Genomic DNA, 230,686 nt, shown 5'->3' with positions numbered 1-230,686 from the left:
TTAAAGGAGTGTCATAACTTAAAGTGTTGGTATAAGTATGGCATTATTCATTTATTTTTATATACTTTATAAATTTTAAATAATACCTGACAAACTTCAGACTATTCTTTTAATGACTTATCCTTATTTAAAGTGCTACTTAACAATCATAAGTTTAAAATACTGTTACAAACACTTTTATCTCTCATAAATATATTAACTATCCATCTCTGATAATACTTCATCAACTAATATAGAAATATTCTCACAATATTCTTGTAATATTTTCAAAAATTCTTTTACCGTTATATCATTATCTAGAATAATATTAATATTCGCTATTTGATTACTCCCATTATACGTTTTAATATTTCTATTTCCTAAGCTATTTATCTTTTCATGTAAATTTCCTTTAAACACTTCTCGTCTATCAATATATTTTTTATATTCATCATCTTTAGAATATTTAATCAATGTATGTTTAGGAATATACGGATTCGTCTCATAGTGTAATGGTAACTTAATAACTTTATTTAAAATATCAAAAGAAAACTCCAAATGAATGTCATATGTTTCATTATTAACATTATAAAATCCATCTATAAAATCAGCCTTTTCACTTCCACACCAAGCATCTTTTGCTATTTGAGCAATAAAACTAACCCTTCCTACACCCCCTGCTTTACCAATGTTTTTAATATTTAATCCTTCAGGTGCTTTAAATAATCTCATTAAATTTTTAAATCTTATATAGACTTTTTCAGCATCAATATCATCACAAAGTATATCTAATAACTTATCGTTTTCATTCACATCAAGATTATCATAAAACTCCTTAATTACTATCATAAAATCTTTAAATACTCTATCTAACAAAACATCTTCTATATCTACAGTAATACTATTTAATAAATCTTTATAAGTTTTGTTAACAAACTTTTCTCCACTTGTTATCTGTTCTGGAATAAGAGTAAGATAAATAAATTTCATCTTTATATCATTATAATCTAAGTTAATTTTTTTGTTAGAACATATCTCTTCTATACATCTTTGTTCTGAATACCTTTTTGTCTGTTCATACCCTTCTTCTGCTTTAATTTTATTTTCTATTATTGTCAATATAGTTTCTTTATTATTATAAATTTTTATTATAATATCTGGTATTCCTTTTGAAGTTGCAATTCTTGTAAATGCTTTAGCAGAATACAACCTTGCATTTGATATACCTATTATATTTTCTAAAAAACTCACTCTAAAGTTTTCTGACTCATTTATTAATCCAACTAGCATATTGCTAATAATATCTTCTTTATATTCAATTCCTAATAATTGTATTATATTCATATATCATTACTCCTTAACCTTGAATTTGAACCTATACTTCAAGTTCAACACTATATACTTCTATTTCTTTATTAGCTACTGATAATTCTTCTGCTATAATATATTCCTTCTCTATCTTATAAAAAACATCCCTATGTTCCTTTAAAAACCTTCTATTTTCCTCTTCAATATTAATTACTATTGCATCATTTATCTTTAAAAGCTGCTTGTCCTTTTCTGATAACCTCTTTGATATAATAATCTTTCCATTATCTTCAAAAGTAATAAAGTGCTTATCAAATAAAGAATCATGATTTGGACATAGCAAAAATCCATTGTAAGGATTAAGTTTTTCTTCTGGTGTACTTTCACTCCAAGGCTTTATATGACTTGCTATAAGTAATTCTTGGTGAGCTAGTCCACAAATTCTACATTTATTATCCCTTTTAAGTAATCTTTGTCTAAATTTATTTTGATTTTTTCTAGCCTTAACAACTCTTTCTATAACTTCTCCCACTTCATTTATTTCTTCTAGGGTTTTATTTTCAACATCTATGTCTAACTTTTCTAATTCACAAAGCACATCATGACTATATTTAGTTCTCATTTCAACATCATATTTTAGGGCTGTTTCTTTTGTAAACTTTAATCTAGGCACTCTTACACTAAGCTCTTCTGAATCTTCAAAGTCCTTTATTTCACTCTTAAAGACTTCCTTCATCTTAGGAATTAGCTTGGACCAATTCATCCTTACCCTTCCCTTAATTTCACCTTCTATTTCAGCTGGAAAGGCTTCCCCTTTATATATTAATGTTATCTTTTTCTTTTCCCCATGTTTTATATCTTCACATTCAAATACTTTTCTAACCTTTATAGGTATATGACTTCCTCTCTTAAATGAGGATTTATCTAAATCCTTTATAGCTACCTTATTAGTTTCATCATCATATTCCCATGACTTAATTCTATCCAATTTAACAACTTCCTCCATAATTTTAAATATAATCAACTCTTATTCTATAATTATACAATATTTGCGAATTTATGTAATAAAACTACAAAAAATAAAGAGATATATGATTTCCACATATATCTCTTTTTCTTCTTATAATTTCAGTGTTAAATTATAATATTTGTGTAAAATATACATAAACTTAAATGAAAAATTCATTAATTCAAATTATCTATAGCATATTGAGCTTCTTCTGGGGTGAATTTTTCTCCATATTCTGATATTAATTGGTCATATATTGCACTTGGAGACATAGCCATAGTTTCTTGATATGTCTTAGCTTTCTTTAATGCATTTTCATTCCAGTCTGCTTCCACATTATCTACTGCATACTGAGCTTCTTCTGGAGTGAATTTCTCACCATACTCTGAAATCAACTGATCATACAATCCTGCCTTAGACATACTCATTGTATCGCTATATGTCTTTGCTTTTTTTAATGCATTTTCTTTCCAATCAGCTTCTATATTATCTATAGCATACTGAGCTGCTTCTTCTGTAAACTGTTCACCATACTCTGAAGTTAACTGATCATATAATCCTACCTTAGACATATGCATCATATCACTATATGTTTTAGCCTTTTTTAATGCAGATTTATGTTCTGATGGAACATTTTCTTCAGGCTCCTTTTCAGTTAAAACATCCTGCGTATTATCTTCTTCAACAATAGTCTCTTTTTCTTCTTCTCCATTATTTTCTGTTTCTTGCTTTTGATTAGCTTCTGTATTTTGGTTTTGGCTAATCTCTTTTCCTAGTTCATTATTTAGTGTATTAGGCTCCTCACTACATCCTACCCCTATTAATCCAATCACTATAAAACTAGCTGCCACTATAAACCAAGGTCTTTTATAAATTACCTTTTTGTTTTTTTCTCCACATTCTGGACAAGATTTAGCATTAGATGCTATTTTTTTAGAACAATTTCTACATTTTTTAATTTTTGCCATTATAGCATTCTCCTTCTTTATAATTTAAATTTTATATTTATTTTCTATTTATTTTAATTTTTGCCTTTATAAGTAAAAATATTCAACTCTGTTGTTAATTTTTAATGTTTATTGTTTTTTTATGTTTAGTTATTTTTTTGCTTTATAATCATTTACGAGTAACTTAATTAAAATAAACTCTTAATAATAGAAACTCTTTGAGAAATTAAGTTAGGGCTGAAGATATATCTAAAAATCAATCACCACTTAAAACAGAGCCTAATAATAAAATACTATTTAATTAAAGCTTATTATCTACATAACATCTTTAATTTTTGAATATTTATTGTATAATTGTAAGATAGGCAATTTCATCATATAAGGGAGATTTTTATTATGAACAATTATTTGACACAGGAAAATATAAATAAGTTAAGAGAGGAATTAGACTATAGAATGTCTGTTGTTAGAGCTAAAATAGCAAAGGAAAAACTTGAAGCTGCAGCACATGGTGATAGATCAGAAAATGCTGAATATAAAGAAGCTTGTAGAAACTATAGAGAGAATGATAATAGAATACAATACCTTCTAACTATGATTTCAACAGCTATAATAGTTGATGAGGAAACTACAGATAAATCTACATTAGGGCTTAATAGTAAAGCTAAAATAAGATTTGTTGAAGATGATGATGAAGATGTGGTTACTTTAGTTACTACTCTAGACCTTGATTTAGAAAATATGTGTATAAGCATAGAATCTGACTTAGGTAAAGCATTGATGGGTAAAAAAGTTGGAGACACAGTAGAAGTTGAAGCACCTGGTGGAAGCTATACTGTAGAAGTTTTAGAAATATTATAATTTAAGTAATAGGACTATATCAAAACAAATTTTGATATAGTCCTATTTTTATCTAAACATACTCAATATATTCAAAATATACTCATGTTTTGAATATATTTTAGTTAATTATTGATAATATTTTGAGTTAGTATATTGATTCCTTTAAAGTTTAATCATAAAATGAAATTGTACAATTGCTAAATTTGTACAGTGGTATAAATAAAAAAAAGGGGTCGATAAACATGGGAAAACTTTTAGAAGTAACACAAACCTTTAATGAAACTGAATTTTGGAATGACTCTTGTTCCTACGAAGAACTAAAACAGGCTATAGAAAATGGAGCTTCTGGTGCTACAACTAATCCTGTTATAGTTTTAAATGTACTAAAAAAAGAATTACCAGAATGGGATTCTACTATTAAGGAAGTGGTAGCTAATAATCCTACTGCTACAGAAGATGAAATAGCATGGATGATTATTAAATTATTAGGAAAAAAAGCTGGCTCGCTTCTATATCCTAAATTCAAAGAAAGTAATGGGCAGCGTGGTAGAATATCATTTCAAACTAACGCAAAATTCTACAGAAATAAAGAGAAGATGGTATCTCAAGGAGTTGAACTCTCAGAAGTTATAGAAAACTCTCAAGTAAAGATTCCAGCTTCAAAAGCTGGAATAGAAGCTTTTGAAGAATTAACTTATCTTGGAGTAAGCATCAATGCAACCGTTTCCTTCACTTGTCCTCAAGCTATAGCCGTAGCTGAGGCTGTTGAAAGAGGATTAAATCGTCGTGTTAAAGAGGGGCTTCCAATTGATCATATGCATCCAGTATGTACTATTATGGTTGGAAGATTAGATGATTACTTAAAAGCTTATGTAGCTGACAATAATCTTTCTATTGATTCAGAAATATTAGATTTAGCTGGTGTTTATACTTGTAAGAATGCTTACAAAATCTATAAAGAAAGAGGTTATCGCACAAAACTATTAGTTGCAGCCTTCCGTAACAACTACCATTTCACAGAATTTATAGGTGGTGATATTGTTTTAACAATAACTACAAAATATCAAAACATCTTCAACGAATTAGATATTAAGGTAGAAAATTATATGGATAAAGAGTTAGATCAAGATATTTTATCCAAACTTCTAGAATTAGAAGAGTTTAGAAAAGCATACTATGAAGATGGATTAAAACCTGAGGAATTTGAACATTATGGTGCATTCCTAAGAACTATGAATCAATTTCTAAATGGATATGACGACCTAGTTAAACTAATTCGCCCATATATAGTTAAATAATAATTAAAAATCATATATAGTAAAGTCAAGGGGATGTATCAAAACTTAATAATAAAACCTACAAACATATTTGAAAATCACTAAATCTTCTCTTCATATTGTTTTAAAGTTTTATTAAGAAAATTTTTTGATACATCCCCTATATCTTTTATTGTTAATTCTAAGTTTTAATTAGAATTACCTCATTACATTTTTAAGGTTTCTCATGATTAGGCCATCTTCTACATCACGAGTTCTTGAGCATACTATAGCAGCTTGTATAACTGTTATTAGTATTGAAGTATTTCTTCTATAGGCTATATATTTATAATCCCATTTATGACTAAACTTCTCTTTAAACCTTCTTAACCCTTTAAATGAGTATATTGCTTGTCCATATTCATAAAATTGAAGTGCAAGTTTCTCATTCCAGAAAGCATATTTAGATTCTCCCACATTAGCAAGTGGAGCAACTCCCATATTAAAGATCTTGTATCCATTCTCTTTTCCATACTCAATTAGCTTTATAAACATAAAGTCCATAACTCCTCTTGGAGTATCCTTTGAAAATCTCATTAAGTCCACAGAGAAGCTTTCATCATTATCGTACATATACATAAAGTTAGCGAAAGCTTTAATCTTCCCTTCTTTATCTCTTAAAATAGCTATTGGAGCTTCACTTAAATAGTCTTCATCAAAGAATCCTACTGAGAACCCCTTCTCTTTTCTTCCATCTAACCATTGGTCTGAAACATCTTTTATATCTCTAAAGAACTCTTCTGAAAATGGTGGTTTAACTATGTCAAAGGTATATCCCTCTTTGGTTACCTTACTTCTAGATGTTTTTAAGCTTTTCATCTTATTTCCTACAACCTTAAATTCATCAACATAAACCTTAGCCTCTTCCCCTATTTTCATAAAGTCATATCCATTTGAGTGAAGATAACTTATCATGTCTTCATCTACTTGATAAAATACTGGAATATATCCATAAGAATCTGCAAAATCACAAAATTCTTCTATTTCTTTAAAAAGATTCTCCTTATTTCCAACTGGATTTCCTAATACAAAGAGCTTGTCTCCATAGACTTCATATTGTATTAATACATCTTTTTTATCATTTATGTAAACATACTTATCATTTAAAAATATTAAATGAGTTAAAGAATCACCTTTGTATTCATTTAATATAGCCAAAGCCTCTTCTTTACATTCACTAAAAGAAGTTGTTGGTATCTTTTTTCTGCTATTTATAAAATATATTGTTACATATAATACTGTTATAATAACAAAAGCTATTATTCCAAAAAGATAAGCATTTTTATAAGGCATTTTCTTTATTATTCCAACAACCTTTATATGCTTACTATAACTTGCAATAACAAAGAAATATGTCACAAAACTTCCTAAAAGTATCATTGAATCTATTATGGTGTTTTTACAACTTACCACAAAATTTTTTCTATAAAACATACTTTTACTTAAATAAAGTAAGTATATTACCAAAAGCAAGAATACTATCTCATATGGATTTATTCCTCTTGAAAATGATAAAATTACTCCAAGAACTAAAAGAACAAAACTTGTGTTATAAATACTTTTAGCTCTGTACTTCATCATTAAAGAAGTTAAAATTATTAAAAATCCTAAAATGATGCTAACTCCCATAGATAATCCTAAAATTTGTTTTCCTAAAAGTTCTTTTAATAATTTTATTTTAAATAGTACTTGAGGAGCTACATTTGAAAGTGTTATTACAATACCTGATAGAAAAACTAAAAATACTAATATATTATAAGCTATCTTTGAAACGATTTGCTTTGGTAATCCATTAAACTTTTTATTAAGCTTATCTCCAAAATCATGCATGTATAAAAGCACCCCAATAGCTGCTGGTACTATAAAGTAACTTATTCTATATAAAATTATAACAAGTAATGTTTGTTCTATTGGAACTCCAACACCTTCTAATCCTGTCATAAAAGATAAGTCAAAAGTTCCTATTCCACCTGGAACCATACTTACTATACCAATAACAGCTGCTTCTATGTATATAGGTAAAAATGTTCCTACGCTTAAATTTGCTCCTGTTATCTTTAAGGTAGCATAAATTAATATTATTGTTGTAAGCCATTCTAGGAAAGAAATAAAGATAGTTCCTAGTGTACTAAAAAGCTCTACCTTATCTTTATCCTTTGTAAAGTTAAATATAGAGTATATTATCATTCCTGGTGCATAAAGAGCTATTGCTAAAATAGCATATTTAATTACTCCCAAATCACTCCATGAAAACACTTGAATTCCTATGTAAACACAACATACTATTGAAAGTCCAGTTAAGTTTAAAAATACTATCTTTCCAATTTCTTTTAGAAGTCTCTTTTTATCATCTACATAATCACCATAGAAATATTGCTTAAAAGCTAATGAAGTGGCTCCTCCAAATCCTAAAAGGCTAGCTATAGAACTTGCTATCCATGAATATTTATAAAGGCTTCTATTATTTAACCTTATTCCAACCTTTCTTTTTAGTATAAAATCATAAAATGATAATGGAATGTATGAAATTATTCCTAAAGCCCCAATTATTAATAGGTTCAAAAATGTTAGCTTATTTCTATACATAAAAAAGTATTCTGTATTAAAATTTCTAAATACATTAGTAAACTCTCTTACTACAAATAAAACTACCAAAGATACAAAAGCTATCTTTAAAGCTAACTTAACCTTATCATTTATTTTCAATTTCAATTTAAGTCCCCCTTTTCAAGTTCATATAAGTAAAAAATCTAATTACTTAAAATTTCATGTTTATTATAAGGTTTTTCTCTTGTCTAAATCCATCGATTAAGATTTCATTTATATTACAAAATTGTAATGTAACATTTCTCATCTAATTTATTTTACATTGAAAAAATGAAATAAATATTTACTAAACCTTATATTTACCTTAAATATAGAAAACAAAGTCATACTTTCTAAAATCAATCAAAACTAAACCTCCTTGCCATAAATCTCCCATATAAACTTTCTTACCACAAAAAAGTGGTTATATAAAAACATTTTAATAAACTTTCCAAATAAGTATGAAGAGAATATCTAGATGAGCTTTAGAATTTAAGTTATTACGTAGAAGATATTACGTTAAGAAGCTGAGACTGTTCGACGCGAAGCTAGTTTCGAAGCTTTAGTAATATCTTCGGAGTAATAACTATAAATTCTTAGCGAAATCTAGTAATTCTCGGAATATATTTGGAAAGTTTATTATTGCATTCTAATATAACCACTTAATTATTTATCTCTGTTTTTTATTATTTCTTTGAAATTCATTCCAAAGTCATGTATATATAGAGCTACACCTATAATAGTAGGTAATATAAAGTAACTTATTCTATATAAAATTATAACCAAGAATGTTTGCTCTATTGGAACCCCTAAAGGTTTAAATCCATTTATGAAAGTTAAATCAAATGTTCCTAACCCTCCAGGTATCATACTAGCAATTCCTATAGCTGTAGCTCTTACATAAACGTAGAAATACTCACTTATATTTATATAAGCTCCAGTTATAGCTAGTATTAAGTAAATTAAAAGCATGTTTCCTATCCACTCTATAAAAGATATTCCAATTACTTTTAATATAAAACTCTCTTCTTTATTTTCTTTCTTCTTATTGTATTTATATATAGAATTTATAATAACTATAGGAGTATATGCTGCAAGAGCAAAAACAACATATTTTATAAGTCCTAGAGTCTTTATGCTATTAAACTCTAGTAGTACATATATTATACAAAGTATTGATAATCCACTTAGGTTTAAAATTATAATTTTTCCTATTTCTTTTAAAAGCTTTTTTCTATCTTTCACATGATTTCCATAAAAATATTGCTTAAAAGCTAAAGATGTCGCCCCTCCAAAGCCAAGAAGACTTGCTATAGAGCTTGCTATCCATGAATACTTATAGAGTTTCTTATTTTCCATATCTATACCAACATTTTTCTTTAAAATAAAATCATAAAGAGTTAATGGCATGTATGCAATTATACCTGCTAGTCCTATTAGGACAAGTTGTAGAAAATGTAATCTATCTCTATACATATTAAAGTATTTCATATCAAATTCTTTAAACATATTTTTAAATCCCATTGCTACTAAAATTAAGACTACCGTTATAAACACTATCTTAAGTGCTAACTTAACATTCTTATTCAATTTAAAATTCAATTTTAAACCCTCTCCTTTTTCGCTTTTGTTAACATGTTATTAATATTATTCTACAGTAAATTAAATAAAATTCAAAATAAAAAAAACGATTCAATTATAATTGAATCGTTCAATAAATTTATACTTAACTTAGCTTGGGATGATTTAATCAAGTGGATATTGATTTTAGGGAACTAAATTAAGTATAAAATTTGTTTACACACTCATTTTTGTATTGATGCCTTCTGGTGTATTAAAAGTATTTTCAAATTTTTCGAAAATACCATTTAACTTCTCTGACTTTATCAATACATATTTATCTTCAGGAATTTTATTTAAAATAGATTCCTTTTTAAATTTAATTATATATTCATTATTATTTGACTCATTCTTATTTATTACTATTACATCTTTATTATTTAAGAACATATACAATCTTCTACTACTATTATTTACTTCACCAATGTCCTTATTAACCTCTAAGTTCTCAGTATTTAAAGCATCAACTATTTCATTTATGCTTTCATTTTCAATGTGTTTAGGCACTTGATGATAATTTTCTTCTCTTTCTTTACTAACAAAAAATTTCATAGACGTAACTTCATCAGCTTTTAGTTTTTTAGAATCTATTTTACTTGGAACATTTACTGCTATAACGCCTATGATTATTAAGACTAATATTATTGGCAATAATATTCTTTTACTCATAAATTCTCCCTCACTTTCACCTTATATCAATGATATTACATCATAGTTTAGTCTTTTTAAAGTTCTATTGCATAACTGGTCATTATTTATGTAAAATTGGTCATTTTTTGTCTAAAAAAGAAAAAGTAACCAAGATATTATCTCGATTACTTTTTAAAAGCTATGATTTTTAGTGTCATAAAAACTCTCTTTTAAATGGCCATTAACACATTTTAATACATCTTCAAATCTACTATAGTCCTCTTCTGAATAGGCTTTTATAACTTGATCTTCAGACTGTTTAAGCATATTGTATGTATTATTTAGAAATACAATTCTCTTATCTAAACTATTGCTATTTCTATTGCAGTTTATATTCTCATTCCAAATCTTAGACTTATATTCTTCTACCTCTTTAAAGGAATTATCTAACTTAGATTTATATAAATCAATATTTATGTTCCTATCATTTATAATATATTCTTCTTGCATACTTTCAAAGTTTGAAAAATCATAAACTAATTCCTCTTCTAAATTAGTTATAACTTTTCTAACTTGATATTCTCTTGTATGCTTTAATTCAAATATAAAAAATAGGAATATTATTATTAGCACCAAGATTATACCTATTGAAAAAACAATTTCTTTATTTGATTTCACAAAGAATCACGTCCTAAACTAAAATATTTTATTAACAATACGTTAATATTATACACTTTTTGTTATTATTTTAGAAGAAAAAAAAGATAGAATATAAATCTATCTTTTTTTCTTACTGTGATTTAAGTAGTCTATTAGGCTTATATCATTAAAATTTATAAAATTAAACTCTTTAATTTTTAAATTTACTCTATCTAAAATCATAATTTGCTCTTGAAAAGTAAGCATATCTCCATATAAACTTTTAAACTTCTTATATACATTTAAATTAGCTTTGGCTTTAAGTTCTTTGCAAAATTCATTTAACTTTTTAGTATATTCATCCTTAATAAAGTCTTGAGCATATATAAATTCAATCTCTAGCTTGCTTTCAATAGATTCAGCTCCAAGCATATTTTGTATATCCTTTATGATTTTATTCTTTATCAATCCTGAATTGTTCTCTATGAATTTAATATATCTTTTATTTAGTACAGAAATGTCTATAAGCTCTTCTTCCTTATTTTCTTCTTCCTCTTCATTGTAAGTAATATCTGTATTTTCTTTGATTTCATTAAATACCTTTAATGTAGAAGCTTTAATGTCCTTATAAATATCAAAACTTTCCTTATTTACTTCATCTATATTAAGTATTGTGTTTTTTATTATTTCAATAGCCTCTATTCCTATGTCTTCTATATTTATTCTTTTATCCTTTAATATCACTTTTGCTTTTTCGTTTATTTTTACTTTTATCTTTTCTAGATTTTTTTTATTATTTAAATCTATTAACTTTAAAAATTTATTTTGAAATTCATTTATATCATTAATAAAATTCAATTTAATTTTATTATAGTAGTCATAGCTTATTTCTAAATCCTCTTTATATCCCTCTATCTTAGGAATTAACTCTAATTTAATATTTAATATTATATTTTCCAGTAATTCTTCAGTTTTATCTTCAAAATCCTCATCTATAATAAAGTTGATTTTTTCATTAACAACCTCGAGATCTTCTTTAATCTCTTTTAGGCTCCCCTCTAAAGAAATTGAAGTAGTTTCAAGTGCTGTTATTTCCTCTAAATAATCTATTTCTTGTATTAGATTATTTATATATTCCTTTATTCTTTCAGAAATCAAAATAATTTTGTTTTCGTTTTCATACCTTATAAGATTATTATAAAAATTAATAAACAAACCTTCTGCACAATTTTCATCTACAATATCTTCTTTAAGCTTTTCTAGTAACATACCATAACACTCCTAAAATAAAATCGCTAAAACTCCAATAATAGCAATCATCAAAACTAAAAAGTTATATTTTTTATCAAATTCACTTTTTATCTCTTCATTAAAGGCAGGTCCTGTACTCTCTTTTTTATCAAGTAATAAGACTTTCTTCTCTAAGGCATTAACCTTATCCCCAACTCTTCTTACAGAATCTATAACATCACTATTATACTTTGGTAAAGAGCTATTTATCAGTTCAATAAAATTATCTAAATTAGTATTTTCTTCTTCTAACAAATCTTTAAATTCATCTATGCCAGCCTCCATATTTTCTTTAACTTCAAGCAAACTAGCATCTATATATCCCTTATATTCTTCTAAAACTTGAAAAGTATCGCTTTTATCAACCTTTATCTTATTCTCTAATTTATTTACACAGTTTAAAATTCTTAAACAGTCTCCCTTTAACATTTTGTCCATTTCTTCTATTTTCTTTACATGTTCAAAGGCTATTTTATTGCTTAATTCTAAATTTTTATTTATTTCTTCAATGGTTGCTTTTATGCTATTTAGGTTATTTATTCCTTCTGGAGTTGAAAGTTCAAAAACATTCTCTTTTATACTTGCTATTCTGTCATTTAAAATATCAATTTCACAAGAAGTATCCTTAGCTTTTTCTTGCATGATATATAATTTGCTTTTAGACTCTTTAGTTAAATTCTCTAAATCCTTCAAAAATTTTGAAGCATCTCTTTCAAAAGCCTTTTCTCCATTTTCAACACCTAAGTTAAAGTCTGAAATCGCATCATCTAATATAACCTTTAGATTGTTTTGCAAGCTTATTAAATTATTTCTATTTATAGTAGCAGTTTTTTCAGAAGTGCTATTTAATGTCTTTATTAGATTTTCTTCTGTCATCTTCAAATCCCTATAAATAGATTTATCAAAAACATTTTTACTTATCTCTGAAACCAATCCATTAAACTCATCAATTAATCTTTCCTCTTTCCTATTTTCCATATTACCCTCCTAAACCACTACCTAAATTCTATATATATCATCAAATAGTTTTATATCTCTCTAAATATCCCCATTAAAAATCATAAAATTTATTTATCTCTATAATAATTATACTTTATTTTCCATATATGTAAATAGATATATATCCATTTAAAAGTAATTTAACTATTTATTTTTAAAATAATAAAAATAATAAAACAAAAAAAGTGCATTAAAATCACTAAAGAGTGATTTTAATGCACTTTTTAAATCATAACCTAATTATTATCTGCTATTTTAGCTAAAAGCTGTAATATTTGAACGTATAACCATATTAAAGTTACCATTAATCCAAAAGCACCGTACCATTCCATGTACTTTGGAGCTCCGTATTGTGCACCTTTTAATATGAAATCATAGTCCATTATTAAGCTTAATGTAGCAACTGCTACAACTACTAAACTAAATCCTATTCCTATTATGCCTGAACCATATATAGGTAAAGTTATTCCAAATAAGCCTAATATAAATCCAACAAAGTAGATTCCAGCTATTGAAATTAAAGCTATGAATACACCTTTGCTTATTCTACCAGCTATTTCTGGTGTTCTTCTGTAGATTAATACAGTAGCAACTAAACATATTATTGTTAAAAGCATTGCTGGGAATACTATCCCAGGATATACATTTTCAAAAAATCTTGAAATTGATCCTAAAAGTACTCCTTCAAAAGCAGCATAGAAAACTGCTGTGTACTGAGCAGCCTTTGGAACAAAAGATGTTACTAACCCTAAGATTAATGCTCCTATTCCAGATACTATCATAGCACTTTGATAGTTTACAGTTGGATTTTGAAAAGCTATCCAGCTATATATAAATGTAGCAGCTAAAATTGCTGTCATTATTAATATCTTAATAATAGTTCCGCCTACAGTCATTGTAGTACCATTGCTTTTAGCTTTTTCAAAGCCAACGGCTAATGCAGGATTTGATTCTGTTCTCATATGATTACCTCCTATTTACATTTGTTTCTTATAGTTTAAATATAAACCATAATTATGTCAAATTTGTTTCAATATTAATCATACTTTTTTAGTTAGCTGTTTAACTCACTGCTATCTATTTATTATTTCCAAATTGCAAATTATTAATCCTCATCTAAATCTGACCATTCTTTGAAATAATAATAAGAGAAACTTTCTTTTATTAGTTCATGATTACTACAAACTGGACACCTTTTCTCCCTAAAAAGTCTTTTAATAATTCCTTTTTGAAACTCATATCCACAATTTAAACAAACAAAACCATAGGTTGCTATATTCCAAAGTTTATAAAGTATAGATATAACAAATAAAAATCCAAATAGTATTAGTAATTTTTTTAAGTTAAAAGGAATTAAAAGAGTTACAACAATTATTATAGAAATTAATATTAAACCCATAAACTTAAGAGTAGCTTTAGTCTTTTTATCTTTCATAACCAGCACTTCCACTCTATCTATAATAAACTTTATTTTAGAATATGGCTCTGTTTTAAAGTCGTGTTGATTTTAGCTAGTCCTTCAGACCTACTTAATTTCGCAGAGAGTTTCTATTGAATATTCTAGAATAATATCTAAAGCTCAGAACTCCCTTTGGTCAAACAACTTCGCTTCTTAACGATATTATTCTACCATATTCAATGAAACTCTAAACTGCTCATTAAGATGGTCTTACAGTTCTATCTAAAATCAACACTCACTTAAAACAGAGTCAAAACTTTATAAAATTAAGCTCTAAGGTATTCATGTATAGATTTAGCTGCCTTCTTACCTGCTCCCATGGCTAGTATTACTGTGGCAGCTCCTGTTACAGTATCTCCACCTGCATATATTCCTTCTATGGAGGTTTTACATGTTTCTTCATCTACAATAATACATCCACGTTTATTTACTTCTAAACCATTTGTTGTAGAGGCTATTAACGGATTTGGAGATGTTCCAAGAGACATTATAACTCTATCAACATCCATAACAAATTCTGAACCCTTTATCTCAACAGGTCGTCTTCTACCTGATGAATCTGGCTCCCCAAGCTCCATCTTTATGCATTTTATCCCATTAACCCAGCCCTTTTCATCTGTTAAGATTTCAATAGGATTAGTAAGAACATCTAATATTACTCCTTCTTCCTTAGCATGATGCACTTCTTCTAATCTAGCTGGAAGTTCTTTTTCACTTCTTCTATATATTATGTGAGTTTCTGCACCTAATCTCAAAGAGGTTCTTGCAGCATCCATAGCCACATTTCCTCCACCAACTACTGCCACCTTTTCTCCTATATTAATAGGAGTGTTACACTCTTTTTCAAAAGCCTTCATAAGATTAACTCTAGTTAAAATTTCATTTGCTGAGAAAACGCCATTTGCAGTCTCACCTGGAATTCCCATGAATTTAGGTAACCCTGCTCCAGATCCTATAAATACGGCTTTAAATCCTTCCTCTTCTATAAGTTCATCTATAGCTACAGTCTTTCCAACTACTACATTTGTTTCTATTTTAACTCCAAGATTTTTAATCTCATCTATTTCATACTTAACAACATCATTTTTAGGAAGTCTAAACTCTGGTATTCCATATACCAATACTCCACCAGCTTCATGTAATGCTTCAAAAATTGTAACATCATAGCCAAGCTTAGCTAATTCACCTGCACAGGTTAAGCCTGCTGGTCCACTTCCAATTATGGCAACCTTCTCTAAGGATTCCTTTGACTTTTCTAAAAGTTTGATAGAGTTTTCTCTTGCATAATCTGCCACAAATCTTTCTAATCTTCCAATTGCTACAGGCTCACTTTTAATTCCTAAAACACACTTACCTTCACATTGACTTTCTTGTGGACAAACTCTTCCACAAATAGCTGGTAATGAATTATACTTTGTAAGTTCTTTTGCTGCCTCTTCAAATTTCCCTTCTTTAATAAAAGATATAAAGCTTGGAATATTAACAGCTACAGGACATCCTTCCATGCACTTAGCCTTCTTACATCCTAAGCACCTTTGACTTTCTTTTAAAGCTTCTTCTTCATTGTAACCTAAACTTACTTCCCTAAAGTTTTTTGCTCTTTCAAGGGGATTTTGTTCTCTCATCTTAACTCTTTTATTATCTTTTAAATTACTCATTATTCCATTCCCCCTTTACAACCACACCCACCATGACTATGAGTAGCTCCTTCTTTAACTTTTAAGAACGCTCGCCCTTCTTCTGTCTTATACATAGCTTGTCTTCTTATGGATTCATCAAAGTCTACTAAATGGCCATCAAACTCTGGACCATCTACACAAGCAAACTTAACTTCTTCTCCAACTGTAACCCTACAAGCACCACACATTCCAGTTCCGTCTACCATTATAGGGTTTAAGCTTACAATAGTAGGTAGGTTTAATCCCTTTGTAAGCTCGCACATAAATTTCATCATTATCATAGGACCTATAACCACAGCTTGGTCATATTTTTCTCCCTTGTTCTCAACTAAATCCCTCAATAATTCAGTAACTCTTCCTTTAAACCCGTAAGAGCCATCATCTGTTCCTATGTAGAGATTTTTTGAAACTTTTCTTAATTCTTCTTCAAATATAACAAGATCCTTAGTTCTAGCACCAACTATAACATCAACATCTATTCCTCTTTCATGAAGCCACTTTACTTGAGGATAAATTGGTGCTGCTCCAACACCACCTGCTATAAAAATCATCTTTTTACTCTTTAATTCCTCTAAATCTTCATGAACAAATTCACTTTCTTTTCCAAGTGGTCCAACAAAGTCTTGTACATAATCACCTTCATTAAACTCTCCAAGTTCCTTTGTAGATGCTCCAAGTCCTTGAACAACTATGGTAACACTTCCCTCTTCTTTATTGTAATCTGCTATTGTTAAAGGAACCCTCTCTCCTTTAGAAGTAGTTCTTAATATAATAAACTGCCCAGGCATAGCCTTCTTAGCCACCCTAGGAGCATGTATCTTCATCAAATAAACACTTTCATTTAAATTTCTCTTCTCTAAAATCCTAAACATAATAACCCCCATATAAAATTTTTGGTTCTGATAAATTTTCTATGATTTTTAATACAAATTAAGGTGTATTGATACTAGTGCATCTTATTTTTATTTAGCTTAATGTTTCAGACTAGTGTTGATTTTAGATAGAACTGTAAGACCATCTTGATAAGCAGGTCTGAAGGACTAGCTAAAATTAACACTTACTGAAACATAGCTTTTTAAAACTCTACCTTGTCACCGTAGTATGTGCATGAATAAAGTTTTTCCATTGTTTCGTCATCTATCTTTCTTGGGTTTGAACCTGTACATGGGTCTAGTACTGCATTATGAGCTATGAACTTAAGATTGTTCTTAAATTCTTCCTCATCAACTCCATATTCCTTCATAGAAGATGGAATATTTAATTCTTTATTTAAGTTTTGTATTAACTCTATAAGTTTATCTGTTAATACAGCATCATTTTCTCCTTCTAATCCAATATGTCTTGCTATGTCACCATATCTGTTTTCACATTCTTTTCTATTATATGAAATTACATATGGTAAGAAGATTGCATTTGCACATCCATGTGGTATATGGAATACTGCTCCAACTTTATGAGCCATTGAGTGAACTATTCCTAATAGTGCATTAGAGAAGGCCATTCCAGCTAAGCATTGAGCTTCATGCATTTCTCCTCTTGCTTCCATATCACCTTTATATGAATTAATTAAATGAATATTAACCATCTCTATAGCTTTAAGAGCAAGTGGATCTGTGAAATTTGATCTTAATCCTGCTGTATAAGCTTCTATAGCATGAGTTAAAGCATCCATGCCAGTATGAGCAACTAACTTTTCTGGCATAGTTTCAGCTAAACTTGGATCTACTATTGCTATATCTGGAGTTATTTCAAAGTCTGCTAAAGGATATTTAATCTTAGCCTTATAATCGGTTATTACTGAGAATGCTGTCACTTCTGTAGCTGTTCCTGATGTTGACGGAATAGCAATAAACTTAGCTTTTTTTCTAAGTTTAGGTAGTCCAAATGGAACTATTGCTTGTTCAAATGTAAAGTCTGGATACTCGTAAAAAATCCACATAGCCTTAGCTGCGTCTATAGGAGATCCACCTCCAATTGATACTATCCAATCTGGCCCAAAGTCTTGCATTTCCTTTGCACCCTTCATAACTGTTTCTACAGATGGATCAGGTTCTACCCCCTCAAAGACCTTAGTTTCAATCCCTGCTTCTTTTAAATAACTCTCAACTTTATCTAAGAAGCCAAATCTTTTCATTGAGCCTCCTCCAATAACTATGAAAGCTCTTTTCCCTTCTAAAGTCTTTAATACCTCTAAAGCATCTTTTCCATGATATAAATCTCTTGGTAAAGTAAATCTTGCCATGCTAATTCCTCCTTAAAATTTATTAATGGCGCTGTTTTAAACTAGGGTTGATTTCTAGATATAGATGAAAGACCATCTTAATGAGCAATTAGAGTTTCATTGTATATGTAAGAATAATAGCGTTAAGAGGATTTTTCTGTTTGAGCGTTAGCGAGTTTAAAATCCTTAGCTATTATTCTGGAATAGACAATAGAAACTCTTTGCGAAATTAAGTAAGGTCTGAAGATATATCTAGAAATCAACCACCACTTAAAATATAGCCTAATTAATTTATTCTCCCATTTAAAAAGAGGTTTTATACTTAGTATAAAACCTACTTTACATTTTACTTATTCTGATTTGAATTTATGCCTAAAACTTATTTATTTTCTGCCTTCCAAGCATCTAATTGTGATTGCATTTCTGTTTTTACTTTTTCTAATCCACAATCATATAATTTCTGATTTAATCTTTCTAATCCATCAACTGGATCTATTGATCCTGAGAATAGCAATCTTTCAAATTCTTGTAATGCATTGTTTATAGCTGTCACCTCAGCTGAAACAGAATCTGAATTAAACTTAAATCCTAAAACTGGCGAACTCTTAGCAGCTGCATTAAAGTCCTCAAAAGCATCCCATTTATCAGCTGGGTCTACATCTAATACATAAGTATCAAATAAGTTTCCATATGCCCAACTTGTTACATTATAATTTTCTTGTCCTTGAGGAGTTCTCTTTATTTGGTTATCGCTAGTCTTTTCATAGTGGGTGTTTTCAACTCCATAGATAAGCATATTTCTTAATGTTTCATCAGTATTTATTAAGTTTATAAGCTCCATAGATTTCTCTGGATTTTTAGAAGTTGAAGATATTGCTGTCATAGCACCTGTTGTTGAATTATTTGAAACAAATGGATCTATTATAGGGGAAGAAACTACTGGGTAACCTAAGTTTGTACTCCAAATATTATCTGCATAAGGTTGTCCATCAGCTTTAGTAACAAACCTCTTTGTTTCTTTATTCATATTATTAACAGCAGCATCTTGATTTATATATCCATTTTCATAGTATTCTCTCAATTTAATAAGCATCTCTTTCATTTCTTCAGTTTCAAATATATTTTGAACTGTTAAAGTATCGTCATCAAAGAAAACACCTAAAGGTCTTAAAATATCATCAAACTCTATTGGCAAAGTATCTCCTTGAGTATAGAATGGAACAATATCTGGTTCATTTTCTTTTATGATCTTAAGCCAAGGCTCTAAATCCTGCACAGTATGAATTTCTTCATAAGGTATGTCATATTTATCAACATATTCCTTAGTGAATACCCAACTAGGAGCTAATGCAATTTCTTTTTGGTTTGGCACTGCATATATCTTTCCATCTACTTCAGAACCTTTCCAAAGCCTTTCATCTATAACCTCCTTAAGTTCAGATCCATACTCATCTATTAAATCATTTAATTCCATGAAAGCTCCTTTTCTAGCACTTTCTAGATAAGGATTAGCCCATGAACATGTAAATACTAAATCAAATTCTTCACCTGAATTAGCCAAAATATTAGTCTTTTGAGTATAATCTCCAAAGTCTATATGTTTAATATCAACTGTAGCATTAATCTTTTCTTTTATATATTTATTTACTTCCTCTTCAACAACCTCATTATCCTTAGGTGTTCCACCAATTACATACCATACTAAATTTACTGGTTCCTCTCCTTCACCGCCAGTTGAAGAATTTCCACCTGAACCGCCACATCCAGTTAATACAGCAGATGTTGTTACCATAGCTCCTAAAATTATAGCCATTAATTTTCTTCTTTTAAGCATTTTTAATCTTCCCCCTAAAATAAAATTAATTCCCTTAACTCTATATATCTATTTTTACGCATATTTCAATATCACCCTACTAACCAAACTTAATATAACGTTTACATATGGTAAAAAAATAAAAACAGGTATAAAATACCTGTTTTTGTAATGTTGATTTTATATAGAACTATAAGACCATCTTGATGAGCAGTTAGAGTTTCATTATCTGCGGAAAAATAATAGCGTTAAAAGATTTTTTTTGTTTGAGCCATAGCGAGTTTAAAAGTCTTAGCTATTATTTTGGAGTAGATAATAGAAACTCTCTGCAAAATCAAGTAGGGCTAAAGGGCTATATAAAATCAACACTTAACAAAACCTATTTATTTTCTTTAACCCATTCGTTTAACTGATTTTGCATTTCTACTTTAATGTCTTCTAATCCAGCATCATATAACTTTTTATTTAATTTAGTTAAAGCCTCCTCTGTATCTATAGATCCAGTATATAAAGGCTTTAAGAATTCACTTAAAACATTATTGACTGCTGAAATTTGAGTAACTACAGGCTCAGTATTAAACTTAAATCCTAAAATTGGAGAAGTTTCTGCAGCTTCATTAAACTCTTTAAATCCTTCCCATTTCTCAACTGGATCAACATCTAATACAAATGTATCAAATAAATTTCCATATGCCCAGATTGTTACATTGTAGTTTGCATTTAAATCTCTGTTTATTTGATTTTCGCTAACCTTTGTATAGTGTTTATCCTCTAAACCAAACATTAGTAGGTTTCTTAAATGGGCATCAGTATTAACTAAATTTATAAGCTTCATAGCTTCTTCAGGGTGCTCTGATGTTGCTGATATAGCTGTCATGGCTCCAGTAGTTGAGTTGTTAGTAACAAGAGCTGGTACTATGGCAGAAGTAACAACCTCTCTTCCTAAAGAGTCCCCCCAACCATTCTCTGCATATGGTTGTCCATCAGCCTTCCATACAAATCTCTTAACCTCGCTTTGCATATTAGTTACAGCAGCATCTTGATTTATATATTCTTTTTCATAGTATTCCCTAAGTTTGCTCAACATATCTTTCATCTCTTTAGTTTCATACATATTGTGAACTGTGTAAGTTTCATCATCATAATAAATTCCTAAAGGAGACATTATATCTTCTATTCCTGCTAAAGGAATTCCATCCCCTTGAGTATAGAAAGGAACAAAATCTGGTTCTTTCTCTTTTATAAGCTCTAAGTAAGGCTCTAAATCTTGAAGTGAATGAATCTCTTCATATGGTATATCATATTTTTCAACTAATTCTTTATCAAATACCCACATTGGAGCTCCTGCTATTTCCTTTTGATTAGGAACAGCATATATGGAACCATCAACCTCAGCACCTTTCCAAAGTCTCTCATCTATAACCTTTTTCATGTCTGATCCATATTCATCTATAAGATCATTTAATTCTAAGAAAGCACCCTTTCTAGAATTATCTAAGTATGGAAAAGCCCATGAACATGTAAATGCCATATCATATGGCTCTCCTGAGTTGGCTAATACATTCATTTTTTGAGTATAATCCCCAAAAGAAACATGTTTTATGTCAACAGTAACATTAATCTTATCTTTTATATAATTATTAACCTCTTCCTCTACAATTTCATTATCTGTTGGAGCATCTCCAATAACATACCAAACTAAATTCACTGGTTCATCTGCACTTGAAGTTCCTCCTCCTGAGCCACCACATCCTGTAAGTAATACCGATGTTGTCATTACTGCCCCTAATATAATGGCCATTAATTTTTTTCTTTTAAGCATATTGCTTTACCCCCATCAAAATTCTAATTTAAATTCCACTATATATGTTTATTATTTAATCTTATGTAGTATGATACTTCTAAAATAATTTTATAAAACGTTTACAACTATATTACTTTAAAGCATATAAAAAGGATGATACATTAAAATGTATCATCCTTAAAATCTTAATTATTCAAAATTATTTGTTATTAGCTTTCCACTCGTCTAATTGCTTTTGCATTTCAACTTTTATGTCTTCTAATCCTGAATCATATAACTTCTTGTTTAATTTCTCTAATCCTTCTACTGGATCTACTGAACCTGTGTATAATGACTTTTCAAACTCTTGTAATGCGTTGTTTACAGCAGATATTTGAGTTGATACTTTTTCAGTATTAAACTTGAATCCTAAGATTTGAGAAGTTTCAGCAGCTTTGTTGAAATCTTCAAAGGCATCCCACTTATCAACTGGATCTGTATCTAAAACATAAGTATCAAATAAGTTTCCATATCCCCAGCTAGTTACGTTGTATGGTCCATTTGGATCTCTCTTAATTTGGTTATCACTAACTTTTTCGTAGTGAGTTCCTTCAATACCAAACATTAGCATATTTCTTAACTCAGAATCAGTGTTTACTAAGTTTATAAGCTCCATAGCTTTTTCAGGATGCTCTGATGTTGTTGATATAGCTGTCATAGCACCAGTTGTTGAGTTGTTAGTAACATATGCAGGAATTATTGATGAAGTAACAACCTCTCTTCCTAAAGATTGTCCCCAACCATTTTCAGCATATGGCTGTCCATCAGCTTTCCATACAAATCTCTTAACTTCATTTTGCATGTTGTTTACAGCAGCATCTTGGTTTATATATCCTTTTTCATAGTATTCTCTTAACTTAGCCATCATAGCCTTCATTTCTTCAGTTTCATACATGTTTTGAACTGTTAAAGTATCATCATTGTAGAATACTCCTAAAGGTCTCATGATTTCATCAAACTCTAGTGGAATTGAATCTCCTTGAGTATAGAATGGAACGAAATCTGGCTCTTTTTCTTTTATGATTTCTAAATATGGCTCTAAATCTTCAACAGAGTGAATATCTTGGTATGGTATATCATACTTTTCAACTAACTCTTTATCGAATACCCACATTGGAGCTCCTGCAATCTCTTTTTGGTTTGGTACTGCATAAATCTTTCCATCAACCTCAGCACCTTTCCATAATCTCTCATCTATAACCTTTTTCATGTCTGATCCTTTTTCATCAATTAGATCATTTAACTCTAAGAAAGCACCTTTTCTAGCATTCTCTAAGTATGGGAAAGCCCATGAACATGTGAAAGCTATATCATATGGTTCTCCTGAGTTAGCTAATACGTTCATTTTTTGAGTGTAGTCTCCAAATGAAACGTGTTTTATATCAACTGTTACATTTATTTTATCCTTTAAATATTTATTAACTTCCTCTTCTACAACCTCATTGTCAGCTGGAGCATCACCAATTGTGTACCATACTAAGTTTACTGGTTCTTCACTTGCTGTGCCTCCTTCAGCTGCACCTTTGTCTGATCCACATCCAGTAAGTACTGCTGATGTAGTCATCATTCCTCCTAAAATTAATGCCATTAATTTTTTGTGTTTAAGCATCTTCTTTTTCCCCCTCATATTATTATTCTATACCTTTAGTTTTTTGACTCTTAAATCATGAATAAATATTTAAAACAAACGTTTACAATTAGTATATAATTCTCATAAAACATTCCCATACCTTTTGATTATTTACTAAGACTTTGTTTAAAAACTTTAATTCACTTCTCAAATATTTTTGAGCGATTCAAGCTTCTATAGTTAATTTATAACATAACAGGAAAAAAGTCAACGCTATGAAAGTTCCATCTCAAAACCCTCTAAACCCCTGCAAATACACAGCTTAGAAGGTTTTTAATGTTACAATTAATTTATATATATTATGTTAACTTTTTAAATATTTTAAAAAGATGTAATTATTTGTAATATATTTCATTTTACTGCATATAATTTATACACTTTTTCTAGAATTTATACATTCAATAAAAAAATGAATATTTATTTATTAATTGATAAAACTTTTAATATATTTTATTGATTAATACTAACTTTATTGTAAAGATATATATTTTTTCTCAAAAAAGTCATTTTATTAGTAAATTACTAATAAAACAACTCTATTATAAAACATATGCTAGGAAAGTTTTTTTTACTTCTCGTTAACACTTTGTTAATATAAATATGTATATAACTTTTACTTTAATAAAAAGCTAAGTTTTAAACTAATGTTGATTTGAGATAGAACTATAAAAGGATCTTAATAGAACCTCTTTGAGAAATTAAGTAGTTCTTAAAGGCTAACTGAAATCTAATAAAACAATTTTAACTTAATATATGGTTATTATCTAAGGAGATGTCTAAAATGCAGAAACTTTCACTAGCTTTAGTTGTAGGATGTGGTGGCTTTATAGGAGCTGCTTTAAGATACCTAATATCCATATTCGCAGCAAAAAATTTAGGTGGTAACTTTCCTTATGGAACTTTAATAGCTAATATTCTAGGAGCTATATTGATAGGTTTTATAATGGAATTTAGTATGGATAGTGCTCTTATATCATCTAATATGAGATTATTCTTAACCACAGGAATTATGGGTGGACTTACTACATTTTCAACTTTTTCATACGAGACTGTTAGCATGTTAAATAATGGTCATATGATTTTAGGAATTGAAAATGCAATTTTAAATTTAGGATGCAGTTTGTTATTCGTCGTAATTGGGCAAAAAGTAGCTAGATTATTATTCTAATTTTAGGAGGAGAAACATATGAAGGAAGAGTTTAAAGGTAGTTTTTTAAAAGTTTTTATTGATGAATCAGATAAATATAATGGTGAACCACTATATTCTGAAATATTAAAGAAATTAAAGGAAGAAAATGTTCTAGGTGCAACAGTATTTAGAGGGATTGAAGGTCTTGATAGACACCATAAAATCCATTCTGATTTTATAGAGGTTCTAGCAAGAAATCTTCCTATAGCAATTGAAATTACTGATACTAAAGAGAAGATTTCTAAAATAGTTGATATTTTAGAACCTATGATTGAAACAGGAACCATAACCATAGTTGATAATGTTGATGTTATAAGATTTAAAAAATAAAAAACAGACTAATCATTAGTCTGTTTTTCTTCTTTCCAAATATTTAATTGTCTCTCTATTTCATTATGCACCTTATCTATACCTGCACTTTTAAGCTTATTATTAAGCTTATCTAAGTATTTTTCTGTATCAACCATTCCACTATAGAGCCCTCTTTTAAATTCCTCTGTAACGGTAGCTATAGAATTTAATTCAACCTCTAAGTTATCAAAGTTAAATTTAAATCCTAGTGCTGGTGATTTTTTAGCCTGTTCATTAAAAGCTTTAAACTCATCCCACTTATTTGTTGGCTCATCTTCTAAAACATAAGTTATAAATAAATTACCTAAAGTATAATAATCCACTTTATAATCTTTTGATTTATCTAAAAGTCTTATTTTATTCCCATCAATTTTTTCATAATGAACCCCTTCGATTCCGTAATTTATTAAGTTTCTAAGATAAACATCCGTATTTAATAGATTTAAAAATTCCATAGCTTTTTCTGGATTTCTAGATGTTTTAGAGATAGCTATCATAGATCCTATTGTTGAATCATTTGTTATATAACTATCCAATATAGGGGTTGCTACAACTTCCTCTCCTCTTTTACTTTCCCATATTTTTTCTGCATAAGGTTGACCATCAGCTTTAGTAACAAAATTATCTATTGTGAAATCTCCTGTATTTCCCATCTTAGAATTTGTATATCCAAGTTCATGATACCTTCTCATAACTTCTAAATTTTTCTTCATTTTTTCTGTTTCAAAAATATTCACTACCTCTAAATTTTCATCATCTAAACTTACACCTATATTAGTAGTTAATTGATCCCAATACATAGGTACTGAATAACTATTATCAATATAAAATGGAACAACGTTGGCTTCTTTCTCTTTTATTAACTTAAGCCAAGGCTCTAAATCTTCTAATGTTTTAATATCTTTATAAGGTACATTGTATTTGTCTACATATTTTTTTGAAAAAACCCACATAGGCATAGTTGCAACTTCTTTTTGGTTAGGAATAGCATATACATGCCCATCTACCTCAGCACCCTTCCAAAACATAGAATCAACTGTCTTATAAACTTCTTTACCATAATCTTTTATTAATTCATCCAACATTAAAAAGTTACCATCTCTGACATTAGGCATATAATCATTTGCCCAGGATGATGTAAATACAAGATCAAATGCCTCTTCATCATCAAACTTTTTTGCCATGACTTTAGTAAAATCTATATAATCTATAAATCTAATATCAATTGTTGTATTTATATTATCTGATAAATATTTGTTTATTTCCTCTTCAACTAAGTTCATATCTTCTGGTTCTGTTCCTATAGTGTACCAAATCAGTTCTGTATTTTCTTCACTTTTCCAAATTGTTAAATCAGATTTTTTTATTACATTAAACATTATTATAAATATCATTAATAAAGATAGTATAATAATTAAAATCGATTTTTCTATTTTAACCACAATTTAATCCTCCAAAAATTATTACACTTATATTATATTTCCTTTTTAAATTTCTTTAAATGAATAATTTTTATATAATATTACTTTTTTTTATAAACCTATTTAAAATCTAATATGGACTAATTAAAGTTTTAGTAATAAAATTAACTTATTAAAAGTAGAAAGGAGCTTTCTATGTTAATTCAAAATATAGATATAAGCATATTATATTGGATTCAAGCTAATCTACAAAATGCTTTTTTAAATCCAATAATGATATTTTTCACTAAATTAGGTAATTTGGGATTACTTTGGATTGCTATAGGCCTTGGGCTTTCAATCACAAAAAAGTATAGAAAAGTAGGATTATTAACCTTATCAGCCCTTATAATAAACACACTATTAGGTGAAGGTATATTAAAACATTTAATAGAACGTCCAAGACCCTTTGTAACTTATCCTGATTTAAATATAATAATACATAAACCAAGCAGTTTTTCTATGCCATCAGGACATACATCAGCATCCTTTGCGGCCGCTTTTGTCTTAGGATATTATTTCAAAAAACTAAGATGGTACTTTTATGGATTAGCTTCTTTAATAGCTTTTTCAAGAATTTATCTTTTAGTTCATTATCCTAGTGATGTATTAAGTGGTATATTACTTGGATTTGTAAGCTTCTTGATAGTTATAAATGGATATAAATTTATTCAAAAAAAGAAACTAAGTAAGGGTTAACCCTACTTAGTTTTTTTTTTGAGTTTTAATATAAGCTTTTCATAGTGATTTATGTTATTTTTTAAAGTAGTAACCACTTCTTTCTCATTTTTTCCCGTACTTGTTTCTCCAGTAAGCATAAATCCATTAGCACCACACCTCATTAAATGATATATATCACTTAATTCATTTATGGTTGGTTGTTTGGCGTTTAGCTTATTCATAGTTCCAAGCACATTAGTAGCAACTATTATTGACTTATTATCATTTTTAATAGCATATACTATTTTTTCTTGAGCCACGGGAACATTTCTAATTCCCAATTCTGCTGATAAATCTCCTCTTGCTATAACAATACCATCTAATTCATCAGATATCTCTTTTATATTTACTACGCCTTCAGCAGTTTCTATCTTCCCCCATAACTTAGGAATCTGCTGGTTTACTTTTAAATTCTTAAAAACATAATTCTTGAATTCTCTACATTCATCTATATATGAACAGTATGAATATGCTATTATATCTACATCATGCTTAATTGCAAATTTAATATCTTCTTTATCTTTATCTGTAACTCCCCAATCTCTTCTATCTAATCTAGGCAGGTTACATCCTTTTTCTTTTCTTACAACACCACCTATTCTGACTTTCGTCTTTATCAGTCCATTGTTATTTTTTATAACATTAAATTCCATAGTACCATCTTTCATATATATCTTTTTAAAATTACTAGCATGAATAAATTTATTTTTTATATTTAAAGGAATTAATTTATCTCTTTCAACATTCTGTATATACACATCATATGTTTCCTCAGAGCAAAAATACACAATCTCATTTTCATTTACTTTAAAAGTATCATAAATGTTATTTGCTACTCTGACTTTATTTCCTTGTAAATCTAAAAGAATCTTTGTATCTCTATACCTCTCTTTTATGTAATTCATACAAAATAGTATATCTTCATGCTTTCCATGGGATAAATTCATTCTAATTATATTAGCTCCGCTTAATATAATATTATCAATCTTTCTCAAAGCCTCTTTTTTCCCTGCTTCATTTTTATTTACGAATCTTGTGTTAATGCTGCCTATAATATCCAAAGCTTCCTCCTTAAATACTGCTATCAATCATATATATGCAATTAGAACCTTAAATATTATTTTATTGAATAACATATTTTTTTACCTTTACATAATATATTTAAAGGGGGTAAGTATGAATATTTTTTCTAGAATAAAAAATTATATATATAATTTATATACTGTTAAACTAATAAAAAAACATTGTTTAGCAAGTAAGGTAATCATATTTTTAGCTCTAGCGTCTTTTTTATTTACTATATTTTCAGTATTTCATACAGAGTATTTTACTGATCCTTCCTTAATAACTATACGTTCAATAATGTCATCAATATTTGGGTATTTATTTGGTGATAATATACTAGATTCAAGCAAGCAAAGTTCAAAAAATCTATATACTATAGTTGCTAGTATAATTGCTATACTGGCCTTAATAACAATAATGTTAAGTTCTTTGTTACCAGTAGAACAAGGTAGTGCGGCTATTGTTGAAGTTAGAAACACACTTTTTTCATCTGTAGGTTTTCTAATAAGTAAAGCTAAAAGTCATGATGTAAGTGAAGAGTTAGAAAAACTATGTGCTGAGCAAAATAAAAAGGACTAGTCCATAGCTAGTCCATATTCTTTCAACTAACCTCTTTTATTATTTTGTAAAGAACATCATTTAATTTATCTTTATCTATATAGTCAAATTCTACATCAGTTATATTTATAATTAAGCATAAAGACTCTAAGTTCTTAACTAAGTACAGTCCATTGCCACTTTTAATGCAGATTTGGCCAAGTGCTAAATATTCAACCATATCTTCTAGAGGGATTGATACTACCCTTCTTAATATTTGATCATCTCCTAAAATCTCAAACTTTCTTTCGCCACCAAAATCCTTAGTTATTCTTATAAATAAATCAACCTTTGTAGTATTAGATAAAAGGACCTTTTTAAAGAAACTTTCTCCTAAGCAACATCCTTCTGTTAAACAATCAATTGTCATATTGCCATCTTCCCTTAGTTTCTTTATTATAAATTCTCTTATATAGGAGTCGTTTATATCTAATGCGTATTTCATAAAGCACCTCCTTAGTTAAAATGTCAATCGTAATATATATTATTCAATTTTTTTAAAAAAGTTCTATAAAAAACATAAGTTTCATAAATTAGACTTGAGGAGGTGATAGTTTGACTAAAAAACTTTTAATTTTAATAATTACTTTAATTATGTGTGTAGGATTAATATCTTGTAGTAAAAATAACTTTCTTAATAAAGAAAAGCCTTCTTTAAACTATCATACTGAGAGTCTTAAAGAGGATTTAGCTAAATCAAAGCCTAAAGTTAGAATACTAGATATGAATATATATAGTGAAACAGTTGTAAATGAAGAGGATATTAGGATAGTAAAGGATTTAACAGATAGCCTAAAAGATGATAACTTCTTAAAGGAAGAGGATATTCCTAAAAAGCCTTTATATAAATTCTTTATAGATGTGAATTCTAATAAATATGTAATTGATATATATGGAGATGATTTTTTAACTCTATATCCCTGGGATAGTACCCTTTCTAAGGACTTTATTACTTTAAAAGACGTGCCAAATGCCTTTAAATTAGAAGCATTTTGCCAATACGCCTTTGATAAAAAGAGCTAAAAAAATAAGGTGATTTTAATCACCTTATTTTAAGTTATCTAATAATTCAAAAACACGTTTTTTGTAAAGTGGATGTATCTTGTATGGAGCTATTTCGTTTAATGGCTCTAGTACAAAGCTTCTTTGATGCATTCTAGGATGAGGAAGTACTACCTCTTCATCTTCGCTTATTAAATCATTAAAGAAGATTATATCTAAATCTATTGTTCTAGGACCCCACTTTATTATTCTTTCTCTCTTAAGTTTTTGTTCAATTTCTAATAAAAACTTCATAAGCTCCTTAGGACTTAATAATGTTTTTATCATGCATGCTCCATTTAAAAACTCTTCTTGGTCAGTGTATCCCCAAGGTTCTGTTGTTATTAGAGAAGAAGTTTTTAAAATCTTTGTATGGTATTCTTTGTTTAATTCCTTTAAGGCTTCTTCTATATAATACTTTTTATCTCCTATGTTTGATCCATAAGATAAGTAAGCTTCATTCCAACTTCTTTCTATCCCTATAAACACAGTATCTAAACTTCTTAGTATAGGAGCCCAGGGCTTCTTAAGTGAAAGTTTAACCTTTTTAACTAGAGGATATTCTAATAAGATAAACTCACAAATCTTTTCAGCAGCAGTTTCTATTAAATCGTAGCTTTCTCTTTTAAACTCTTCCTCAACTTTATGTGCTAGCTCTCCATAGTGAACTGATTTTGTTAAATCACCAGTGATTCCAGCCTCTCTTGTATCTAATGAAAGTTCTATGCTTAATATGAACTTTTGACCTAATCTTTTTTCTTCTTCAAAAACTCCGTGATTTCCAAAGACTTCAAAATCATTTATAACAATCTTATCCATAAACTACTCCTATCTTCTTATCATAGCATCAGTCATAACTGCTACTCTCTTATTTTCTAAAACATCATGAACTCTTACAAATTCACAACCCTTTGCTATTCCAATAGAAGTTGTAGCTAATGTTCCCTCTACTCTTTCATTAGCAGGTAAATCTAAAGTATTACCTATTACTGATTTTCTTGAAGTTCCAAGAAGAACTGGATATTCTAACTCACAAAACTCTTCTAATCTATGTAAAACATCTAAGTTTTCCTCATAAGTCTTAGCAAAACCAATACCTGGGTCTAACATAATATTTTCTTTTTTTACTCCAGCTTTTAATGCAATCTCTACACTTTCCATGATATCTTTTTTCATAGTCTCAATTATGTCATTTCCATAGTTATTATCTTCTCTATTGTGCATTAAACAACAAGGAACTCCATATTTAGAAGCAACCTCAGCTATATATGAATCCTTTTTAAATCCCCAAACATCATTTATAAGGTTAGCACCTGCTTTTATAGCCTCTTCTGCTACTTTACCTTTATAAGTATCTATTGATATAGGAACATCAAATTTTTCTCTTACCGCCTTTATTATAGGAACAACTCTTTCTAATTCTTCCTTTTCACTTACTGGTGTATGGTTAGGTCTTGTTGATTCACCACCAATATCTATAATATCAGCTCCAGCTTTTATCATATTTTCAACTTGCTTTAAAGCTGCATCTATTTCATTAAATTTACCGCCATCTGAAAATGAATCTGGGGTAACATTTAAAATACCCATTATATAAGTTCTTTTACCTATTTCAAAATTCTTATTTCCTATTTTCATCTTACATCCCCCTTAAATTATTATATTTAAGTTTTTCTTTTCCTTACTCCATTTGCAAAGATTCTCTGCCTTACATAAAAAACATGCTCTAGACCTTTTATCTGCTAAATATATTATTTTATTAAGTCCTGTAGCTTCTTTATTTCTATGGTTTAATATTCCTTGTAGAATTATCTCTTTTTCCTCATTATTAAATCCACATTCATCTAATATTTCTTCACTTAATCTAAATGAAGCTTTTTCATGACTTTCTCCACCTTGGTATTCAACCCATCTTCCTATATCATGTAAAAGTCCTATGGCATAAATGATTTCCTTTGAAGCATCTACTCCTTCTTCTAAAGCCATTATATAAGCAATTCTAGAAACATCTAAAAAATGCTCTAAATTATGTTTGCAAAAAATTCTTTCTTCTTCACAAATAGAGTTTTTATTTATGTAATCTTTATACTTGTGATTATTAAGTATACAATTAACTCTCTTCATAGTATTTACTCCTTTTGGGAAGATTACATTGAAATCATTCTAAAGACATCATTTTTCAAACTTTCATCCTCTATGAATCTTCCTCTATAAGTTGTAGTTAAAGTCTTAGCACCTGGCTTTCTAACCCCTCTCATAGTCATACACATATGTTCACCTTCAACAACCACCATAACTCCTTGTGCATCTAAGCTCTCCATTATTGAGTCAGCAATTTCCTTAGTTAATCTCTCTTGAAGCTGTGGTTTCTTTGAATAAACTTCAACACATCTAGCTAATTTAGATAATCCAACCACTCTACCATTTGGGATATAAGCTATGTGAACTTTACCAAAGAAAGGTACTAAATGATGTTCACACATTGAATGGAAAGTTATATCTTTCTCTAAAACTAAATCATTACTATCCACCTCAAATGTTTTGCTTAAATGATCTTTAGCATCCTTACCTATTCCTGAAAATATCTCTTCGTACATTCTAGCTACTCTATCTGGAGTTTCTATTAAGCCTTCTCTATTTGGATCTTCCCCTATTGCTTCAAGTATTAATTTCATTCCTTCTTTTATCTTATCTTTATCTATCATAATTTCCTCCATTCACTAAAACTCTTTAATAGAATGCTCATATTCTTTTCTTATTCTATCTATTAGTTCATGCTCCTTAAAAACCTTATGCTCAATACTAGTAATTTTCATAATTCCTATAAGAGAATTACTTAGAAAAGCACCATCACTAGTTTTTAAATCTTCTAGTGAAAAGCTTCCTTCTATTACATCAAAGTTTTTCATTATCCATTTTCTAATTATACCATCTAAAAGTCCAGAACTCACCCTTGGAGTATATATAATATTATCCTTTATAAAGAAAATATTAGTAGTAGCACCTTCCGTAAGTTCATTTCTTTCATTTAAGAAAATAGGCTCACTTATTCCTCTTTCCTTAAACAAGTTCTTCTCTAATATATTTTCAATATAACAAGTGCTCTTTATATAAGTTAATCTAGATGTACTATTTCTAAGAACCTCACTTACTCCTACAGAAAACCCTTTTTCATAATCCTCTTCCTTATAAGGAACCTCTCTAATTGAAAAGATAACATTTTTCTCCGTAACTGTTATCTTCAAAGCCTTATTTTCTATATTTTCTTCAATAATAAAGTTCTCAACTTCATCTAAAGTTATATTAAAATCAATATTTAATAAACTACAAGCTTCCCTAAGTCTTAATAAGTGCTCCTCTAAAAATACACACTTCTTATTTACAAGTATAGTCTCAAAAGCACCTTTTCCAAAAAAGTTAGAGGAATCTATTAAACCAACAACTTCTTTCCTTAAGTTATCTCCAATCAAATTTCTTCTTACATAAATCATAAAAGACCTCTTTAATATATTATTAAGTTTTAAATCAACATGATTAAAACTTAGTATATTACAAAACCCTCATTAAAGCTTTAGCCTTATCTAAGGTTTCGTCATATTCCATCTCTTCTTCAGATTCTATGGTTATTCCACCACCAACTCCAAAGTAAGCTTTATTATCCTTAGTTAGTATAGTTCTAATAACTATGTTAAAATCACAGTTTCCTCTTAAATCAAAATATCCAATAGCTCCTGTGTATATTCCTCTTCTAAGTCCTTCTATTTCTTCTATTATTTCCATACTTCTAATTTTAGGTGCTCCAGTTATGGAACCGCCTGGGAAACATTCTCTTATACATTTAACAGAGCTTATTCCTTCTTCAAGTTCTCCTACTACTGTTGACACTAGATGAAATACAGTTGAGTATTCTTCAAGTTTAAATAACTCTGTAACTTCAACAGAAAAAGGCTTACAAACCTTACTTAAATCGTTTCTTTCTAAATCAACAATCATTAAAAGCTCAGATTTATCCTTTTCACTATTTAGAAGTTCATTCTTGTTTTTTATATCTTCCTCTAAATTAGTTCCTCTTGGTCTCGTTCCTTTTATCGGTCTTGTTTCCACCATATTATTATGCACCTTTAAAAATCTTTCTGGTGATGAACTTATTATTTGGAATCCATCTAGATTTAAATACGCAGAAAATGGAGCTTTGTTTATACTCCTTAGACTTGAATAGGTATTAAAAGGATCATCATTATAGTCACACATAAATCTTTGAGTTAAATTAGCTATGTAAGTATGCCCTTCTTTTATGTAATTCTTAACTTTGCTAACTCCTTCAATATATTCTTCTCTTGAAAAATTTGAAGTGAAAGTTGTACTTTTATCTAAACTTATATTGAAATCAACTTCTTCCTTTTTTAAGCATCTTTCAATTTCTTTTATGCTTTCATAAGAATCATTTTTTATTCCTAAGGCGCTTATGTATGTCTTTTTATTTATTAAATCAAATATTATCACATTATCATAAAATAAAAAATAACTATCAGGTATTTCTACATCATTTAAAGCACTCTTTGGCATATCTTCTAAAACTCTTCCTATATCATATGAAAAATATCCAATGGCACCACCTACAAAAGGAATATCATTATTAATGTCAATTTTATAGTGGTTTATTAACTTCTCAAGTTCTAAAAATGGATCACCATATTTAACTTCACCATCTATATTTATTTCATTACCATAGGAAGTAAATTTTTTAAATGGATTTAATCCAATGAATGAATACAAAGAAAATTCACTTTCTTCCTTAGAACTATCTAAAAATATACTCTCTTTTTCTTCCTTAAATATTGAGTAAACCTCATGTGGATTAAGAGAATTATCTATTTCTTTTATTTTAAAATCCAAATTAAATCACCTTTTCCTAATTTCTTATACTTAATTTCTAGAAAGTTCAACGAAATTCTTAAGCATTTCATGTCCATACTCAGTTAAAACAGCCTCTGGATGAAATTGTACACCTTCTATTTTATATTTCTTATGCCTTACCCCCATAATCACTCCATCTTCACTTAAGGCAGTAATTTCAAGGTCTTCACTTAAATTTTCCTTATCAATAATTAAAGAATGATATCTAGTAACATTTATATCATTTTTTAACCCCTTAAACACCCCTTTGCCATCATGAGTTATTTTACTAACCTTACCATGAACAGGATACTCTCCTTTTTTCACTTTACTTCCAAAGGAATAACCTATACATTGATGTCCTAAACATACTCCCAATATAGGTATTTTTCCTTTAAATTCATCTATTATATCTAGACACTCTTTCATATCCCAAGGCGCTTTTGGTCCTGGAGATATTAGTATTCCTTCTGGTTTGAGTTCTCTAATTTTATCAATAGTAATCTTATCATTTCTTTTAATAACAATATCCTCTTCTATCTCTTTGAAGTATCTTACTAAATTAAATACAAAAGAATCATAGTTATCTATTATTAAAAACATTAATTCACCTCAAAACTCTTTAGTTTAAAATCATTATATCAAAAACTCCTAAAAAAAAATATTAGTTTTATATCACTTACATATTCTTACTTTGTTATTTAATAATTCAAATTATCTAATAAATAAAATAAAGATATAAAAATTAATTTATTTTATTTTAAATTCTGTGTTAAAATATTTATAATACAAAATTCAAAATAATAACTATTTAAATAATTAATACTTATACATATAATAAAAAAATTAAAGGAGGGATTACTATTAATATTAATGCAGAATTTCATTGTCACTCATTAGCTTCAGACGGAACTTTATCTCCAAAAGAGGTAATTGAAGAAGCTAAAAAAGAAGGGATATCTGTAATAGCTTTAACAGACCATGATATAACAGCTGGACTTGATGAAGCAAAAGAAGCTGCAAAGGGGACTAATATTACATTTATACCAGGAATAGAACTTAGCTGCGAGCATAAAGGTGCAACAGTTCATATATTAGGATATTTTAGAGATGACTCCTATAAATCAGAATCATTTCAAAACTTCTTAGAAGGATTAAAAAACTCTAGAATTGAAAGAGCAAAAAAAATTGTTTCTAATTTAGAAGAATACTTCAATATAAAGTTAGATTATAGAGATGTATTAGCTAAAGGAAAAGGTGTTGTTGCAAGACCACATATAGCACAATGCATAATAGATGCTGGCTATCCATATGAATGGGAATATATATTTGATAAATTTATAGGAAATGATAGCCCGGCATATGTTCCTAACAAAAAGATTTCTGTTGAAGAAGGTATTAAAATACTTAAAGAAAATAATGCTATAACGGTGTTAGCTCATCCAAAGCTTATAAAACGAGTTCCTGTTAAAGAAGTTATGGCATTCCCTTTTGATGGTATAGAAGCTATCTACTATCAAAATACAAAGAAAGACACAGATTTCTTCTTATCATATGCAGTTTATAACGACTTATTAATAACTTGTGGTTCAGACTTTCATGGAGATCATGAGGGAGATGACCGTCACGGTAAGGTTGGATGTATGCAAATTCCTGAAAATTATCTAGAAAAATTTTTAACAGCTTACCACAATAAATAAAATTTGATTAAATGATTAAAATAAGGACAATAGCTTTAAATATTTAAAGTTATTGTCCTTTTATTTTAATAAAATCAGAAAATTTTCCTCTTTTGCTAAAAAACTATTTACTTTTCTTACAAAAAGCTTATAATTTAATTATAGATATTAACTAAGAATTAGTATTAATTGATTTTGATTGTTACAATATTAACATATACAGGTGGTGTTTTTTATGAATTATTTAGAGATTAAAAATGATATATATTGGGTTGGTTCATTAGACCCAGAGTTAAGAGTATTTGATATTATAATGTATACTCCATATGGAACTACTTACAACTCATATGTAGTTAAAGGAAGTGAAAAAACTGCTGTTTTTGAAACAGTTAAAGAAAAATGTTTTGATGATTATCTAGACAAATTAGAAAAATTAGGTGTGGAACCTAATAAAATCAACTACATAATAGTTGACCATACAGAGCCAGACCACTCTGGATCAGTTGAAAAATTATTAAAAATTTCTCCTAAAGCTAAAGTTGTTGGTACAATGCCAGCTATAGAATTTTTAAAAGAAATCGTAAATGAAGAATTTGAATATATAGTAGTTGGAGAGGGAGATAGTATTTCACTTGGAAATAAAACATTACAATTCATTTCAGCTCCATTCCTACATTGGCCAGATTCAATGTACACATATATTCCAGAAGATAAAGCATTAATAACTTGTGACTCATTTGGTAGCCACTACTCTTGTGAAGAGGTATTTAATGATTTAATTCCTAATAAAGAAGAATACTTAGATGCTTTAAGATATTATTATGATTGTATCTTTGGACCATATAAACCATATGTATTAAAAGCTATAGATAAAATTAAAGATTTAGATATAGAATTAGTTTGTCCAGGTCACGGTCCAGTTTTAAGAGAAAATCCATGGGAAGTAATTAACACTTACAAAGAATGGAGTACTCCAGTAAAACCAGAAATAAAAGGAGATAAAAAAGTTACTATTCCTTACGTTTCAGCTTATGGATACACTGCTGAGCTAGCAGAAAAATTAGCAGAAGGTATTAAATCAGAGCACAATGTTGAAGTTAAATTATACGACTTAACATATAGTAATCAAGAGGATGTTTTAGCTGATATAGCTGATTCAGACGGATTGTTATTTGGTTCTCCAACAATAGTTGCTGAATTATTACCTCCAATAAGAATACTTTTAGCTAACTTAAACCCAGTTGTTCATGGTGGAAAATATGCTGCTGCCTTTGGATCATATGGTTGGAGTGGAGAAGCTGTTCCAAGAATAGAAGCTAGATTAAAAGAATTAAAAATGCATATTGTTGGTCCTGGATTAAGAATCAGATTTAAACCTTCTGAAAAAGAATTACAGGAAACATTTGAATTTGGTAAAGAATTTGCTCAAATAATGTTTGGTGAAAAAGAGAACACTTACTCAATAGATCATAATCATAATACTCAAGCTCAAGAAGTTATTACTGGTAACGGAAAAACAAGATACTGGAAATGCTTAGTTTGTGGTGAAATATTTGAAAGTCCTGTTTGTCCAGATATCTGCCCTGTTTGTGGTGCTGGAAAAGAACAATTTATAGAAGTTGAAATGGAAAACTTCAAGAAAATTGATACTGAAGATAATATCGTAATTATTGGTAACGGAGCTGCTGGTTTCTATGCTGCTAAGACAATAAGAGAAATCAACTCAACTGCTACTGTAAAATTACTATCAAGCGAAGAAGTTTCATCATACTCAAGACCTAACCTATCAGATCTTTTAACTGAGGAAATGGATTTAGATACATTCTACTTAGCAAAATCATCATGGTATAAAGAAAATAATGTAGAAGAAATGTTAGGCGTAGTTGTTTCTAAGATTGATAAAGATGGTAAAAAAGTTATCTTATCAGATGGAACAGAAATACCATACACTAAACTTATATTAGCAAATGGTAGCCATAACTTCATTCCACCATTCAAAGTTGTTAATAATGGTGAAGAAATCAAGTTAAGCAGTGAAAATATTGGAAACTTCAAAGGTATATACTCTATTAAAGACTTAAAAGATACATTTGATGTTAAAGAAATGATGACAGAAGCTAAGAAGGCTATTGTTATTGGTGCTGGTCCTCTTGGATTAGAAGCTGCTTGGGAAATGAAGAATGCTGGTATAGAAGTAACAGTTGTTGAATTCTTACCTAACCTTATGAATAACCAATTAGATCAAGAAGGTGCAGACTTATTCAGAAAGAATGTAGAAGGATGTGGAATAACATTCTTAACTTCAGAAGAATGTAGTGAAATCATCACTAAAGATGGTAAGTTAACTTCAATTAACTTAAAGAGTGGAAAAACTTTAGATGCTGAAATCTTATTAGTTTCAACTGGTATAAGAAGCAATATTGCTTTAGCTCAAGAAACTGGTATAGATTGCAACAGAGGTGTTATTGTTAACGAAAGAATGGAAACTAACGTTAAAGATATCTATGCATGTGGAGACGTTGCTGAATACAATGGACTTGTATATGGAAACTGGCCTGCTGCTATAGAAATGGGTAAAACTGCTGGTGCAAATGCTTCAGGTGAAGATAAAATATTTGAAAACTTCACTCCTTCAATCATCTTAGATGCTTTAAATACTCATGTATTCTCAGCTGGATTAATTAGATTTAATGATCCATCATATGAAAAAATAAGCTTAAAAGATGAAGAAAAAGGACAATACACTAAACTATTCTTCAAAAACAACGTTTTAGTTGGTGGAATAATAGTTGGTGATATCACTAAAGCTGGTCAAATTATCATAGCAATAGATAATAAATTATCAAAATCAGCTGCTTTAGCAAGTAACTTACTATAATAACAAGGAGTTGTATCAAAAGTTATTTTGATACAACTCTTTATATTTAGCTTAGTTTAAATTAAGCTCTACTATAAACTTATTTCTTTTTCCTGGGTATATGCTCTCTGAATAATCAATTGGAGTTCCGTCTTTTAGATAGCCTACAGATGATAAGTAATGAATAGCATCCCCCTCTTCTATTTCTAGGAGTCTTGAAGTTTTGTAATCTGCATTCTTAGCTTCTATCTCTCTGATTACTTTACAAACCTTTAAATCTATTTCTTCCAACATATCGTAAAGAGAAGTATCTTCAAAATCATTATCTAATATCTCTTTTGTTAATTTATAAGGAAGATAAACTGTAGTTAAAAGAACTGGGCTACTTGCTACTGGTTTATTACTGTTTTCTCTTTCAGCAAATCTTAACCTTTCAATTTTTATTATCTTTTCCCCTTCTTTTACCTCTAACTTTTCAGCAATTTTACGATCTGCTAATACTAAATCTTTTCCTAATACCTTTGTTTTAGGTGTTAACCCTTTTTTATTCATCTCTTTATTATAACTTTCTATAAACCTTGTATTGTCCTGAGATATCTTTGGTTTGGTTACAAAGGTTCCTCTTCCCTTTACCCTTTTTAAATATCCTTTATTTACAAGACTGTTAAGCGCTTGCCTTACAGTTGGTCTGCTAACTGAAAACATTTCTGCTAGCTTCATTTCTGTTGGAAGTGATTCCCCTTCTCTTAACTCTTCATTTTCTATTTTATCTAATATATATTTTTCAATTTTATTATGTAAATGCATATAAACACCCTTTTCTTATAATTCTAGTAATATAAATTATATCATATAACTCTTCTTAAATGTAATTACATATAAGCTAAATATTATTTACAAAAATAAAAATAAGCTATATCTAAATATATTAACTAAGCTTATTTTGAATTGAAGAAATTAACAATGTAAATTTAACTTTAGTTATTTTCTAACAAATTCTTATGCTTATTAAATAATTTAAATATAGCTTACTAATTTGATTTACTGATTTAATTATAGTTATTTAATCCTATATTTATTAGCTCCATCTGTTAAATGCAACTACGCCTTCATTTTGATGTATAGCTTCTTTAAAAGCACTTTCAGCATTTCCATCAACAGTAAATATTGAATAATTAAACTCATAGAATCCACCTAAAGAGGCTTTAAAGTTTGTTTCCCAATAGTTATTCATAACCCATGAATAAACTAAATCATTGTTTATAACACCAACATCTCCACAAAGGTTTATTTCATGTGGTTTAATATCCCCCATAAATAGCATATGAGCATCCTTAGTTGTAATTACAAGAGATTTCTTTTCTCCTTCTAATACAATTCCATTTTGGATTGCATAAAAATCCACACAACTCTTAGGAAGTTGATCTACTCTTGGTCTTAAATGACATCCTGTTTTGTCTATATAAAGTTCTTCTTCCTCTCCTGTTGTAAATGGAAGTGTTATATAAAGATTCTCTGCATTTAAAACATTATCCTTACCTACTCTACAAGCAACATCGATTCTTGGAATTTCCTTGTAAACTGTAAGTATTACAAAGTAACTTGAACACCCATCAACTTTGTATTCTAAGCTTACTCTTCCAAATACATCTCCCTCATTTAAAACAGAAACATCTATAAGCTTTCCAATATCTCTTGTGCTATGATAAGCCTTTCTATTTCTTCCCATAAGTCTTCTATCATTAGCTATATCAGTTTTAACAGGTGTTACTTCGTATATTGGAGTAAAAGCATTAGCTACTCTATCTTCTCTTATAATACTCTTTCCGCTTTCTTTATCTATTATATTAACTATTCCTTTTTCAAGTTCAAACTCTAATTTAAAGAAAGGTGACTCTATTCTATTTGGAGTAACTATTAAAGCTTTACTATTATCAACTAAGTCTTGTACTGCATCACTTCCAGTTAGAGTATATCCTGCAGTAGTGTTTATTCTATCATCTTCAATATCTTTAAAAATTAAATTTTTCTCTTCATTAGCTTCTAAGTCTATAAGTACACTTATCTCATAACCTCTAGGAACCATAGCCATTTGATGCGGGTAAACTTTTCCAGTATCCTTATCTACTATTTCAAAATTATCATGTCCAAATAATATTTCAAGGAAGAATTTTGCTACTTCTCTTCTCTTTTCGTTATGAGGATTTACAACTTTAAAAGTTAACTCTTTCCACATTTTAAGTTCAGTCTCGCCTAACTTAAATGTTATCTTATCTAAATTTCTAGCTGCAGCTTCGTGTCCATTAGAAGCAAAAGATTGCTTTCTTAAATCTAAATTATTAACCATAGTATGCCATGGCTCTGTAATTGAAGCTGAATATCCCCATGTATGTTCTGAATACATCATGAAGTTATTTAAAGCTTCATTCATAAGTTTTTCATCACCTAATTCATTTTTAGGATCTAACTTTTTACATAGATTATATAATCTTAAACCCTCTCTATAATGCTTTACTGCACCTGGCGTTGAAGCTGTTCCATCAGCCCACCAATCAGTCCAATCCCCTTTATAAGTTGGAATTAAATCAGTATCCTTATATCTCTCAACATTAGCCAATAAATCTTCTAATATAGCCATTTCAAGATATATTTTATCACCAAACTCACGATTCCATTTCTTTATGAATTCTATAACCTTAAAGCTAGGTGGTGCGTTATCTGTCATAAGTGCTGATACTGTTATTGGAATGAAATCAAATGGATAATCCTCTTCTTCAAATTTATTTAAGTAATTAAATATTCTTTTTACAGCCTTGTTATAATCATCTATTGTTGTATTATCTAAACCATCCTTTATCATGTATTCCCAGCTTTTAAACTGTGAAAAACCTAATTCGTTTCCTATATGGTAGTGTTCTCCTACCCATGAAAGAAGTTTGTCTCCATTTGGTGTTTCCCAATAGAAAGGATATTGCTTTCTTCCATTTGGATACATACCATGATGAGTATGGATACATGAATATAGAAGTTTTACTCCACTATCTTTTAATGCTTGTGAATATCCCCATGAATATCCATTTATGTCTGCTGTCATTGCACAATGAGAATTTAAGCCTAAAGCCTCTAATTTATTTATTGTTCTATTAAATACATCTCTTAAAACATCGTCACTTATTAAATCTGTTAAGTTTAAATAGTTTAATGATAACCCAATGTTTCCTGACTTAACATACTTAACAAAATCACTTATCTCTTTCTCGTTAGCTTCCTCTAAATATCTTTCAACACACCAAAAACTCTCACAAGTCCATTTATATCCTTGCCACTCTTCTCGTCCATTAACATAGGCTTCATTTAATATATTTATAGCCTCTTTTATATACTCTATGTGATGCCTTTCAATTTTCTCCTGTCTATCTGTATAACCTATATCAGTATGACTATGATTAAAAACTAGTATCTTCCATTTTTTCTTTAACTCTAACATAAAATTCTCCTTTTATCCTTTTAATTGTATATTTATGCTCTATTTTAATTGAGTGTTGATTTCTAGATACATCTTCAGACCTAACTTAATTTCGCAAAGAGTTTCTATTGTATATTCCAGAATAATAGCTAAAGCGAAGAACTCCCTTCGGTCAAACAACTTCGCTTATTAACGCTATTCTTCTTCCCTATACAATGAAACTCTAATGCTCATTAAGATGGTCTTTCATCTATATCTAGAAATCAACACTGGTTTAAAAGAGTATAAATGTTTTGTTAAACTTTATTTTTAAATAGCTTTGGTACAGCTATTAGTGTACTTTCTGTTGAATCACTACTCAATCTTATTGAAATGCTTTTTTCCATGCAAAGCTTTTCTAAGGGCTCTTTAAAGAATTCATAGCTTTTAGAAATATTCCCGCCAATTATTATTGAATCTAAATCACATTTATTTAAATAAAATTCCATAAGTTCTTTTAAGTCTTCTCCAAACCTTTTAAACACTTCTAAAGCAAGAGGATCCTTGTTAATTGCTAATTTATAAATTTCTTCACCATTAACTACCTTTAATCCTAACCCTTGAGCTATATTTATAAGTCCTCTAGTAGATAAATAATCATCTGCTATTGATTCTTTAAAAGGAATATTATATATCCAACCATACTCTGGTATATTTTCTCCTTCTTCAAGCAAATCTTTATTATAGACAAATGCTGATCCTACTCCAGTACCAAGACATATGCATAGACTTTTATTAAAATTTTGTCCTGTTCTGAAATTACATTCACCTAAGGCATATAAATGAGCATCATTTTTAAATTTAAAACTTAAACCATCAAACTTATTTTCTAAAGCTTTCTTTAAATTAACCTCATATATGCTTTCATATTTATCTATGCCTTTTATTAAAGATATTCCTTCTTCATAATTAAAAGGTCCTGGGAAAGCTATTCCGACACCATTAATATTAAAACCCAAGCTTTCTCCTTCCATTAAGTGAAAGCTAACTATATTAAAAAGGTTTTCTAAAATAACTTCTCTTTCCTCTTTAGCTAAAGCTTTATTTATATTAATAGTAGTTACTCTATTCCCTAATTCATCAACTATAGCACTTTTAATAGAACTCCCCCCTACATCAAGTGCAATATAATAATCTCTCATAAATATCACCTCTATCTTGATTTTATATGCATAATCCAAATATGTAAATACATTTATTTCTTATTCACAGTATTTTAATAGTTTTCTTCCCATATAACTTGATATATGTAATTACATATTGTAATATTAAATTAAGTTATATTTACCAAAATAATTTTATAAAAAGGCTCTTTTAAATCAACACTTATTTAAAAAAGAGCCTATAAGAAATAAAATCAACTATAAAACTAACTATGCTATTAAAGGGAGATTGATTATGTTTAACAAATACAACAATTATGATAAATATCCAACTAATATTATTAAGGGCTTTGATGATGAAGCTTTTCAGGGATACAAAGATATTTTAAGTAAAATAGAAAATGATTTAAAAGCTTTAAATAAAGAAAAGACTATATTAGTTATAGATTCCTATATAGGAGTAAATTTAGATGAAATAAGAGAAGCATTCTCTAAACTTAACCCTTCTTTAATAATTAACTCAGATGAATATGCACTATCTGGTGAGGAAATAAATTTAAAAATTAAAGAATTAATGACTGATGATAGAGTGTTTGGAGTTATGAATAATAAACGCTTATCAGATTTCTTCCCAAAAGAAAACTTAAAAGAAGCTAGAGAACTTATAAACACTAATAAAGGGCTAACTATTGTTTATGGTACTGGTGCATCCCTGATCACAGAAGGTGATATATTAATATTCTGCGATCTTGCTAGATGGGAAATTCAAATGAGATATAGAAAAGGAATGGGAAATTGGAAAGCTAATAATGAAGATGAACAGATATTAAAAAAATATAAGCGTGGCTTCTTCTTAGAATGGAGAATGATGGACAAGCACAAAAGGGATAAATTCTCTAAATTTGATTATATATTAGATACAAATATAGAAAATACTCCTAAGATGATTACAGCTAATGCCTTCTTCTCATCATTGAAAGAAATGACTTCTAGACCATTTAGAGTTGTTCCTTACTTTGACCCTGGTGTTTGGGGAGGACAATGGATGAAAGATGTTTGTGGCTTAGATAAGAATCAAGAAAACTTTGCTTGGAGCTTTGATGGAGTTCCAGAAGAAAACAGCCTTTACCTTCAATTTGGTGAAATAAAAGTGGAATTACCTGCTATAAACCTAGTATTAACTAACCCAAGAGCTCTTTTAGGAGAAAAAGTTCATGCTAGATTTGGATGTGAATTCCCTATAAGATTTGACTTTTTAGATACTATGGGTGGACAAAATCTCTCTCTCCAAGTACATCCCCTAACTGAATATATACAAGAAAACTTTGGAATGCATTATACTCAAGATGAAAGTTATTATATATTAGACTGCGAAGAAGATTCATATGTTTATCTTGGGATAAAAGAAGGAATAAATAAAGAAGAAATGATTAATGACCTAAAACTTGCTGAAAAAGGTGAGATAGTATTCCAAGCTGATAAATATATAAATAAATTTAGAGCTAATAAACACGACCATTTCTTAATTCCAGCTGGAACTATTCATTGCTCTGGTTCTGGTACAATGGTATTAGAAATCAGTGCTACACCATATATATTTACATTTAAACTATGGGATTGGGAAAGACTTGGATTAGACGGATTACCAAGACCTATTCACTTAGAGCACGGTGAAAAGAATATTCAATGGGATAGGACAACTTCTTGGGTAAAAGAAAACTTAGTAAATGATATTAGAGTTATTTCTCAAAGTAGGGATATAAAAGAAGAAAAAACAGGATTACACGAAAGAGAATTTATAGAGACTAGAAGACATACATTCTCTAAAACAGTTTCTCACTCAACAAATGGCAGTGTTAATGTATTAAACCTTGTAGATGGTGCTGAAGCTTTAGTCCATAGTCCAAATAATAAATTTGAACCATTTGTAGTTCACTATGCAGAAACATTCATAATTCCCGAAAATATTAAAGAATATGAAATAAGTCCCTATGGTAAATCTTTAGGAAAAACCATCTCAACCATTAAAGCTTATGTAAGATAGATTTAAACTTTATTTAAAAGTGCTATCACTCACATAGAACTAAATATAAAAGAGGATATGTAAAGCTTACATATCCTCTTATTCTTACTCTTTTTATGAATTTATTGTTGAGATTTATACTCTTCTAAAGCCTTTGCAAGCTGATCAGGGCAAGAAGTTCCTTTTCCTCTACAATCTATTCCTTTTAATTTAGAAATAGCTTCATCAACATCCATTCCTTCTACAAGTTTAGAAACTCCCATTAAGTTTCCAGGACAACCATTAACAAAAGTAACATTTTTGATTTTATTGTCCTCAATGTCAAAGATTATTTCTTTGGCACAAACGCCTGTAGTCTTATAATTCATAAGTATCTCCCCTATTTAAATAATTATTAAAATATGGCTACTATTTTAAAGTAGCTATAACTTCAATCTCTATTTTAGCATCTTTAGGTAATTTAGCAACCTCTACTGCACTTCTTGCAGGCTTATTTTCTGTAAAATAAGTAGCATATACCTCATTCATTCTAGCAAAATCATTTATATCACTTAAAAATACTGTTGCTTTAATTACATTATTCATAGAAGTACCTGCGGCTTCTAAAATAGCCTTAACATTCTCTAATGATTGAGTTGTTTGCTCTTCTATAGATACGGCCATTTCTCCTGTTTTAGGGTTTAGTGGAATTTGTCCTGAAGTATAAACAAAATCTCCTACTATTACCCCTTGTGAATATGGTCCAATTGCACCTGGTGCTTTGTCTGTTTTTATTATTTTTTTTGCCATATAAAACATCTCCTGTTCTTCAATACATTCTTCTTATAGTTCCATTTTAATACAGCAAAATTCGAAATTCAATGGGCACATTTTTATTTATCTTTATTTTCTCTGATAACTGCATTATTACTTACATCGTCTAAAGTCTTTGGAGAGATTTTATCATCACTAAATCCCTTGCTTTGTGTTGTAGGGTTATTTAGTATTCCAGCCATAACCAATATTGATAAAATAGCTGTAACTAATTCATTATAATTTTTTGGTAGCAAACTCAAATCAAATCCCTCTAGAATCAATGGTATTAGTGCAAAAACAGACATCCATAAGCCATAATTTTTTAATCTGCTCCAATCATACATAAACTTATCCTCCTTAGATATAAAATATATGATTTTATATTATATTCAACTTATGTTCTTATGGTTATATATTTTCTTTTTGTTATTTTATTATCATTTACGATGATTTCAATTAAAATACTTACTAAGTATACCAATTAAAAACAATAAAAAAATACTTGTTTATACTAAATCATAATTTTTATATCATGATTTATATTTTATAAACAAGTACTTGATTTTTTTATTATATATCAGCCATTATAAGTTTTGCACTTCCTACATTAGTAGCTAGTGGAACCTTGTAAACATCACAAAGTCTAAGTAATGCACTTATATCTGGTTCGTGAGGTTGAGCTGTTAGTGGGTCTCTTAAGAAGATTACCATATCAACGTCGTGGTTTGCTATCATCGCACCAATCTCTTGATCTCCTCCAAGTGGACCACTTTTACACCTTTTAACATCTAAATCAGTGTTTTGCATTATTTTAAGACCAGTTGTTCCAGTTGCAACTAATATATGCTTACTTAGTTTCTCTTCAAACTCCTTAGTTAATTCAATCATTTCGTCTTTCATTTTGTCATGTGCTATTAATGCTATTTTCATGTAACTCTCCCCTTCTATTTTTCTCTAGATTACCTTTACATTTTAATTATATAATAAATCAGATTAAATTTGTACCTATATTCCTAATTTTTTAGCATACTCCACAAAACCTGATTCTTCTAATCCTTTTGAAAAATAAAACCCTTGAATAATATCAAATTCTAAAAGTTTAAAGAAATCATAATGCTCTTTACTTTCTACTCCCTCAACAACAAGTTCGGCTCCTAACCAGCTAGCAAATTTAGCTATAGAACTTATCATAGATATATATTTTTCATTAGCTATATCATCCACAAACTCCCTTGGTATTTTTATTTGATCAAATGGAATCTTTAGAAGTCTGTTTATTGAAGAATATCCTTTACCAAAATCATCAACAGATATTTTAAACCCGTACTTTTTCAATTTAACTATTTGATTTGCTGCTGTTCCATTTGCTTCCAAATCAAAATCTTCAAGAATTTCTATGGTTATATTATTAGGATTCAAGTTAAATTTTTTAGCTATTTTATCCAAAGTGTATACAATATCTCTATTTTTCAATGTGTTTACAGATATATTTATAGAGCATTGAATATTTATATCATTTTTTATTAACTCTGTTTGAAAACTACAAGCTTTTTCAAACACATAAATATCTAGCTCATTTATAAGCTCAAGCTCTTCTATAGTATTTATAATATCATCAGCTCCTATATAGCCTAATGTATTGTGGTTCCATCTAATTAATGTTTCATAGCCTATTATTTTATTACTTTTTAAAGAAATTTGTGGTTGATAAACAGTATATAACTCATTATTTCTAAGAGCTGAAATTATATCTCTTTTTATTATTTTATGCTTACTTCTGTCTTTATCAAGTTTTTCTGAATACTCTATAGAATTTAAGAATATTTCTTTTTTTGCTTTTTTCTTAGCAAAAGCTGCTTCTTCCAACATATCATCAAAAGTCTTTTTGTTATTATTCAATGAATACCCTATATTTATATTAATTTTTAGACTCTTGTCCAATTCATGAATATAAAGATTATTTATATTATTTAGCTGACTTAAAACCCAATTAATCTCTTCTCTTTTTATAGATTTTATAGCAAATAAGAATTCATCAGCACCATAAGAACCATATATAGTTTTACTTTTACACCTCTTGCATATTTCTGCAAGCTTTTCACCAAATTCATATAATGTTTTATCACCTATTTTTCTTCCATAAACTTCATTTATCAAATTAAAATTACTTATATCAATAATAAATAATGTATGTTTGCCAAATAAGCTTTCAACTCTATCTTTGAATTCAAATCTAGAATATATATTAGTTATTTTATTAAATTTTTCCTGTGCTAATATTGCTGCTATATTTCTCTTTTTACTTTTATTGCTACTAAAAATTCTAACTAGAAACACATTTATTGTGAGTATATTCAAAATTATATATCTAATTATATTTTCTTTTGTATTTAATATATTGAATATAAAAATACTTAATAATGAAAATATTAAATAAACACTAAATATAATTATATTTATAATTTCATCATAATCACTATCTTGAATATGATTTATATTAGTTGAAAACCTCTTTCTATCTCTACTTGCAAAGCTTGTTAAAAACATAAAAAATATAGTATCTATAAAATTTATAAATATATAAATATGATTACTTTCCAAGTTTGAGTTTCTATTTAAAATATAATAAACACTTAATTTAATTATAATATAGCATATTAAATAAAAATTCACTCTAATTTGTGCTTTAGAATAAAGAGATGTTACAAAAGATAATATAGCTATAAATATTAATGTTAACATCATAATATTAGAAAGATAGAAATTAAATTGGTTATGTATAGCATTTAATTTCATTCCAACATATGTTGGAATGAACCCTAATAATATTATGAATACTGGTATGAATAGTAAGATAGAATCATTTATTACACATCTATAATACTGAAACTCTTTTAAAAATTTCAAAATATTTTTCAACTTAATTATAATATATACAAGCGTTACAATTAAAATAATAGTATTTAAATCTCGTCTTAATTCATAACCACAAAAATTTATAAATATATTTATGACTAATACTGCTGTACATAAATAACTTGCAGAAAAAGCCAACCATTTCTCTTTAGTAAAAATTTCTAAACATTTTGATTTAGAAAACTTCCATGTAAAATATACTATTTGAAAATAAAATACTAAATTAACAAAAACTATAGTATATCTATTAACACTGTTAAAAACAAATTTTTGCACTGTTAATATCCCAAAAATTACTATTAAAAAAATTAAATTCTTTCCCCAAAAATTTTTCATATATATTCCCTTAATAAAATTAATATATTTTTTATACTTTCTATATTTAAAAATAGTTATGTAATCAAAAAGATTACATAACTATTCTCTCAATTAAGCTTCTTCGTAAAATGCTCTATAACATTTCTTAGTTTCGTATATGTCTGCCTTTGAAGCAACTTCAAGTGGTGCATGCATATTTTGAAGAGCAACTCCACAGTCTATTACTTCCATATTATATTGTGCTAAGATGTAGGCAATAGTACCACCGCCACCTTGATCCACTTTACCAAGTTCTGCTGTTTGCCATACTACATTATTTTTATCCATTATGTTTCTTAAGTGAGCTATATACTCTGCATTAGCATCATTACATCCTGATTTTCCTCTTGCACCTGTATATTTACTAAATACAACTCCTCTTCCAAAATAAGCTGTATTTTTCTTCTCACATACTGAAGGATAGTTTGGATCATATGCAGCTGTAACATCAGCTGATAACATCATTGAATTTTGAAGACATCTTCTAAGTTTAAGCTCTGAATAGTCTCCCATTCTATCCATAAGTTCTGCAACTAAGTTTTCAAAGAATCTTGATTGCATTCCTGTAGCTCCAACGCTTCCTATTTCCTCTTTATCTACTAATAAGGCTACACAAGTCTTATCAACTTCTCCTAAGTCCATAATAGCTTCTGCTGAAGTGTATGCACATATTCTATCATCATGTCCATAAGCTAAAACCATACTTCTATCTAAGCCATAATCTCTAGCTCTTCCTGCTGGTACTATTTCTAACTCTGCTGAAACGAAGTCTTCCTCTGTCATTCCATACTTTTCATTTAATAAAACTAATATATTAGCCTTAACAGCTTCTTTTTCATCAGTTCCTTTTAGAGGAATGCTTCCTACTAGAACGTTTAAGTCTTCTCCCTCTATAACCTTAGCACCTTTTTTACCAAGTTGATCTGCTGAAAGGTGAATTAAAAGATCTGAAATCCCTATTACTGGATCTGAATCATCTTCTCCAATTACTATATTAACTTTAGTTCCGTCTTTTTTTACTACAACCCCATGTATTGCTAGTGGAATAGTAACCCATTGATATTTTTTAACTCCACCATAGTAATGAGTATCTAATAAAGCTAAATCTGAATCCTCATATAATGGGTTTTGTTTAACATCTATTCTAGGTGAATCAATGTGAGAGCCTATTATTCTTAATCCATTTTCTAAAGCTTCTTTTCCAACTTTTATTAAAGTTAAAGTCTTATCCATATTTACTGAATATAACTTATCTCCAGCCTTAACACTTTCACCATTTTTTATTATTTCATCTAAATTTTTAAAACCTTCTTTTTCTACTTGTTTAACTAAAACAGAAACGCATTCTCTTTCAGTTTTTGCTACAGACATAAACTCTCTATATCTATCACTTAAAGAAAATACTTCTTTCATATCTGCTTCTTCATATTTTCCCCAAGCATTTGCATAATCTTTTTTTAAATCTTTTACGTCTTTCATACATAGCCCTCCTAATTTTTTCTTAATTTAATTTTATATTTTTGGTAATATTTTGTCAAACTATAGAATTTTTCTTATTTTAAACAATAATAACAGTACTATTGCCATTAAAATTAATGCACTGACCAATCCATAAAATCCATAAGGACAAGATTTAAATGGCATACATTCAAAACTCATAGAAAAAACAGCCGTTATTAATTCCAAAGGAAGAAAAACAGCTGTTATTATGGTAAATACCTTCATAAGTTCATTGGTTTTATTGGCTAATTCTGACTCATAAGCCTCTCTAACTATGGCCAATTCCTGAGAAAGTGTGTCTAATGCTGTAATAAGCTTCTCTATTTTATTATTTATATTTTTAAAGTAAATAATATTTTCTTTTCCTATTACCCCGTTCTCATCAATTACTAAGGCATCTCCAATATACCTTATGGGCTTTATTAACTTTCTTAATTTATAAGCCTCTCTTCTTATAAATAATAATGAGTTTAATTGTTTGCTATCTGGATCTTTTAATATCTCAAGCTCTATCTTGTCACCCTCTGCTTCTAGATCTGATATTATATTGTAATTATTTTTTATTATTCTATCTAGTATGTAATATAAAATAATTGAAGGGCTTTTATCTTCTTTAAAAAGATGACTGTTTTTTCCCTCTTTTATATCCTCTATCAATTCGTATAAAAGAGGCATATTGCTTTTATAAACAGTTATTATGAATGTTTCTCCTAAAAATATATCAAGCTCCTTAGATATTATTTGTCTTCCTTGTTGATCAATTATATTTATTAATATAAATATATAATCTTTGAAATAGTCTATTCTTTGATCTTGTTTGTAATCTATGCACTCTTTTATACATTCGTAAGAGAACATATCTTTTAGTAATATTATCTCATCTTCTTCTATGAGTATCCAAGCTGGAAATTTGCCTGGTCTCCAACTTTCTACAATATTGAAATTATCCTTAATATTAAATATAACCATATCATCACCTTTAATTCCGATATGGTTATATTCTGTGCACTTTATTAAATTTTACTCTCTTTTTCCATGCTTTCTAACATTCTTTTTTCAATTATGTCAACTGGAGTAATATCTGACATTCTTTGATATCTATAGTTAGCTGCAGCAGCTTCTATGATAACAGCTATGTTTCTACCTGGTCTTATAGGAACTCTTAACTTTTTAACCTTTACACCAAGTATATCTTGATATTCATCATTTACTCCCAATCTATCATAATCTCCATCATCTTTCCAATGCTCGAAATGGATTATTATTTTTATTTGTTTAGAATTCAATATGGAACTTAAACCGTATAAAGCTGATACGTCTATTATTCCCATACCTCTAACTTCTAGCATACCAAAAGTTATTTCAGGTGATCTTCCGATAAGGTCACCATCAATTTCTTTTATATCTACAGCATCATCAGTTACTAATCTATGACCTCTTTTAATAAGCTCTAGGGCAGTTTCACTCTTACCAATACCACTTTCCCCTGTTATTAACATTCCTATACCATAAACGTCAACAAGAACACCATGTAGTCTTGTTTCTGGAGCCATTTTATCTGATAAATACATTGTGATTTTACTTATGAATTTAGTAGTTATCATTTTACTTCTAAGAATCCATAAATTTCTCTTTTTAGCAGCCTTTACAAGCTCTTCATGTATTTCTAAATCTCTAGTTACTATAAGACATGATATATCAAAAGAGAAGAATTTATTTAATCTTTTCTTTCTTAAATCTGGAGACATATCCTCTAAAAAACTCCACTCTGCCTTTCCTATAACCTGAATTCTCTCTGGAGCAAAATAATTATAAAAACCAGCTAATTGAAGTCCTGGTCTATTAACATCACTAACATTTATAGGAACATTTTCCTCACCAGTTTGAATTACCTCTAAATTAAAATCCCTTATTAACTTTTCTACTGTAACACCCACATAAATCACCCTTAATTTTTCTTATTTTTTGGCTCTATCCCTTTTAACTGCTGTCTTAAATTCTCTTTAAATCTGCTTATATATTCTTTTCTAAGCTCTTCTCTCTCTTTGTGCTCTTCTTCTGATAAACCTTCTTCTTTATGTTTTTTATGTAATTCATTTATTCTTTTTGTTAATTCATCTATATTCATAGCTTTTCTCCTTTTCTCATATGTCATAATTTATTTATAATATTATTTTACATTTGTATGTATTTTTTAGCAACAATCTTTATTGTTAAATTCCTCATTTAATAATCATTTTATTATAATATATATAAAAAATATATCTAAGATGTTAAATTCTTAGAAATTTTTACCTATTTTAATTGTAATATATTTCATATTATTCAAATTTATCTTATAATATTTTTAGAAACTTTGTAATATGACAAGCTCACATTACTTTAGACATAATTATATTTGTAGATAAGGGTGAGATTATGAGTACTAAAAAATTAAATTTTAAATTATTAAATAATTGCGATAAAGTAAAGCTTATAAATAATTCATTGGTTCTTGAAGGGTTATCATTAAAAGAACTATCTAAAAAGATTAATGTTCAAAAAAAAGAAATAATGACATTTATGAAATCAGAAGGTTTTTCATTTGATGAAATAGAGGGATATTTTAAAAAAGAATCACCTGTGACAAACAATATTGAAAAAGAAAAAAGCCTCTCAGTTCAAGAAGACGCGGCTGAAAAACCTCCTTCAGAACTTGAAGATGTTCAATCAATAATAGATTCAATAAACAAAAAGCTTAACCTCAAAGAAATTGAGACTCAAGCGTCATTACTTCCAGAGATTAAACCTCAAAATAAATCTAATTCTTTAGATACTAACATTGTAAAATCTGAGAAAAAAACTAATATAAAAGAAGAAAAAGAAATTTTAACTTTAGAGATACCTAAAGTTTCTAGAACAGAAAGAAGAAAGATTTTAAAAAAATCTCCTTTTAAAAGATTCATGTTATTTTTAAAATCTTTGTTTAGTAATAATAAAAAAAATACAATTAAACTTGAGTCCCAAAATAATATTAGTTTGCCTGTTGCGGAACTTAATACTTCTTTAGCAGATAAACCTGTTGATAGTCTAGATTTTAAAGGCAATGCATATTCAGAAGCAATTTTAAAAGAAGTAGCTACTGATGTTCTTAAAGATGATATTGCTAAAATTAATGTTAAAGATGAGATAGATTGCTATGAATCTAATAAATCCATAAAATCAAAGCTTTCTTTTGAAATAAAGCTCCCATTAGATTTAAAAGTCTTAAGTAAAAAATATGATAAAAATATAATAAAAGAAAAGAACATAATAGACTTAGATAAAGTCCCTATAGATTATTTAAAAGAGGAAATATCAAAAATAAGGATAGATTCTTCCTTTATAGAAACTTTAAAATCAAATAATGCAGAAGATTCATCTTCTGAAGATTTAGAAATACGTATTTCTAATTTAGAAAAGAAAGTCTCTGAACTTGAAGAATTTTTTGTAGAAATTTTTCAAGGTATGCTTATAAAATAAAAAAATCCATCCAAATTTATGGGTGGATTTTTTTTTGTAATTTATTTCAATTATAGAAAATAAGTTTTATACTTATAATATACTTATCGTACACTTTAACATTAGGAGGAAGACTTATGTCAGAAAAAAACTTTCAACTTGAAGAACTGAAAAAGGTATATGGAAAAATCAGTCCATTTGAATTTAAAAATAAACTTATAGATTTAGCAAAGGATAAAAAAAGTGCTCATTCACTTTTAGATGCTGGAAGAGGTAATCCAAACTGGACTGCATCAACTCCACGTGATGCTTTTTTTACTTTTGGACATTTTGCTGTATCAGAAACAAGAAGAACACTTTGTAATGGAGATTTAGCTGGAATGCCAAGTAAAAAGGGCATATATAATAGATTTTTAGACTATGTAAGAGAAAACCCCAATTCACCTGGGATAGATTTGTTAGATAAAATCATAGATTATGGAGTAAGTAAAAAAGGATTTGATGGCGATAATTTTTTATATGAACTTTCTGATGCAATAATTGGAGATAATTACCCATTTCCAGATAGAATGCTTCCGCATATAGAATCAATAGTTCATGATTATGTAATAAAAGAGCTTTGTTATTTACCACCTTCAAAGAAATTTAAACTTTTTGCTGTTGAAGGAGCTACTGCTGCTATGTGTTATATATTTGATTCCTTAATAGCAAATGAACTTCTTCAAAGAAAAGATAAGATAGCAATAATGACTCCTATTTTTACCCCTTATTTAGAAATTCCTATACTACCTAGATATGATTTAGAGAGTGTTTATATACACGCTAGCGAGGTTTTAGAAGATGGTACTCATACTTGGCAATATCCTAAGGAAGAGTTAGATAAATTAAAAGATACCTCTATAAAGGCATTATTTTTAGTAAACCCTAGTAATCCACCTTCTGTTGCCATTCATGATAAAAGCAAAGAATATCTAAAGGATATAGTAAGAAATCATAATCCAAACCTTATGATAATCTCAGATGATGTTTACGGAACTTTTGTTAATAAATTTCAATCATTAGTTGCAGATATTCCACATAACTCTATTGGGGTTTACTCATTTTCTAAATACTTTGGAGTTACTGGATGGAGACTTGGAACATTAGGACTTTATGAAGATAACATATTTGATAAATTAATAAAAGAACTTCCACCAGAGAAAAAGGAAATAGTTAATAAAAGATATGAATCACTTTCAACTCATCCAGAGGATATACCATTTATAGATAGAATAGTTGCAGATAGCCGTCAAGTAGCACTAAATCACACTGCTGGCTTATCTACTCCTCAACAGGTTCAAATGGCATTTTTCTCAGCATTTTCACTAATTGATAAAGAGGATGTTTATAAAAAACAAACTATAGAAATATGCCATAGACGACAAAAACTTCTATTTGAGGGTCTTGGATTAGAACTAACTGAAAATCCATATGATGCAGCATATTATACTGAATTTGATCTACTTCAATGGGCTAGAGAAAATTATGGAGAAAATTTTGCAACTTATCTAAATAAAACTTATAAACCGGTTGATGTTCTTTATAGATTGGCAGAAGAGTCATCTATAGTACTTCTAAGTGGAGGTGGCTTCCAAGGGCCAGAATGGTCTGTAAGAATTTCTTTGGCTAATCTAGAGGATGAAGCTTATTCTGAAATAGGCACTGTCCTAAAAAAAATATTAGAAAGCTTTGTTTCAGCTTGGAAATCTACACTTAAATAAAGAAAAAGGAAGTATTAAAAATATTTTTAAATACTTCCTTTTTTATTATAACTAAATAATTCCAATCATTTTATAAGTGTATTTTTCACAGACTTCATCTATTTTATAAAAGCTTATTTTTGAAATTAATCTTAAAATTATTTTAATTTCTCCATTCTATAACCAATCTCTTTATTAGCTAATCTATATCCTTCTTCAATCATTTCATCTCTACTCATTTCATTTCCTAATAAGGAATCAAGTGTTAATTGATTTCTCTCTTTAAAATATTTATCCAATAGCATATTTTCTATGTCTTCTTGGTTAGCTAAAGAATAGTCGTGGAGTATATGCTTAACTTCAAACCCTTTTTTATCTAGCTCTCTACCTACTAATATACTTCTATGACATCTTATAGGTTCTTGCATAGCCCCTAAAAGTACAATATTATATCCTTTCTCTAATCCATTCCTAAGTCTATCTATACCAGTTTTAAAGGCATCTTCTTCTATTACCTTTTTAAAATCAGCATACCCTTCTCTATTATAAGAAATCTTATTTTCTCTTTTAGCAGCAAACTCTCTAGCCATATAAATATATTTAAAACCTAAACTTTTTAAGGTTATTTCTAAATCTTCCTTATTATATTGAACGTTATATTTAGAGTATGGTATGCCTCTTATATCAACAACACAATTTATATCATATTTTTTTAGCATATCTACTAATCTATTCATATAATAATTTGAATGACCTATTGTATATATTTTCATATCAACTTCTCCTTTATATAAAGCAATAAGGTTGTAAGAATTATCTTACAACCTTATTATAAACAAATTATATAAAATCTTTAACATTTATTAAAATAATAATACTAGTTCTATAGGAATTTAGCTCTAATATGGTAAAACTGAACTTAAAGAATAAACTTTGCTCATGAAATAAACGCATAGCAGTACTAATAATAGTATTATTATTGCTCCTATTATGTTTACTAATCCATGTTTTAAATCCTCTTTAAATTCAACACTATTTATTTTGGCGCCCTTATCTTTTCTTATTCTGTAAAGACCTCCCCATATGATTCCACTAGCTATTATGTTGCCAGTAGCAAGCTGAGCTAAAGCTATTATATTTAAAGATATTTTGTTAGACGTTATATTTTTTCCTTCTTCTAGATCTCTAATTACATACTTAAGTATAGTCCCACAGAAAAATGCTAACATTGCTAAAACAAACATTACTGTTATTTTAGGATCATCTAAAACAGGTTGATAAAACTTCTCTCCTTTAGAAGCAGTTATTGAATATAAATATATTATATATACAATTGGCACTATAAATAATATATATTTTGCTAAGTTAAGAGGAAAAAACTTTTTCTTTAAAGCATTCTCTTCTATTTCTTGTTGTTCTTTTGTAAGCTTCTTTTCAGTGTTTTTTTGTTTGTTTTTTGCCACCTTTACCTCTACCTTCTCTCTTCATTTGAATTTATGCATTATTTTTTAAATTACTTATTATGATTATAACAATTTAAACATTTACTTAACAATATTTTCTCTTATTTTGTGAAAATTATCTTTTTTAGTTACAAAACTTCTAAGTAAACTTTCTGAAATATATATTTTAAAATAAAGAGTAAAGCAAAGTTAATAATAAAAAACTGTACTAAGAAAATCTTAGTACAGTTTTTTTATATTAAAGTGATAAGAATTTTTGGAATCTTTCTCTAACCTTATCTTCACCCATAATTTGCATTATTGTGTAAAGGTCTGGAGTGTTACTTCTGTGAGTTAAAGCAGCTCTTACAGCTCCTGCTACATCAGAAACCATTCCTTTAAATTCTTCTGGATTCTTTTTATATTTCTTTCTATCAGTTGCATATCCTAATTCAACAGCAACTGCTTTTAGGTCTGAGAACCAAGTGTCCTTGTCTGTATTGAAGTTATATGCTTTTGCATAAGCTTCCATTATTCTCTTAGCCTCTTCTAATTCTACAGTTTTTGGTAATTCAACATTCTCTGCAGTTTCTTTATCAAATAACTCATCGAAGAAGTAGAATATTTTCTCTTTAACTTCATCCCATTTAGCGAAGTCTTTTCTTGGCTTTGGACCTTCTTTATCTATGTTGAATACTTCTTTCATCATGTCTTCTTTAGCAGTTACTAAATCATACATTTCTTTGTCGTATTCTTTAGCCCAAGTTGTGTAGTAATCATAAACTACTTCTGGCTTCATTTTGCAGATAACATCTTTACTTACGTCATTTAATTTAACTAAGTCAAATAAAGCTCCACTCTTACTCATTTTGTTTAATTCAACCTTGTAATCATGGTAATCAGCATCTGGATTTTCAGCTCTCCACTCTTCGAAAGCTGAGTTTATTATGTTTAATAAGTATTCTATAACTGATTGTGCTGGATATCCTTTTTCACTATAGTAGCTTACTGCACTTTCAGGGTCTTTTCTCTTAGAAAGTTTTCTCTTTGAGCTTCCATCCATTTTCATTATTGTTGGTATATGAGCATACTTAGGTGCTGGAACTCCTAAAACTTCAAACATTTGAAGGTGGATTGGAAGTGATGATAACCACTCTTCTCCTCTTATAACGTGAGTAGTTCTCATTAATGTATCATCTATAGCATGAGCAAAATGATAAGTTGGAAGACCGTCACCTTTTATTATTACTATGTCTTGAAGATTTTCTGGGAATGAAACTTCTCCTTTTATCATATCTTCACAAACTACTCTCTTCTCTGGATTTCCAGGTGATTTCATTCTTATAACATAGTTTTCACCAGCTTCTATTCTCTTTATAGCTTCTTCTGGTGATAAATCTCTATACTTAGCAAATTCTCCATAACATCCTGGAGTTAATTTTTCTGCAACTTGCTTTTCTCTTAAAGCTTCTAACTCTTCTGAAGTCATGAAACAAGGGTAAGCTAAGCCTTTTCTTAAAAGATCTTTAACAAAAGCTCTGTATATATCAGCTCTTTGACTTTGCTTATATGGTGCATAAGCTCCTTTTTCTGTATCTTCTCCAGTTATACCTTCATCAAAATCCATTCCAAAGTCATGCATAGTTTTTATAGTATCATCTATAGCACCAGCTACTTCTCTCTTTTGATCTGTATCTTCTATTCTTAAGTAGAAGATTCCACCACTTTGGTGAGCTAATCTTTCATTGATTAATGAAGCGAAAACTCCTCCTATATGTTGGAAACCAGTTGGACTTGGTGCATATCTTAATACTTTAGCACCTTCTTTTAAATCTCTTTCTGGATATTTTTCAAAATAATATTCCGGTGTTTTATCTATATTAGGGAATATTAAATTAGCTAAATTTTCATAACTCATTCTTTTCACTTTCCTTTCTGAATTTATGTATAAAAAAAGTCCTTCGTCCTAAAAAATTAGGACGAAAGACTTAACTTCCGCGTTACCACCTAAATTAGTTAGTCATAGACTAACTCACTCAAAATTTATTAAGGGAAATTATCCCTAGACTTACTCCTTAAAACTAAGATTTTCAGTCTATAGCTCCGAAGCTTCTTTCTATAAGACTATCTTTTAGGCTCACACCATCCCTAAATCGCTTAGAAATAATTACTTATATACTCTTCTTCATCATAGCTTAAAATATTTTCTTTTAAATATGACAAATTATATTATAACAGATTCTTTAAAGTTGTAAACAAAAATATTATAAACTAAAGAATTTCTTTACTATATTTCTATTTAATTTATTATATCATATAGAAAAATTTATAAAAGTTTATTGAATTTCACTAATAATAAAATTTCCCCCTTCAAATTATAAAACTTAATCTTTTTAACTTAATCTTATTCACTTTGATTATAAATTTAATAGATAATCCTAATTTGTTGTAATTTTTTATCTTAATAGCAATCCTCATGAACTATTCTTTAATTATTTTCTAAAAAATTATTCCAAGCTTTCAAATTAATTTCGTCTTTTAATAATTTATATCTTAAATTCAAATCATTATAAGTAACATTTAAAACTTGCTCTTTTAATAACCATAATTTAATTATATTCAATAATAAGTTTGAATATTTTTCCACATTAGAAGTTATATCTTTATTGTATATAACAATGTTACTCTTATCCAATACTTTCTCTATCTTATACTGCTCTTCTAAAGTTATATTATCCTTAGTATAGAACTCCTCTTCTTTTTGAAACCATGTCCACATAATATACTCATACTCATTTATCCAGTTGATAAGCTCTTCATCTGATATATCCTCTTTTATATTCCATAATGGAAGTAATGCATTTCCAAAAAGATAGTTAGAAGCAAAATTCTCTATGTTATTTCCAAATAGCTTATAAAAAAGATCTTGCATAGAAAACTCATTTTCACTATTTTCTATTAAATATTTTACTATACTATTCTTATTATTTTTTATTGAATTCTCTATTAGATAAACTAATAAGGGAGCTTTGGTATAATGCAAAAACTCTAGTTTACCATGACTTTTAATACCAGCCTCTTCCATAGGAATTATTCTATATCTATTTGGCTCCTTTAAAGTCATATATAAATATCTAACATAAAGCTTGTTTAACTCTTTATTGAAATTTATACTTAAACTTTCTTTCAAATTATCATTTAAGCTTTCAAGTGCTAAATTTTCATAATAAGTAGCTAATCCTTCTGTTAACCAAAGATTAGGAGGAAGGTGATATATCCTTGAAACAAGCTTAGAATCCATAAATCCATGGAATAATCTATGGGATAATAATTGCCAATCTCTTTTTTCTTTTTCATCAAAGGTAGCACTTATTATGTTTTTCCCACTTCCCCCTAATATATAAGGATGTTCTCCCTCTTCTTTTCTTAAAAGTACTATATCAATATTTTTCTTAAACTTTTTACTACTTTTAAATAAATCAAAGTAGTACCTGCAAATATTTCTTATATTTTCATAAACTTTAGAATCCTTATTTATAAGACTGCTTGTCCAATCTATGTAAAGGGATATTTTACCCTCTTCTTCAAAAAAGCTTTTCTTTTCGAAATATCCAAATACATAAGCGGACTTCATAAGTTCATATAAATCGCTCCAGTTAGCTCTTTTACATTTGCTTATAAACTTATCCTCTTTAAAAGGAATTATACTTTGAAAATTATATTGCAATATGTTATTCTCAAAAGCACCTTCTAGCTTTGAAAAATTAATTTCTATATCATAATCTAATTTTTCATAATCCTTTAGTGTAAGTACATTTACTGGTAAAATTAATATTTGTTCACCCATAAAACTTATTAAATCATTATTCAAAGCACCTAATCTACCATGTTTCCCTAAAGCACCTATTTGAACTTTATAATCTATAATAAGATTAGTCTCCTTACTTTCTAAAAATAAGAAATTATCATCCATTTCATAATATGTATCTGAATAAATTTCCTTAATATTAACCTTACCTTTGTAAAGCTGTACTTTTGATACTCCCTCTAAATTATTCATCTCTAATTTTATATTTAACAAATTCTCATTTTCATCTCTTCTCACTGAGAAAATAATATCCCTGTATCCCATTTTAACTCTCCTATGTTAATTATCTAAATTTCTTAAAACATCTCCATCTATATCTATGTAAAGTTTAAGTATAGGCGCATATATACCTTTTTCTTTCATGCTTTTTAAATAAAGATTAGTTTTGTAGTAAAGAGTGCCCTCAATTTCTTTTTCACCCTCAATAACAACTTCAATATCACCATTGTTTAATGAAACTTCATAGTCCTTTGCTACATCTTTAATCTCTAAAGCTTCCTTATCACTAATATTTAACTTTGTTATAAGTCCCTCTATTCCAGTTAAAGGCTCACCTGTTTCACTTTTAAGAACTTTACCTGATTTATTTATTATAACTCTATCAATTGCTCCTGTTAACTCGTCATTTTGTACACTTTTAGAATATAGTGTTACTTGATAGTATTTTTCATTCCCCATCTCTTTCCACCCATTGATTTTGGCTCCTAGGTCTAGGTATGACATTTTATCTTCATAGTCTAAAGCAAATTTTTCTATAGTTTTTTTTATTTTATCATCTATTTTTACCTTAGATGCACTATCCTCATTTTTTTCTTGAGCTTTTTCCATACTCATATCTTCTCCATTATCCTTATTATTTAGTAAAGTTAAATTATTATAAGTTTTTTCATTAACCTTGTTATTATTTACGCTATAGCATCCTAAAAAGCTTCCTACTGATAATGAAACTACTAATGCACCACCAACTAAAACTTTTTTCATATAAAACACTCCATTCAATTTTTCTCTTAAGTATATTATTTCCAAAATGTTAAACTTATAATCTTTTTTTAATTTAACTTTTAGATAATTCTAATATTTAGATTATTATACTTCAAGTAAAAAATAGCTTAATTACATTTTGTTAACAAAATTATTTCTATTTCAATAATTCCATATTAAATAACACTAAAAAAAGCACTAATAAAGTTTAAAAATCCAACTTTATTAGTGCTTTTAATATTAGAATCTATTTTAAAAGTAGTGTTATTTTTTAGATAAAACCATAACTTAAAATTACTATACTATTTAGTTAAATATAAATAAAGTAATTTTATAGTATTCTCTAAGGCATTATAATGAGTTCTCTCCATACCATGTGATGCTGACACACCTGGTCCTATTAAAGCACCTCTTATGTCATTTCCACCTCTTAAGGCTGCTCCAACATCTGAGCCGTATCTTGGATATACATCAACTGCATAATCTAAATTATTTTCCTTAGCAAGACTTATAAGCTTTGAAGTCATGTTATAATCATAAGGTCCACCAGAATCCTTAGCACAGATTGAAACCTGAGTATCTTTACAAGTCAAGTCATCTCCTACACATCCCATATCCACAGCTATCATTTCTGTTATATCATTTGGTATGTATGAAGAACCATGTCCAACTTCTTCATAAGTTGAAATAAATATCTTTGTTGTATATTTAGGTTTTTCCCCTAAAGTTTTAAACACTTCTAAAAGTCCTATTAAGGCAGATACACTTCCTTTATCATCTATAAATCTTGATTTTAGGAATCCACTTGGAGTTATTGTTGTTTTAGGATCTATAAATATAAAATCTCCTACACTGATACCAAGGGCTAGGACATCTTCCTTACTATTAACAATTTCATCTATTCTTACTTCCATATTTTTAGTATCTCTAGGTTTGCTTGATGCATCATCATAAACATGGATTGAAGCACTTGTACTAACAAATGTACCAGTATATTCTTTCCCTTCTCTTGTCCTTATTATGCAATACTCTGAATCTAAAGTAGGTACTATAGGCCCCCCTATCAATTCAAACTTTAAAGTTCCATTACCAGTTATTGATCTTACCATTGCCCCTAAAGTATCAACATGAGCAGACAAACCTACTATCATATCTTCACGTTCACCTGGCACTGTTATTATTCCACAGCCCTTATTAGTTCTTTCTAGATTATATCCTAACTCATTTACTCTTCTTTCTATCTCATCCATAATCTCAAAGCAAAATCCACTTGGACTATGAAAACTCAATATGTCTTTTGCTGTATTAAGTACAAACTCTTTATTTACTTTCATATTAAATACCCCCTCTTTGATTATATGGATTATTATACCACAACCAAACCTGAAATAAGTAACCTTGCTACTTATTTATTATGACTATATAATTTAATATGAATAGAATTAGAGGTGTTTTTAATGAATGAAAATATATTAAAAGAATGTACTCTTTGCAATAGAAATTGTAAAGTTAATAGATTTGAAAAGCTTGGAGCTTGTCAAGCAAATGAAAAAGTCAAAATAGCTAGAGCTGAATTACATATGTGGGAAGAACCACCTATAACATTTAAAAATGGTTCTGGCACAGTATTCTTTTCTCACTGTAATTTAAAATGTGTTTTTTGTCAGAATCATGAAATAAGCCAAGAGTTTAAAGGACTTGAAATTTCTGTTTTAAGGCTTGCCGAAATATTTTTAGAGCTTCAAGAAAAAGGAGCAGAAAACATAAACCTAGTAACTCCAACACACTATGCAGTTCAAATTATAGAAGCTTTAAAAATAGCTAAAGATAATGGATTAACAATCCCTATTCTATATAATACTAATGGATATGATACCTTAGATACTATTAAAGCATTGGATGGCTATATAGATGTGTATCTTCCAGATTTTAAATACTTTAAAGATGATTATGCCTTAAAATATTCTAAAGTTAAAAATTATAAAGATAACCTACTTCCAATACTTATTGAAATGTTTAGACAAGTAGGAACTCCTGTGTTTAGAGAAGATGGAAAGCTTTTAAAAGGTATGGTTATAAGACATCTTATGCTTCCAGGACTTTTATTTGATTCTAAAAAAGTTATTGATACAATCTACTCTACCTTTGGAGATGATGTATTTATAAGCATAATGAATCAATATACTCCTATGAATAAGGCTTGTGAATACCCAGAAATAAATAAACCACTAAACCCAAAGCATTATGACTCATTAATTGAGTATGCAGCTTCATTAGGAGTAAAAAATGCCTTTATTCAAGAAAGTGGAACAAACACTTTAGCCTATGTTCCTTCCTTTGAATTCCAAGGAGTTTTAAAATAAGCAGGTGATTTATTTGAAATTATTTAGTAAGTATTTACTATATTCAATATTAATTTGGGCTCTAGGATTTTTACTTCTTTTATTTATTGTTCCAGAATATTTATGGGCTGTTTTTATAGTAATATTACTTATAATCAGTAATATTAACTGGATTCTTTACTCAATAAGGAAAAATTTAAAAGGCTAATTTTAATTAGCCTTTTAAATTAGAATCTGTTTTAAACTAAGGTTGATTTCTAGTAACACTAAAATCCTTACTAAACTAGCCTCTACTTAAACTCAACCATTTTCACAAAGTTATTTATTCTTTCATCTGAATTATTAAATAACTCTTCTATCTTTCCGTGATTTATTATCCTACCATCATCTATGAATATATAATAATCTGCAAATCTTCTAGCAAAATTCAATTCATGAGTTACTATTATAATATCTGATTCTTCTTTTATCTTAAGAAGACTCTGCATTACTTCATAAGCAAGCTTTGGATCTAATGCACTTGTTGGTTCATCTAATAAAAGGAGTGAAGAGCCTGTAACCAAGGCTCTTACAATAGCAGCTCTTTGAGCTTGACCACCACTTATTTCATTTGGCTTTTTATCTTTATGTTCTAATATTCCAATCTTATCTAGCCATTTTTCTGCTATTTTATTAGCTTCATCTTCTTTCATTCCATAAGTGTATTTTAGATGTATTGTAACATTCTCTAAAACAGTTAAATTAGGAAATAAGTTATTGCTTTGAAACACATAACCTGCTTCTTTTAAAAACTCACTTTGATTATTTTTATCTGATATATCTATATCATTTATCTTTAAAACATCAGAAGTGGCATCTTCTATAGTTGCTAATATTCTTAGTAGTGTACTTTTCCCACCACCACTTGGTCCTATTATAGCTAAACTATTTATATTATCTATCTTAAAATCATCTATATTTATACCTTCACCATTTTCGTACTTTTTCATAAGATTTTTTATCTCTAACTTCATTATCTAGCCACCACCTTTTTATTTAACCATTTTGCAATATAATTTAACGGTATTGTTATTAATAAATATCCAAGAGCCAATACTACATATCCAGTTACAAATTCAAATGTTTTTGAATTAAATGCATTTATGGCATTTGTAAACTCAGGTACAGATATTAATGAAAGTAATGCTGTACTCTTAACTAGTAAGCTAAAATGACTTGTTAATGTAGGCAATGTATTCTTAATTATTTGTGGAGCTATTATCTTTTTCATAGCTACTCTTCTTGGTAATTGAAGTATGTGTATTATCTTAAATTGTTGTTCATCTATTGCTTCATAAGCTCCTTGGAATGTTTTAGCAAAATATGCTGACATATATCCAGAAAGAATTAATGTTCCTGCAATGATTGGGCTTTTTATTCCTATTGCAGAGGTAAAGAAAAAGTATAGTACAATAACATGAACTATTAAAGGTACCCCTAAAGCTATCTGTGTATATGTTGAATAAAAATAATTTAAATAAAGTCTTTTGCTAATACTCATAAAAAACAATATTACACTAAAAGCTAAACTTATTATTAAGCTTAATATACTTATATAAATTGTTGTTAAATATGCTTGTCCTATCAAACCACTATAATCTTTTAAAACATTTAAATTTAATTTAAAATCTGGATTTCTATATATAACAAATAGTACTATTATATTAAAAAATGCAAATACTAAAAGCCCATTATATATCTTTTTTAAAGTTTCTTCTCTCATCTATGTTCCTCCTAAAAGAAGTATTCAAGCCCATAGCTCTTATACTTTTCTACTTGATCTTTCAAATATTTTTCTCTAGTATTCTCAAAGAATCCCTCTTCTCTTAGTTCATCTAAGGCCTTATTAACCTTGTCTTTAAGCTCTTCATTTCCTTTTCTCATTCCAATACCCCATCCTTTAACACCTGGAAGAGGTTCTAAAACAAGATTTATATTACTTAAATTTTGACTGCTTTCAATAAGACTTAAGGGATCATAGATAAAGGCTGTGCTTCCTCCATTATTAACATCAAGCATTGCTGCTGAAACCTCTGTGAACTCTTTTAAATGAGCTTTTGGTAAATTTTCTTTAGCCCACATAGCTCCTATAGTTCCTTGCTTTGCAGCTATAGTATATTTAGGATTGTTTAAATCTTTATATGTCTTTATATCATAGTTTTTATTAACTGCTAATCCTAAATCTGATCTAGCATATTCCTTTGAAAAATCTATAGTTTTTTCTCTATCCTCCGTAATTCCCATAGATGATATTATTAAATCTATATTATTACTTTGAAGTGCTGGTATAAGCCCAGAATAATCTATATTCTTTATCTTAACCTTCATACCAAGTTTTTCGCCAATGGCATTAGCCATATCCACAGATACTCCTGTAGGATTTCCATCCTTATCTACAGTTTCAAATGGAGGGAATTTTAATTCCATACCAACAGTAAGAACTCCTTTATTATCAAAAACTTTTGTACTAAATTTCTTACCTAGTACTGCAAAGTTTAGTGATAATAATAAAACTAATACTATTGTTATTTTAATTATATATTTCTTTTTTAAACTCATAATACTCTCCTACTATATTCTTATAAATTTCATTTAATAAAATATAATTTTATCAAATAATAATTATTAATTAGTATTATATATCGAAATCTTAAATATGTAAAATTAATTATAATAAAATAATTAGACTGCATAATATATTATTATGCAGTCTAATTTGTTTTACGATATTATACTTAAAATTTCATCAAAATCTTTAATTATTAAAGTCTTATTACCTCTAACTTCTATAATCCCTTGGTGTTCAAACTTTGAAAGTTTTCTGCTCATAGTTTCTCTAGTTATTCCACAATAATTTGCCATTTCCTCTCTATTTATAGGTAAGTCTATATATGTATCACCATTTTCTATTTTTCCATACTTTTCTTTAAATTCTTTAAGCATATATGCAATTCTAACTTGTACATCATTTGTTGCTAAAGTATGTGCAAATTCCTCTGTTTCTTTTAATCTTTCTGTTAAAGATTTTAAAACAACAAATGCAATATTAGGATTTTCTTTCAAAATCTCATCTACTTCAAAACTATCTATAGCACAAATTGTAATATCTGTTAAAGCTATAGCATTAAAAGAAAGTCCACCTTCATTTTCAAATAAGCTTGTCTCCCCAAAATAATCTCCTCTTGAAAAAATATGTATAATTTGTTCTTTTCCGCTTTTAGTAAGCTTACTTATTTTTACACTTCCACTACTTATTAAAAATAATTTTGAAAGAACCTCTCCTTCATAACAAATATATTCACCTTTATTAGCATGAAAACATGTCATTCCAGTTGCTAATTTATTAAATTCTTCTTCCTTCAAATCTTTAAATATAGTTAAGTCTTTGCTACACAAGCAATTCCCATAGCCCTTGCAATCACATTCCTTCATAAAAATTCTCCTAACTTACAATTATTCTTTTTTAGCATAAGCTCACCATTATCATTTATTATAATATATTTTCCATTATTATTCACACTTTTTTAACAATTTAAAATTATTTATTTTAATACTTGTTTATTTTACAACTTATTCTTATAATATATCTATACTCAAATATTTTGACTATAAAAATATTTGATTTTCATTTTTAGTCAGAAAGGATGTTTTTATGAATATAAAACCACTTACAATTGGAAATATATCAGCTAGACTACCTATAATTCAAGGGGGTATGGGAATAGGAGTATCTTTATCTAACCTTGCAGGTGCAGTAGCAAAAGCTGGAGGAATAGGCATAATTTCAGGTGCTCAACCTGGTTATTTAGAAGAAGATTTTAAATCTAATCCTCTTGAAGCAAATTTAAGAGCATTAAAAAAACATATAAAAATAGCTAAAGAAAAATCACAAAATGGAATAATTGGTGTAAATTTAATGGTTGCAATGAACAACTATGCAGAGCATGTAAAAGCTGCTATAGATTCAGGTGTTGATTTAATAATATCTGGTGCTGGACTTCCATCTCATCTTCCTAAATTTGCAAAAGGAAGTGATGTAAAACTTGCTCCTATAGTATCTTCTCTAAAAGCTGCTAAAGTTATACTTAAACTTTGGGATAGACATCACAAAGTTGCTCCTGATATGATAGTTATAGAGGGGCCTAAGGCTGGTGGACACTTAGGATTTTCTAAGGAGTCTTTAGAAGAAGAAACTAAAAACTTTGATTCAACAATAGTTGATATAATAAAAGAAACTTCAACTTATGAAGAAAAATATGAAAAGAAAATCCCTGTAGTTGTTGCAGGTGGTGTTTTTGATGGAAATGATATTGCAAAATATTTAAATCTTGGAGCAAGTGGAGTTCAAATGGCAACTCGTTTTGTTGCAACCGATGAGTGTGATGCTAGCATGAATTTTAAAGAAGCATATGTAAATTGCAGCCAAGATGAAATATCAATAGTAAAAAGTCCGGTAGGAATGCCAGGAAGAGCCATAAGAAACTCTTTTGTAAAGGGCACAGAACTTGAAAAAGGAAAGGTTTCTCACTGCTATAATTGCTTAATACCTTGTAACCCAGCTGATACACCATATTGTATAAGTGAAGCATTAATAAATGCAGTAAAAGGTGATCTTGATAATGGTCTTATTTTCTGTGGAGAAAATGCTTCAAAAATAAATAAAATAGTTTCAGTTGAGTCTTTAATGAATGAACTTGAAAAAGAAATATTAGAAGCTTAAAATAAAAGCAAATAAAAAAGATGTTATATTATAAAGTTCTTATAATATAACATCTTTTTTATTAATTGTATTCTATTTTAATGAGTGTTGATTTTAACTATATATGTAATCCCTCTTAATGAATAAATTTAGAATTTATTATTTTAATTAGATAGATAATAAAAAACACTTTATGAAATTAAGTAGCTCTGAATTACTAGCTAAAATCAACATGACTTTAAAGCACATGGCTTTTTAAAAAGCTATTAGTAATTAAGCTCTAATAAACATAATCCATGAGCTGGTGCTTTCTCTCCTGCCTTTGCTCTTTCTTTTGCTTCTAATATATTTTGAACATCACTTGCTTTTAGTTCTCCAAGTCCAACAGCTACTAATGTGCCTGTAATTATTCTTACCATATTTAATAAGAATCCATTTCCATTTATCTCTAAGGTAACTAAACCTTTCTTTTCTTCAATATCAATGCTATTTATAGTTCTTATCGTTGATTTGCCCTTACCTTTTAAACTTGTAAAACTCTTAAAATCATGAGTTCCTATTAAAAGTTCAGATGCTTTTCTCATTTCATCTAAATTTAATTTTTCACTAATATGCCAAGCATATCTTCTTAAGAAAACATCTTTAAATTTATTATTATCTATTGTATAAACATAAGTCTTTGCCTTAACATTAAATCTTGAGTGAAATCTTTCACTAGCATCTTTCATTTCTTTTACTCTTATATCTTCTGGTAGATATTCATTTATGTAATCCAACATTTCATCTATAGTCATAAAAGAATTCGTCTTAAAATTAGCTATGTAGTTTTTAGCATGAACTCCTGTATCAGTTCTTCCACAACCAATTACTTGAATTTCTTCTCCAGTCATTTTGCTTAATACTTTTTCTATTTTATCCTGTATAGTAGAAACATTACTTCCCTTTTGATTTTGTTTTTGCCATCCCTTATACTTGCTTCCATCATACTCTAAACACATTTTTATGTTTCTCATATTATTTTATCCTTCCTAATTAAAACATTTATTTTAACGTCATATAATTTTATCACACTAATCTAATGTAGGCTAATCAATATTATTTTTATTATAAAATTATATACATAAAACTATTTACTATATAACATTTCTATATGTGGTATATCATCCTCTAAATATATATCTGAAACCTTTTTAAAGCCAAGTTTTTCGTAAAAGCCTTTAGCATACTCCTGAGCTGATATTCTTATATCACTTTCTCCTAAAACCTCTTCTATAAATCCAATTGCCTTTTCCATACATTCTTTAGCTATTCCAGAGCCTCTATAATCAATTGAACATACAACTCTTCCAATTGAGGCTTCCTCATATGAAGTACCTTTTTTAAGAATCCGTACATATGCAACTATTCCTTCATCATTTTCAAAGTATAAATGATATGCATCTTTATCCTTATTATCACAATCTTGATAAGGACAATTTTGTTCTACAATAAAAATCTCATTTCTTAATCTAAGAATTTTATATAGTTCGTCTACTTCTAACTCATTAAAATGTTTTAATACCCACTTCATAAAACTATCCCCTTTCTAAAATAAATAACCTCTCTATACATACGCCTTAGCATAATTATATAGAGGGGTTATCTAGTAAACAATAGATTAGTATATATTTTTTATTATTTTTACCAAATAAACTCTATTTATACTAACTTATTTATGAATTATTAGCTTTAAATTGAATAATTCCTAATATAAATTTTATATGGTATAAATTTCTCTTTTAATTTAAACCATTTTATTATAAGATAATAAAGCTAAGGTTTAAATTATGTAGCTTATTTTTTAATAGGCTCTGTTTTAAATAAAACTCTAACAAAACTCAGAGGTGATTAAATGAAAACAATGCAAAAGCTATTAAGCAAAACTAGACAAGCAGTTCAGGAATATAATCTAATTGAAGATGGAGATAAAATAGCTGTAGGATTATCTGGTGGTAAAGATAGTCTAACTCTTTTACATATATTAAAAAATTATCAACGATTCTCTCCAGAGAATTTTGAACTTATAGCAATTACTTTAAACCCAGGTGGTGTTGATAATTCATCATTACATGAACTTTGTAAAAATATAGATGTTCCCTTTTATGAAATTCAAACCAATATAAAAGAAATTGTATTTGATATTAGAGAGGAGAAAAATCCGTGTTCTTTATGTGCAAATCTTAGAAGAGGAGCTCTAAATGATAATGCTAAAAAGCTTGGATGTAATAAGGTAGCTTTAGGCCATCATAAAGATGATGCCTTAGAAACTCTTATGTTATCAATTAGCTATGAAGGAAGAATCAACTGTTTCTCACCTAAAAGTTATATGCATAAAAATGACATAACACTTATAAGACCAATGGTATTTATAGAAGAAAGTCAAATAAGAAAAGCCGCAGATGAATATAATTATCCTATAATAAAGAACCCTTGCCCCGCTGATGGGAAAACTAAGAGAGAAGATATGAAGACTCTTATAAGAAATTTAGATAAGGAAATGCCTGGTTTCAAGAAAAATTTATTCAAATCACTTAGAAATACAGATCAAATGTTTGTCTGGGATAAAGATACTATCCAAAACATGTAAAAAAGTACAAGCAAAGCTTGTACTTTTTTTTAATGACTATATATATCAGATAATTCTATTTTGTATCTATCCCTTCTTCTTCCATTATCGTAAAGGGTTAAAGCAACTTCATCAAAAGCTTCATTATTTACTTGTACTAGTGGAATTTTAATTATAAATTCACTTCCCTCTCCAAGTTCACTTTTCACCTCTATTTTTCCATTGTGCAATAGAACAAGTTCTTTTACAATAAATAATCCCATTCCACTACCTTCATTTATCTTTGTAAGTCTATTGTTTATTATTTTAAACCGATCAAAAAGTGATTGAATTTTATCTTTAGGTATTCCTATACCACTATCTTTAATGCTTATATTGGCATATTCATTGTCAAAAGTTAAATTCACTATTATAACCCCGTTCTCTTTATTAAACTTTATAGCATTTGATAATAAATTTAAAATTATTCTTTCCATATGATTTATATCAAAAGCTACTATTTTCTCCTCTTCTTCAGTATCAAAAACTATACTAACCTTATTTTTTTTAGCAAAGTCACATATGGATAAAGTTAAATCCTCTATGTAGCTAACAATTTCATAATTTTTCATGTGGCACTTTAAAAAGCCAGACTCTAACTTGGTACTATCAATAAGATTATTTATCAATTTTAAAAGTCTAAAAACATTTTCTTTTCCTGCATTAATATATTTTTTGTAATATTCCTTAAAATCTATATTTGAGTTATCTAACTTAAGTTCTAATAATTGAAATACACTAAATATCAAATTAACAGGTGTCTTAAATTCATGAGAAATATTAGCAAAAAACTCCATCTTAAGTTTTTCTATTTTATTTTCCTCTGATATATTATCCGTTATATCATTTATTACTATTATTCTTCTTATAGAATCACCATTTTCATTTTTTATTGAATTTGCTCTAAACCAAACAGTTCTAACTTCATTGTCAATTCTGATAATTCTAGCTTTTTGTGAAAAGAAATCTGTAAAATCTATATTTCTAAACTTATGTCTATCATCTGGATGTATTCTCTCTTCTTGCACCAGTAAACACTCTTCATTATACAATTCTTTGCAATTTATTCCATAAAGTTTTTCAAAAGCCTCATTTACATATAAAGTTTTCTTTCCTTCTTTTATTATTACAACATCATCTAAGTAATTTAAAACCTCAAAAAACATTATGTCATTTTCATGAATTCTATTTTCTATAGCTTTTTTATAAGATATATCTCTTGTTAATCCTATTATTCCTTTTATTTCATAATTTTCATCAAAATATGGAGCTTTTATTGTCTCTTCTAAAGCAATAACTCCATTTCCTAATTCACACTTATCGCCATAAACCCTCTTTTCTTTAGCTTCAATAACATCTCTATCTGTTTTAAAGAACATTTCTGCTCTATATAAATCACGTGAAAATATTTCTTTATCTGTTTTTCCCAATATTTCTTTTTTATCTAAACCAATTTTATTTGCAAAAGCTTTATTACAATTCAAATACTTTCCTGCAATATCTTTAAAGAATACATAATCCGTCAATGAATCTAAAAATAAATCTAACATTTTCTTTTCATATCTAAATTTACTTTCCTTCTTAACAAAATCCTTTAGATAAAACCTATCTATCCAAATTATTAGCCCTTCTTTGTATCTCTTAGCACTTAAAAAATTGCTCTTGTATTCTCCAATATTCTCTATATCATTAAGCATTTCATAGTATATTTCTTTTAATTCCCTTAAATTATTGCTTTTTTCTAGTAAACTTTCTAAACATTCTCCAATTATCTCTTTAATATTAGAGTCATTTATAATTAAAGCTTTAACGGACTCTCTTTGATCCATAACACAATAAATATAATCCATAGGACATGTTTCTAATATTCCCTGAAAATCTTTCATATATAACTCTCCTTTAAGTTAAGAATTATTTTTTACAAAATAAAACAATTTTCCCTACATTTTAATTATATTTTAAAAAATACTTAAAACAATATATTAAAATAATTTTAATGCTAATAATTTACTTAACTAAACACATAGTTATAATATTTTCTTAAAGTCAAGTATAATTGAATTCAATTGAAGTTAATTTATAGAGAATATACATTTATTTTTAGTATTATTCATCACTTTAATAATCCTTTCACATTTTACCACTTAATTACATCATAGTATAATTAAACTATACATTGTATTTTAAACATATAAGAAGTATTAAATTACCATAGTGGTCTAATACTATAACCAAACATAAGAGGAGGTTTTAAAATGAGCAAAAAGAAAAAATTTACTTTTCCGACGGCTTTCACAGTATTATTTATTGTGCTAATATTATCAGCTATTTTAACTTATTTAATTCCAGCTGGGTCATATTCAAAACTATCATATAGTCAGCCTGATAAAGTATTTGTAATCACAAATCCAAAAGGAGAAACATCTAAAGAAGTTGCAACCCAAGAAACTCTAGATAAACTTGGTGTAAAGATAGGTTTAAATAAGTTTACAGATGGAAGTATAAATAAACCTATTGCTATTCCAAATACCTATGAAAAGGTTCCACAAAATCCTCAAGGAATTTCTGAAATAATAGAAGCTCCTATTAAAGGAACTTATGATACTATAGACATTATCATGTTTGTATTAATAATAGGTGGAGTTATAGGTATATTAAATGCAACTGGAGCATTTAATGCAGGTATAGCTAGCTTATCTAGAATAACTAAAGGAAGAGAATATCTTCTTATAATATTACTTAATATATTAATTGCTTTAGGAGGAACTACTTTTGGTCTTGCTGAAGAAACTATAGCTCTGTACCCAATACTACTACCAATATTCTTGGCAGCAGGTTATGATGCAATTGTTTGCATAGCAACTATATATATGGGATCTTCCATAGGAACAATGTTCTCAACCGTTAACCCATTTTCTTCTGTAATAGCCTCAAATGCTGCTGGCATAAACTTTACAGAAGGTCTTAATTTTAGATTAATAGGTTTGGTTATAGCTACTTTAATAACATTATTATATATAATCAAATATGCTAACAAGATAAAGAAAGATCCTTCAAAATCTCTTATATTTGATCAAAAGGATGAAATAGAAAATAAATTTTTACATGAATCTGCTAAAGATGTTCCAGAATTCACGTTTAGATTAAAGCTTATGCTCCTAATATTTGCTGCTTCATTTGTAATAATGATATATGGAGTTTACTCATTAGATTGGTGGTTTACAGAAATGACAGCTTTATTTCTAGTTGTTGGAATTCTTCTTGGATTTATTTCTGGACTTGGAGAAAAGAAATTTGTTAACGAATTTGTAGCTGGAGCTGCTGATTTAGTAGGAGTTGCTTTAGTAATCGGTGTTGCAAGATCAATAAACTTAATATTAGAAAACGGTAAGATATCAGATACTTTATTATATTTCTTCTCTAATGGAATACAGGGAATGGATAAAAATATATTTATAATATTAATGCTTATTGTATTCATTATATTAGGTTTCTTTATCCCATCATCATCAGGTCTTGCAGTATTATCAATTCCAATTATGGCTCCACTTGCAGATACTGTAGGTTTACCTAGAGATGTAATTATAAGTTCTTACCAATTTGGTCAAGGATTAATTTCTTTCATAACACCAACCGGACTTATACTAGCAACCTTAGCTATGGTTGATGTAACCTATAATAAATGGTTAAAATTCATAATGCCTCTTATGGCTTATATAACAATATTTGCTATAGGATTACTACTTGTACAAGTTCATCTTTAAAATAAACTTTAATTTTAATTAATAACATATAAGAATATTAATTCCTCTCCTTTGAAATACTAATTTTATATTATTTTTAAAGGAGGGGAATTTTTTGCAATTAACATCAAATTTTGATAAAAATATAAATATGTTATCAAAAGCTCTACGAATTGGAAAAAGCTTTGATATAATTGAACGTTCCATAATAATAGGTGATAAGAAAGCTAATATGTACTATATTGATGGCTTTGTTAAAGATGACATAATGGAACTTATAATGAGCGACTTCTTTTCGTTAAGCAAAACTGATATGAATTTGATAAAATCTCCAAAAGATTTTATGAGAAGACAAATCCCTTATGTTGAAGTTGGAAAAGAAATAGAGGTAGATAATATTGTGCCCCAAGTATTAAGTGGTCAAACTGCACTAATAATAGAAGGATTTTCTAGCTCCATAATGATGGACCTAAGAACTTATCCAGTTAGGGGAACTCAGGAACCTGAAACTGAAAAAGTTTTAAGAGGATCTAGAGATGGATTTGTAGAAACCATTGTATTTAATACAGCCTTAATAAGACGAAGAATTAGAGATCCAAGATTAACCTTTGAAATGCTTTCAATAGGAAAGATTTCTAAAACTGACGTAGTAATATCTTTTTTAGATGAAGCTGTTGATAAAAAGGCTCTTGAAATGATTCGTAAAAAAATATCTAATTTAGATATTCAGGCTCTTACAATGAGTGAACAAAGTCTTGTAGAATCTCTTGCAAATGCATCTTGGTACAATCCATTTCCAAAGGTACGTTATACAGAAAGACCTGATGTTGCTGCTGCACATATAACTGAAGGAAAAATAGTTATAATAATAGATAACTCACCTTCTGTCATAATTTTACCCACAACACTATTTGATTTTATACAAGATGTAGATGACTATTACTTACCAGTTATAACTGGTAACTTTGTAAGATTAATAAGAAACTTCATTTTAATATCTACTGTATTTGTTACTCCTCTTTATTTATTATTAATTCAAAATGCCTATAGGATACCTGATTACCTTAAATTTTTATTGCCTGAAGAGGGTTATAAAGTCCCCTTAATAATACAGTTTTTACTTCTTGAAGTTGCTGTAGATGGTTTAAAACTAGCATCCTTAAATACCCCTAATGCATTAGGTATGTCTTTATCTGTTATAGGTGGATTAATTTTAGGTCAATTTGCAGTAGATACTGGATGGTTTTTACCTCAAACCATTTTATATATGGCTATAGTTACCTTAGGAAGCTTTTCTCAGCCTAGTTTGGAACTTAGTTACGCTCTTAAATTTTTAAGGACATTGCTTCTTATATTAACCAGTTTATTTAACATCATAGGATTCATTGCAGGTCTAATAATAGGATTAATATTAATAGCTACAAATAAGACACTAACTGGCAATTCTTATTTGTATCCTCTTATTCCATTTGATTGGAGCGCACTTAAAGCACTTGTATTTAGAATAAGACTAATTCCAAAACAAAAAGATAAATAAAAGGAGTGTTCACATGAACACTCCTTTTATTTTGCTACTTTAATTCACCATGCTTTTCATAATTACTTATTCTTGAAATCTTATTGTTTTCATCTACAAAAACAACTTGTGGCTTATGATTTTTAGCCTCTTCATTTTCTAGGGTACAATAAGACATTAGTATTATCTTATCGCCAACTTGTACACATCTAGCTGCTGCACCATTTAAACATATCATTCCAGATCCTCTTTCACCAGCAATTGTGTATGTTTCAAATCTATTTCCATTATCTATATCAACTATTTGGACTTTTTCATATTCTAAAATTCCTGATGATTCTAAAAGTTCCTCATCAACAGTAATACTTCCTACATAATCCAATTCAGCTTGCACTACTGTGGCCCTGTGTATTTTTCCTTTTAACATCTCTACTCTCATTAGTTCTCACCCTTGCCTTTAAAAATAAAATTATCTATCAATCTAGTATTTCCAAACTTAACTGCTACAGCCACTAAAACTTCATCTTCTATTGAGTCTATCTTTTCTATTGTTTTATTGTCTACAATCTCAACATAATCTATATCTGCTAAATTTTCTTTATTAATCTCATTTACAATAAACTCTTTTAAGATATTTGAATCAGTTTCTCCATTTAATAATAATTCCTTGGAATTACTCAATGCTTTATTCAAGATTGTAGCAGCTTTTCTTTCCTCTAATGAGAGATATACATTTCTTGAACTCTTAGCTAATCCATCTGATTCTCTAATTATTGGACAGCCTATTATTTCAACATCAAAATTTAGATCTTTAACCATTCTTTTTATAACAGCTAATTGTTGAGCATCTTTTTGTCCAAAGTAAGCTCTATGTGGTGAAACTATATTAAATAGTTTTGATACTACTGTACATACACCTCTAAAATGAATTGGTCTACTTTTTCCACATAATTCTTTTGTTAAATTCTCTGTTTCTACATAAGTACAAAATCCATCTACATACATTTCGTAAGGTTCAGGATTAAATATTATACTTGCTCCAGACTCTTCACAAGTTAACTTGTCTTTTTCTAAATCTCTTGGATAATCATCTAAATCTTCATTTGGTCCAAATTGAGTTGGGTTAACAAATATGCTTACAACAACTTTATCATTTTCTTTTGAAGCCCTCTTAATCAATGACATATGCCCTTCATGTAAGTATCCCATAGTTGGAACTAAAGCCACTTTTAATCCTTCACTTTTCCAACTTTTTACCTGTTCTCTTATTTCACTAACCGTTTTTACAACTCTCATAATTACTCCATCCTTTTAATATAGTTTCTCTATTACTTCTTCATCTATTTTAAAAGCATGACTAGAATCTGGAAAAACTTTATCTTTTACTTCCCTAGAATATTCATTAAAGGCTCCTATCATCATATCTCCAACTTCACAGTATCTTTTTACAAACTTAGGAGTAAATTCTTTAAACATACCTAACATATCTTGATAAACCAATATTTGTCCATCACACTCAGCACCAGCACCAATTCCTATTGTAGGTATTCCTATTTCTTTAGTTATTAATTCAGCTAATCTATGTGGAACGCACTCTAAAACAACTGCAAAAGCTCCAGCCTTCTCCACCGCCTTAGCTGATTCTAATAAAGCTCTAGCTGCATCCTCACTTTTCCCTTGAACTTTGAATCCTCCCAAAGCATTAACAGATTGAGGTGTTAATCCAATATGAGCCATAACTGGAATTGATGCCTTAACTATAGCTTCTATTCTGTCACACATATCAATTCCACCCTCTAGTTTTACAGCATGTGCTCTTCCTTCTTTTATTAATCTTCCTGCATTTACTACTGCATCATGAATACCACTTTGATAAGACATAAAAGGCATATCAGCAACTACCAATGTGTTTTTAACCCCTCTTGATACAGCTTTTGTATGATGTATCATATCCTCTACAGTAACTGATAATGTATCTTCATATCCTAAACAAACCATTCCAAGAGAATCTCCAACTAGTATTCCATTTACTTCACTTTCATCAACTAACTTAGCTGTTGAATAATCATAAGCAGTTAGCATGCTAAGTTTTTCCCCTTTATTTTTACTTTCTCTAAATGTAACAACTGTATTTTTCATTATTCCTCTCCTAAAAACATCTCAATATTTTCGTAATTTCTATTTTTATTTTTTCTTTTAGCAATTCCTAAAACTTCCTTTGAAAGAACCTTGTAGAGTTTTTGATCATTTCTATTTAAAACTTCACAGTGCTTTATAATTGTATCTAAATCTCCTCTTTCTAAAGGACCCGTAAGACTTTCTACTATGCTATTTTCTTTAATATTATCAATATTAAAGCTTATCAATGGGTATAAAGCATCCTTTGCCTCATCCTCATAAAAACCACATTTTGTTAAATTTTTAATAGAACATTCAATAATACCTAATACCAAATTACTACACATGACAGCTGATGCATGATATAAGGCTTTATTGTCTCCACATATAATTTGAACTTTATTTCCTAAGTTCTCAAATAAGCTTTTAAAATAATTCAAATATTTTTTATGGCCTTCTATAGTTATAAAAGCTTCTTTCAAAGTTTTGTAGGAATTGAATTTATCAGAAATTGCGAATAATGGATGAATTGAATAAGGATACGCATTGTATTCACTTATATTAGAAAAGACATTAGATGTTAGAGAACCACTACAATGACAAATAATTTTACCATCTATAGATACTTCTCCACATTTAGACAACTCTCTTATTTCTTTCCAAACAATAGGTATAGAATTATCCCCTGTTGTTATAAAAATAATATCACTCATGTTAATAAGATCTTTTAACTTTAGAAATTGTTTAGTTTTAGTAAAATTCGCAGCTCTATAAGATGAGTCTACAGTTCGACTAAAATAACCTAATACATTTAAATTATTCTCTTTAAAATATTTTCCAAAGGTAAATCCAACCTTACCTGCACCAATAAAACCTATTCTTATAATTATCACCTCCAAAAAGAGTGCAATATTATCTTCTTATTTCTATTGAGTGTCTAAATTAAACATAAATATAAATAAATTAATGGTATGACTTATAAAAAAATATCATCCACCTAAAACACTATCACTATTTACAATTTTTATCAATATTTCAATAAAAAGTTTAAATTATCTGAAAATTCTATTTCATTCTATAAATTCTTTGTTATTGCTTTAAAGTTTAGTTATATCTTAAATCAGAGCTGTTTTCTAATATATGGTTTACAAACTTAAAATATAGTCACTAAATAAAAAGCATATGATTTTTTTAATATTTCATTAACTTAAAGGATTTTATATTTTTTTGTAGTAATTAATACTCTATAAATAATTTTGGAGGATTTGACATGAAAAATATAAAAAGATTTATATGTATTTTTTTACTTTTAATATTTTTAATCCCATCTACAAAAGTCTTAAGTCGTGCAGGTGGAGGGGGAGGAGGAGGCGGAGGTGGTGGAGGCGGTGGTTCCTCTTCTAGTAGTTCTTCAGGTAGTGGTTCATCATCTGGTGTTGGTTTTATAGGGATGATTGTTTTCTTAGGTGGATTCTTGTTTATAAATAAAAAAAATAATTCTATTTCTACCGTTACACTTATATCAAACAGAAAAAAAATACTAGCTGATTTAAATGAACTTGAAATAAATGATCCTGCTTGGAATTTTTGCGAAATAGAAACTCAAATAGAAGATTCCTTTCCTCTTATTCAAGAAGCATGGATGAATAGAGATTATTCACCGGTTAGACATCTAATGACAGAAGATTTCTATAACACTCATACAGTAAAAATGAACTGGATGGCTTTACGTGGTGAAAAAAATATATTAAAAAACATAAAGTTAAAAAAAGTTATTCCTATGGTTGCAGTGGAAAATGATGAAAATGGAGATGACTATATCTGGGTTTTATTGGAGGCTAGAATGATTGATTATACTATTAATGAAAAAGATAATATTATAACCGATGGTGATCCTTCAATGGGTAATAGTTTTCAAGAGTTTTGGAAATTTATAAAAAAAGATGGAAAGTGGCTAGCTGATACAATTCTACAAATTGATGAGGTTTCTCCTAACTTCTTTAATAATCAAAAAAAATAAGGAGTTCTCATCAAAACTTAATAATAAAACTTATTTTGATACAACTCCTTATTTTTAGGCTCTGTTTTGAACTAATATTGATATTATAAGATAATCAACACTCACTTAAAACAGAGCTTTACTTTTATTCTTCTTTTAATTCATCTATAAATTCTTGTGCCTTTATTTTTAATGGGCTATCTTCTTTTAGCTTTTGTAATCCAATGTTAATTCCTTCTTTATCAAGAACTAATCCATCTGTAGGAATATACCATTTAACCCTCCTACAATGCTGCATAGGAAGTCTATCTATTCCGACTTTATCGAATATAGGTTCAAATCTATATGGACTTGTTACTTTTCCAACTCCAACAATAGTGAAGCTACCATCATGAGAATTTATTTGTTTTAAAATAAGTATATCTCCTACCTTAACTTCTTCTGCAAACTTTTTAATTAAAGAACTTTCTTTTTCTAATAGTTCATATTCTTCTTTGTTGTCAAAGTAATTACCTTTATCCCCAGGGCCAACAATAGCAACTCCCAAATCAAAGAATATGTCTACTAGGTTTGTGTTACCTATCTCTGCTGATATTTGCCAATAATTCATATTCATTACCTTCTTTCATACCAATTAATATAAAACACTTTTTTATCAACAAAGTAAATATACTTTATAAAATATTATACTCTTTTAATGCTAATTTGTTTAGCGTTGCTTTTAAAGTAAATCCTATTTTTATTTAATATTAAGTTTATATCTGGTTTACGAGCTATATATAAATTAATAATTTCTTGAAGTATAATCTATGACCTAGTGATTTCTTAAATATGAACAAACATAAACTATAACTTCTCTTATTCTATTTAGTTCACTTTCCTTGTTTTTCTTTCTCCATATAGTTATATAATCACAGAACCAAAGTTCTAATTCCTCTGCTAACTTAATCTTGTCTATTTCTAATAATCTTTCTCTTCTAAACTCTTCTTCTAATAAAACTAAGAAGAATTTATCTATAAGTTCCCATCCTTTAGCTGATATTATAAAGCTTTGCATAGCTTCTTTATCATCAACATTTCTAAGAAGCTTGGTAAACTCTTTTCTTACTTCAACAGCATCCTTATAACCTTCAAATACCTTCTTAGAATCTATATTTTCAATCTCTTCTCTGGTTTCTTCTTTTTCTTCAAATTTTTCTTTCCATCTAACAAGTTCTCCCCAACCAGCAACCTGATTTTTAGATAGCTTATCCATAAGAGAAACAACATTCATAGACATATCTCCAAACTCTATAAGAGAAATTGATTTAAACATATCATTAAAATCTCCTTCTTCAGGATTCCATGAGATAGCTGCTCCATATGCCATAGATGGTATTGAGTTAGCTAATAAGTTTATATTTCCGTAGTCTCCCCAGTTAGTATTTAAAACACCTATCGCTCCATATTTCTTTCCATGAGAAACCATTCTGCTTATATTACTAAATGAACCTTCCATAAGATTCATCATCATATTCCATCCACCAACACCTGGACAAACATACTGAATCTTATTATGCTCTGATATTATTTTAGTTGCTACATCATTAGCTTGTGGATGATAATTCCATGTTAAGCAAGTTAAATCTTCTGGTATATCCTTCAAAAGTTCAGGATATCCAACTATTATGTCGCCCCAAAACATAACCTTTTTATTACACTTTTTAACAATTTCATATACTTTATTTAAAAAGTCAGTATATATCTTTCCTACTCCAACTTTTTCTGCAAGCTCTTTACTCTTTCCTTTACCTAAATCAAAAGTTTCATCACAACAAATATTAAATTGCTCTGAACTAAATAGAGGAATAAACTGCATAAGCATATCCTCAACAAATTTTATGCTTTCTTCCTTAGTAACGTCTAAAGTATGATGTGCCATTCTATCCACAAAAGAATATTTTTCATCTCTAACTTCTAACTCACATAAATCTTTAAATGACTCTGTTCTTAGTGCTTCATATAAATGACCAAATGTTGATAATGATGGAACTAACTCAATGCATCTTTCATTACAATATTGATCTAATATTAATATTTCTTCTGCTGTTAAAGGATCTTTATCCATCCATACTTCACTCATACCTTTAAAGGCAAAAGTATGCTCAATATATAACTGAAGCTGATTTAATTTATAAAAAGCAGCTTTATCTACCAATTCTTTTAAAGTTTCTAAAGTAGGAACCTTTCCCCTTGTTACATCATGATAGAACCCTCTATGAGCATAAAATGGTTCATCATTTATATCTAAGCAAGGAATACATGCACCATATTCCCTTATTAACTGCTTAAGAGTTTGCCCACCATAGAATAATCCTTCTCTCATTCCTTTTATAATAATATTGCTTTCACATACAGATAAATTATATGCTTCCTTATTATCAAAAATATTACTTGTAAGTATAATTGAATTCTTATAATCTTTTTCACTAAATAATTTATTTATATTAACCTTAAAACCTAAATATTTTTCTATCTCCTCTTGAATAGAAAGTGCTAGTTTAAGTTCATTAAAGCTAAGATTATTACTTATAATAATTTCACAATCTCTTTCTATTAAAAAACTTCCTTCTTTTTCAACAATATTCTTTGGTCTTGGTATTAAGTGCATAATTGCTTCCCCCTCATAATAAAGAAATAAAATATTCACTTTATTCTTTTAAAATTTCATAATATAATTAACCTAGTTAAAGGTTTACTATAATTATATATCAATAAAACTTAATTTTAAGGAAGTATTTTGCCTTAAATTAACACAATATTGCTTTAAGGAGATATTTATGAGTAATTATATATATGAAAATCACATACATAAAGATCCAAAGTTTCCTATAATATTTCATTGTGACCACTTAAATTCTAATCGTCCAAGCTTCCTTATGCACTATCATGACAGTATAGAAATTCTTTATTTTCTAGATGGTATTGGCAAAATATATTGTAATAATAAAATTATACAAGCCTCTACTAATGATATTGTTATTATTAATTCAAATGAACTACATTCAATAGAAACTATTAATGAATACTGCAAGTATTACTGCTTAATAATAGATAAAAGTATATTAGATAAGGATATATTCCCTGAAAGCTCTATTTTTAATAATTTAATAACTGATAACTTTATAAAAACTAAATTTATATCAATAGACAATGAATTTAAAAATAACAATATGTTTTTTAAAGAACTTATCAAAAGTGAGGTTATTCAAATATTAATTCATCTTCATAGAAACTATATTCAAAAAGAAAATATTAATGTACCGACCAAAAATTCAAATAAAATAGATATGATAAAAGAAATAATATTGTTTATTAAAGAAAATTTTAATACCCCCATATCCATAGATGATATTTGTACTCATGTTTCATTTAGTAAATATTATGTTTGCAGAACATTTAAAGAGATTACAGGTAGTACTATTTTAGACTATATAAATTATATACGCTGTTATAACGCTAAGAATTTAATGCTTTATAAAGGGTATAATATTTCTGAAAGTGCTTATAAGAGTGGTTTTAATAACTTATCATACTTCTCCAAAACCTACAAGAAACACATGGGAATACTTCCATCTAAAGATAATATTACCTAATTAAGAGTATATTGAAGCATAGGAAAGATTTAACCATCTATTATTATAAGATTTTGAATTTTAATTAATAATATTTACTAATTAATTTGATTAATTTACGTAATAGTAATAGAATATTTTCATAAAACAAAACTTTAAAAGAAGGTGTACACATATGTTAAGCGAAAATTTATTAGAAAAACTTAATGAACAAGTTAATTTTGAATTTTATTCATCATACACTTATTTAGCAATGGCTGCTTATGCAGAATCAGTTGATTTAAGTGGATTTGCAAACTTTTTTAGAGTTCAAGCTCAAGAAGAATTATTCCATGCTATGAAATTCTATGATTACATATTCCAAAAAGGTGGAGTTGTTAAATTAGAAGCAATAGAAGGTCCAAACCTAGAGTTTAACAGCATAATAGAAGCCTTTCAAAAAGGATATGAGCATGAACAATTAGTTACTAAAAGGATATATGGACTTGCTGATGTTGCTTTTGAGGAAAAAGAACATGCTACTATGAGTTTACTTAATTGGTTCATAGATGAACAAGTTGAAGAAGAAAACAATTTCCATTCACTACTAAAAAAGGTTAGAAGATCAGAAGGAAATCCTGCTGCTCTTTATATGATGGATGATGAATTAGCTACAAGAGTATTTACTCCTCCTACAACTACAAAATAATTTTATTATTAGCTATGAAAACTTTTGATTATTCACTTGTTTTTATAGCTATTTTTCATTTTTTAAGTGGAAATTTTATGGGAAATCATTGAATTTTTTATAAAAAAACATTTCAAATTTTAACAATCCTTTCTAATGTAAATGTTTCATAAAACCTATTTCATTTCTTTTTTTAAATTCCTTTACAGCAATACCTAATGGTGCTACTATTAAGCTTATTAAATTTAAATATTTTGTGTACACATTAATATTTTATTAATATTTAATCAATTTAAACGTAATTATAATATTTTTAAAATTAAAGGAAGTATTTAAAATGAGTACTAATAAGAAATCTATTAAAAAAATCACATTAGGAGGATTTCTAATTGCATTAGGAGTCGTCTATGGAGATATTGGAACCTCTCCTCTCTATGTTATGAAATCAATAATAAATGGAAACGGGGGATTAGCTAGTGTAACCCAAGATTTTATCCTTGGTGTACTCTCTCTTATATTCTGGACAATGACTTTATTAACGACAATAAAGTATGTTTTAATAACTTTAAAAGCAGATAATAAAGGTGAAGGAGGAATATTTTCACTTTATACACTAGTTCGTCGTAGAGCTAAATGGCTTATAATTCCTGCCATGATAGGCGGTTCTGCCTTATTAGCAGATGGAATGCTTACACCTGCTGTTACTGTTACTTCATCTATAGAAGGATTAAAAGTACTTCCAAGCTTTAATAGTATTTGTGGAAATAATCAAGATATAATCATAACAATCGTTATAATAATCTTAAGCTTTTTATTTTTCATACAACACTTTGGAACTGAAATAGTTGGTAAGATTTTTGGACCTGTAATGTTTATTTGGTTTGCATTCTTAGCTATTATTGGAATAGCTAATATGTCAGATAGCCTTTATCTTTTAAAAGCACTATCTCCATATTATGCTATAAAAATATTATTTAGTCCCTATAATCATTTAGGATTCTTTATACTAGGTGGTGTTTTCTTATCAACAACTGGAGCTGAAGCACTTTATTCTGATCTTGGACATGTTGGAAGAAAAAATATTTACCTCACTTGGCCTTTAGTTAAGTTATGTTTGCTTCTTAACTATTTTGGACAAGCAGCCTGGATTCTATCAGTTAGAGGCGATAAGCATTTAAATACTGTAGAAAACTTAAACCCATTTTTTCAAATGATGCCTCATTGGCTTTTATTATTTGGGGTAATAATTTCAACTTTAGCTGCTATAATAGCTTCTCAAGCTTTAATTTCAGGTTCATACACCTTGGTTTCAGAAGCAATTAAGTTAAATCTATTCCCAAGACTTCAATGTCTTTACCCTTCAAACTCTAAGGGACAGATTTATATGCCATCTATAAATAAAATATTATGGATTGCATGCATAGCTATAGTCTTATATTTTAGAAGTTCTGATAATATGGAAGCTGCCTATGGTCTTTCAATAACAGTTACAATGCTTATGACATCAATACTACTATTTAACTATTTATTAAATAAGAAAACTCCAAAACCAATTGCTTTAATTGTATTACTATTCTTTGGAACTTTAGAAACCTCCTTTTTAATATCAAGTGCTGTTAAATTTGAAAAAGGTGGATTTGTGTCTGTTTTAATAGCTTTATGCATATTAAGCATTATGTACATATGGATAAAAGGACATTATATAAAAATGAGTTTATTAGATTATGTCCCTATAGAAAACTATAAAGAACAGTTAAAGGAACTTAAAAATGATTTAGATAGACCTAAATATGCTACAAACTTAGTTTATCTTACAAGTTCTGAAAAATCTAAGAGAATAGAGAGAAAAATCATGTACTCTATTTTAGATAAAAGGCCTAAAAGAGCAGATGTATATTGGTTTGTAAATGTAGTTGTTACTGATGAGCCTTACACAGCAGAATATACTGTAAACACCTTTGGTACAGACTATATTGTAAAAGTACAGCTTAAACTTGGATTTAGAGTTAATCAAAAGCTTAATGTATTTCTTCGTCAAATAGTTGGTGAACTTATGGATAATGGAGATATTAGAGTTCAAAACAAAAAATACTCTACCCTACCTCACAGAAGAGTTGGAGATTTTAGATTTACTTTAATAAATGAAATATTATCATCTGAAAGCCATATAAGAACATTAGATTCAATGGTTATTAGAGCAAAACTATTCATAAAGAAATTTACAGTTTCTCCAGCCAAATGGTTTGGTCTTGAATCAAGTGAAATAGAAATAGAAAATGTTCCTCTAATAATAGGAACCACAGAATATACAGAATTAACACGTGTTCATAAGTAATATTTAAAAGGCTATGCTTTAAATAAAAACATAGCCTTTTATAAAATAAAAATACTCAATTAAAAAGTAGTTATTAAAACTCTCTTATTCTTTCATCTCTCATTCTTTTGTTTATATAGTTTGCAAATCTCATTTTAAATCTTTCAAACTCCTTTAATTTATAGAAGTTATTTAAATCAAAAGTTAAGAACAGTGTGTCCATTATTAAATAACATAAATCATTTAAGTTATTCTTATTTTCTTCCTCTACCTCTAAGCTATCAGCTTTTAACTTTAAATCTCCTATTTGATTTTGAAAGTTTTCTAAATTACTCATTACAAAGTCTTCACTAAATCCTTCAAAGTTTTTATTTACTAATTCCTCTATAAAATCAACGTAGTTTTTATTTACTTCTACGTATTCTTCATAAATGTTTACTAATTCCATTTTTTCACCTCATATAGTCTTATGGTATATTTATAGATTCTACTTTAAACACTGCTGACTTTAGATAGAAATATAAGCTAATCTTAAAAATTTACTGAAATCAGCACATCTTTAAAATAAATCTATTTTCTAATACTTTACTTAATTATAAACTATGCTATTTGTAATTGTCTAACCTATTTATCTAAGCAGTGCATATGTTCTTTTGCATCTTCACCCTTCACTAAATATGCTTGACCTTTTGAACAGAATATGGAGGTTGACGTATAATCTATATCAGAATTTCTATCATAGCCTCTCTGTTCAATTACTTCCTCTTGATTATGACACAAATCATATCCATCAAATTTTAAACTTAGGCCACCTTTACCTTTAGTAAAGCTTTGAAACTCCATTCCATAATTTATAAAAGTAGCTACAGGGCCTCTTCCTTCTATTATAGCTCTATCATTTTTAATTAAAGGTTCCTTAAACTCACCATTTAATTTTTGAATATCAGTCATAACTCTTCCTATTAGATTCATATCAACATCTATTTTAAACTTATAAAATGGCTCTAAAAGAATATTTTCTCCACTTTCTAATCCCTGTCTTAAGGCTCTCTTAGTTGCTTCCCTAAAATCTCCACCACTAGTATGCTTATTATGTGCTCTTCCAGTTAAAAGTATAATATTCATATCTGTAATTGGAGAACCTGTTAGTATTCCCCTATGCTCACATTCAAAAATATGAGTTCTAATTAAATTTTGATTCCCAGTAGTTAAATGATCTGCATGACATTTATTTTCAAAACTTATTCCAGAATTTCTAGTTGAAGGTTCAAGTTTTAAGTGAACTTCGCTGTAATGGCCTAATGGTTCAAAATGACCATACCCTATTAAGCTTTCTCCAATTGTCTCTTTATATAAAATCTCTGGTGTTCCAAATTCAACCTCTTCATTAAATCTACTTTTCACAACTTCTTTAAGTACTTCTATCTGAACTTGCCCCATTATATTTACATGAATTTCTTTTAATCTCTCATCCCAAGTAACCCTAAGACTTTTATCTTCACTCTCCAATATCCTAAACCAACCTAGAACATCTTTTGGATTTAATCCCTCTCTATAAATTACTTTTGATTTTAAAGTTGGAATCATATCATATGAATCTATATTTTCCATTCCTATTCCATCACCTGATTCTAAATCTTTTATACCAGAAACTCCAAATATTTCTCCAGCAGTTATGGAATTTACAAGTTCAAATTTATTTCCATTATAGCTTCTTATTTCATTTATCTTTTCTCTTATCTCTTCATTTTCTTTTAAATAAACTAATTCTTCCTTAGTTTTTAGACTTCCTTGTAAAGCCTTTATAAATGTTATTCTAGTATTTCTTTCATCATATCTAACCTTGAATACTCTCCCTTTAAACTCTCCCATTTTAGAGTACTCTGTGTATGTTAAATTATGAAACCAATTTATAAATTCAACTAATCCTTTATCTAAAAGAGCTGATCCACTAAAACAAGGTGTTATTTCTAGATTTTTAATCATGGTCTTTAAACTTACTAATGCCTTTTTATTATCTAACTCACCTTCTAAATATAAATTTAAAAGTTCATCATCTTTCTCCGCTATTTCTTCTAAAGTCTCTTCTGTTAGTTCCTCTTCACTACTATTAAAATACACTGCATTAGAACTTAACTTACTTTTAATTTCGCTAATAGTAGAAGTAACATCCGCGCCTTCCCTATCAATTTTATTTATAAATATAAAACTTGGAACATTATATTTATTTAAAAGCTCCCATATAGTTTCTGTATGTCCTTGTACACCTTCCACAGCACTTATAATAAGTATTGCATAATCTAACACACTTACAGCCCTCTCCATCTCTGGAGAAAAATCTATATGTCCAGGAGTATCTATAAGATAATATTCATCCTCTTCAATGTTAAATTTGGCTACTTCTGAATATATGGTTATACCTCTTTCCATCTCTATTTCATTATTATCTAAATAAGAGTTCTTATGATCAACTCTTCCCCTACTTCTTATACTTTTTGTATGATATAATAATTGCTCAGAAAATGTTGTTTTCCCACCATCAACGTGAGCTAAGATTCCTATTGTCTTTCTCATAGTATTCCTCCACTATTACGTTTCAAAAATATCATAATACCTTTACTAAATTACTTTTATATGGTATAACAATTAATATTTAATATAATTTATATTTTTTGTTAACATATATCTTATATCATACAATATACTATATAGATTTAACAATATTAAGTCAGAGGGGGCTTGGAAGAATGAATACATCTATTGCATATATAGGTACTTACACTAATGGGGCTAGTGAAGGTATATATAGGTTATCCTTAGATAATGATAGTGGAAATGTAATCGAACTATCATTAGTAGCTAGATTTGGTAACCCAACTTACTTATGCATAAATAAAAACAAATTATATACAGTAGGAAACCCATTTTCTTTAGATACTTTAGGAGGCGTAGCTTCTTTTCATATAGAAGAGGATTATTCCTTAAAATTAACTGGTGCTAGCTTATTACAAGGAAAAGCACCATGCCATATAAACTTAATTAATAAAGATGAGAAATCATTTATTATTTCAAGTAATTATCATGAAAAATCAATAAATACTTATTCTTTAAATGATTCATTAGATATTGATACAAGTTTATCATCATTTGTACATAAGGACAATTCTAAAATGCACTACTCTACATTAACACCAGACGGTAAATTTATATGCTCTACTAATCTTGGAATGGATAGAATAGAACTATTTAGAATTAATAACGGAAATAAACTTACTTATTTAGATGATTTAAGTTTTCAATGCACAAAAGGCTGTGGCCCTAGACATATAGAATTTTCAAAGAATGGAAAATTTGCATATGTAATATGTGAAAATAGTTCTGAAATAATAATACTCAAATATCTAGGTGAAGAAGGATTTAAGTTAGTTCAGTACAATCATGTTCTACCTAATGGATTTGGAGGCGAAAACTATGGTTCAGCCATTAAAATAACATCTTGCAACAGTTACTTATATGTATCAAATAGAGGTTTCAATGGAATCACTGCATTTAGAATAAATGAAGAAAGTGGTCTACTTTCACTAATAAACCACTATAGCTCATATGGAGATTTTCCAAGAGATTTCACATTAAGTCCTTGTGAAAAATTTTTATTAATAGCAAATCAAAAATCAGATAACTTAACAATTTATTCAAGAAATTCTGATGGAACTTTAAAACTTATAAACAAAGAAATTAATGTTCCAGCTCCAACTTGTATAAAATTCTTGTAAAAAATGGGAAGAATATGTTCTTCCCATTTTTTATATACACTTAACTTCTCCATCTAAAAATAAAGTTAAACATCTGTTTAAATATCTACCATCTATATTTTTAATACATATATCTTCTATATATGCTTTAACACATATTTTATCTTCTTCTAACAATCCCTCTATACAATATCCATCAATCTCACAAGGAATTACTATAAATGCACTATCATAGCATTCAAATCTTGCAGAATGAATAGATTCCAATTCGTTATCAGCTGTATAAACAATTAAATCCTCAGTTTTAAATTCTACTATTAATTTGCATCCACTTAAATTTTGTCCTTCATAAGAAGTTTTTTCCTTTGTATCTATAGCTCTAACACTTATTATTTTCACATTTGAACTTATACTTTTTATATATTTAGCATTAGGTTTTAGTGATGGAATTTTCAGCTTCTTTGAAACTGTTGTTTCTTTAAAATAAATAGGATTACTTGGAAGTTTTTTAGCTAACCCTATAGTTTTTATACTACTACACCCTTCAAAACAGGCTTTTTTATTTTGTCTAAAGCAAGCAGGACAAAGTTCAACATCTAAAAATAAAGCTAAGCATATATCAAGACTCCTCTCATTAAAATTTACCATACATATATTTTCAATATATGTATTTACTCTTATAAATTCAGGAGAATCAATTTTATTTTCAAGCACTATATATTTGCAAAATTCTTTTTTCTTTCTAAAAGAGTGAAGAGACTGTTCTAATTTCTTGGATACATATATAATATTATAATTTATATATCCACTTACTATTAGCTTATATCCAGTTAATCCTTGTCCTTCTAAGGAAGACCCAACTGGTGTTTCTATTAGTTTTTTATCTTCTATTATTACCTTTGCATCAATTCTCGTTATGCTTTCTATATCAGGCTTTTGTGAAGGAACATGAAATCTTTCTTCTGAAATAAACTGAGTAAAAGTTGTTGGATTATCTGGAAACCTCTTGTTTTCATATATATAATCAATCTGTTTATTCAAATTAGTATAGTCACATGGTAATTTATTATACATATAACTCACTCCTATTTTTAATATTTCCACTCCTTATAAAGACTATATTCCGCTTTCAATTAAATAGACAACATTAAAAAACATTCTGTTTCCCTCTAATTCTTCAAAGTAAATATACTCTATTTCACCTACTAAAACTATCTTGCAATAACATTCATCAACTATATCTGGAATAACAATATAGTTACATAAAGGAAGTTCTATAGTAAGTTCATATATATTACATTCCTCCTCATATCCTATATAGCACACTCTTAAACATAGATACGATGGTACTATTAATTTCTTTCCCGTAATCATCTGATTTTCATTTGAAACTCCAATAGGTGATTCTACTATTTTGTACTCCCCAAAGCTTATATCTCCTTGAACATCTATAATCTCCTTAACCTCTCTTAAATAATCATAGAAATCAATTATGCCATTAAAATTACTTTCCTTAAAACCAGCTAAAATTATATCTATAGCACATTCATTGCTTGTAGCAACTAGATTCCTAATAAAACCTTCTAAAAAATCTCCACTAAACTCTAAAGAAGCTAAATTTACAAGTTCTATAGGACATGGAATACATACCAATCTGACCTGAAACTCTATATTTTTTGTCTCTCCAGCTAATATAGTTCCAAGGTTAATTCCATTTTCTAAATCTGCTCCAGTAACTATTCCTATAGAATCCCCAATAAATGACCCTTCAACAAACTCTGTTCCCCTAGGAATATTATCAAAAAACATTAAATTAGCTACATCTATAGGAGAATAATTTGTTATTTCAAAACTATAGGTTATTATTTCACCTAATGATATCTCTTCTACAGAACAATTTTTAAGTATAACAATTGGTACAACAAAAATTTCAACAAGGTTAGAATCATCTATAGCATCAACTGGTGCTTTATTTGGATCAACTATATAGTTATAATTTGTACTAGCTATATTAGGTATTGGATTGGGATTTGGAACTTCTAAAATTAATAGTCTATAGGTTATAGTTATACTTTCATTAGGCGCCACTGGATTTGTTAAATGTATCCCATTATCTAAATCACCAGTATAAGAAACATTTACATTTAATGATCCAGCAACTAATCTTGTACTAGCCCTAACTGGATCTGTAATAACAACATCCCTAGCATCTACATTTCCACTGTTTGTAAATGTAATTTTGTATTCAACTTCTTCACCTACTTGAACAACATACCTATCACTAGATTTTAATACTGGCTCAAATTCAGCATGATTTATTTGTGTAAATACAGTATTTGACTCTCTTGCTGCACTTACTAATCCTTCTAACGAATCAACTTCATAATCATAATTTACTGTAGCAGAATTAGGAAGAGGATTTGTATCTGGTATATCCGTAGCAATTATTCTATAGCTTATATTAGCCGTATCCCCTGGTGCTAATGGACTGGTTAAATTTATTGTTGTTGTTGGATCACCTGTAAAACCAACATCCCCACTAATACTTCCTGGTACATAACTTGTCTTATTAGCTATAGGATCAGTTATAACTATATTTTCCACATCTACATTACCTGTGTTGGTAAAGCTTATAGTATATTCTATTTCTTCATTTACATCTGCATAGACTTTATCTACACTTTTTGATACTGGTTCTAAATCTCCATGATTTATTTGAGTATAAACAGTATTAGAATCTATTAAATCAGATACATTAGGATTACCTGGATCCACATTATATTCGTATTCTAGAGTAGCAGTATTTGGTATTGGATTAGGAGTTGGTATTTCAAAAGCTCTTATATTAAAAGTTAATATTACGTTTTCTCCAGGAGCTATTGGATTATTAAAACTTATAAATGTGGTTGGATTTCCAGAAAAGGTTACATTAGAACTTATACTTCCATCGACATAATTAGTTCCACTAGGTATAACATCCATTAGTTCTACATTGACTATATCTATATTCCCAGAGTTAGTAAAACTTATCGTGTAAGTTATATCTTCACCAATATCAGCAAGGCTTTTATTTACAAGCTTTACAACATCAGCTACTTCACCATGTCTAACTTCTGTAAAAACCTCATTAGAGTCTAAAGTAACCTGAACTGGATTTTCAGATGGATTTACTGTATATTCATAATCTAGACTAGCACTATTTGGGATTGGATTTGGATTTGGTATCGAATCTATTAATACTCTAAATGAGATTGTAGCACTTTCAGTTGGTCCTAGTGGATTATCTAATATTATTGTACTTGTTGGATCTCCAGTAATACTAACATTAGAAGAAATACTTCCTCCAACATAGGTAGTACCATTTGGAATTATATCTGTAATTACTATATTCTCAGCATCTACATTCCCAAAATTAGTGAAGTCTAAAGTATAAGTTATTTCATCTCCTATATCTCCATATGGTAAATCTCTAGTTTTAGAAATAGAAGTTATTTCCGCATGTCTAACTTCTGTGGAAACACTATTTGAATCTCTACTTTCATTAATGGTTGTACCAGAAGAATCATAGCTATAGTCAACAGTAGCTATATTTATAATAGGATTTGGTGTTGGAATGCTATTTACAATTAAGTTATAACTTACAGTAAATAACCCACCTGGAGCTAAATTATTATTTAAACTTATAGAACTTGTAGGATCTCCTGTTATTAAAACATTAGAATTAATACTCCCTGACACATAACTCGTACCATTTGGTATAGGGTCAGTTATAACTATATTTTCCCCCTCTACTGTTCCAGTATTAGTAAAACTTATAGTATAAACTATCTCTTCTCCAATATCAGCAAATGCTTTACTACTAATTTTTATTGGTGAAATATCAGCCATTTCTTCACCTCCTTAGTTAAACTCCACTTTCAACTATATAAGTTATACAATAATGTATAGTTCTTTCATCAACAAGCTCATAACTTATATTCTCAAATTCATATGAAACCTCTATATCACATGGCTTGTATTCTAAGTCTGGTAAGACTATATAATCACATAAAACCTTATTTTTATTAACTGTATTTATGCTTTGTTCCCTATTTAAAGCCACATACTGTAAAAATAAATTTAATTCACTATAAATTGAAAGCTTTTTACCCTTTAGTTCTTGATTACTAATATTTTTACCTATAGGTGTTTTTATAAACTCATATTTTATACACTCTAAACAAGCTCTTAAATCAACTATTGATTCAATATCAAAGGCATCTTCATCAAGCGTTATTGTTCCTTCTTTTAGTCCTTGAGTAAAACCTATTCTCTTTATATTGATGGAGCACTGATTGCTTCTATTATTAGGAACTCTACTTATAATTCCTGGTTGAAATTCTGCTTCATAATAAGCACTAGCTACATTAACCAAAGGTTCTTCACATGGAATTTCTATCAATTTTACTTCAAAAGAAATTGATTTACTGCTTTCTGCAGGAATTGTACCTATTAAAACTCCGGTTAATAAATCCTTCTCGTTTACCAAATTTAAGAATGCTCCATTAAATGAACTATCTACATATTCTACTCCATTAGGAATATAGTCATAAAATACTACATTATTAATTTCAACTTCAGCAGTATTAACTATGGTTATTGTATAAGTTATAATGTCACATAAGGCAACCTCTTCTGGCGAACAGTTCTTAATCAAGTAAACTGGGTTAACTCTTACTTCAACTAAATTAGAGTCTACGGCACCTTGAACTGGTGGTTCTAAAGGGTTAACTATATAATCATAAGTTAAAGTAGCAATATTAGGAATAGGATTTGGATCTGGTATTTCATTTACTCTTAATCTATAAGTTACCGTTACAGTTCTTCCTGGAGCTATTGGTGCTGTTATGACTATTCCATTATTTAAATCACCTGTATAAGGTGCACTTACATTTAAAGAACCTGGTACGTAGCTTGTTCCACTCCTAACAGGGTCTACTATAGTAATATTTTGAACAGATGTATTTCCTGTATTAGTAAATGTCAAGGTATATTCAATTTCTCCAAATACATTAACAAAGTCGGTATTACTACTCTTGTTTAATGCCAATATTTCCCCATGATTTACTCTCGTATTTACAGTATTAGAATTATTAGTGACAACTATTGGATTGTTATTTGGCTCAACTGTAAATTCATAATTTACACTTGCTGAATTAGGCATTGGATTTGGTGTTGGGATACTATCTACAGAAACATTAAAAACAACAAGAACAGTCTCACCTGGCAAAACAGGATTGGTTAGAGTTATACTTGTATCAGGTGTGCCACTAAAAGCAACATTGCTAGTAACTGTTCCATTTTTATAAGATGTTCCATTTGGAATTATATCTACTAATTCAACATTATTTGCTGGAACATTACCAGAATTGGTGAAACTTACACTATAAGCTAATTCATACCCTAAATCCGCATAAACCTTATCAACTGTTTTAGATATACCAGATAGACTAGCATTTCTAACCTCAGTTAATACGGTATTAGAATCCATAATGTTATTTATAGGAGGTGTCGCTGGATCTACAATATAGTTATATGAAACTTGTGCCAGAGAATTTATTGGATTTTCACTTGGAATACTATTAGCTCTTACTCTATAAGTCAAAGTTACAGTTTCTCCAACTGCAACAGGACTTGTTAAATTTACGCTACTATTTGGATTTCCTGATATTCCTACGTTAGCTGCCAATGATCCATTTACATAATTAGTTCCAGGTGGAATTAAATCAGTTATGCTTACATTAGAAAGAGGAACATTACCTGTATTGGTAAATTCAACAGTGTATTCTATATCCTCTCCAATTGCAACATAGTTTTTATCAACACCTTTAGTTAAAGTTATTTCTCCATGATTCACCTGTGTTGTAACTGTTTGAGTATCTTGAGAGTCAGTCACTGGAGTCCCTAAAGGATCTACCAAATACTCATAGTTTATTGTTGCCATATTTGAAATTGGATTAGGTGTTGGAACTTCAGTAACTAAAACTCTAAATAAAAAGCTAACAACATCTCCACTTAAAACATCATTTGTAATATTTATAGTTCCAGTTGGATCACCTGTAAATAAAACATTTGAAACTAGGCTGTTAGCTACATAAGTAGTTCCAGGAGGTATAGAATCAATTAACTGAACATTACTAGCTTCAATATTTCCACTGTTAGTAAAGGTTATTGTATAGGTAATTTCTTCTCCAACCTCAACATATGATTTATCAACTTCCTTGTTTATATTTGATAAATCTGCATTTCTAATTTCCGTTTCTACAATATTTGAATCATGATTATCAGTTGTGGGGTTGCCAACTGGGTCTACTAAATATTCATAGGATACATTTGCTTGATTTTGTATTGGATTTTGGATTGGTATTTCATTTACTAACACTTTGAAACTTAAAGTTACACTTCCACCAGATATCAATGGATCATCTAAACTTATAGTACTTGTTGGATCTCCAGTTACATTTACCGTGCTTGTCAGCGAGTTTGCTACATAGGTAGTTCCATTTGGAATAGCATCAGCAATAACTATATTATCTGCATCTATATTTCCAGTATTATTAAAAGTTATTTCATAAGTTATCTCTTCTCCTACATTAGCATAATCCTTATCTACATTTTTCTGTACATCTGATAAATCTGCATTCCTAATTTCTGTACTAACAGTATCTGTAGTTGTGTTTGTAAGATTTGGTATAGTTATATTCCCTATATTTTCTATAGGATTCGGATTTGGAATCACTCCACTTACTTGAACTTGCCAAGATATTGTTACTGTTTCTCCTGGATTGATTTGAAGTATGGTTAACCCACTATCTGGAGCTGTTCCTGAGTAATTTGAATCAACTGATAAATTTCCAATATAAGTGGTTCCAGTAGGAGTACTATCTTGAAAGAGTACATTTTCTATAGTTAAGGTCCCAGGATTATTAAGTGTTACTGTATATGTTATTATTTCATCTACATCTCCATAAACCTTATTAACATCTTTATCACTAACTATTTGTGTATCTTCTATAATTATTTCATAGTCCTCAACTTCTCCATCACTTGCTGGTCCAAAACTTCTTTGATCCTCATCTGTAGCGCCTCCAGTATTGGTTAAACTATCAGTCGTAACTCTAACTCTAACAAATGTATTTCCAGGATCTAATGGTATTGTAGGATTTGTAAAGACTAAATTTATACTTTGACTTGAAGGGCTAGTCCCTACAGTAGTAGTAACACCTTCATTTGTCTGAAATACTCCATCTTTATTAAAATCTATCCATGCATATACATTAGCTGTACTTCCAGTATCATTCAACACAGAAATCGGTAGAGTATAGCTACTTGCATTCGAAGCTATATTGGTTAAAGGAAATGTTACTCCATCATCTTGAATTCCTTGAAATGTATCATCACCTAATGCATTAGTATCTTCATATGCGTCTACTTCTGCTGTAACTTGAGTTCCTAAAGTCAATATATTTATAATCCCATGTCTAGGCCCATCACTTTCTAAAAGAGTCCTATAATTTCCAGGTCCTTGTGTTGTTGTATCTGTATCTGGAGCATCACCATAATCTGTTAAAATACGTGCATTTACACAAAATGCTCCATCATTATTATTAGAGCTTGCAGATTTTGAAAATACTTCACTTGTTGCACTACTTCCATTAATAGTATATCTATAGACAACACCTGTGCTATTTCTAATAGCATATAAATATCCATCAGCATCACTAAAAACAGCTCCAAATAATCCATCTGGCGAAGGACTAGTAGATAAGATTGTTCTATCCCCTGTAGCTACATCTACTTTAACAACATTTCCATTTGTCGCTCTAACACTATACAATGAATTATCTAGCGGGTTATACGCCCAATCATAAATATCTATTCCACCTGGATCTAAGAGAATTCCATAATTAGATGTTTGTTCTTCATAGTTATTGGTTGAATCTACTAACTTTAAATAAGTTGGTGAGTCTGGTATTAAATCTATCACATAAAACCTTGCTCTATCGGTGTTATAAAGATATAAATATCCCTTATCATCCATTCCACCAACGTTATATCCAGTATTAGCAAGTCCATTAGGATATGTTAGAATTGTTATATTTCCCAAAGAGTCAATCCTAACTAAATTCATATTATCTTGGTCGAATCCATATAAAAATCCATCTAAAGTATTATATCCTATAGCATTTACACTTGTTGGAGGATTTAACCCACCTTGAGGTACTGATTCTCCAGTTATAAGATCTATGTTGTACCATGTTGTAACAGGTGATCCTGCAAATTGAATAGCAGTGGTGTTACATGGTAATGTATTAGTATTAATTTCATGTCCAAAATTAATATCTGAGATAATGTCATTATTATCTATATTGCTCTGAGTTATGTTTATGGGAACTGTCCTTGGAGTGTTTGACTCTGTAAAACCTGTTGGCTGAGTAAATACTGTTGGAGGACATGTTCCACCAGGGTCTGAAACTGTTTCATAAACTAAATAATCTCCTGCAACAGTTATATTTATAAAAGAATAAGTTCCATCTATATCACTTGGAGTACTTATACAAGTTCCATTTAAAGAATCATATAAAACTAAATAAGCTCCACTTATGCCTGGTTCACCTACATCATATTGAGAGTTTTTATTTAAATCATTAAAGACTATTCCTTGAATTTGGGCTGACAATACTCATCACTCCTAAGTATGCATATTATATAAATCATTATATGAATATACCTTTTCTTAGTTGATAAAAGAATCTATTCACTTAAAATAAAAAAATCTAATCAACTATGATTAGATTTTTTATAAATGACTTACATTAAAACCTTCTAAAAACTCATCTCTATTTTTCATTTATTAATCACTACACACTTATTTAAATTGTCAATTTTTAATCATCATATACAACTAGTCGAAATATCTATAAATATAACAGCACACCTCTTAGCCGTTCTATTATCTACCATTCTTGCACATATATCTTCTACATAAACAGTAGCATTTAACTTACACTGCTCTATTAAAGTTTGAATATCAACCCCATTAATCTCACAAGGTACTATTACAAAAGCACTATTCATACCATCAAAATGAGCTGAATGAACTGGTTGCGTTATTCTATCTGCTGTGTAAACCAGTAAATCTTTTGTCTGTAACTCTAATATAAGTTTACATCCAGATAAATTTTGTCCCTCAATAGATGTTTTTTGCTCAGTATTTATTATTCTGCTACATATCACCTCAACACTTGTACTTATGGATATTAATCCTTCCATATCAGGTTTAACATCTGGTATTACCAAATCCTGCTCTAGTATCATCTCCTTAAAATAAACAGGAGCTGTTGGTAAAGTAGTATCTATTCCTATAGGTGTTGCACATAAATTCATACAATTTTTAATATAATTAGTGTTGCATTTTGCACATAATATTGCATTTAAAAATAAAGTTGTACAAATATTAACACATCTTGTATCATAGCTTGCAACATTTACATTTTCTATATATGGAATAACTCGAACAGGGGTATATATTTTAAAATTTGATGGTAATACTATATATTTGCAAAAATAATTTTCAAAATGAGCTGAGTGTACTGATTGTTCTGTATCATTTGCAACATACATGATGACTTGTTTTATACGACCATATACAATAAGCTTATATCCTGTTAACTCCTGCCCTTCTAATGACGTTCCAACTGGAGTTTTTATAACCTTTTGATTATCTATACACACTTGAGTTTCAACTTTTAATATACGCTCTATATCAGGCTTCTGATCTGGAACACAAACCCTATAATCTACACTAAACTGTGTAAATGTAGTTGGATTTGTAGGAAATTTACTTGTTAAGCATACATACTCGATCATATTCCTCACTTTTTTATAACTATAACAAGCCACACTGCTTATACTAGCCAAATCAAACACTCCTCGCATTTACAATTTATTATTTAATTTTCTTTATACAATATTATATGTATTTTTTATACATTGTTACATAATTTTACTACATATTGTTATGATTTTTTAATATACATAAAATTACTCTAGTTCATTTTTTAGCTACTCATATGAATTTTAAAAATGGATAAGCTATTATAGAAGATTTCTAAATTAGGAGGAACTAAAATGGATAACAATAAAAATAGACTTAAAGACCACCCTAAATCTAATGCTGAAAAGAGAAAAATGTATTCAGAAGCAGGCTCTGAAATAGCCATAGAAAAAGGACAAAAAAGAGGCGCTCATTCAAGTGGTAAAAAATATACCAAAAGATCAAAACTTTCTCATAACAAATAGGAGGAGACTAATATGAATAAGAATAATGTAAATCATAAGGAAGATTTAGCATCACCAGCTGCTAATAATTACAATGAAAAGATTAAGAATAAAAATAATCAAAATACTCCATATGGAGCTAATGAACCTTCATCTAAAACAACATATAAATAATCCTAGAAATTTTACATAGCATATAATTAAAAGAGGTGAACTAAAAAATTCACCTCTTTTTAATGTTTACTTAATTTAATTAAACTCTAGACCATCTATTACTTCAAGATTGTTTTCCTTAGCAAAGTTAAGTCCCCTATCTAAATCCTGCATTTCACAAGGATTATGTGCATCAATACCAATTATTCTTTTAACATTATATTCTTTTGAAAGATTCCAAAATTCTTTTATTGGATATTGGTATCTTTCTCCCTTATTATAAGAAACTTTTGCCTTTCGCATTCCATTTATATTTATTTCAATAGGAATATTCATTTCTTCTGCTGCTTTTAATATTCTTTTTGAAGCCTCTTCAGAATGTTCATCCCAATTTCTATAAGTCATTCCAAAAAGATCTGGATGAGCTAAATATGAAAAATATCCACTTTTTATTGCTTCTACAACAAAATCTGCATAAACAATTAGCGCTTCTGGTGTTAAGTTTATCGCTCCAACATATACCCATTCTCCTTTATAAGGGAAAAAATGAACTCCTAAGGCTAAGTAGTCAACTTTATATTTTTCTTTCAACTCATCATAAAGCCAACCAAAGTCTGGAAAATACTCACACTCTATTGATTTTTTAATAGATATTTGATTTCCATACTCTTTTTTAGCCTCTTCTATTTTTTCAAAATAATCTTTTAAATCCTCATATGCCATCCTATGATAATTATCTATATTTTTTCCTGGATGAGGTAAATGGTCTGAAATCCCAACTTCATCTAATCCTGCTTTTATAGCTTCTTTAACATAATCTTCTACTGTTCCAGTTGCATGATTACATCTGTATGTATGTGTATGATAATTACTTCTCATTTAATTTCCTCCTGTGTTATTTACGTATTTCCTTTTATTATTGTATCTAATAATAAGGGTTTAACCAAGAGTAGTTTTTTATTCTCTTAATAAGTTAAATTAACTATGGTTTAATTTACCTCTTATAATTACAATTAACTTAAAAATTCTTCCTAAAAATTAGACTTGCCTTATTTAAAGTAAAATACTATACTGTTATGAGATAATTTAATAATAACTTTTACGAAAGAGGAGCAAAATGAACGAACAGTACTATGAAAAATTACTTAATATAAAAACTTCAGGAGAACAGAAAGGTTTTAATGAATCTCTTCATTACAATAGATATGAACCTACATCATATGATGTTTTAAAAAGCCTTTGCGATAACTATGAGTTTAATAAGGATGATTCTTTAATTGATTTTGGTTGTGGAAAAGGAAGGCTAAATTTCTATATCAATCATTTTTATGACACTAAAGTTACTGGCATAGAAATGAATAACTTTTTTTTTGAAGAATGTTTAAGTAATAAAAAATCTTATTTATCAAAAAATAAAAGTACAGAAGATAAAATTCAATTTTTAAATTGCTTTGCAGAAAAATATAAAGTTCAAAAGAATGATAATAAATTTTATTTTTTCAATCCATTTTCTGAACAAATATTTATTAAGGTTGTTGGAAATATTCTTGACTCTTTGCTTGAAAATGAAAGACAAGTTAATATAATACTTTATTATCCATCTGAAGATTATCTTTATTATTTAGATAATTATACTATCTTTTCTCTTAAACAAGAGATTAAGATTCCCGAAAGATATGATAAAGACCCAAGAGAAAAAATTGTTATTTATGAACTAAGTTATTTAAATTTAATATAAAAAACTAAAGAAAAGAGAGGATTATATCATGAGTACAACTATAAATTATGATTCATTGTTAATTTTATCTGTTGTAGCATTCTTCACTCCCTTTTTAGTATCAAAACTAAAGAGAGTAAAAATTCCTTATCAAGTTGGAGAAATATTTATAGGTATATTACTTGGTAAAAGCTTTTTAAATATAATAAAGCCTGATATATGGATTTTATTTTTATCAAACCTAGGATTGGCATACTTAATGTTTTTAAGTGGTCTTGCTATAGATTTTGATGAACTTAAGCTTAGCGAAGGAGAAGCACTGACAGATTCAAAACTATTTACAAGCATAAAGATGTTTTTTGTATCAATATTAACATCACTTATACTTTCTTATACATTAAGGTTTGTAGGTATTTCAGAAGGGATGTTATTCTTTGCTCTATTATTTACAGCAGCTGCACCTGGACTTCTAGTTCCAATATTAAAGGCTAAACACATAATAAATAGTAGCTATGGACAAACTCTTCTTGTATTTGGAATAATAACTCAACTAGTCAGCTTAATAGGAGTTACCTTTGTTGCTTCAATAGCTGTTAATGGAATCACATTAAAGAGCTTTACGTTCCTTATAATATTTGCAGTAGCTATAATAGTGTATTTCTTAGCAAAAATAATATTTAAAGTAAATGATTTCTCAGCAATGGCATTTAAAAACCTTCACCTTAGTGTTAGAGGCGCATTTGTTCTTGTATTAGTTTTAGTTGCTGTAGCTCAAAAGGTTGATTCAGAAATAATTTTAGGCTCATTCCTAGCTGGTATGGTATTCTCACTAATAGTTGGTAAAGCTAAAGAAGAGATTTCTCACCAGTTAGACGTAGTAGGCTATGGCTTTTTAATTCCAATATTCTTTATTATGGTTGGTGTTAATGTTGATTTAAGAGCAATAGTAGAAAATCCAGACTCAATTGCTAAGATACCATTTTTTGTTCTTATATTCTTCTTAGTAAAGTTTACTCCATCATTATTGTTAAAAAAGAAGTATGGAATGAAAAACACACTGGCAGCCTCAATGATTTTAACTGCTCAGCTTAGCTTAGTTATAGTTGGTGCTCAAATGGCTTTAGATTTAGGATATATAAATAATGCTGATTATTCTGCATTTATAGTTACAACTGTTGTAACTTGTATTATATTCCCTATATTATTTGAAAAATTCATAGTAACAGATGACCATACTACTGAAACAGTAGATGAAGATGAAAAAATAATAATACGTGAATTTGTTATTGGAAGCCATTATTATATAGGTAAACCACTTAAAGAGTGCAAAATTCCATCAGGCTGTAGAATATTCTCAATTATAAGAGATGATCATGAATTTATGCCTAATGCAAATACTGTTTTAGAAGTAAATGACTTAATCATACTTGCTGGGGTTAAACATGATGTAAATGAAACAATAGATATGCTATCAACTTGTAACTTAACATTTCCAGAAGAATAAAATACAGAGGATATGTCTTTAAATCATATCCTCTGTATTTTTTATTTATTATAAACAAAAGTTTTTTTAAACTCTTAATATTTGATATAATTTTAGAAGATACTTATACAATTGTGGAGGATAGGACTATGAATAAATTTCGTGAAATTAAAACAGAAGAGCTAAATGAAAGCCCATTTAAATTAATAGGCAAAGATTGGATGCTTGTAACTGCTGAAAAAGAAGGAAAAGTTAATACAATGACAGCCTCTTGGGGTGGTCTTGGAGTAATGTGGGGAAAGGATGTTGCTTATGTTGTTATAAGACCTCAACGTTACACTAAGGAGTTTATAGATAATTCAGATACATTCTCATTAACTTTCTTTGATGATGAATATAAAAAAGCTTTAGGTTACCTTGGTAGAGTTTCAGGAAGAGACGAGGATAAAATAACAAATTCTAATTTAACAATTGCCCACACTGAAAATACTCCTTATTTTGAAGAAGGAAAAGTTGTTATTGTTTGTAAAAAACTATATAATCAACAATTAGATCCTAATTGCTTTTTAGAAGATGGTATAGATGAGAGGTGGTACCCTGAAAAAGACTACCACGTCCTATATATATCAGAAATTAAGCAAATACTTGTAAGATAAAAATTAAGTTCTGTAAAGTACTTTGTGTAAATTATTAAGGAGCTGTATTAAGTTTTAATATAGCCCCTTAGTTTAATATTATTTACTTTTCTAAATTTATTGTAAATGGTTCTCCTATTTGCTTATAATCATTACTCATCTTACCACTTTCCTCTGGGAATGCTACTGCATATGAAGTTAGAGTTATACTCTTTGTATCTTTAGTTATATTTCTCTCTAAATTATCTTCAACAAATACTCCACCCTCATTAGAGCTTTGGCTTAAATAGAATTCTACTTTTTTTCCATTATTATCAGTTCCTTTTAGAAGCATATCATAAGTTTTTCCTTTTTCTTCTTTTGAAAGGTCTTCTTCAGAATAATAAATCTTACAACCTATTTTATTTCTAGTCATTCTATTTAATGTAATCTTATTACCGTTAGGAAGAATAAATGAATCATCTAATTTAAACTCCTCTGTTTCTATAGCTAGTTCATCTCCATTTGTTTTAAATTCAAATGTCCAAGGTCCTTTTATTTCCTTAGGAGTTGTATTTCCATCTTTATCTAATTTTTCATTTTCAAATCCTGAAAGCATAGCATCATAGAATTTTATTTTAACATCTGTATCTCCAGATAACTTTACATCTCCTAAATCATAAGTAGTAACCCCTTTTACGGTATGGTCATCTATTTTCTCAGAGCTGCCTCCTGCCCCGCTATTGATACTTTTTCCATTTATCCATATGTGGCCAAATAAACTTATATGTCCATACTCTTTAACTAACTTCACATCACTTTTAGCTATATAAGAAACTATAAGTTCATCATTATTTAAAATAACTTCATCTAACTTTACAGAGATTCCATTCTTAACCTTAACTTGATTTACCACAGTCTTATAATCGTCTAAATTTCTACCTATACCCAATGCATCTGAAATATTATAAGCCATAGTTCCTATACTATCTAAAGCATATACTCCTACATTTGTATTTAATAATGTAAATCCTAAAACAGCTACTGTTGATGCAGCTATTATACTTTTCTTTTTTAATCCATTTTTCATTTTTAATTTCCCCCTTAAAGTTTTTTTAATCCTCTTATTCTCTAACTCATTAAACTCTTCCATAGAATATTCATCTAAATTTATCTCAACATCATTTAAGATCTCATATAGCTTGTCTTCTTTATTTATCTTTTTGCTCATAATTACTTTACACCTCCAAAGATACTTCTCAATTTTCTTTTTCCTCTTGAAAGCCTATTGTATATATTATCCCTATTCATACCAGTTTCTTTACTAATATCCGCTATATCCATTTCTTCCACATAAATATTTAAGAATAGGTCTCTGTCCTTATCTTTTAAACAACTAAGCATATCTTCAATATCTTTATTAAGCTCTTTCTTAGTTATGTTTACATGACTTTTATCTTCAGTCACAACAATTTCATCATCTATGTTCCTATTTTCTAAATCCTTTAAATATTTTCTTCTATAATCTATGGTTTTGTACTTGCTTATTGCAGCAACCCAGTTTTTAAAAGAATTCTTTTCTTCATCGAAACTTTTTATATTATTCCAAATTCCTAAGAAAATATCATTTATACAATCGTCTTCATAGGATTCTAAATTATACATATGTTTTTTAACAATTGTCTTAACTAGCCAGCCATAAGTATCTATGACATATTCTAGAGCTTTTTCATTTCTTTTTCTTAATTCACTAAGAAAATTTTCTTCACTTATTTTCATTTCTTCCTTCCTTTCAATAAGCTTATTGGAATTTTATCGGCCTACATTTATTAATTCGTATAACTTTTGGTTAAATCTATCAAAAATCTAATAATTTTATTAATTTCATATAAAACTTTATTATTTTACTAAATATATAATAAAAGTTATGTTTAATATAAGTAGTAAATTTTATTATATTTATATAGAGGTTTAAACCCTATCTCTATAATAAACTATGTTGATATAAACATAGTTTAAAGCATAAAAATAAACAGCAATAATTTTTTTATTATTGCTGTTTATTTAAAGTGATACTTTTATTTATTATTATTTACTTTTTCTAAATAATCCTTTTGATTAACTATATTTTTTTCAAACTTTTCTACTGCACCTTTAGTATAGTTTCCTAATATCACCTTATTGGGTACTTTTGAAATATTATTATTCATTATCATCACTCCCTAGAACAACCTTTACTTGGAAGTATAACATCCTCGTAACAAGTTTTAATTAATTCGTTATTAGGAGTAGTATTCTCAGATAAAAATGCTATTATACTCTCGTTTGGTTCTCTCCATTCATCTTTAGTGTTATAAAATATAACATCTTCTAACTCTTTAAACTCACCTATAAATGGAATTAAGCACCAGAATTCATCTCTTATACAATTAAACATTTTTATATTTGTAGTTTCTTTATTTTGGTCAAAATTTAGTATAAGTCTTGTTAAGTCATCTATTATGCATGATATTTTTACTAAAACTTTTTTTGTGCACTTTATTAGATTGACAAAATTCTTATCTATATATTGATAGGCATCAGAACTTAAAATACAAGCTCTATCTATGTCTTCCATTGCTTCTAAAACTTCATTTGCAAAAGCTTTACTCAATGGTCTAGCTGCATCAGAAAATAATTGAATCGCTTTATTAACACTATTATTTAACTCCTCCTCTACCTTAGCCCTATTACATATGCTTCTATAATGTTCTATTTCTCTATTTGCAAAATCAAAAATCTCTCTTTTCCAAAGCTCGTAGTTAGGATCATTAGAATTCATAATTTCATAGTTTTCTATATAATTTGTTATACCATTATAATCTAAAGCACCTGAGGATAAATAACAAAATTTATCTGTCAATATACAATTAGCTTCGTTTGCAGAATTTAAAATAGTCCCAACCTTTCCCTCATCAATAAGAGAATTTATGATTTTAATATCATTTACTGCATTCTTTTGATTTCTGTATCTATAATCAAATGGAAGTATAATCAATTTAGGACAATCAGCATTTTTTAAATCATTCCATAAATCATCACTTAAGAAAAAGTCTCTAGTTGCTAATATAATAAATTCAGGATTACATCTTAATATGGATCTTAAACTATCTTCTAAGTTCTGATTTAAAGTCTTTATACCTAAAGCTGCAACCATACTATTACTTAAATTATTAACTCTGCTTCGCATAAATGTTTATCAAGCTAAATGTTAAGCTTGATAAGCGCCTCCTTTCGCAATATTCAATATCACTTCAAATATTTTCACATAATTTTTACTGAATAAAATTATTATTAAGTCAAATAAAAAATTATTATCCTATACTATTTATATTAGCTTTTTTTTGATTATTTGTGATTTATTGTATGTTAATTCCCCATATTTTTTTATTTTAATTTATATATCCTCCCAAATTTATAACTCAACATAAAAAGGCTAACTTCTTTCAAAGTTAGCCTTTTTATGTTTTATTACATATTATACTTCCAAAATTCATTTATATTTACTACTCTACTATTTACTCTTGATTCTTCTGCAGCAAAAGCCATGATATGACTTTCTATACTTCTTAAAGCAGATGTTCTGGAATTAAAATCATTTTCTCTTATCGCTTTTAGAAAGTCTTTCATTAAGCCAGTATCTCCTCCTAAATGACCTCCCTGAACCTCTTTAGGTTTTATAATTTCACTATTATCTCTTCCAAACCTCTTTATTTCAATTATATTCTCTATATCATTTCCTCCAACTTCTCCATGAGTAAACATAAGCTTTATTGTTCTATGAATATCTTTAGTAAAAGCTGAAAGATTGAATGTAGCTGTAACCTCATTATCAAAATCTAAAATTGTTACCATGTGATCTACAACATTATTATCACATTTATACACACACCTTCCATATGGTCCATTTTTCAAAGCCCACATTAAGTTCTCAGGAGTTGGATTTGGATGTACAACTGATTTAAAAACCGGTTTTTCTCCTAAATATAATCTTTTAGCTGAATATGGGCATTCCTCTTCAACTTTACACTCTAAGCATCTTTCACTCATATTATCTCTTTCAAAAAAACTTTCCTTAAAATGAGTTAAATGTCCAAAAGAAGCTATTTTTGTACATTTAGCTCCTGTTAGCCACAATAATATATCCATATCATGACAACTCTTAGCTAATATAAGTGGTGATGTTTCATCTGAATTTCTCCAGTTGCCTCTAGTAAAACTGTGAGCAAAATGCCAGTACCCTATATTTTCATTATGCTGAATATTTATAAGCTTTCCAAGTTCACCTGAATCTATTATTTCTTTTAACCTCTCAAAAAATGGAGTATATCTAAGTACATGACAAATCATAAAGACTCTTTCATTATATTTTTTTGCTAATTCTCCAAGCTTTATTACTTCATATAAATTATTGGACATAGGCTTTTCTAAAAGAATATGATAACCTTTTTCTAAGGCTATTTTTGTTGGTTCAAAATGTGCTTCATCATTATTAGCAATTATTATTGCATCTGCTAATTTATCTCTCTTCATCATTTCTTCCCAAGAATAAAAAACATTTTCATCTTTAATATTATGCTCTTTTACAAACTGAACTCTTCTTTCTTCATTCGGTTCAGCAATTGCAATAATTTCAACTTCATCTCTATTTTTAAGAGCATATGAAGAGTATGCATATCTTCCTCTAGCCCCTGCACCTATTACTGCTATGCTTATTTTTTTCATATATATATTCCCCCAATTATACTTTTCTTAGGTTATTATTCTCTAAAATCATCATAATTCCTTTAAAATCTTACTATTACATTTGTAGCAAAACAAAATTTTAATAATATAATGATTTTGTATAAAGTTTTTAGGAGAGTTAGGATGATAAATAAATATAATTTTAATGGGTTGAATTCTTCTTGTAAAAAGGAATTTTCAAAAGCTACTACACAATGTTGCTTTGACAATCGTCCAGTTGAAAATAACTGGTGGAAACTCCCTTATGGATATTCTGAATTTACTACATTAGGTGAAACACCTTCTTGTGCAGGATGGCCATTGACTTATTTTGATAGAAATCTTGATGGCTCATTTAAATATAAAAATGGTGAAAAAGTTGCCTTTAATATGCTTCCACCTGATTTTTTATATGATTTTGAAGGTAAAGAGTTAGACAAAGTTAAAGAAGTTGCTAAAAATTTAACTGAAGAACAAAAATTTCTTGCAACATATTGGGGGAAAGGTGTTCCTCAAAATCAATTTTTCCCATTATTTTTAAATCTCATAAATGCATATGGAATAGAAGTAGTTCCAGCGTCCAGAATGTTTTCTGTATTATCTAGTGCAATAAGTGATTCTATGATTATATGCTGGTACTATAAATATAAATTCCAAATTCCAAGACCAGTTCAATATGATCCTGATTTTATACCTTATTTAACCACACCTAAGCACCCAACATATCCAGCTGGTCATTCAGTATTTGCTGGCTGCTTTGAAGGTATAGCATCGTACTATTTCCCAAGTGAAAAAGAAAAAATACATTCCTTATGTGAGGAATGTAGCATTTCAAGAATATATGGGGGAGTACACTTTATGCCTGATTTAGATAATGGATTTGCTTTAGGATTAGACATAGCCAATAAAATAATTAATATAATAAAAAATGATAGTGATTTAAATTCATGTAACGTAAATTGGATTACAAATAAATCTTTAGATGCTGATATAGATCCTAAACCAGATACCGAGTATTAATATATACTATTAGATATAAATTTAAGTTTTTAATTTGATAATTCTGAACCTATAATAAAAAGCGTACCAAAAGGTACGCTTTTTATTATAAACTCTTTTTCTTTGCTATTCCTGTAAGCATCAAGGCTATAGCTCCATCTCCTGTAACGTTACATGCTGTTCCAAAACTATCTTGAAGAGCAAAAATAGTAAGCATTAATGCAGTCCCTGCATCATCAAATGCCAATACACTTATTATTAACCCTAAAGATGCCATGACAGTTCCTCCTGGAACTCGTGGTGTCTTTAAATTATTACAAAAGGCTAGGATTTATTCTCCTAGTCTTTATCTCTTCCAGCGATGTCCACAATTTAAGCACTTAATATAACCTTTTTTACTACTTAACCCGCCTAATATTGCTCCATTATCGCCACCTATAAAAACTCCAGTCAAAGCTCTACCTATACTTAGTTTTTTATTTTGATAAGTTAACGCAGTACTTTTGCACTTAGGACAGTATGGTATTTTATCTCTTTTTAATTGAGCTATTCTCTCTTTTTGATATTTCTTTTCAGCCTGTCTTTTAGATAACTCTTTAGGTTTATTATTTATTTGTATATTTAATAAATCTAAGAATTTATCTAAATATAAATTTTCTACATTGCTAAATTCTATATTAGCATTATTCATTTTTAATACTAATTTACTAAGTAATGATCCTTTTTGAACATCAATTTCATTTATTTCATCAATAAAAAAACTCTTTATTTCCAATTCTTTATTTAGTTTTTTTCTAACTAAAATTAATCTCATATTTGTTACCGAAACAACCCATGTTCTATTAAATGTAAAAGCTGATATAAACAATAAGCATTCTTCTTGCTCTTTTAATATTTCTTTAATTTTTATTATTTCAACTTTATCTGATTCTAGTGAATATTTACCAAGTTTATTTTTATTGTTTAAATTATCAAGAAATCCCATATTAAACACCTCTTCGAATTATTCATTAACATTATATAACATTATTGTTAATTAATAAAGTTCATGCTTTATATGAATATTCTTTAGAATTTTGAATATATTAATAACTGGGTATACTTAAATTAAAGCGGTGATAAAGATGTTTAAAATCACTTACTCTTTTATACTTATTTAAACTAAAAAAGAGAGGTAAGTATATAAATACATATACTTACCTCTCTTCTAAATTACATAATAGCTAAAAGTTTTAATAAATTTCTAATATTAAGAATATTTATTTTTTCTATTGAATATAATATTAATGCCTAAGGTTGTTAACACTATAAAAAAGAAAGTTGAACTTTTATATATTCAACTTTCTTTTTGTTGATAAAAAGGGATATAAATTCTTATATCATCTAATATATTAAACTTATTTTCAAAAAAATCAAGTAATACATAGAAAAAATTAAATTTTATTTACAAATTCAGCATTAACAAATCCTACTTTTCCATTTTTAGTTGTTATTCTATACCAACCGATAAAATCAGAATCAACCCAATCAATTCTAAAAATATCACCTGCGTTTATTTTATCTACTATTCTTGAATTTAATGATCCTTCTTCTCTAACATTTAAGAAAGTACTAACATTGTGAGTAGTAGCCATTTGAAGCTTTTTAACATAATCCTCTTTAACATATCCACTTACACCATTGTAAGTTATATAATACCATCCTAAATAATCATCATTGACATATTCAATTTTAAAGTTTTCACCAGCTGGTATAGCACCAACTATTTTGGAATTAGTAGTACCCTCTTCTCTTATATTAAGTTCTGTATCTACATTCTTAGTAGTAGCATTATCTAAATTAAAGCTACTTGAATCAATAAATATATCTTCTGTGAATTCATTCATATCACATCCACCATTTACACCAGCTACATCTCCATCCTCTGCATATTGGAATCCAATCCATGAATCCCATATGTTGTTGGCTCCTGGAGTGTTTACTCCATAATGAGCTATCCAAACTGGATAATTGGATAATCTACTATCTAAATTATTATTTGCAAAGCTTGTATAAGTATATACAACTACTTCTTTTCCGGTAAGTCTTTTAACTTCTTCCAAGAAATCTATACACATAGTAGTTAATTCTTTTGCTCCTACACCTTCTGTAGTTTCTATATCTAAAGCTAATTTACAATCGTAGTTAGTTGCTCCTATTTCATCTAAATAATTAATAAAGAATCTAGCTTGATCTTTAGAATCTTTATTTGCTCTAAAAAAGTGATAGAATCCTACGCTTAATCCTTGCTCCTTAGCACCATTATAGTTTTGTTTAGCGTATTTATCTTTATAATAATTTCCCTCTGTAGCCTTAATATAAACTACTTCTACACCATCATTTTTAACTGAAGAAAAATCAATATCTACTTTCCAGTTAGATACATCAATTCCTTTTAAATTACTACTATTTCTACTTTGCATTATTAATTCCTTCTTTCTTTTAAATTTCTATAATTAAAGGCAATAAAAAAGGTTATCTCTAACCCCTTCTATTGCCTTATATAAGCTTTTATTTATTTACTGTTTGTTTTACTAATTGGTTAGTTGCAATAGCTCCAAATGCACATATAACGCCTTGTAGTATGCTAGTTGGATTTATACCCATTATAGCTATACTAAATCCTACTCCTAAAACAAGAAGTATCCAAGGTATACTCCAATCTAAAACCTTAGGTGTTTTCTTTAAAAACATTCCTATAACATAAAGAGCAGCTACAAGTATAAGTAGTTGCTCTGGTACAAATTTTATTAAGTTTTCCATTTTACTTCATCCTTTCTATTTAAAAATATGGTTTTGAATTGCATAAAAAAAGAAGCCTACTATAGCTCCACCAAATACTGTTGTAAAAATCTTTAATACTGTTATTAAAGTATCTATACTTTTTATTAGGTTGTTTATTTGAACCTCTTTCTTAGCATCATTTCTTTCTAGTGCATCAATTCTGCTATCATGTTCATCTAATTTATTTTCTGCTTTTTCCATTCTATGTTCTACTAATTCTTCATTCATATCGCTGTCCTTTCTTAAAGTGTTATATCAACTTTATTTTTAAGTTCTATTTTATTAGTTTCTAAATTAACTTTATAGTTAGAAGAAGTAACTATAAACTCATTATTTAAGTCAGTTACTTTTCTAATACAATAAGATTTTACATCTTCTTCTCTATCGCAAAAAGTATAAAAGTCAACTTCTCCACTAAATGCTCCTTCTATATTCCCAGTAAACTTGCTATAAAATATAGTCATTTTTTCATTCATTATCTCACCCCCTTAGGCTGTAGCCATCCAAGAAATATTAATATTGTTTTGGTATGCTCCATTTGCACTATGTCCAAAAGCTTTTATAGTAAATGTAGCATTGGCTATATCGTAGCTTTCTACAAGTACAGTTAATGTATCTAAACTACTTTGTCCTACAGACCAACCTGAAGGACAAGCTATTACCTTAAAATATTTCCCTCTAAAATAAGCTGGCAGTTGAATTTTTACTCGAGTATAGTTACCATTTCCATATTGTTGCAAGTTGAAAATTCCAGTTTCCATAAGGCAATGGTATGCATGGCTCATATTATTTGCATCAAACCAAGCGAATCCATCTTCAGCTATTTTGGTATAAGTGCTATTTTTAAATCTTGCTGTAAAGCCTTCATTATCAAAACTGTAATTAGTATTGTAGTTCTCATTGGGATGTTGTGACCAAGGTTGCTTACAATTACCTTCTGTTAACTGAATACCAGTAACCCAATAATCTCCTGGTGTACATTTACTATTTACTACACCTAAATAAAGAGTTGTAGTATTTTCTTTAGCTGTAAATGTAAAGTTTATTTCTCCCCAAACATTCTGTGCACCACCAAAATGATTACCGTTGTAAACACCTGCATTACTTACCATAGCTCCAATAACACCTCTAGTAGACCATACTTTACATGAAAATGTATAAACTTTTCCTATTATTAATCCAGAAATTCTTTGTTGAATACCTTGATTACTTCTAGTTGTTACAATCTTACATGCCCATGTATGTCCGCTTGGTTCGTTATTCTTCCAAACTACAGGATCAGCTATACTTCCCCATTTAGTCCAGTTTCTCCAGTCTTGGCTTTCAAAGGCACTATTTCTAACTAAGTTACTTCCACCAGAACTCGCTAAATCCATAACAAATTTATTATTGCTCTGTTGGAACTCTGTAAATTGTTGTCTTGTTACAGCATTTGCAACTTGTCCATTTAAAGTATTTATTCTACTCTCTGTACTAGATACTCTATTAGTTATTCCATTTAAATTAGCTTCTAAAGAAACAACTTTACTACTAACATTATTTACTTCTTGCTTATTAGCCTTGCCATTTAAGTTTGTTTCTAAAGTACGAGTTTTACTCTCCGTATAGCTTACTCTCTGTGAAATTCCATCTAAACTAGCTTTTATAGTTGCCACTTGATTATTAACTTCTGTAACTTCTTGTTTAGATGCTTTTCCATTTAAGCTTGTTTCTATAGAATTTGTTTTGGAATTAATAGCTCTAATATCTGTTGTTACGCTATCTCTAAGTTGAGTTACTGAAGAAGATACATCAGATATATTACTTTTAATTAGAGTTGTTTCTAATCCCATATTATTAGGATTTACACCTATAAAAGTTCCATCTTCGCCAACTTTTACGGAAACTTCAGCAAATCTTTTATCAGTAGCTGTTCTAGGAATAAACATTTCTACTCCATTACCTCTACCTAACTTTGATTTACCTATAAGAGCATAGGCTTCTCTATAAGTTCCTTGTTTGTTATCAAATAGTGTTGCTCCTATCTTCTCTAAAGCTTCTTTTATAGGTGGATGTAGTGGATAAGAAGCATCTTGAGAAGTGATTATTATTATACAATCACCGTTATTAAGTTCGTTTATTTTATTTACAAATGATACTTTAGCATCTTCGGAACCATAAGTATCATAATCTTGTAGAAAAACTCTTTCTAATGTAGCTTTATTTAAAGCATTTATTCTTAGTCCTCTACCTTGTCCATCAGTTATTGTTTTACCATTAACTTTTACTATAGAATTAGCTGGATAATCATTTCCTGTACCTCTAGCATATATTATTTTTTCTGTTCTTATAGTTGTTACAGCTTTATCTATATCTGATTGAGATACTTTGCTATTAATTCTATCTGATAAAATATTAAGATTACTTTCTACATTATGAACTTTAGAATTAACTGTAGTTATCTGTGCGTTAGTATAAGCTTTAGCATTATTTAAAGCACCATTAGCTTTATCTTGTGCTCCTTGAGTATCTTCTATTTGCTCCCAAGCACTCCATGTAGTATTATTTACTCCATGCCTTTGAAAAGTAGCTGTCGAATTACTTCTAAAAACTTGAGTTGGGTATCCACCACTTGAATCTGCCCAAGGTACTTTTGTTTCTAATGTTCCATAAACTTTTGAACCAGGTATTTGAACAACATTAGAGAATTTAAATTCTGTTATGGTTTGTTTTGGATAATGTTCTATATACCATCCAGGACTTTCATTATTGTTCCTGGTATCTGGAATACTTCTAGCTCCAATTATAGCTTGTTGTTTAGCTGAATTTGCTTTATTAGTAGCATCTGTACTAGCTGTATTAATAGCATCTTGTTTAGCTTTATCTGCTCTTGCTATAGCCGTATCTAAATTCTTTTTAGCTTCAGCTATTCTTTTTCTTTCTTCTTCTGTAATCTTACCATCTGCATTGGCTATAGCTTGTTCTTTTGCAAGATTAGCTTTTGCTATAGCTATATCTGTAGCAAACCTTTTAGCTACATCCAAATTAGAATTTATCTTACTTGTTAAATCTCTATTTATATTACTTACATTTGTAGTAATACTTTGAGTTGTAGAGTTTAAATCTTGTACACTAGCTTTTATACTGTTATTTTCTTGTGTAAATTTACTTTCTACTGTACTTATTTTATCTGTTACTGTTTTAATATTATCTACTATTAATTGGTTTGTATCTTCTGGTGCTGGTGTCCAATCAGTTGGTTTATTTCCAAGTTCACCTTTAATATTTCTAACTTTAAATTCAATACTAGCACCTGTGTTGTTTACTATACCAAATGTACTGCCATCATAGATATCTACAAAATTTGTATTTTTAGAAGAAGTATTTTCGTAATAAAACCAACACTTAATCCATTTATTAGGACTTAATTGCTTTGATGAAGTTTTTCTCTTTGAAACTTCATCATTATCGTTACCACTCCAAGAGCTTCCAACTGAAGCATAGTTATTATTGTCTGTATTCCACTCACATTCTATAGGTACTTTTATTTCGAAAGAAAATATATATCCTTGTCCAAAGGGGATTTTTATATTTTGACCGTTTACTATCCCTAAACCAGCTCCCCAATAACTGTTAGCACCGCTATTAGCTACTAAAGACCAAGTGTTAGTTTTGGCATCAAAAGTCCCTGTAGTGCTTACCTTTGATATATTTTTTTGACAAACTAAATTTCTACCACCAATAACCATATTAGAAATAGTTCTATCTATGTCAGATTGAGAAACTTTAGTTAAAATTTGTTCTTTCAAAATATTTATTTCTGATGTAGCTTTATTAAGATGAGAATTTACTGTTGTTATTTCTACATTAACAAATGTCTTAGCACTATTTAATGCACTATTAGCTTTGCTAGTAGCATCTGCACTAGCGCTATTTATAGCTTCTTGTTTCTTTAACTCTGCTACTCTATTAGCTTCATTTATTGCATCTTGTTTTGCCTTATCTGCTTTAGCTATAGCTGTATTAAGATTAGCTTCTGCTTGTTGGATTCTTTTTCTTTCCTCTTCTGTAATCTTTCCATCTGCATTAGCTATTGCATTAGCTTGTGCTAGATCTGCTTTAGCTTTTGCCACTTCATCAGCATATGCTTGTAAGTCTTCTGGAGCTGGTGTCCAATCAGTAGCTTTATTACCCTTTTCAACTTTATACCAATTTAAAGTAGCAAGATTTTTTTCGATAGCTGGACTATTAGGAGAACAACAAGCTCTAACTACTACTCCTTTTTTTATTTCATTTGGAGTTCTAAATTTAATAAATCTAGTTTCAGCTTTATCATATGGTAAAGTAAAGTTATACCCCCAACTCCAATCAGGAGGATATATATATACTACAAGTGATTTTTTTTCATTATTTGATTTTATAAATCCATTAGCACTAAAAATATATTCTGTATTAGGTTCTAATCCATTAACTTTTCTTATAGCAAAAGCATATTCACTAGAACTTTCATTTACTAAACTATCTAAAACTAAGTTTCTTCCACCAAACTCTAAATTATTTATAGCATTAGTAGTATTACTATTAGCTGTGTTTATAGCTTCTTCCTTAGCTCTATTAATATTATTATTTATAGTAGTTGTAGATTGAGTAAAAGTTTGTGAATCTACTTTTAACTTAATAGCATTATCTAAAGCCTGTATAGTAGCTTTCTGACTAGATAATTCTTTTCCATGCTCTGTGATAATATTCTTTTGTGTAGATAACTCTACATCTAAAGTCCTATCCCCTATTTGTACCTTAGTACCTTTAATAGTTTCTGTTCCTTTATTATTTACTTCTCTAATTACAGAGTTTATATCTAGCTTATTACCAGCTATATTTGCATTATCTGCAACCTTATTATTATCTATTGCTCCATCTGTAATACCAGCGTTATGTACTCCATTACCATCTAGCATTATAGTTTTACCATCTTTGGCTCTAACTAATAATCCATATTCGGTAGTACCATCTGTTTTTCTATACTCTCCTAAGATAACTCTATTAATATTATTTCTATTAATAAGAATTTGATTACCTACAATTTCTATAGTTCCATCTGCACTAACAATTCTATGTTTGCTAGTTGTTATATCACCAGCCTCTAGCTTGTTTACGCTTAGAGAACTTATTTGTGAACTACCTATAGCTCCTTCTGCTATGACTGCACTTCCTGCTGTAATAGCATTAGTTTTAAAGTTATCTGCTGTTAGATTTCCTGCAAGTTGATTTTCTACACTTATAGTTTTACTTTCTAGTACAGATATTTTTCCAACTGCTGCATTTAAATCAGTTATATTTGCTTTACCAATTACAGCTTGTTGCAAGTCAGCTCTTACAGCATTTAATTCTACAATATCTGCTTTTTTAGAATTTAAATTAACTATGTCGGCCCTTATTACTGTTAAATCTTCTGTATATAATCTCTGTATCTTGGCATCTATAGCTGTTAAATCATTTATACTAGCCTTATCTATTAATGCCTTTTTTATGTTTGCTTGTTCAATAGAGTATCTCTCCATTGATTGAGTAACTGATCCTTTACTATCAAAATTTGATTCTTGTTTTCCTTTTCCTTTAGCCTTTAACTCAGAAACAATCCCATTTTTATAAGTAAACTTTTGCTCCATTACTAAAGCATTATATTTTTTGCCTTTTAAATCAGTTAAATTCAATATATCTCCAGCCATAATAGCTGGATTTCCCTTCCACTTTAAACTGTATGGTATATATCTAAAGCTTCTATATCTTTGATAAATTCCATCTAATATTTCTTCTGTTATTACTGGATTATTAAAAGCTATAGAAATCCCTTCATCTGAACCCTTACTTAGTTCATCTTCTCCTCGTTTTGCTATTACTTTTGTTATAAAACATTCATCTGCTTCAATATCTAATTTAAATATATTGTTAGGATCTAGCTCTTGATTTACAAATTCATAACCTTTTATCTCTAAATCACCAATTCTATTAAATCTAGCAAATGAACCACAAAGAGAAGCTACAATACCTATAGCTTCTCTTAATGAATACCCTTCTATTTTATTAACTATATAATTAGGTAGCTTACTAGCAAAATTAACTCCTGCCTTTTTACATATTTCTTTAGCAATATCGTTTATATCTGCTGGATATGATAAATCAGAAAAATAAACTTTTTCTAAACATAGCATATTATCTACACAATCAAGGTTTATAAATTTTCCTTTTACACTAGTCTTAATTACATTAAATACACCTAAAGGTACATATTCTATGTGTTCTCCTATATATAATCCTACATATGGTTTTATAACAGCATTATCGAATATATCTCCTGTATTAATTAATTTAATCTCAAAAGTATTAGAACAAACAGTACCTATAGAAAAGTTATCACTAGGATTAACTGATTCCTCTAAACTCATTTCATATATTAAACTTCCACTAAACTCCTTATCTCTGATTATAACTTTTGCATTAAATTCTCTATCTTGCAATTTATTTATTTCTTGATTAAATTCTTTTGATACATTAAACAATTACTAACCTCCTTTCCAAAAGATTAATACTTGTACTATTCTTCTATCATAAAGTCAATACACATTAACTCTCCTGGACTCATTTCATAACCATTTAATAATTCAATATTAAATTTATGTATATCCATTTCAACTTCAATTTCTTGCAGCTCATTAATTTCTTTATTAAACTCCTCTAATCTTACTGGGTCAATATCAAAGTTTCCATCTGTTATTTTTAGAGTTCCATCATCTTCTTTTAAACAATATTCTTCTATTAATTTTTGTCTTTCTTTATTGTAGTGCTTTAACTCTCTTTCTACTTTAGTTATATTCTTACCTATAGCATAGCTCGCTTTAACTGGTAACTTTCTTGAGCTTATTTCTCCTAATACATTAACTTTTTCTAATATTTCTTTATTTGTTAATTTAACCATCTTATATCCTTCTTTCTTTTAATTTGTTTATTATAAAAAAGAGCTTACTAGCTGTAAGCTCTTATAAGTTAAAGTACAAAACAATTTAAGTCTTTCCCCACTTCTATAGCCTTTATTCTGAATTTTTGAACCTCAGCTTGAACTAATTGAGAATTTGCTAAGAATAACTCCATATTAGTAGGATATGTTTGAATATTAGCAATAGTATTTTGAGTTAAACTGCAACTCATTGTTAGTATTGTTTGTTTCATTCCATCTTTCTCTATCTCTACTGTTCCATTAAGATTTGTAGATTCTATTATTGAGCTTGTTACTTTTACAGTTTCTTCTGACATTTTAATTCCTTCTTTCCTTTTTATATCTCTATTAAATTCATAGATAGTCCTTGCCATATATTCTTATTAAAATCAACAGCAGGTGTACTTCTATCTCCTACATAAAAATTTTTAGTTGTAACTCCTTCCATTGGATCAGGATAAGTAACTGAAAATTCTGTTCCACTTACAGCTTGTAATATTATTTTAATTTCATCAGATGTTAATGGTCCCCACTCACATTCTAATTTTCTTGTAACTCTTATCCTATCTCTAAGCATTACACCTAGTAAATTTCTTCCTGTATTCTCTCCATCTAAATCCATTATGTTAACCTTAAAACTTTTTGGAGAAGCAACTGCTACTCCATTTATACTAATTCCTATAGTTGCCACCTCCTAAAGATTTAATAATTGTTCTCCTGCTTGTCTATTTACTTTATTTATAGCTTCTATGGCAATTCTGCCTAAATCAGTATCTTTTATTCTTAATATTAAATCACCACTCTCTTGAGAGCCTGAATTATTATAATTATTATCCTTTTTATTCTTCATTGCTTCTAAAATAGCCTCTATAATAACCTCTTTTATTTTTTCTATGAACTTTGGATCATTAATACTCTTCTTTTCATTACTATTAATATTTTGACCTAACATTGTTAAATCAGGTTGTTGTAATGCATTATTAGAAAGTAATAACATATTATTTATTCTTTCAGAAAGCTTATTAGCAAGTAAATTTAATCCACCAGTATTATTTTCTAGTGGTACTACAGCTTCTGTTCCAGCCTCTCCTATTACGGCTTGCGTTGGTTTATCTACTATACCCCCTTTAGCCAAATAAGGCATTTTAGCTATATTAACTCCAAAATGCTTACCACCAATACCAAGAATCCAATCTGGAGCGGTAAAACTAATTTTATTTAAACCATCTATAGCCATGTTTATAAGTGCTATAACTCCATTTAATGGTGCTTTTATAACAGCTTTTAGCCCATCCATTATTCCTCCGAATATATCAACTACACCTTGCCATGCTCTACTCCAATTTCCAGTAAATACTCCAGTTACAAAGTCTATTATTCCACCAAATATTCTTTTAATGGATTGAAAAACATTATCTACATTCTTTAAAAAGGCATTTAATAGATTTCCTAATACGCCAAAGCAATTTGACCAATCTGTTTGGAAAACATTTCTTAACCATTCTTTAAAGCTATTAAATATTTCTTTTATCTTTCCCCATATTTCTATAGCTTTTGCCTTTATAAAATCCCAATTTCTATATAAAGCTACTCCAATAGCTATTATTGCTGTTATAGCAGCTATAGCAATTCCTATTGGACTTGTTAAAAATGCTATTGCTCCACCTAATAAAGTTGTTGCTGTAGTACTAATTGTTGCTACAGTAGTCCAAATCGTTTGCGCTATAGTCCATAAAGCTAATGCTCCTTTAACTATCAATATAGCAGCGCCTAAACTTCCAATAACTATAATTATTGTATCTAATATAGGTTTCCCACTACCCATTAAGCAATTTATTAAATTTGTAAAAGCATCTAATACAAATCCAATTACATCAGCAACTTTAGCTATAACTGGTGCTATCATGTTAACAAACCAATTAACCATAGGAGCAACAAAACTAACATAAATATATCCTGCTAATTCAAATATCTTAGCACCTAATCTTATGAAACCTTGAAATAAATGACTTCCTCCATTATCCCAAACGTAAATTAATTTTTGAGTTAAATTCTCTAACACTCCTGCAGTTGCATTTAATATTTGCATAAATGTTGATGCTAATCCTGGACCAACTTCTCCCCAAACTTGTCTTAATGAATCTCCCATACGTTTAATTAATGTAAGTACATTTAAAAGTGCATTGGCTAATGCTTGTACTATAGCTATTCCTATTCCTCCAGCATTCCACGCATTAGCAAAAGTAATTGCTATATCTCCAATTATATTGAATATATTTTGTAAAATTTGAAGGATAACTACAAGTATTTTTTCTCCTGTTCCATTAGTCCAAACCTCTAAGAAACTACTTCCTATTGCCTTTATAAGTTCCCAAATTCCATGTAATGCATATTTAATGCTAGCAATTGTTGCAACACCTTCTCTTGCCCATGCATTTTTAAATGGTTGAAATATCTTAGATATAATATCTTTTAACTTTTCAACCATTTCATTTATCTTTTGCATAGCTACACTTGTTGGACTTAAATCTACATTAGGTGCAACCATTGGTATTGGATCTATTCCTCCACCACCGCCTCCTCCTTTTGGAGCCTTTGGGACTTTATCTGAATCATCAGGAATACTTAATTTATTTATTTCATCAAATCCAGCTAAGGAATTTTGTATTTTTTTCTTAGTTTTTTCTGCCGAATCGCCTATTTTATCTACTGCTCCTGATGTTTTCTTGCCTTGTTTTTCCATATTCTTCATAGAAGCTATAGAAGCATTCATGCTTTGAGCTGCTCCAAAACTTGCTTGATAAGTTTTCCCAAATATAGCACTTATAAAGGCTGCAATATATGCTGTTACTGTTGCTAATGCACTCATTAACGCATTCAATGCAGGTAAAACAGCTTGATAAATCGGCATAAAAGCAACGATTAAATTAGTTCTTATTTGTTGTAAGCTATTAGCAAACTGTGCATTTGTCATTAACGCACTTCCTATATAACTAGCAACTGTTGTTATTCCTTTCATTATTATAGGGAAAACTATTCCCCATCTAAACATACTTCCTATAAATAATCCTGTTGCACTTCTTGCTCCATTCATATTTTCTCTATATCTTCTAGTAGAATTATTAGCATTTCTTAAACTTCTATTTGCTTTTCCAGTTGCATTTTCAAGTCTTTTGATACTATTAGTTGCTTGATTTAACCCTGTTGTAGAATTTCTAGAAGAATTGCCTAGGTTTTCTAGTTCTCTATCTAAATCAGCTAATTTAAATCCTGTAGCATCACTTTTAGCTACTAACTTATTTATTGCTCTCTCTGTCTTTAATATTTGTTCTTCTAGCTTATTTTTTCTTGCTTGATTAAAAGTGGAGTTATATGCTTCTTTTAATCCACTTAATTTCTCTTTTTGTTGTTCTATGGATCTATTAGTAATTTCTAAACTATTAGATAAATTTTCTATTTTAGTCTTTATAGCTTCTACATCTACGGCATTACTCTTTACTGGTGGACCTCTTCTACTTATCGGTTGAGTAGTTGTTGTTCTAGGTACTGATACATCACTTACTGGTGAAAACTTCATAGGAATTTTTATTTCTTTAGATTTAGCTATTATACTTCTTATAGCTTCCAATGCTTTTGCTTTTATCTCCTCTATAGTTCTAAGAATATTAGCCTTACTCTTTTCAACGCTAGAATTTATAGTTTCATCAATAGTACTCATAGCCTTATTTATAGATTCAGAAATCCCCTTAGTTATTGAATTAAAATTTAATTTTCCTGTAACTCCTTCTAGTGATTTACTTATTTGAGTTCCTATTGAACTGGCCAACTTTTCTAACTGTTTATTTAAGTCATCACCTTGTATCTCTAAATCCAAACCTATTTTCCCTACCGAATCAGCATCTGCCATAATCTCACCACCTTTCTAAATAAAAAAAGACATTTAATATTAACTAAACGCCTTTTTTAGAATCTCTTGTATTTCTTTTATTTGTTCCTCTTTTTCTTCATCTGTCATTTCTTCTACTTGTCTATTTCTCCAATCATTACGAATTTTATGTTGTTCCTCTGAAAAGCTCTTAAGCATATTTTCATCTTCTTCACTTCTTATACTTACTATTTGTCCTAAAGGAGTTTTTGGCATTATTCCACTAAGTAAGGTACAAAATTCATCCCAACTCATATCAAGCTCATTCCTAAGCCTTATTCCATATTGTGCAGTAAATGAAGCATCTATTAACTCCCAATCTTCAAATAAATCATACCATTGATTATTTTTTACTTTCTTGAAATCGCTTAGCTTCTTTCTCACTCATTTCTTCAATTTCTTCTAATTCTAAATTAGATATTCCAGCCATTATTGCATTAACTATTACTCCATAAGCCTCTAAGCTTAACTCTAAACTTTCAATATATTCAAAAGCTTCTTTGCCTAAAGAAGCTTTTATTATTTTTTCTAATAATTCTATATCATCAACTTTACTTTTCTCCTTATTTTTTGATAAAGATTGAATATATATAGCATTATTCTTAGTATTGTTAATTTTATATTCATGATTTTCATCTATCTTTATAGTTGGTCTTTCATTAACCAATTTGTCCATTATGTTATATACTTTTGCCATTATTATATCCTCCTATTATTCGCCTGCTCCTGGTGTGTATGTTGGTTTCCCATCACCTTTAAGTTCAAACTCTAATGGTGCAACCTTTGTACTATCATCTCCACCAACATTCTTAACATCAATTACACAATCAAATGCAAGTTTAGAACCATCTGGGAACTCTATTTCTCCTTTTGTACTACAATCTAATCCATCTTTCCATGCTGTTGCTGCAACATAATCATTTCCTGGATCACCAACATTTCTTTTCCCTTTTAAAGATATAGAGAAACTCTTTCCTGTCATTAAACTTCTTGCCCACCCTGATGTAGTCATAGGTGTCCAATCTTCTACTTTACCATCTATTTTTATACCGAAATTCTCCATATCAGCTATAGGTTGCATATCTTGAGTTGCACTTGCCTTTCCTTTTGTTCCTATCTTAAACTTAAGATTATAAACTGGAAATACTCCTGTAAATGCCATAATTATTCACTACCTTTCATGTATTATATTTACTTCTATTACATATTCATATATGTTATTTTTATCTGTTCCAACTCCTATAGGTTCAGTAGTTGTCATCTTAAAATCTATAACTCTCTTTCCACCTATAATAGCCTCTTGCCCAAATAAAGCATTAAATACTTCTTGTGCTTTTTGTTCTGCTATATTAGCGTTTTTTCCCCAATGTATTAATATAGAAATAGCCTTAGTGGAATAGCTTGTATTTTCTAAACCACCTAAGGCTATGTTATTTCTTGGTCCTCTTATACTATAGATACCTATACATTGTTCTTTAGTTCCATCTATTTTCCCTATATACCATTGAGGACAATCTATTTTACTTTTTAAATATTCTCTTACATCGCTTAGTAACATTACTTTATCAACCCTTTACTAAACATTTTTAAGAATTTAGAATAAGTATTTGTAACAAATTCCTTATTATCTCCATCAACATAACTTTGCATCCATTTACCCTGTGCATTTATATTTTTATCTTGCCTAAAATTGTATTCTGGATGCCAATATAATCTCCTTGCATATGGTGTATCAAAATTTATAGATGTAATTCCATCATCTAATCTTGATAAATCAACAAAACCACTTCTTTCTAATTCACCACTATCTTTAGGAACTACAGCACTTGTTTTAATATCACTTAAAATGGCTTCAGTAGTTTCCTCAAGTGCTTTATTCTCAGCTTTTATTAATGTATTTATCTTTTGTCTATCTAACTTTACTGTAACCTTAGCTTTCATTATACAAGCTCCAATTCAGTTGAAAAAACTGAACCATCTGGATTACGTGGTCTTGATGATTTATAAATATCTTTTTTGAGCTCTCCAACTTTTACATAGCCTTCAATTAATTTATTAGGATAAATATCACCTTCAATTATTACTTTACCACTTAAAGTTACAAGTCTACGCTCTGCATCAAGCGTATTCTTTCCCTTCTCATTGTATATGCTTAATCCTCTATAAATTAAAGTTTCTACTGGTTCACCATCCTCACTAATATAAGTATGATAAACCTCTACTGGTGTTTTTAAAAGCCATTTAGGAAAAGGTAGTTTAACTCCCATAACTATAACCTCCTACTATTTAAACCAGTTTGAGATATATAATTAATAACCTCTTGTGTTGTAGTTATTCCATTTATAATACTTCCATTAAAACTAACAGATGTACTACCAACTGAATAACCACTTAAAGGCATATTAATAAACTCACCATATTGCTCTATAAAGTTAGCTTGTAAACATACAGCCTTCTTAATTTTGTCTTGTTGGAATGGAGATAAATTCTTAAATTCTATTTTATTTATTCTATTATAGGTTAAAACATCAATCTGATCACTTGCTCTTTCAAGTTTACTTTCCATATCTTCATCAGAAAGTATTTCACCTTTAAACTCATCCCTATAGTATGAATTATCTACATAAGCCATAAATTCACATCCTTATTTAAAATAGAAAGAACATTTTAATTCTCCCTATTCTCCAATATATTCAGTTTTATCTACATCTACATAAATACTATCAACTTTTCCGTCCTTACCATTAGGGAATACAAATACATCTGATAAGCTTCTATTTTGGTATAGATATCCATCTCCTTCAGTATGTGCCCCTGGAGCAAAATAATAAATAGAAGATATTTTCGGTACTGTTTTACAAGTTAATGGTGATGCTATAAGCACATTAATTTTTCTTGATCCTTGAACAGCTTCTACTCCTTCACTAGCTTCAACTTTAGGAACTAACGTAAAGCCGCCTTCCTCACTATCAAAGTTAAACTTATCATAGAATCTTTCATCATCTATTACTTCCATTACCGGAACACCATCTATATCAGTTATTCTAGTTTCAATACTTAGTCCACCTTCTGCAATTTGTGTCATTTCAATTTTTCTTGTAAACTCTGTAGATTGCTCTAATTTATCCATTATATTACTTGATACATACATTATTAAAGCACCTTTTGCTTTATATCTTCTTAACTTACCTGATGCTAACATAGTCTTAAGTTTTCCAAATACATTTGCTTTAGTAAAATCTTTTGTTGCTGTAACACTATTATATCCCTCTGCATCTAATGCTTTTGTAGCTACCTTAGAGAAAAATAATGCATCTGTTTCTGGAGCTACTTCAGTTTGTTCAAATATTCTTGATACATTTTGAATAGATGCAGTTGCATTAGTTTCGTCTACATCAGCTTTATCTATTAAAAATTCAACATCTCTATCATGTTCTAAAGTAAATGGTACATCAGTTTGCTTAATTTCTCCTCTGTTCCATCCACCTTTTCTACTATGATTCTTAAATCCTGATACACTCATTTGTGTAAAGTGAAATGATCTTGCACCTACCCATTTAACATTACTAGTTATAAATGGTGATGTAAGTGTCTCCTGTATTAAAATATCTAATAATTCTGGTTGCCATACCTCTGCATAGTTTAAATTTGCCATATTTTATTACCTTCCTTTTCTTATAATTTAGTTAAATCTATTCCAACGTTTTTTATTTTGAATAGTTTCTTTATTAGATTTTGTGTTTTGTTCAGCAGCACCTATTTTAAAGCCTTTATTTTCTTCTTGTTGTTGCTGTCCTTTAAAGCTTGGGTACTTTTCTAAAACTTTATCTACTGCTTGATCCATAGTAACATCATCACTTACCATAGCTTTAGCTAATATAACAACATCGTCAACACTATCAGCTAAAACACCTTTAGATAAACAAGTTACTTTTGCCTCTAATGTATTAGCTCTCTCCTCTGCATCTTGTTTAGCTTTTTCAGCATTAGTTAAAGCTTCATTCTTTTTCTCTTCTTCTGTCTTTTGACTTTCTTTCCAATCTTGATAAGCTTTAAGCTCTTCCTTAGATAGTTGACCTTTATTTTCTCTTGCCACCCTATCTTTAATCATCCTATTTACTTCCTCTTGAGTAAAAGTCTTTTCTTCTGGTGGATTTTCCTCTGCTCCTTCGCCTTCTCCATCGCCTTCTGTTGGATTAGCTTCTGAACCTGCTCCACCATTACCTGCTCCATCATCTTGAGCTAATTTCATACCTAATCTTTTTCTTAAATTAAAATTTGATATAGACATAAATACCTCCATTTATAGCCTGTCGGCTGTTAATTCCATGCGCAGTTTAAGGTCTTAAGCAAGTTTTGGACAAAATAAAAAAGCCTTATTTTTAAGACTTTAATTATATTTCTACTTTATAATTTTCCCATTTCTTATATGCATCAACATACATTTCCTTCTTATCTCCATTGTAAGTACACTCGTAATACATTCCATCAAATAAAGTAGTACTTAATAGAGCTTTATTGTTTTGAAGAGTTTTACAACTCCATACCATAAATACATCGTCTGTGGTAATTTCTTTTTTATCTGTTTTATCTAAATGCTTATTGGTATAATCACATACCTCTTGTTTACACCATTGTAAAAATTCTTTTTCATTCATTATTAAAACACCTCTCTTTAATATTTTATTCTACAAATATCCAATCCTCTGCTAACATATCAGCTTGACTTGCAAGCCATCCAATTTGAACTCCTGATGTCCCTACAAAAGCTATTGCTTTGTTACCAATTGCTTCGTGTTCTGTATTTATTATTTTTTCATTAGCATTCTTATAGCTAATATTTTTTGCTAATTCTATATATTGTTTTTTGCCATTCCAACCTTTTCTAGCAACTCTTAATCCTCTTTTAACATATTTAATAGCTTCTCCAAAATCAAAAGTAGCTACTCCACCTAAAATTGGTGTATTTTCCTTATTGGCTATTATCCAATCTTCACTAGAAATATTATTCATAGTATATTCAACTCTATCAGTATTTCTTATATCTAATACTTTTCCATCTTTACAGTGCATCATAATAGTGTTATCTTCCCAACACCAGTAACCACTCCATGATGGTAATTTAACTTTAAATCCCTGTTTCATTAAACTTAATGCTAATCCAAATTTCATTATTCAACTACCTCCTCATAAGTCTGTTCAAAAATATCCGGTTTACAAGGGTATAATTCTCCTTTTACACCTTTTATAATATAATCTCCTACACTTACATGATGAATTCCTTTGTTACTCTCCCAAACTCTTCATTACCAATCTTAACTACCATTTGATTATCCTGTTTAATCTCTCTAACTAGTGAAACACTATATGGATTAATATAAATCCCTTCTCCAACTTCTATAAGTGAATCTGTTTCAAAGCTTTTTTCATCTTCAATCTTAGTTACAATTTCTTTAACACTATATTCAGATTCAAAATTAATTGGACTTCCATCACACACCATATAAATTTTATTTTTCTTATCCATAATTTTAATTCTCCTTCTTATCCTTCATTAAATTTTCTCTCTATAATGATTTCTTCTAAGTTGTTTATTATTCTCTAAATGGTTCTTTAAAGCATTTTTTAACTCTTTAACCTTTTTACTTGCTATCTCTTTATTTTCTTCATCACAAGTACCAGCTTTAAATCTCTTCCACTTTCTAAGTTGTCTTTCATAGTACCTCTGTTTCTGTTCAGCTTCATAAAGTTTAATAGCATCTTCACCATTAGGAACTACTGGAAGTCTTGTTATGCCAGGAAAGTAAGTTACTAATGTATGCCTACAGTTAGGGATGGAGCAATCCTGTTGTTATTGCTTTTGATAATAACGTATAATCTTTTTGCTCCATATCACCCCCATTCGAAAACACATCATCAATCAATACTTTTCCTTGCCATGGCTCACACATTTTACAAGTATTTGCATGAGCTGTAACAACTACTAAATGTATTCCATATTCATCTCTTTTCTTACCTTCACCTAAGAATGTAGATCTTTGACTTGCTGTCCTTAAACACATTTCTGCATAACTAGCAATATTAACTTGTTTACCATCTTTATAAGTTATACTATTTATACCTTTCTCAAGAAAATCCTTAGTAGCCATATCTATAGCTTGATTGATAGTCTTAGCACCACTTTGTAGATACACATGAGTTTTAAATATTGTCTGCCTATATACATCATCCATCTTTCTTAAAACTGAATATTGAGCTTTCTTCAAATCATTTGTAACTGTTTCTTGTAATGCATTAAGCTTCTTTTCATTGATACCAAAGAAGTTCTCTTCAACTTGTGGAGTAGCCTTTTTACCTAATTCTTTAGCAATATACTCTCTAACTGTTTGAGGTTCTTTTATATCCTCTGGGAACTGTATCTTAACTTCATCTATGAGCTTTTGTGTATTCTCTTGACCTTTATTGAAATTACCTTGAATTTCTCTTTCTACAGCTTCTTGGATAGGTTTATTATATTCCTTAACTAGCTTCTTATTTCTTTTTCTATACTTTTCAATCTCTCTAAGTTTAGTCCTTTGCCATTGTTCCCATTGAAAACCTTCCCTACTCTGCTCTGCTTGGTGAAAATAAAAAGCCCTATGCATACTAGAAATTAAATCAAGCTCCATTTGCTCGAATATTTTTCTAATATCATAAGACTTATCTCTTTCTTTCTTAGCATTTTCAATTATCCTCTTCCTGGTAACATCTTTAAGTATATCAGCTATTAATGATATATCCTTATCCTTCTTGTTCATTTATATCAACCTCATTATCATCAGTATCTGATACTATATTAGGATTATCTACTGTTGTAGGTTCTTCAGCTACAAGATAGCCATTTTGTTCCTTTATTCTTTGTATTTCCTCTTTCTTTTCTTCATCTGTCCATGTATCTCCATACATTTCCTCAATACATTGCTCTATAGACATTACTCCATAGGTTTTAGCTTTTCCTACAGTTTCTACTACTGCATCAAAACTAGGACTTGCATATTCTCCAAAGGTAATGCTTACTTCATATTCTCCAACATTTCTTTTATTTAATACATCATTAGTTTTTAGAATTATATTAACTAACTGTGGTATAACCTCTGTTAATATATCAACTAACTTCCCTCTAGTATATAAAGTAGTCTTTTCTTTTTCTCTTTGAGCTTCTGCATTATCTGTTTTCTTTAAGTCTATTCCTAATGTACTAGGACTTATTATACCTTGTAAACACATATCAACAGCATTAGAATAACTTTCAACATAAGCTTCATAATTTATATTAGCTTGTTTCATATCTATCTCATGCTTTGCATCTTCTGCAAGACTTGAACCAACCTTTAAGAATCTGTTATCAAACGGATTAGGTTTCATTAAGTTACCATTAATATCTTTTGGTACTAAATCTTCTGGTATATACTTTTGAACTCTTCCATCACGAATAGCATCTATCCATTGAGATATAACTTCATCTAATGCATCAAAGGCATCTGATTTATTATCAAATATACTTTTACCTCTTCCCTCAAACTTAGGGGATTTAAAGAACATCAATGGTAAAGCCATTATAAAATCACCTTTATATGTTACATCTACAAGCTCTCTAGTTTCTTCTAATGTATTTAAAGGAACTTCATTAGCGTTACTATCATATAGATTATAGTTTATATATCCTTTTCCATAAGTTTCACATAACTTGTATTGCCTATTATTTTTCCTATAGAAAGTAAAGAATTTTATTTCTTTTAATCTTCCTCTTTGAGTTACATATTCAACTTTATCACTATCGAAAAACTCTATTATTGGATATTCACTTATATCTGTATCTATAGATAGTTTAAAAGCTCCATCACCACTAACTAATGTAGTAGTAATTATATCACCTAGCATATCATCAAACTTATTATCTTTTCTTATTTCTTCCCATAATGAATTATCACTTTCTTTAGCTACTTCTATACTATCTAAGTCAGCCACAACTATATCACTTAACTTATCAGCTATCATTGCAGGTAATCCACTATGTATTTTTCTTATACTCAAATCTTCACTTGGTACAGCACTCCAGAACCTAGCTTTATTTACTGGATCACTACTTATATTCTTAAAGAATTGGTCCAGTTCGTATGGTTCTCCCCTATACCAAAGCTTATTTCTAATTACATTAGTTTCATATGTATAAGCCTCTTGTATAGTAATCGGATTAGTTAATGCTGGTTGAACATTTAAATATTTTATTGCTGCTTTAGTCAACATCCCTTTAAACCACCCCATTTCTATTCCTCCTTATAATCTCCTATTAGCTTTCTAAATGGTATCCATGCATACTGACTAGAGTTAATTGTATGATCGTTTGCATCCTCCGGCTCATACTTATCCTCTTTCCATGAATAGCACTCCAATTCTCTTATGTGTTCTTTACAAGTATCAACAACATAATAAAAGACTTTGCCATGGGTATTAATCCACCCTAAAGCTAAATGTATTCTATCTAGTATGGTTACTTTCTTATAAGAGTTAATAAAGTTATACATACATGGATTAGTTCTTTTAAACTTCTTAAGCTCCATTATAGTTGCTTGGTCTGCTGAATCTACAAATACATCTCTAGCAAATCCCCATTCTTTTCTATTCTTCTCTAAGAACTTAAAATATTTAGGAGCTATATCACTAGGAGCTAATGGAGTTTCTAAATCTTTATTGTTATATACTTCTTCATCTAGTATTACTAATTCTTTTTTATCTGTAATGCCTAAGAAAGTAAATGCAAAGGTATCAGGACTATTTTGAGAATATGCTGTATCTAATCCTGCTGTAAATTGAACAAACTTTAATTTCTTATCTTTAACCTGCTTAATAATATAATCCTTGGATAAAACATTATTTTTCCTTTCAAAGTTACTGAATATTAAACCTGTTGCTCTACCTCTTAAACCTAGTATCTTATTCTTATATAACTTAGTACCTTTAGGAGCACTTGTCTTTTTCTTTTCAATAGCTTCTTCATCTAAGGATGCATTATCACAAAAAGAAAAGAACCAATAAGTCCAATTAGGCTTTGGTTCTGATTTTAATTGCTCCATTATTTCTTTTGGAACATCACTCTTATATTTTTCTAACGGTCTACAGCAATTAATAAATTCATCATATATAGGTAAGTTAGGATCATCTGGATTAAGCGTCATCATAAGATAATCATTTCTAGTACATATTTCTCTAACAAATTCAATACTAGCTGTATTAACCTCATCTATAAGTACACATCCAAATTGAGAACCTAAAGCCATTTTCCATTTATCTACGTTATCATAACCTAGTATATATATTATTTTCTCACCATTAGGAGTTATATATCTTATATGAGGTATTTTATTATCCTTATCACCATTACCATTGTATTTAACTAAATCACCAAACACATCAGTAATTCCATATTCCTTTTGTATTAAGTTCTTTTCTGCAACACCAGTTGTTTTAGCAGCAATAACATGCATTTTCTTAGTAGATTCTGCAACCATTAGCATAAACTTTAGTATTCCTACTGTAGTTTTTCCTGCTGCGGTTGTTCCCTCCAATGCTTCTACTGGTGCTCTATGCTCTAAAAAGTCTAAATACTTATCTGATAACCTATATTCATTACTCATTTTTATTTCTTTCCTTAATTTGTCCTAATATAGAATCTAACTTAGCTGTAGAATTAGTATTATTCTTAGCATCATCTTTAATTACTCTTGATTTTAATACTTCAAGTTCTGCCTTCTGCTTATCAGTAGCTATATTCATATGATCACTTAACCATTGAAGAGCTTTCATCTTATCGTGTAGTTTTATTGATACACCATCTTTACCCTGTCTAACTTCACTTATTATGGTTCCATCAACATCATAGCTATCATTAAAATCAACATAGTTTACTTCAATAGTTTTAGATTGATTATCTTCGAAGATTTCTATCTCCCTTTTTCCGAAGTTAACATAATCAGTTATATCACTAAAAGCTATATCCATATACCTTTGAAATATATCCTCTTCTCTTAACATTACCTGGTTAAGCTTGTGCTGCTTAAGCTTTTCTATCTCTGATTCTATCTTAGTGTTTCTTAGTAAGTTAAAGCCATTAACCATAGCAGTTTCATAGCTACACTTATATGCTTTCTTATAAGCTTTAGTAGCATTAAAATACTTTATATAATAAATGCAAAAGAGCCTTTGTTTGTCAGTAAGTTCGGTGTTTTTCAATACCTCTTTTACTTCTTCCGCAACAGGCTCTTTAATCTCTTTTTTTATATTAGTTTTATTCTTATTTTGATTAGTAACGTTACTTTTGCTTATTGGTAACGCTCCTTTTAATTTATCATCCCAATTATCTTGTGATTTCCACTTTCTAATTAGAGAATCTTTTATATTTAACTCCTTGGCTATATCAATTAACTTAATATCTCCATCATGATCTTTGTATATATCAAATGCTTTATCTCTGTTTGGACTTCTTGCTCTAGCCATATCACCACCTCATCTATGCTTTTATTTATAATAAAATATATTTTAATTATTTACTTAATAATCTCTTGTTATTTAAAGCTAATGTATTTCCTATTATATTATCAATATAATTTTCAATATGACAATTCAAACCTTCTAGTTCTAATACTATTTTTTTGATCTCTTTTACAGATAACTTTTTACTTTTAAACTCTTTATATATTTCATCTATATTATTATTTAAATTCATAATATTGTTATCAATAAATAAATCTTCATTTATTGATAATTTTGTAAATGTAAAATCATAAACTAGCATATTTATATTGTCACAAGACTTTTTGAAATATAATAGCACATCATTATATTGTTCCTTAGTATTGAAATCTTTATTATTATTAATTTCTTCTATTAATGAATTAATTTCTATGAGCATTTTTTTACACAAATTATATAATTCTCTGTATGTTTCAATATTATTTTCTATAATATATTTTTCTTTCTCTAATCTTCTTTCCTCATCAAATTGTTCTTTTTGTTTATCCAAAGTAAACTTAAGAATCATTATGGAAACTAAACCACCTAAAATAGCTCCTCCAAAACTACCAGCAAAGTTAAAGAAATCTTTTATCTCCAATAAATCTCCATAAGGACTATGTTTAAATATTGAAGCTATACCAATCGCTATTAATACAAATAGTCCTGTTATTATTATAATTCCAATAGTAAAATTAATTTTATTCTTGCTTTTTTTCAACTCTAATCCCCCTATTAATAATTATTTTTCAAATTAATTATACTACATTGGATTTACTTTCCTTTTAGAAAAAACAAAAAGAACCTAGCCTAAACTAGATTCTTAACACATCATCCTTTGTAACCCCTTCCAAAGGAATATTAATTTTTAGTGGTGGGGATAAGAGGGTTCGAACCTCTAACCTCCGCTCTGGTTACCTAGGAACTTTTTCAAGCGACACTCTTCCTTATTGAGCTATATCTCCATAAAGCAGGACTTAATCCTGCTTGTTTAGGGTTAATTGTTGAAAAAAACTAAGAGGAACAAATGAGATTTTTAGGAAGGTAAAGGAGTTGCACCTTTATTAATACTCTTCCTTCCATGATGCAAGGCTTTTACACCTTGCTTTACGTCCAAAGTTAAGATTTTAATTCACATCAAGGAGGTACGCAATGAACTAATCAACCCGACCACATATATATTATCTCATATATTTTATACATATGGTTTATCATCTTATTTCATTTTATTTCAAATTATTTCATCTAAATGTTCATTCAGCATTTCTTCTTCCCACTTTATAACTTGCCTCATTAGTCTTTTTTTCTTTCTGGTACAAGAAACTTCACTCATATGATACTTATTAGCAAGTTTCCAATTAGGTAAACATTCTTTATATGCTTCTTCTAAGAATTTTTTATGTTCTTCTCCTAATAAACTTGTAATATTGCAATCTATTACTTTATAATCTTTCTCTATATCATAAATACAATTTTCTAAATAGTTTATTTCTTTTATGTTTCTTGCAATCTGCTTTTCATATTCCTCAATAACTTCTATCATAGATTTTTCTATAGGACTTCCAGAGCATGAAGTCTGTACTCTTTCACTGATCGCCATACCTTTTAAATTAGAAGGAATACAAAAATCATTATTTTCTATTCTATATGCAAGTACTTCTATTCTATCTTCTAGAAATTTTATCTTTTCTTTTATGCTTTTTATCTTTTTATCTTTACTATAGTAGTTACGCATTCTTTCTTCTGTCTTTTTAAATAATGTCTTATCCATAGTTCCTCCTAAATCTCAAATCCTATTTGCCCTGGTATTATCTCTATTATTTCATCTTCTTCCTTATCAGCTTTGTTTAATAAATCTTTCCAATCATCACAATCTAATGATTTATTCTCATATCTTTCACTAAGTTTTTCATTTAAATTTATATTAGTTATATCAAAAATATCTACATCACTATCAATATCAACAGTTTCGTTATTTGCTAATTCAGATACAACTCCCCACATCTCTTCTTCATCTAGTTCTCTATCGACTAATGTAGCAACTTGTATTGTAATAGTAACTTCACCTCTAACTAGCTTCATATCTCTCATTACTATTCATCTCCTAACAGCTCTGGATTCTCATATATATTTCCTACAACATAGCTAACTTCTATCCAGTATCCTAAATCTTTTCTATTAATATTTTTATATGTTCCATAAAAATCAACATAAAAACCTATATGTTTTGTTTCATTTTTACAATTCCAATCAGTATATTCTCCAAATTTCACAACCCCTTTTTCATTTGAATCGAAATGAAAAGGAATTATATCTCCCTCATATATCTCTTTACCAATAATGTCCTTTAGTCCTGTATATTGCATTAATTCAACTTCAAAAAAATTGGCTCCAATGATTTTATTATCATCTAGCTTTAACCATAAATCTTCGTTTCTAAAGTTTAAACTATCAACCTCATATATCTTCTTAGTAGTTTTATCCCAAGCTCTAAACTTAATCTCTCTGTTCATCTCTTCTCCTCCTATTCAATAACAGTTAATCTATCACTTAAAGCATTGCATGGTTCAGATGAACCTCCACTTATACTCCTAAGTCTTACTTCCAGCACTTCCCCTGATCCACAATAAAGATATGAAACCACATAAATATTTTCAACATCTTTATCAAAGAAAACCTTAGCTCCTGGTACTATACCTTTTTGAATAGCTTTTTTTAATTGTTTTTTCATTTTATCTTGTAATGTTTCTTTTTTAATATCTTCAACAATATCGAATACACTAACTTGTCCCTCTAATATGCTTCCCAAAGACATTACTTCTCACCTTCCTTTTTAGCCTTCTCTTCTTTCAAAACAACACTTGCACTAAGAGCATCCATTCCTGCATCATCTTTTTTAACATTTTTCAATTTACATTTATCTAATCTTCTATGAAAGTTATATTCTGTTCCCTGTTCTATAACCTCTATAAGATAATTAACATCTTCTAACTTATCTTTAAATCTTAATTCTCCAACTACATTATCTGGCATATTATTTTCTATAGAAGCCTTAAAATTATGTAAAGCTTCTAAGATAACTACCATTTGTGCATAAGGCACTTTAATGTGTTTTTCTTCTCCATGGAGCATATTAAAATCAAATATACTCACTTGACCTTCTAGCATTTCCAACTTTAGCACCTCTCCGTATCTTTTTATAAACTTTTTTTCTCTATACTTGTAACATTTATATAAAAAATAACATATGCTATATTATGATAAAACTCATTGCCTATTGATATCTTCCATATTCAATAATCATTTAGATATTTCATAATATCAAATCTATAATATAACCTATTCATCTTTAAATTTAGAGAGTTAATTTATTAACTCTCTTTTTTTGTTTAATGAAAACCACTCGCTATGCGAGTGTGTTCAGATGAGCTTTAGCGATGTAATAAAAAACCTCCTTTTGTTAAAATGAAAATAGGTTCGCAGCCAATTTTCGTAACAAAGGGAGGTTTTTAAATGGATACAAACAGTTTAGCACATACAAAATGGAATTGTAAATATCATATAGTATTTGCACCAAAATACAGAAGGAAAGAAATATATGGAGAGAAAAAACAAGAGATAGGTAAGATATTAAGACAGCTTTGTGAATGGAAAGGAGTTAAGATAGTCGAAGCGCACGCTTGCGTAGACCATATACATATGCTTGTTGAAATACCACCAAAAATGAGTGTTTCAAGTTTCGTTGGATTTTTAAAAGGTAAGAGTAGTCTTATGATTTTTGAGAAGTTTTCAAATTTAAAATATAAATATGGAAATAGACATTTCTGGTGCAGAGGATTTTACGTTGATACTGTCGGAAAAAATAAGAAGGCAATTGAAGAATATATAAGAAATCAAGAACAAGAAGATATGATAGCTGATCAAATTAGTATAAAAGAATATATGGACCCTTTTAAGGGTAGCAAGTAAAGAAGTATGCGGCTGGCGGACCAATTTAAGCGTCTTAAGACGCAACGCAAGTAGCATGCCCTTATAGGGCTGAGGAAATACCACCAGCTAAGCTGGTGGATTTTTATTATATACAAATCATTTTAATTTTAAAATAAATATTTATTATTTGTAATATCTATATAAACAATTGAATATACTAAAATTGTAGAAAAAATTCCTTGTAATAATAATATTTAATCTATATGATCACTTTTAAATCTCACTCACAACAATTTAATTATAGAGAGTTGTATTTATATCAACCTCCAATCATTTAATTTTACAACTCTCTTTTTTTACTTCTTGAATTATCTTTTTGTATTTTCTAAGTTCATATTTAAAACCTTTCCGTATCTCTCTTATAAACGCCATAGAACGTTTTGCCTATTAAGACAATATAACTATCCTCTTTCTCCATAAAAACCTCATGAACGCTATTTTTAGTTAATAGAGGATGGAGCCTTGTCCAATCCTCCAGTAACTTTATTTTAGGTTTATCAAAGAAACTAATTTGATTACTCATAACTATTTCTCTAAAGTATGATTTGTACCATACTTTTTATTGTATTCATCTAACATTCCTTTTAATTTATCTAAATATTTCTCAAAATCTTCCTTATCTTTAATGGGTTCAAAGATAACTTTAGTTCCTGCTCTACCTGTTTTGCCTATCTTCTTAACCTTAAACCCTCTTTTAGTTTCTACAGTATATAAACCTATAATAACTAAGTCATAAAGCTTAATATCTTCTTTCATTAGCTTTAAATTTATCTCTGTAAACTCTTTTTGAAATTCAACAACGCTAAATCCATCCATCTTTACCCCTCCTATTCTTCTATTTCCACCTTTATATAATCTGCTGTTCTAATAAGAGCTTTAAGATGCTCTTCACAGATATACACCTTATTAGTTTTAACTCCTTTACCAGATACTACTCTTGTAGACCTATGCCAACACTTTTTACATTGGCAAAAGCCTAATAACCCTTTCACCTTATAAACTAATCTTTTCACGTCTATTCTCCTTTCTCTACTCTCTCAAATTCGATAACCCATACCCACGGATTGCCTTCCCAAGAGTATTTATCTTCCTTTACTGTGCTATTCCATAAAAGACTAAATGCTGCTCTCTCTAACGAATCCTTAAGTCCTATACCTGCTATTTGTATATGCTCTGCTTCATCATAAAAGCTTGTACCGCTTATTCCTTCCTTGTAACATCCTTCGTCTGTAATATCCTGTAGTCTTTCAACTCTTACAGATGTTACTTTTAAAAATAATCGAGCTGCTTCCTTTGGCATATGAATACTCGGTTTCCAACCACCAGTAAATTCACTATTGGTTGCCTTATAAATATATTTAGATTCCTTAGGTGGTAAGTTATCAGAACTTCCACCAAACACCCATACAGGATTTATATTCCATGTTTCTCTTACATAAAGAATATCTCCAGCTTTGTAAGGTGGTTTAGCATAATGAACATTAGCTCCTTTTCCTCCAAAAGCAAGTTTTCCTAATTCCTTATCATCTGTTGGATATAAAACATATCCTAAAGGCTTATAGCCTTCTGGTATTTCATCTTTGATAATTCTTCTAGTGCAAGTCTTTTCATCATCCAAAATGGCCCTTACCATCTGGGTATTAAATAGAATTGGTTTCATCTTTACCCCTCCTAAGCTATCTCATAAATGCTTTCTATTATCTCAAGAATTTTATCTTTATTGTGGCACATAGATAGTTCTTCTAATATCGCTTTACTCTTATACCCTTGACTTCCTCTTCTTTCATCATCAAAATACTTCTTTACTGTATCTAAAGCGTGGTTTATACTTGTAAAGTTTAAAAAGTATATATCCCCAGCATCATTTACGTTATATCTGAAACGCGGTTCTTCTTGTTTAAAATAAAATGGATCACCACATTCTAAAGATTTTTCTTTGTAATATTCATCATTCCCTCTTTTATACTCACATAACTTTTTAGTTAAACTTCTCATTTGTCCAAAGTAGTTATCTTCATCAAACTTAACTAAAAACATATGATAAGAATGATAAAGTTGACTTACTATCAATGTGTATTTATATTCACTCATTATTTTCCTCCTCCTTTTCTTCTATTTCTGTAGAATTAAGTACATTTATAATCTTTTCAGAGCACTTTTCACAGATATATCTCTTTAATTTAATATCTTTACTTTCTATTACTAAAGTAGATCTATGCCAGCATTTATTGCATTGACAAAATCCTAATAATCCTTTTATTTTAAAAATTATTTTTTTCACTTTTATCCTCCTATAATTTTTATGAATAACTATATTATTTTTGAATATAATATTAAATATAAAATTCAATATTGAGGTGATTTAATGTGTAAATGTTTAATGTTACTGATAATCTTTGTGTTATCATTATGCATATTAAAGTGTCTTTAATTTTTTTAATTAAAGCGATAGAATAGATATACATCTATTCTGTTGGGGTCATATGCAAAAAAATTAAATAAAGTAACACATGAAATCACTTTTTAAGATAGAGAGTTGTATTTAAGCAACTCTCTTTGTGTTTATTACTATCTTCATAGCATATAAAAAATAATTAAAGAAAAGATCCTATTCTAAAAAACTCTTCCAGATCATAAACAAATCTAACTTTCTTTTTAGTTCCTTTAATCTCTATTCCATTTTCTATACACCATTTAACTGGTATACTCTTTCTCTCTGCATTTTTAATAAACTCATTGAGTGTTTGTACCTTTATTGCATAAACACTCTCTAACGGTCTAAAATTCAATAAAAAATATGGTTCCACATTTTCGTACTTACTAGCTTTAATCATCCCTTCAATTTGATTCTTTCTAATACCACTTAAAGGAATACTTACACCGTTATAGCTCTTAAGTTCAAATAGAAATAGCTTGTCCTCTGCAAACACTTCAAAATCACAAATGTTATGAGCTTGAAATCTTACATTTTCATTTTTAGATCCGTTAAAGTTTGCCGTACCATCTTTAAATCTATAAACAAAATATTTATCTGGAATAGACTTTTTAAAATCTTCCTCGAACTTTTTGCCTTCATTCTTAGCCATCTACTTCCTCCTAAACTTTATCTGCTTACCTTTAAACTCTTTTTCTAGCCACCTTATTCCTTCGCCTTCATATCCAAATTCACAAGCAGGATAATATTCTATTTCTCCATAGAAATAATCAAACTGTGGAATATGCAATAAATGTTTGCAATCACAACATTTCGTATTCATACAATGCCCTACTACTCTTTTAGCTTTTCTCTTATATCTCTTATTTCTCGCCATTACTCAATCACCTTGCACCAATCTGGCTCTACAACGTAACCTCTAACTTCTCCATCAAAAGAATTAACAACATTAACTTCCATTCCGTTACAATCTTTAAACCAACCTCTTTCACTATCAAGATAAAAACCTCTCCTCTTTGCATCTCTCTTAAATCGCTTAGTAGTAAATACGTATTTTAATCCTGGTCTAAATTTTCTTATTTTCAATTAAATCACCTACTCTTCCCAACCTAATAATTTTTTCTCTAACTCATCATAATCATAATCTCTTTGAGTAAAATTAGCCTTTTTATTTTTTTTACTCTCAAAATTAATATTTACAACCTTGTTATTAGTCAAATCATTTAAAACTTTTAATAAATAACTATTTTTCCCGTTTATCTTTCCTTCTTTAAAAGCTTTACTTGAAACAGTTGTTAGTATAGCCTTTTTTAACAGATCCGCTCCATATGTTTCTATAAGTTCAATAGAATCAGCTTTCTTTAATTTGTATTTATTTTTTTGACAAAATTTCATTACTTCTACTATTTCTTTTTTTCTAGCATCGCTATAAGAAGAATCTAACTCTATCTCTAACTCTTTCTCTAATTCTAACTCTAACTCTGGTGTACTTTTGTTGTACATTTGTACATCTTCCTGTGGATAACTTTTTTTAGGAGGCTCTAAGCCTTTATTTTCCTTACTTTCTTTCTTAGAAGCTATCTCTTTTCTATAAGCTCTAATTCTATCTGCTTCTGATGAACTTGTTCCTATAAAATTCTGAATTTCTAGCATATAAATAGTTCCATCTGTCATTACTTCTATTAGCTTTAATTGTTCAAATAATTCAAACGCTACCTTTACTGTATCTATATCCATATTAGTTACAGCTGCTATCATTTGATGATTATAAGGTATGAATTCATTTAATCTTAGCCTTCCATTGAACTTTAAAGCTTTAAGATATAACTTTAATAACAAGTTAGAATATTTATATCCATTAGGCATACTCTCTAAAACTTTAATTTCAGCACTATCAAAAAAGTTTTCTTTAAGCTTTAAATAGTAATATTTTTTATTGTCGGACATCTATATCCACCACCTTACATCTGTCTTAACTCATAAGCTTCATTTATTTTTTCTCTCAATTCATTAAAAGAAGCTTCATCCATAGGGACTATAATATCGTCCCTATCCTTTATACTTAATACAACTATCTCAGTATCTCTTATATCTATAAAGAAGTTCTCCTCTTTTCCGTACTTCTTAACTTCATCTAACTTTATTTCCAACTTAAGCACCTCCTAAGCCTTCCTATTTAACTTTTCCTTTTTTATGAACCTCATAGTTATATCCATTATCTTTTAAGAATTTACTTAAAGCCTGGATCATCTCAAAGTTATGTTCCACATGAACATCTACAAAAAATTTATCTTGCTTAATTTCTTCTTTAACTTCTTTTTTAATATTTTCAACTGGCTTAGAGATATCTAAAGGTGTTTGAACTGGTTCTTTAATCTCAACTTTAGGTTTTTCGGCTTCCTTTATCATAGTTGCCTTATCATTAATTTCTTTTAAAATTCTATCTAAAGGCCATCCAAATTCTATATACTTAGTAAAATCCTCAAATTTCAACTTAGTATTAATACCTTCATTAGCCACACTTATTGCATTTTCTATTGAAACTCTAAGCATTTCTTTTCTTTGCTTTTCATCTTCCTGCTCTCTTTCTAATAATAAAGCTCTTGATTCTATATCTTCTCTAACACTTTTTAAACTTTTACTAAGGTTTAAATATTCATTTTTCACAGTAAGTTTTAAAGCATATTCTTTACTTAAATTATGCTTAATAACACTTTCTTTAATAAGCTCTAATGCTTTCTGTCTTTTCTCTTCTCTGCGCTTATCATCAAATACTTTTATTCCTTCTTTTATTGGTTTTTCTACATCTGATATAAGGCTTATTAGCTCTTTGCATTGATATTCAAATATATCAATAGGAACTAACATCTCTCTTTTAACATCTTTTCTATAAGTATCTATCTTATTTCTAAGACTTGCTAAATCCTTTTGAGTTGCTTTACAGTCTTTTAATCCTTCTTCTGTAACTATAATTCCCTCATACTTTTTCATAGTTTCTTGTAATGATCCTTTAACTTCTTCAAAGTTCATTTTTATTACTGGTAATTCTTTATTTATTTGTATCTCTTTCATTTCTCAACTCTCCTAAAAATCAAAATCTCTTTGTTGCTGCTCTGCTTCTATTTGCTTTAGTTCCTCTTGCTCTCTTTTTTCTTTTAATGTTTTCTTTTTATTAAGCATAGTTAAACAAGTTCCTACCGCTTCATTTGTAATATCTTCTACTTTATTAACTCCTGCCCAAGCCAAAAATTCTTTTTTATCCGTTTCAGTTTCTTGTATTAAACTATTAATTGTTAATACATGAGCTTTTCCTATTTTCTGTTTTCCTAGTTCTGCATCTTCGTCAATTGCTCCACCGTCTATTACATCAGTTTCAGCAATTTCAAAAGCCATCATATATAAATATCTTCTTGCAAAACTTTGAGTACCACCTATATTTTGAATAGTACTGCATCCTTTTAATGTTGCTACCTCAACTGGTGTTGTCCATATCCTTTTTTCTTCTAAATTTTCTGTATTATATATTGTTAAAGTTGCTAACTTCTCTTCATAACTAAACTCTGTATATAATCCAATCTCATTACAAATATCATTGATATGTGGTAAGAAATCTCCTAATTCAAAATATTTATAATTTGAATACTTGTTATATCCTGTTTTCTTTAAATCTTTATTTTGTAAATCTACTCTAGCCTTTTGTATTTTCTGATATATATTAAGTTTCTTTACTTCTGCCATGTTCTTTCCTCCTAATTTAAAATTCACTGTCTTCTGCTAATGTTCTGCACTCATCAATACACTCGCAGCATAATTTCATATCTCCTATTTCGTAATAATCATCTCCAACATATATTTCATTACCACAATGAGTACACTCAAAAGCTACTTTAAGCTCTTCTTCATCATTTCCGTATTCATAACAACAATCTGGCATATTTTCCATAGCAACTCCTCCTTAGTCTGTGTTATAATCTTCTTGAATAATTTCTTGAGTACATTGGTTACTTTGGTCGGTGCCAATGCACTCTCTTTTTATTTCTTCCTCTATTAAAACGTTTAGAGGTTTGTCTACTGTTAAGTTATTAAGCTTTCCTTGTACTCTATCAGTTACCTTTTGTAGCCCTTCCATTAAGTCCATAGCCAACACCAAACTTTAACTGTTAGATAAAAGAAAATCACCCAAATCACTATGCTGCCTACTAAAGCTACTAAGCAGCCTTTATTTACTTTTTTCATAAAACCCTCCTAAACAAATTTTCTGTTATGTTAAGTACTTCTAAGAAATACTTTTCTGTAATAGGTTTCTTAAATCTAAGATTATTGAATTTTAAATCCTGTTCTACAGCTAATAAGATACTTTCAAATTCCTCTTTGCTATGTCTAGCTTTTAAAGATTCTATATCTTTATAGTTCATATTATTACCCTCTACATCATGTTTATTGAGAATAGCAAACTAAACATACAACCTATAAACATTACTAAGTATCCAAAGCTTACTTTAGGTTGCTTTTCATTTAAGCACTTCTCTAAAAAATAAACCATTAAGAAAAGGCTTGTTGATGTTGCTATTATTCCTAAGATTATTCTTCCTGCTTCTGTAAGCATTTTTCTCTCAACCTCTTTTCTTCTTTTAGCTTCTGGGTTCTCTCCCATTGTCTTGCCATTCTTTCTTCCATTACCTCTTCGCTAACTGCAAAGTAGACTGGATTTTTAGTTTTAGCTTTACTTCTTCTTAGTTTGCTATAGTCTATCTCAATAGGCTCATACTTCTTCTTAGCCATTTTTAATCGCCTCCTCTATTTATTTACCTTTAGCTCTAAAAGGATTTTAGTAGAGCTTGTCTTATTCATTCCCTTAGTATCAGAGGGATACGTTGTTTACTGATACTTGTCCTATATATTTCCAACCTTTATAATTTAAGTATCGGCTCCGCCAAGTCGAAATAAATTATGAAAGGTAGTGAAGTAAATGTCTGAATTAATAAGTTATTCTATAAAAGCTAAAGCACACGACTTAGCTTTACTTAACTTAAAGTCTCAAGATTTATCTTCATTAACTCCAGAAGAGTTAGCAAATAAGTATTTAGAGATATATTCTAAAATATTTGATGTTCTAGAAGATAATAGACCTTCTAAAAAGAAAATAGGCACATCAATGTCTAGACTTTAATTTTTAAATTGCTCTAGCTGTTAATAGTTCAGCTAGAGCTTTTATCATCTCTAAAGTGAACTCATTTTCTTTATGCTCCTCAAAATCTTCTTTGATTGAATTACATATTTTTTCGATAACAATATCTACATTATCCATTCAAATCCCTCCTTCCATTTTGTTGACCTTAACAATATGGTCTAAATGTTTAACTGTATTTAATAGCTAATTCTTTTACTATAGCTAAATATCCCTCTTTTAATCTGTTATCTCTCTCAATAACATCTAAATAATTAAGTTTATCTCTTTTAGATTTACAAACTCCTTCTTCTGCCATTCTTCTACGCATATTTGTAAGTTGTACATCAAGCTTACATCTTAATCTAGTTCTCATAAGGGAATACACTTCTGTTTGAACAGCATGTATATAACTATTACCACCTAAGTAATGAGCCATTTTAACTATCATTTTTCTTGAATCTTCTCTCCAATTGCTAGTATTAATAGCTACAACTTCTCTCATAGCTTGTATTTCTTCCCTACTTTTAGAAGCTTCTTCTTTAGCTTCTAAAGCATGATGATTCACCTCATTAAGCTGTTGCTTTATTTTCTTTTGCTCTAGCTCACTCTTTGCCACCGCTTGAAGCATTTTATTAAACATTTGAAGTTCTGGACTTAATTCAGAAATATCAAAGCTATTTTCTTTTATTTCTGATCTCATAGCAAAATATTCTCTTCTTAACTTTCTTCTTATTTCCTTGGCTTTATCTGTTCTCATCAATCCAACTAAAGCCATATATCCTTGCTCTGAAAGTAAATATATATTTGAACTAGCATTTATTGAATTTTGAGTATATAATCCGCTATGCTTAGCAACCATAGCGAAATCTTTATTGCCTTTTAAATCTAAAATATCTATACCAATTTCAAATTCGTCTAAATTATTATTTATAAGTCTATTTACATCTCCTAATTCCATTTGATGTATTTCAGCTACTGTTTTAACTAACATAACTTTTTGACCTTCACCAAATCCTCCCTCTATTACTGGAATTTGAATTCCCATAAATTCTTGCTTTTCTTTTAATACTAAATTATTCATCTTTAGAACCTCCTTCTATTTCATTAAGAACATTTTCTAAAAGATTTTTTAAATCTTTATTTGAAAGTTCTTTTGTAATTCTCATAATATCTTCTTTCATTTTCAACTCTCCTTTATATTATTAAGAATGGCTCCTCCCAACTCTTCTGCATTACATTCATATAAAGAAACCATCTTTTTTAAGATTGCTTTTTTAGGAATTCTACTTTGATTCTCATATCTGCATAGACTTTGTAAACCAATTCCTAATTCGCTTGAAGCTTGCTCTAATGTTAAGTTTTTTCTTTTGCGAAGTTCCTTGAAGTTCATTGTTTCACCTCCCTTGCATGTCTCTATTGTACTTCTCCATTTTGGAGATGTAAAACAAATAATTCTCCAAAATGGGTAATTTAAGTTGATAATATGTATATATTCTTCTATTCTCTCGTTTTATCTCCTTTTTGGAGATACATTCTTTTATTGCTTTATCTCTCCAAAATGGATATAATTCAATTAAAGGAGTGATTTTCTTGAAACAAAATGAAGTTATATTGAGTTTAAGAAAAGAAAAAGGCTTAACATTAGAGCAATTATCTGAACTAACTAATATAAGTAGAAATATGTTATGGCATTTAGAAAAAGGAGATAGAACTGGAACACTTGAAACGCTAAAAAAATTAGCTGATTTTTATAATGTTTCATTAGATTATATTACTGGTAATTCTGAAAGAAATAACATAATAGACTCTTTTATTTATGAACTTATTGAAAAAGGAATTTTAAAAAATTCTAATGATATATCTGATGATATAAAAGAAAAGGTCTTAGAAATGATAAAAGAAAAATTGCCTAATGAAAAGTAAAAAACGAGGATTTATTCCTCGTTTTTTAAAATATCATCTAATATTTCTTTTAATTCTTTATTACTTATCTGCTTTGTTAACTCAAGTATTTCATCTTTCATTTTAAATTCCACTCCCAGTTGCTTTTATTTATGCGAACATAAGTTCTCTTTTTATAGTTTTATTTTACTAGCTTTTAATAAATTTTACAAGTATATTAACTTATTAACATAATGTACATTTATTACAATATTTAAATAATTACTCTAGGAGGTATTTACATGAAAAGAATAGCTATTTATATAAGAAAGTCTGTAAAGGGAGATGAAAACTCTATCTCCCTTGAAGCTCAAACAGAAGTGATTAAACACTACTTTAAAGACAAAAATGAATTTATAATTTATAAAGATGATGGTTTTAGTGGTGGAAATACTAATAGACCAGCATTTCAAAAATTGATGGCTGATGCAATGGAAAATAAATTCGATGCTGTAGCTTGTTATAAATTAGATAGAATCGCTAGAAATACATTAGACTTTCTTACTACATTTAATTTATTGAATGAATATGGAATTGATTTAATCTGCGTAGAAGATAAATATGATCCTAGCACTCCTGCAGGAAGATTGATGATGACACTATTAGCATCTTTAGCTGAAATGGAAAGAGAAAATATAAAACAAAGAGTTACTGATAGTATGCTTAACTTAGCTAAACAAGGTCGTTGGACTGGAGGTACTCAACCATTTGGTTATAAAGTTGTAACTATAAATAGTGGAAAATATTTAGAGTTAGAAGATGAGGATAATATAAAATATATATTTAATGAATTTATTAATGGTAAAGGAATTGTTAGACTTGGTAATGAATTTAACTGTAACAAGAAAAAAATAAGTAGAATATTGCACAATATAACTTATTTACAAAGCTCCCAAGATGCAAATATCTATTTAAAACAAGTTTTAGGCTATGAGGTTATTGGACAACCTAACGGATGTGGCTACTTACCATATGGAAAATATAAAGTTGTTAATGGTAAGAAAATTAAAAATACAGATGGCTTAAAAGTAGCAGCTATAAGTAAACATAAAGCTGTAATAGACTTAGACACATTTATTAAAGCACAAGAAAAATTAAAAACATTTGAAGGAAAGAAAGCTCCAAGAGTAAGTACTAAGAGTTTTTTAGCACAAATGGTTCAATGTACTTGCGGTGCTAATATGCTTATTGTACTAGGTCATAAAAAGAAAGATGGAACTAGAAAATTGTACTTTGCTTGTCCAAACAAATGTGGTAATAACTATAGAGATGTTGAAGAAATTGAAAATGATACTCTAACAGCATTAAGAGATGTTAATTTCTTTAATAAAATTAGACAAAATAAAACTACTTTAAATAAAGATAATTCTAAAATCAAAGAATCGATTTTAAAAGAGCTTGAAGAAAAGAAAAAAATATTAGATGGCTTGGTTAATAAATTAGCTCTAGTAGATTCTAATTTAGCAAATGTATTAATAGAAAAAATGGAAAGTTTAAATATAGATATAAAAGATTTGCAAAATAAAATAGACTTATTAGAAAAAGAGGAAATTGCATCAAGTTATAACAAAGAAGATTTTAATTTAAAAGAAGAAAATAGAAAACATTTTTTAAGTGATTTTGAAAATATGGACATTAAAGAAAGACAAAATGCAATTAGAGGGGTAATTAATAAGATTACTTGGACAGGGGAAAATATAATAATTTCATAATTATTTAAAGACACTTGGTACTCCAGGTGCTCCTATTGCAAATATTCCCAATAACAAAATAAATAATATCATAGTTGTTAAACTTGGTAATTTTCCATATAGTATTTGTGAAACTGTCATTACAAAAAATACTTCTGTTAAGACTGAACCACACAAATGAATATTAGAGCATAAAGGGATAGCAAAATCTACTATGTCCTCTCTTAAAGCCTTTGATTTCTTTGCTGATTCTAAGGCAACAGGTAACGTTGCTGCACTTGACATAGTTCCTACAGCTGTTAAATATGCAGGTCCATAATATTTAACTACTTCCCAAGGATTTTCCTTTGAAATTGCTCCACCTATTAAGTATAAAATAGTAAGCCATATAAAGTGACCAAATAAAACTATCAGTATAACCTTAAAGAATATAGGTAATTGAGTACTTAATCCTCCTTCATAAGCTAAAGCTGCAAAGTTTGTTGCTATAAAGAAAGGTAATATTGGTATTATTATTTTATTGACTATACTAAGTACTATATTTTGAAATTGATCTAATAATTTTTCTACTAAGTCTGCCTTAGTCCATCCTACGGCTAGTCCTAAAAGTAAAGCTAATACTAATGCACTCATTACACTCATGATTGGTGGAATATCTAATTTAAATATAAGTTCTGGTAATTCTCTAAGTGATGAAACATTAGACACTATTGATAATTTAGGTATTATAGTGTACCCTGCTACCATAGAAAGTATTGCTGCAAAAACTGAAGAAAAATATGCTATTAATACTGCATACCCAAGCAATTTGCTTGCATTTTCCTTTAGCTTAGCTATTGACGGAGCAATAAATCCTAAAATAATTAATGGAACAGAGAAAAATATAATTTGTCCAAGTACATATTTTATGGTAATAATAGCGCTCATCAATCCTGCTGATGAATATGTACCTATAATTATTCCAATTACAACTCCTAAAACTAATTTGAAAATAAGATTATTAAATAATTTCTTCACATCATAACCCCCTTTAACTTTTATTTATATCTACTTATTACAAACTTAATTTAATTATTTTCACCTCAACTTTATTTTAAGTGAGTTCAGATTTTTAAAAGTCTTTCAAATTACTCTTTGTAATGAGCAGATTATATGTAAAGAATTATTAACTGATAAATAAAAAAACTCCTACCTCTTAACAGAGGCAGGAGAATAAAAACTTCCGCGGTTCCACTCTGATTTTATGAATTTATAAAGAAATTTAATTAGAACACTAACTAAATTGCAATAATGATTTCAAAATCTCTTCTAGGGTACAAATATACCTTAATGCTATAACGGGCATTCCCGCACTTCCCTACTAAATTAATTCAAGAAGCAAGCTCATAGAGGCACTTTACGAAAAGTTTCTTTAAAGTCTTTTACAGCCTGGAAGACTCTCTCTGAATAAAAAAATCAATTCTTTTTTCTAATCAATGCTTTTATATTTTATTTATGATTAAAACATTTAATTCATAGTGTTTTGATATGAATTAACTTAATTATAAAATGAAATTTACAAATAGTCAATATTAATTTAATCAATTGTAAATAAATAGGGCAATATTATAAAATATTGCCCTTATGTTATATATTTTGCTACATTTATAACTTCTAAATTTTCTGTGATTATTTCTATGTCTATTATTGAATCTTATAAATCTACTGTAACTCCAGTATTTTTAAATATATTTGGAGTATAATGTAATTTCAAATCTTTATCTCCTATAGGCTCTTGAACTACTATGGTTCCTGTAACCTTCTCTCCTGGCGCAAGTACTCCGTTGTTCAAAGCCTCTTTTCCATCAATAGCGGTAAATGTCCTATCTTTAACATCTCCTTCACTATTTGTTATTTGAAAATTATAAGGATTATAATTCATTTCCTTATTACTATTATTTTCAAGTGTCACATTAAGAATAACAAATTCATTTCCCTGTTGTGGTCTATCTTTTTCATTTCCCATACTAGTTTTTACGCTATTTACAACTAAATTATGATTATTAAGTTGTACTGTATCTCCTATATTATATACTTCATTACTTTTAGGTTTATTAAAATAAAAGCTACTTAACCCACCTAATACTAATACTGTTGCAAAGCCCAAAACTACTCCCTTAATTTTCTTTGACATATAATCACCTTACCTAATACTCTATATTTTTTAAAACAACGTATTTGATTATATAAATCTAAATAGTCTAAGTCAATTCCTTAAAATAGTCTTCTATGATAACATAAAACATTTTCACCTTTACTATTCTTCACTTTTTATGATAAATATTGCTATATTCATTTTCAAGTTTTTTCCTAATTTTGATTGTATTATTAAAAATATATATAGAAATACAGAAAAAAACTTTATCAAATTTGAAAAGAGTTAATCACTCTTGGATGGTTATTCCAATAACAATTAACTCTTTTTATATAAATATTCTCTGTTTTATATTATCTAAAATTTTATTAAATACAGTTTATATAAATAAATTTAATCCTGAATCTTCAGCAGCACCTAAGTATGATGCAACACCACCAATTTCAACTCCATCTATAAATTCTTCCTTTTTAACTCCCATTAAATCCATACTCATAGCACAAGCCACAACATTTACACCCATATCTATAGCATTCTTTATTAATGTCTCTAAATCATCTACATTATTATCTTTCATTATCTTCTTAATCATAGCTGGTCCCATACCCATCATATTCATTTGAGATAATGGAAGCTTTCCTGCATTTCCTGGAAGCATAGCATCGAACATCTTCTCTATTGTTTTCTTTTCTACCTTTGGTTTATCCTTTTTCTTTAATATGCTAAGCCCCCAGAATGTAAAGAACATAGTAACCTTTTTACCCATTGATGCAGCACCTGTAGCTATTATGAAAGATGCTATTGCCTTATCTAAATCTCCACTAAATACTACTAAGGTAGCTCCATCTTTAGTAACATTGCTTGAAAACTCTCTTACACAAGCTGATTCACCATTTCCTTTTTGAATGAAAGCCTCAACAACTTTCTTATCATTCATTCCTGCTTTTAGTAAAGTATTTCCTGTCTTTTCACACCAACTTTTTATGTCTTTAGAGAATCCTGGATCACTTGCAGAAACCTTTAGAACATCTCCATCATTCATCTTTCCAGTCTCTTCAAAAACTCTTTTAATAGGTCCTGGACATTGTAATCCACAAGCATTCAGTTCAACATCAGCTTTTATATTATTTAAATCTATATTATTTTGAGTCATATCATTATCCTCTTTAACTTTAATTTTAATATTTAATCTCTTTTGCTCTTTTAAAGCCTTCTCAGCTTTTTTAGGTGCTAAATAAGTTTTTACACCCCCATCTATATTTATAGCTTCATAGCCTTTTTGATTTAATATTCTACATGCAGCATATCCTCTTATTCCAACTTGACATGTTACATATATATTCTTATCTTTTGGCAACTCATTTAATCTTTCTCTTAATTGTCCTAAAGGAATGTTTAAAGATCCTTCTATCTTTCCAGTCATAAGCTCAAACTCTTCTCTTACATCAAGTATTAAAGCTTTATCTTTATCTATTGAATCAACTTCATTCCATTGTATTGTTTTAACTATTCCATACATTAAGTTTGAAGCATAATATCCCATCATGTTTACAGCATCCTTAGCTGAGTTATATGGCGGAGCATAACATGGCTCTACATCTTGTAAATCCTCTACCTTTAAACCAGCCTTAATAGCAGTAGCTAAAACATCTATTCTCTTCTCAACTCCATCTAATCCAACTCCTTGAGCACCATATATATCCCCTGTTTTAGGATTAAATAACATTTTAAACGCTATTGGAAATGCTCCTGGATAATATCCAGCATGAGATGATGGATGAATATGAATAGCTTGATATTCAAGCCCTAATCTCTTTAAAATTTTCTCATTATTTCCAGTTGAAGCCACAGTATAATCAAAAACCTTAGCAACTGATGATCCTAATGTTCCTTTATACTCAACATGTTTCCCGCATATATTATCCGCTACCAATCTTCCTTGTCTATTTGCCGGCCATGCTAAAGGTATCATTGTAGGCTTTTTATTTACAAAATCCATTATTTCTACAGCATCACCTAAAGCATAAATGCTTTCATCTGAAGTTTTCATTGTTTTATCAACAATTATTGCTCCTCTGTCATTAAGCTTTAAGCCAGCATTTTTTGCTATATCACTCTCTGGTCTAACTCCTATTGAAAGAATTATCATATCAGTTTCAATTTCTTCTCCACTGTTTAATAAAACTTTCTTACCTTTATTCTCAAAAGAGGAAACTCCATCTTCCAATATAAGATTTACTCCTTTATCAATTAAATGCTCATGGACTATACTTGCCATTTCAATGTCTATAGGTGCCATGACTTGATTTGAAGCTTCAACTAAAGTAACGTTAATTCCTCTTTCATGAAGATTCTCAGCCATTTCAACTCCTATAAATCCTCCACCTATAACTGTAGCATTTTTAGGTTTTACATCATCTACATAAGATTTAATCTTATCAGTATCAGGTATATTTCTTAATGTAAATAAGTTATCACATTCATCTATACCTTTTATTCCTGGTTTCAATGGCTTTGCACCTGGTGATAACACTAATATGTCATAACCTTCCTCATACTCTTCTCCAGTTTTATGGTTCTTAACCTTAATTTTTTTATTATCTTTATCTATTTTAATAATTTCACTAAAGTTTCTTATATCTAATTTAAACTTACTCTCCATTTGTTCTACTGTTTGGACAATTAAATTACTTCTTTCTTTTATTGTTTCTCCTATATAATAAGGTAAACCACAATTTGCAAATGATATATATTCTCCTTTTTCAAATATTATTATTTCAGCATTTTCATCTAATCTTCTAAGCCTTGCAGCAGTAGAGGCCCCACCTGCAACTCCTCCAACTATAATAATCTTTTTATTCATAATCTATCTCCTTTAGTTCTTATAAAGTTTTTAACCTTTTAACTTGTCAAATTATTAACTTTCGAACTCCTATTATCTTTATTTACAACTTAATTATATATAAACTTATTTCTAACTTCTGTGACTTTATCACACAACTTATTTTTCCTCTTTTTTAAATTAAGGCTATGTTTTAAAATAGTGTTGATTTCTAGATATAGATGAAAGACCATCTTAATAAGCAATTAGAGTTTCATTGTCTATGTAAGAATAATATCGTTAAGAGGATTTTTCTGTTTGAGCGACAGCGAGTTTAAAATCCTTAGATATTATTCTGGAATAGATAATAGAAACTCTTTGCGAAATTAAGTTAGGTCTGAAGATATAGCTAGAAATCAACACTTACTTAAAATATAGTCAAAATTAAAAGCTATCTAAGAAATCTTAGATAGCTTTAAGGGAACATTATTAATAACACCCACATCCATTATCATCTTGTTTTTTATCATCACAATTATTGCAATTATTGCTATTATCGCATTGACTACATGATACTCTGTTATGATTAAAAGTTCTATTGCTTTTACAAGTATTACATCCGACGCAAGTACCATTGCAATTTTTACAATTACAATTTGATTCACAACTACAATTTGAATTTTCTCCACAAACAATCATGCCATTTTCATTTGTATATATATTACATCCAAACCTGCAAGACTTATATTTGTTTTTTTCACTACAAACTTCACACTCAGTACAATATCGTGCATCTAAAGTCGAATTCCCTTTAAAACCTGCAAATCCCTGTATATAATCTTCATTAGTTAATGTAACCCCAAACTCCCCAGTAATATCATCTGGTTTTGAACCATAAAAATCTCCAGGTACTGGCGATACATAGTTCATATCAGGTGGTGCAACTACTCTAACAGTATAATCTCCTGGTGGAAGATTTAAAAACTCATAGTATCCATTACAATCAGTTATAACCGTTCCTATCTCAAATCCATTTACATCTAGAAGAGTAACTTGTACACCACATAAATATGGTTCTCCAAAATCTAAAATTCCATTGCCATCACAATCATAAAAGGCTTGACCTGATATTTTATTTAATTTACAAAGTCCAGCATCAACTATTTCTAATTGATTGTTACCATCTAAAGTGAAAGTTGGCGATTCTCCATTAGTTTTATCCACATCAGAATCAATATTGTCATTAGCTCCAACATTAGTTAAAGTATATTCATATCCATTAGGCAAAATCACCTTAACATAATAATTTCCAGATGGAAGATTAGGGAAAGTATAAAATCCATTTATATCAGTGGTATCTATAGCAAATGGTACTGCATCATTATCCGAATCATAAAGTTCTACTGTAATTCCTTCTGCTAAAGGTTCACTAATATCTCTTAATCCATCACAATTTAAGTCATACCAAATAGTCCCTTCAACGTTTAATTCTATAATATCAACTTGATAATCCTCTACTTCACCATCAGAAGCTGGCCCCAGACTTCTTGTATCCTCTTGAGTAGGAAGTAAATTACTATTATTTAATTCGTCTGTAGTTATTCGTACCCTAATAAATGTTGTATCTCCTGGCGTGAAACTACTTCCTGCTGGAATGTTAAATGTTAGTTCTTCAACCCTTGGATTACTTATGCTAGATGCAACGCCTAATGGTTGTGCAGCTTCCTCTAATTGAAAAATTCCATCTCTGTTAAAATCAATCCATGCATATATATTAGCCGCTTCTCCAGAATCATTCATATAAGTTATTGGTAAAGTATACGTTGTATCACCTGCTACTATTGGATCTAATGGAAATATAACTCCATCATCCTGTATCCCTAAAGTAGTATCATCTCCTGTTGCAGTTGGGTTTTGATATGCATCAATCTCTGCTGTTACCTTAGTTCCTAATTTCACTCCATTTACTATTCCATGCCTTGGTCCATTGCTAACTAACAGTGTATTATAATTATCTGTTCCAGTACCTAAGCTAGTATCTGGTGCATCACCAAAATCAACTAAAACGCTGGCCCTTATACACATTGTGGCATCTTGTCTTTGAGCTGGGCCTGATACTGAAAAGAAATCTCCATCCATAGTTCCACCAACATTATGCCACCTTATAATATCACCAGTAGAATTACTTATACCATATATAAATCCATTAGCTCCATTAAACATTCCTCCATATCCACCTGGGAAACCAGCTTCAGTTGGAATTGGAGATGAAACTCCACTTGTAGGTACTATTGTATAGAATTGTCCCGATGCAAAGGTGTATAATAAATTATCTACAGGATTAAATACCCAGTCTCCTGATGTTGGACTTATTCCAGGGGCTATAGGTGTTGAATATGGTGGCGTTGCTAAAACATATCCTGCTGTTGGATCTACAAGTTGTCCAAAATTTGGTGAACTACTTCTCAAATCAACGACAAAATACTCATCATCAGCTTGGTTCTTTAAATAAAAGAATCCTCTATTATCTATAGCTCCATTTGTCATATTTAAATTTGGAAGATTAGGAATTGGCCCTAAATTTGTAACCACTCCATCAGCTGATATTCTTGCTAAATTCCCTGCATTTGGATCATTAACATCATAAATGCCATATATATAGTTGTCTATTGGGTTATAAGCTATGGCATTCATTATAGCTCCCATATTTGAATTTATTACGGTTACTTCTCCTGTTACTGGATCTATACTTCTAAACTGACTATTAAAAGGAAGCCCTGTATTTGGATTAGTTTCAGCTATAACTTGATATGCTGTAGGTTCACATAAAAAGCTTGGTTCAGGTACTATATTAACTAAATAATCTTCAACTTCACCATCAGTTGCAACCCCTAAACTTCTAGTATCTTCTTCAATTGGAAGAACATTAGTATTTGTTAAAGTATCCGTAGTTATTCTTATTCTCATGAATGTTGTATCTCCACTCATAAGAACAGTTCCTCCTGGAACAACAAATGAAAGTGTAATTGTTCTTGGATTAGTTGTGCTACTACTTACACTTATTGGAGATATTCCTTCTTCTAATTGAAATATTCCATCTCTATTAAAATCTATCCATGCATATATATTGGCATTGGAACCTGTATTATTTGTATAGCTTAAATCTACTGAATATATAGTAGTTCCCTCTGAAAATACAACTGGCAGCATTACTCCATCATCCTGTATACTTTGAATCGTATCATCTCCTGTTGCATCTGGATCTTGATATGCATCATCTTCACTTGTAACTTTGGTTCCTAAATAAAGTTCATTAACTATACCATGGCTTGGTCCATTATTGGCAAGTAAAGTACTATAATCATTGGGTCCATTTCCTGCACTTGTATCTGGAGCATCTCCATAATCTAAAAATACAGCATCTAACTGTACGCCAAATAATGGTACTGCATATCCATCTCCAGTTGATGTAAGTCTAACAACTGCTCCAGTTTGATTATTCATAAAATTATTTGAGAATACATTTGTTATATCCCACCCATATCTAGCTGGACTATTTGTTGGAACATTTATTGTGCCAAACGTTCCACTAGTATCTAGCTGTCCTACAGTAGCACTTTCAGAATCCCCATCATTAATTTGTGAAGCAAAAAAATTATTAATAATATTATTGGGACCACTTAAAGGTAATAAAGACCCCACATCTGGACCAAAGAGAATCTGATCTCCTCCAAGAGCTCTGTCTCCTTCCATAGCTGATAGTAATACTCTACCATTTACACTCCCAGTAGCTGGTGTCAAAAATCCACTTAAATTAAAATCAACAGGAGGCGCTCCTGCTCCTATTTCTTCTATCCCTGAAAAAATAGTCATATTTTGAATTGGCAATGCTGAATTTTCATATATTATTCCAAGCGTCCATCCTGCCGAAGCTACTCCTGAGTTTATTTGTGAAGGAACTCCTTCTACTGAATAAATTCCATCTCCATCGTTTTGAATTATAGATGTAACATTCTGGCTACGTGAATAAAATATCGGTCCATTCTGAGATGTAATAGGATCTGGGGATATTGTATATGATGATGAAGGTGAAGTAAATGTTATTGAAGTATTTAAATCACCTATAATATTAGCATCATAATTTCCACCCCATTGTAATTCTGCATACAACACTGTACTTCCTGCTGGCAAACTAAATTGTGCTTCTGATCCATTGTCTTGCCAAATGAGTGTTGTACCAAATGGAAAGCCTGGAACTTGACTTGCATTATCTAAAGTTATAAAAGCACCTATGTCTGAATTATTATTACTAAGTCCTAAGGTATTACCTGTAAAAATCATAGAACCATTCTTATTTGTACTAAATCTATTTATAAGAGCCATATTAATCCTCCTTCCTTAGTTTATTAACAATTATATTTCTTGCAACAAGGATCACATTCTATGCAATATTTCATATCCATACTTAAATCTCCTCTAAATCCTGCAAAGCCTTGTAAATAATCTGAGTTTGTAAGTGTAACAGAAAATTCTCCTGTTGTTTCATCTGGTTTAGATCCATAATAATCTCCTGGAACTGGTGTAACATAGCTAGTACCTGGTGGTGCTATTACATGAACTGTATAATCTCCTGCTGATAATCCTTTGAATTCATAATATCCATTACAATCTGTAACTGTATTATCAATTTCAACTCCATTCTCATCTAATAGCATAATTATTACTCCACATAAGAAAGGCTCATTGTTATTTAATATTCCATCACCATTACAATCATAAAACGCCTGCCCAGTTATCTTATTTAATCTACAAAGACCAGCATCTCTAGTAATTGGAGTTGTACTTGCATTTAGCACAAAGCTTACTGTTTGTCCATTTGTAGGGTCAACATCGGAATCAATACTATCATTATTACCAGCATTCCATAAAGTAAATCCATATCCATTAGGAGATATAACCTTTATATAGTAGTTTCCTGCTAACTCATTTACAAATTGAAAAGCTCCAATTGCATCTGTTGTAGTTGTATTCACTGGCTTATCAGGATTATTTATATCAAATAATTGCACTGTTACTCCTTCCGCTAATGGTTCACCAACATCACGTATTCCATCACAATTTAAATCATACCAAACCACTCCATCTATCAAAGAAGGTACCACATTAGTTACAACCAAATTTGACATTGCACTTCCTGATTCTGTAACATTTCCTGATGTATATGTGTAAAAAACTTCACCATTATTTTCAATGGGAACCGTTGTATTTTCATCTGTAAAAACTTCATACTCAATAACAACAATTTGATTTATATCTAAAGGACCTACTTCTATATTCAAAGCACTCTCTATACTATAATCAACTATTGGTCCAGTTGCACCAATGACATTTATACTATTTAAATCCAACTTAGTTCCTGGTGGCACATAATCTAATATAGTTAAATTGTCACTACTTAACATACCGTTATTATTTATTTCTAATCTATATTTAATTTTTTCTCCTAATACAATCTCATCTTTATCAGCTAATTTATTTATTTCTACAACTGGAGCATATGCATCTACTTGTATTCCAACCAAAGGAACAGTATATCCATCCCCAGATGTAGTTAGTCTAAATAAAGCAGATGTCTCATTATTATTTAAATTTTGAGAACCAACATTAGTTATATCCCATCCATATCTTGCAGGAAGTGTTGGTAAGTTCAATGTTCCAAATGTTCCCGTTGTATCTAGTTGACCTACATTAGGACTTTCAGAATCAGCATAATTTATAGCTGAATGAAAAAAATTGGTCGCCGAATTATTAGGGCCTGATAAAACTACCAAATCATTAGCATCTGGTCCAAATAAAGCCTGATCTCCTGAAAGCCCTAAATCACCTTCCATAGCAGCTACCAACAACCTAGCACTAACATTTCCTGTAGGAGGCGTAATAAATCCTGACACTGGAAAATCAGCTGGCGGTGCAGCAGAGCGTACTCCCTCTATACCAGAAAATAATGTCATGTTTTGTAATGGTAAAGTAGGATCTTCATATATTATTCCTAAAGTCCACCCAACTGCACTATTTAGTCCTGTTATTGTTGCTGGAACTCCAGACACAGTATAAGTCCCATTTCCAGCAGCCTTAACTAAATCAGTTACATCTTGACTTCTAGAATAATATACTGGTCCAATATTAAGTTGTTGTGCCGTTATTGGATCTGATACTACATTTGTACTTCCAGCAGGTGTTGTAAATGTTACCGGATTATCTATAAATGGAAAAACATTTGATCCATCAAGATCACTTGCTGTTCCACCCCACTGAAGTTCAGCATAAAGCACAGTAGCAGTTGCTGGTATATTAAGTTGAGCTGAGGATGAATTATCTTGCCACAAAGTTGTTGTACCAGGTGGAAATCCGGGAACTTGACTTGCCAAATTTGATGTTATAAATGCACCTACATCTAAATTGTTATTGCTTAATCCAAGAGTATTTCCTGTAAAAACCATGGCACCATTTTTAGTAACACTTATTCTATTTACTAAAGCCATTTTTACCCTCCTTTATATGCTAAAATAATTAAATTCAATCATATTTTTCTCTATTTTTATTATTTTCCTTTTACATCCTATGCATTTTTTCTTCCATAAGATACACTCTTTACTAAGTACAAATATAGAGTACTATTTAATCTATATTCCTTCTATATATCCTATTACTTATTTTTTTCTTGCATCCAATACACTGTTTATTACATACTGTACAACGATTTTCATCTTCTGAGCAAATGCAGGATTTATTCACAGTTTCAAGTTTTTTAGAGCATGTATTGCAGAAAAATAAGCAATCTATACAAAATTTCATTTTCAATCCTAATCCGCCTATAAATCCTGCAAACCCTTGTAAATAGTCCTCACTTGTTAGTGTTACCTGAAATTCTCCAGTTATATTATCTGGCTTAGACCCATAAAAAGCACCTAAAACTTGACTAGTATAAGTCATTTTATTTTGATTGGTCACTATCACGGTATAAGTTCCTGGATATAAATCAGCAAATTCATACCTTCCATCACAATCTGTACTTACGGTACCAATTTCTACTCCATCTTCATTTAAAAGAGTTATCTTAACTCCACAAAGAAACTTCTCACTAGAATCCACTATCCCATTTTCATTACAATCAAAAAATGCTTGGCCAGTTATTTTATTTAATCTACAAAGTCCAGCATCAACTATTTCTAATTGATTTTGTGCTGATAATTCAAAAACTGGTGATTCTCCTAATGCCTCATCTACATCTGAATCTATTGAATCATTGTTTCCAACGTTAGAAAGTGTATATTCATATCCACTTGGTAAAATAACTTTCACATAATATTCTCCTGAAGGTAAATTATTAAAGCTATAAAAACCATTACTATCAGTAGTTGTTACTTCTAATGGGAGATTAGAATTGTTAACATCATAAAGTTCTACTGTTATTCTCTCAGCTAAAGTTTCACCAACGTCTCTTATTCCATTACAATTTAAGTCATACCATACTGTTCCCTCAATATTGAGAACTATAATCTCAACCTGATAATCCTCAACTTCTCCATCTGAAGCTGGACCAAGAGAACGAATATCCTCCTGTGTTGCTAAAATATTTGAATTTACTAAGTTATCTGTTGTTATTCTAGTCCTTATGAAGGTTAAATCCCCTGAATTAAACGTAGTTCCTGATGGTATATTAAAAATTAGATTTTCAACTCTTGGATTTGTGGTATCTGAGACTACTGCAACACTTGTTCCTTCTTCTAACTGAAATATTCCATCCCTATTAAAATCTACCCAAGCATAAATTATTGCAGTTTTTCCGGTATCATTAACGTAGCTTATTGGTAATGTATAAGTTGAATATCCACCTATTATTGGTTCTAATATTCCAAGTGGACCATCATCCTGAATTCCAGCTAAAATATCATCTCCTGTTGCCGCTGAATTTTGAAGTGCATCATTTTCTGAGGTGATCTGTCTTCCTAATGTTAAATTATTTACTATTCCATGTCTTGGTCCATTACTAACTAATAATGTATTATAATTATTAGTGCTAGTTCCTAAACTCGTATCTGGAGCATCACCAAAATCTATTAAAATACTAGCTCTTATACACATTGTGGCATCTTGTCTTTGGGCTGGTCCTGATACAGAGAAGAAATCTCCATCCATAGTTCCTCCAACATTTTGCCATCTTATAATATTTCCAGTAGGATTACTTATACCATAGATAAATCCATTGGCATCATTAAACATACCTCCATATCCACCTGGAAAACCAGCTTCAGTTGGAATTGGAGATGAAACCCCACTTGTAGGTACTATTGTATAGAATTGTCCCGATGCAAAGGTGTATAATAAATTATCTACAGGATTAAATACCCAGTCTCCTGATGTTGAACCTATTCCAGGGGCTATAGTTGTTGAATATGGTGGCGTTGCTAAAACATATCCTGCAGTTGGGTCTACAAGTTGTCCAAAATTTGCTGAACCACTTCTCAAATCAACGACAAAATACTCATCATCAGCTTGGTTCTTTAAATAGAAGAATCCATTATTATCTATGGCTCCATTTGTTATATTTAGGTTAGGAAGATTAGGAATTGGCCCTAAATTTGTAACCACTCCATCAGCTGATATTCTTGCTAAATTTCCTGCATTTGGATCATTAACATCATAAATACCATATATATAGTTGTCTATTGGATTATAAGCTATGGCATTCATTATAGCTCCCATATTTGAATTTATTGCTGTTACTTTTCCTGTTACCGGATCAATACTTCTAAACTGACTATTGAATGGAATACCTGTATTTGGATTAGTTTCAGCTATAACTTGATATGCTGTATGTTCACATAGAAAACTTGGTCTAGATGTTACAGTAACTAGATAATCCTCAACCTCCCCATCTATTGCAGGTCCTAAACTTCTAGTATCCTCCTCTGTAGGTAACGTGTTAGTATTCAATAGATTTTCTGTTGTTAATCTAATTCTAAGAAATGTTGTCTCTCCAGCTTTTAGTGATACTGTAATTGGAACTCGAAATTGAATATTTATACTTCTTGGATTTACTGAATCTGAAGTTACAATTAATGGTGTTATTCCTTCTTCTAATTGAAATATTCCATCTCTATTAAAATCTATCCAAGCATATAGATTAGCATCTCCTCCAGTACTATTTGTATAACTAACATCTAAAGAATAAATCTTCTCTCCTTCTAAAAATTCTATTGGAGTAATAACTCCATCATCTTGTATCCCTTGTGAAATATCATCTCCTGTTGCTGTAGAATTTTCATATGCATCAAGTTCTATAGTTACTTCTACTCCAAGCCTTAAGCCTTCTATTGCACTATGAGTTGGCCCATTTGATATTGCTAAGGTACTATAATTATTAGGTCCACTTCCAATTCCAGTATCAGGAGCATCTCCAAAATCCAAATTATTTCTTATAACATTTAAAATATAGTCTTCAACTTCTCCATCTGATGCTGGTCCTATACTTCTTGTATCTTCTTGATTAGGTTGTGTATTATTATTAATAAGAACATCTCTTGTTATCCTTATTCTTAAATAACTTATATCTCCACTTACTAATGTTGAACTTGATGGAACATTAAAATTCAAATCTATAGTTCTAGGATTTATTATATCTGAACTAACAACTACAGGACTTATACCTTCTTCAAGTTGAAAAATACCATCCTTATTGAAATCTATCCATGCGTATATATATGCATCTTCACCCGTTTCGTTAGTATAGCTTACACTTATTTTATAATTTGTACTTCCTTCCTCAAATTCTATCGGAATTATAACACCATCATCTTGTATTCCTTGGTTTTGATCATCACCATCTGCTTGAGTGTTTTGATATGCATCTCCCTCACTTGTTTCTTCAATACCCAATCTTAATTCATCTATAATTCCATGCCTTGGACCATTATTTTCTAATAATGTTGAATAATCACCTTGTGAATTTCCACTTGATATATCTGGAGCATCTCCAAAATCAATAAGAAAGGCTGAAGCTAAACAACTAGCAGTACCATCATTAAATCCATTTGGAACTGATTGAGAAAATAATATTCCCGTAGCCTCTGTAAAAGTATCATTTAAATCTATTCTATATATTTGACCAGTATTGTTATTTATGGCAAAAATATAGCCATTGGCATAAGAAAACATACCACCATATCCCTGAGGTGGTAGCCCTGTTGTTGTTAAACTTGTTCTTATACCAGTTTCAGGATCAACCGACCATACAACACCTGTATTTGTTTCTACAGTATATAGTTTTCCATCGATAGGATTATAAGTCCAATCAGCTGTTAATATTGATCCAGTTGGTACAAATGGAACTCCATAAGGAGAAGTATCTGGTAAAAAATCTCCTGTTATAGGATTTACTTGAGTAGAATCAACTAACTGCCCATAAGTACTTCTTGTAGAATCAACATCTATAACATAAAATCTAGTGCTCAACCCATTATAAATATAATAATAAGAATTATCATCTATTGCGCCAGTATTATAAAATGTTCCTGTTGGTAAACCTACTGGAGTAGGTAATTTATAGACATTAAAGTTACTATCTACCCTTACTAGACCATCATTTGCTCCGCCGGCACCAGTCCTTATACCATAAATAAGATTATCTTTTGGATTATATCCTATTGCATTTATAGTTCCAGCACTTATATTACTAGCAACTATAGTGGCCTCACCTGTAATTAAATCTATCTCAAGTACACTTGTAGGTATCCCATAAAATTGATACCCCTTAGTATTACACTCAAATTGAGGTAAAGTTGCTAGCAATATAAAATCCTCTACTTCTCCATCTGATGCTCCTCCTAAACTTCTAGTATCCTCATCACCTGGTTGGACATTAGTATTAATTAAAGTATCAGTTGTTATTCTAAACCTTGAAAATGTTTTATCATCAACAATTAATGTGCTACTAGCTGGAACATTAAAATTTAATATTGCCTTTCTTGGATTATTTGTACTTGATTGAACTTGAACTACAGTTGAAGCTTCTTCAAGCTCAAAAATCCCATTTTGATTGAAATCAATCCACCCATAAATATTAGCATTTTCACCTGTATCATTAGTATAAGTAACTTCTAATGAAAGTATTGGCTGCCCTACTTCATAGGTTGGATAATACTTAAAAGCATCATCTTGCACACCTTGACTTAAATCATCACCTCTAGCATCTGGACTTTCATAAGCATCTGATTCTGATGTAACATCTGTTCCAAATTTTAGATTATTTATTATTCCATGTCTTGGTCCATTATTCGCTAAAAGAGTACTATAATCATTAGGCCCATTACCTGAACTAACATCTGGTGCATCTCCAAAATCAGCCAATAAAATTGCATCAATACAATTGGCACCATCATTAGTATCTGCCGAGGCTGACTGTGAAAATATATCTGCATTTACACTTGTAAATGTAGAATTAAAATTCATTCTATATACAACACCACTAGTATTTCTTATTGCAAAAACTTGCCCATCTGCATAAGAAAATATTGCTCCATATATACCACCCGGCAATCCACTTGTAGAAAGAGTTGTCCTACTTCCAGTTAAAGGGTTTATAGATACTCCAGTTCCACCTATTATAATAGCAAACAAGGTATTATTATCAGTATTCCATGCCCAATCATGTATAGTTATACTCCCGGAAGGGCTAAAAGGCACTCCATAATTTGGCCCAGTTTGTTCAATATATCCCATTGTAGAGTCAACCAATTTACCATAAGTACTTCTTGAAGAATCTAAATCAACCACAAAAAATCTATTTAGTGTTGCTCCATACATATAATAGTAACCATTAGGATCTATGGTTCCTGTAGTAAACCCCTGAATATTTGGAAGTCCTGTTGGTCTTGGAGTTAGTGTTGTTACATTTAAATTTTCATCAACACTAACTATTTCCCTATTACTCTGGTCATAGCCATATATAAGATTATCAACTGGATTAAAACCAATTGCATTTACGTCAATACCACCTAAATCTCCAATTTTAGTTGAAATCCCTGTTATTAAATCTATTAGGAAAACTTCAGTAGGACTTCCGGCAAACTGGTATGCAAATGAATTACATTGAAAAGCCATATTTCTCTCCTTTCATATAAATCAAATAAGGATAATAAAATAAATCAAAAATATTTTATTATCCTTAAAAAATAATATTATCTATTGCTTGCATCCTTCATTACATTCTGAACAAATACCACTATTGGTTCTATTTTTTCTATTACTTCTTTTATTTTTACAACCTATACACTGATTATTGCATGAAATACATGTATCTTCATTTTGCGTGCAAACACATGATTTATTTACAGTCTCAAGATTTTTAGAACATGTATTACAGAAAAGTGAGCACTCTATGCAAAATTCCATTTTCAATCCTAATCCACCTGTAAATCCTGCAAATCCTTGCAAATAGTCCTCATTTGTTAGTGTTACTTGAAATTCTCCAGTTATATTATCTGGCTTAGACCCATAAAAATCCCCTGGTACAGGAACAACATAAGTCATTTCACTTGGGTTAGTAACTATAACGGTATAAGTTCCAGGAGGCAAATCTGTAAACTCATATCTTCCATCACAATCAGTACTAACAGTTCCAAGTTCTACTCCATATTCATTTAAAAGAGTTATAACAACTCCACAAAGAAGCTTTTCATCTAAATCAAAAATTCCATCTTCATTACAATCAAAGAATGCTTGGCCAGTTATTTTATTTAATCTACAAAGTCCAGCATCAACTATTTCTAATTGATTTTGTGCTGATAATTCAAAAACTGGTGATTCTCCTAATGCCCCATCTACATCTGAATCTATGGAATCATTGTTTCCAATATTAGATAGTGTATATTCATATCCACTTGGTAAAATAACTTTCACATAATATTCTCCTGAAGGTAAATTATTAAAGCTATAAAAACCATTACTATCAGTAGTAGTTACTTCTAATGGAAGATTCGCATTGTTAGCATCATAAAGTTCTACTGTTATTCCTTCAGCTAAGGGTTCTCCAACTTCTCTTATTCCATTGCAATTTAAGTCATACCATATTGTTCCTTCAATGTTTAAAACTATAATTTCTACCTGATAATCCTCAACTTCTCCATCTGAAGCTGGACCAAGAGAACGGGTATCTTCCTGTGTTGCTAAAATATTTGAATTCACTAAGTTATCCGTTGTTATTCTTGTTCTTATAAATGTTAAATCTCCTGAAGTAAATGTGGTTCCTGGTGGAATATTAAATACTAAATTTTCAACTCTTGGATTTGTTCCACTTGAAGGTACAGGGACACTTATTCCTTCTTGCAACTCAAATATTCCATTCCTATTAAAATCTACCCAAGCATAAATTATGGCTGTTTCTCCAGTATCATTAACGTAGCTTATTGGTAATGTATAAGTTGAATTTCCACCTATTATTGGTTCTAATATTCCAATTGGACCATCATCTTGAATGCTAGCTGGAATATCGTCTCCAGTAGCTGTAACATTTTGACGTGCATCATCCTCCGAAGTTACTTGAGTTCCTAAGGTTAAATTATTTACTATGCCATGTCTTGGTCCATTGCTAACTAATAAAGTGTTATAATTACCAATACCAGTTCCTAAACTTGTATCTGGTGCATCTCCAAAGTCCATTAAAATACTAGCTCTTATACACATTGTGGCATCCTGCCTTTGAGAAGGTCCTGATATTGAGAAGAAATCTCCATCCATTGTACCTCCCACATCCTGCCACCTTATAATAGCTCCAGTAGGATTATTTATACCATAAATAAATCCATTTGCATCATTAAACATTCCTCCATAATCATATGGAAATCCAGCTTCCGTTGGAATAGGTGTTGATATTCCAGTTGTAGGGCCTATAGTATAAAATTGTCCTCCTGCTGTGGTATATAAAAGGTTATCTATAGGATTAAAAACCCAATCTCCAGAGCTGTTTCCAATAGCCGGTGCTATTGGAGTTGAATATGGAGGTGTTGCCAAGATATAACCAGCTGTAGGGTCTACAAGTTGTCCAAAGTTTGCTGAACCACTCCTTAAATCAACAACAAAGTATTCATCGTCTCCTTGGTTTTTTAAATAGAAAAATCCTCTATTGTCTATGGCTCCATTTGTCATATTTAAATTTGAAAGATTTGGAATTGGACCTAAATTCGTAACTACTCCATCTGCTGATATTCTCGCTAAATTCCCTGCATTTGGATCATTAACATCATAAATACCATATATATAGTTGTCTATTGGATTATAAGCTATAGCATTCATTATAGCTCCCATATTTGAATTTATTACTGTTACTTCTCCTGTTACTGGATCTATACTTCTAAACTGACTATTAAAAGGAAGCCCTGTATTTGGATTAGTTTCAGCTATAACTTGATATGCTGTAGGTTCACATAAAAAGCTTGGTCCAGATACTATATTAACTAAATAATCTTCAACTTCACCATCACTTACAACGCCTAAACTTCTAGTATCTTCTTCAATTGGAAGAACATTAGTATTTGTTAAAGTATCCGTAGTTATTCGTATTCTCATGAATGTTGTATCTCCACTCATAAGAACAGTTCTTCCAGGAACAACAAATGAAAGTGTAATTGTTCTTGGATTAGTTGTACTACTACTTACACTTATTGGAGATATTCCTTCTTCTAATTGAAATATTCCATCTCTATTAAAATCTATCCATGCATATATATTTGCATTAGAACCTGTATTATTTGTATAGCTTAAATCTACTGAATATATATTGGTACCTTCTGAAAATACAACTGGAATTATTACTCCATCATCTTGTATGTTTTCAATAATATCATCTCCTGTTGCTGATGAATTTTGATATGCATCATCTTCACCAGTCACTTGTGTTCCTAAATAAAGTTCATTAACTATACCATGACTTGGTCCATTATTCGCAAATAAAGTGCTATAATCATTTGGTCCATTTCCTGCACTTGTATCTGGTGCATCTCCATAATCTATAAAAACAGCATCAAGTTGTATTCCCATTAAAGGAACAGATAATCCATCTCCAACACTTGTTAAACGAACTACTGCAGATGTTTGATTATTCATAAAATTATTCGATGATACATTTGTTATATCCCATCCATATCTTGCTGGTAAAGTTGGCTGATTTAAATTACCAAAAGTTCCTGAAGTATCAATTTGACCAACATTAGGACTTTCTGAGTCTCCATTATTTATATTAGATTGAAAAAAGTTATTAACCGCATTGTTAGGTCCACTTAAATTAACTAAACTACCGGTATTAGGACCAATTAAAAGTTGATCTCCTGTTCCACCTGGATCACCTTCCATAGCTGAAATTAAAACTCTTCCTTGAACAGTACCTGATGATTTTGTAATAAATCCATCTAATGTAAAATCTATTGGAGAAAGAGGTCCATTTATATATTGTATTCCAGAATATATACTCATGTTTTGTATTGGTAACAATTGATTTTCATATATTACTCCTAAAGTCCATCCTACCGTATTATTTAATCCTAAAATAGTAGCAGGTACCCCTTCTACACTATATGTTCCATTTCCACCATTTTCAATTAAATTTGTTACTTCTACACTTCTAGAATAATAACTTCCAAATTCTACCGATGTAGCTGCATCCGATACTAAACTAAATGATCCACTTGGTGTATTAAATGTTATTGCATCATCTATAAATGCACTTACATCCTGAGTTCCATTAGTAAATACTCCTCCCCATTGAAGCTCTGCATATAAAACAGTACTTCCTGCTAGTAAATTCAATTGTGCTGCTGACCCATTATCCTGCCAAGTCAAAGTAGTACCTGCTGGATAACCTGGAACCTGTTGCCCTAAATCGAAAGTTATAAAAGCTTTAGCTTGACCTAGTGCATCTGTAAGCCCTAATGTATTACCAGTAAATATCATTGAACCTCTTTTAGTTGTAGCAAATCTATTTATAAGAGTCATATTAATCCTCCTTACTTAGTTTTATTAACAATTATATTTCTTGCAAAAATAATCATATTCTATAAAATATTTCATATCTTAATTCTCCTATGATCATTGTAAAATCATGCAAACGCTCTAAATTTGTAAGTATACCAGAAAAGTCTCATGTTATTTTCCTTTTACATCCTATGCAATTTCTATTTCATAAGATACATTAATAACCTCCATAACTCTAAATATCCTTTTATTGATAATTAATTCATAATTTCTATATTCATACTTTACTTCTCTAAATTTAACTTTATTATTAAACGTATTTTTATAAATTGCTGTATCTTAACCTACTTCATATTTTTAAATCAATTCTGCTCTCATTTCTTCTTATATGAAATTAGTAGGAGGCAAACCTTATCCTCCTACTAATAAATCTTAAGAATTTAAAAAATTAAAATCGCAGCTATTGGAACCAAAATCTAAAGGTCCCTTATTATAACACCTGCACTTTTGACAATTATTACATCTAGTACAATCTTTAGCTGGATTACAATCCAAACAATATTTCATGTTTAGTTCAAAAGAACCTGAAAATCCAGCATATACATTTAAAATATTTGAATCAGTTAATGTTATATCCGCTATACCAGTTGTTGAATTTGGCTTTGAGCCATAATAGGAAGTTAAATTTTGTGTTGTAAAATTTGTTCCTGCTAAAGGTTGAAATACAACTTGGTAATCTCCTGGGTTTAAACATTCAAAAATATAATATCCCTCACAATCTGTTACCATACATCCAATTTGTTGCCCTATTGAATTAAATAGCGTTACATTTATTCCGCATATCAATGGTTCTTCTGCATCTAACACTCCATTTTGATTGCAGTCATAAAAAGCTTGACCAGATATATCAAAGCATTTACATAATCCTGAATCAATTATTTCTAATTGATTATTTAAAGAAAGTTCAAAAACACTAGATGTTCCATCTGTATTTACATCTGAATCTACAGTATCATTATTACCTACATTGGGAATTGTAAACTCATATCCATTTGGAAGTTCTACTTTTATAAAATAATTTCCACTTGGCATATTTAAAAAAGAATAAGCACCACTAGCGTCAGTTATTCTCACATCAATAGGATTGTTCGGATCACTTTCGCTAAAAAGTTTTACTGCTATTCCTTCTAAAAATGGTTCTCCCCCTTCTCTAATTCCATTACAGTTCTCATCAAACCAAACTACTCCTGTTATATTTAAGTTAGTAGCTTCCACAAGATAGTCTTCTACTTCTCCATCAGAGGCAGGCCCTAAACTCCTTGTATCCTCTTCAGTTGGCAATACATTGGTATTTTCAAGAATATCACTTGTTAATCTTAACCTCATAAATGCTTGATCACCGCTTTGCAATGTTGAACCAGGTGGAACAGTAAATTCTAATTCTACTTGGCTAGGTGTTGGTCCACTAGGTATTACTGGAATAAAGTTAGCTGACTCTTCTAACTGAAAAATACCATCTTCATTAAAATCAATCCACCCATAAAGATTTGCATTTTTCCCTGTGTTATTTAAATAATTAACCGTAACTTTATAAGTGTCATCACCAGTAATTAAAAAGGTTACTGGTGTTAATACTCCATCATCCTGTATTCCTTCAACCATATCATCACCTAAAGCCTGAGGATCTTCATATGCATCAAGTTCTCCAGTAGCTGTTACCCCTAAATATAATTCATTTACAATTCCATGTCTTGGCCCATTATTAGCTAATAATGTTGAATAATTACCCGCTCCATTTCCAGGACCAGTATCTGGCGCATCTCCAAAATCTATTAAAAAGTCAACATTTATACAAGTTGTCCCATCATTAACACTAAAAGCAACATCTGTATTTGATATAACTGTTCCATCGGCAGTTATTCCATCACTTATTACTCTAGCTATTTCAAAAGTATTATTAGTTGGAAAAAACATTTGATCATTTTTAAATGAACCAGCGGCCCCATATGAAGCTGGACCTAATACCCCCGGGATATCTGATGCCGTAGCCGTAATAGGATCTATACATCTTAAAGTTCCATTATTTAAGACTCCACAAAGCTGATTTGTTGCAGTATTCCAAGCTATGTCTGGTATACCTAATGGACTTGTAGGTGCTGTTATTGGAATACCATAAGTTGGTCCAGTCTGCTCGGTATATCCAGCTGTTGGATCTACCAATTTTCCATAGGTAGATCTTGATGGATTATAATCTATAACATATAAAGTATTACCACCCGAGCTATTAAGATAATAATAACCTGATTGATCAAATGTTCCTGAGTTAAATGATAAAGTTCCTAACCCTGTTGGTGTAGGCAATTGAGTATAGGTGAAATCTGAATCTACAGTATATACTCCACCACCAGGCTCTTTAATTCCATAAATCAAATTATCTATAGGATTATAAGCTATTCCATTTAAAGCTATGTCTAATGTTGCTACTTGCTCAATTTTTCCAGTTACAAGGTTTATTTCATAAATCCTACTAGGATTTCCCGCAAACTGATAAAAGATTGTACTACATTGAAAAGGCATGTTCTCACCTCCTTATTTTATAATCTAAAATCCACATCCATAATTATTAAATTGATTACATTTTATACAATATTTATTATCTAGTTTAAAATCTCCCTTAAATCCGACAAATCCTTGTAAATAATCAAAAGTTGTCAAAGTAACTTGGAATTCTCCAGTTACTGAATCTGGTTTTGATCCATAATATTCAGCTGGCACAGGAGTAACTATATTGGTTCCTGGAGGTGCAACCACTCTAATTGTATAAGTTCCTGCTTCTAAATTTTTAAATTCATAATATCCATCACAATCAGTTATTACTGTTTCTACTTCTATTCCATCTTCATTTATTAAAGTAATTGGGACTCCACATAAAAATGGTTCTCCATCATCTAATATCCCATTATTATTACAATCATAGAATGCCTGTCCTGATATCTTATTTAATCTACATAAACCAGCATCTATAGTAACTAATTGATTATCTCTGTTCAAATCTATAGGTTCAGATATTCCATTTGTTTTATTAACATCTGAATCTATGCTATCATTGGCTCCTACATTTACCAATGTAAACTCATACTCATCTGGTTTTATAACTTTAACATAATAAACCCCTTCATTTAAATTATTAAACTCATAAAAACCATTTGCATCTGTTGTAGTAAAATCTATTGGATTTTCTAAATCGCTTTCTTCATAAAGCTCCACAACAATTCCTTCTGCAAGAGGTTCTCCAACGTCTCTTATTCCATTACAATTTGTATCATACCAAACTGTTCCTTCAATATTTAAGCTAGTTACTTCTATTAGATAATCCTCAACCTCTCCATCTAAAGCTACACCAATTGATCTTGTATCCTCTAACGCAAGGTTATTATTACCATTTATTAAATTCTCTGTAGTTATTCTAATTCTCATGAAAGTTGTATCTAATGGTGCTAAAATAGTGCCTACAGGCTGAGTAAAATTAAGTGTTACAGTTCTAGGATTTGTTGCAGATGATGATACACTTATTGGAGTAGCCGCTTCGTTCAACTGAAATATTCCATCCATATTAAAGTCTATCCAAGCATATATATTTGCATTCTCTCCTGTACTATTTGTATAAGTTATATCTACACTATAGTCTTGTCCAACCAAAATCTCTGGTACTGGTAAGACTATAGCATCGTCTTGTACTCCCTGAACTAAATCATCACCAGTAGCATTTGGATTTTCATATGCATCTGGCTCTGAAGTTATCAATGTTCCTAGTCTTAATCCATCTATTATTAAATGTCTAGGACCATCATTAGCTAGAAGTGTTGTATAATCTCCAGTTCCATTTCCAGAACTAATATCAGGTGCATCACCAAAATCTAGAAGTATTCTCATCTCTACACAAGAAGTAGCATCAGTTCTATTAGTACCTAAACTTTGAGAAAAAAATACTCCTTCCATTGTTCCTCCATTATTTTGCCACCTTATTATATCTCCTGTAGTATTACTTATTCCATATATAAACCCATCAGCATCAGAAAACATTCCACCATAATCTAATGGAAAACCATCTGGATTTGGCGTAAGAAGTGGCGTTACTAAACCAGTTGTTGGATTTATACTTGCAAACTGAGTATTTCCATTTATAACCGCATATAATTTCCCATCAACAGGATTATATGTCCAATCTCCACTATTAGTTACCGGAGGATTCAGTGATGTATAATATGGTGGAGTAGCTAAAATGTAACCTGCCGTAGGATCTACTAGTTGACCAAAATTAGCTGATGTAGGTCTTAAATCTATAGTATAATAGTTAGTATCTCCTGAGCGTCCTATATAAAAAAATCCTTGAGTATCAAATGCTCCAATATTTATTCCATTAGTTAAAGGTAAGTTTGGAACTAATCCTAAATCAGTGGTTGAACCATCATCTTCAATTCTTACTAGATGCTGTTCAAAATTCCCTCCTCCTAAATCTATTGTTGCAAAACCATAAATGAAATTATCTAATGTATTGTATCCAATAGCATTTATCTTAAATCCAGTATCATAAGTTATTATTTCCACATCTCCATTAACAGTATTTATCTTTCTAAATTGACTATTCCCAAAAACTCCTGGAGAAAGTTCAGGTTGAGCTACTTGATAAGCAAATATGTCACATGTAAATGCTGCCATAAAATCACCTCTTCATCAATAATCTTATTTAAGTATCTAAAACTTTATATTTTCAAACAAAAAAATACATATTCCTATATAAAATATGTATCCTACGTATATTCTGATACTAAATTAAGATGTTCTCATTTTTCATGTGAAAATGCTAAAATTAAAATCTCTTTTCTATTAATAATATCCATTTTGTTAATATTTATGGTATACTTTTAAATTGTGCGATACAAAATTCTAAAAAACTATTAAACTTTAACCTTTAGGGGGATTTATGATTAAAGTTAAGAAAAAACATCTTGTTTTGGTTACAATTGGACTGCTTATATCCATATTAATTGGATGTTCTTCCTATATTTTTAAGAGAAGTAAAGAAATAAGGACTTATTCAAAAAAAGTAGATACAACATTTTTTAATGCAAAACTAGATATACATAACAGAAATTTTAATGAAGCTCAAAATAAAATTTACTCAATTATTGGTAACAAGGATAGCTTTAAAATGCTTCCTGATAAATATAAATTTGATGCCTATAATTACTTAGCTATACTCAATCTTAAACAAGAAAAGTTTCTAAATGCACTAACTAACTATAAAGAGGCATTTAAGTATGCTGATAAAGATTTGAAATTAGTTATTAAGTTAAATATGTCTTTAGCATATAGATATATGGGCTCTTATGTAACAAGCACAAACCTCATTCATGATATATTAAATAGTAATATAGAGACAAATGATAAAAACTCATATTTAAAAGAATATGCACTATTAAATCTTGCTGAAATTTATTGGATTGTAAAGGATATGACTGATTTTAAGATTACTTTAAATGAAGCTCAGAAATACTTAAATAATCTTCCTGAATCTGATTCACAAGATTTAAGTATAATGTATCTTTCTTATAGAATATTAGAAGCTATTTACGATAACAATCTCAATATAATACCTGAATATATTTCAGAAATAAAAGAATTAGAAATACAAAATACTGATACAAGGTATTCTGAACTAGAAATGTTAAAAGAAAGATCATATGCACTTTATTACAAAGCAATAGGTCAATATCCTACATCAATAGAATATTTCGAAAATTTAGAAAAATTAGCAAATAACGAAGGAGCTACCTACGTTGTCTTATTTTCACTTAGTGAAAGAATTGATATTTATAAAGACTTAGGTAATACTGAAAAAGCAAATTTATTAATTAACGAATATTATGAAAAGCAAACTAAAATATTAGATACAAACGACTATCAGTTTAAATATTACATAAATAATAATATAATAAAAAGCTCTGAAATTCCTTTTATGAAAGAAGCTATTACAATATTATTATTGATTTCACTAGCTTTGATAATACTTATTATATTCTATTTTAAGAAAGCAAAAAAATCTAAATTAGATTCTATAAAGGATGGATTATGCAATATATATAATAGAAGATTTTTAGATCAATATATAAATAATATTAAATCAAAAGAACTACCAATTTCTTTTTTAATGGTGGATGTTGATTATTTTAAACTATATAATGATAACTATGGTCATCAAGAAGGCGATTTAGTTTTAAAACATATAGCAAACATATTAAAGCAAAACTGTCGTAAAGAAGATATAGTTGCTCGTTATGGCGGTGAAGAATTTTGTGTTTTATTAAAAGGTGCAAATAAACATACTGCTATGAACTTTGCAAAAAGAGCAAAAGAAAATTTAGACACAATTGATATAAAACATAATTATTCTAAAGTTTCAGATCATGTTACTTTTAGTATAGGTATATTTACTCTTCAATCTATAAAACATTTAAAATATGCTATTAAATTTTCAGACAGAGCTTTATATATTTCTAAAAGAAATGGAAGAAATAGAGCAACTCACCTTGAAGACTGTGTTGATACAGATTTCTTAGAATAAATTTAACCAGAAATTTTATTAAAGCTTATAAAATAAAAAAGGCAGATAAATTGCCTTTTTTATTTTACAATGACAGCTAATATTATAAATTTTAGAAACCTACTCTAACTTACTTAAAAGTTTTTGGAGTAAATTCATCTCCTTTAGCTTTTGGCTCTCCAAAAACAGCTTTAGTACTCTCACTTTGAGGGTTATGATTTATGTGTTTTTTATTGTTTTTATTTTTTCCCATTAAATATCACCTCAATAATATTTTGTGTAATACTAAAAGCTTTATTCTAGTTATATCTTACTATGGTTTCATATTAATTCCTATAATTTAATAGTGAAAAATAGCTATACACCCCTTAATAAGTTACTACATCTTCTCTATTCTATGTTTTTTAATTCTTTAGTTCTAAGTTCTTTATTTACTTTAAGTACATTTAAACTAACTATAATTACTGCTAATATGCTTATTAAACCTAAGTAAGATCCTTTAATTGTAAAAATAACCATTCCAATAAAAAAATATATAATTCCTAATACCCATAAATCTCTTTGCTTTTCTAATGACATTGAACCACCTAAAAGATTTCTATATTTAATTATATGATTTTAAAATTACATTTGTTATATTCCCTATTACACTTATTTCAAAATATCTTTTTTGTTTATATTAAGAATATTGTTTATTCCAAATTTTAACACCTTAGTATTGGAACCTAATATATTTACAAACATGGCAATACCTCTACTCCTAATCCGAGCATGCCTACATCCTAAAACAATCTTTTTATCATTTTCAAGTGATTTTATCTTTTTGTTTATACAATAAAGCTTAGGTATTATATAATATATAGATTTTATCATTGTTTTAAAATAAGTCTTATTCTCAAACATCCCTTCCAAACTCAAGGATATTTTATCATCAAGCAATGGAAAATGTATGCTCTTTTCTAAATGCTTATAATCAAATTCCTTAAATGTCCTAAGATCCAATATTAAATATTCATCATCATCCTTTATATCATCATATTCTACATATTCAAAAAATCTATCTATAAATTTCATTTTCTCAACATTAAAAAATTCATTCATTCATATACTTCACTCCTTGCTTTAATATTTAATTATATTCCAATTCAAACCTCAAGTTACCATTTTATTGATTTTATTTCTATTTTAAGTTAAAACTGTTTAATCGTTCAATATATTTTTATGATTTTAGCATAAATATAAGCGAATTTTTATTCAATAACTACTTCATATAGTTCGTTTCTAATCACTTTTATTAATAATTAGTTAACAATAAATGAATTTATTAACAGAATATACTTTACTTAGTTTTTTTTATTTGTATAATTAATAAAAATAGGGTTCTATAAGTAAAATTTTTAAGAGGTGGTTTTATGAAATCAAAAGAAAAAAACAAATTGACCCTTACCGCATTAATACTTATGATATTCACATCGGTTTATGGCTTTACTAATATGCCAAGAACCTTCTATCTAATGGGTTATAGCGGTATTATATGGTACATAATTTCAGCCGTATTATTTTTTATACCATATGCATTCATGATGGCTGAATATGGAGCTGCATTTAGAAAAGAAAAAGGTGGTATATATTCTTGGATGGCAAGATCAGTTAATCCAAAATTTGCATTCATAGTTACCTTTATGTGGTTTTCATCAAATCTTATATGGATGGTTTCAGTATCTTCTTCTATATGGATTCCATTATCAAATGTATTTGCCGGAAAAGATACTACAGCATCTTGGAGATTTTTAGGACTTTCAGGTCCGCAAACTCTTGCTTTATTAGGAATATTATTACTTGTAACAATAACATTCATTTCATCTAGAGGTTTAAACAAGATTTCAAAAATTACTTCTATTGGTGGTACTGTTGTTGCTTTAGCAAACGTTGTATTAATTCTTGGAGGTCTTATTGTTTTAGTAAGCAATGGATTCCATACAGCACAAGGATTTAATATGGATCAATTTTTACATTCACCTAACCCTTCCTATCAATCACCATTAGGTGTCCTAGGCTTCGTTGTTTTTGCAATATTTGCTTATGGTGGATTAGAAGCTATTGGCGGACTAGTTGACCAAACTGAAAATCCAAAGAAAAACTTCCCAAGAGGAATAAAGATTTCTGCATTCATAATAGTTATAGGATATGCAGTTGGTATATTATCAATAGGTTTCTTTGTTAATTGGAATAGAGACTTAATGGGCCCTGATGTAAATATGGCTAACATAGCTTATATAGTTGTAAACTACTTAGGATTCTATGTTGGACAAGCATTTGGATTAAGTACAGCGGTTTGTACAGCTTTAGGAAACTTCTTATCAAGGTTCATTGGACTTTCAATGTTCTTAGCTCTTATTGGTGCATACTTCACATTATCATATTCACCAATAAAACAATTAATAGAAGGTACTCCTAATGATATTTGGCCTAAAAAATGGACAAGATTAAATAAAGAAAATATGCCTGTTACTGCTATGTGGGTTCAAGCAATAATAGTTATATTATTTATCTTAGCATGTTCTTTAGGTGGAGATGATTCATCTAAGTTCTTTGATCACTTAATACTTATGGGTAACGTTGCAATGACAATTCCTTATATGTTCTTATCATTTGCATTCCCATTCTTTAAGAAGAAAAAAGAAATTGAAAAACCATTTGAAGTTTACAAAACTTATAAAGGTTCTTTAATAGCATCTATAATAGTAACTGCTACTGTTGGTTTTGCTAACGTATTTACTATTATAAAGCCTTTAACAGGAGCAGAAAAAGACTATGTATCTGTTGCATTCCAAGTTTCTGGCCCAATTATATTTGGCTTATTAGCTTGGCTAATATATAGAAGATATGAGAAAAAAGTTTTAAGCAAAGAATCAAATACTATTGCCAAACTAGAAAAAGTTGTTGAAGCTGAAGAAGACCTAACTATGGATAGTATAGGAATAGTTGAAGAAGAAATTGCTGCCACATCAATTGATGAAGATAATAAAAAACAATAAAAATAGAGGTTAGTAATATCTATTACTAACCTCTATTTTTTAAGTATTTATAGTATTTTTTAATATACATTCATTGTTGCATAGTTCATTCCTTTTTTCTTTAAAGAAAATCATTGCTACAGCTATAAAAATACTACATCCTATAGCAACCTGTAAAGGATAAAATAAAACCTGATTACTCTTTAAGAGCATAGGTAATATAGAAATAGCTGCTACTGGTGGAAAATACATATTGAACTTCTCAAAACATATAAATATACTAATAACAGTTCCAATTGTACAAACCCATAATGGCAATCCTAAAATTTCATTTAATCCTATTCTAAAACCAGCACCTATAATAGCAGCAATTATAAATAACACCAATAATCTTTTAGATTTTTTTCTAAATTTACAATGTTCATTTGTAAGTTCAATAAATGCTACAATTAAAGGTGGTGCTATTAGCAAACTCTCTTCAACTTTAATTGCTAGTAATGTTAAAAGCCCTACTATTATAATAATTTTAGCCATCTTTATAGCTTCTTTTTTTCTATAATCTGAACTACTTTCAACTAACTTAACTTCGTTTTGCAGCTCATGCTTTACTTCTTCTATTTTATTCTCTTTTATAAAACATTGAATAGAAACTATTAATAGAGTTAATATAAATACTGATATTGGATATATAATTGTTTCCGTTCTAAGTAAAATTGGTAATATACATGCTGAAACAATTGGAACTAAAGTAGTTTTTGTAAGCTTTAGCAAACTACCTGTAAAAAGCAATCCAATTAAAACCTGTAAGGTTAATGGTATATGTACATATCTAACTATAATAATTCCTACCATAGAACATAAAGTCATAAGCGTTACCATTCCTAGTTTACTAACCTTCCAAGGTTGTTTTTCTACTATCCAACCTCCAACTACTAAAGCAGCAACCTCTGGAAATATAATTTCCCTTTCACCTGTGTACTCTGCGAAAGCTACCATTAACATTATAAGTATTAATGATATTAAATGTCTCTTGTATTTCATTTTAATCATCCTTTGTAATATAATAAAATAATTTTCAAAATCTATTTTACCACATTACAAAGGATTTGTTAAAAAAATATCATTTTTTTAATTAACCAAAATCAACTTTAGTCTCACCTCTATTATATAAAACAGTTCTTTTAAGATTATTATCAGCTGGAATATAACTTGGATCAAAAGCTAAAGATGCTCTATAGTATCTTTGTGCTAGTATAATATTTCCTCTTTTTTCTTCAAGTATTCCAAGTAAATTTTCAATTTCAGCACAACTTGAATTTATAATTAGTGCTTTTTTTAAAACTCTCTCTGCTTCGTCATATTTATTAGCTATTATATATTTTTTTGCTTCATTAATAAGGTTTTTAAAGTATTTATTTCCTTTAAGTTTATCAATTTCATCATTTAATTTTTTAATCTGACCTAAAAGGTCATCAATCAAACTACTTGAAATAATAATCCCCATATTAAAACTCACTATCCTCATGCTGAATTCTAAGGAGTCTGTATCCAACCCCTATATGTGTTTGTATATAATTTAAATTCTTTGATTTATTGTTTAATTTTTTTCGTAAAGTAGCCATAAAAACTCTTAAGGATGCTACATCACTTTCACAAGTACTATTCCAAATTTCTTTTAGTATAAAATGATGTGTCAATACTCTTCCAACATGTTTAGAAAGTAGACATAACAGTTTGTATTCTATTGGAGTTAAATGCAATTCCTCATCATTTATAAAAACACTTCTTGACAAATAGTCAATTTTCAAGTCACCATTTATAAATTCTTTAACTTCTTTATTTACTTCTTTATCATAATTCATTTTTCTTATGGCTACTCTAATTCTAGCCATAAGTTCATTAACACTAAATGGCTTAGTTAAATAATCATCTGCACCTAAATCTAAAGCCTCAATTTTATCCTTATCATCACTTCTAGCACTTACAACTATTATTGGACAATTAGACCATCCTCTAATTTTCTTTATTATATCTATTCCATCAATATCTGGAAGTCCTAAATCTAATATTATGATATCTGGACTCTGAGAAACTGCTACCAATAAACCCTGCTCTCCATTTATAGCAGTATAACAATTATATTTGTGTGCCTCTAAAGTAGCTGAAATAAAATTTCTTATTGCTTTTTCATCTTCAATAACCAAAATTAATTCCTTCATTCTCATTAACCTCTACTTTCTTTAAGGTAAAGCCTATTATCGTTCCTTTTGGCTTGTTATTCTTTACATATATTTCTCCACCATGAACATTTATAATAGATTTACATATAGCCAATCCTAAGCCTAACCCTCTTCTACTATCTGTTTTATTTCCCTTAGTTGTAAAAAACATATCAAAAATATGCTTTTTATCGGTATTACTGATTCCATTTCCATTATCAGATATTTCTATAACTACCTTATCCTTTTCAGAGAAAGCACTAAGTTTTATATTTGATCCCTCATCTGTATATTTAATAGCATTATCTACAATATTTATTATCACCTGAATTATTAACTTAACATCAGCATCCACCATTAAAAAATCATCTTCAAGTTCTATTTCAACTAAATGTTCATTTATTTTTCTATTAACATGCTGTAATGCTTCAGTAAAAATTTCTTCAACTAGCTGTGCTTCCATATGAAGATTAACACTACCATTATCTATTCTAGAAACAGATAATAAATTTTCTACTAAATTTATCAACCAAACAGAATCATCGTAAATATCTAAAGTTAATTGTTTTTTTGTTTTTTCATCAAAATTATTATTTAATATAGAACTAGCGCTTCCTGAAATACTAGTTAAGGGAGTTCTTAAATCATGTGAAACCGCTCTCAACAAATTTGCTCTAAATCTTTCATTTTCAGCTTGCATTAATGCATTATTTCGAGCTTCATTTAAAATATGATTATCTACTGCAAATGCTATTTGATTTATCATAGCTAGTAACAAAGATTTTTCTCCCTCTTGTATTTCATCTTCTTCACCAATAATTATTCCTACAACAATCTTAACTTCTGAATCACCTAATATTGGAATATACATTGCATTTGCTCCTGGAAGTGTATCAGTTCCCTTTCCTGCGCTTTTCTTATTATTGATTGTCCAAAATACAACGCCAAGTTCTTCTTGTGATAAATATTTTTCATCTAATTCCGTGCCATCTTCAAACCTGTAATTATATATTTTGTCTATTTGTTCATCATTTACCTTATACATAACAACTGGTTTTTTTAGAAGATTATTTAACTGTCTTTGAGATTTTCTAATGATATCTTCAAGTTCTGAACATCCTCCTAACTCATTGCTTGCCTCTAATAATATATTAGTTCTATAAGCAATCATAGCTGAAATACTTGCTTGTGCTTTTACCTTAGTTGTAAGTGCACTTGTAATAAATGCTGATAATAACATTATTAAAAATGTTACTATATATCCAGGATCATAAGAATTAAAAGTAAATCTTGGTTCTGTGAAGAAAAAATTAAATAACAAAACACTTAATAAGGCTGAAATGCTTCCATATATTCTGCCATTGGTTTGATTAGATATAATTAAAACCCCTAGTATAAATACAGTTATTATATTAGCCTCACTAAACCCTAGAAATTCAAAGAATAAACTTACTATAGTTGCTAATAATAAAATTACAAAAGTTTTAAAAGAATCTTTAGTAGTAAGTCTTTTTTTATCAAACAAAAACTTTTTTCTATTAACATAAATCTCTTCATCTGGTATTACATAAATATCCAATTCTGGTGATAGCTCTATTAACTTATCTACAACCCCTAATCTAGACCAAAAATTTCTTTTTCTTTTAGTTCTACCTAAAATAACTTTAGAGACTAAACTTATCTTTGAAAACTCTGAAAGCTGATATGCAATATCATCTCCATATACAGTTTCAATATTTGCGCCTAATTCTCTTGCTAACTTAACATTTTCTCTTAATCTTATTATATTTTTATCGCTTAATTCCTTAGAATTACTATTTTCAACAAAAAGTGCTGTAAATTTCCCATGAAATACTTCAGCCATTCTGGCAGCTGTTCTTATCACCTTTTTATTAGATGGTGAAGAACTTAAACAAACCAATATATGCTCATTAGTATGATAATAATTTTCTCCTTTATTAATTAAAACATCTCTATTTACTCTATCTGCAGTTTCTCTTAAAGCAATTTCCCTCAATGCAATCAAATTTTCTTTTACAAAAAAATTTTTCAATGCATTTTTTGCTTGACTTTTAGAATATATTTTCCCTTCCTGTAACCTTTCCATTAAAACCTGTGGATCTACATCTACTAATTCAACTTGAAAAGCTTCTTTAAATATTCTATCTGGAATTCTTTCAGACACAATTATATTTGTTATAGATGCTATTAGATCATTTAAACTTTCTATATGTTGAACATTTAATGTAGTATAAACATCAATTCCAGCATCTAAAAGTTCTTCAATATCACTATATCTCTTTTCATGTCTTCCCCCTTTTACATTGGTATGAGCCAACTCATCCACAATTATTAACTTTGGTTGCCTATTTAATGCCCCCTCTAAATCAAACTCAAGTAATTTTAATCCTTTATACTCAATTTCTAATTTAGGTAATATTTCTAAACCATTTAATAGATTCAAAGTTTCTGGTCTAGTATGTGGTTCTACATAACCAACAACAACATCTATCCCCATGTTTTTAGCAGAATGTGCTGCCTCAAGCATTGAATAAGTTTTTCCAACTCCTGCAGCATATCCAAAAAATATTTTTAGTTTTCCTTTTTCTTTTTCTTTTTTTTCTTTCTTTATTTCTCTTAATATTTTCTCGGGACTAGGACGGGTCTCTCTCAATTTCATCCCTCCTATTCTTTTAATATACCATCCAAAGCAAGGTTTACTTGTAACACATTAACTACTTTTTCACCAAAAATCCCTAGAAATCTTCCAGTGGTATATTTATCTATAATTTTTCTTACTTCGTCTTTGTCCATATTTCTCTCCTTTGCAATTCTATCAATTTGATAATTTGCTGCTGCAACTGATATATGTGGATCTAAGCCACTTCCAGATGAAGTTACTAAGTCTACTGGTATAGGTTCAGACTTCTTTTCTGGATTGCTATCTTTTATTTTATTAACTCTTTCTTTTATTAAATTTTCATATTCTTTACTTGCAGGGCTTAAGTTTGATGGATATGAATACATAAGTGAATTTCCATTTTCGTCTTTAAATATTTCTGTATTAATATTCATAATCCTTCCCCACAAATATTTATCTTTTGTAAATTCTTGTCCTAAAAGTATACTACCATATTTTTCTCCATCAACTTCTATTATGCTACCATTAGCTTTACTATTAAAAAAAACTTGTGAAATAGTAGTTATGGCTACTGGATAAATAATACCGCAAAAAACTGTAAATATTAAAATAGCTAAGGTAGCTCTCTTTAAAATTTTCATAACAAAATCCTCCTATTAAAATATAACTATCATATTTATTAAAACATCTATAAATTTTATTGCTATAAATGGAGCTATAATTCCTCCTAAACCATAAATCAATAAATTCCTTGATAATAATTTATTAGCAGAAACTTCTCTATATTTAACTCCCTTAAGTGCTAATGGAATTAAAGCAATTATTATAAACGCATTGTATATAACAGCAGAAAGAATTGCACTCTCAGGACTTTGTAACCCCATTATATTCAACTTTGATAACTCTGGAAAAATTCCTATGAAAAGAGGTGGAATTATAGCAAAATATTTAGCTATATCATTTGCTATACTAAAAGTCGTAAGTGCCCCTCTAGTCATTAAAAGCTGCTTCCCAATTCTTACTATGTCTATTAATTTAGTTGGAGAAGAATCTAAATCAACCATATTTCCTGCTTCTTTAGCGGCTTGTGTTCCTGTATTCATAGCAACTGCCACATCTGCTTGAGCAAGTGCTGGTGCATCATTAGTACCATCTCCAGTCATTGCAACCAAATGTCCTTTCTTTTGAAAATTTCTTATCATTTCTAATTTTCCTTCTGGTGTTGCTTCAGCTAAAAAATCATCTACACCAGCCTCTGCTGCAATTGCTGCAGCTGTTAATGGGTTATCTCCAGTTATCATAATTGTTTTTATTCCCATTTTTCTTAAATCTGAAAATTTCTCTTTAACTCCCTTTTTTATAATGTCTTTAAGGTATATTATCCCAAGAACTTTATTATTTTTAGCTACTACTAATGGTGTTCCTCCCATTTTAGCTATTTTCTCCACTTCTTCGTCACATGCTTTAGAAAATACTCCTCCATTTTCTAAAATATAATTTTTTATAGAATCAGCTGATCCTTTTCTTATTTTATTTCCTTCAAAATCAACCCCGCTCATTCTTGTTCTAGCTGTAAATTCTATAAATTTAGCATTTAAATCCCCTAAGTTTCTTCCTCTTATGCCAAACTTCTCTTTTGCTAGCTTAACAATACTTCTTCCCTCAGGAGTTTCATCTGCTAATGAAGAAAGTTGGGCTGCATCTGCTAATTCATATATTTTAACTCCATCAACTGGTATAAATTCACTTGCTTGTCTATTACCTAGTGTAATAGTTCCTGTTTTATCTAACATAAGTATATCTACATCTCCAGCTGCCTCTATTGCTCTACCGCTCATGGCAAGTACATTTGCTTGATTTAATCTACTCATGCCTGCTATACCAATAGATGAAAGTAATGCCCCTATAGTAGTAGGTGCAAGACATACTAATAAAGCTAGAAGTGACGTTACTGATGTGCTATTTATCACGCCTTGCTGTGATGAAGCAAATTCAGAATATGCATACAATGACACAGTAACTACTAAAAAAATCATCGTTAATGAAACTAACAGTATTTGAAGAGCTAGTTCATTTGGAGTTTTCTTTCTTGATGCTCCTTCTACCATGGAAATCATCTTATCCATAAAACTTTCACCTGGATTATTAGTAACCTCTATTATAAGATAATCGGAAATAACCTGAGTTCCTCCAGTTACCGCACTTCTATCTCCACCACTTTCTCTTATGACAGGAGCTGATTCACCAGTTATAGCACTTTCATCAACGGAAGCTGCACCTTCTATTACATCTCCATCTGCGGGTATTTGTTCTCCTGCATTAACTATTATTAAATCACCTTTTCTAAGCTCTGTTGAGGAAATGCTCTCAAACTGAAATTTGCTTTCAATAGACTTAATTTTATTAGCTATGACATCCTTCTTAGCTGATCTTAAGGCATCTGCCTGTGCTTTTCCTCTTCCCTCGGCTATAGCTTCAGCAAAATTTGCAAATATTACTGTAAACCAAAGTAATATAGCTATCCCAAGTATAAAACTTGAAGAATTATCTTTTATGCCGAATAAAGAAAATACATATAGTCCAGTTGTCAAAATAGACGCTATATATACTATAAACATTACTGGATTTTCTAGCTGTACTCTAGGATTTAATTTTGCAAATGAGTCTTTTATTGCCATCTTTAGAATCTTACTATTAAATAAATTATTATTATCTTTCATATCCTATAACCCTCCCTTATTAAATCATTTGTAAAAATTCAGCTATTGGTCCCAAAGCAAGTGCTGGGAAAAAGCTTAAAGCACCAATCAATAAAACCACAAATATTAATAATCCTATAAATAAAGCATTATGTGTTGGTAAAGTTCCAGAACTTATAGCAACTTTCTTTTTCTTAACTAAAGATCCAGCTATTGCTAAAGTTGCAAACATTGGTACAAATCTTACTAAAAGCATTATTAATCCAATTGATAAATTTATAAATACCGTATCAGCAGCAAATCCAGCAAAAGCCGAACCATTATTTCCTCCTGCTGAAGAGTAAGCATATAATACTTCTGAAAAACCATGAGCGCCAGAATTATTCAGACTTTCGGTAACTCCTACATTTAAAGATGCTAAAGCACTTCCTATTAAAATACATAAAGGTGTTGCCAAGCATACTAGCATTGCCATTTTCATCTCATATGGTTCTATCTTTTTGCATAAATACTCTGGTGTTCTACCAACCATTAACCCTGCAATAAATACTGTTATAATTGCAAAAGCTATCATTCCATAAAGCCCACAACCAACACCACCAAATATAACTTCTCCTAGCTGAATTAAAAGCATTGTCATCATTCCACCTATAGGAGTAAAACTATCGTGCATAGAATTTACTGATCCATTAGAAGCGGCTGTAGTAAATGCTGCCCATGTACTAGATCCAACAACTCCAAACCTAGCTTCTTTACCTTCCATATTTCCTCCACCCTGATCTATAAATCCAATATCAACTTGTCCATTTTGTAAAAGTTGTGGTGTTGCCTTAGCTTCACTTACCCCTATAATAACCAAAGCTGTAACTAATAATATAAACATAGCTAAGAATAATGCTTTCCCTTGTTTTTTATCCTTAATATTTCTTCCAAAAGTAAAGCAGAGTGCTGCAGGAATTAGAAGTATTGATATCATCTCCACTAAATTAGAAAATGCTGTAGGATTTTCTAAAGGATGTGCTGAATTCACTCCAAAAAATCCGCCGCCATTAGTTCCTAGTTGTTTTATTGCAACCTGACTAGCCGCTGGCCCTTGTGGAATAACCTGACTATTAACAATGCTGCCATCTTCTAATATAACTTCCTGTAATAATGATACCTCTTCATAAGAATTAAAGTTTTGAACTACTCCTTGTGAAACCAATAAAAGCGAAATTACTACTGAAAGCGGCATTAATATATAAAGTACACTTTTAGTTAAATCAACCCAAAAATTTCCCAAAGTATTTTTACTTGATTTAACAAAACCTCTTATTAATGCAAATAATACAGCTATACCAGTACCAGCAGACAAAAAGTTTTGTACTGTTAACCCCAACATTTGAGTTAAATAGCTTAATTGACTTTCTCCAGAATAAGCTTGCCAGTTTGTATTTGTAATAAAACTAGATGTAGTATTAAAAGCTAAATCTACTGATGTTCCTTGAACTCCTTCTGGATTAAGTGGTAGAAATCCTTGAAATATATTTAAAAGAAATAAAACTATAAATCCTATAGCACTAAAAACTAGTATTGAAATGGAGTATTTTTTCCACCCCATCTCTTCTTCCTCATCTACTCCAAACAACCTGTATATCAAGTTTTCAATTGGAACTATAACTTTAGATAAAAATACTCTTTCTCCATTCATTACTTTTCCAATATATTTTCCAAGTGGAATTGCTAGTATGATTAAAATTATTAAATATAAAGAGTATTGTAAAATAGCATTAATCATTTTTATCCCCCCTAAAAAGTACTACTCCAAGATAAATAAATAACATTAAAGAAATACATCCCATAAATATTAGAATAAAATTCATATTTCCTCCTCCTTTCATCTTAATTCATTATATTTTGTAAAACATTAAGATGGCGTTAGAGTTTAATAGATAGACATTAAGATTGTATAAAGATTCTATACAACAAAAAAACCTTAAGATTTTAATTTAAATCTTAAGGTTTTTTTAACTTAATAATATCTCATTCTAGTTTTAGTACAATGATTAAATTTTATCTTCGTCTATGCTTATTATGCTTTTTCATTCTTTTTAAAGTTATTCCAGTATAAAGTTCACTATATATTAATGCAAGTTTAGTCCAAGTTTTTGCATCTACTACACCCGTTTCCCTTAATCCTTCATACTTTTGAAAATTCTTAATTTCATTTTCAAGTTCATCATCAAAACTTGTATCAATAAATACCTCTTTTACAGGATACCCATTTTTAGATAATACATTTATATATTCTTTCAATATAGCTACATATCCATTATCATCATTTTTTTTAAGTTCAATCCCTGGATACCTATATAAATATTCTGGTCTATTTATGTCTTTTCTTGAAGCTAAATCATTATAAACTGCTATTAAGCTTCTCCAAGTATTTATATCTACCTTATCACCTACTACTAACCCAAAATTTTTCTTGAAAGCTTCTATTCCTCTATTGGTTTTTTCATCAAACTCTCCATTAACTTCCACATTAGGCATAAATTCATATAATTTTCCTATTGCCTTTAACAATGTTTGAAGTGTTCTTACATCATTATTTTTCATCCCTTTTTTCAAAACGTAACCTGGATACTTATTTAAATCTACATCTCTTTTAAATTTAGGCAATTCTAAATATGTTTCATATATTTTATTCCAAGTTTTAGGACCAACAATCCCATCTGTAAATAGGCCAAATATACTTTGAAATACTATCACTGCATCCTCTGTTCCTCTTCCAAAGACACCATCTACTTCTAAATTTGGAGTACCATAATACTTAGATATTTGCTTGAGATAACTTTGAAGTTCAATTACTTTATCACCTCTTGAGCCGTACTTTAACACATACCCTGGATATACTCCATCAAAAATTGGTTCTTCCGGTAGATTAGTATAAACCTCATAAATCTTATTCCATGTTATAGGACCAACAAGTCCATCTTGTGCTAATCCAAATAACTTTTGAAAAACAACTATAGAGGATAAAGTATCATTACCAAATATACCATCAACGTCTAAGGTAGGTATATCATAATATCTAGATATTTCTCTTAAATATGTTTGTAATTCTTCTACCTTTTCTCCCCTAGCTCCATAACTTAAAATATATCCTGGATATACTCCGTCATATTCATCTCCATCTGTATCTGGCTCTTGATCTAATTCTGATAATCGTCTTACAGCAACATAAATTTCTGATATTTTATACCAAGTAGCCTTACCTACAATTCCATCGACAGTTAAATTAAAAATTTCTTGAAATTTCTTAACTGATTCTTCAGTATCTATTCCAAAGTAGCCATTAGGATTTTCTATTTTAGGTATAGCTGGATAGTTTTGAGCAATCCTGTTTAATTGTTCTTGAATTATCTTTACATTTTCATTATTATCATAGAGCCTTAATGGATATCCAGGATATGACGAAGGAATCCCTTCAACCAATGAAGTTGATTTTATTATCTTGTCATACCCATAATATTTTTGTAATATTCCTAAAGCATCCTCCCCATTGTTAGCTAAATCTACAGTTCCCCATTGAGAAAGCCCATCACAAATAGAGGTTGTTCCATTACAATATTGAGTAAAATATGGAGCTTCGGAACTAACCATTGAAACATACTCATTAAAAATATCATCTACAACCTTGCTTATACTATCAAAAATATTCCTTCCATATACAAAGTATTGGTCATAAGCTGTCGAATTAGTTATTTGAAAAGAATAGCCCTTATTCCTGTACCATTCAGTATAAACTCTATTTAAGGCAAATGTTATTTGAGCATATATGTTAGCACGTAAAGCTTCTTCTGGCCAAGTTGGATATATTTCACTTGATCCTACATTTTTTATATAGTCTATAAATTTTACTGTAACATCTTCTGCATAAGAATTCGGTGTTCCTAAATGTACTGTTATATATTCTGGAATATATACCTGCTTTAAAACCTTAGGCGGTTTTATTTCTTCATCAAAACTTTTCTGAAGATTTCTTTTTTCTTTCAATGCTAACTGATGAGGAGGTATAAATATGTCAATCGGTGTTTTCTTAAATAAAGTTCTTCCTTTCAATAAAGGATTCATTGATATCTTTTGTATAGATGTTATTCCATCAAAAACCGTAACTCCTTCTACCACCATATCCTTATATCCCTTTGCAGAAACATATATATTATATACTCCGTAAGGAAAATCTCCTGGTTCTAAAGGTTGTAATGTTAAATCTTTGTCGGGAGCTTTTAATTCTATAGCATTAGTTTTTCCACTATTATCTATAGCGTCCTCTGATTGAAATACTACATCTTCAGTATCAGCATCAATTATCTTAACACTAGCCTCTGTAATAGGCAAAGCTTCTAAAGCTGTAGAAAGCTGAACAATAATATATCCCTTTCCCATATCTGTCTCCAATAAATTATTCCAATATATAATTTATTCATTTTAAATAGATTTGCTAATCTATTTTTGTATCCCATCTAATTTTTTACATAAAAAAGCTATATCAAAATATGTTTTGATATAGCTTTATTTCACTGTCTATAGATAATATTTTTTAACTAAAATAAAAATATTGAAAAACCCCATTTTTATTTTAATATTTCTAATAATTCATCTAAACTATCTTTTAATTTTAATACTTCTTCTCTTTCCATACCTAATGAGCAAAAAGCTTTTTTAGGTACATCTACCATTCTTTCTCTTAATGCTTTTCCCTTATCAGTCAATTCGACAACAACAACTCTATCATCTTCAATTGATCTATACTTTGTAACTAGCTCCATCTTTTCAAGCTTTTTAATAAGAGGAGTTAAAGTTCCGGAATCTAAGTGAAGTTTGTTTCCAATACCTTTAACCGTTATTTTTTCATCTTCCCACAAAACTAACATTGTTAGGTATTGAGTATATGTTAAATTATACTCATCTAATATAGGCTTATATTTCTTTATAACCTCTCTAGATGATGCATACAATCTAAAACAAAGTTGATTTTCTAATTTTAAACCATCATATTTATTCATAGTGTCTCCTTATATAAATATACTATACAAAAATTAAATTTTACACAATTAATTATATATATAAGATATTACTTTTTTTATATATTGTCAATTATATTTATAATTTTAAAATTATCTTATATATACAATAAATATATTATTTCTAACTAACTTTAATAAGCAATCACACTCATCATTTATTGACAAACGATAAATAATTATTTATAATTTTTTCATAATATTAATTTCAAAATAATAAGAAAGAGGGAAAATAATGAGAAACAATATTACTTCAAAGCTATTGGACTATACCGTCATATTAGGAATAACATTGACAATTCTAGCTCTTATAGGCATGCCACTTATACTAACAGCGTTCTTTAAGAGTAATTTTTCACTGTCCAATCAATCTTTAATATGGATTGTAACTGCTTGTATATACTTGTGTGCTATTCCTTTTGTAATAGCTTTATTTAAAGTTAAGAAAATATGTGGCTTTATAAAAAATGATAATCCATTTTCAAGAGATATAATAAAATCTGTACAAGTTATATGCATATGTTCTTTTAGTGAAATTATAACATTTTCTTTGAGTTTAATATATTTAAAATACTCAGTAGATTTCTTTAAACATGCATTAATTATTGCTCCTATATTAATAATCTCTTTTTTATGTGTTACAATAGGATTATTATGTCTAGTAGTTGCTGGATTATTTGAAAAATTTATTGATATAAAAGAAGAAAATGACAGTACAATTTAGGAGGATTAAACAATGCCAATTCTTGTGAATTTAGATGTTATGATGGCTAAAAGAAAAATTAGTTCTACTGAACTATCAGAAAAGATGGGAATAACGATGGCTAATCTTTCTATTTTAAAAAATAATAAGGCTAAAGCAGTAAGATTTTCTACATTAAATTCTTTATGTGAAATACTAAAATGTCAACCCGGTGATATTTTAGAATATGTTGAAGAAGATGATGAAAGATTAAAATAAATGTTTTACCAATATTTAAGTAAGTGTTAAGGTCTAGAAATACTTGAAATCATGTATTTCTAGACCTTAACATCTTAAAATCACTATTTTATTATTATCCCTAAAAACCTACTTAATTCTAAAGCTTGATAAGTTGTAAATATTCCACCTCTTAAATCTTCCATATTTACATCTATATTAGTAATCTCACAACTTCTAAAATCAATATCTTTTAAAGCACTTCCCCTTAAAACTCCTTCTTCAAGATTTACACCTTCAAATTTTATACCTTTTAAATTTACTTCTTGGAATATAGCATTTCTTAAATCACATTCACAAAATTCAATATCCTTAAGCTTAGAAAATGAAAAGTTTGAATATTTACAAAGACATTCTTTAAAAGAAACACTCTTTAAGCTACATTCATCAAATCTGCTTCCTATAAGCTTACATCCTTTAAACTGGACTCTATATAAGCCACCTCCAAAAAATTCACAATTTGATAGATCACACCTTTCAAATTTCACATCAACCATATCAATCTTTGAAAAATCACAATTTATAAACATAACATTTCTAAAGATACATCCATCAAATTTAACCGAAGCTTCAGTTAAATTTTCTATTACTGTATTTTCTATCAATCCCTCTTCTATTTTTTCTTCTCTTAATATCTCCATTTCTGCATTATCAATCCTTCTAAGATCATTAAATAACTTAGGTGACTGTATTTTTATCTTAACTGTCATAACACTTCTCCTTTTGTCAACTTTTAACAAACCATTAAAATCCTAATCTCATTATGACAAAGTTGTTTTAAAATTTCTACCCACATAATTATCAAACAAATTAAATATTCTCCATAGACATGAGTATTTTTTTATATCTCTCAGTATCTCTAATAAAATCATATCTTTTTTCTTCTAATATAATGCTTAACCCCTTTTTAATCTGTGCATCTGATAAGTTATTTTCTTTAAATTCTATTAAATTGAACAATTTATTATCTTTAATATTATTTTCTTTAATATTTCTATACCCATCAACTAATTTTTCAAGATAAAATAAAGTATTATCCTCATCTTTCAAATCACTATAAATACCTGTATATAAATTATAATTTCCTAATCCAATAAATCTTTCAACATCAAAAAGTTCTCCAATACTTCTATTTATATCAGCTAATTTTAAGGCAGTTTCATAATCTTCCTCCTTTCTAAATGTTTTAGATAGACTTACTAATGTTAGCATAATATCATTTATAGATTTAAATAAAAGTTCTTGATCTAACTTTTTAGACTCTTCTATCTTTCCCATCTGATAGTATATTGGTGATAGCATTAATTTAGGATTAATTGATGAAACCTCTATGCTTTCAATAGCTTCAATAGCTTCCTCGCATCTCTCACTCATCATGTATAAACTACTTAGCATACATAATGCACTTTCCTTAATTTCTCTTTCTTCACTCTTAGAAGCAGCCTTTAAAAGCTCTATTGATTTATTTATAATAATATCTGCATTCTCCTCACTTCCTGCAAACATTAATGAGTATATACTTAAAGAAGCTAATTTTAGCTTTAGCCTTAAGTTCGTTGGATATTCCTTTATATAGTTATTCCAAATTTTTATAGCCTCATTAAATTCACACATTTCAAAGGATTTTAAGCACTTATTATATATAACCTCTATCGTTTCATCACTAAGACTTGATTCAAATGATAGTAATCCATCTATATTAGTTTCTAAAGCTCTTGCTATTGGAGCTAAAAGCGTTATATCTGGATATGAATTCCCTGTCTCCCATTTTGATACTGCAGCTGTTGATACTCCAATCTTATTTGCTAATTCTTCTTGAGTAATGCCTTTCTTCTTTCTTAAATCAAATATGATCTCTCCTATTTTTAAATCCATAGTATAATCAATCCTTTTCTAAAATATATTAATTAGTCATGACTTTAACCTAATTATACTTTCCAATAATATCCTTAACAATAGATAGAAAGTTAACTTATACTCTCATAAATTCAACCATTAGTTAATAAAGTTAAATATCAGAATTTTAAATGAATTAAAAGATATATTACTCTTTCCCATTCATTTAATAATTAACATTTTATTCATTTTTATGTATAATATTTCTAAAGGATAATAATTATTAATGATTAATTTTTATTAGGTTGTTTTTAATTGTAAAATGTTGTAGGAGGCATTATTATGGGTAAACATAAGTTTGTTGATATCAGAATTCCAATAGAAAATGATAATCCATCTATTCAAAGACATGAGGACCTATGTATTAAATGTGGTCAGTGTAGATATGTTTGTGAAAATGATATTGCTGTTGGAAGATTATATGATTTAGAAAGTACATGTGATAAAGCTATTTGTATAAATTGCGGGCAATGTGCAGACATTTGTCCTGTAGATTCAATAACAGAAGTATATGAATATCAAGCTGTGCGTGATGCTATAAAAGATCCAAATAAAATTGTTATATTTAGTGCATCCCCTTCTGTTCGTGTAGCTTTAGGAGAAGAATTTAACTTGCCTGCAGGTACCTTTATTGAAGGAAAAATGGTTGCTGCACTTAGAGCTCTTGGTGCTGATTATGTCTTAGATACTAACTTTGCTGCTGACTTGACTATTATGGAAGAAGCTTCCGAATTAGTTGAACGCATAACTAAAAAGACTGCTCCACTTCCTCAATTCACAAGTTGTTGTCCTGCTTGGGTAAAATTCGTCGAAACTTTTTATCCAGATATAAGACCTAACCTTTCAAGTGTAAAAAGTCCAATTGGTATGCAAGGTCCTACTATAAAAACTTATTTTGCTAAGGCAAATAATATAGATCCTAGAAAAATAGTAAACGTAGCTCTTACACCTTGTACAGCTAAAAAGTTTGAAATTCGCCGTCCTGAAATGAATGCTTCTGCTGAATATAATAATATTCCAGACTTAAAAGATATGGATCACGTTATAACAACAAGAGAATTAGCTAAATGGTTGAAAGAAGATGGCATTAAATTCGAAGAATTAGGAACATCCGATTTTGATAGTTTAATGGGATATGCATCTGGAGCAGGTGTTATCTTTGGCAATACTGGTGGTGTTATGGAAGCTGCTTCTCGTACAGCATACCACCTTATAACAGGTAAAAACCCACCCGCTAAACTTTTAGACTTAAAAGCAGTTCGTGGAATGGATGGAATTCGTGAAGCTACTTTAGATATAGATGGCACTCTTTTAAAAGTTGCAATAATACATGGTACTAATAATGCAAAAAAAGTAATTGAAAAACTAAATGCTGGCGAAGTTGATTATGACTTTATAGAAGTTATGACTTGTCGTGGTGGCTGCATAGGTGGTGGTGGTCAACCCAAGACTGCTATTCCTATGAATGATGAAATTCGTGAATCAAGAATTAGTGCTTTATATAGTAAAGATGAATATCAAACAGTTAGAAGTAGTTATGAAAATCCAGATATAAAACGTGTTTATCAAGAATTCTATGGCACACCTCTTAGTGGACTTGCTGAAAAAATGCTTCATACATCATACATAAGTAGATTTTCAGATCTTGGACCTAAAGGAATTGTTGAAAAACAGATAGTTAAAGATAAATTTAATGAAGATGATTTAGATAAATATAGATATCATTGCAAAGTTTGTGGATACATTTATTCTAGCAATATTGATATGCCTGATGATTTTAAATGCCCTGTATGCCAGCAAGGTAAAAATATGTTCGAATTATTAGAAAGTCCTTTTGAAAATTCAAGTGATACTATTAAAGAAACTCCTAATTTAGAAGAAGTCAAAGAAGAATCAACTGAAAAAGTTCAATATAAATATCGCTGTAAAATTTGTGGATATATATACTCTAGTGATACTGACATGCCCGACAACTATCACTGCCCTGTATGTGCTCAAGGAAAAAAAATGTTTGAAAAATTAAATTAATATAAATTAAGTTCCTAGAAAACTAGGAGCTTTTTTTATATTCTAAAAATAAAACTAATTATTAATATTTTTAAGTAACAACTTTTATTATATGAACAAATTGTCAATTCTATTCCGATATAATATTTTTTTACATTTCATTAAAATACTATTTATAACTTTCTAGAAAATTAATGATACAATACTCCTTGCATTAAGATGACTTATTTCTAAAGCTCTACGTTCCGTGTACTGCCATACATGGTAGGGCTAATCTTTTTTATTAGGAGTGATTAGATGAATATTGGTATTATTGGCGCTGGAAACATAGGAACTTATTTAGGAACATACATCTCATTAAATAAAAATAATAAGGTTTGGATGCATACCTCAAAACCCGAAAGCTTTAAAGCAGAGTTAATACTTATAGAAGAAGAAAAAAATGTAAATCATAAAGTAAAACTTTATTGTGTTACATCTAGCTTACAAGAAGTAGTTGAAAACTCTGAAATTTTACTTATTACTCATCCTTCATTTATGATGAAGGATACACTAAAAGAAGTAAGTAAATATGCTAAATCTGGAACTATAATAGGTGCTATTCCAGGATTTGGTGGTAAAGAGTATTATATAGATGAATTATTAGAAAAAGGCTGTATATTCTTTGGAAGTCAAAGAGTACCATCTATAACTAGATTGGAAAGTTATGGTGAGTGTGTCCTATTGAAACAAAAAAATGACTTTATGAGACTTGCCGTTATTCCAAACAGATTTAAAGAATGTGTATGTGAAAAAATAACGAGTTTAATAGATATTCCTTGTCTTCATTTAGGAATAACTCTATCACCTTCTAATCCAACTATGCATCCTTCTAGATTATACGAATTATTTAAGGATTACAAGGAAGGTATAGTTTATGATAAACACTCATTATTCTATGAAGAGTGGGGAAATGAAGCTTCAACTACTTTAATTGAATTAGATGAAGAGCTAAAAGATATATTTAATTCTATAAATGAATTTTCTAATTTTAATGAAGATGATTTTGAAAGAATAAAATATAGATACAAAATATCAGAGCCAAGTGAGTTAACAGAAAAAATTAGAACTGCACCAGGTTTTCAAACAATAAAAACACCTATGATTAAGTGTGAAAATGGCTACCTTCCAGATTTAAACTCAAGATATTTTATCGAAGATATACAATTTGGTTTATGTATAATAAAGGCCTTTGCAGAAATCTGTGATGTTAAAACACCAGTCGTAGATAAAGTTATATACTGGGGACAAAAATTGCTTGGAAAAGAATACTTAGTAACTGATTCTCTTTGTGGTAATGATGTTCAAGAACTAGTTATTCCTCAGAATATAGGTATAACTACTAAAATAGATTTAATTAAATACTATTCTAATTTTTAATATTTGAAAGTATAAATTGAATATTAATTATAAGTTGTTTATATTATATATAATATATTTAAAGAATTAAGAGGACAGAGCTAAAAAGCCTGTCCTCTTAAATTTATGCTTACACTTTATTTCTAAATATACAACTTCCATTTAAATAGGTAGCTTCTATATCTATATCCTTAATCTTATCTTTATCAACATTAAACGGGTTTGCAGACAATATTATAAAATCAGCAACTTTCCCCTCTTCTAAGCTACCTTTTAACTTTTCTTCAAAAGATGCATAAGCTCCTAGTATAGTGTATGTTTTAATGGCTTCCTCTACTGTTAAAGCTTGTTCTTTTAAAAATGGTCCTTTTTTACCATCTAATGTCTTTCTTGTTATAGCACATTGTATTCCATTTAACACCTTAGGAAGTTCTACAGGGGCATCTGATCCATTACAAGCTATTATACCGTCTTCTATCATTCTCTTAAAATTATAAGTTTTCTTTGCTCTTTCTTTTCCAATTCTATCTTCAACTATATTTATGTCATAGTCTAAGAATATAGATTGAAAATATGCACAAAGATTAAGTTCTTTAAATTTTCTTAATATATCTTCAGTAGTTATTTGACAGTGAACTATTCCATGTCTATGATTTTCTTTAGGGAATTCCACAATTGCCTTCTCTATAGATTCTATAATCATGCTCATAATTCCATCCCCAATAGCATGAACAGCTACTTGCATTCCTTTTTTATGAGCATATCCTATAAGTTCATCAAACTGCTCTTGAGTATATACTGCAATTCCTCTATTGCCATTATCGTCCTTATAATCTTCACATAAGTAAGCGGTTCTAGCCCCTAATGAACCATCCCCTAGAAGCTTTAGTGGCCCTATTTTAAATAAATCACTCCCCACTCCTGTTTTGTACCCTTTTTCTATAAATACCTTTAAAACATCCATATCAACAAGTTGAGCTTGCTCATATATTCTCACAGAAAGATTTCCCTCTTCCTCTAATTCTTTATAAGCTTTTATAACCTCTTCATAACTCATTTTAGGAAAAACTATAAAATCATCTGTCTGAGCTGAAGTTACTCCAAAAGAATTTAAAAGTCTACAAGAATTCTTGATCATTTCTTTAAGTTCATTTAAACTTGGTGATGGAATATTATCATATATAAGATTCAAAGCATTTTCTCTAAATATTCCTAGTGGCTCCCCAGTTTCATCTAAATCGAAGGTTCCTCCTTCAATTTGAAGGGTATATTTATTTATTTCTAACAATTCTAATGCCTTTGAGTTCACTATGCATACATGACCACATGCTCTAATTATACATATAGGATATTCTTTTGAAACCTCATCTAAATCATATCTATTTGGAAATCTACTCTCCTCTTGAAAATAATCATGATTCCATCCTCTTCCTTTAATCCATTGATTATCCTCTAATTTTCTAGAATCTATATATTCTCTTATTGCACTTTTAACATCTTCTATGGATCTAGTTCTGTTAGATAAATTTATCATTTGAAGAGAATATCCAAGACCTAAAACATGCATATGTGAATCATTAAACCCAGAAGTTACAAACTTTCCTTCTAAATCATATATATTACTTTCTTCATCCTTAAGCTTTAAAGCTTCATCATTATTACCAACATAAATTAGCCTTCCATCCTCCTCTACAAAAGCCTCCTTCATTCCATTGGTAATAGTATAAACCTCTCCATTAATATATATATTTCTCATTATTTACAACCTCTTTTTCTTCATAGAATATTTTAACTGATTTATCTACTGTTCCTTTACCAAGATATCTAGCCTTATAATCTTTAAGAAGTACAAAATATTGTTTTGAAAGTATCAAGATTACTGCTACATTTACGAAGGTTGGAATACCACTTGTTATATCAACAAATGTCCAAATGCTTATCTCTCCAACATACAATATATAAGCAGTCATTAAAAATCCTGGCAGTGGATAACAATATTTAAATATCTTTAAAACCATGTTTTTAAGCTTTATATTTTTAGTACATAAATGTCTTAAAACAACTTCATAATAAACATACCATCCTGATGATGTAGTTAATCCAAATACAAGCATTGTTATTGTTAAAAAATATGTTCCAAAAACACCTAACCCACTTGAAAATGCATTAAGAGTTAAAGTAGCACTTTCAGCTCCTGTTGACCACTCTCCTGTTATTATTACAACTAAAGAAGTGATAGTACAAACTACAAATGTATCTATAAAAACTTCAAATGATCCCCAAAGACCTTGTTCTATCGGATGACATGTTCTACTTGATGCATGTACCATAGGGCTTGTCCCCCAACCAGCTTCATTAGAATAAACACTCCTAGCCATACCTGTTGAAATAACCTTAGATATAGTTGCTCCTACAAAACCTCCAATTGCTGCACTTCCTGAAAAAGCACCTTCAAATATCAGCATAAAGCTATTTGGTATATTCTCATAATTTATTGCTATTATTATGATACCAAAAAATAAATAAGTTAAACTCATTATAGGAACAAGTTTAGTAAATAGCTTTCCTAAAGACTTCATGCCTTTCCATATCATAAGATAAGTAAGTACAACAATTATTAAACTTGCAAATATTTGGTCTATCTTAAAAGTAGAAGCTACAACTTCTGAAACTGTAAAGTTACTTGCAGTTATAAAAAATGTTGAAAATATTCCAAAACCAAATACTGTTGCTAATATTCTCCAAAACTTAAAGTTTCTCTCTTTACCTAAACCTCTTTCCATGTAATATGTAGGTTCACCATATGGATCTCCATTTTCATCTGTCTTTCTATAATAAACAGCTAAAGTTACTTCAACTTGTTTTAATATCATTCCTAAAAATGCAGTAATCCACATCCATAAAGTTGCACCAGGTCCTCCCATAGCAATAGCAGTAGCTACTCCGAACCTCCTATGGCAGTTGAAATCGCCTCAAAAGGGCTTAAAACCCCTTTAGCATCTTTATTTTCATCCTTAATAAAAATTTTCCCTAAAGTTTGTTTTATTATGTGTGGGAAATATCTTATCTGAAAGAATCCAGAACGAATAGTAAAGTATAATCCTGTTCCAAGCATAAGGATTATAAGTGGTGGGCCCCAAATAAAATCATTTAAAGCATTAATAAATTGTGTCATATAAAATTACCCCCTAATTATTCATGCTGTAACTAGATGCTAAATTATTTATTATAAAGATAGTTTAATTATTCCCCAAATAAAAAAAGGATAATAGTATGCTATCATCCTTTAAAACTTCTTTAATTATTAATAGCTCCATCACTTTAAAGTGAGAGTCCTTAACTTATTAAATTAAGTCCCAGCAAGATGTTTGACATAATACATCCACTTCGGCAATCAACCCTTTCATATTTCTTCACAGATTCGTCACTCTCCAAAATACTACTCTTTTTAACTGCGCCTCTATTTACATGCATATTTAATTTTATTATTTGTAGTTTATATTACACAAAGAGTAAAGTCAACTATATTTTTACAATTTTGTTATTAATAACATTTAATTAACATTTAAAGCTTAACTTTTATATTGTTCTCTAGTTTTTAAACCTAAAGATTTACTTAGTTCTTTATATGCCTCCTCAACCTCTACTGGAATATCAATGTGTTCAATATATGCTGCACCTTTTGGCCCATATCCATTTTCATCATCCCTAAGTCTTGGTATCTCACCTACTATTAACTCTTCAAATCTATCCATACTCCATATTCCATCAATATCAGAATTATCAAATTCTCTATTTTCATTTATATGTGGAATAAATGGAGAATAATTTATAACTTTAACATCTTCTTTTTTTATATATTTTAAAAATGATAAATAACTTCTAAGCTGCATAGTTGGATCCTGTATAAGCATTAATGACTTATACTTTATTCCTAAATCCTCTAAAAGCTCAATAGCCTTCTTAGCATTATCTCCACAATTTGTAGATTTATTTTCTATAATTATGTCTTCCATTGGAATATTAAAATGTTTTATCATTATATCTAAAATTATATCTGCCTCTGCCTTTTCATTAACTTCTATATCATTGTATATTTTATGATTTTTAACAGAATCTCTTAATAAAGCAGTTGAGTGTCCAATACCTCCACATATTAATATTTTTTTGCATAATCCTTTTTCATATGCTTCTACAGCAACCTTTATGTTATAAGTTATTGCACTTCCTAAAAGTACTAAAATATCTACTTCTTCCAAAGAATATTTTTTCATTAATTCTTCTATACTTAGCTCATTTAAATCCCTTTTTGATAAAAATTCCCCTAATATATTTATTGAATCTTTATTTTTGATTTCCATATTAACTCCCTCTCATTTCAATTACTTATAATTTAATCTTAAAATTATTTTATACATATATGGTCTTAATTTACAATATAATTTTTTTAGAAATTTACATACTAATAATATAACTTATTAAGGAGATGATATTATGAAAAATAAAAATAAAAAAGATTACTCAAAAGAAAACTATTTAGCTAATGGACACAAAACTCAAAACCAATGGTCTAATAATCATTTAAATACAAGTATTGAGGAGCCTGGAATTAACCAAAGTGGAATAGAAGCCAAGAAAAAAGGGTTTTAAAACAAAGTTATTCCAGTCAGAATATTCCTAATTAAGGTTTATTTTAAATAGTAATATAATAAAACTTACAAATGATTTAAAAGAATGCTTACCGGCTCTTAAAATTTATTTGTAAGTTTTATTTAAAGCATTTATAATTAGTCAAAAATTGCTTCAAAGTTAGTATTTTTATAAGCTTCAAAGCAAATTTTTATTTGATCTTTAGTATTTCTACTAATAGATAAATTAGGTAGTTCATCAATTCCAAAGAAACCATATTCACTAGTTTCAATATTCTCTTTAAATTCTATTTCTTTTAATTCACATAAAACAAATATTTTATATATACTCTGAATAAGTTTAGGTTCATTGTACTTATTTCTATCTAAAACAGCTATGAGTTTTTTGGGATTAATTATTGCTCCTGATTCCTCATAGGATTCTTTTATTATGTTTTCACTTAATGATAGATTAATATCTGCCCATCCTCCTGGCAAACTCCAAGCATCTTCTAATATTTCCTTTACCATAAGAATTTTATTATCCTTTATTATGGCTGCTCTTACATCTACTTTAGGTGTTAAATATCCTTTTTCATCTAAAATTACTTTTTTTACTTTATCCAATTCTATTTTTGTATATTCACTTATTATTTCACTAGCAATTTCTTTTAACTGATTAAATCTTTCTATATCAAAATTATCTTTAGAATATGTTAAACCTGCCTGTGCTATTGAGTCTATCTCTGTTGCCCATTTAACCCACTTTTCCATATTATTCTCTCCTTAACTATTCTATATATTATAATTATAGAACTTAATTCAATTAAATCCTAACTAAATTATATACAAGGCTGCCCACTTTTGCATGTTTTTTACCCAGTTATGCATAAAGTATTCCCACTACATGAAAAACTTGTTAAAATACAGTTGTAATAAATTTTACAAGAGATTTGTAGTAACTATTTATTTTGAGTAATTTCATTTAAAGAGAGTTGATTATTTGAGAAGCTTAATTAATATATAATAGCAACTCTTTTTTCTCCCTTAATACTTGAGAATATTTTTGTTGAAAACATAATTTATTTTTAGAATAAAGAGATTTATTTTAAATATTAAATCCATCTCAAAAATTCAACGGAAACTCTCTTTAATGAAGGTACGTAGTAAATTTATTTATGAGTGAAATAAATAGCAGTAAAGTTATTACTTTAATTTGGTAAGAAACCTTACATAAAATTACCACCATAACTATCATCCTAGGAAATAGAACCGTCCATTCTTTTCCTAGGAATTTTTTGTTTCCAATAATATTCATATCCTTTATATTAAATTCATATTGTGGTAATATTTTTATTATAGAACTAATGATAAATATAAAGGAGACTATATGACAAAAGAAACACATTCAACTGGTGGAGTTTGCATAGGCTTACTTACACTAAACTATTTAATAACAGAGTTCTTAACGCCCTATAACTTAGCATATAAAATTTTATTGGTAGCATTATTCTTTCATTTCTCGTATATAGGTGCTCTATTTCCAGATATAGATCAAAGAAAATCATCAATTAGCCAAATGTATCCTTTTTTATCTAAACATTTTGGTAGTAAATGTAGACATAGAGGTTTTACTCATAGCCTTTTGTGTGTCGCTATAATCTGCTCTATATTTTATACAATACTATATATAAGTGATGGAAATATAATTTTATTTTCAATTTCTTTTGGTTTTATATGTGGTTATATTTCACATTTAGCTCTAGATTTTATAACTTCTGAGGGAATTGAATTACTATTCCCATGGAAAGCTAATTTTAAAATAGCTAAAATTAAAACAGGCTCTAAAATTGAAAAATTTATAAACAAGATTATAAAAATTATAAATATTATACTAGTTGCATATAATATTTATTTAATATCATATTCAGTTTTTGGAATTACTTTATTCAAAGACCTACTTAATTAGGAAGCCATAATCAATTTGATTATGACTTTCTAATTTATTATAATTGTTATTTTTACATAATTATATATTTTTAGCACAACATAACAATTTTTTCATAAACTAATATTGAGAATTTATTTTCTTAATCTTTTATGAGGAGATTTTTATGTTAAGAAGAGATTTTAATCCTAATAAATATTATTATGATTATAATAATTACGATTATTGTGATAAATATTATGATGATTGTAAATATACTCCATATAATCCTAAGTATTGCGAGTATAATTATGATTGTTATAAACCAAACTGCAATTGTTATGATTATTGCTATACCCATGGTCCTCACTATCCAGAATGCTACCCAGGTCCTCCTGGCCCTCCTGGGCCTAAAGGCTGTCCTGGACCTAAGGGTTGTCCTGGCCCTACTGGTCCTCAAGGACCTGCTGGTCCCGCTGGTATTCCAGGCCCTCAAGGACCTCAAGGTCCTCAAGGTATTCAAGGACCTACCGGTGCTACTGGCCCAGTTGGGCCTCAAGGTCCTACTGGTGCTACTGGTGCTACCGGCCCTACTGGTGCAACAGGGGCTACTGGTCCTCAAGGCCCTCAAGGACCTCAAGGACCTGCTGGAAATATAATAAATGATACTTTATTGGTAAGTTACTCCTTAATTACAACTACCACCGTAATTCCATCAGGAGTTTTTACCTATAATCTCCAAAATCCTAATGGCTCAAACTCAACAGCAATAACTGCTAACCCTGCTACCGGCACTTTTACAGTTAATGCTTCTGGAAGATACTTGTTTATTTGGTCATTTAATTTAACAAATAATGATACAGCTTCTAAAAACGCAATAGTTTCATTATATAAAAATGCCAATATTAGAACCTTTGTATCTGGTGTTCCTAACGTTACAACAGGTTCTATAGGAGTAGTTAATGGAAGTATAGCTATAGATGCTAATGTTGGTGATGTGTTTACTTTAAGAAATGAATCTACAACAGCAACAACTTCTGCATCAATAACTATTACACCTGCTGTATTAGGAGACACTCCTATATTAGGTAACGGAATAGGTTCATGGGTTCAAATAATCAAAATAGCTTAATTAAATAATAAGGAACGTACTATACAAAGTACGTTCCTTATTATTTAATCCTTTTATCTTATTGCTGTTATTACATCTGTTTTAGCAGCTTTTCTAGCCGGTAAAATACCTGCTATAAATCCAATAACTAGGCAGAAAAGAAGTATACCACAGATCAATCCAATACTAGGAATAGCTATTTTTTCTATAGGTTGTCCCATCATATTTCCTGTAACAGACTTTGCTATAGAGTTTATACCCAAACTAGACAATAAACCAAGTATAATAGATATAAATCCACCAGTCATTGATATTGCGCAAGCTTCTCCAACAAATATTTTTATTACATCCTTAACGCTTCCGCCAATAACTTTAATTACACCAATCTCTCTATTTCTTTCATAAATTGCCATATCCATTGTATTGGTAATTCCTAAAGCTGCTACAAGTAAAGAAATTCCTGCCAAAGAGCCAAGTATTATACTGACCCCTAATAACATTGATCTTGTTTGTTTCTCAAATTCCTTAAAAGAACTAGTTTGATAACCCATCTCTCTTAATATACCTTCATAAGATTCTAACATTTCTTTATCCTCTACTCTAACATCAATCTGTTCATAAGTAGATAACATATCTTTTAGATACTGTTCATCACTAAACGGTTCACTTCTTATTATCTCCTCTACAAGTTTACTTGAACCTTGCATTTCATAATTTCTAGAACCATTCCCAACTGCCAATACTCCAGAAATTGTACATGTTATTTGTTTACTCTTAATCGAATTTCCATTTTCATCCACGCCATAATCTTGTCCACCTAATTTAAGCCTCTTCCCAATTAACTCCTTAAACTCTGATTCATTTTCAACTTTTTGATCCCACGTATAACCTAAAAGCTCTTTTGCTACATCATACCCAATCAATACTTCCTTACTTCTAGGCCTAGGAGCTTTACCAGCCAAGAGTTCATTTTCTGGTGTTAAACTAACCTTATCATTAGCTAACATTCTTGAATAAGCTTCAACTTTTCCATATCTCATATAAATATGTCCATATCTTTTAGGAATTATTTCAGAAAAATACCCAAGATTATTTAATTCATCTACGTTTTTATCTGTCAATTTATTCTTTGATATTTCCTCTTTACTACTTTCTTCTCCCTCCATCTCCCAATTAGGATAAATCGTTATTATAGAAGTATCCATTAAACTTTCCATTTCATAAGTTAAATATCTTTCAAAACCATTTGTTATAGAACTTATAATAAATATAGCAAGACATCCTATTATTACACCCATCATAGTGAATATAGTTCTTGTTTTTCTCTTCCACATATTCCTCCATATTATGGAAAGCAAATCATTAAATCTCATAAATTATCACCTAAAATCCAAATAAGCTTTTTATAAATGATATTAATCCCAATTTAGTCTTTTTCTCTGGTTCAACTTCAACCTGCATCATTGGAGGAACCTTACATGAGCTTTTTGAAACATATTGTTTTCCAGTGCCATCTTCATAACTTACTTCAATATCAGCAGTTCTTTCTATATCAGAAGGACTTATAGATATATCCATATATTCTTCACCTTCTACATCTATGCTACCTATATTTTGTTCTAAAGTTTCTCCATCTATAATCACTTTGGCATTTACATTTTTTATTTTTGTTTTACTATCATTTCTTAAAGCTGCACTTATCATAGCTTCGGATGGCATTATTCCACTTATACTTAAGCTTGGAGTATTTTGAACCATAATTCCAACAACCTTTGTTATTTCTTCTGGCTCTTTTCCTTTTTCATTAAATGTTACACTAGTTACAAAGTTATGAACTCCTGCCTTTATATTTGGATCACTAGCTAAAGTTATACTTACGTATTTAATATCATTTTTAGCTATACTTCCAACATATATTTCGTTAGTTGTTCCAACAGGCATAAATCCATCTAAAGTACCTTTTCCTTCAACATTAACAATTTTTAATGATAATCCTTGAATTGTATTTCCGCTAATATTCTCAACCTTAAAAGTTAATGTAAATGGAGTACCTGGTTCAACGATTTCTTCATCTATTGTTACCGAACTAATTATCACATCCTTTGATTGTATATTACTAATTGGAGGTGTTACTTGTTCCCCTCCACCATTATTATTTTCTTCTCCATTTTGATTTTCACCTTGTACTAGGCTATTTATATCAGACGAAAATGCAAATGTTTCAACCGATATAATAGATAATGACATAATTGTTGATACTGCTAAAGCTATCCCTAAATTTCTTCTTTTCATATTAAAATTCCCCCTTAAATTCCAAAACAATAATATATTAAATATTAATTAACACAAAAGACCATCTTCCATCTTTATTATCTTGTCAGCATATTCATAAACTACCTGAGAATGAGTTACAACTATAAATGTTGTATTAAATTTCTTGTTTAATTCTTTTAATAACTCTAATATTTCTATAGTTGTTTTACTATCTAAATTTCCTGTTGGTTCATCTGCTAAAATAACACTTGGCTTATTAACTAAAGCTCGAGCTATTGATACCCTCTGTTGTTGTCCTCCTGATAACTCTGATGGTTTATGCTCCATCCTATCAGTTAGCCCAACTCTTTCAAGCATTTCTTTAGCTATTTTAATTCTCTCCTTTTTAGGAACACCAGAAAATATTAATGGCATTTCAACATTTTCTAATGCAGTAAGCTGAGGAAGAAGGTTATAACTTTGAAATATAAATCCCATGTTCTTTCTTCTAAATAAAGCTAATTCATTTTCATTTAATCCTTCTAAGTGAATATCATTTATAACTATCTCTCCCTCATCACAAGGCATTATTCCACCTACAATATTTAAAAAAGTTGACTTTCCAGAACCTGATTCTCCTATTATAGCTGTAAACTCACCTTTTTCAATTCCTAAACTTATTCCCTTTAATATTTCAACAGAATTACTCCCAACCTTAAATGTTTTTTTTACATTTTTACATTCTATTATCATTTTTCCCCCTTATATAGTACAAATCAAATAATAATTCCAAATAATTACACAATACTTATTAAGTATAAACTCCAACAACCTTCTCAATATAACAAAATAATTACTCTACCATGAATATTAAGTTAATATTTTTTCAACAAAATGTAAAAAGGCTTTTAGTCATTATTTTGATGACTAAAAGCCTTTTAATATATTATAATTCTTATTCTGCTAATAACTCTTCTATTAATTCACCTAATTTTTCTGGTTCAAATGTTGGCGCAAATCTCGCTATAACTTCACCATTTTTATCAACTAAGAACTTAGTAAAGTTCCATTTAATTTCTGAACCTTCTGTTGTGAATCCTAATCCTTTTAACTTATCGTAAAATCCTAAAGATGCATCATCTTCTTTTGCCATTGGAGCTTCTTTCTTTAAGAATTTATATAATTCACTTGCATTTTCTCCATTAACATCAATCTTAGCAAAAGTTTTGAAGTTTGTGCCAAAATGTAACTTACAGAAACCTACAATTTCCTCATTTGTTCCTGGAGCCTGCTCAAAGAATTGATTACAAGGGAAATCTAAGATTTCAAATCCTTTATCTTTATATTTAGAATAAAGTTTTTCTAATCCTTCATATTGAGGTGTAAATCCACATCCAGTTGCTGTATTAACTATTAAAAGTACTTTTCCTTTATAATCACTTAAAGAAACTTCATTTCCGTCTACATCTTTAACTTTAAAATCATATAACATAATCAATCTCTCCTTAATTGTGTTTTATTACACATTTAATTTATCCTATTTAAGTTTTTTTAATCTAAGTATAATCAAGTTTTTTAATTTACTTTATATCTATTTATAGAAAGTAAATTTTAATTCATCAAATATTCCATCCATTTCATCGAGCTATTTTAAATTTATATAAATTTAATTTCATTCAATTTTTTCTTAATTATATACCTTTAATATATCAAAGTCAACAAAAAAAGATATTAATAAATAATCTTTATTAATATCTTTTACACTTTTAAAATTTACTTATTATTGAAATTTATATCACTATTATCAACAAACTCTTTTATTATAGACTTAACTTCTTCTTTACTTAATGATAGGTTTTTAAGTCCTCCTACCTGACATTCAAATATAGATTCTATGCTATTATACACTCTAGCATAGGCATACTTTTTCTTAGAGAAAACTTCATCATCACTAATTAAATAATCACATAGAGTTTTTACTTCTTTCTTTAAATATTCTTCATCATTTAAATACATTTAAATCACGTCTTTCTAGAAATCACTTCCTGCTAAGTACCCAGTAGAAAATGCCATCTGAAGATTATACCCGCCTGTTTCAGCATCAATATCTATAAGCTCTCCTGCAAAATAAAGATTCTTTATAAGTTTTGACTCCATTGTTGAAGCATTTATTTCTTTAACCTTAACTCCACCTGAAGTTACTTGAGCAGCCTTTATTGTTAAAGTCTCTCTAACTGTAAGTTTCATATCTTTCATGTAATTTATTATTTTATTTTCATCTTCCTTTTTCAAATCACTAGCTTTAACTTCAGTTAACCCTAGCATCTCAAATATTTGCTTTAAAAAATTTTGAGGAAGAGTTCCTTTTAAGTTATTTAAAACTGTTTTATTAGGATTACTTCTTATTATTTGTGATATTTCTTCTCTTGATTTATCCTTTAAGAAATCTAATGTTAACTCTACTTCTCCATCACCTAAGGCCTTAGTTATATAAGATGATAATTTTAAAATTGCTGGACCTGATACTCCAAAATGAGTAAATATCATATCCCCAAACTTCTCATATTTTTTCTTTTTAATTTTAGCCGATACAACTACATCCTTCATGGCTACACCTTGAAGATTCTTTACAAAGTCTTCCTTTGTAACTAGTGGGATTAATGCTGCATGAATTGGAGTTATTGAATGACCATATTTCTCTAATATTCCGTACATCTCTCCATCTGATCCCGTGTTAGGGAAGCTCTTCCCACCAGTAGTTATTATAACTTTATCACCTAAAATTTGTTTTCCATTATCAGTAATTACTCCTTTAATTTCTCCATCTTCTACTATTAAATCAGAAACTTTAGAGTTATATAATGCTCTTACCTTACACTCTTCTAATTCTCTTTTAAATATACCAATTACCTCTTCTGCTGTATCACTCTTAGTATAAACCTTTTGATCTAGCTCAACCTTATATTCTAATCCTTTTTTACTTAAAAAGTCTAAAAGTTGATAATTTGAAAATGTGTATAATGCACTATACATGAACTTATTATTTGTAACTATCTTATCAAAGAACTCTTCTATATCTCTATTATTTGTTATATTACATCTTCCACCACCAGTAAGCTTTAACTTCTTACCTATTTCATTATTTCTCTCTATTAGTATAACTTCATTATTAACTGATGAAGTTATTGATGCCATTATACCAGCTGGTCCTCCACCAACTACTATTACTTTTTTCTTACTCATTTATTTCCTCCAAATTTTCTTTAGTTATAACATGAGCTAATATCAAAATTAACTCTGTTTTCTAACATAATTTCACCTTATTCTATTTATTATATATTGTATTATACACTAAAGAAGGTAAGTAAAACTACATAATAATTTTACTCACATAAATAACTTCTTTTTTTAAATCTACTTTAATTTATGTTCTCTTATTTAATAAAATTATATAAAATTCAAACTTACTTTAATCAAAAATTCATATTATTTTATATCTATTATCTTATAATTTTTTATATTTCTTTTCTCTATATCCCCTATGAAAGCTTCTAATTTTAAAGATTTACCTCCTTCTATCTCATTAAATTCTAATATAAATTCTCCTGTTTTCGCAGGATTCTCATAAAAAAATCCATATTCAAACTTTCCTAAAACATTTTTATTTTCCTTTTCCTCTTCTAATACAAATCTATTTAATGGACTTATTCCTCCATTATCTTTAAAGTAAAACTTTATCTTTCCATCTTCTCTCTTAAGGTCATAAATTTCATGTTTAACTTCTTCTCCAATCTTAAATTCACTTGGATAAGTTATTCCATCTTTTTCTTCATACTTTATTTCAGGTTTCCTATCATCAAAACTTCTTTCAACCTCTAAACTTAAAAGTTTAATTTCTTTTGCATTTTTAATATCATCATAATTTAAAGTTTCAAACTCAACATTTGAAATGCCCTGTCCCACATCTGGAAGATTACTTAAAGCACCTTTTCCCCTATGGATTTCTCCATCAACAAGTAAATACAACTCTAAATCATTAGGAAATAATTCACTTCCTTCAAACCAAAGCTTACTACCTAATATAGTACCCTCTAAACTCATTATTTTTTGATTTTCTACTAAATCTTTTTCTACCTCTATTGTTTCAATTTTATCAAAGCTTGAAGAGAAATCAATATTCACATAAAAATTGATAGCAAATTCAACTCCCTCGTCTCCATATTTTAAAACCTTAATGTCCATTTCTCCCTGTTTTTTAAAATTTCTATCTAAAGTATTAATAGATGTAGTAAGTATTGCTGTTTTATCATCTAAGTAATATATATTAGAACAATTAGATAATGTTCCTATACCTAACTTAGTCATATCAATTTTCGTATCAAAAACATCTCTGTCCTCTTTATTAAAAGGTACTTCACTCTCTATCTTTACCCCAACTAAAAAATCACTTGATGTGCTAACAATATTATCTATTGTAAACTTATAGCCGTTCTTTTCCTTACTTTTTCCTATATAGTTTGTGTAATGTTCAACTCCTTTAAAGAATCCTAGTTCCTTATAAACATCTCCTATAATAGGTATATTAGAAGCTATGGCTGGTGTAGTAATCATAACTGTTGAAAATATTCCAAATGCTAGACTAACAGCAATAATCTTACCTTTTCTACTTTTAAATCTTCTATCTTTAATAGTGTTTTTAAAATTTTTTCTTATCCTCTCTTTTCCCATTTCATCTAAATCTACTTTTGCTAACTCTATATTATCTAAATCAAATTCATCTATGTTCTCTAAAATATCCTTTGGTTCCATATTAAAAATCCCTCCCCGTAAACTTAGCTTTCAACTTATTTCTCCCCCTAAAAATTCTAAGGTTTATAAACTTATCTGTTAATCCCATCTTTTTTCCGATTTCTTCACTACTTTCATCTAAGTAAAACCTTCTTAAAAAGATTTCTTTATCAATATCCTTCATAGAATTAATTTCTTGTTTAACCTTAGCTAATTTTACCTTACTATGATACTCACTAGCTAAACATACCTCTTTTGAAACTATTAATTTATCTATATCTAATGTTTTAGAATGTCTTACCTCTTTTCTCAATATATCTATAGCTGTATATTTAGAAAGTGCTAAAACCCAAGGATAGAATTTATCTTCCTCTTTATTAAAGTGATGAATGTTATCCCATATTTTTAAAAGCACATCATTAACGCATTCTTCACTAAGTTGTCTATTATTTAATACTCCATAAGCTACCTTAAATATAACATTAGAATAATTATCTATAACATAATCTAAAGCTTTAGTATTCTTTTTCTTAAGTTGTTTTATAAAATTCCCCTTATCTATCAATTAAATATTCCTCCTAAATAAAACTGAAAGTACTTTCTTGGTTTCATTAATATATTCGTAAGTTCAACTAGAAATATTTCGTTTTTTTACAAATTAATTTTAAGTTTAGTAAAATATTTTAAACCCTTAAGATAAGAATCAACTATTCCATAGTTCTTATTTTAAAAATTTAAGCATATATTATAGTCAATAGTATTTTCATTTTTGAAAAGGAGGTTTTCTTATGAATGCACTACTACCCCAAGCTATAAATCTTTTAAGTTATATTAATTCTGGTGAAAGCTTTGTAATACAAGACTTATTTCCAAAAGTAATATGGGACAAATTATCTTTACTAGAGAAGAGAACCTTAGAATCTGCTTTCTTAAAGCATATAAATAGAAATAATGATTTAGGAATTAAAACATTAAGTGAAATTAGATGTGGTCATCAAGTTTATATAAGAGATTAATAAATATATTTTATTTCCTTAGGAATAATAAAACTTATAAAAATATACATATGATATAAAAACATAAACATTTATAAGTTTTATTATAAGTTATTTTAAATTTTATTCTTCTTTTTATATTCCATAGGACTACATCCTTTTAAATCTTTAAATACCCTATTAAAAGACTTAACACTATTGAAACCTGATTTAAAAGCGATATCTGTAATATTATTTTCTTCATTTAAAAGTATCCACTCCGATTGAGCAATCCTAAAATTGTTTAAATAATCAATAAAAGTCATTCCAGTATTCCCTTTAAAAAATCTAGTAAAATGATATTTACTAAAACCTGCAACCTTAGATATATCGTCTAAGGTTATATTGCTATTATAATGTTTTTCAACATATTGCATAACGTTATCTAATTTCTCTAATCTTTCTTTTTGTTTCTCAGACACTTCTTCATTTTCCTCTATTTTAGGTAAATGTCTAATAAGTAACCCTGCTACATCATAAAGTCTAGCTTTCAAGAAAAGCTTATATCCATCTTTTCTTTCCTCATACTCTCTTATCATATCCTTTATTTGAGCTTCTAATAAATCATAAGTTTCATCTCCTGGACTCAATACTCTACAATTGGAAAACATAGGTTTTAAAGCTATTCTATCTTTTGCCCCTGAATGAAAGCTGTCATAAATAGACATTCTAAACTGTATTACAGCTCTAGTACTAGGCTCTTTTTCTTTAGAAAAATAATGCACTTCTCCTGGACCTATCATAAGTATATCTCTAGTTCTTAAGTTATATAGTTTATTATTTACTCCAGCTTTTAAATTGCCTTCAAGTAAATATATAATCTCAATATCTTCATGCCAATGGTGAGAAGTGCTTACATTAGCTCTATTAAAAAATAATCTCATTGGAAAATCGGATTCAAGAATTGTTTTTTCAAAATACCCCTTCATGTTGTATGCATTGAGAAATAGTATCTCTCAATACTTCCCCCTTTTTATAGTTAATAAATACATTTTAAATATCTAAAAGCAATTATTTATTATATAATATTTGTAAAAATTTAACATACACAGATATTTACTAGTTATATCTAATTTTAATATATCAATAAAAAAAAGTAACTTACTTTTCTATAGTTTATATGGCTTTACTCTTAATAATATAATAAATGGCAAGATAAATAGAAAACCTATCATCTTACCATTTTATCAATTTCAAATATAAGATTTATTATTTTTAATACTATCTCTTTGATACTTAATTTTTATTTATAATACTATTTTCTTTCTCTCTTTTCCTGATTTATATATACCACAAATCATTTTTTGTGTTTTTAAAGCTTCTTCTCCTGTTATGTCAGGCTCTCTTCCCTTTTTTAACGCTTCATAAAAGTCCTTTATTTGCTTCTTATGACTTGTTCCCCAATATCCTTTTACCCCATTACCATAATCAAAAGTTTCATTTGGATCATTATCTGCTATTAATTCTCTTCCATCATTAAACTTTATATGAGCTCTATCTGCAGTCATGCTAACAATTCCATTTTCACAATGAATCTCTATTTTAACTGGAGCATCATAACTGTAATAATTTATGGCATGAAAAGCTGTTAGGACTCCATTTTTATACTTAATAACACCTTCAGCACTATCCTCAACTTCTATTATTTCATGTGCTCTATTGCTTATATTAGCATCTATATAGTCTATCTCATCATTTACAAACCATCTCATTAAATCCATAGTATGAATAGCTTGGTCAATTATAACTCCGCCACCTTCTTTATCCCAAGTGCCTTTCCAATCACTCATTGTGTAATATTCATCTGAACGATCCCAAGTTACTTCTAACTTTCCAGATTTAACTTCTCCTAATAACCCTGAAGCTAAAGTTTCTTTTATTAGCTTAGATCCTGGATTATATCTATTTTGAAATATAACTCCTAGTACAGTATTATTATCTTTAGCTGCCTTTACCATAGCCTCACCATCATCTAAATTTATTGACATAGGTTTTTCTGTTAATACATGTACTCCTAACTTTGAAGCATATATTGAAACCTCTGGATGAAGATAGTGTGGAAGACATATATGTACCACATCAACATTTTCTTTTTTGAACATATCTTTATAATCTAAATAGTAATTACAATTATACTCTATTCCTTTAGCCTTTGCCCTCTCTTCTTTAATATCACAAACACAAGCTATCTCTACATTTTCAACCTCTTTAATTGATTGAGCATGCATAGGAAATATATTACCGCAACCTACTATACCAACCTTTAATCTATCCATAACAAATTCCTCACAATCTTTATTTATTTAATTTTAGGCTCTGCCTTAATTGAATATTAATTCCTACCCACCTCTTTAAAACTAACTTAATTTCATAAAGAGATTTTATTGTTTATATAGAAATCAACACATAATTAAAACAGAGCCTAATTTTAGGATAACTTATACATTAAATTAATTTCCCTAAGTACTCTACCCCTAACTTTAATCCTTCTTTAACCTTTTCTTTTGAACCTTCATAAACAGGATCTTCGTGCTCTATACTTAATACACCTTCATATCCAACTTCTTTTAACTTGTTCACAAATGTATTCCAATCAATATCTCCAAGACCTGGCATTCTATATCTCCAATATCCAAAATCTTCAGTTGTAGACAGAATTTTATTCCATTTTCCATATTTATTTAACTTATCTTCAAATATTTCTGTATCCTTAGCATGAGTATGGAATATCCTATCTTTGAACTCTTCAATAGGAGCTATATAATCTATCAATAAATGTTTTAAATGAGATGGGTCATAATTTAACCCAAAGTTTTTATTTGGTACTCTTTTAAACATTTCTCTCCAAAGCTCTGGTGTGAATGATATTGTTCCTGGATATCCTTGAGTTTGCCATCCATTCATATCACAATTTTCTATTATAACTTGTACTCCTCTTTCCTCAGCATATCCTACTAAGTCTTTAAATACTATTTCAAACTCATCAAAATTCTCTTCAAATGTCTTATCTGCATTTCTACCTACAAATGTTCCAACAGCAGGTACTCCTAACATTACAGCTGCGTCTACACATTTTTTGAAGTGATTATTTACAAAGCTTCTTCTTTCTAAATCTCTATCTAAGTTATTATCATAGTAGGCTAAAGATGAAATCCTTATTCCTAATTCATCAAAGTATGCTCTTATTTCTTTAGCTTCTTCTTCTGTAAGATTAGCTACATCTATATCACTTCCTGAATAATCTCTATCATTAATTCTTGGCCAACATGAAATTTCTAAGGCTTCAAATCCATATTCCTTAGCTAATTTCACCTTATCTTTTAACGGCATACTTCCTAAACATCCTGTTAAATATCCTAAATACATATTTAATCCTCCTCTAAAACTCCAATTCCAATTTCATTAGAACTTTTTTCACGTTTATTTTAATTATTTATTTAAAAATACCGGTTGTCCTTTTTTAGATGACTCATATATTGCTTCAAGTATCTCAGTTACAACTAAAGCTTCTTCTGGTTTTACAACTGGCTCTAAATCATTTATTACACAATTTATCCAAGACTTAGCTTCTAAATCTCCTGGTTCTTCTGACTCTCCTTCATAGAAATCAACTCCACCAGCTTGTAAATCTATTTTCTTTTCATATAATCTACTAAATTGTTCTCCATTTAGAGTTAAGCCATTTTTCATATCAGCTCCACCCTCTGTTCCACAAAGTGTTGTTTTAGCCTCATCAACTTCTAATGAATTCAATGCCCAACTTGATTCTAAAACTATAGTAGCTCCATTTTCCATAGTTATAAATCCAAATGCTGAATCCTCAACTGTAAACTTTTCTGGATCCCATGGGCCCCAAGCATTTGCTGCATCTTTCTTGTGTCCTAATTTATGATAAACGTTTCCAACCACATATTTAGGTTTGTGATTATTCATCATCCATAGAGTTAAATCTAAAGCATGAGTTCCGATATCTATTAATGGACCTCCTCCTTGTTCAAATTCATTTAAGAAAACTCCCCATGTTGGTACAGCTCTTCTTCTTATAGCATGAGCTTTAGCAAAGTATATTTCACCCAAGTCTCCAGATTCACACACCTTATGAAGAAAATCTGAATCTAATCTAAATCTATTTTGATATCCTATAGTCAATTTCTTGCCTGTTCTTTTAGCAGCCTCAACCATAGCCTTTGCTTCTTCTGAAGTCTTTGCCATAGGTTTTTCACACATTACATGCTTACCAGCTTCTAAAGCATCTATTGTTATGAAGCTATGTGATCTATTTGGAGTACAAACATGAATTACCTCAATATTTTCATCCTTTAATAATTCTTTATAATCAATATAAACTTTAGCATCATCTATTCCATATTCTTTAGCTGCTTTCTCAGCTTTTTCTATTTCTAAATCACAAAATGCAACCATTTCTACTTCTTTAACCTTTGATAATCCTGGTAAATGCTTTCCATTAGCTATCCCACCACAACCTATTATTCCAACTTTAACTACTCTACTCATAAATCTTCTCCTATTTAATTAACAATATTAAATAAGATTTTCTCACTCCCCTCATATTAGTAAACTGATAATTTAAAAAGAAATACTTCCCTTAAATTCACTTTCATTCTACATTATAAAAAGCAGAAATACTTGCCATTAATTGCTTACTTATTCTCATATATTGCTATTTTCTTATTATGACTATTTATATACAAATTTGATTTAATTTAATACCAGTTATGCACGTTTTAAGCCCAGTTATGCATACTCCATTGATTTGGTAAATTTTATAAGTTTATAATATTAATAGGAAGTTTTTTTAAATTTATTTAACATATTGATAAAAAGTATTTAGTAAAGGTAGGTGAAAAGTTTCTTAATTAAGAAACCTAGTTGTATGAATTTTTTTCAAAACTTTATGATTATATTAATTTTAATATTAGCTATTTCCATATTGTTCAATAAAATAAACCTACTTTCAGATAATTTAAATAGTAAAATTTCTAAAAAAGCACTAATCTTAAAGATAATCGCACTTTCTAGCTTTATTCTTTTAGTTTCTATAGATTTATTAATATTATTTTTTACTAACTCATTAGCTATAAGTCATTTACATCATTTAGACAAGGTCATAAACCTATTAATTTTGTTCTCCCTTTTAATTTATATTTGTATAAAAGAAGAAAAAACAGACACTAACCAACTTTAATTATTAAATTTGGTAGTGTCTGTTTTAAATTTATTTATCCACTTCAATATTCCAAAGAATTTTTATAACTAAATCTTCTCCTCTTTTAAAAGCTTGTATTTCATTTCCTTGCTTCTCTACTAGAAGTTTTACAATAGCCAATCCAAGTCCAGTATTTTGACCTGTTCTCATTCTATCTCTAGTAAAGAACTTCTCAAATATTCTTTTAATATCTTTTTCTTCTAATAAAGATGCCTTATTAGAAAACTCTGTTATAATTTTATTTTTTTCTTTTTTTAAGGATATTCTAACATCTCCTTCTCCATGCTTTATCATATTTTCAGTTAAATTTATAAATATCCTATTTATTGCTTGCTTATCCCCTATAACTTTTTCTAAGCCCTCACTTATTTCTATTTTAGGTTCACCAAAACTACTCTCTAAAGTTTCATAGAAAGAAGCCACTATATCTCCTAACATGTATCCTAGTCTAACTGGCTCTAAATTTATCTCATATTGGTCTGCTTGAACTCTTGATAATCCATAAAAATTTGTTATTAATCCATTTAGAACTTCTGCTCTTTTTTCTATTATGCCTAAATATTCTCGTCTTTCATTGTCGCCTATACTATTATCATTTAATAAGTAAACATACCCCATTATAGAAGTTAAAGGTGTTCTTAAGTCATGAGACATATTAGCAATTGCTTCTCTTAATATCCTATCCTTTTCTTTATATTCCTCTTCTCTTAACCTATTATTTTTTAATATATAGTTTATTTCTTCAGTTAACTTTTCTATATTCCTATTCGGAGTTTCTATTCTTAAACTCTCTATTTTTTCACTTTTATTTATTTTTTTCAAGCTTTCAGCTAGCCTTCTTATTTCTTTTTCCCTTAGAAATAAAATTATTAAAAGAATAATAAGGATTACACAAAGTAACCCTATTATAAAATAATTCAATCTATCACTCTTTTCTTTTATTTAATCTCTTGCTTATTTATAACCAAAACTCCTAAAGCTAAAAATATAATTGCAGTTAATGTTCCAGAAGTAATTGCCCTAAAAACAGTTTCTAAATTCATCCCATTTTCTACTATATTTATAAGTGGTTCATTAAAAATAATATAAGAATTTATAACTTCAAATATTCCACCTTTAATACTTGCTAACACATTCCCAATTATATTAACTCCTATTACAATAGAATACATACTTAACATTGCTATTGTTTCTTTTTTGGTGATTATTGTTACAAGATTATAAAATGCTAAAGCTCCTAAATAAAGCGGCATAGCTATCAAGAATTTCATTGTTAAATCAGTAAATTGATTTAACTCTCCAATACCTGTGTTATATCCAAATATATATGAAGTTATTATAAGTGTCACAATTGAAGTTGCAAAAATCAAGAAGAAAATTATAAATTGTGTTATATATTTGCCTAAATAAAATTTCCATCTTGGTAATGATGATGAAATTAAATTTTTAAATGTATTTTCTTTATATTCTTCTAAATATAAATCTGTGAACATAGGTAAAATCCATATCGTTACAATAATAAAATTAGTAGCTACCATAATAAGAGGATTTATTTCTAGATTAACACTATTAATTTCTATCTTCCCAACATATTTTAATAAAAATCCATAAGCAAATATAAGCAAATTAAATATTGCACAAATAGTAATATACACTGGTCTATTAAATACCTTAAATAATTCTCCCTTTATTAAATTAAGCATCCTTTTCTCCTCCAATAAGATTTATAAAATATTCTTCTAAATTAACACCTATTCTTTCTAAAGAATAAACATCAACGCCACCCTCAATTAATGATCTATTTATCTTTTGAGAATTTTCTAACATGTCATATACTTTAATAAATCCATCTGGTAGAACTTCATATGCGTTATTCTTCAAATATCCTTCTAAAAGTACACTAGCTTTTTTACTATTATCCACTTTTATAAGTAAATGATGTCTACATTTTTCATTCAACTCTTTTTCTGTAATTTCTTCAACTATTTTTCCATCCTTTAAAAATCCATAACAATTAGCTAATTGAGATAATTCCCCCAATATATGACTAGAAACCAAAATTGTAACTCCATTAAGTTTATTTATTTTTAGCAAAACATCACGAACTTCCTTGATTCCCATGGGATCCATTCCATTAGTTGGTTCATCTAATATTAATAATTCTGGATCACCTAACAAGGCAAGAGCTAATCCTAATCTTTGTTTCATACCCAATGAAAACTTTTTGAATTTAAGATTCCCAGTGTCTCCAAGCCCAACTAATTCAAGTACTTCATCTATAGACTTTTTTCCTACTATTCCTTGTTGTATTCTATAATACTCAAGATTTTTTTTAGCACTTAGGTAAGAATAGAACCCTGGAGTTTCTATAATATTACCTATTTTTCTATGCTCCTTTATTTTACTATTTTCATCTACCTTACCAAATAATTGAACCTCTCCAGAATCAATGCTTGATAATCCTAATATCATTCTTATTAAGGTTGTCTTACCAGCTCCATTTTTCCCAACCAAGCCATAAATATCACCCTTTTTAAGAGTCATATTCAGGTTTTCAAGAACTGTTTTTTTACCATATTTCTTGTTTAGATTTTTAACTGAAATTATATTTTTCAAAACTCTTGGCCCTCCTAAAGTTTTCTTATTTTTTATCTATGTTTATATAATAAAACATAAACTTCAAATTAACTTAAAGAAACCCTTAAGAAAGTCTTAAGTTTTTTCTTAACTCTTCTATAAGTGTATTACTCCATTTTGAAACCTACACCCCAAATTGTTTTTATATAGTCGTTTTCCGAATCAATTACATTTATTTTATTTCTTATGTTACTTATGTGTACATTTATTGTATTATCGTCCCCTAAGAATTCCTCTTCCCAAACTGTTTCAAATAGATTTCCTTTTGTAAACACCTTTTTAGGGTTAGCTACTAAAAGCTCTAATATTTTAAATTCCTTTGTTGTCAGTTGAACCTCAATCCCCTTAACTTTTACTTCTCTTCCTTTAGGTTCTAAAATAAGATTTTTATATTTTAATATTTCATCATCTTCACTATAATTAACTATCTTATTTCTTCTTAGGTGCGCTTCAACTCTTGCTAATACTTCTTGGACATCAAATGGTTTACTTACAAAATCATCTGCCCCAAGCTTTAATACATTTATTTTATCATCAATAGTTGTTTTTGCCGATATGACCATTATAGGGGTATTCTTTATCTTTCTTACTTCTTCTATAAATTCTTCTCCTGTTATTCCAGGTAACATTAAATCAAGAATCACCATATCAAAATCAAAGAATTCTAAGCACATCTTGCCTTCAGACCCTGAGAAAGCCTGTCTTACTGTATATCCTTCTTTAATAAGTATTCTATTTAATAATCCATTTATATCTATATCATCTTCCACAACTAAAATATTTCCTAAATTACTTTTATTCATAAAATTCTCCTAATTAACATAATAAATTTATTCCATATAAAAATAATACCATATTGTTATATGTTATATTGTAAAAATACTCTTCTCTTATATTAAACTTTTCTTAAACTGTATCTAAACTAATTTTATCCTCTAGTCCAATTTAATATTAGTTTCCAACTATATAATCAAACCAAACTTTAATAAAAATACAAAAAATATTTTCATAATAAATAAAAGGGTTAAAACATAATTGCTTTAACCCTTTTAGCTTTCAATAATTATCTTGTATATGTTTTATAATTAGCATATTAGAAGTTTTTTCTAAATATATGGATTTTAATTATTAATCTATTCTATAATTAACAAATCCTAAGTTCATTTCTTTATTACGCTTTATTAATTCAAATTGATTTTTACAGTTATTACCCCAAGTCATTGAGTAGTTAAATTCTATAAATCCACCTAAAGATGCCTTAAAGTTTGTTTCCCAAATATTATTCATTACCCATGAATATAATTCATAATCCTTTGAATCAGTATATTTTTTATGGAATAGTTTCTTCGAATTTTCATATTTTAATTCTGAAGTATATATTAATGAAGAATCTGGCATAGCTATGCTTACTCCATAATCCCCATCTTTTAATGCTACACCCTCTTGAACTAAGTTAAAGTCACAATTTGTTCCTGGTAACTGCTCTTTTTTTACTTGAACAGTACATCCTGTCTTTTCACAGAATAAATCCATTTTTTTATTATTAAATGCAAATGGTAATGCTACATAAAGACTTTCAGGATCCCATACACTATCCTTATTCATCATAACAGCTACTTCTGCCTTGTTTATCTCATTATATACCTTAACTGTAACTTTAATTAAACTTGTACCTTCTAAATCTAGCTCTAGATTTATCTTTCCAAACACCTCTCCAAGTTCGCTAACAGTAATACTATTTATTTTTGGATAGAAAATTTTAGCATTAGCGCCTCTCATATTTCTTCCTAAAACTTGACGAACCCTATACTGTGCATCTGATGTTTGCTCCACAGCCTCAGTTAATTCATAAACTGGCATAAATGCTCCTGTTTTAGAATTGTTATCATAAAGCTCTACATTATTAACTTTATCAAACCAACTTACAATACCTTTTTCTTTATTCCATTGAATTTTAACATGTTTATTCTCAAAAGTATTTCCATACTTTATTATTTCTCTTTCATCTTCATATAAGAATACGTCATCAATACATTGGCAGCAATGACTTTCATTAGCTATCTGAACATACTTAACTTCATCTTCATGTCTCTTAACCCAAATAGTTCTCTCTTCTTTAGGCTCTAAAGTTATAACAAAGTTTATAAAAACCCCACGTGGATGTGGTTCGCTTTGTGTTTTAAATTCATTTCCTAAATTATCAATTATTGTTTCTTTTAATGTAGAAGTTTCCCAATAATCTAAAGAAAGTTTAACATACTCTGTTATTCTTTTATTATGAGGATTAACTAATTTAAATTTAGGTTCTCTATTAGGCTTTAAAGTAGTCATTCCCTTTTCTTCTAATACCTTATTATAATTTCTAATAGCCATTTCATGCGCTCTTATAGCATATCCTGATTTTTTATAGTCTAGTAGGTTTACAAAACTATTCCAAGGGTTAGTAATAGATGATGAGTGTCCCCATGTATGCTCTGAATAAAGCATTAATTGGTTTTCACACTCTTCTACCCACTCTTTATTACTTAGCTTTAACTCTTCATCTATAAGCTTAGTTGTATTTAAAAGTCTTTGAGCTTCTTTATATATCTTAACAACCTGCGGTGTTGAACCAACTCCAAAAGACCACCAATCTGGCCAATCCCCACTATATGTTGGAATTTCTACTTGAGATTCATCTAATCTTCTAAAGAATGTATCTAAAGAAACCATCTTCATTTCAACTTCTTCTCCAAAGCTTTCATTCCACCAATTTAAGAATTCAACAACTTCAAGATTAGGCGATCCATTATCTGTAGGAAGTCCATGAACAGTTATTGGAACAAAGTTATACTCATATCCTTGTTTTTCTAATCCTTCTAAATATCTAAACATTCTTGCTTGTCCATACTCAAATCTCTTATCCTCAGTAAATGATGAACTCATCTCATCTCTATTTATATATGAACCTGTAGCAGTTCTTACTATTCCAAACTCATTACCAAAATGATAATGCTCTCCATTCCATACTAAAACCTTATTTCCTTTTTGTGTTTCCCAATAAAATGGTGTTTGCTTCTTAAATAATGGATACATTCCATGATGTGAATGAACACATGAGAATAGATGATTTATTCCACATTCGTGTAATGCTTCAGCATACCCCCAAGAATACCCATTTATATCTGCAGTCATTGCAGAATTTATTTTCTTACCTATACTTTCACAATAATCAACAGCCTTTAATGTATGGTTCTTTAAAACCTCATAATCAATTGTCTCATTTAAGTTTAAATAATTGCCTGTAACCTCAATACTTCCATTTAATACACAAGTCTCAAAGCGCTTTTTCCATTCTTCTGAAACTGATTTTAAGAAACATTCAACTCCCCAGAAAGATTCACAAGTCCAAACAAACTCATTTTCTCTGTCTTCTTTTCTAAGTCCCTCAGCTATTTCTATTCCTTGCTTAATAAAATTAACATGGTAATGTTCAATAGTTTCTTGACTTTGTGTATATCCGATGTCTGTGTGAGAATGATGAATTAATAATACTTCCCACTTCTTTTTTAACTTAAATTCTCTCATGGCCCTTTGCCCCCATATTATAAAAATTAGTTTTTATTATTTTCTTATATATTATTTTAAGAAAAGTTGATATTATATTTAAAACAAATAGTAATTGCTCTCGTTCTAAATAACGTTTACACAAATTATATCATTTATATATTTCTTTTAAAGCACTTATTTTATCAAACTAGAAAAAAGCTACTTTAACGCCCAATCTCTGAACTAAAGATTCTATTGTTACTGGTAGTGTTCCATAACTACTTTGACTTGTAAAAGCTACTACCTGTGCTGGAAATATCCCTTAAAAAAAATTTATATAATTAAACAACTAATATTTAATGCTATTAAATACAAAAAAGAGCTACAGTTAGACTATAGCTCTATAACAATCTAATATAAAATTATCTAGCGTTGTTTTGTTTTCTAGCTCTTCTACAAGCTAAACATCTTTTTGGCTCGTTATCGAATCCTTTTTCTTTGTAGAACTCTTGCTCTCCTACTGTGAATATGAATTCTTGTCCGCAATCTACGCATGTTAATTTTTTATCTTCCATTACTAATTCCTCCTAAATTAAAAGATTCTAATTGGTCAATAATCTCTAATTTGAAGAAACTATTTGCTAATTAAAACTTTTCATTTATTTTTCTGTAATCACTAATGACTACTTTTTCATTATATCATTTTTTTATGCATATATCAAGTCTTTTTATTAATGCTATTTCTTCAATAAAACATAAAAAAAGCTATAGTTAAACTATAGCTTAAAAAATCTAAAAGATTATTATCTTCTGTTGTTTTGTTGTTGTTTTCTAGCTCTTCTACAAGCTAAACATCTTGTTGGCTCATTATCGAATCCTTTTTCTTTGTAGAACTCTTGCTCTCCTACTGTGAATACGAATTCTGCTCCACAATCTCTGCATGTTAATGTCTTATCTGTCATAACTAATTCCTCCTGAATTAAAAGATTCTAATTTGACAATAATCTCTAATTTGAAGAAACTATTTACGAATTAAAACTTTTTTATATAATTTTTTTGTTAGCATTTTTGCTACTCATATATCATAACATCTTATTCAAATTTTTACAAGCTTTTTATGAAAAATTTTTATTTTAAAATTTATTGATATTTCTTTCAATTTAATGTTATTACGGGTGGGCAGTTGGTACAATATAGTGCTACTACTTGTAAAGCTTGGTTAGTCCTTCGCCGGAAACCAAGCTCTACTTTTATTTTACCCATTATTTTATAACTCTCACATTTTTTAAATTCAATCAAATCCCCACATAAATATCAAAAGCTATTTTTTTTGCATATAATATATTCAATATGTTTTATCTCTTAAGAAGGGAGGTTAATCAATAAGATACTATTTTCTTTAACATTCTTATTGAATAATTATATGGAAAAAGATCTATTTAACAATGAAGCTCTAGATGATATTATTTCTAGGTTGTCCAATAGTACTTTTTCAGATTTTTTTTATGAAAAAATTAACGAACGAAATATGCTAATTGGTGGTCTCAACTCTGACTTTTCCGGTGTTGCAACTAATACATTAAACGGATGCTCATTTCAACTCCAACAACTTACTCTCTTCAAAAGATTATTAAATGAAGGTGAAATAATACTAGATTATCTATTTGAAAATGAGG

213 protein-coding genes, 1 tRNA gene, 2 pseudogenes, 1 riboswitch and 1 other annotated feature (1 of these 218 running past the window's edge) are annotated in these 230,686 nt (G+C 29.0%); of the genes and pseudogenes, 43 read left to right on the top strand and 173 right to left on the bottom strand.

Annotation, left to right across the window (positions count from 1 at the left end; translation table 11 throughout):
• Positions 1-195: 195 nt before the first annotated feature.
• The 3 genes from ACQZHJ_RS08595 to ACQZHJ_RS08585 all read right to left on the bottom strand — a co-directional run bounded on the left by ACQZHJ_RS08595 (position 196) and on the right by ACQZHJ_RS08585 (position 3,264).
• Positions 196-1,323, bottom strand: coding sequence for a hypothetical protein (locus tag ACQZHJ_RS08595; RefSeq protein WP_430485142.1), 1,128 nt, complete (start codon positions 1,321-1,323; stop codon positions 196-198).
• A 31-nt stretch (positions 1,324-1,354) separates the two neighbouring features.
• Complete coding sequence (locus ACQZHJ_RS08590) at positions 1,355-2,275, bottom strand: HNH endonuclease (protein WP_430485141.1); 921 nt, start codon at positions 2,273-2,275, stop codon at positions 1,355-1,357.
• Between the two features lie 197 nt (positions 2,276-2,472).
• Positions 2,473-3,264 carry an Ltp family lipoprotein gene (locus ACQZHJ_RS08585; protein ID WP_430485140.1) on the bottom strand — a complete coding sequence of 264 codons (792 nt, stop codon included), beginning with the start codon at positions 3,262-3,264 and terminating at the stop codon, positions 2,473-2,475.
• 375 nt (positions 3,265-3,639) lie between these two features.
• On the opposite strand from ACQZHJ_RS08585, the gene ACQZHJ_RS08580 reads away from it, so the two are divergent.
• On the top strand, positions 3,640-4,104 hold the full coding sequence (locus tag ACQZHJ_RS08580) for a GreA/GreB family elongation factor (protein WP_430485139.1): 465 nt from the start codon (positions 3,640-3,642) through the stop codon (positions 4,102-4,104).
• A gap of 224 nt (positions 4,105-4,328) precedes the next feature.
• Positions 4,329-5,384: a transaldolase family protein gene (locus ACQZHJ_RS08575; protein WP_430485138.1), complete on the top strand. Its 1,056-nt coding sequence runs from the start codon at positions 4,329-4,331 to the stop codon at positions 5,382-5,384.
• Positions 5,385-5,561: 177 nt separating this feature from the next.
• Here ACQZHJ_RS08575 and mprF read toward each other — a convergent pair whose 3' ends face one another.
• From mprF to ACQZHJ_RS08505, 14 genes are all read right to left on the bottom strand, one after another.
• The gene (mprF, locus tag ACQZHJ_RS08570; protein ID WP_430485137.1) at positions 5,562-8,114 is read right to left on the bottom strand and encodes a bifunctional lysylphosphatidylglycerol flippase/synthetase MprF; all 2,553 of its coding nucleotides are present in this window, start codon (positions 8,112-8,114) and stop codon (positions 5,562-5,564) included.
• A gap of 540 nt (positions 8,115-8,654) precedes the next feature.
• Positions 8,655-9,590 (bottom strand): lysylphosphatidylglycerol synthase domain-containing protein, encoded by a 936-nt coding sequence (locus ACQZHJ_RS08565; protein ID WP_430485136.1) that lies wholly within the window; start codon positions 9,588-9,590, stop codon positions 8,655-8,657.
• 195 nt (positions 9,591-9,785) lie between these two features.
• Positions 9,786-10,277 carry a hypothetical protein gene (locus tag ACQZHJ_RS08560; protein WP_430485135.1) on the bottom strand — a complete coding sequence of 164 codons (492 nt, stop codon included), beginning with the start codon at positions 10,275-10,277 and terminating at the stop codon, positions 9,786-9,788.
• 153 nt (positions 10,278-10,430) lie between these two features.
• On the bottom strand, positions 10,431-10,916 hold the full coding sequence (locus tag ACQZHJ_RS08555; RefSeq protein ID WP_430485134.1) for a hypothetical protein: 486 nt from the start codon (positions 10,914-10,916) through the stop codon (positions 10,431-10,433).
• Positions 10,917-11,015: 99 nt separating this feature from the next.
• A complete protein-coding gene (locus tag ACQZHJ_RS08550) occupies positions 11,016-12,146 on the bottom strand; it encodes a hypothetical protein (protein WP_430485133.1) in 1,131 nt (376 codons plus the stop codon).
• A gap of 12 nt (positions 12,147-12,158) precedes the next feature.
• Positions 12,159-13,145 carry a hypothetical protein gene (locus tag ACQZHJ_RS08545; protein WP_430485132.1) on the bottom strand — a complete coding sequence of 329 codons (987 nt, stop codon included), beginning with the start codon at positions 13,143-13,145 and terminating at the stop codon, positions 12,159-12,161.
• 257 nt (positions 13,146-13,402) lie between these two features.
• On the bottom strand, positions 13,403-14,128 hold the full coding sequence (locus ACQZHJ_RS08540; protein WP_430485131.1) for a Bax inhibitor-1/YccA family protein: 726 nt from the start codon (positions 14,126-14,128) through the stop codon (positions 13,403-13,405).
• A 143-nt stretch (positions 14,129-14,271) separates the two neighbouring features.
• Complete coding sequence (locus ACQZHJ_RS08535; protein WP_430485130.1) at positions 14,272-14,601, bottom strand: hypothetical protein; 330 nt, start codon at positions 14,599-14,601, stop codon at positions 14,272-14,274.
• 290 nt (positions 14,602-14,891) lie between these two features.
• Positions 14,892-16,283, bottom strand: coding sequence for an NADPH-dependent glutamate synthase (gene gltA / locus ACQZHJ_RS08530; RefSeq protein ID WP_430485129.1), 1,392 nt, complete (start codon positions 16,281-16,283; stop codon positions 14,892-14,894).
• Entirely contained in the window at positions 16,283-17,176 is an 894-nt protein-coding gene (locus ACQZHJ_RS08525; protein WP_430485128.1) for a sulfide/dihydroorotate dehydrogenase-like FAD/NAD-binding protein, read from the bottom strand. Before ACQZHJ_RS08525 ends, gltA begins: the two co-directional genes overlap by 1 nt.
• A 203-nt stretch (positions 17,177-17,379) precedes the next feature.
• On the bottom strand, positions 17,380-18,546 hold the full coding sequence (locus ACQZHJ_RS08520; protein WP_430485127.1) for an iron-containing alcohol dehydrogenase: 1,167 nt from the start codon (positions 18,544-18,546) through the stop codon (positions 17,380-17,382).
• Between the two features lie 358 nt (positions 18,547-18,904).
• Entirely contained in the window at positions 18,905-20,359 is a 1,455-nt protein-coding gene (locus ACQZHJ_RS08515; protein ID WP_430485126.1) for an ABC transporter substrate-binding protein, read from the bottom strand.
• 358 nt (positions 20,360-20,717) lie between these two features.
• A complete protein-coding gene (locus tag ACQZHJ_RS08510; protein ID WP_430485125.1) occupies positions 20,718-22,160 on the bottom strand; it encodes an ABC transporter substrate-binding protein in 1,443 nt (480 codons plus the stop codon).
• A gap of 181 nt (positions 22,161-22,341) precedes the next feature.
• Positions 22,342-23,790, bottom strand: coding sequence for an ABC transporter substrate-binding protein (locus ACQZHJ_RS08505; protein ID WP_430485124.1), 1,449 nt, complete (start codon positions 23,788-23,790; stop codon positions 22,342-22,344).
• A gap of 802 nt (positions 23,791-24,592) precedes the next feature.
• Between ACQZHJ_RS08505 and crcB the strand changes: the two genes are divergently transcribed.
• Both crcB and ACQZHJ_RS08495 read left to right on the top strand, forming a co-directional pair.
• Entirely contained in the window at positions 24,593-24,979 is a 387-nt protein-coding gene (gene crcB, locus ACQZHJ_RS08500) for a fluoride efflux transporter CrcB (RefSeq protein WP_430485123.1), read from the top strand.
• Positions 24,980-24,997: 18 nt separating this feature from the next.
• On the top strand, positions 24,998-25,330 hold the full coding sequence (locus ACQZHJ_RS08495; RefSeq protein ID WP_430485122.1) for a DUF190 domain-containing protein: 333 nt from the start codon (positions 24,998-25,000) through the stop codon (positions 25,328-25,330).
• An 8-nt stretch (positions 25,331-25,338) separates the two neighbouring features.
• Here ACQZHJ_RS08495 and ACQZHJ_RS08490 read toward each other — a convergent pair whose 3' ends face one another.
• Positions 25,339-26,793, bottom strand: a complete 1,455-nt coding sequence (locus ACQZHJ_RS08490; RefSeq protein ID WP_430485121.1) for an ABC transporter substrate-binding protein — start codon at positions 26,791-26,793, stop codon at positions 25,339-25,341.
• 174 nt (positions 26,794-26,967) lie between these two features.
• On the opposite strand from ACQZHJ_RS08490, the gene ACQZHJ_RS08485 reads away from it, so the two are divergent.
• Positions 26,968-27,510, top strand: a complete 543-nt coding sequence (locus ACQZHJ_RS08485) for a phosphatase PAP2 family protein (protein WP_430485120.1) — start codon at positions 26,968-26,970, stop codon at positions 27,508-27,510.
• A gap of 2 nt (positions 27,511-27,512) precedes the next feature.
• On the opposite strand, the gene ACQZHJ_RS08480 is transcribed toward ACQZHJ_RS08485, so the two are convergent.
• Positions 27,513-28,592 (bottom strand): pyruvate kinase, encoded by a 1,080-nt coding sequence (locus tag ACQZHJ_RS08480; RefSeq protein ID WP_430485119.1) that lies wholly within the window; start codon positions 28,590-28,592, stop codon positions 27,513-27,515.
• A gap of 115 nt (positions 28,593-28,707) precedes the next feature.
• Between ACQZHJ_RS08480 and ACQZHJ_RS08475 the strand changes: the two genes are divergently transcribed.
• Positions 28,708-29,175 (top strand): hypothetical protein, encoded by a 468-nt coding sequence (locus ACQZHJ_RS08475; RefSeq protein ID WP_430485118.1) that lies wholly within the window; start codon positions 28,708-28,710, stop codon positions 29,173-29,175.
• 22 nt (positions 29,176-29,197) lie between these two features.
• On the opposite strand, the gene ACQZHJ_RS08470 is transcribed toward ACQZHJ_RS08475, so the two are convergent.
• The gene (locus ACQZHJ_RS08470; RefSeq protein ID WP_430485117.1) at positions 29,198-29,638 is read right to left on the bottom strand and encodes a hypothetical protein; all 441 of its coding nucleotides are present in this window, start codon (positions 29,636-29,638) and stop codon (positions 29,198-29,200) included.
• Positions 29,639-29,748: 110 nt separating this feature from the next.
• Between ACQZHJ_RS08470 and ACQZHJ_RS08465 the strand changes: the two genes are divergently transcribed.
• Positions 29,749-30,216: a DUF4883 family protein gene (locus ACQZHJ_RS08465; protein ID WP_430485116.1), complete on the top strand. Its 468-nt coding sequence runs from the start codon at positions 29,749-29,751 to the stop codon at positions 30,214-30,216.
• Between the two features lie 24 nt (positions 30,217-30,240).
• Here the strand turns inward: ACQZHJ_RS08465 and folK are convergent, their stop codons facing one another.
• The 7 genes from folK to ACQZHJ_RS08430 are packed head-to-tail and all read right to left on the bottom strand — an operon-like array spanning position 30,241 to position 35,733.
• The gene (gene folK, locus ACQZHJ_RS08460) at positions 30,241-31,053 is read right to left on the bottom strand and encodes a 2-amino-4-hydroxy-6-hydroxymethyldihydropteridine diphosphokinase (RefSeq protein WP_430485115.1); all 813 of its coding nucleotides are present in this window, start codon (positions 31,051-31,053) and stop codon (positions 30,241-30,243) included.
• 9 nt (positions 31,054-31,062) lie between these two features.
• Positions 31,063-31,872, bottom strand: coding sequence for a dihydropteroate synthase (gene folP / locus ACQZHJ_RS08455; protein ID WP_430485114.1), 810 nt, complete (start codon positions 31,870-31,872; stop codon positions 31,063-31,065).
• Between the two features lie 12 nt (positions 31,873-31,884).
• Positions 31,885-32,358 (bottom strand): HD domain-containing protein, encoded by a 474-nt coding sequence (locus ACQZHJ_RS08450; protein WP_430485113.1) that lies wholly within the window; start codon positions 32,356-32,358, stop codon positions 31,885-31,887.
• A 23-nt stretch (positions 32,359-32,381) separates the two neighbouring features.
• On the bottom strand, positions 32,382-32,939 hold the full coding sequence (gene folE, locus ACQZHJ_RS08445; RefSeq protein ID WP_430485112.1) for a GTP cyclohydrolase I FolE: 558 nt from the start codon (positions 32,937-32,939) through the stop codon (positions 32,382-32,384).
• A gap of 15 nt (positions 32,940-32,954) precedes the next feature.
• Entirely contained in the window at positions 32,955-33,725 is a 771-nt protein-coding gene (locus tag ACQZHJ_RS08440; protein ID WP_430485111.1) for an aminotransferase class IV, read from the bottom strand.
• A 58-nt stretch (positions 33,726-33,783) separates the two neighbouring features.
• Positions 33,784-35,130 carry an aminodeoxychorismate synthase component I gene (gene pabB, locus ACQZHJ_RS08435; protein ID WP_430485110.1) on the bottom strand — a complete coding sequence of 449 codons (1,347 nt, stop codon included), beginning with the start codon at positions 35,128-35,130 and terminating at the stop codon, positions 33,784-33,786.
• A gap of 30 nt (positions 35,131-35,160) precedes the next feature.
• A complete protein-coding gene (locus tag ACQZHJ_RS08430) occupies positions 35,161-35,733 on the bottom strand; it encodes an anthranilate synthase component II (protein WP_430485109.1) in 573 nt (190 codons plus the stop codon).
• 260 nt (positions 35,734-35,993) lie between these two features.
• Between ACQZHJ_RS08430 and ACQZHJ_RS08425 the strand changes: the two genes are divergently transcribed.
• Both ACQZHJ_RS08425 and ACQZHJ_RS08420 read left to right on the top strand, forming a co-directional pair.
• A complete protein-coding gene (locus ACQZHJ_RS08425; protein WP_430486876.1) occupies positions 35,994-36,830 on the top strand; it encodes a PHP domain-containing protein in 837 nt (278 codons plus the stop codon).
• Between the two features lie 214 nt (positions 36,831-37,044).
• Positions 37,045-39,687 (top strand): FAD-dependent oxidoreductase, encoded by a 2,643-nt coding sequence (locus ACQZHJ_RS08420; RefSeq protein ID WP_430485108.1) that lies wholly within the window; start codon positions 37,045-37,047, stop codon positions 39,685-39,687.
• 51 nt (positions 39,688-39,738) lie between these two features.
• Here the strand turns inward: ACQZHJ_RS08420 and ACQZHJ_RS08415 are convergent, their stop codons facing one another.
• From ACQZHJ_RS08415 to ACQZHJ_RS08405, 3 genes are all read right to left on the bottom strand, one after another.
• Complete coding sequence (locus ACQZHJ_RS08415; RefSeq protein WP_430485107.1) at positions 39,739-40,473, bottom strand: GntR family transcriptional regulator; 735 nt, start codon at positions 40,471-40,473, stop codon at positions 39,739-39,741.
• Positions 40,474-40,744: 271 nt separating this feature from the next.
• A complete protein-coding gene (locus tag ACQZHJ_RS08410; protein WP_430485106.1) occupies positions 40,745-43,153 on the bottom strand; it encodes a hypothetical protein in 2,409 nt (802 codons plus the stop codon).
• Positions 43,154-43,428: 275 nt separating this feature from the next.
• The gene (locus ACQZHJ_RS08405) at positions 43,429-44,313 is read right to left on the bottom strand and encodes an ROK family protein (protein ID WP_430485105.1); all 885 of its coding nucleotides are present in this window, start codon (positions 44,311-44,313) and stop codon (positions 43,429-43,431) included.
• Positions 44,314-44,569: 256 nt separating this feature from the next.
• Between ACQZHJ_RS08405 and ACQZHJ_RS08400 the strand changes: the two genes are divergently transcribed.
• Positions 44,570-46,318, top strand: a complete 1,749-nt coding sequence (locus ACQZHJ_RS08400) for a class I mannose-6-phosphate isomerase (protein ID WP_430485104.1) — start codon at positions 44,570-44,572, stop codon at positions 46,316-46,318.
• A gap of 101 nt (positions 46,319-46,419) precedes the next feature.
• Here the strand turns inward: ACQZHJ_RS08400 and ACQZHJ_RS08395 are convergent, their stop codons facing one another.
• The 9 genes from ACQZHJ_RS08395 to ACQZHJ_RS08355 all read right to left on the bottom strand — a co-directional run bounded on the left by ACQZHJ_RS08395 (position 46,420) and on the right by ACQZHJ_RS08355 (position 53,993).
• Positions 46,420-46,665, bottom strand: a complete 246-nt coding sequence (locus tag ACQZHJ_RS08395; RefSeq protein WP_430485103.1) for a TIGR03905 family TSCPD domain-containing protein — start codon at positions 46,663-46,665, stop codon at positions 46,420-46,422.
• A gap of 40 nt (positions 46,666-46,705) precedes the next feature.
• Positions 46,706-47,086 (bottom strand): RidA family protein, encoded by a 381-nt coding sequence (locus ACQZHJ_RS08390; RefSeq protein ID WP_430485102.1) that lies wholly within the window; start codon positions 47,084-47,086, stop codon positions 46,706-46,708.
• A gap of 83 nt (positions 47,087-47,169) precedes the next feature.
• Positions 47,170-47,436 carry a holin gene (locus tag ACQZHJ_RS08385; protein WP_430485101.1) on the bottom strand — a complete coding sequence of 89 codons (267 nt, stop codon included), beginning with the start codon at positions 47,434-47,436 and terminating at the stop codon, positions 47,170-47,172.
• A gap of 226 nt (positions 47,437-47,662) precedes the next feature.
• Positions 47,663-48,022: a methylglyoxal synthase gene (locus ACQZHJ_RS08380; RefSeq protein ID WP_430485100.1), complete on the bottom strand. Its 360-nt coding sequence runs from the start codon at positions 48,020-48,022 to the stop codon at positions 47,663-47,665.
• Between the two features lie 75 nt (positions 48,023-48,097).
• Positions 48,098-49,999, bottom strand: coding sequence for an EAL domain-containing protein (locus tag ACQZHJ_RS08375; protein ID WP_430485099.1), 1,902 nt, complete (start codon positions 49,997-49,999; stop codon positions 48,098-48,100).
• Positions 50,000-50,437: 438 nt separating this feature from the next.
• A complete protein-coding gene (locus ACQZHJ_RS08370; RefSeq protein ID WP_430485098.1) occupies positions 50,438-51,844 on the bottom strand; it encodes an aminopeptidase in 1,407 nt (468 codons plus the stop codon).
• A 60-nt stretch (positions 51,845-51,904) separates the two neighbouring features.
• The gene (locus ACQZHJ_RS08365; RefSeq protein ID WP_430485097.1) at positions 51,905-52,834 is read right to left on the bottom strand and encodes a magnesium transporter CorA family protein; all 930 of its coding nucleotides are present in this window, start codon (positions 52,832-52,834) and stop codon (positions 51,905-51,907) included.
• 44 nt (positions 52,835-52,878) lie between these two features.
• Positions 52,879-53,802 carry an HPr(Ser) kinase/phosphatase gene (gene hprK / locus ACQZHJ_RS08360; RefSeq protein WP_430485096.1) on the bottom strand — a complete coding sequence of 308 codons (924 nt, stop codon included), beginning with the start codon at positions 53,800-53,802 and terminating at the stop codon, positions 52,879-52,881.
• Positions 53,803-53,813: 11 nt separating this feature from the next.
• Positions 53,814-53,993, bottom strand: a complete 180-nt coding sequence (locus ACQZHJ_RS08355) for a DUF896 domain-containing protein (RefSeq protein WP_430485095.1) — start codon at positions 53,991-53,993, stop codon at positions 53,814-53,816.
• 290 nt (positions 53,994-54,283) lie between these two features.
• On the opposite strand from ACQZHJ_RS08355, the gene ACQZHJ_RS08350 reads away from it, so the two are divergent.
• Positions 54,284-55,366, top strand: a complete 1,083-nt coding sequence (locus ACQZHJ_RS08350) for a hypothetical protein (protein WP_430485094.1) — start codon at positions 54,284-54,286, stop codon at positions 55,364-55,366.
• 116 nt (positions 55,367-55,482) lie between these two features.
• Entirely contained in the window at positions 55,483-57,105 is a 1,623-nt protein-coding gene (gene aspD, locus ACQZHJ_RS08345) for an aspartate 4-decarboxylase (protein ID WP_430485093.1), read from the top strand.
• A 137-nt stretch (positions 57,106-57,242) separates the two neighbouring features.
• Here the strand turns inward: aspD and ACQZHJ_RS08340 are convergent, their stop codons facing one another.
• From ACQZHJ_RS08340 to ACQZHJ_RS08315, 6 genes are all read right to left on the bottom strand, one after another.
• Positions 57,243-57,857 carry a DUF488 family protein gene (locus ACQZHJ_RS08340; protein WP_430485092.1) on the bottom strand — a complete coding sequence of 205 codons (615 nt, stop codon included), beginning with the start codon at positions 57,855-57,857 and terminating at the stop codon, positions 57,243-57,245.
• Positions 57,858-57,983: 126 nt separating this feature from the next.
• A complete protein-coding gene (locus ACQZHJ_RS08335) occupies positions 57,984-58,547 on the bottom strand; it encodes a hypothetical protein (RefSeq protein ID WP_430485091.1) in 564 nt (187 codons plus the stop codon).
• Between the two features lie 238 nt (positions 58,548-58,785).
• Complete coding sequence (gene gltX / locus ACQZHJ_RS08330) at positions 58,786-60,444, bottom strand: glutamate--tRNA ligase (RefSeq protein WP_430486875.1); 1,659 nt, start codon at positions 60,442-60,444, stop codon at positions 58,786-58,788.
• 54 nt (positions 60,445-60,498) lie between these two features.
• Positions 60,499-60,727 (bottom strand) — a binding site (T-box leader).
• A gap of 287 nt (positions 60,728-61,014) precedes the next feature.
• Positions 61,015-62,658, bottom strand: coding sequence for a hypothetical protein (locus ACQZHJ_RS08325; RefSeq protein ID WP_430485090.1), 1,644 nt, complete (start codon positions 62,656-62,658; stop codon positions 61,015-61,017).
• Positions 62,659-62,673: 15 nt separating this feature from the next.
• The gene (locus tag ACQZHJ_RS08320) at positions 62,674-63,375 is read right to left on the bottom strand and encodes a hypothetical protein (RefSeq protein WP_430485089.1); all 702 of its coding nucleotides are present in this window, start codon (positions 63,373-63,375) and stop codon (positions 62,674-62,676) included.
• Positions 63,376-63,677: 302 nt separating this feature from the next.
• Positions 63,678-64,709: a M42 family metallopeptidase gene (locus ACQZHJ_RS08315; RefSeq protein WP_430485088.1), complete on the bottom strand. Its 1,032-nt coding sequence runs from the start codon at positions 64,707-64,709 to the stop codon at positions 63,678-63,680.
• Positions 64,710-64,832: 123 nt separating this feature from the next.
• Here ACQZHJ_RS08315 and ACQZHJ_RS08310 point away from each other — a divergent pair, with 123 nt between their 5' ends.
• On the top strand, positions 64,833-65,738 hold the full coding sequence (locus ACQZHJ_RS08310; protein ID WP_430485087.1) for a radical SAM protein: 906 nt from the start codon (positions 64,833-64,835) through the stop codon (positions 65,736-65,738).
• 269 nt (positions 65,739-66,007) lie between these two features.
• On the opposite strand, the gene ACQZHJ_RS08305 is transcribed toward ACQZHJ_RS08310, so the two are convergent.
• The 4 genes from ACQZHJ_RS08305 to ACQZHJ_RS08290 form a co-directional block, all read right to left on the bottom strand.
• Positions 66,008-66,730, bottom strand: coding sequence for an amino acid ABC transporter ATP-binding protein (locus ACQZHJ_RS08305; RefSeq protein WP_430485086.1), 723 nt, complete (start codon positions 66,728-66,730; stop codon positions 66,008-66,010).
• Complete coding sequence (locus ACQZHJ_RS08300; RefSeq protein ID WP_430485085.1) at positions 66,730-67,479, bottom strand: ABC transporter permease subunit; 750 nt, start codon at positions 67,477-67,479, stop codon at positions 66,730-66,732. Before ACQZHJ_RS08300 ends, ACQZHJ_RS08305 begins: the two co-directional genes overlap by 1 nt.
• Positions 67,480-67,490: 11 nt before the next feature.
• On the bottom strand, positions 67,491-68,315 hold the full coding sequence (locus tag ACQZHJ_RS08295) for a transporter substrate-binding domain-containing protein (protein ID WP_430485084.1): 825 nt from the start codon (positions 68,313-68,315) through the stop codon (positions 67,491-67,493).
• Positions 68,316-68,477: 162 nt separating this feature from the next.
• Positions 68,478-69,188, bottom strand: a complete 711-nt coding sequence (locus tag ACQZHJ_RS08290; protein ID WP_430485083.1) for a Crp/Fnr family transcriptional regulator — start codon at positions 69,186-69,188, stop codon at positions 68,478-68,480.
• Positions 69,189-69,408: 220 nt separating this feature from the next.
• Here ACQZHJ_RS08290 and ACQZHJ_RS08285 point away from each other — a divergent pair, with 220 nt between their 5' ends.
• Positions 69,409-70,476 carry an NAD(P)H-dependent flavin oxidoreductase gene (locus ACQZHJ_RS08285; RefSeq protein ID WP_430485082.1) on the top strand — a complete coding sequence of 356 codons (1,068 nt, stop codon included), beginning with the start codon at positions 69,409-69,411 and terminating at the stop codon, positions 70,474-70,476.
• Positions 70,477-70,721: 245 nt separating this feature from the next.
• Here the strand turns inward: ACQZHJ_RS08285 and truA are convergent, their stop codons facing one another.
• On the bottom strand, positions 70,722-71,468 hold the full coding sequence (gene truA / locus ACQZHJ_RS08280; protein ID WP_430485080.1) for a tRNA pseudouridine(38-40) synthase TruA: 747 nt from the start codon (positions 71,466-71,468) through the stop codon (positions 70,722-70,724).
• 113 nt (positions 71,469-71,581) lie between these two features.
• Positions 71,582-72,025, bottom strand: coding sequence for a GNAT family N-acetyltransferase (locus ACQZHJ_RS08275; RefSeq protein WP_430485079.1), 444 nt, complete (start codon positions 72,023-72,025; stop codon positions 71,582-71,584).
• Between the two features lie 330 nt (positions 72,026-72,355).
• On the opposite strand from ACQZHJ_RS08275, the gene ACQZHJ_RS08270 reads away from it, so the two are divergent.
• Positions 72,356-73,081: a tRNA 2-thiocytidine biosynthesis TtcA family protein gene (locus ACQZHJ_RS08270; protein WP_430486874.1), complete on the top strand. Its 726-nt coding sequence runs from the start codon at positions 72,356-72,358 to the stop codon at positions 73,079-73,081.
• A 29-nt stretch (positions 73,082-73,110) separates the two neighbouring features.
• Here the strand turns inward: ACQZHJ_RS08270 and ACQZHJ_RS08265 are convergent, their stop codons facing one another.
• A complete protein-coding gene (locus ACQZHJ_RS08265) occupies positions 73,111-74,985 on the bottom strand; it encodes a PAS domain-containing sensor histidine kinase (RefSeq protein ID WP_430485078.1) in 1,875 nt (624 codons plus the stop codon).
• A gap of 369 nt (positions 74,986-75,354) precedes the next feature.
• Here ACQZHJ_RS08265 and ACQZHJ_RS08260 point away from each other — a divergent pair, with 369 nt between their 5' ends.
• Both ACQZHJ_RS08260 and ACQZHJ_RS08255 read left to right on the top strand, forming a co-directional pair.
• Positions 75,355-76,863, top strand: a complete 1,509-nt coding sequence (locus ACQZHJ_RS08260; RefSeq protein ID WP_430485077.1) for a YfcC family protein — start codon at positions 75,355-75,357, stop codon at positions 76,861-76,863.
• A gap of 94 nt (positions 76,864-76,957) precedes the next feature.
• Positions 76,958-78,379, top strand: coding sequence for a spore germination protein (locus ACQZHJ_RS08255; protein WP_430485076.1), 1,422 nt, complete (start codon positions 76,958-76,960; stop codon positions 78,377-78,379).
• Between the two features lie 34 nt (positions 78,380-78,413).
• Here the strand turns inward: ACQZHJ_RS08255 and panD are convergent, their stop codons facing one another.
• The 4 genes from panD to ACQZHJ_RS08235 are packed head-to-tail and all read right to left on the bottom strand — an operon-like array spanning position 78,414 to position 81,369.
• Positions 78,414-78,797 (bottom strand): aspartate 1-decarboxylase, encoded by a 384-nt coding sequence (gene panD, locus ACQZHJ_RS08250; RefSeq protein WP_430485075.1) that lies wholly within the window; start codon positions 78,795-78,797, stop codon positions 78,414-78,416.
• On the bottom strand, positions 78,797-79,654 hold the full coding sequence (panC, locus tag ACQZHJ_RS08245; RefSeq protein ID WP_430485074.1) for a pantoate--beta-alanine ligase: 858 nt from the start codon (positions 79,652-79,654) through the stop codon (positions 78,797-78,799). Before panC ends, panD begins: the two co-directional genes overlap by 1 nt.
• A gap of 15 nt (positions 79,655-79,669) precedes the next feature.
• Positions 79,670-80,497, bottom strand: a complete 828-nt coding sequence (gene panB, locus ACQZHJ_RS08240) for a 3-methyl-2-oxobutanoate hydroxymethyltransferase (RefSeq protein ID WP_430485073.1) — start codon at positions 80,495-80,497, stop codon at positions 79,670-79,672.
• Positions 80,497-81,369 (bottom strand): Rossmann-like and DUF2520 domain-containing protein, encoded by an 873-nt coding sequence (locus ACQZHJ_RS08235; protein WP_430485071.1) that lies wholly within the window; start codon positions 81,367-81,369, stop codon positions 80,497-80,499. Before ACQZHJ_RS08235 ends, panB begins: the two co-directional genes overlap by 1 nt.
• 377 nt (positions 81,370-81,746) lie before the next feature.
• Between ACQZHJ_RS08235 and ACQZHJ_RS08230 the strand changes: the two genes are divergently transcribed.
• Positions 81,747-82,496: a Tim44 domain-containing protein gene (locus ACQZHJ_RS08230; RefSeq protein WP_430485069.1), complete on the top strand. Its 750-nt coding sequence runs from the start codon at positions 81,747-81,749 to the stop codon at positions 82,494-82,496.
• A 124-nt stretch (positions 82,497-82,620) separates the two neighbouring features.
• Here the strand turns inward: ACQZHJ_RS08230 and ACQZHJ_RS08225 are convergent, their stop codons facing one another.
• Both ACQZHJ_RS08225 and ACQZHJ_RS08220 read right to left on the bottom strand, forming a co-directional pair.
• Positions 82,621-83,085, bottom strand: coding sequence for a hypothetical protein (locus tag ACQZHJ_RS08225; RefSeq protein ID WP_430485068.1), 465 nt, complete (start codon positions 83,083-83,085; stop codon positions 82,621-82,623).
• Between the two features lie 204 nt (positions 83,086-83,289).
• Complete coding sequence (locus ACQZHJ_RS08220) at positions 83,290-85,125, bottom strand: beta-N-acetylhexosaminidase (protein ID WP_430485067.1); 1,836 nt, start codon at positions 85,123-85,125, stop codon at positions 83,290-83,292.
• 169 nt (positions 85,126-85,294) lie between these two features.
• Here ACQZHJ_RS08220 and ACQZHJ_RS08215 point away from each other — a divergent pair, with 169 nt between their 5' ends.
• The 3 genes from ACQZHJ_RS08215 (at position 85,295) to ACQZHJ_RS08205 (ending at position 89,091) form a co-directional block, all read left to right on the top strand.
• Positions 85,295-86,110, top strand: a complete 816-nt coding sequence (locus ACQZHJ_RS08215; RefSeq protein ID WP_430485066.1) for an AraC family transcriptional regulator — start codon at positions 85,295-85,297, stop codon at positions 86,108-86,110.
• Positions 86,111-86,264: 154 nt separating this feature from the next.
• Complete coding sequence (locus ACQZHJ_RS08210) at positions 86,265-86,777, top strand: ferritin (RefSeq protein ID WP_430485065.1); 513 nt, start codon at positions 86,265-86,267, stop codon at positions 86,775-86,777.
• A gap of 316 nt (positions 86,778-87,093) precedes the next feature.
• Positions 87,094-89,091 carry a KUP/HAK/KT family potassium transporter gene (locus tag ACQZHJ_RS08205; protein ID WP_430485064.1) on the top strand — a complete coding sequence of 666 codons (1,998 nt, stop codon included), beginning with the start codon at positions 87,094-87,096 and terminating at the stop codon, positions 89,089-89,091.
• 73 nt (positions 89,092-89,164) lie between these two features.
• On the opposite strand, the gene ACQZHJ_RS08200 is transcribed toward ACQZHJ_RS08205, so the two are convergent.
• Both ACQZHJ_RS08200 and ACQZHJ_RS08195 read right to left on the bottom strand, forming a co-directional pair.
• Positions 89,165-89,518 (bottom strand): hypothetical protein, encoded by a 354-nt coding sequence (locus tag ACQZHJ_RS08200; RefSeq protein WP_430485063.1) that lies wholly within the window; start codon positions 89,516-89,518, stop codon positions 89,165-89,167.
• Between the two features lie 176 nt (positions 89,519-89,694).
• Positions 89,695-91,644: a GTP-binding protein gene (locus ACQZHJ_RS08195; protein WP_430485062.1), complete on the bottom strand. Its 1,950-nt coding sequence runs from the start codon at positions 91,642-91,644 to the stop codon at positions 89,695-89,697.
• A gap of 173 nt (positions 91,645-91,817) precedes the next feature.
• Here ACQZHJ_RS08195 and ACQZHJ_RS08190 point away from each other — a divergent pair, with 173 nt between their 5' ends.
• The gene (locus ACQZHJ_RS08190) at positions 91,818-92,843 is read left to right on the top strand and encodes a lactonase family protein (protein WP_430485061.1); all 1,026 of its coding nucleotides are present in this window, start codon (positions 91,818-91,820) and stop codon (positions 92,841-92,843) included.
• Between the two features lie 30 nt (positions 92,844-92,873).
• On the opposite strand, the gene ACQZHJ_RS08185 is transcribed toward ACQZHJ_RS08190, so the two are convergent.
• From ACQZHJ_RS08185 to ACQZHJ_RS08170, 4 genes are all read right to left on the bottom strand, one after another.
• On the bottom strand, positions 92,874-93,896 hold the full coding sequence (locus tag ACQZHJ_RS08185) for a DUF3794 domain-containing protein (RefSeq protein WP_430485060.1): 1,023 nt from the start codon (positions 93,894-93,896) through the stop codon (positions 92,874-92,876).
• 42 nt (positions 93,897-93,938) lie between these two features.
• A complete protein-coding gene (locus ACQZHJ_RS08180; protein ID WP_430485059.1) occupies positions 93,939-96,710 on the bottom strand; it encodes a DUF7507 domain-containing protein in 2,772 nt (923 codons plus the stop codon).
• Positions 96,711-96,726: 16 nt separating this feature from the next.
• Entirely contained in the window at positions 96,727-101,541 is a 4,815-nt protein-coding gene (locus ACQZHJ_RS08175) for a DUF7507 domain-containing protein (protein WP_430485057.1), read from the bottom strand.
• A gap of 215 nt (positions 101,542-101,756) precedes the next feature.
• Positions 101,757-102,782 (bottom strand): DUF3794 domain-containing protein, encoded by a 1,026-nt coding sequence (locus ACQZHJ_RS08170; protein WP_430485056.1) that lies wholly within the window; start codon positions 102,780-102,782, stop codon positions 101,757-101,759.
• 210 nt (positions 102,783-102,992) lie between these two features.
• Here ACQZHJ_RS08170 and ACQZHJ_RS08165 point away from each other — a divergent pair, with 210 nt between their 5' ends.
• The gene (locus tag ACQZHJ_RS08165) at positions 102,993-103,163 is read left to right on the top strand and encodes a hypothetical protein (protein WP_430485055.1); all 171 of its coding nucleotides are present in this window, start codon (positions 102,993-102,995) and stop codon (positions 103,161-103,163) included.
• Positions 103,164-103,175: 12 nt separating this feature from the next.
• A complete protein-coding gene (locus tag ACQZHJ_RS08160; protein ID WP_430485054.1) occupies positions 103,176-103,316 on the top strand; it encodes a hypothetical protein in 141 nt (46 codons plus the stop codon).
• Positions 103,317-103,391: 75 nt separating this feature from the next.
• Here ACQZHJ_RS08160 and ACQZHJ_RS08155 read toward each other — a convergent pair whose 3' ends face one another.
• The gene (locus ACQZHJ_RS08155) at positions 103,392-104,174 is read right to left on the bottom strand and encodes a histidinol-phosphatase (RefSeq protein WP_430485053.1); all 783 of its coding nucleotides are present in this window, start codon (positions 104,172-104,174) and stop codon (positions 103,392-103,394) included.
• Between the two features lie 238 nt (positions 104,175-104,412).
• Here ACQZHJ_RS08155 and ACQZHJ_RS08150 point away from each other — a divergent pair, with 238 nt between their 5' ends.
• The 3 genes from ACQZHJ_RS08150 to ACQZHJ_RS08140 all read left to right on the top strand — a co-directional run bounded on the left by ACQZHJ_RS08150 (position 104,413) and on the right by ACQZHJ_RS08140 (position 107,151).
• Positions 104,413-105,033, top strand: a complete 621-nt coding sequence (locus tag ACQZHJ_RS08150; RefSeq protein ID WP_430485052.1) for a methyltransferase — start codon at positions 104,413-104,415, stop codon at positions 105,031-105,033.
• 28 nt (positions 105,034-105,061) lie between these two features.
• A complete protein-coding gene (locus ACQZHJ_RS08145; protein WP_430485051.1) occupies positions 105,062-106,516 on the top strand; it encodes a cation:proton antiporter in 1,455 nt (484 codons plus the stop codon).
• A 128-nt stretch (positions 106,517-106,644) separates the two neighbouring features.
• A complete protein-coding gene (locus ACQZHJ_RS08140) occupies positions 106,645-107,151 on the top strand; it encodes a flavin reductase (RefSeq protein ID WP_430485050.1) in 507 nt (168 codons plus the stop codon).
• An 82-nt stretch (positions 107,152-107,233) separates the two neighbouring features.
• Here the strand turns inward: ACQZHJ_RS08140 and ACQZHJ_RS08135 are convergent, their stop codons facing one another.
• The 5 genes from ACQZHJ_RS08135 to ACQZHJ_RS08115 all read right to left on the bottom strand — a co-directional run bounded on the left by ACQZHJ_RS08135 (position 107,234) and on the right by ACQZHJ_RS08115 (position 111,873).
• Positions 107,234-108,340, bottom strand: coding sequence for a DUF4179 domain-containing protein (locus ACQZHJ_RS08135; RefSeq protein ID WP_430485048.1), 1,107 nt, complete (start codon positions 108,338-108,340; stop codon positions 107,234-107,236).
• A 2-nt stretch (positions 108,341-108,342) separates the two neighbouring features.
• Positions 108,343-108,888, bottom strand: coding sequence for a sigma-70 family RNA polymerase sigma factor (locus tag ACQZHJ_RS08130; protein ID WP_430485047.1), 546 nt, complete (start codon positions 108,886-108,888; stop codon positions 108,343-108,345).
• A 299-nt stretch (positions 108,889-109,187) separates the two neighbouring features.
• Complete coding sequence (locus ACQZHJ_RS08125; RefSeq protein WP_430485046.1) at positions 109,188-109,319, bottom strand: hypothetical protein; 132 nt, start codon at positions 109,317-109,319, stop codon at positions 109,188-109,190.
• A 5-nt stretch (positions 109,320-109,324) separates the two neighbouring features.
• Positions 109,325-110,338 (bottom strand): hypothetical protein, encoded by a 1,014-nt coding sequence (locus tag ACQZHJ_RS08120; RefSeq protein WP_430485045.1) that lies wholly within the window; start codon positions 110,336-110,338, stop codon positions 109,325-109,327.
• Between the two features lie 281 nt (positions 110,339-110,619).
• Positions 110,620-111,873, bottom strand: coding sequence for a Gfo/Idh/MocA family protein (locus tag ACQZHJ_RS08115; RefSeq protein WP_430485044.1), 1,254 nt, complete (start codon positions 111,871-111,873; stop codon positions 110,620-110,622).
• A 144-nt stretch (positions 111,874-112,017) separates the two neighbouring features.
• On the opposite strand from ACQZHJ_RS08115, the gene ACQZHJ_RS08110 reads away from it, so the two are divergent.
• Positions 112,018-112,893 carry a vanadium-dependent haloperoxidase gene (locus ACQZHJ_RS08110; protein WP_430485043.1) on the top strand — a complete coding sequence of 292 codons (876 nt, stop codon included), beginning with the start codon at positions 112,018-112,020 and terminating at the stop codon, positions 112,891-112,893.
• Between the two features lie 85 nt (positions 112,894-112,978).
• Here ACQZHJ_RS08110 and ACQZHJ_RS08105 read toward each other — a convergent pair.
• The 35 genes and pseudogenes from ACQZHJ_RS08105 to ACQZHJ_RS07935 all read right to left on the bottom strand — a co-directional run.
• Positions 112,979-113,173, bottom strand: a pseudogene (locus tag ACQZHJ_RS08105) (cation:dicarboxylate symporter family transporter); the annotation flags it as partial.
• Between the two features lie 45 nt (positions 113,174-113,218).
• Positions 113,219-113,857 carry a PH domain-containing protein gene (locus ACQZHJ_RS08100; protein WP_430485042.1) on the bottom strand — a complete coding sequence of 213 codons (639 nt, stop codon included), beginning with the start codon at positions 113,855-113,857 and terminating at the stop codon, positions 113,219-113,221.
• A 448-nt stretch (positions 113,858-114,305) separates the two neighbouring features.
• Positions 114,306-115,334, bottom strand: a complete 1,029-nt coding sequence (locus ACQZHJ_RS08095; RefSeq protein WP_430485041.1) for a GH25 family lysozyme — start codon at positions 115,332-115,334, stop codon at positions 114,306-114,308.
• 88 nt (positions 115,335-115,422) lie between these two features.
• A complete protein-coding gene (locus ACQZHJ_RS08090) occupies positions 115,423-115,674 on the bottom strand; it encodes a phage holin family protein (RefSeq protein ID WP_430484380.1) in 252 nt (83 codons plus the stop codon).
• Between the two features lie 15 nt (positions 115,675-115,689).
• On the bottom strand, positions 115,690-115,923 hold the full coding sequence (locus ACQZHJ_RS08085; protein ID WP_430485040.1) for a hemolysin XhlA family protein: 234 nt from the start codon (positions 115,921-115,923) through the stop codon (positions 115,690-115,692).
• 14 nt (positions 115,924-115,937) lie between these two features.
• Positions 115,938-116,171, bottom strand: a complete 234-nt coding sequence (locus tag ACQZHJ_RS08080) for a hypothetical protein (RefSeq protein WP_430485039.1) — start codon at positions 116,169-116,171, stop codon at positions 115,938-115,940.
• A 12-nt stretch (positions 116,172-116,183) separates the two neighbouring features.
• Complete coding sequence (locus tag ACQZHJ_RS08075; protein WP_430485038.1) at positions 116,184-122,234, bottom strand: interleukin-like EMT inducer domain-containing protein; 6,051 nt, start codon at positions 122,232-122,234, stop codon at positions 116,184-116,186.
• A 35-nt stretch (positions 122,235-122,269) separates the two neighbouring features.
• On the bottom strand, positions 122,270-122,650 hold the full coding sequence (locus ACQZHJ_RS08070) for a DUF1617 family protein (protein WP_430485037.1): 381 nt from the start codon (positions 122,648-122,650) through the stop codon (positions 122,270-122,272).
• Positions 122,651-122,718: 68 nt separating this feature from the next.
• Entirely contained in the window at positions 122,719-122,985 is a 267-nt protein-coding gene (locus ACQZHJ_RS08065) for a hypothetical protein (protein WP_430485036.1), read from the bottom strand.
• Between the two features lie 20 nt (positions 122,986-123,005).
• Complete coding sequence (locus ACQZHJ_RS08060; RefSeq protein ID WP_430485035.1) at positions 123,006-123,359, bottom strand: DUF6711 family protein; 354 nt, start codon at positions 123,357-123,359, stop codon at positions 123,006-123,008.
• Between the two features lie 3 nt (positions 123,360-123,362).
• Positions 123,363-126,575, bottom strand: coding sequence for a hypothetical protein (locus ACQZHJ_RS08055; RefSeq protein WP_430485034.1), 3,213 nt, complete (start codon positions 126,573-126,575; stop codon positions 123,363-123,365).
• Between the two features lie 39 nt (positions 126,576-126,614).
• Positions 126,615-126,977, bottom strand: coding sequence for a Gp15 family bacteriophage protein (locus tag ACQZHJ_RS08050; RefSeq protein WP_430485033.1), 363 nt, complete (start codon positions 126,975-126,977; stop codon positions 126,615-126,617).
• Entirely contained in the window at positions 126,937-127,290 is a 354-nt protein-coding gene (locus tag ACQZHJ_RS08045; RefSeq protein WP_430485032.1) for a hypothetical protein, read from the bottom strand. The genes ACQZHJ_RS08050 and ACQZHJ_RS08045 overlap by 41 nt, the downstream gene beginning before the upstream one ends.
• Before the next feature lie 15 nt (positions 127,291-127,305).
• Positions 127,306-127,755 (bottom strand): phage tail tube protein, encoded by a 450-nt coding sequence (locus ACQZHJ_RS08040; protein ID WP_430485031.1) that lies wholly within the window; start codon positions 127,753-127,755, stop codon positions 127,306-127,308.
• A 9-nt stretch (positions 127,756-127,764) separates the two neighbouring features.
• Positions 127,765-128,151 carry a phage tail terminator protein gene (locus ACQZHJ_RS08035; RefSeq protein ID WP_430485030.1) on the bottom strand — a complete coding sequence of 129 codons (387 nt, stop codon included), beginning with the start codon at positions 128,149-128,151 and terminating at the stop codon, positions 127,765-127,767.
• Entirely contained in the window at positions 128,151-128,534 is a 384-nt protein-coding gene (locus ACQZHJ_RS08030) for a hypothetical protein (RefSeq protein ID WP_430485029.1), read from the bottom strand. The genes ACQZHJ_RS08035 and ACQZHJ_RS08030 overlap by 1 nt, the downstream gene beginning before the upstream one ends.
• Positions 128,534-128,860: a hypothetical protein gene (locus ACQZHJ_RS08025; protein WP_430485028.1), complete on the bottom strand. Its 327-nt coding sequence runs from the start codon at positions 128,858-128,860 to the stop codon at positions 128,534-128,536. Before ACQZHJ_RS08025 ends, ACQZHJ_RS08030 begins: the two co-directional genes overlap by 1 nt.
• A gap of 2 nt (positions 128,861-128,862) precedes the next feature.
• Positions 128,863-129,225, bottom strand: a complete 363-nt coding sequence (locus tag ACQZHJ_RS08020; RefSeq protein WP_430485027.1) for a hypothetical protein — start codon at positions 129,223-129,225, stop codon at positions 128,863-128,865.
• A 45-nt stretch (positions 129,226-129,270) separates the two neighbouring features.
• Positions 129,271-130,248 carry a phage capsid protein gene (locus tag ACQZHJ_RS08015; protein WP_430485026.1) on the bottom strand — a complete coding sequence of 326 codons (978 nt, stop codon included), beginning with the start codon at positions 130,246-130,248 and terminating at the stop codon, positions 129,271-129,273.
• A 27-nt stretch (positions 130,249-130,275) separates the two neighbouring features.
• Entirely contained in the window at positions 130,276-130,884 is a 609-nt protein-coding gene (locus ACQZHJ_RS08010; protein ID WP_430485025.1) for a hypothetical protein, read from the bottom strand.
• 103 nt (positions 130,885-130,987) lie between these two features.
• Positions 130,988-131,251, bottom strand: coding sequence for a DUF6275 family protein (locus ACQZHJ_RS08005; RefSeq protein ID WP_430485024.1), 264 nt, complete (start codon positions 131,249-131,251; stop codon positions 130,988-130,990).
• A 25-nt stretch (positions 131,252-131,276) separates the two neighbouring features.
• Positions 131,277-131,765: a DUF2829 domain-containing protein gene (locus tag ACQZHJ_RS08000; RefSeq protein ID WP_430485023.1), complete on the bottom strand. Its 489-nt coding sequence runs from the start codon at positions 131,763-131,765 to the stop codon at positions 131,277-131,279.
• Between the two features lie 94 nt (positions 131,766-131,859).
• Positions 131,860-132,120 carry a hypothetical protein gene (locus ACQZHJ_RS07995; protein ID WP_430485022.1) on the bottom strand — a complete coding sequence of 87 codons (261 nt, stop codon included), beginning with the start codon at positions 132,118-132,120 and terminating at the stop codon, positions 131,860-131,862.
• 27 nt (positions 132,121-132,147) lie between these two features.
• Positions 132,148-132,387, bottom strand: a complete 240-nt coding sequence (locus ACQZHJ_RS07990) for a phage minor capsid protein (RefSeq protein ID WP_430486873.1) — start codon at positions 132,385-132,387, stop codon at positions 132,148-132,150.
• A gap of 34 nt (positions 132,388-132,421) precedes the next feature.
• Positions 132,422-133,390 (bottom strand): phage minor capsid protein, encoded by a 969-nt coding sequence (locus tag ACQZHJ_RS07985; protein WP_430485021.1) that lies wholly within the window; start codon positions 133,388-133,390, stop codon positions 132,422-132,424.
• Positions 133,374-134,897: a capsid protein gene (locus ACQZHJ_RS07980; RefSeq protein ID WP_430485020.1), complete on the bottom strand. Its 1,524-nt coding sequence runs from the start codon at positions 134,895-134,897 to the stop codon at positions 133,374-133,376. Before ACQZHJ_RS07980 ends, ACQZHJ_RS07985 begins: the two co-directional genes overlap by 17 nt.
• Before the next feature lie 2 nt (positions 134,898-134,899).
• Positions 134,900-136,267: a terminase gene (locus ACQZHJ_RS07975; RefSeq protein ID WP_430485019.1), complete on the bottom strand. Its 1,368-nt coding sequence runs from the start codon at positions 136,265-136,267 to the stop codon at positions 134,900-134,902.
• Positions 136,260-137,126, bottom strand: a complete 867-nt coding sequence (locus tag ACQZHJ_RS07970) for a terminase small subunit (RefSeq protein WP_430485018.1) — start codon at positions 137,124-137,126, stop codon at positions 136,260-136,262. The genes ACQZHJ_RS07975 and ACQZHJ_RS07970 overlap by 8 nt, the downstream gene beginning before the upstream one ends.
• Positions 137,127-137,172: 46 nt before the next feature.
• Positions 137,173-137,862: a hypothetical protein gene (locus ACQZHJ_RS07965; protein ID WP_430485017.1), complete on the bottom strand. Its 690-nt coding sequence runs from the start codon at positions 137,860-137,862 to the stop codon at positions 137,173-137,175.
• Positions 137,863-138,013: 151 nt separating this feature from the next.
• Positions 138,014-138,106: transfer RNA gene (locus ACQZHJ_RS07960), tRNA-OTHER, on the bottom strand.
• Between the two features lie 266 nt (positions 138,107-138,372).
• Positions 138,373-138,912 (bottom strand): hypothetical protein, encoded by a 540-nt coding sequence (locus tag ACQZHJ_RS07955; RefSeq protein ID WP_430485016.1) that lies wholly within the window; start codon positions 138,910-138,912, stop codon positions 138,373-138,375.
• Between the two features lie 8 nt (positions 138,913-138,920).
• Positions 138,921-139,232, bottom strand: a complete 312-nt coding sequence (locus ACQZHJ_RS07950) for a hypothetical protein (protein WP_430485015.1) — start codon at positions 139,230-139,232, stop codon at positions 138,921-138,923.
• Positions 139,233-139,234: 2 nt separating this feature from the next.
• Complete coding sequence (locus tag ACQZHJ_RS07945) at positions 139,235-139,654, bottom strand: YopX family protein (protein WP_430485014.1); 420 nt, start codon at positions 139,652-139,654, stop codon at positions 139,235-139,237.
• Positions 139,655-139,665: 11 nt separating this feature from the next.
• Positions 139,666-139,956: a hypothetical protein gene (locus ACQZHJ_RS07940; protein ID WP_430485013.1), complete on the bottom strand. Its 291-nt coding sequence runs from the start codon at positions 139,954-139,956 to the stop codon at positions 139,666-139,668.
• Positions 139,956-140,315, bottom strand: a complete 360-nt coding sequence (locus ACQZHJ_RS07935; RefSeq protein ID WP_430485012.1) for a hypothetical protein — start codon at positions 140,313-140,315, stop codon at positions 139,956-139,958. The genes ACQZHJ_RS07940 and ACQZHJ_RS07935 overlap by 1 nt, the downstream gene beginning before the upstream one ends.
• A gap of 339 nt (positions 140,316-140,654) precedes the next feature.
• Between ACQZHJ_RS07935 and tnpA the strand changes: the two genes are divergently transcribed.
• Positions 140,655-141,110 (top strand): IS200/IS605 family transposase, encoded by a 456-nt coding sequence (gene tnpA, locus ACQZHJ_RS07930; protein ID WP_124044959.1) that lies wholly within the window; start codon positions 140,655-140,657, stop codon positions 141,108-141,110.
• 546 nt (positions 141,111-141,656) lie between these two features.
• On the opposite strand, the gene ACQZHJ_RS07925 is transcribed toward tnpA, so the two are convergent.
• The 17 genes from ACQZHJ_RS07925 to ACQZHJ_RS07845 form a co-directional block, all read right to left on the bottom strand.
• On the bottom strand, positions 141,657-141,947 hold the full coding sequence (locus ACQZHJ_RS07925; RefSeq protein ID WP_430485011.1) for a hypothetical protein: 291 nt from the start codon (positions 141,945-141,947) through the stop codon (positions 141,657-141,659).
• 11 nt (positions 141,948-141,958) lie between these two features.
• A complete protein-coding gene (locus ACQZHJ_RS07920) occupies positions 141,959-142,144 on the bottom strand; it encodes a hypothetical protein (RefSeq protein ID WP_430485010.1) in 186 nt (61 codons plus the stop codon).
• Positions 142,145-142,146: 2 nt separating this feature from the next.
• The gene (locus ACQZHJ_RS07915) at positions 142,147-142,791 is read right to left on the bottom strand and encodes a hypothetical protein (RefSeq protein WP_430485009.1); all 645 of its coding nucleotides are present in this window, start codon (positions 142,789-142,791) and stop codon (positions 142,147-142,149) included.
• Positions 142,792-142,802: 11 nt separating this feature from the next.
• Positions 142,803-143,222 (bottom strand): hypothetical protein, encoded by a 420-nt coding sequence (locus ACQZHJ_RS07910; protein WP_430485008.1) that lies wholly within the window; start codon positions 143,220-143,222, stop codon positions 142,803-142,805.
• Entirely contained in the window at positions 143,215-143,412 is a 198-nt protein-coding gene (locus ACQZHJ_RS07905) for a hypothetical protein (protein WP_430485007.1), read from the bottom strand. The genes ACQZHJ_RS07910 and ACQZHJ_RS07905 overlap by 8 nt, the downstream gene beginning before the upstream one ends.
• Before the next feature lie 313 nt (positions 143,413-143,725).
• Positions 143,726-144,217: a Holliday junction resolvase RecU gene (locus ACQZHJ_RS07900; protein WP_430485006.1), complete on the bottom strand. Its 492-nt coding sequence runs from the start codon at positions 144,215-144,217 to the stop codon at positions 143,726-143,728.
• Positions 144,218-144,442: a hypothetical protein gene (locus ACQZHJ_RS07895; RefSeq protein WP_430485005.1), complete on the bottom strand. Its 225-nt coding sequence runs from the start codon at positions 144,440-144,442 to the stop codon at positions 144,218-144,220.
• Positions 144,442-144,651, bottom strand: coding sequence for a hypothetical protein (locus ACQZHJ_RS07890; RefSeq protein WP_430485004.1), 210 nt, complete (start codon positions 144,649-144,651; stop codon positions 144,442-144,444). The genes ACQZHJ_RS07895 and ACQZHJ_RS07890 overlap by 1 nt, the downstream gene beginning before the upstream one ends.
• Before the next feature lie 9 nt (positions 144,652-144,660).
• Positions 144,661-145,512, bottom strand: coding sequence for a phage replisome organizer N-terminal domain-containing protein (locus ACQZHJ_RS07885; protein WP_430485003.1), 852 nt, complete (start codon positions 145,510-145,512; stop codon positions 144,661-144,663).
• Positions 145,513-145,526: 14 nt separating this feature from the next.
• Entirely contained in the window at positions 145,527-145,724 is a 198-nt protein-coding gene (locus ACQZHJ_RS07880; protein WP_430485002.1) for a hypothetical protein, read from the bottom strand.
• 13 nt (positions 145,725-145,737) lie between these two features.
• Positions 145,738-146,637: a DUF1351 domain-containing protein gene (locus ACQZHJ_RS07875; protein WP_430485001.1), complete on the bottom strand. Its 900-nt coding sequence runs from the start codon at positions 146,635-146,637 to the stop codon at positions 145,738-145,740.
• Between the two features lie 12 nt (positions 146,638-146,649).
• A complete protein-coding gene (locus ACQZHJ_RS07870; protein ID WP_421751082.1) occupies positions 146,650-147,303 on the bottom strand; it encodes an ERF family protein in 654 nt (217 codons plus the stop codon).
• 16 nt (positions 147,304-147,319) lie between these two features.
• The gene (locus ACQZHJ_RS07865; protein ID WP_430485000.1) at positions 147,320-147,508 is read right to left on the bottom strand and encodes a hypothetical protein; all 189 of its coding nucleotides are present in this window, start codon (positions 147,506-147,508) and stop codon (positions 147,320-147,322) included.
• Between the two features lie 12 nt (positions 147,509-147,520).
• Entirely contained in the window at positions 147,521-147,703 is a 183-nt protein-coding gene (locus tag ACQZHJ_RS07860) for a hypothetical protein (RefSeq protein WP_430484999.1), read from the bottom strand.
• A 94-nt stretch (positions 147,704-147,797) separates the two neighbouring features.
• Positions 147,798-147,980, bottom strand: a complete 183-nt coding sequence (locus ACQZHJ_RS07855) for a hypothetical protein (RefSeq protein ID WP_430484998.1) — start codon at positions 147,978-147,980, stop codon at positions 147,798-147,800.
• 11 nt (positions 147,981-147,991) lie between these two features.
• A complete protein-coding gene (locus tag ACQZHJ_RS07850) occupies positions 147,992-148,219 on the bottom strand; it encodes a hypothetical protein (protein WP_430484997.1) in 228 nt (75 codons plus the stop codon).
• On the bottom strand, positions 148,147-148,347 hold the full coding sequence (locus tag ACQZHJ_RS07845) for a hypothetical protein (protein ID WP_430484996.1): 201 nt from the start codon (positions 148,345-148,347) through the stop codon (positions 148,147-148,149). Before ACQZHJ_RS07845 ends, ACQZHJ_RS07850 begins: the two co-directional genes overlap by 73 nt.
• Positions 148,348-148,534: 187 nt before the next feature.
• Between ACQZHJ_RS07845 and ACQZHJ_RS07840 the strand changes: the two genes are divergently transcribed.
• A complete protein-coding gene (locus tag ACQZHJ_RS07840) occupies positions 148,535-148,735 on the top strand; it encodes a hypothetical protein (protein WP_430484995.1) in 201 nt (66 codons plus the stop codon).
• A gap of 3 nt (positions 148,736-148,738) precedes the next feature.
• Here the strand turns inward: ACQZHJ_RS07840 and ACQZHJ_RS07835 are convergent, their stop codons facing one another.
• The 3 genes from ACQZHJ_RS07835 to ACQZHJ_RS07825 form a co-directional block, all read right to left on the bottom strand.
• A complete protein-coding gene (locus tag ACQZHJ_RS07835; RefSeq protein ID WP_430484994.1) occupies positions 148,739-148,873 on the bottom strand; it encodes a hypothetical protein in 135 nt (44 codons plus the stop codon).
• A 49-nt stretch (positions 148,874-148,922) separates the two neighbouring features.
• Positions 148,923-149,816 carry an ORF6N domain-containing protein gene (locus ACQZHJ_RS07830; protein WP_430484993.1) on the bottom strand — a complete coding sequence of 298 codons (894 nt, stop codon included), beginning with the start codon at positions 149,814-149,816 and terminating at the stop codon, positions 148,923-148,925.
• Between the two features lie 102 nt (positions 149,817-149,918).
• A complete protein-coding gene (locus ACQZHJ_RS07825) occupies positions 149,919-150,125 on the bottom strand; it encodes a helix-turn-helix domain-containing protein (RefSeq protein WP_430484991.1) in 207 nt (68 codons plus the stop codon).
• A gap of 200 nt (positions 150,126-150,325) precedes the next feature.
• Here ACQZHJ_RS07825 and ACQZHJ_RS07820 point away from each other — a divergent pair, with 200 nt between their 5' ends.
• Together ACQZHJ_RS07820 and ACQZHJ_RS07815 are read left to right on the top strand one after the other, a co-directional pair.
• Entirely contained in the window at positions 150,326-150,658 is a 333-nt protein-coding gene (locus ACQZHJ_RS07820) for a helix-turn-helix domain-containing protein (RefSeq protein ID WP_430484990.1), read from the top strand.
• A 260-nt stretch (positions 150,659-150,918) separates the two neighbouring features.
• Complete coding sequence (locus ACQZHJ_RS07815) at positions 150,919-152,388, top strand: recombinase family protein (RefSeq protein WP_430484989.1); 1,470 nt, start codon at positions 150,919-150,921, stop codon at positions 152,386-152,388.
• Here ACQZHJ_RS07815 and ACQZHJ_RS07810 read toward each other — a convergent pair whose 3' ends face one another.
• From ACQZHJ_RS07810 to ACQZHJ_RS07770, 9 genes are all read right to left on the bottom strand, one after another.
• Entirely contained in the window at positions 152,389-153,384 is a 996-nt protein-coding gene (locus ACQZHJ_RS07810) for a cation:dicarboxylate symporter family transporter (RefSeq protein WP_430484987.1), read from the bottom strand.
• Positions 153,385-154,060: 676 nt separating this feature from the next.
• Entirely contained in the window at positions 154,061-154,540 is a 480-nt protein-coding gene (locus ACQZHJ_RS07805) for a DUF4352 domain-containing protein (RefSeq protein WP_430484986.1), read from the bottom strand.
• A 340-nt stretch (positions 154,541-154,880) separates the two neighbouring features.
• Positions 154,881-157,364 carry a CoA-disulfide reductase gene (locus ACQZHJ_RS07800; protein ID WP_430484985.1) on the bottom strand — a complete coding sequence of 828 codons (2,484 nt, stop codon included), beginning with the start codon at positions 157,362-157,364 and terminating at the stop codon, positions 154,881-154,883.
• 447 nt (positions 157,365-157,811) lie between these two features.
• Positions 157,812-161,705, bottom strand: coding sequence for an SdrD B-like domain-containing protein (locus ACQZHJ_RS07795; protein WP_430484984.1), 3,894 nt, complete (start codon positions 161,703-161,705; stop codon positions 157,812-157,814).
• Positions 161,706-161,728: 23 nt separating this feature from the next.
• Positions 161,729-163,864, bottom strand: a complete 2,136-nt coding sequence (locus ACQZHJ_RS07790) for an SdrD B-like domain-containing protein (protein ID WP_430484983.1) — start codon at positions 163,862-163,864, stop codon at positions 161,729-161,731.
• 136 nt (positions 163,865-164,000) lie between these two features.
• Positions 164,001-169,484 carry a DUF6923 family protein gene (locus tag ACQZHJ_RS07785; RefSeq protein ID WP_430484982.1) on the bottom strand — a complete coding sequence of 1,828 codons (5,484 nt, stop codon included), beginning with the start codon at positions 169,482-169,484 and terminating at the stop codon, positions 164,001-164,003.
• A gap of 81 nt (positions 169,485-169,565) precedes the next feature.
• Positions 169,566-173,369, bottom strand: coding sequence for an SdrD B-like domain-containing protein (locus ACQZHJ_RS07780; RefSeq protein ID WP_430484981.1), 3,804 nt, complete (start codon positions 173,367-173,369; stop codon positions 169,566-169,568).
• Between the two features lie 411 nt (positions 173,370-173,780).
• Entirely contained in the window at positions 173,781-175,925 is a 2,145-nt protein-coding gene (locus ACQZHJ_RS07775; RefSeq protein ID WP_430484980.1) for an SdrD B-like domain-containing protein, read from the bottom strand.
• A gap of 24 nt (positions 175,926-175,949) precedes the next feature.
• Positions 175,950-178,067 carry an SdrD B-like domain-containing protein gene (locus tag ACQZHJ_RS07770; protein WP_430484979.1) on the bottom strand — a complete coding sequence of 706 codons (2,118 nt, stop codon included), beginning with the start codon at positions 178,065-178,067 and terminating at the stop codon, positions 175,950-175,952.
• Between the two features lie 265 nt (positions 178,068-178,332).
• Here ACQZHJ_RS07770 and ACQZHJ_RS07765 point away from each other — a divergent pair, with 265 nt between their 5' ends.
• Entirely contained in the window at positions 178,333-179,973 is a 1,641-nt protein-coding gene (locus ACQZHJ_RS07765) for a diguanylate cyclase (RefSeq protein WP_430484978.1), read from the top strand.
• A 109-nt stretch (positions 179,974-180,082) separates the two neighbouring features.
• On the opposite strand, the gene ACQZHJ_RS07760 is transcribed toward ACQZHJ_RS07765, so the two are convergent.
• The 3 genes from ACQZHJ_RS07760 to ACQZHJ_RS07750 form a co-directional block, all read right to left on the bottom strand.
• A complete protein-coding gene (locus ACQZHJ_RS07760) occupies positions 180,083-180,205 on the bottom strand; it encodes a CPC_1213 family protein (protein WP_430484977.1) in 123 nt (40 codons plus the stop codon).
• A 137-nt stretch (positions 180,206-180,342) separates the two neighbouring features.
• A complete protein-coding gene (locus tag ACQZHJ_RS07755) occupies positions 180,343-180,531 on the bottom strand; it encodes a hypothetical protein (protein WP_430484976.1) in 189 nt (62 codons plus the stop codon).
• Between the two features lie 72 nt (positions 180,532-180,603).
• Positions 180,604-181,053 carry a rhodanese-like domain-containing protein gene (locus ACQZHJ_RS07750; protein ID WP_430484975.1) on the bottom strand — a complete coding sequence of 150 codons (450 nt, stop codon included), beginning with the start codon at positions 181,051-181,053 and terminating at the stop codon, positions 180,604-180,606.
• 311 nt (positions 181,054-181,364) lie between these two features.
• Here ACQZHJ_RS07750 and yjeM point away from each other — a divergent pair, with 311 nt between their 5' ends.
• The gene (yjeM, locus tag ACQZHJ_RS07745) at positions 181,365-182,990 is read left to right on the top strand and encodes a glutamate/gamma-aminobutyrate family transporter YjeM (RefSeq protein ID WP_430484974.1); all 1,626 of its coding nucleotides are present in this window, start codon (positions 181,365-181,367) and stop codon (positions 182,988-182,990) included.
• A 39-nt stretch (positions 182,991-183,029) separates the two neighbouring features.
• Here yjeM and ACQZHJ_RS07740 read toward each other — a convergent pair whose 3' ends face one another.
• From ACQZHJ_RS07740 to ACQZHJ_RS07700, 9 genes are all read right to left on the bottom strand, one after another.
• On the bottom strand, positions 183,030-184,010 hold the full coding sequence (locus ACQZHJ_RS07740; protein ID WP_430484973.1) for a hypothetical protein: 981 nt from the start codon (positions 184,008-184,010) through the stop codon (positions 183,030-183,032).
• A gap of 91 nt (positions 184,011-184,101) precedes the next feature.
• Positions 184,102-184,473 carry a hypothetical protein gene (locus tag ACQZHJ_RS07735; RefSeq protein ID WP_430484972.1) on the bottom strand — a complete coding sequence of 124 codons (372 nt, stop codon included), beginning with the start codon at positions 184,471-184,473 and terminating at the stop codon, positions 184,102-184,104.
• A 1-nt stretch (position 184,474) separates the two neighbouring features.
• On the bottom strand, positions 184,475-185,188 hold the full coding sequence (locus ACQZHJ_RS07730; protein ID WP_430484971.1) for a response regulator: 714 nt from the start codon (positions 185,186-185,188) through the stop codon (positions 184,475-184,477).
• Positions 185,163-187,862, bottom strand: a complete 2,700-nt coding sequence (locus tag ACQZHJ_RS07725; protein WP_430484970.1) for a DUF4118 domain-containing protein — start codon at positions 187,860-187,862, stop codon at positions 185,163-185,165. The genes ACQZHJ_RS07730 and ACQZHJ_RS07725 overlap by 26 nt, the downstream gene beginning before the upstream one ends.
• Positions 187,863-187,873: 11 nt before the next feature.
• Positions 187,874-188,470, bottom strand: a complete 597-nt coding sequence (kdpC, locus tag ACQZHJ_RS07720; protein WP_430484969.1) for a potassium-transporting ATPase subunit KdpC — start codon at positions 188,468-188,470, stop codon at positions 187,874-187,876.
• 15 nt (positions 188,471-188,485) lie between these two features.
• Positions 188,486-190,549, bottom strand: a complete 2,064-nt coding sequence (gene kdpB, locus ACQZHJ_RS07715) for a potassium-transporting ATPase subunit KdpB (protein ID WP_430484968.1) — start codon at positions 190,547-190,549, stop codon at positions 188,486-188,488.
• Between the two features lie 19 nt (positions 190,550-190,568).
• A complete protein-coding gene (gene kdpA, locus ACQZHJ_RS07710) occupies positions 190,569-192,305 on the bottom strand; it encodes a potassium-transporting ATPase subunit KdpA (protein WP_430484967.1) in 1,737 nt (578 codons plus the stop codon).
• Positions 192,306-192,580: 275 nt separating this feature from the next.
• Positions 192,581-194,959, bottom strand: coding sequence for a peptidoglycan-binding domain-containing protein (locus ACQZHJ_RS07705; protein ID WP_430484966.1), 2,379 nt, complete (start codon positions 194,957-194,959; stop codon positions 192,581-192,583).
• Positions 194,960-195,147: 188 nt separating this feature from the next.
• On the bottom strand, positions 195,148-195,579 hold the full coding sequence (locus ACQZHJ_RS07700; RefSeq protein WP_430484965.1) for a MarR family winged helix-turn-helix transcriptional regulator: 432 nt from the start codon (positions 195,577-195,579) through the stop codon (positions 195,148-195,150).
• 253 nt (positions 195,580-195,832) lie between these two features.
• Between ACQZHJ_RS07700 and ACQZHJ_RS07695 the strand changes: the two genes are divergently transcribed.
• Both ACQZHJ_RS07695 and ACQZHJ_RS07690 read left to right on the top strand, forming a co-directional pair.
• Positions 195,833-196,321, top strand: coding sequence for a DUF2975 domain-containing protein (locus ACQZHJ_RS07695; RefSeq protein ID WP_430484964.1), 489 nt, complete (start codon positions 195,833-195,835; stop codon positions 196,319-196,321).
• 12 nt (positions 196,322-196,333) lie between these two features.
• Positions 196,334-196,558 (top strand): helix-turn-helix domain-containing protein, encoded by a 225-nt coding sequence (locus tag ACQZHJ_RS07690; protein ID WP_423239819.1) that lies wholly within the window; start codon positions 196,334-196,336, stop codon positions 196,556-196,558.
• An 83-nt stretch (positions 196,559-196,641) separates the two neighbouring features.
• Here ACQZHJ_RS07690 and ACQZHJ_RS07685 read toward each other — a convergent pair whose 3' ends face one another.
• The gene (locus ACQZHJ_RS07685; RefSeq protein ID WP_430484963.1) at positions 196,642-197,286 is read right to left on the bottom strand and encodes a pentapeptide repeat-containing protein; all 645 of its coding nucleotides are present in this window, start codon (positions 197,284-197,286) and stop codon (positions 196,642-196,644) included.
• 100 nt (positions 197,287-197,386) lie between these two features.
• Positions 197,387-198,451 (bottom strand): helix-turn-helix domain-containing protein, encoded by a 1,065-nt coding sequence (locus tag ACQZHJ_RS07680; RefSeq protein WP_430484962.1) that lies wholly within the window; start codon positions 198,449-198,451, stop codon positions 197,387-197,389.
• 303 nt (positions 198,452-198,754) lie between these two features.
• Here ACQZHJ_RS07680 and ACQZHJ_RS07675 point away from each other — a divergent pair, with 303 nt between their 5' ends.
• Positions 198,755-200,500 carry a [FeFe] hydrogenase, group A gene (locus ACQZHJ_RS07675; RefSeq protein ID WP_430484961.1) on the top strand — a complete coding sequence of 582 codons (1,746 nt, stop codon included), beginning with the start codon at positions 198,755-198,757 and terminating at the stop codon, positions 200,498-200,500.
• A gap of 276 nt (positions 200,501-200,776) precedes the next feature.
• Positions 200,777-201,898 (top strand): NAD/NADP octopine/nopaline dehydrogenase family protein, encoded by a 1,122-nt coding sequence (locus tag ACQZHJ_RS07670; protein ID WP_430484960.1) that lies wholly within the window; start codon positions 200,777-200,779, stop codon positions 201,896-201,898.
• A 109-nt stretch (positions 201,899-202,007) separates the two neighbouring features.
• On the opposite strand, the gene ACQZHJ_RS07665 is transcribed toward ACQZHJ_RS07670, so the two are convergent.
• From ACQZHJ_RS07665 to ACQZHJ_RS07650, 4 genes are all read right to left on the bottom strand, one after another.
• Positions 202,008-203,633 carry an amidohydrolase gene (locus ACQZHJ_RS07665; RefSeq protein ID WP_430484959.1) on the bottom strand — a complete coding sequence of 542 codons (1,626 nt, stop codon included), beginning with the start codon at positions 203,631-203,633 and terminating at the stop codon, positions 202,008-202,010.
• Complete coding sequence (locus ACQZHJ_RS07660) at positions 203,614-204,801, bottom strand: alanine/glycine:cation symporter family protein (RefSeq protein ID WP_430484958.1); 1,188 nt, start codon at positions 204,799-204,801, stop codon at positions 203,614-203,616. The genes ACQZHJ_RS07665 and ACQZHJ_RS07660 overlap by 20 nt, the downstream gene beginning before the upstream one ends.
• Before the next feature lie 14 nt (positions 204,802-204,815).
• Entirely contained in the window at positions 204,816-205,052 is a 237-nt protein-coding gene (locus ACQZHJ_RS07655) for a hypothetical protein (RefSeq protein ID WP_430484957.1), read from the bottom strand.
• A 125-nt stretch (positions 205,053-205,177) separates the two neighbouring features.
• Positions 205,178-205,348, bottom strand: a riboswitch (Lysine riboswitch).
• A gap of 101 nt (positions 205,349-205,449) precedes the next feature.
• Positions 205,450-206,238 carry a YdcF family protein gene (locus ACQZHJ_RS07650; protein WP_430484956.1) on the bottom strand — a complete coding sequence of 263 codons (789 nt, stop codon included), beginning with the start codon at positions 206,236-206,238 and terminating at the stop codon, positions 205,450-205,452.
• Positions 206,239-206,371: 133 nt separating this feature from the next.
• Between ACQZHJ_RS07650 and ACQZHJ_RS07645 the strand changes: the two genes are divergently transcribed.
• The gene (locus ACQZHJ_RS07645; RefSeq protein WP_430484955.1) at positions 206,372-206,527 is read left to right on the top strand and encodes a hypothetical protein; all 156 of its coding nucleotides are present in this window, start codon (positions 206,372-206,374) and stop codon (positions 206,525-206,527) included.
• A gap of 137 nt (positions 206,528-206,664) precedes the next feature.
• Here the strand turns inward: ACQZHJ_RS07645 and ACQZHJ_RS07640 are convergent, their stop codons facing one another.
• Positions 206,665-207,279: an NUDIX hydrolase gene (locus ACQZHJ_RS07640; RefSeq protein WP_430484954.1), complete on the bottom strand. Its 615-nt coding sequence runs from the start codon at positions 207,277-207,279 to the stop codon at positions 206,665-206,667.
• Between the two features lie 616 nt (positions 207,280-207,895).
• On the opposite strand from ACQZHJ_RS07640, the gene ACQZHJ_RS07635 reads away from it, so the two are divergent.
• Both ACQZHJ_RS07635 and ACQZHJ_RS07630 read left to right on the top strand, forming a co-directional pair.
• Positions 207,896-208,474, top strand: coding sequence for a metal-dependent hydrolase (locus tag ACQZHJ_RS07635; RefSeq protein WP_430484953.1), 579 nt, complete (start codon positions 207,896-207,898; stop codon positions 208,472-208,474).
• Positions 208,475-208,619: 145 nt separating this feature from the next.
• A complete protein-coding gene (locus ACQZHJ_RS07630) occupies positions 208,620-209,564 on the top strand; it encodes a collagen-like protein (RefSeq protein WP_430484952.1) in 945 nt (314 codons plus the stop codon).
• A 53-nt stretch (positions 209,565-209,617) separates the two neighbouring features.
• Here ACQZHJ_RS07630 and ACQZHJ_RS07625 read toward each other — a convergent pair whose 3' ends face one another.
• The 8 genes from ACQZHJ_RS07625 to ACQZHJ_RS07590 all read right to left on the bottom strand — a co-directional run bounded on the left by ACQZHJ_RS07625 (position 209,618) and on the right by ACQZHJ_RS07590 (position 217,149).
• On the bottom strand, positions 209,618-210,877 hold the full coding sequence (locus ACQZHJ_RS07625; RefSeq protein WP_430484951.1) for an ABC transporter permease: 1,260 nt from the start codon (positions 210,875-210,877) through the stop codon (positions 209,618-209,620).
• Between the two features lie 49 nt (positions 210,878-210,926).
• Complete coding sequence (locus tag ACQZHJ_RS07620) at positions 210,927-211,835, bottom strand: hypothetical protein (RefSeq protein WP_430484950.1); 909 nt, start codon at positions 211,833-211,835, stop codon at positions 210,927-210,929.
• 48 nt (positions 211,836-211,883) lie between these two features.
• Positions 211,884-212,549 (bottom strand): ABC transporter ATP-binding protein, encoded by a 666-nt coding sequence (locus tag ACQZHJ_RS07615; protein WP_430484949.1) that lies wholly within the window; start codon positions 212,547-212,549, stop codon positions 211,884-211,886.
• Positions 212,550-212,751: 202 nt separating this feature from the next.
• Positions 212,752-213,288 (bottom strand): glutathione peroxidase, encoded by a 537-nt coding sequence (locus tag ACQZHJ_RS07610; protein ID WP_430484948.1) that lies wholly within the window; start codon positions 213,286-213,288, stop codon positions 212,752-212,754.
• Between the two features lie 281 nt (positions 213,289-213,569).
• The gene (locus ACQZHJ_RS07605) at positions 213,570-213,812 is read right to left on the bottom strand and encodes a hypothetical protein (protein WP_430484947.1); all 243 of its coding nucleotides are present in this window, start codon (positions 213,810-213,812) and stop codon (positions 213,570-213,572) included.
• 15 nt (positions 213,813-213,827) lie between these two features.
• Positions 213,828-215,039 (bottom strand): NAD(P)/FAD-dependent oxidoreductase, encoded by a 1,212-nt coding sequence (locus ACQZHJ_RS07600; RefSeq protein WP_430484946.1) that lies wholly within the window; start codon positions 215,037-215,039, stop codon positions 213,828-213,830.
• 243 nt (positions 215,040-215,282) lie between these two features.
• On the bottom strand, positions 215,283-216,605 hold the full coding sequence (locus ACQZHJ_RS07595) for a DUF4179 domain-containing protein (RefSeq protein ID WP_430484945.1): 1,323 nt from the start codon (positions 216,603-216,605) through the stop codon (positions 215,283-215,285).
• Position 216,606: 1 nt separating this feature from the next.
• Positions 216,607-217,149 carry a sigma-70 family RNA polymerase sigma factor gene (locus tag ACQZHJ_RS07590; RefSeq protein WP_430484944.1) on the bottom strand — a complete coding sequence of 181 codons (543 nt, stop codon included), beginning with the start codon at positions 217,147-217,149 and terminating at the stop codon, positions 216,607-216,609.
• A gap of 223 nt (positions 217,150-217,372) precedes the next feature.
• Here ACQZHJ_RS07590 and ACQZHJ_RS07585 point away from each other — a divergent pair, with 223 nt between their 5' ends.
• A complete protein-coding gene (locus ACQZHJ_RS07585) occupies positions 217,373-217,600 on the top strand; it encodes a single-stranded DNA-binding protein (RefSeq protein ID WP_430484943.1) in 228 nt (75 codons plus the stop codon).
• A gap of 95 nt (positions 217,601-217,695) precedes the next feature.
• Here ACQZHJ_RS07585 and ACQZHJ_RS07580 read toward each other — a convergent pair whose 3' ends face one another.
• From ACQZHJ_RS07580 to ACQZHJ_RS07525, 12 genes and pseudogenes are all read right to left on the bottom strand, one after another.
• On the bottom strand, positions 217,696-218,502 hold the full coding sequence (locus ACQZHJ_RS07580; RefSeq protein WP_430484942.1) for an AraC family transcriptional regulator: 807 nt from the start codon (positions 218,500-218,502) through the stop codon (positions 217,696-217,698).
• A gap of 363 nt (positions 218,503-218,865) precedes the next feature.
• The gene (locus tag ACQZHJ_RS07575) at positions 218,866-219,894 is read right to left on the bottom strand and encodes a Gfo/Idh/MocA family protein (RefSeq protein WP_430484941.1); all 1,029 of its coding nucleotides are present in this window, start codon (positions 219,892-219,894) and stop codon (positions 218,866-218,868) included.
• 169 nt (positions 219,895-220,063) lie between these two features.
• Complete coding sequence (locus ACQZHJ_RS07570; protein ID WP_430484940.1) at positions 220,064-220,984, bottom strand: sugar phosphate isomerase/epimerase family protein; 921 nt, start codon at positions 220,982-220,984, stop codon at positions 220,064-220,066.
• Positions 220,985-221,047: 63 nt separating this feature from the next.
• Positions 221,048-222,133 carry a Gfo/Idh/MocA family protein gene (locus ACQZHJ_RS07565; protein ID WP_430484939.1) on the bottom strand — a complete coding sequence of 362 codons (1,086 nt, stop codon included), beginning with the start codon at positions 222,131-222,133 and terminating at the stop codon, positions 221,048-221,050.
• A 721-nt stretch (positions 222,134-222,854) separates the two neighbouring features.
• A complete protein-coding gene (locus ACQZHJ_RS07560; RefSeq protein WP_430484938.1) occupies positions 222,855-223,667 on the bottom strand; it encodes a sensor histidine kinase in 813 nt (270 codons plus the stop codon).
• Between the two features lie 116 nt (positions 223,668-223,783).
• Positions 223,784-224,548 (bottom strand): ABC transporter permease, encoded by a 765-nt coding sequence (locus tag ACQZHJ_RS07555; RefSeq protein WP_430484937.1) that lies wholly within the window; start codon positions 224,546-224,548, stop codon positions 223,784-223,786.
• On the bottom strand, positions 224,541-225,461 hold the full coding sequence (locus ACQZHJ_RS07550) for an ATP-binding cassette domain-containing protein (protein WP_430484936.1): 921 nt from the start codon (positions 225,459-225,461) through the stop codon (positions 224,541-224,543). The genes ACQZHJ_RS07555 and ACQZHJ_RS07550 overlap by 8 nt, the downstream gene beginning before the upstream one ends.
• 128 nt (positions 225,462-225,589) lie before the next feature.
• Positions 225,590-226,285: a response regulator transcription factor gene (locus ACQZHJ_RS07545; protein WP_430484935.1), complete on the bottom strand. Its 696-nt coding sequence runs from the start codon at positions 226,283-226,285 to the stop codon at positions 225,590-225,592.
• 325 nt (positions 226,286-226,610) lie between these two features.
• The gene (locus tag ACQZHJ_RS07540) at positions 226,611-229,049 is read right to left on the bottom strand and encodes a hypothetical protein (protein ID WP_430484934.1); all 2,439 of its coding nucleotides are present in this window, start codon (positions 229,047-229,049) and stop codon (positions 226,611-226,613) included.
• A 187-nt stretch (positions 229,050-229,236) separates the two neighbouring features.
• Positions 229,237-229,332, bottom strand: a pseudogene (locus ACQZHJ_RS07535) (cation:dicarboxylate symporter family transporter); the annotation flags it as partial.
• 100 nt (positions 229,333-229,432) lie between these two features.
• Positions 229,433-229,585 (bottom strand): zinc-ribbon domain-containing protein, encoded by a 153-nt coding sequence (locus tag ACQZHJ_RS07530; RefSeq protein ID WP_430484933.1) that lies wholly within the window; start codon positions 229,583-229,585, stop codon positions 229,433-229,435.
• A gap of 228 nt (positions 229,586-229,813) precedes the next feature.
• Positions 229,814-229,972, bottom strand: a complete 159-nt coding sequence (locus ACQZHJ_RS07525; protein ID WP_430484932.1) for a zinc-ribbon domain-containing protein — start codon at positions 229,970-229,972, stop codon at positions 229,814-229,816.
• Positions 229,973-230,433: 461 nt separating this feature from the next.
• On the opposite strand from ACQZHJ_RS07525, the gene ACQZHJ_RS07520 reads away from it, so the two are divergent.
• On the top strand, positions 230,434-230,686 hold the 5' end (the start) of the coding sequence (locus tag ACQZHJ_RS07520) for a hypothetical protein (RefSeq protein WP_430484931.1). Its footprint extends 629 nt past the window's final position; 253 of the gene's 882 nt are visible here — the first part of the coding sequence; the start codon lies at positions 230,434-230,436; its stop codon lies off the right edge, out of view.

Origin of the sequence: Clostridium sp. B9, from assembly GCF_050509515.1 — a bacterium.
Classification (GTDB): domain Bacteria; phylum Bacillota; class Clostridia; order Clostridiales; family Clostridiaceae; genus Sarcina.
This window is presented reverse-complemented; position numbering and strand designations above follow the sequence as displayed.

Bases quoted from the DNA above. Each gene is read 5' to 3' on its own strand.
- truA (WP_430485080.1), bottom strand. From the start codon at position 71,468: ATGAGAAACATAAAAATGTGTTTAGAGTATGATGGAAGCAAGTATAAG.
- ACQZHJ_RS07630 (WP_430484952.1), top strand. From the start codon at position 208,620: ATGTTAAGAAGAGATTTTAATCCTAATAAATATTATTATGATTATAAT.
- ACQZHJ_RS08540 (WP_430485131.1), bottom strand. From the start codon at position 14,128: ATGAGAACAGAATCAAATCCTGCATTAGCCGTTGGCTTTGAAAAAGCT.
- ACQZHJ_RS08110 (WP_430485043.1), top strand. From the start codon at position 112,018: ATGATAAATAAATATAATTTTAATGGGTTGAATTCTTCTTGTAAAAAG.
- ACQZHJ_RS08285 (WP_430485082.1), top strand. From the start codon at position 69,409: ATGAATATAAAACCACTTACAATTGGAAATATATCAGCTAGACTACCT.
- yjeM (WP_430484974.1), top strand. From the start codon at position 181,365: ATGAAATCAAAAGAAAAAAACAAATTGACCCTTACCGCATTAATACTT.
- ACQZHJ_RS08130 (WP_430485047.1), bottom strand. From the start codon at position 108,888: ATGAAAATAAGTGAAGAAAATTTTCTTAGTGAATTAAGAAAAAGAAAT.
- ACQZHJ_RS07735 (WP_430484972.1), bottom strand. From the start codon at position 184,473: ATGGGGATTATTATTTCAAGTAGTTTGATTGATGACCTTTTAGGTCAG.
- ACQZHJ_RS08070 (WP_430485037.1), bottom strand. From the start codon at position 122,650: ATGGTTAAATTAACAAATAAAGAAATATTAGAAAAAGTTAATGTATTA.
- ACQZHJ_RS08080 (WP_430485039.1), bottom strand. From the start codon at position 116,171: ATGAATGAAAAAATGACTATATTTTATAGCAAGTTTACTGGGAATATA.
- ACQZHJ_RS08560 (WP_430485135.1), bottom strand. From the start codon at position 10,277: ATGAGTAAAAGAATATTATTGCCAATAATATTAGTCTTAATAATCATA.
- ACQZHJ_RS08185 (WP_430485060.1), bottom strand. From the start codon at position 93,896: ATGTATAATAAATTACCATGTGACTATACTAATTTGAATAAACAGATT.
- panC (WP_430485074.1), bottom strand. From the start codon at position 79,654: ATGAGAGTTGTAAAAACGGTTAGTGAAATAAGAGAACAGGTAAAAAGT.
- ACQZHJ_RS07915 (WP_430485009.1), bottom strand. From the start codon at position 142,791: ATGAAACCAATTCTATTTAATACCCAGATGGTAAGGGCCATTTTGGAT.
- ACQZHJ_RS08220 (WP_430485067.1), bottom strand. From the start codon at position 85,125: ATGCACTTAATACCAAGACCAAAGAATATTGTTGAAAAAGAAGGAAGT.
- ACQZHJ_RS07775 (WP_430484980.1), bottom strand. From the start codon at position 175,925: ATGCCTTTTCAATGTAGTACAATCTTTTATCAGTTTGCGGGAAATCCT.
- ACQZHJ_RS08030 (WP_430485029.1), bottom strand. From the start codon at position 128,534: ATGAAAGCTAAGGTTACAGTAAAGTTAGATAGACAAAAGATAAATACA.
- ACQZHJ_RS08405 (WP_430485105.1), bottom strand. From the start codon at position 44,313: ATGAGAGATTATTATATTGCACTTGATGTAGGGGGGAGTTCTATTAAA.
- ACQZHJ_RS07645 (WP_430484955.1), top strand. From the start codon at position 206,372: ATGAAAAATAAAAATAAAAAAGATTACTCAAAAGAAAACTATTTAGCT.
- ACQZHJ_RS08275 (WP_430485079.1), bottom strand. From the start codon at position 72,025: ATGAAGTGGGTATTAAAACATTTTAATGAGTTAGAAGTAGACGAACTA.
- ACQZHJ_RS08290 (WP_430485083.1), bottom strand. From the start codon at position 69,188: ATGAAGGAATGTGATTGCAAGGGCTATGGGAATTGCTTGTGTAGCAAA.
- ACQZHJ_RS07795 (WP_430484984.1), bottom strand. From the start codon at position 161,705: ATGGCTCTTATAAATAGATTTAGTACAAATAAGAATGGTTCTATGATT.
- ACQZHJ_RS08430 (WP_430485109.1), bottom strand. From the start codon at position 35,733: ATGTTTTTAATAATAGATAACTATGATTCTTTTGTATTTAATTTAGTA.
- gltA (WP_430485129.1), bottom strand. From the start codon at position 16,283: ATGAGTAATTTAAAAGATAATAAAAGAGTTAAGATGAGAGAACAAAAT.
- ACQZHJ_RS07825 (WP_430484991.1), bottom strand. From the start codon at position 150,125: ATGAACTTCAAGGAACTTCGCAAAAGAAAAAACTTAACATTAGAGCAA.
- ACQZHJ_RS08065 (WP_430485036.1), bottom strand. From the start codon at position 122,985: ATGTCAGAAGAAACTGTAAAAGTAACAAGCTCAATAATAGAATCTACA.
- ACQZHJ_RS07900 (WP_430485006.1), bottom strand. From the start codon at position 144,217: ATGGCTAAGAATGAAGGCAAAAAGTTCGAGGAAGATTTTAAAAAGTCT.
- ACQZHJ_RS08145 (WP_430485051.1), top strand. From the start codon at position 105,062: ATGAGTACAACTATAAATTATGATTCATTGTTAATTTTATCTGTTGTA.
- ACQZHJ_RS08340 (WP_430485092.1), bottom strand. From the start codon at position 57,857: ATGAAAATATATACAATAGGTCATTCAAATTATTATATGAATAGATTA.
- ACQZHJ_RS08410 (WP_430485106.1), bottom strand. From the start codon at position 43,153: ATGTTAGAGTTAAAGAAAAAATGGAAGATACTAGTTTTTAATCATAGT.
- tnpA (WP_124044959.1), top strand. From the start codon at position 140,655: ATGGATACAAACAGTTTAGCACATACAAAATGGAATTGTAAATATCAT.
- ACQZHJ_RS07910 (WP_430485008.1), bottom strand. From the start codon at position 143,222: ATGAGTGAATATAAATACACATTGATAGTAAGTCAACTTTATCATTCT.
- ACQZHJ_RS08040 (WP_430485031.1), bottom strand. From the start codon at position 127,755: ATGGCATTTACAGGAGTATTTCCAGTTTATAATCTTAAGTTTAAGATA.
- ACQZHJ_RS08580 (WP_430485139.1), top strand. From the start codon at position 3,640: ATGAACAATTATTTGACACAGGAAAATATAAATAAGTTAAGAGAGGAA.
- ACQZHJ_RS08090 (WP_430484380.1), bottom strand. From the start codon at position 115,674: ATGGAAAACTTAATAAAATTTGTACCAGAGCAACTACTTATACTTGTA.
- ACQZHJ_RS07690 (WP_423239819.1), top strand. From the start codon at position 196,334: ATGCCAATTCTTGTGAATTTAGATGTTATGATGGCTAAAAGAAAAATT.
- ACQZHJ_RS08210 (WP_430485065.1), top strand. From the start codon at position 86,265: ATGTTAAGCGAAAATTTATTAGAAAAACTTAATGAACAAGTTAATTTT.
- ACQZHJ_RS07615 (WP_430484949.1), bottom strand. From the start codon at position 212,549: ATGATAATAGAATGTAAAAATGTAAAAAAAACATTTAAGGTTGGGAGT.
- ACQZHJ_RS08055 (WP_430485034.1), bottom strand. From the start codon at position 126,575: ATGGCAGATGCTGATTCGGTAGGGAAAATAGGTTTGGATTTAGAGATA.
- ACQZHJ_RS08260 (WP_430485077.1), top strand. From the start codon at position 75,355: ATGAGCAAAAAGAAAAAATTTACTTTTCCGACGGCTTTCACAGTATTA.
- ACQZHJ_RS07545 (WP_430484935.1), bottom strand. From the start codon at position 226,285: ATGAATAAAAGTAATTTAGGAAATATTTTAGTTGTGGAAGATGATATA.
- ACQZHJ_RS08505 (WP_430485124.1), bottom strand. From the start codon at position 23,790: ATGCTTAAACACAAAAAATTAATGGCATTAATTTTAGGAGGAATGATG.
- ACQZHJ_RS08440 (WP_430485111.1), bottom strand. From the start codon at position 33,725: ATGATTTATGTAAGAAGAAATTTGATTGGAGATAACTTAAGGAAAGAA.
- ACQZHJ_RS08385 (WP_430485101.1), bottom strand. From the start codon at position 47,436: ATGTATGATTGGAGCAGATTAAAAAATTATGGCTTATGGATGTCTGTT.
- ACQZHJ_RS08270 (WP_430486874.1), top strand. From the start codon at position 72,356: ATGCAAAAGCTATTAAGCAAAACTAGACAAGCAGTTCAGGAATATAAT.
- ACQZHJ_RS08190 (WP_430485061.1), top strand. From the start codon at position 91,818: ATGAATACATCTATTGCATATATAGGTACTTACACTAATGGGGCTAGT.
- ACQZHJ_RS07925 (WP_430485011.1), bottom strand. From the start codon at position 141,947: ATGGATGGATTTAGCGTTGTTGAATTTCAAAAAGAGTTTACAGAGATA.
- ACQZHJ_RS08155 (WP_430485053.1), bottom strand. From the start codon at position 104,174: ATGAGAAGTAATTATCATACACATACATACAGATGTAATCATGCAACT.
- ACQZHJ_RS07675 (WP_430484961.1), top strand. From the start codon at position 198,755: ATGGGTAAACATAAGTTTGTTGATATCAGAATTCCAATAGAAAATGAT.
- ACQZHJ_RS08310 (WP_430485087.1), top strand. From the start codon at position 64,833: ATGAATGAAAATATATTAAAAGAATGTACTCTTTGCAATAGAAATTGT.
- ACQZHJ_RS07680 (WP_430484962.1), bottom strand. From the start codon at position 198,451: ATGGATTTAAAAATAGGAGAGATCATATTTGATTTAAGAAAGAAGAAA.
- ACQZHJ_RS07565 (WP_430484939.1), bottom strand. From the start codon at position 222,133: ATGAGTAGAGTAGTTAAAGTTGGAATAATAGGTTGTGGTGGGATAGCT.
- ACQZHJ_RS07600 (WP_430484946.1), bottom strand. From the start codon at position 215,039: ATGAGTAAGAAAAAAGTAATAGTAGTTGGTGGAGGACCAGCTGGTATA.
- ACQZHJ_RS07970 (WP_430485018.1), bottom strand. From the start codon at position 137,126: ATGGCTAGAGCAAGAAGTCCAAACAGAGATAAAGCATTTGATATATAC.
- ACQZHJ_RS08025 (WP_430485028.1), bottom strand. From the start codon at position 128,860: ATGGGAGTTAAACTACCTTTTCCTAAATGGCTTTTAAAAACACCAGTA.
- aspD (WP_430485093.1), top strand. From the start codon at position 55,483: ATGTCAGAAAAAAACTTTCAACTTGAAGAACTGAAAAAGGTATATGGA.
- ACQZHJ_RS07995 (WP_430485022.1), bottom strand. From the start codon at position 132,120: ATGGATAAGAAAAATAAAATTTATATGGTGTGTGATGGAAGTCCAATT.
- ACQZHJ_RS08160 (WP_430485054.1), top strand. From the start codon at position 103,176: ATGAATAAGAATAATGTAAATCATAAGGAAGATTTAGCATCACCAGCT.
- ACQZHJ_RS08535 (WP_430485130.1), bottom strand. From the start codon at position 14,601: ATGAAAGATAAAAAGACTAAAGCTACTCTTAAGTTTATGGGTTTAATA.
- ACQZHJ_RS08265 (WP_430485078.1), bottom strand. From the start codon at position 74,985: ATGAAAGATTTTCAGGGAATATTAGAAACATGTCCTATGGATTATATT.
- ACQZHJ_RS07770 (WP_430484979.1), bottom strand. From the start codon at position 178,067: ATGGCAGCATTTACATGTGACATATTTGCTTATCAAGTAGCTCAACCT.
- ACQZHJ_RS07695 (WP_430484964.1), top strand. From the start codon at position 195,833: ATGAGAAACAATATTACTTCAAAGCTATTGGACTATACCGTCATATTA.
- ACQZHJ_RS07755 (WP_430484976.1), bottom strand. From the start codon at position 180,531: ATGTCATTAGAAAAGCAAAGAGATTTATGGGTATTAGGAATTATATAT.
- ACQZHJ_RS07750 (WP_430484975.1), bottom strand. From the start codon at position 181,053: ATGAATGAATTTTTTAATGTTGAGAAAATGAAATTTATAGATAGATTT.
- ACQZHJ_RS07850 (WP_430484997.1), bottom strand. From the start codon at position 148,219: ATGGGAGAGAACCCAGAAGCTAAAAGAAGAAAAGAGGTTGAGAGAAAA.
- panB (WP_430485073.1), bottom strand. From the start codon at position 80,497: ATGAAAAATACAGTTGTTACATTTAGAGAAAGTAAAAATAAAGGGGAA.
- ACQZHJ_RS07610 (WP_430484948.1), bottom strand. From the start codon at position 213,288: ATGTTATATGATTTTAAAGTTAAAGATGTAGACGGAAATGAAGTTTCT.
- ACQZHJ_RS08475 (WP_430485118.1), top strand. From the start codon at position 28,708: ATGAATATTTTTTCTAGAATAAAAAATTATATATATAATTTATATACT.
- ACQZHJ_RS07785 (WP_430484982.1), bottom strand. From the start codon at position 169,484: ATGGCTTTTCAATGTAATTCATTTGCATACCAGTTTGCCGGAAGTCCT.
- ACQZHJ_RS08045 (WP_430485032.1), bottom strand. From the start codon at position 127,290: ATGGCAAAAGTATATAACATAATGGACAAATTGGTTAATGAAAGACCA.
- ACQZHJ_RS08400 (WP_430485104.1), top strand. From the start codon at position 44,570: ATGTTTAACAAATACAACAATTATGATAAATATCCAACTAATATTATT.
- ACQZHJ_RS07760 (WP_430484977.1), bottom strand. From the start codon at position 180,205: ATGGGAAAAAATAAAAACAATAAAAAACACATAAATCATAACCCTCAA.
- ACQZHJ_RS08125 (WP_430485046.1), bottom strand. From the start codon at position 109,319: ATGAATAATAATATTTCAAAAGTACCCAATAAGGTGATATTAGGAAAC.
- ACQZHJ_RS07555 (WP_430484937.1), bottom strand. From the start codon at position 224,548: ATGCTTAATTTAATAAAGGGAGAATTATTTAAGGTATTTAATAGACCA.
- ACQZHJ_RS07530 (WP_430484933.1), bottom strand. From the start codon at position 229,585: ATGGAAGATAAAAAATTAACATGCGTAGATTGCGGACAAGAATTCATA.
- ACQZHJ_RS07605 (WP_430484947.1), bottom strand. From the start codon at position 213,812: ATGTATTTAAATGATGAAGAATATTTAAAGAAAGAAGTAAAAACTCTA.
- ACQZHJ_RS07660 (WP_430484958.1), bottom strand. From the start codon at position 204,801: ATGGGAGGACCTGGTGCAACTTTATGGATGTGGATTACTGCATTTTTA.
- ACQZHJ_RS08415 (WP_430485107.1), bottom strand. From the start codon at position 40,473: ATGCATTTACATAATAAAATTGAAAAATATATATTAGATAAAATAGAA.
- ACQZHJ_RS07700 (WP_430484965.1), bottom strand. From the start codon at position 195,579: ATGAATAAATATGATGGTTTAAAATTAGAAAATCAACTTTGTTTTAGA.
- ACQZHJ_RS08550 (WP_430485133.1), bottom strand. From the start codon at position 12,146: ATGTTACTAGAAAAGCTTAAAGAAGATATTGTAGATGAAAATTGTGCA.
- ACQZHJ_RS08395 (WP_430485103.1), bottom strand. From the start codon at position 46,665: ATGAATTATAAGACTACAGGCGTTTGTGCCAAAGAAATAATCTTTGAC.
- ACQZHJ_RS08015 (WP_430485026.1), bottom strand. From the start codon at position 130,248: ATGGCAAATTTAAACTATGCAGAGGTATGGCAACCAGAATTATTAGAT.
- ACQZHJ_RS07730 (WP_430484971.1), bottom strand. From the start codon at position 185,188: ATGAAGGAATTAATTTTGGTTATTGAAGATGAAAAAGCAATAAGAAAT.
- ACQZHJ_RS07845 (WP_430484996.1), bottom strand. From the start codon at position 148,347: ATGGCTAAGAAGAAGTATGAGCCTATTGAGATAGACTATAGCAAACTA.
- ACQZHJ_RS08585 (WP_430485140.1), bottom strand. From the start codon at position 3,264: ATGGCAAAAATTAAAAAATGTAGAAATTGTTCTAAAAAAATAGCATCT.
- ACQZHJ_RS08305 (WP_430485086.1), bottom strand. From the start codon at position 66,730: ATGAAGTTAGAGATAAAAAATCTTATGAAAAAGTACGAAAATGGTGAA.
- ACQZHJ_RS07975 (WP_430485019.1), bottom strand. From the start codon at position 136,267: ATGAGTAATGAATATAGGTTATCAGATAAGTATTTAGACTTTTTAGAG.
- ACQZHJ_RS07670 (WP_430484960.1), top strand. From the start codon at position 200,777: ATGAATATTGGTATTATTGGCGCTGGAAACATAGGAACTTATTTAGGA.
- ACQZHJ_RS08230 (WP_430485069.1), top strand. From the start codon at position 81,747: ATGAAAAATATAAAAAGATTTATATGTATTTTTTTACTTTTAATATTT.
- ACQZHJ_RS07570 (WP_430484940.1), bottom strand. From the start codon at position 220,984: ATGTATTTAGGATATTTAACAGGATGTTTAGGAAGTATGCCGTTAAAA.
- ACQZHJ_RS08470 (WP_430485117.1), bottom strand. From the start codon at position 29,638: ATGAAATACGCATTAGATATAAACGACTCCTATATAAGAGAATTTATA.
- ACQZHJ_RS07895 (WP_430485005.1), bottom strand. From the start codon at position 144,442: ATGGCGAGAAATAAGAGATATAAGAGAAAAGCTAAAAGAGTAGTAGGG.
- ACQZHJ_RS08325 (WP_430485090.1), bottom strand. From the start codon at position 62,658: ATGGGATACAGGGATATTATTTTCTCAGTGAGAAGAGATGAAAATGAG.
- ACQZHJ_RS07830 (WP_430484993.1), bottom strand. From the start codon at position 149,816: ATGAATAATTTAGTATTAAAAGAAAAGCAAGAATTTATGGGAATTCAA.
- ACQZHJ_RS07740 (WP_430484973.1), bottom strand. From the start codon at position 184,010: ATGAAATACAAGAGACATTTAATATCATTAATACTTATAATGTTAATG.
- ACQZHJ_RS08225 (WP_430485068.1), bottom strand. From the start codon at position 83,085: ATGAATTATTGGCAAATATCAGCAGAGATAGGTAACACAAACCTAGTA.
- ACQZHJ_RS07685 (WP_430484963.1), bottom strand. From the start codon at position 197,286: ATGACAGTTAAGATAAAAATACAGTCACCTAAGTTATTTAATGATCTT.
- kdpC (WP_430484969.1), bottom strand. From the start codon at position 188,470: ATGAAAATTTTAAAGAGAGCTACCTTAGCTATTTTAATATTTACAGTT.
- ACQZHJ_RS08390 (WP_430485102.1), bottom strand. From the start codon at position 47,086: ATGGCAAAAAAAATAATAAAAACAGACAAAGCACCAGGTGCAATTGGA.
- ACQZHJ_RS08350 (WP_430485094.1), top strand. From the start codon at position 54,284: ATGAGTACTAAAAAATTAAATTTTAAATTATTAAATAATTGCGATAAA.
- ACQZHJ_RS08370 (WP_430485098.1), bottom strand. From the start codon at position 51,844: ATGAAAGACGTAAAAGATTTAAAAAAAGATTATGCAAATGCTTGGGGA.
- ACQZHJ_RS08010 (WP_430485025.1), bottom strand. From the start codon at position 130,884: ATGTCTATATCAAATTTTAATTTAAGAAAAAGATTAGGTATGAAATTA.
- ACQZHJ_RS08320 (WP_430485089.1), bottom strand. From the start codon at position 63,375: ATGAAAAAAGTTTTAGTTGGTGGTGCATTAGTAGTTTCATTATCAGTA.
- ACQZHJ_RS07650 (WP_430484956.1), bottom strand. From the start codon at position 206,238: ATGGAAATCAAAAATAAAGATTCAATAAATATATTAGGGGAATTTTTA.
- ACQZHJ_RS08120 (WP_430485045.1), bottom strand. From the start codon at position 110,338: ATGCGAAGCAGAGTTAATAATTTAAGTAATAGTATGGTTGCAGCTTTA.
- ACQZHJ_RS07665 (WP_430484959.1), bottom strand. From the start codon at position 203,633: ATGAGAAATATATATATTAATGGAGAGGTTTATACTATTACCAATGGA.
- ACQZHJ_RS07985 (WP_430485021.1), bottom strand. From the start codon at position 133,390: ATGAACAAGAAGGATAAGGATATATCATTAATAGCTGATATACTTAAA.
- ACQZHJ_RS08510 (WP_430485125.1), bottom strand. From the start codon at position 22,160: ATGCTTAAAAGAAAAAAATTAATGGCCATTATATTAGGGGCAGTAATG.
- ACQZHJ_RS08135 (WP_430485048.1), bottom strand. From the start codon at position 108,340: ATGAGCAAAAAGATAAATAAAGAAGACAAGCTATATGAGATCTTAAAT.
- ACQZHJ_RS08005 (WP_430485024.1), bottom strand. From the start codon at position 131,251: ATGAATGAAAAAGAATTTTTACAATGGTGTAAACAAGAGGTATGTGAT.
- ACQZHJ_RS07840 (WP_430484995.1), top strand. From the start codon at position 148,535: ATGTCTGAATTAATAAGTTATTCTATAAAAGCTAAAGCACACGACTTA.
- ACQZHJ_RS07575 (WP_430484941.1), bottom strand. From the start codon at position 219,894: ATGGATAGATTAAAGGTTGGTATAGTAGGTTGCGGTAATATATTTCCT.
- ACQZHJ_RS07855 (WP_430484998.1), bottom strand. From the start codon at position 147,980: ATGAACTATAAAGATATAGAATCTTTAAAAGCTAGACATAGCAAAGAG.
- ACQZHJ_RS07635 (WP_430484953.1), top strand. From the start codon at position 207,896: ATGACAAAAGAAACACATTCAACTGGTGGAGTTTGCATAGGCTTACTT.
- ACQZHJ_RS08140 (WP_430485050.1), top strand. From the start codon at position 106,645: ATGAATAAATTTCGTGAAATTAAAACAGAAGAGCTAAATGAAAGCCCA.
- ACQZHJ_RS08365 (WP_430485097.1), bottom strand. From the start codon at position 52,834: ATGGTTATATTTAATATTAAGGATAATTTCAATATTGTAGAAAGTTGG.
- ACQZHJ_RS08495 (WP_430485122.1), top strand. From the start codon at position 24,998: ATGAAGGAAGAGTTTAAAGGTAGTTTTTTAAAAGTTTTTATTGATGAA.
- ACQZHJ_RS08300 (WP_430485085.1), bottom strand. From the start codon at position 67,479: ATGAGAGAAGAAACTTTAAAAAAGATATATAATGGGCTTTTAGTATTT.
- ACQZHJ_RS08095 (WP_430485041.1), bottom strand. From the start codon at position 115,334: ATGCAAAGTAGAAATAGTAGTAATTTAAAAGGAATTGATGTATCTAAC.
- ACQZHJ_RS07980 (WP_430485020.1), bottom strand. From the start codon at position 134,897: ATGGGGTGGTTTAAAGGGATGTTGACTAAAGCAGCAATAAAATATTTA.
- ACQZHJ_RS07765 (WP_430484978.1), top strand. From the start codon at position 178,333: ATGATTAAAGTTAAGAAAAAACATCTTGTTTTGGTTACAATTGGACTG.
- ACQZHJ_RS07870 (WP_421751082.1), bottom strand. From the start codon at position 147,303: ATGGCAGAAGTAAAGAAACTTAATATATATCAGAAAATACAAAAGGCT.
- ACQZHJ_RS08380 (WP_430485100.1), bottom strand. From the start codon at position 48,022: ATGAAAATAGCATTAATAGCACATGACAAAATGAAAGACGAAATGATT.
- ACQZHJ_RS07580 (WP_430484942.1), bottom strand. From the start codon at position 218,502: ATGAGATTATTTTTTAATAGAGCTAATGTAAGCACTTCTCACCATTGG.
- ACQZHJ_RS08035 (WP_430485030.1), bottom strand. From the start codon at position 128,151: ATGTTACTAAGCGATGTAAGAGAATATTTAAAAAGTAAAATAGATTGT.
- ACQZHJ_RS08200 (WP_430485063.1), bottom strand. From the start codon at position 89,518: ATGGAATTAGTAAACATTTATGAAGAATACGTAGAAGTAAATAAAAAC.
- ACQZHJ_RS07800 (WP_430484985.1), bottom strand. From the start codon at position 157,364: ATGAATAAAAAGATTATTATAGTTGGAGGAGTTGCAGGTGGGGCCTCT.
- ACQZHJ_RS08180 (WP_430485059.1), bottom strand. From the start codon at position 96,710: ATGGCTGATATTTCACCAATAAAAATTAGTAGTAAAGCATTTGCTGAT.
- ACQZHJ_RS07655 (WP_430484957.1), bottom strand. From the start codon at position 205,052: ATGACACAATTTATTAATGCTTTAAATGATTTTATTTGGGGCCCACCA.
- kdpB (WP_430484968.1), bottom strand. From the start codon at position 190,549: ATGAAAGATAATAATAATTTATTTAATAGTAAGATTCTAAAGATGGCA.
- ACQZHJ_RS07790 (WP_430484983.1), bottom strand. From the start codon at position 163,864: ATGGCTTTAGTAAATAGAATAAGTGTTACTAAAAATGGTGCCATGGTT.
- gltX (WP_430486875.1), bottom strand. From the start codon at position 60,444: ATGAGTTATGAAAATTTAGCTAATTTAATATTCCCTAATATAGATAAA.
- ACQZHJ_RS07585 (WP_430484943.1), top strand. From the start codon at position 217,373: ATGAATGCACTACTACCCCAAGCTATAAATCTTTTAAGTTATATTAAT.
- ACQZHJ_RS08100 (WP_430485042.1), bottom strand. From the start codon at position 113,857: ATGGGATTTCTTGATAATTTAAACAATAAAAATAAACTTGGTAAATAT.
- ACQZHJ_RS07815 (WP_430484989.1), top strand. From the start codon at position 150,919: ATGAAAAGAATAGCTATTTATATAAGAAAGTCTGTAAAGGGAGATGAA.
- ACQZHJ_RS08205 (WP_430485064.1), top strand. From the start codon at position 87,094: ATGAGTACTAATAAGAAATCTATTAAAAAAATCACATTAGGAGGATTT.
- ACQZHJ_RS07950 (WP_430485015.1), bottom strand. From the start codon at position 139,232: ATGAGAGATATGAAGCTAGTTAGAGGTGAAGTTACTATTACAATACAA.
- ACQZHJ_RS07835 (WP_430484994.1), bottom strand. From the start codon at position 148,873: ATGGATAATGTAGATATTGTTATCGAAAAAATATGTAATTCAATCAAA.
- ACQZHJ_RS07860 (WP_430484999.1), bottom strand. From the start codon at position 147,703: ATGGACTTAATGGAAGGGCTACAAAAGGTAACTGATAGAGTACAAGGA.
- ACQZHJ_RS08515 (WP_430485126.1), bottom strand. From the start codon at position 20,359: ATGCTTAAAAGAAGAAAATTAATGGCTATAATTTTAGGAGCTATGGTA.
- ACQZHJ_RS07805 (WP_430484986.1), bottom strand. From the start codon at position 154,540: ATGTCAAAGAAAATTAAGGGAGTAGTTTTGGGCTTTGCAACAGTATTA.
- ACQZHJ_RS08315 (WP_430485088.1), bottom strand. From the start codon at position 64,709: ATGAAAGTAAATAAAGAGTTTGTACTTAATACAGCAAAAGACATATTG.
- ACQZHJ_RS07640 (WP_430484954.1), bottom strand. From the start codon at position 207,279: ATGGAAAAGTGGGTTAAATGGGCAACAGAGATAGACTCAATAGCACAG.
- ACQZHJ_RS07620 (WP_430484950.1), bottom strand. From the start codon at position 211,835: ATGAAAAGAAGAAATTTAGGGATAGCTTTAGCAGTATCAACAATTATG.
- ACQZHJ_RS08115 (WP_430485044.1), bottom strand. From the start codon at position 111,873: ATGAAAAAAATAAGCATAGCAGTAATAGGTGCAGGGGCTAGAGGAAGA.
- ACQZHJ_RS07525 (WP_430484932.1), bottom strand. From the start codon at position 229,972: ATGACAGATAAGACATTAACATGCAGAGATTGTGGAGCAGAATTCGTA.
- ACQZHJ_RS08355 (WP_430485095.1), bottom strand. From the start codon at position 53,993: ATGAATATAGATGAATTAACAAAAAGAATAAATGAATTACATAAAAAA.
- ACQZHJ_RS08545 (WP_430485132.1), bottom strand. From the start codon at position 13,145: ATGGAAAATAGGAAAGAGGAAAGATTAATTGATGAGTTTAATGGATTG.
- folP (WP_430485114.1), bottom strand. From the start codon at position 31,872: ATGAAAATAGGAAATAAGAATTTTGAAATAGGTAAAAGAACTTATATA.
- crcB (WP_430485123.1), top strand. From the start codon at position 24,593: ATGCAGAAACTTTCACTAGCTTTAGTTGTAGGATGTGGTGGCTTTATA.
- folK (WP_430485115.1), bottom strand. From the start codon at position 31,053: ATGGATAAGATTGTTATAAATGATTTTGAAGTCTTTGGAAATCACGGA.
- ACQZHJ_RS08450 (WP_430485113.1), bottom strand. From the start codon at position 32,358: ATGAAGAGAGTTAATTGTATACTTAATAATCACAAGTATAAAGATTAC.
- ACQZHJ_RS08295 (WP_430485084.1), bottom strand. From the start codon at position 68,315: ATGAGTTTAAAAAAGAAATATATAATTAAAATAACAATAGTATTAGTT.
- ACQZHJ_RS07875 (WP_430485001.1), bottom strand. From the start codon at position 146,637: ATGAAAGAGATACAAATAAATAAAGAATTACCAGTAATAAAAATGAAC.
- ACQZHJ_RS07705 (WP_430484966.1), bottom strand. From the start codon at position 194,959: ATGGGAAAGGGATATATTATTGTTCAGCTTTCTACAGCTTTAGAAGCT.
- kdpA (WP_430484967.1), bottom strand. From the start codon at position 192,305: ATGATTAATGCTATTTTACAATACTCTTTATATTTAATAATTTTAATC.
- panD (WP_430485075.1), bottom strand. From the start codon at position 78,797: ATGAGAGTAGAGATGTTAAAAGGAAAAATACACAGGGCCACAGTAGTG.
- ACQZHJ_RS08000 (WP_430485023.1), bottom strand. From the start codon at position 131,765: ATGAAATTTGGATTAGCATTAAGTTTAATGAAACAGGGATTTAAAGTT.
- ACQZHJ_RS07945 (WP_430485014.1), bottom strand. From the start codon at position 139,654: ATGAACAGAGAGATTAAGTTTAGAGCTTGGGATAAAACTACTAAGAAG.
- ACQZHJ_RS07780 (WP_430484981.1), bottom strand. From the start codon at position 173,369: ATGACTCTTATAAATAGATTTGCTACAACTAAAAGAGGTTCAATGATA.
- ACQZHJ_RS08215 (WP_430485066.1), top strand. From the start codon at position 85,295: ATGAGTAATTATATATATGAAAATCACATACATAAAGATCCAAAGTTT.
- ACQZHJ_RS07865 (WP_430485000.1), bottom strand. From the start codon at position 147,508: ATGGAAAATATGCCAGATTGTTGTTATGAATACGGAAATGATGAAGAA.
- ACQZHJ_RS08165 (WP_430485055.1), top strand. From the start codon at position 102,993: ATGGATAACAATAAAAATAGACTTAAAGACCACCCTAAATCTAATGCT.
- ACQZHJ_RS08485 (WP_430485120.1), top strand. From the start codon at position 26,968: ATGTTAATTCAAAATATAGATATAAGCATATTATATTGGATTCAAGCT.
- ACQZHJ_RS07885 (WP_430485003.1), bottom strand. From the start codon at position 145,512: ATGTCCGACAATAAAAAATATTACTATTTAAAGCTTAAAGAAAACTTT.
- ACQZHJ_RS07595 (WP_430484945.1), bottom strand. From the start codon at position 216,605: ATGGAACCAAAGGATATTTTAGAGAACATAGATGAATTTGATTTAGAT.
- ACQZHJ_RS08525 (WP_430485128.1), bottom strand. From the start codon at position 17,176: ATGTTTAGGATTTTAGAGAAGAGAAATTTAAATGAAAGTGTTTATTTG.
- ACQZHJ_RS08595 (WP_430485142.1), bottom strand. From the start codon at position 1,323: ATGAATATAATACAATTATTAGGAATTGAATATAAAGAAGATATTATT.
- ACQZHJ_RS07625 (WP_430484951.1), bottom strand. From the start codon at position 210,877: ATGTGGAAGAGAAAAACAAGAACTATATTCACTATGATGGGTGTAATA.
- ACQZHJ_RS07540 (WP_430484934.1), bottom strand. From the start codon at position 229,049: ATGAGAGAATTTAAGTTAAAAAAGAAGTGGGAAGTATTATTAATTCAT.
- ACQZHJ_RS08150 (WP_430485052.1), top strand. From the start codon at position 104,413: ATGAACGAACAGTACTATGAAAAATTACTTAATATAAAAACTTCAGGA.
- ACQZHJ_RS07955 (WP_430485016.1), bottom strand. From the start codon at position 138,912: ATGGATAAGACATTATTTAAAAAGACAGAAGAAAGAATGCGTAACTAC.
- ACQZHJ_RS08020 (WP_430485027.1), bottom strand. From the start codon at position 129,225: ATGGCTTATGTAGATAATTCATACTATAGGGATGAGTTTAAAGGTGAA.
- ACQZHJ_RS08575 (WP_430485138.1), top strand. From the start codon at position 4,329: ATGGGAAAACTTTTAGAAGTAACACAAACCTTTAATGAAACTGAATTT.
- ACQZHJ_RS07940 (WP_430485013.1), bottom strand. From the start codon at position 139,956: ATGTCTTTGGGAAGCATATTAGAGGGACAAGTTAGTGTATTCGATATT.
- ACQZHJ_RS08085 (WP_430485040.1), bottom strand. From the start codon at position 115,923: ATGAATGAAGAATTAGTAGAACATAGAATGGAAAAAGCAGAAAATAAA.
- folE (WP_430485112.1), bottom strand. From the start codon at position 32,939: ATGATAGATAAAGATAAGATAAAAGAAGGAATGAAATTAATACTTGAA.
- ACQZHJ_RS08520 (WP_430485127.1), bottom strand. From the start codon at position 18,546: ATGGCAAGATTTACTTTACCAAGAGATTTATATCATGGAAAAGATGCT.
- ACQZHJ_RS08195 (WP_430485062.1), bottom strand. From the start codon at position 91,644: ATGAGAAAGACAATAGGAATCTTAGCTCACGTTGATGGTGGGAAAACA.
- ACQZHJ_RS08420 (WP_430485108.1), top strand. From the start codon at position 37,045: ATGAATTATTTAGAGATTAAAAATGATATATATTGGGTTGGTTCATTA.